Source organism: Klebsiella sp. WP4-W18-ESBL-05, from assembly GCF_014169075.1.
GTDB lineage: Bacteria > Pseudomonadota > Gammaproteobacteria > Enterobacterales > Enterobacteriaceae > Kluyvera > Kluyvera ascorbata_B.
On sequence record NZ_AP022057.1, the window covers coordinates 2452696 to 2680570 of the forward strand.

Genomic DNA, 227875 nt, shown 5'->3' on the forward strand with positions numbered 1-227875 from the left:
CATTAACAGCCCACAACCCACGGAGCAGTATGTGCAGGTATTACGAACTTCTTTGGCGCGCAGTAATTTGAAATTACGCGCCTGTGCCAGCGCCATTTTAGGAGCAAACCCTAATGCCGCTGCCGTCGTCCCGGCCATACCGCCCGCGCAGATTTTAAAAAACTTTCTGCGACTGACGTCCATTGTATTCCTCATGATATGGATCTACATTTCGCCGGAAAAACTAACAGCAAAAGCCCTGATTTTTTTGCGTCAAATCAATGTCGAAAACGGAGCCCCCCTTAATAGTCAGGGGTCGCAGGTTTTATTAACTCTTTAGGGTTATGGCACTCACAAAAATATCCCAGCGGGCGGCCAAAAGGTGCTATAACCGCAGACTTCGGTTTTAAAAGCATCAGGTTAAATATGGACAAAAAAAGAGCGACGCTCATCGGACTCACCGCGATTGTGTTATGGAGCACCATGGTGGGGTTAATTCGCGGCGTCAGTGAAGGCCTCGGTCCGGTCGGCGGCGCGGCGATGATCTATAGCCTGAGCGGCATCTTACTGGTTTTCACCGTTGGTTTTCCTCAGCTGCGTCAGATACCTGGCCGCTACTTACTGGCCGGCAGCGTGCTGTTCGTTAGCTATGAAATGTGTCTCGCACTGTCGTTAGGCTACGCCGCCAGTCGCCAGCAGGCCATTGAGGTGGGCATGGTGAATTATCTGTGGCCAAGCCTGACGATTTTGTTCGCTATTCTGTTTAACGGCCAGAAAAGCAGCTGGCTGACGATCCCCGGTTTACTCCTCGCGCTGTTTGGCGTCACCTGGGTATTAGGCGGCGAGCGTGGTCTCGATATCGCAGAAATAACGCGCAACGTTATTTCCAGCCCGTTGAGTTATATTCTGGCGTTTGTCGGCGCGTTTATCTGGGCGGCCTACTGCACGGTCACCGCCAAATATGCCAGGGGAAAAAACGGCATCACGCTGTTCGTTTTGCTGACCGCGCTTAGCCTGTGGGTGAAGTTTCTGCTGAGCGAACAACCACCGATGGTATTTAGCTGGCCGGTGATCATTAAGCTGCTGATGTGTGCGCTGTCGTTAGGATTAGCCTATGCGGCGTGGAACGTCGGGATCCTGCACGGTAACGTTAGCTTTCTGGCCGCCGCATCCTATTTTACGCCGGTGCTCTCTTCCGCGTTGGCGGCGGTGTTGCTCAGCGCAACGCTCTCGTGGTCTTTCTGGCAAGGCGCAGGAATGGTCTGCGCCGGTTCCCTGCTCTGCTGGCAGGCCACGCGCCGGCCATAGCCGCTAGTCGCCGTAGAGTTTAATACTCAGTACGTTAGCGATCGCGCTGCCGTTCCAGTGGTATTCCAGATGCTCGGCCTGTAACACCTGCGTGACCAGGCAAGGCCGATACAGCACATAACAGGTATGCCCGGTATGGCGGACGGAACAGTAGTGAATGCCGTCTCTGTTGTGCTTTTTCTGCGTTTGCGCGAACGCCTTTGACTGGCTGTAGTCGGTGGCATGATAGAGCGGCGAAGAGAGAAACGGTTCCTGAGTGATATCCACTAACGTCGCATCAAACTCGGTATACAACACCCGCATCTGCACTTTCTGCGCTGGCTCTCGGGTGTAACCAAAAATACGCTCCTGATGATATACCGTCTCCTTGACGGCGGTATCGAGCAGTGGCGCACAGTAGTAACCGCCAAAATCGCCGGTGCTAAAACGCGCGCCCTCCGGGTTAATATGCGTAAACGCCGCCATGACGTAGCTGCTGCCGTTAAGCCCGACCAGCCAGTCTTCTTTCGGCACCCGCATCAGTTCGCCGGCGGACTCCATCAAGCGTTCGTTGGTCAGCACTTCAACGGCCCACACCGCCTCCAGCTCATCGCTGCTGGCAACATCCTCAAACAGATCGATAGTCGGATAGCGGCTGGGAATGATGCGGTATGCGGTTGCGCCCTTAAACGCAACCAGCGGAGGTGTATCAGTGCTCAAGCCATTCCCCCTCTCCAGGCCTGAAGCCGCGAAGCGACTTCATACAGATCGGCCACCCGACCACCGTTCATTACATCCATCGCCGAGCGCCCGGCAAAGAAAGGATGCGCATTCGGTTTACGCACCCAGCCATAGATGCTGTCCTCGGCAGAAAACAGGATCCGCAGGCATTTATGGATGTTGAGGATATAGCTCATCCGCTCCTGAATGTCGGCGCTTAAGCGAATGCCGCCTTTGGACTCTTTATATTTGTTCAATGTTGAACGCGAGCTGATACCCAGAAGCCGTAGCTGTTCATCTGTGCTGCAGTGCCATTTTTCCAGAATACGGAACACGACAGGCAGCGCCTTACTGGTATCAACATGACCGTTTACATGGCTTTCTTGTGCTGTGGCCATCGTTCCTCCCGGACATAATTACCGTACATCGCCGTAAAAACAGGCTGTACATTTAATGTCAATTGTAGTGTAAACGTTCAAATATGTACACTGTAAAAAGGCGACGGCTGCACCATCGCCTCACGATCGGGCCGCCTCCGGGGCGTTGGCGAGCCCGCGCCAGATCCCTGCCGCCAGTAGCAACAGGAGCACACCCGCCGTTGCCAGCGCAACGCTATGAGCGCTGATAAAGGCAGTTTGCGCAGCGTCAACCAACGCCTGAGCCGGTATGGCGGGTAGCGACTGCGCCAGCTGCATCGCTTCGCCAATCGACGACGCGGCCCGCACGGCGTTTTCACTTTCCAGCCCCGCAGGCAACACAATCGCGGCGCCGTAACTGCGGGTCAGAATCAGGCCAAACAGCGCAATACCCAGCCCTGCACCCAGCTCATAGGCCATGGTTTCTATCGCCCCGGCCGCTGCCGCTTTTTCTTTAGGCGCAGCGGCCATGATGGCGGAGGTAGACGCCAGCAGCGCGCTGGCGGCGCTAAAGCCCAGCAGCGCCATTAGCCCCCATGCCTGCCAGGGCTGAGTGCTGAAATTGGTGACGGACAGCCCAAGGAAGCTCAGCGCGCTCAGCGTCATACCACCGGTGGCGACCTGGCGTAAACCCAGACGCGACACAAGTACGCCGGCTATTGGCCCGCTGAATCCGCTGGCCACCATGACCGGCAGCATAAACATCCCCGCTTCAAACGGCGTTTTCTGGTGCACAAACTGCAGCTCCTGCGCCATCAGCAATTCGAAGCCCACCAGCGTGACCAGCGCGGTCATGGCCATCACCACGCCGCTTAAGATGATGCGGTGGGTAAACAGCCGCATATCAATCATCGGCCGGGTGGCCGCCAGCTGCTGACGGACAAAGGTATACAGCATGGCGGCCCCCACCGCGGCCACCAGCGTGGTCAGCCACACGGCCTGCTGCCCTTTGAGCGCCGATTTGGCGCTGAAGACCAGCATCAGAATGGCGGCAATGAGCATCAGCGCCTGGGTCAGGTTCAGCGGCTGCTCGCGACGCGCAGGCTGACGCGGCACCATGCGCGCGCCGATAATCATCACCACCAGCACGATGGGAACGTTAATCAGGAAGACCGATCCCCAGTAAAAGTGCTCCAGCAGCAGCCCCCCGACCAGCGGGCCAAAGGCCGCACCGCCGGAACCCACCGCCGCCCACAGCCCGAGCGCCATATTCCGGTGTTTAGCTTCAGCAAAGGTACTGCGAATACCGGCAAGCGTTGCGGGTACGATCATCGCAGCGCCAACCGCCAGCATCGCACGCGCGGCAATCAACGCCAGCGCGGTCGATGAAAATGCCGCCGCCAGCGACGCCAGCCCGAACAGCCCGCTACCGAGCAGTAGCAGGCGCTTAAAGCCAATTTTATCGCCGAGCGCGCCCATCGGCAGCACCATCCCGGCCATCACTAATGAGTAGATATCAATGATCCATAGCAGCTCATTGCCGCTGGTGCCCAGCGCTCCGCTTAGCGTCGGCGCTGCCACATGCAGCACCGTGGCATCAATTGCCACCGGGATATAGACCAGCAAAATAGCCATCAGCGTTAACCACTGGCGAGACATCGTTTGTTCCTCTCGTTATTTTGAAATTGGACATGTGTCCAGGAAAAGGATCCTGCCGGATTGTTGAACGCATGTCCAATTTTTTGTTATTCTCAGCTAAACACTCCTTAAACAATTAAAAATGAACTATTTAACGCGTGAAGAACGACGGGAAGTGATCCTCAAAGCGGCGATGCAGGTTGCGCTGAACGGTGGGCTCAGTGCGATGACCGTACGCCATATCGCCACCGTGGCCGGCGTCGCCAGCGGCCAGGTCCATCACCACTTCGCCTCCATAGGCGAACTCAAGGCGCTGGCTTTTGTCAGGCTGATACGCGAAATGCTGGATATGCCGCTGGTCAGCGATGACGCCAGCTGGTACGAACGCCTGTTTTCCATGGTGGGCAGCGACGATCGACGGCTGGAGCCGTATATCCGCCTATGGCGGGAAGCTCAGCTGCTGGCAGACAGCGACAGCGACATCAAAGGGGCGTATCTGCTGACGATGGACATGTGGCATCAGGAAACCGTCAATCTCATTTTACTGGGCACGCAAGCAAATGAATTTCGGCCAATTGATAACGCAGACGATATTGCCTGGCGCCTGATTGCGCTGGTTTGCGGGCTGGATGGTATTTATGCCCTGGGCATGGCAGAAATAAGCGATGAAATTTTCACTCGCTATATAAAGCATTATATTTCGATAGAGCTTAACCCCGCTTAATTTACATTTAGTAACAATTCACAACGTTTTATTCACGACGCGTTTTCTTACAACGCGTTTTTTTTATCTATTCTTCAACGATAAAGAGATAAAACGGCCTGGCGATAATAACTCCTCCCTACCTACTTCGCTGTTTTTCCTTTGTTTCTTTTTTATGACGTGGCTTCCGAGGGTAATATGGCGACAAAAAATGAGAAAGAGAATCATTATCTTTTAAAAGACTGGAGACCTGAAAATCCCGCCTTCTGGGAAAATAAAGGCAAATCAATTGCCAGGAGAAATCTGTGGATTTCCGTAGCCTGCTTATTACTCGCCTTCTGCGTCTGGATGTTATTTAGCGCCGTTGCGGTAAATCTCAACAAAGTAGGATTTAATTTCACTACCGACCAGCTATTTTTATTAACCGCACTACCTTCTCTCTCCGGCGCTATTTTGCGCGTGCCCTACTCCTTTATGGTACCTATATTTGGCGGGCGTTACTGGACCGTATTAAGCACGGTGATCCTGGTTATCCCCTGCATCTGGTTAGGCATTGCCATCCAAAACACCGCTACTCCATTCTGGGTATTTATCACCATCGCGTTACTGTGCGGTTTCGCCGGTGCTAACTTTGCCTCCAGCATGGGTAACATCAGCTTCTTCTTCCCAAAAGCCAAACAGGGCAGCGCGCTTGGCGTGAACGGCGGCTTAGGTAACCTGGGCGTGAGCGTGATGCAGATGGTGGCGCCTGTGGTGATCTTTCTGCCGATGTTCACCTTTATCGGCGTCCATGGCGTCACTCAGGAAGATGGCTCGACGCTGGCACTGAGCAACGCCGCCATCATCTGGGTACCGCTGCTGGTCATTGCCACGATCGCCGCATGGTTTGGCATGAACGACATCGCCAGCTCAAAAGCCTCGGTACGCGATCAGCTCCCGGTGCTGAAACGCCCTCATATGTGGCTGCTCAGTCTGCTGTACCTCGCTACCTTTGGCTCATTTATCGGTTTCTCGGCCGGTTTTGCCATGCTGGCGAAAACCCAGTTCCCTGACGTTAACATCCTCAAGCTGGCCTTCTTCGGGCCCTTTATCGGCGCGCTGGCGCGTTCGTTTGGCGGCGTCATTTCCGATCGTCTGGGCGGCGTGAAGGTGACGCTGGTGAACTTCGTCCTGATGGCGGTCTTTACCGGTCTGCTGTTCCTGACCTTGCCCGGCAGCGGCTCCGGCAGCTTCCTCGCTTTCTACGTGGTGTTTATGGGGCTGTTCCTCACCGCCGGCCTCGGCAGCGGCTCCACCTTCCAGATGATTGCCGTGATCTTCCGCCAGATAACCATTGAGAGCGTAAAAAAACGCGGTGGCACCGATGAGCAGGCGCAGCACGAAGCGGTGACCGATACGGCTGCCGCGCTTGGATTTATCTCCGCCATCGGCGCTATCGGCGGCTTCTTTATCCCGAAAGCGTTCGGTACCTCTTTAGCCATGACCGGTTCACCGGTCGGCGCCATGAAAGTGTTCTTTGTTTTTTACGTCGTCTGCGTGCTGGTGACATGGCTGGTCTATGGCCGCCGCGCACCGGCAAAACAATAACGAGAAATTTGCCGGATAGCGGCTCACGCCTTATCCGGTCTACGGGGTCGAGCGGGCTTGTAGGCCGGATAAGGCGCGCGAGCGTCGCCATCCGGAACGGCACGATGCCGGACATTATCGGAGCAGGAGGAATGTCATGAGTAAACTACTGGATCGCTTTCGCTACTTTAAGCAGAAAGGCGAAACCTTTGCCAATGGTCACGGGCAGGTCTATGACAATAACCGTGACTGGGAAGATAGCTACCGTCAGCGCTGGCAGTTCGACAAAATCGTACGCTCGACGCACGGGGTGAACTGTACCGGCTCATGCAGTTGGAAGATTTACGTGAAGAACGGACTGGTGACCTGGGAGACACAGCAAACCGACTACCCGCGCACCCGCCCTGACCTGCCTAACCACGAACCCCGCGGCTGCCCGCGCGGCGCAAGTTATTCCTGGTATCTCTACAGCGCCAACCGGCTGAAATATCCACTGGCGCGTAAAAAGCTCATTGAGCTGTGGCGCGAAGCGCTGGCACAAAATCCGGACCCGGTCATCGCCTGGGACAGCATTATGCAAAGCGCTGAGAAGACCCGTCGCTACAAAGAAGCGCGTGGGAAAGGCGGTTTTGTCCGTTCATCATGGAAAGAGCTCAACCAGCTGATTGCCGCCGCTAACGTCTGGACCATCAAAACCTACGGCCCGGACCGCGTCGCTGGCTTCTCGCCGATCCCGGCAATGTCGATGGTCTCTTACGCCGCCGGCACGCGCTATCTGTCGTTGATTGGCGGCACCTGTCTGAGCTTCTACGACTGGTACTGTGACCTGCCGCCGGCTTCGCCGATGACCTGGGGCGAGCAGACCGACGTGCCCGAGTCCGCCGACTGGTATAACTCCAGCTATATCATCGCCTGGGGCTCGAACGTGCCGCAAACGCGTACTCCGGACGCCCACTTCTTCACGGAAGTGCGCTATAAAGGCACCAAAACCATTGCCATTACACCGGACTTCTCCGAAGTCGCCAAGCTGAGCGACCAGTGGCTGGCACCGAAACAGGGTACCGACAGCGCGCTGGCCATGGCGATGGGGCACGTGATTCTCAAAGCGTTCCATCTCGACAACCCCAGCGATTACTTTATCAACTACTGCCGCCGCTATACCGACATGCCGATGCTGGTGATGCTCGATAGCCGTGAAGACGGTACCTATACCGCAGGCCGTATGCTGCGCGCCGCCGATCTGGTCGATGGTCTGGGCGAAAGTAACAACCCGGAATGGAAAACCGTGGCCTACAGCAGCGACGGTGAGCTGGTCGCCCCTAACGGCTCTATCGGCTTCCGTTGGGGTGAAAAAGGGAAATGGAACCTCGAATCACAGGCCGCCGGTCAGGAGGTTGAACTGACGCTCTCCCTGCTCGACAGCCGCGATACCGTGGCCGGAGTGGCGTTCCCCTACTTTGGCGGCAATGAAAATCCGCACTTCCGTAGCGTGAAGCAGGACCCGATTCTGGTACGCAAGCTTCCGGCAAAGGCGCTGACGCTGGCCGACGGCAGCCAACGCCTGGTCGTCAGTATTTATGACCTGACCCTGGCGAATTACGGCCTCGATCGCGGGCTGGACGATGCGCTGGCGGCCACCAGTTTCGACGACGTCAAAGCCTATACTCCGGCCTGGGCCGAGCATATCACCGGCGTCTCGCGGAAAAACATCGAGAAAATCGCCCTCGAATTTGCCGACACTGCGCACAAAACCCATGGTCGTTCGATGATCATCCTCGGTGCCGGGGTTAACCACTGGTACCACATGGACATGAACTACCGTGGCATGATCAACATGCTGGTGTTCTGCGGCTGTATTGGTAAGAGCGGCGGCGGCTGGGCACACTACGTGGGCCAGGAAAAGCTGCGCCCGCAAACCGGCTGGCTGCCGCTGGCATTTGCGCTGGACTGGAACCGCCCGCCGCGTCAGATGAACAGTACCTCCTACTTCTACAATCACGCCAGTCAGTGGCGCTACGAGAAGCTGACCGCGCAGGAACTGCTTTCCCCGCTGGCCGATCCGGCGAAATATACCGGCCATCTGATCGACTTTAACGTTCGCGCCGAACGTATGGGCTGGCTGCCATCTGCACCGCAGCTCAACCTCAACCCGCTGAGTCTGAAAGCCAAAGCCGAAGCCGCCGGCATGACGCCGCAGGCGTACACCGTGCAGGCGCTGAAGTCCGGCGACATCCGTTTTGCCAGTGAACAGCCGGATAGCGGGCAGAACCATCCGCGCAACATGTTCATCTGGCGCTCTAACCTGCTGGGATCTTCCGGCAAAGGACATGAATACATGCTGAAGTACCTGCTGGGTGCGGACAGCGGTATTCAGGGGGAAGAATTGGGTTCGACCGATGACGTTAAACCGGAAGAGGTCGAGTGGCAGACTGCAGCCCTTGAAGGCAAGCTGGATCTGCTGGTGACGCTCGATTTCCGCATGTCCAGCACCTGCCTGTTCTCCGATATCGTCCTGCCGACCGCCACCTGGTACGAAAAAGACGACATGAACACGTCAGACATGCACCCGTTTATCCACCCGCTTTCCGCCGCCGTCGACCCGGCGTGGGAATCGAAAAGTGACTGGGAGATCTACAAAGGCATCGCCAAAGCATTTTCGAGCATCTGCCAGGGCCATCTGGGGACCGAAACCGACGTCGTGCTGCAACCGTTACAGCACGACTCGCCGGCAGAACTGGCCCAGCCGTTTGCGATCCAGGACTGGCGCAAAGGCGAATGTGACCTGATCCCGGGCAAAACCGCACCGAATATCATCGCCGTCGAGCGCGACTATCCGGCCACCTACGAGCGCTTTACCTCGCTGGGGCCGCTGATGGATAAACTCGGCAACGGCGGTAAAGGCATTGGCTGGAAAACCCAGACCGAAGTCGATTTCCTCGGCAAGCTCAACTACGTCAAGCTCGACGGCCCGGCCAAAGGCCGCCCGTGTATTGAGACCGCGATAGATGCCGCAGAAGTGATCCTCGCCCTCGCCCCGGAAACCAACGGTCAGGTAGCCGTGAAGGCCTGGGAAGCGCTGGCGGAATTTACCGGCCGCGAACACGCGCACCTGGCGCTCAACAAGGAAGATGAAAAGATCCGCTTCCGCGACATTCAGGCGCAGCCGCGTAAAATTATCTCCAGCCCCACCTGGTCGGGTCTGGAAGATGAACATGTCTCGTACAACGCGGGCTACACCAACGTACACGAGCTGATCCCATGGCGTACCGTTTCCGGCCGTCAGTCGCTGTACCAGGATCACCCGTGGATGCGCGACTTCGGCGAAAGCCTGGTGGCCTACCGTCCGCCTATCGATACCCGCAGCGTCAGTCAGATGAACGCAATACCGCCAAACGGGTTCCCGGAAAAAGCGCTCAACTTCCTGACGCCGCACCAGAAATGGGGTATTCACTCCACCTACAGCGAGAACCTGCTGATGCTGACGCTGTCGCGCGGCGGGCCGATCGTCTGGCTGAGTGAAACCGACGCCAAAGAACTGGGCATTGCCGATAACGACTGGATTGAAGCCTTCAACGCTAACGGTGCGCTGACCGCCCGCGCGGTGGTCAGCCAGCGCGTGCCGCCGGGCATGACCATGATGTATCACGCCCAGGAGCGTCTGATGAATATTCCAGGCTCGGAGGTCACCGGTCGACGCGGCGGTATCCACAACTCGGTCACGCGTATTTGCCCGAAACCTACCCATATGATTGGCGGCTATGCGCAGCTTGCCTACAGCTTTAACTACTACGGCACGGTCGGTTCGAACCGCGATGAGTTCATTATGATCCGCAAAATGAAAAATATTAATTGGCTGGACGATGAAGGCCATGACCAGGTACAGGAGGCGGCAAAATGAAGATTCGCTCGCAGGTTGGGATGGTGTTAAATCTTGATAAATGCATTGGCTGCCATACCTGCTCCGTGACCTGTAAAAACGTCTGGAGCAGCCGCGAAGGCATGGAATATGCGTGGTTCAACAACGTGGAAACCAAACCGGGCATCGGTTTCCCGAAGGATTGGGAAAACCAGGAAAAGTGGCAAGGTGGTTGGGTACGCGGTATATCCGGTAAGCTGACGCCGCGCCTCGGCGGGCGCATTGGCGTGCTGTCGAAAATATTCGCCAACCCGCTGATCCCGGGGATTGACGACTATTACGAGCCGTTCACCTACGATTACCAGCATCTGCACAACGCGCCGGAAGGCAAACATCTGCCAACCGCCCGCCCGCGCTCGCTGATCAGCGGGCAGCGGATGAACAAAATTGAATGGGGCCCGAACTGGGAAGAACTGCTCGGCGGCGAATTTGAAAAGCGCGCCCACGACCATAACTTCCAGGAAATGCAAAAGGAAATGTACGGTCAGTTTGAAAACACCTTCATGATGTACCTGCCGCGTCTGTGCGAACACTGCCTGAACCCAAGCTGCGTTGCCACCTGTCCAAGCGGTGCTATCTACAAGCGTGAAGAAGACGGCATTGTGCTGATCGATCAGGACAAATGCCGCGGCTGGCGTATGTGCATCAGCGGCTGTCCGTACAAAAAAATCTACTTCAACTGGAAGAGCGGCAAGTCGGAAAAATGCATCTTCTGCTACCCGCGCATCGAGTCCGGCCAGCCGACCGTGTGCTCGGAAACCTGCGTTGGCCGCATCCGCTACCTGGGCGTGCTGCTGTACGATGCTGACCGCATTGAAGAGGCCGCCAGCACCGAGAAAGAAACCGATCTTTATGAACGCCAGTGCGATGTGTTCCTCGACCCACACGACCCGGCGGTGATTGAAGAAGCGCTAAAACAAGGCATCACCCAGAACACCCTCGACGCCGCCCAGCGTTCGCCGGTATACAAAATGGCGATGGACTGGAAGCTGGCGCTGCCGCTGCATCCAGAATACCGTACCCTGCCAATGGTCTGGTACGTGCCGCCGCTGTCGCCGATTCAGTCCGTTGCGGACGCAGGCGGCCTGCCGAAAACCGACAGCATTCTGCCAGCGGTCGAAAGCCTGCGTATTCCGGTACAGTACCTGGCAAATATGCTAAGTGCGGGCGACACCGGCCCGGTGCTGCGCGCGCTGAAACGCATGATGGCCATGCGTCACTACAAACGCTCGCAGACCGTTGAAGGGGTCACCGACACGCGCGCGCTGGAAGAAGTGGGCTTAAGCGTCGAACAGGTTGAAGAAATGTACCGCTACCTGGCGATTGCCAACTACGAAGATCGTTTCGTGATCCCCACCAGCCATCGTGAAATGGCGGAAGATGCCTTCCCGGAAAGCAAGGGCTGCGGCTTCACCTTCGGCGACGGTTGTCACGGGTCGGACACCAAGTTCAACCTGTTTAACAGCCACCGTATTGATGCCATCAACATCGGGGAGAAAGACTAATGCGAGTCCTGAAAATCATCGGGCTGCTGCTGGAGTACCCCGATGAGCTAAGCTGGGACAACAAGGCGGAGCTGTTTGCGCTGATTGACAGCGACGCCCCGGCGCTGCGTCCCTTCCTTGAACAACATCTGGCGGCCTCGCTGCTTGATAAGCAGGCTGAATGGTGCGAGATTTTCGAGCGCGGGCGCGCGACGTCACTCATGCTGTTTGAGCACGTGCATGCGGAATCCCGCGACCGTGGTCAGGCGATGGTTGAGCTCATGTCGCAGTATGAACAGGCCGGTTTGCAGCTCGACTGCCGCGAACTGCCTGACCATCTGCCGCTCTATCTTGAGTATCTCAGCATTCTGCCACAGGCTCAGGCGCAGGAAGGCCTGCAAAACGTGGCGCCGATTCTGGCGCTGATTGGCGGGCGGCTGAAACAGCGTCAGGCACCGTGGTATCAGCTGTTCGACACCCTGCTGTCATTGGCGAAAACATCATTATCAAGTGACAGTGTCACAAAACAGGTGGCGGGTGAAGCGCGAGATGATACCCGTCAGGCGCTGGACGCAGTCTGGGAAGAAGAACAGGTGAAGTTTATCGAAGATAACGCCACCGCCTGTGACAGTTCCCCGCTGCAAAGTTATCAACGACGCTTTAGCCAGGACGTGGCGCCACAGTATGTCGACGTCCGTGCGGGAGGCCCGAAATGATACAGTACCTCAACGTCTTTTTTTACGATATCTACCCTTACCTCTGCGGCACGGTGTTCCTGCTGGGCAGCTGGCTGCGCTACGACTACGGTCAGTACACGTGGCGCGCCTCCTCCAGCCAGATGCTCGACAAGCGCGGAATGGTGATTTGGTCCAACCTGTTCCACGTCGGTATTCTGGGGATCTTCTTCGGCCACTTCTTCGGCATGCTCACGCCGCACTGGGTCTATGAATCCTGGCTGCCGCTGTCGCAGAAACAGCTGATGGCGATGATTCTCGGCGGTGCCTGTGGGGTAATGACGCTGGTCGGCGGCGCTGGTCTGCTGATTCGTCGTCTGTTCAACCCGCGCATTCGCGCAACCTCATCGACGGCGGATATTCTGATCCTCAGTATTTTGCTGATCCAGTGCTGCCTCGGCCTGACCACCATTCCGTTCTCCGCGCAGCACCCTGACGGCAGCGAGATGCTGAAGCTGGTGGACTGGGCGCAGGCGGTAGTCACTTTCCACGGCGGTGCATCGGCACACCTGGACGGCGTAGCCTGGGTTTACCGCGTGCATCTGGTGCTCGGCATGACCATCTTCCTGCTGTTCCCGTTCACCCGCCTGGTGCACGTCTGGAGCGCGCCGGTGGAATACCTGACCCGCCGTTATCAGGTCGTGCGCTCACGCCGGTAGCCGTTTTAATCCCTGTAGCCCGGCCGAGCATCGCGACGCCGGGTTTTTTACGCCACAAACAAAATACTAAACCTAATCTCAACCACTTTATCTTTCACCACCGCAATGAATAATAACGCGCTATATTACGCTCGTTGAATTTACCAGCGTGCCTGAAAGCACGCGGGGAATATAAATTCACTCAGCATCGTAATTAATAATCTTGTTATGGCGAGGCTCCTGAATAAACATAAGTTATCGCCCTGGTGGTATCGAGAGAGACCATCACAGGGAAATACAGGCATCCATCGAATCAAGGTGTTGCCAAGATAACTTCTGACGGCTCAAGGCCGTACAGATACGTTGTTCAGTGCTAAAACCGGGACGTAGGGATTTTTCTCAGCATTTCCAGTTTTGTTCGCCCTATATAGAATTTCTATAGGGAACATTTTGATGTCTTATATTCATGCCACTGCGCCGCACTACCCAACTGCCCCGGCTACGGGCGATATTATCTCAAGCTACATGTCGAAAACGTTTATTTCGTTGCCGGAACCACTCAGCGTAAAAGAAGCGCGCGAGATGTTCCTGCGACAATTAAATGACGATCATTTCCCCTGCGCCGTATTCGTGGTTTCCGGCGACAACCTGCGTGGAATATTATCGACTCGCGCGCTGTTACAAGCGTCCGACGATCATCAGCCGGTCGCGCAGCTGATGACCACCACCCTATTCCACGTCGGCCCGGACGATACCCGCGACGTGGCCGCGGAGCTTATCGAAAAGCACCGCCTGACGCTGCTACCGGTGATTGAAAACGGCAAGCTTATCGGCTGCCTCAATGAAAAAGAAATTGATAAGCTGTTAGCCGATGAAATCACCGAAGATGCGCAGCTTCAGGGGGCGACGTTGCCGCTGGAAAAACCGTATCTGGAGATTAGCCCGGTTACGCTGTGGAAAAAACGCGCCGTCTGGCTGCTGCTGCTGTTTATCGCGGAAGCGTACACCAGCACCGTGATTCAGCACTTTGAAGAGGCGCTGGAGTCCGCCATTGCGCTAGCCTTCTTTATCCCGTTGCTGATTGGCACCGGGGGCAACAGCGGTACGCAAATCACCTCGACGCTGGTGCGCGCCATGGCGCTAGGCGAAGTGGGCTTAAGGGATCTGGGGCGAATTCTGCGTAAAGAGATGTCGACGGCGATGCTGGTCGCCATCACGCTCGGCGCGGCAGGCTGCCTGCGAGCATGGATCATGGGCATTGGCCCGGAAATCACCTTTATCGTCAGCCTGACGCTGGTGTGCGTTACCATCTGGAGTGCGATCGTCTCCTCGGTGATCCCGCTGGTCATTAAACGCGTCGGCATCGACCCGGCGGTGGTTTCCGCGCCGTTTATCGCCACGCTGATTGACGGCACCGGGCTGATTATCTACTTCAAAATCGCCCAGCATTTCTTAGGGTTAAACTAGCGCGAAGTCTCTCATTCCGTAGCCCAGCCAAGCAAAGCGCCGCCGGGGTTTGGCTCGGTACTCATTCCCGCCGGCGCTTCGCTTGGCCGGGCTACAGGGTGAAGGTGTCGCCGGTTGCCGGGGAGATAACCTCCGGCAGCCACAGTTTTCCCCACGCGCCGGTGCAGTGGCAGCCCATGACTTTATCGGGCTTAAGCTGCTGTAAAAATTGCCTGACCTGCCAGAGCGTGCGCGGTGAAGCACTGCGCAGATGAAAACCGCCGATAATCGCGTGAACCTTGTCGATGCCGGTAATCTGCTGGCAGTGCCGCACGATGTTGATAATCCCGCGATGCCCGCAGCCGGTAATAATGACCAGCCCGCGTTCGGACAGATAAATCAACACCCCCTCATCAATCACGTAATCCGTTTGATCGCCGGTCACCCCGTAGGCTTTGGGGCTATCAACGGCTATTTCGCCTGACCAGATAAAACGGTCGCTAATGTGCAGCGGCGCGCGGGTGTACTCCATACGATGGCGAGCGTAATCAATCTCCAGCGACAGCTTTTTGATTTTATGGCTGCGCCCCGCCACGTTCAGCGCGGCATAGCGCTCGTTGCCAATGGTCGGGTGGCAAATAATGCGGCTGTTATCCGGCAGCCAGGGCACGCCGCCGCAATGGTCGTAATGACCGTGTGAAAGCACCGTCGCCGTGAGGTTATCCAGCGAAATCCCCATGCGTTCGGCATTGTACTGGAAGCTGTCATCGGGGCCGGTGTCGAAAAGAATCGAGGTGGTTTCATCCTCAAGCAGCAGGCTTAGTCCCGCTTTGGCTCGGAGTCCGCTATCGGCACCACGAGCCAGGTGGTTTTCAAGCAATACATGGATAGTTAATGCCATCATCTCATCCCTGAACATTTCGTAGCCCGGCAAAGCGAAGCGCCGCCGGGGCGTCTCGGTGCCAAACCCCGGCGTCGGCTACGCCTCGGCCGGGCTACGGGTTATTTCCCGGCTTCGGGGTGGGTGTCGAATGCCGCCATTATGGCTTCCAGCTCGCTAACGCTAAAGCCATATTTCGGATCGGTCACACCAAGCCCGAAGCGGGTTTGCAGCGCCTCGTACAGCGCGGGCACGTCCGGGAAATCCATCTTCTCGACCACGTGATTGTTATCCCAGTGGGTAAAGTGGAAGTTGGTTAGCGTCATTTTGCCACCGTCCGGCAGATGGCGACACATCAGCAGATGGTGGCGGAAATGCGACTGCGGCCAGTGCGCCGACCAGAAGTTGCCCATCACGTAATCTGACGCGTACTGACGACCTAAATCGAAGTGATACATCGACTGCCAGTGATCGTGGTGGCTGAACTGTAAAATCCATTCCTGATTTTCATACAGCAGACGATAGTCGCCGTGCGGCGTTGTCTGGGTGATATCCGCCAGCAGCTTGATTGGCGCGGTCAGCGTCTGTCCGCCAAAGCCGACGTCAGCAATCCAGCGCTCGCCGTCAACGTCCACCAGCAGCAGGCGGTGGGTTCTCGGCGGCATCTGCGGCGGATGCGATAGCACCACGCGGCCCAGCAGGCTGCGCACGTGGAAACCCAGTTCGCGCAGCGCGCGCTCGAACAGACCGTTTTGTTCAAAACAGTAGCCGCCACGGCGTGCGTGAACCAGCTTATCTTCCAGCGATTGATCGTCGAGGTGCATCTCGCGCGGCAGCAGCACGTCAAGGTTCTCGAAGGGAATGGCGCTGTTATGGTGGATATGCAGACTGCGCAGCGTCTCAATGGATACGTCAGGGGTTCCCGTCCAACCGAGACGAGCAAAATAGGCGCTTAAGAAAGGGGTCATCAATGCCTCCAGCGTTGGTGTCCGTTCTTTATAACCTATTTTGCCCGCTCCACTGACCGATTTGTGCGATCGGTTAACCTACCGTGTACTTCGCTGCATTAACCCCAGCGCGGTCAGCATTAACCCCAGCCCGACGAACAGCGTCAGGCTCGCCATCGCCATCCCCTGGCCGACCGAACCCTGCTCGAACTGCCGCCAGATAAACACCGCTACGGTCTGCGTCCCCGCCGGTGCCAGCAGCAGCGAAGTCACCAGTTCACGGGAAGCAACGGCAAACACCATCAGCATCGCCGCCAGCAGCGCCGGGAACACCAGCGGCAGGACAATCAACCGTAGCGCCAGCCACGGCGATGCGCCGTGCACCCGCGCCGCGGGCTCCAGATTATTCCCCAACTGACGCAGCGCGCTGCCGACATATCGTACAGGCCACGGCAGTAACAGACAGCAATAAGAGAGCAGCAGCATAAACCACGTATTGTAAGGTGAGACCGGCCAGAACGGCTGATTCCACAGTAGAATCAGCCCAACGCCCACCACCACTCCCGGCAACGCCGCTGGCATCAGCGACAGCGCATCAATCAGTGCGCTGCCTTTGATTTTTTGTACCAGCACCAGCCAGGCCGCCACCAGCCCGAGCAGGCCGACAATCAGCGCCGACGCCAGCGCCAGCGATAAACTAGTGCCCAGCGCCGACAGCGCATCGCCCTGCTGCGCGAACAGCGCGCTAAAGTGCTTCAACGTAAAGTTGCCCATGTTCAACCCGCCGGAAAGCGTCCCCATCAGGCTGGTTGCGACCATCGACGCGCCGGGAAGCAGTACCGCCAGGCCACCAACGCCGCCCATCACCAGCAACGCAGGTAGCGTCATCACACCGAGCGACGCCCCGCTGTTCTCCCCGGGTTTTCCGGTGACGCTGGTGACCTCCGTCGTTCCCGTCAGCCGTTTTTGTAACCACCAGGCGAGCAGCGCCACGGTAATCAGCAGCACCGACAGCAGCGACGCACCGGTGAGATCGATAGGCCAGTCCGCGAGCTTTTTCTCAATGCCCACGGTGAGCATCACCACGCCCGCCCGCGAGCCAAGCGCCGCGGGCACACCGTACTCTTCAATCGCCAGAGTAAAGGCCAGCAGCATCCCCGCCGCCAGCGCCGGGGAAAGCATCGGCAGCGTGACGTGCCAGAATGCCCGCCAGGCGCTCGCCCCGTGAACCCGTGCAACAATTGCCAGCCGCTGCCCGCTCGCCAGCAGGCTGCGGGAGACGGCAAAATAGACCACCGGGAAGATATTCAGGGTCATCACCAGCACGATCCCGGTGCGGCTAAACAGCAGATCGTTCAGATCCCAACCGGTCAACTGCTGCAGGTAACCGTTATGCTGGAGCACCAGCATCCATGACAGCGCAGCGATATACGGTGGCGTGAGGAACGGAATTAAGAACAGCAGATCCCACAGTTTCGGCAGCGGCAGGTTAAACAGCCCGCGCAGCACGCCGAGCGGCAGGCCGACAATCACGCTCATCAACGCCACGCCGCAGGCAATCCATAAGGTTCCGCCGAGCATCGGCATCAACTGCCGGTCGCTCAGTAAAGCCGTAATCCCACTAAACGGCTGATGCGGCGAACCGGCGCTGAACTGCGGGAAAATAGCCTGTAACAGGATAAAAAAGAGCGGCAATGCCACCAGCACCACCAAAGCGATGAGGGTGACGAGAGAGAGGGATTTTTGTTTCACCCGAGGTTCCAGATTGTAGCCCGGCCAAGCGAAGCGCCGCCGGGGCTGTAGACAATGCTAAATCCCGGCGTCGCTTCGCTTGGCCGGGCGATGGAAATTTACTGCCCGAACAACGTATTAAACCGAGCCAGAACGGCGCTGCGCTCGCTGCTACCATCGCTGGCGGCTGGCAGTACTTTCAGGTCGTTCAGCAACGGGCGTTTCGCCGACACATCGCTGCGAGCCGGCATCAGCCACGCTTCGGCCACCATTGCCTGACCTTCCGGCGACAGCACGTAGTCGACAAAGGCTTTCGCCTCATCCGCATGTTGTGTGGATTTGAGGATCATCATCGGGCGCGGCGCAATCACCGTACCGCTTGCCGGGAAAATCACCTTCAGCGATTCGCCCTGGGCGATATTACCGTAGGAGACATAGTCCACCGCGCCAAATACCGCCGCTTTCGCCCCCTGCATCACCGGCGTCACCGCCTGCGCGTTCGGCCCGCTCACCACCATGCCGTTCTTTTTCAGTTCATCAAACAGCGCCCAGGCTTTCTCGCCCATACCGTTTTGTAACCCGATCAGCAAATCGAGCGAGGCACCGGAGAGCGCCGGGTCCGGCGTGGTGACGTTGTCTTTAAACGCCGCTTCGGTCAGATCGCGCCACTCTTTCGGCTCCGGAGTACCGCTTTTGGTGTTCCAGACAATCCCCAGCGCCGAAATACCCTGCGCCACATAGTCGGTAGATTTCAACGCTGCCGGAACCTTATCGGCATTCCCGCTCTGATATGGCAGCAACCAGCCGCGGCCGTGCAAGTCTTCAGCGGTGTCCCACGAGGCGGAAATCAGCACATCCGCCTGCGGGTTAGCCTGCTCGGCTTCCAGACGGGCCATCACCTTGCCGGTGGTGGCCTGGAAAATATTCACCTTCACACCGGTTTTCTTTTCATAGCCGCTGGCCAGATTTTTTGCCAGCGAGCCTGGGCCTGCGGTGTATACGGTCAGCGCATGGGCGCTGGAAATCATCGAAGCAGATAACATCATCGCGAGCGCAACGCCTTTTTTAACGGATTTCATACCAATTCCCCTGAGGTAGAAGCAACAGTGCGAACAGCAGCAATGCTGCCCGCAGAAAGGTGCACAATTCGGTCGGCCAGCAGTTCGGCCTCGCGGCGGTCGTGGGTGACGTACACGGCGGTGATGCCGAGCTGGCGCAGCAGTCGGCTCATCTCCAGACATAACGATTCACGCAGTTCGCTATCGAGGTTGGAAAGCGGTTCATCAAACAGCAGTACCCGTGGTTCGGCGACGATCGCCCTTGCCAGCGCCACGCGCTGCTGCTGCCCGCCGGAGAGCCCGGAAGGCTTACGTTCGCCAAAACCGGAAAGCCCGACCATCGCCAGCGCGTCATTAACACGGCGCGTCCGCTCATCGCGGGCCACGCCGCGCATTCGCAGTGAAAAAGCGACGTTTTCAGCGGCAGTCATATGCGGCCACAGCGCATAGTCCTGGAAAACCATGCCAATATCGCGCTGTTCGGGCGGCAGCCCCCAGCCGGGTCTGGCAATCAGACGGTCGCCAAAATGAATTTCACCTTCAGCGGGAACGGTGAGCCCTGCCAGCAGGCGCAGTAACGTGCTTTTGCCGCAGCCGGAAGGCCCAAGCAATGCCACGATGCTGCCCGCATCGATCTGCAGGTTGATGTGATTAAGAACGGTGGTGGCACCGAAAGCGAAAGAAACGCCATCGAGCCGAATGCCAGTTAGCGCGCGCATTTTCGCCCTCCCCGATGGGAAAGCGATGCTTCACCCGTGGTCGAAATCCGACGGGCCGCGCTCACCTGCATGAAGATCAGGGGAGCCAACATATTGTTATCCTCTTTGGGACTTAGTGCTGGCGACTATAGGCAGGTGATATGACGTATTGATTACGCTTTTATTGCGATTTAGTGTGTGGTTAACCGCATCCCATTATTCAGGAAATCCTTATGGGTCGTTTTCGCCCCGTTGAACTTCACCACGCCAGCCGCCTGCTCAATCACGGCCCGACCATCCTCATTACCAGCTTTGACGTCGAGTCCAAACGACGCAACGTGATGGCCGCGGCCTGGTCAATGCCGGTGGAGTTCGAGCCGCCGCGCATCGCTATTGTGGTCGATAAGAGTGCCTGGTCGCGGGAAATTATTGAGCGCAACGGCACGTTCGGCATCGTGGTGCCAGGCGTCGCCGCCGCCAGTTGGACGTATGCCGTTGGCAGCGTCAGCGGACGCGAAGAGGATAAATTCAACGCCTACGGTATTCCGGTGGTAAAAGGCCCGGTGCTGGGGCTGCCGGTAATTGAAGAGAAATGTCTGGCGTGGATGGAGTGCCGACTGCTGCCCGCCACGGCCGCCGCCGGGCAGTACGATACGCTGTTTGGCGAAGTGGTTTCCGCCGCGGCGGATGAACAGGCGTTTGTCGCCGGACGCTGGCATTTCGACGACGATAAGCGCAATACGCTGCATCATCTTGGCGCAGGAACGTTCGTAGCAAGCGGAAAACAAGTCCGCGCCAATACACCGTCAGAGTAACTCAGCAAGCGCCGCCGGGGAGGGTTCGGTGCCATTCCCGGCGGCGCTTTGCTTGGCCAGGCTGCGGAGTCTTACATGCTGTAGCCGGGTTTTTTAATCAGCTCATCCATATGTGGGGCAATCTCGGTATCCCACACCTGCTGCCAGTCGCTCTGCTGCACCTGATTCAGGGCAACGCTAACGGCGCCCTCTTTGCTATTCAGATGGCGAATTAATACTTCGGTGATGTCCGCTGCCAGCGCGGTTTTTTGCTCGTCGTTCAGGTCGCGGGGAAAACATTTGATATCAACGTGTGGCATCTGCAGGGCTCCTTATGGTTAGAGCCATAAAGCTACCATAGCCTGGCGTAAACCACTGCCTTTTCGTGCGCTTAAGCGACAGATTGCCGCGCTTTTTCGGCCATCAATTGCCTGATAAACGCTTCGGTTTCACGCTGATTACGCAGCCGCACAAAGCGGATATGCTGCCACGCGGGGTCGGCCATATCCCGCAGATAGCGCGCGCGGTTTGGCCGCCAGGTTTTCAGCGTCCAGAGGATGATGGAGTCACGGCTGAAGAAGGAACGCCGGAAGCTCTCCCGGTTACCGGTGCCCGGCCACAATTCCTGTTGTCGCCACGCCCGGCTTGCGGCACGCCCGACAGCCTGGCGGAAGGTGCGCCAGAAGCTGTAATCGACCCACACCACCAGATCCACGTCGCGCCATTTTACCGGGCGACTGCGATTGTAATTACCGTCCAGCACCCAGGCCGGTGCAGCGGTTGCCTGCGTCAGCGCGGCAAAGAGTTCCTCATCGGTTACGCCCTGCCAGTCTGGTCGCCAGTAAAGCGTATCCATTTCGATATAGGGCACGGAAAACAGCGTCGCCAGACGCTTTGCCAGCGTCGATTTCCCCACGCCGCTGGTGCCTACCACATTGATTTTCATTGGCCTCTCACTCACGTTCCCGGGTTGCATATCGCGCGACGAACATTAAACTAAAAAAATCCCTCTGGAGCTATGAACCAGATTCATTAATGGCCACATCCCATGCTTAAAGACAACATCAACGACCTCATTTCGTTTATGGTCGTGGCGCGCGAGCGCAGCTTTACCCGTGCGGCGGCGCAGCTTGGCGTGTCGCAGTCGGCGCTGAGCCACGCGATGCGCAATCTGGAAAGCCGTCTCGACGTACGTCTGCTGACCCGCACCACCCGCAACGTGGCACCAACCGAGGCGGGCGAAAAACTGTATCAGCGTCTTAGCCCACATCTGCTGGAAATTGAGCAGGAGATTTCCGCGCTGCGTGACACCCGCGATCGTCCGGCGGGAAATATTCGCCTGACGGTGGGCGAACATTCGATGAATACGCTGATCTGGCCGCGAATCAAGCCATTTATGCAGCAATACCCGGAAATCAATATTGAAGTGACCGTCGACAACGGTCTGACCGATATTGTTGATGCGCGCTACGACGCCGGTATCCGGCTGGGTGAACAGGTGGCGCGCGATATGATAGCCGTGCGAATCGGCCCGGATATGCGCATGGCCGTCGTTGGCTCACCGGACTATCTGGCACGCTGCGGCGTGCCGCAAACGCCGCATGATTTACAGCATCACCGCTGTATTAATATGCGCCTGCCTACCCGCGGCGGGTTGTACGCATGGGAATTCGAAAAGGATGGCGAACCGCTGCGCGTCCGGGTTGAGGGCCAGCTGATTCTTAACTGTCTGCCGCAGCGTCTGGAAGCCGCTGAAGCGGGCCTGGGGTTAGCCTATGTGCCGGAAGACACCATCGCCGATGCCGTGGCCGCCGGACGTTTGCAGTCGGTGCTTGAAGACTGGTGTGCGCCGTTTGCCGGCTACTATCTCTACTACCCCAGCCGCCGTCAGCACACCGCCGCCTTTGCACTGCTGGTCGATGCGCTACGCTACCCGTAGCGACGATTTTGTAGGCCTGATAAGGCGAAGCCTTATCAGGCCTACATTCCTCTTGCGCTAAACAGCAGATTTAGGCTGCAGGTTTTCGTCAAACGCCAGACGCTTACGGTCCGGCTCTTCTTCGGTTAACGGTTCGACGGCAACCAGCGTCTTCTGACAGCGGTCGACCAGCACCTGATACTCGCGGGTGCCCTGCTTTTTCCACTCGCGCTCCTGCTCGGTTAAGGCGCGAATCGCCTTCGCCGGGCTGCCGATAATCAGGTGGTTAGCTGGCATTTCCGCCCGCGCCTTCACGAAAGCACACGCGCCAACGATACTGTTTTCACCGATGGTCGCGCCGTCAATAATCACCGCACTCATGCCAACCAGCGCGTTACGGCCAATCACGCAGCCGTGCAGAATGGCGCCATGGCCGATGTGCCCGTCTTCTTCCACCACCGTGTCCTGCCCGGGGAAACCGTGCATGACGCAGTTATCCTGAATGTTCGCACCATCTTTGACGACGATACGCCCAAAATCGCCGCGCAGGCTGGCGTTCGGCCCCACGTAAACCCCTTTGCCAAGGATCACGTCACCAATCAGCACGGCGGTGGGGTGAACATAGCTTTCTGCGGGCACGACGGGGATCATTCCGTCTATCTGGTAAATCGGCATCTGGGCTCCTGTTACGCCTCGGACAAACCGCCAAAGCGCTGATAATAAAGCGGCCCCGGCGCGGGCAGTTCACCCACCGAACTTTCGCCTTTTTCACTGACAAAAGCCTGCGCGCCTGGGGCAACGCGTTGATAAATGTTGATGCACAGCTGACGCGCCGTCTGCCCCAGCCAGTGCGCAGGCAGCAGCTCTTCCGGCAGCAGCGGATCTTTCAGCACCACCCGACGATAGAAGTGAATCAGCAGCAGGCGGATCTGGAAGCAGCGTTCCGGTGTCAGCTCCGCCGGTTCGGCGTCGCGCAGTAGCGCCAGCAGCGGGCGAAACAGCGTGATAAAAGCCTCATACATGGCGTTCTGTTCAGTCAGATGCCAGCACTCTTCCACGCGCTCACGCAGCGCAGCGCGGGAAAGCGCCAGCGGTGAGTGCGCCTCAAAGAAGATCACGTTTTCCGCCACGCCGGCTTCATGCAGCAGCGACTGCACGTCGGCGAGTTTTTGCGACGGTGAGGCCAGCAGGCTGGGCGCAAGGACGCCAAACCCCTGCCAGATAAGCTGTTTTTTCACTTCGGCGAGGGTCTGTTTTTCCAGCCCTTCGGAAAGCAGGAGCAGCCAGGTGCCGTCCCATTCCGGCGCGCTGGCGCGGTAAATTTTGCTCTCGGCACGGCGGGTTAAGCGCAATCCTTTGTCGCTGAGGCGGTAGAAGCTGCGGCGGCCGATACGCACCACGTCCAGCCACTCTTCTTTGTTGAGGCGAAACAGCGCGGTACGCACGAAGCGTTCACCGAATCCCAGCCCTTCCAGCAGCGCAGCGACGCTGCCCAGCCAGACTTCCCCGCCGCGCTGGGATAGGCAGTCTCCGTATAGCGACGCAATCAGCGAGGTGCCGCTGATGGGCATCGCGGTCACCGCCTGTTGAATAAAGCTATCGAGTTTTTCCATATGATTCATACTGTTGTTATTTTTGTCCTTTTTGAATCATAGCACAGGAATAAAGCAGCGAAACGCCAGGAGTTTGTAGGCCGGATAAGGCAACGCCGCCATCCGGCAGCGTTGCGCCATTGTGCCTGATGGCGCTACGCTTATCAGGCCTACGAGAGTTAGCCGTTGGCAGCGGCTTTACGCAGGTCAAATACGCGGCAGGCCTTGCCTTCGGAGCGTGGAATGCTGCCGCAGTTAACGATGCTCACGTCCGTTGAAATGCCGACCATCGACTTAATGCGATGACGCAGGTGGTGGCAAATCTGGCAGCGCTGCTCGTGGCTCAGTACGAGGCTACTCTCTTTCAGCTCAACGCGAATCGAAAGTGAATCAAGATGCCCACGGCGATCGACTTCCAGCTGGTAGTGCGGCGCCAGATGTTCAATCTTGAGGATCTCTTCTTCCACCTGCGATGGGAAAACGTTCACGCCGCGAATAATCAGCATGTCGTCGCTGCGCCCGCTGATGCGATCCATCCGGCGCATAGTGCGGGCGGTGCCCGGCAGCAGGCGCGTCAGGTCGCGGGTGCGGTAACGAATGACCGGCAGCGCTTCTTTGGTGAGCGTGGTGAACAGCAGTTCGCCGTGCTCGCCGTCAGCCAGCGGCGTACCGTCGTCCGGGTTGACCACTTCCGGGAAGAAATGGTCTTCCCAGATGGTTGGGCCGTCGGCGGTTTCAATACACTCCATCGCCACGCCCGGCCCCATCACCTCAGACAGGCCATAGATATCCAGCGCGGTAATGCCCAGACGGCGTTCAATTTCCGCCTTCATGCCGCTGGTCCACGGCTCGGCGCCGAAGACGCCGGTACGCAGCGAACAGCCGCGCGCGTCGCCGCCCATCTGGCGTTCCAGCTCTTCAATCAGGTTCAGGCAGTAAGATGGCGTCACCATGATCATGTCAGGTTTGAAATCGCGGATCAGCTGCGCCTGTTTCTCGGTCTGGCCGCCGGACATCGGGATCACCGTCGCCCCTAAACGCTCGGCACCGTAGTGCGCGCCCAGGCCGCCGGTGAACAGGCCGTAGCCGTAGGCCACATGAATTTTATCCTTTGCCGAGCCACCAGCGGCGCGCAGCGAACGGGCGACGATGTTCGCCCAGGTATCGATATCGTTCTGCGTGTAGCCAACGACGGTCGGTTTACCCGTCGTACCGGATGACGCATGAATACGCACAATCTGTTCCATCGGTACCGCGAAGGTATCGAACGGATAGTTATCGCGCAGGTCCTGCTTGGTGGTGCACGGGAATTTGCTCAGGTCGCTCAGCTCACGGAAATCATCCGGGTGAACCCCCGCCGCATCAAATTTGCGGCGGTACATCGGCACGTTTTCATAGGCGTGTTTGAGCGTCCACTTCAGGCGCTCGGTCTGCAGAGCGACTAATTCGTCACGCGATGCGGTTTCAATCGGATCTAATGTTGTTATCGTTGTCATTTTGTAGGGTACTCGCAGGTCAATTCGCTCACACACGCTCGAGGATCAGGGCAATGCCCTGGCCCACGCCAATACACATCGTACACAGCGCATAACGTCCATTGCGTCGTTCCAGCTCCAGCGTTGCCGCCAGCGCCAGACGCACGCCGCTCATCCCCAGCGGGTGGCCTAAAGCGATGGCGCCACCGTTTGGATTCACGTGCGGCGCATCATCCGCCAGCCCCAGCTGCCGCATCACGCCCAGCGCCTGGGCGGCAAAGGCTTCGTTCAGCTCAATCACGTCCATATCGTTAATATTCAGCCCGGCACGCTCCAGCACTTTACGCACCGCCGGAACCGGCCCCAGCCCCATGTACTTCGGCTCAACGCCCGCCGTCGCCATCGCCACGATGCGCGCCCGCGGCGTCAGTCCCTGTTCTTTTACCTGCTGTTCACTGGCGATAATCATCGCCGCCGCGCCGTCGTTCACGCCCGAGGCGTTGCCTGCCGTCACCACGCCGCCCTTGCGGAACGGGGTTTTCAACTGAGCAAGCTGTTCCATTGTGGTTTCCGCACGCGGGTGCTCATCGTCGCGCACCGCGCTGACCGCGCCCTTCTTACCGATAATCTGTACCGGTACGATTTCCTGCGCCAGAATGCCGTCACGCTGCGCTTTTGACGTGCGCTGCTGGCTGCGGTAGGCGAAGGCGTCCTGATCTTCACGGCTTATATTTAACAATTCGGCTACATTCTCCGCCGTTTCCGGCATGCTGTCAGTACCAAATTGTTGCTGCATGAGCGGGTTCACAAAACGCCAGCCGATGGTGGTATCGAACATTTCCGCCTGACGCTGGAACGGCGCGGTGGCCTTGCCCATGACGAACGGCGCGCGGGACATCGACTCGACGCCGCCGGCAATCAACAGATCCGCATCGCCCGCCTTAATGGCTCGTGCGGCAAAGCCGATGGCGTCCAGCCCGGAACCGCACAGACGGTTGATGGTGGTGCCCGCCACGCTGTGCGGATAACCCGCCAGCAACGTTGCCATATGCGCCACGTTACGGTTGTCTTCACCGGCCTGGTTGGCGCAGCCGAAAATCACATCGTCGATGGCGCTGGCATCCAGGCGCGGGTTGCGACGGAGCAATTCACGCAGCGGGATCGCCGCCAGATCGTCAGCGCGAACCCCCGCCAGCGCGCCGCCGTAGCGGCCAATCGGGGTACGAATTCCGTCACAAATAAAGGCGTCACGCATTAGGCTTCTCCTGTGATTGTGCCGCCGATGCGGTGCGATTTTCCGCGAAACAGGGCAACGGTTTTTTGCTGTTGATTAACAATCTCAATGTCGTAAACGCCGGTCAGCTTGCCCTGCTGTTTCACCCGCGCGGTGGCGGTAAGCAGATCGCCTGTGAAGGCCGGGCGCAGGAAATCGATGCTCGCCGCCGACGCCACCGCCGCCAGCCCCTGGCTGTTACAGGCGTAGGCAAAGGCGGTGTCCGCGAGCGAAAACAGCTGCCCGCCGTGACAGGTCTGGTGGCCGTTGAGCATCGATGGCAGCACCGCCATCGTCATCTGCGCATAGCCTTCATCCATTTCGATAATCTCGATGCCCAGCGCGCGGGCGCAGGTATCTTTCTCGTACATGGCGCGGGCGTTGCGCCAGGCCTGGTTACTCATGACGCATCTCCAGCAGCGCCATCTGGCGCAGTCGCGCACTTGGGCGGTAGCGTTCTTCGCCGTAGTGCTGTTGTAGGTTTTCCAGCAGGCGCAGCACGCGCCCCCAGCCAAGCGATTCACCCCAGGCAATCGGACCGCGTGGGTAGTTCACCCCCAGACGCATAGCGGTATCGATATCATCCGCGCTGGCGACGCCTTTTTGCACCGCATCCAGCGCTTCGTTCGCCAGCATCGCTACCGTACGCCATACCAGCAGGCCGGGATAATCAGCAATGTGCAGAACCTTTTTGCCCTGCTGCTGGAAGTAGTACACCGCTTTGTCGGTTGCCGACTGTGGGTTGGTTTGCGCGCTCGCCAGTACGACCGTGTCGCCCGCCGCATGGTCATAAACCACCACCGGACGCTGATGCTGGACGCTTAAGGCCAGCGCGGTTTCACCGGTGGTTTCAAGGAGCAGCACATCATCCAGTTCAGTGACAACGTCACACTTAATGTTTTTTGCTGCATTTTCAGGCACTACCGCTGCAACAGCCAGATCAGGCGATACTTCAACAGGCCAGCGATAGACGCCGTGGCCGCTCTTCTTGCCCAGACGCCCGGCCAGCGCCAGCTCCTGCTGAAGCAGCGCCGGCAGAAAACGGCGGTCCTGCCAGAAGGCGTTAAATACCGAACAGGTGACGGCAAAGTTGACGTCCTGACCAATCAGATCGGTCAGCGCCAGCGGCCCCATCGGGAAACCGCCGCCGTCGCGCAGCGCCGCGTCAATCACTTCCGGCGCGGCGACCTGTTCCTCCAGCGCCCGCCAGGCTTCGGCGTAATACGGGCGCGCCACGCGGTTGACAATAAAGCCCGGCGTGGAGCGGCAGCGCACCGGCTGCTTACCCCAGGCGCTAACGCACTGGCAAAGCTGCTCCACCACTTCCGTGGAGGTGGCAAGGCCGCTGACGACCTCGACCAGCTTCATCACCGGCGCCGGGTTAAAGAAATGCAGCCCCGCCACGCGTTCGGGATGTTTGATGCCCGCCGCAATGGCGGTAATGGAAATCGACGAGGTGTTGCTGGTCAGCAGCGTCGACGGTGAACAAATCTCCGCCAGTTGGCTGAACAGCGCCTGTTTAATCTCCAGGCGTTCCGAAGCGGCTTCAATCACCAGCTGCGCGTCGGCAAGCTGGTGTAATTCCGTCGCCGGTGTAATCCGCGCGAGCAGGGACTGCGCCAGCTCGGCGCTGATTTTCCCCCGGCTGACGCGGGCGTTGAGGCGCTCGGCAATACCGTCGATAGCGCGGGTAATTGCCTCAGGCGAAATGTCATACAGCCGGACCGCGTGTCCGGCACCGGCCGCCACTTCGACGATCCCGGCCCCCATGGTGCCGCCGCCAATCACGGCGACGGTGTGAAGAGTCTGGCTCATGGCTTATTTCCCGCTGAACTGTGGCTGACGTTTGGCGAGGAAGGCGCTGACGCCTTCGCGATAGTCGTCGCTGCGACCGGCCATGCGCTGGTAGTCGCGCTCAGGTGATGCTGCCAACTTACTGATTTAGTGTATGATGGTGTTTTTGAGGTGCTCCAGTGGCTTCTGTTTCTATCAGCTGTCCCTCCTGTTCAGCTACTGACGGGGTGGTGCGTAACGGCAAAAGCACCGCCGGACATCAGCGCTATCTCTGCTCTCACTGCCGTAAAACATGGCAACTGCAGTTCACTTACACCGCTTCTCAACCCGGTACGCACCAGAAAATCATTGATATGGCCATGAATGGCGTTGGATGCCGGGCAACCGCCCGCATTATGGGCGTTGGCCTCAACACGATTTTCCGCCATTTAAAAAACTCAGGCCGCAGTCGGTAACCTCGCGCATACAGCCGGGCAGTGACGTCATCGTCTGCGCGGAAATGGACGAACAGTGGGGATACGTCGGGGCTAAATCGCGCCAGCGCTGGCTGTTTTACGCGTATGACAGGCTCCGGAAGACGGTTGTGGCGCACGTATTCGGTGAACGCACTCTGGCCACACTGGAGCGTCTTCTGAGCCTGCTGTCGGCCTTTGAGGTCGTGGTATGGATGACGGATGGCTGGCCGCTGTATGAATCCCGCCTGAAGGGAAAGCTGCACGTTATCAGCAAGCGTTACACTCAGCGCATTGAGCGACATAACCTGAATCTGAGACAACATCTGGCAAGGCTGGGACGGAAGTCACTGTCGTTCTCAAAATCGGTGGAGCTGCATGACAAGGTCATCGGGCATTATCTGAACATAAAACACTATCATTAAGTTGGAGTCATTACCAGGTGAAAGCACCGAGGGCACCAAAGCTTATCATCGATACCACTAAGTTCAGGTCAAGGAACAGGGCCAGCAGCGAGATGGTGGCAACGAACAAAATGGCCCGCCACGGTGTGTGGAATTTGCGATGCAGATGGAAGAACACTTTGCGTGGTAGTACGCCTTCTCGCCCCATGGCATAGAAGGGGTCAGTTTGGAGATCGGAAATTTTTGTACGTTAAGCACATTATTCAACCAATTCGGATGCGTAAGTGATTGATTTATCGTCAGTGGCTATCGCTTTTAGGTTGTCGCTCTTGCTGTATCGCATTTAGGTTATCCGATTAAGACAAAATCCCCTGAAAACGCTGTATAGCGCGGGAGTACACCCTATTGCTATAGGTAAGTCTGTTCAAAAAACAGGCTTACCGTACAATAATTCTCTATATCCAAACTGACCCCTACACGCTCGTAAGCGGCTCTTACGACCCGCTAACGCGGAGATACGCCCCAACTGCGGCTTCGCCTTGTTGTGACCACTCCGACCGCGCACAAAAGCCTCTGAGCCGCTTTTAGCGGAATATGGCTTTGCAGGGTGAAGGGATGGATAGGCGATCCCTTTCGATCCCTCACTGGTATCGGCGGCTAACCCTCGGTGCTACCTGTCATTTCATCCTGCCGCCTTACATGCGCTAACGCGCATAAATCCCCGTTCCTCAGTGGAACGAAAACTCACGCTAACAGGGTAGTGACCGGGTAGCCACGATAACTGCCAACAAAATTAGCTTATAGGTTAATTCTACCTTGTCTGAAATTAGCCTATAGGTTAATATTAATAGAAATGGGAGGTCACATGTTTAGCGTTGTTTATCACCCGGAAGCCAGGGAAGAAGCCACAGCATTACCCGTAAAAATCAGGGTGAAGTTTGACCGTCTCATCGGCAAACTGGAGTATGACGCCCGATTACTGCGGGAGCCGGACACGAAGCCCCTGGGCGATGGACTTTTTGAGATCCGCACGATGGGGACGGACATAGCCAGGGGAATCTGGGTATACCACAAAGGCAATACCATCATCATGCTCCGTGTTTTCATCAAGAAGTCACAGAAAACGCCAGCGAAAGAAATCGATCTCGCCAAAAAGCGGTTAGCGGAGGTACTTAATGAAACTGGTAAGCCATAAAGAACTGCATAACGAGTGGATGCAGGACGATGAATATCGCGCTGCATGGCAGGAAGAAGAACGTAAGGAAAAGCTCAGGGAGCTGCTTGCTGAATGGCGCAAGCATGACAACCTGACAAAAGCGCAGGTTGCTGAACGCATGGGGGTTACACCTCCGGTTATTTCTCGCCTGGAAAACAACATCACCAAAGCCAGCATCGACACACTGACCCGCTACGCTCACGCCTGCGGCATCAAGAAACCTGTCATTGCCCTGTACTGAATAGCCAGCCCTCCGGGGCTGGCCTTTTTGTTTCGGTCAGTCCCAAAATTTTGTTAAAGCAAGTTTAAAATGTCACCTGTTTCTCCAAAGTTGAAATGTCACTTCTAAGCCAATCTATTTATACATAATCTTTACATCTTTCCCCGGTGACAAAGTGCTAATTGGTCTGTAATGTTCAATGTGTGGCAGGCAAGCCGCCGGTGACTTAGGGAAGGTGCGAACAAGTTCCTGATATGAGATCATCATATTCATCCGGAGCGCATCCCAGAGGGACATCATGAGCCATCAACTCACCTTCGCCGATAGTGAATTCAGCACTAAGCGCCGTCAGACCCGAAAAGAGATTTTCCTCTCCCGCATGGAGCAGATTCTGCCATGGCAGAATATGACCGCTGTCATCGAGCCGTTTTATCCCAAGGCGGGCAATGGCCGACGGCCCTATCCGCTGGAGACCATGCTGCGTATTCACTGCATGCAGCATTGGTACAACCTGAGCGACGGTGCCATGGAAGATGCCCTGTACGAAATCGCCTCCATGCGCCTGTTTGCCCGATTATCCCTGGATAGCGCCCTGCCGGATCGCACCACCATCATGAATTTCCGCCACCTGCTCGAGCAGCATCAACTGGCCCGTCAATTGTTCAAGACCATCAATCGCTGGCTGGCCGAAGCAGGCGTCATGATGACCCAAGGCACTTTGGTGGATGCCACCATCATTGAGGCACCCAGCTCGACCAAGAACAAAGAGCAGCAACGCGATCCGGAGATGCATCAGACCAAGAAAGGCAATCAGTGGCACTTTGGCATGAAGGCCCACATTGGTGTCGATGCCAAGAGTGGCCTGACCCACAGCCTGGTCACCACCGCGGCCAACGAGCATGACCTCAATCAGCTGGGTAATCTGCTTCATGGAGAGGAGCAATTTGTCTCAGCCGATGCCGGCTACCAAGGAGCGCCACAGCGCGAGGAGCTGGCCGAGGTGGATGTGGACTGGCTGATCGCCGAGCGTCCCGGCAAGGTAAAAACCTTGAAGCAGCATCCGCGCAAGAACAAAACGGCCATCAACATCGAATACATGAAAGCCAGCATCCGTGCCAGGGTGGAGCACCCGTTTCGCATCATCAAGCGGCAGTTCGGCTTCGTGAAAGCCAGATACAAGGGGCTGCTGAAAAACGATAACCAACTGGCGATGTTATTCACCCTGGCCAACCTGTTTCGGGTGGACCAAATGATACGTCAGTGGGAGAGATCTCAGTAAAAACCGGAAATAACGCCAGAAATGGTGGAAAAAATAGCCTAAATAGGCTGATTCGATGTGTTTGCGGGAAAAAAATCGGCCCAGATCCGCGAAATTTTAATCAGCGAGTCAGCTTGGGAAGAAATGACCTGCTTATTCGCACCTTCCTTAATATAAAGACACAAGCAGAGACATTTTTGGCACGATATAAAAACGCTAAGTTAAAAAATCACTATGACGTGTTGGGTATCAAATGTTCACTGGCATAAACCTCTGTTTCTGATGTAAAACAGATTTTCTGAGGAGGCGTAAAACCTCCTCGTACTGCGAAATTGATTTAGTGATAGCGATCGATCACGCCAACCAGATAGTGGTCGGTTTGCTGCATGTTGATGCCCGCTTTTTTAGCGCTGCGGACTTCATCCAGAATGATTTGCAACAGCGTCCCGTCCACGATTTCCTCTTTTCTGTATCGCTTCAGGAAGTTAATCGCTGACTTATCGTTTGCTGCCTGGGCGTCTTCCGTCAAAGAGGTCAGCGCATTAATGCGCTTCTGGTAATCGCTTACCGTCTGCTCAAACAGATCTTCCAGCGTGGAAAATTCACCGCACCGGGCGTGTTGCTCCTGTAACACCGGCGTGGCGCCGCTCTGTTTGATGTATTCGTACATGCGCATCATTTGCGTCACCGTATTTTGCGCCTGATGACGCAAAAATAGTGCGGTGCCATTAAGGCTATTCTCGCTGCACCTCTGGCTGAGCTGAAGATACAAATTTGAGGTATAAAACTCCTGATTCATTTGCGCATTCAGTTTTTGAACTATTCCGCTAAATAGCTGCGCGGAATAGTAGATCACTGAAAGGGAACTCAGCCCGGATTGTGCGATCTGATCAATCGCCAAACCAACCAAAATCACCAACCGGACTGAGCGATGCCGATCATAGTACCAATACCCCGTGGCGAACGACGCCTGATGCAGAAAGCTATTCATAAAACGCGTGATAAAAATCATGCCCGCAGACTCACGGCCATGCTGATGCTTCATCGGGGTGAACGGGTCAGCGATGTTGCCAGAACTCTCTGTTGTGCCCGTTCATCCGTTGGTCGCTGGATTAACTGGTTTACGCACTCAGGTATTGAAGGCCTGAAATCCTTACCCGCAGGGCGCTCCCGACGCTGGCCTTTTGAACATATCTGCACCCTGTTACGTGAGCTGATAAAGCATTCTCCCGGCGATTTTGGTTATCAACGTTCACGCTGGAGCACCGAATTACTGGCAATAAAAATCAATGAGATAACCGGTTGCCAGTTACATGCAGGAACCGTTCGCCGCTGGTTGCCATCTGCGGGGCTTGTATGGCGCAGGGCCGCGCCAACTCTGCGTATCCGTGACCCACATAAAGATGAAAAGATGGCGGTAATCCACAAAGCGCTGGATGAATGCAGCGCAGAGCATCCGGTATTTTATGAAGATGAAGTGGATATCCACCTTAATCCTAAAATCGGTGCGGACTGGCAGTTGCGCGGACAGCAGAAACGGGTAGTGACGCCGGGGCAGAACGAAAAATACTATCTGGCCGGCGCACTGCACAGTGGCACGGGTAAAGTCAGCTACGTGGGCGGCAACAGCAAAAGTTCAGCGCTGTTTATCGCTCTGCTGAAGCACCTGAAAGCCACTTACCGGCGGGCGAAAACAATCACGCTGATCGTTGATAACTACATTATCCATAAAAGCCGCGAAACACAGCGCTGGTTGAAAGCAAATCCCAAGTTCAGGGTAATTTACCAGCCGGTTTACTCGCCGTGGGTGAATCATGTGGAACGGCTATGGCAGGCACTTCATGACACGATAACCCGTAATCATCAGTGCCGCTCAATGTGGCAGTTACTGAAAAAGGTCCGCCATTTTATGGAAACCGCCAGCCCATTCCCCGGAGGAAAACATGGTCAGGCAAAAGTGTAGCGGTATTAGGCGCAGCTATTTAGCGATCATAGGACTTCCTTATTTCTTGTCATCTCAGAAAACGGTCACTCTTCGAAAAAACAACCAGAATAAAAGCGATTCTTTCGCTTTTTTTATTGCGCCTGGTTACGCAGTCATATTCATTTTAAGTCGGGATGCTCCTTATTTAAATATCCACCCCTACTATCGCATTTCTATCTGGCATTATTCTGTGATGGTGTTTCGATATTCACACTCCCTGTGCCAATCCTTTCTTATCGACAGTAGGAAACTTCCTCCGGCTATTCTGCTGAACACGATTAGGGGCACTGTTGCAAAGTTAGCGATGAGGCAGCGTTTTGTCTTATTCAAAGGCCTTACATTTCAAAAACTCTGCTTACCAGGCGCATTTCGCCCAGGGGATCACCATAATAAAATGCTGAGGCCTGGCCTTTGCGTAGTGCACGCATCACCTCAATACCTTTGATGGTGGCGTAAGCCGTCTTCAGGCACTGTTGCAAATAGTCGGTGGTGATAAACTTATCATCCCCTTTTGCTGATGGAGCTGCACATGAACCCATTCAAAGGCCGGCATTTTCAGCGTGACATCATTCTGTGGGCCGTACGCTGGTACTGCAAATACGGCATCAGTTACCGTGAGCTGCAGGAGATGCTGGCTGAACGCGGAGTGAATGTCGATCACTCCACGATTTACCGCTGGGTTCAGCGTTATGCGCCTGAAATGGAAAAACGGCTGCGCTGGTACTGGCGTAACCCTTCCGATCTTTGCCCGTGGCACATGGATGAAACCTACGTGAAGGTCAATGGCCGCTGGGCGTATCTGTACCGGGCCGTCGACAGCCGGGGCCGCACTGTCGATTTTTATCTCTCCTCCCGTCGTAACAGCAAAGCTGCATACCGGTTTCTGGGTAAAATCCTCAACAACGTGAAGAAGTGGCAGATCCCGCGATTCATCAACACGGATAAAGCGCCCGCCTATGGTCGCGCGCTTGCTCTGCTCAAACGCGAAGGCCGGTGCCCGTCTGACGTTGAACACCGACAGATTAAGTACCGGAACAACGTGATTGAATGCGATCATGGCAAACTGAAACGGATAATCGGCGCCACGCTGGGATTTAAATCCATGAAGACGGCTTACGCCACCATCAAAGGTATTGAGGTGATGCGTGCACTACGCAAAGGCCAGGCCTCAGCATTTTATTATGGTGATCCCCTGGGCGAAATGCGCCTGGTAAGCAGAGTTTTTGAAATGTAAGGCCTTTGAATAAGACAAAAGGCTGCCTCATCGCTAACTTTGCAACAGTGCCCATGCAATTCATCCATAATGATCTTGGTCAAAGAAAAAGAGGGGAGATTGTTGAAATCACCCTTACCAGTGGTGCAAATGTTAGACTAATGGATAGTTCTAACTTCAGTAGTTATAAGAATGGCCGACGACATTCCTACATTGGTGGGTTAGCAAAGCGCTCCCCCATAAGGTTACAGATCCCTTCATCAGGCCATTGGCATATTGCTGTAGATATGCAGGGATTAAGGGGGAGTACCAGGGCTTCTGTTCGCGTTCTTCCAGGGGTTCTTCCTGAAATTCAGGATAGGCCGTTAAGCGAAGTTCCTAGTCTGGTAAGAGATAACAGACCACCGTCAACAGCACAGAGCAACGAGATACATGACGTATTTATTTCGCATGCCTCAGAGGATAAAGATGATTTTGTTCGCTCTCTGGCAAACTCATTAATCAGTCACGGCCTTAATGTATGGTATGACGAAATGACGTTAAGAATTGGTGACAGCCTGAGACAAAAAATAGACAAAGGTTTAGCAAACAGTCGTGTTGGGTTAGTAGTTTTGTCTCCGGCGTTTATAAGCAAAGGTTGGACAAATTATGAACTTGATGGAATCGTCACTCGTGCTATTTCTGGTGAGCAAATATTGCTTCCCATATGGCATAATATTACAAAACAAGAAGTTGTCGATTTTAGTCCATCATTAGCAGACAAAGTTGCTCGTAGTACTGCAACTCATACAATCGATGAAATTGCTCATGAGATAGCCGAGCTACTGCATTCTCGTGGTTAATGTTTATCGAAATTCAAATAGCAAAACAAAAGGATCAATCAGCGATCCTTTTTTTATTTTTATGAATATCAATAAATTACATTCTTAACGTACGTTTTCGTTCCATTGGCCTTCAAACCCCGTGACTGCCGGAAGATTACCGGCAGCAAGCAAAGCCTAACGGATGATGATTTTTTCCTTAAAGAGCTGCACAGCAGCGAAAAATGGCCCGCATTCCTGCAAACCGCCGTTGAGAAGAAACGCACTATCGTGATCTGCGGTGAAACCGGGTCGGGGAAAACGGTACTCACGCGCGCGCTGTTAAAATCGCTACATAAAGACGAGCGTGTAATTATTTTAGAGGACGTTCACGAAGTCACGGTCGATCACGTTGTAGAAGCCGTTTATATGATGTACGGCGATGCAGGAAAGATCGGCCGCGTCAGCGCCACTGATGCCCTGCGAGCCTGTATGCGTCTGACACCGGGCCGTATCATCATGACTGAGCTTAGGGATGATGCTGCGTGGGATTATCTTAAAGCACTTAATACCGGCCATCCAGGCGGTGTTATGTCAACGCACGCTAACTCTGCGCGCGATGCCTTTAACCGTATTGGGCTGCTTATCAAGGCGACCCCTATCGGCCGTATGCTCGATATGAGCGATATTATGCGAATGCTCTACTCCACCATTGACGTTGTGGTGCATATGGAAAAGCGGAAAATCAAAGAAATTTATTTTGACCCTGAATATAAAATGCAGTGTGTGAACGGGAGCCTGTAATGAAAAACTTAGCAACCTGGCTTCTGGCCGCAGCATTTACGACAGCCGCCCTGCCCGCCTTTGCGGTGGAACCATCCGTTCAGGTTGGCTACTCGCCTGAAGGAAGCGCCCGCGTTCTCGTCCTGAGCGCCATTGACTCCGCAAAAACCTCGATACGGATGATGGCTTATTCTTTTACCGCCCCGGATATTATGAAAGCACTGGTAGCAGCCAAAAAACGGGGAGTTGATGTGAAAATCGTAATTGATGAAAGGGGCAATACGGGGCGCGCCAGCATTGCGGCCATGAACTACATAGCGAACAGCGGCATCCCTTTGCGTACTGACAGTGATTTCCCTATCCAGCATGACAAGGTGATCATCGTGGATAATGTGACCGTTGAAACTGGCAGCTTTAATTTCACCAAAGCGACCGAAACGAAAAACTCGGAGAATGCGGTGGTGATCTGGAACATGCCTAAGCTCGCTGAATCATTCCTCGAACACTGGCAAGACCGCTGGAATCGGGGGAGAGACTACCGTTCCAGCTACTGAATACTGACCGCCAAAAGGCGGTTTTTTTGTTCAAAGAAACTGATCTCAGTATCGCGCCCGGGGCAGCTGGCCAACGTCGCCGGCATCGCGCCGGCAAAAATCGAAAAACAGAAATATCAGCAAGATAGCTTAAACAGGTGTCGGGAAATTTCGTTGAGATATTTTGAAGGAATCACAGTGTAAGCAGGCGCTTTTTCAGGGAGGCGCGTTCTTGCGGGTTGCGTCCCTTGTGATTGGCGATGCGATCCGCCGTGGCGGCCTGGCGCTTGACGGGCCAGTAGGAGCGGCCATCCTTGCCCATCGACCAGACGCTGCTGGCCTGGTTTTCCAGCAGGGGCAGATGGGCGCTCAGGGCTTCGGGCGACGCGCTGGTCAGCGCCGTGCGCTCACGGGTGCGCCAGCGCTGATGCCAGAGCTTCTTGTCCTCGCGCTCGCTGCCGCAGGTCGTGTGCCCGACGATGGGTGTTTTGCGGCGGCTGCGGCTCATAACGTAGTGGTCTCCAAGAACATTCAGGACTGATCCCAGGCGTCGATGGTCAAGACCTGATCGGCAGGACAGGCGGCTACGCGGTCGGGAACTGGATGGTGTTCAGTCTCATGCCGACCCCATTCGATTGATCGCGTCGCTTGCGGCACGCTGCGACGCAAGGAGGTTTGCGACCTGGTTTAGCAGCCGTGTCCGCTGCATGTCTGTTACCTATCTCCCCGACCGTTCATTGGACCAACTCCAGAGATTGGGCTCTATCGCTCAGCCAATACGAAACCGGCATTGGCTGATGCCACAACCGAGACTAACACAAATGGCTCGGTACCTGTATTTCGCGCCCCGTGCACTTGGCCCGGTCTTGCCACGGCTATCTCACCTTCCCTGAGGGCACGAACAATCCCATTGCCCTGAAAGTAATCAGCCATTCCCGACAAAACAGTCCACGTGTCTTGGCCGTGAGGATGAATGTGAGCCGCAATTTCCTGCCCGGGATGGACATGCCAAACCACGATAATTGAGTCTCGGGTTTCAAGCACAACGGAACGAATAGGCTCGCCTTCGGACGGCTGAACATACTCGGCTACAGAAAATATTCTCGATTCAACAGTCATCGGAGATCCCTCTTTCACAGTTGTCGTTACGGTCTTCATCGTCGGCATCCTGACGCACGGCGGGCAATTGCTGGAGCAACGCCGGCAGCCATTCCTGTACCGTCTCCCACACCACATCGAGGTTGATGTCGAAATAGCCGTGAGCCATGCGATTACGCATATTGCGCATGCTGCGCCACGGCACGTCGGCATGCGCCTGGGTGAACTCGACGTAGCCATCCATCACCTTTGTGGCCGCCTCGCCGATGACGATCAGGCTCATGATGACGGCCTGCTGGGTGCGCTTGTCGGCCAAGAAGTCGTCCTTGGCCATCCCTTCCACGAAGCTGCGCGCATCGGTTGCGGCCTGCTGAATGTGGTCGAGGTAATCGGGCAGGCGGTTCTCGCTCATATCGGTTGCGCCTCCGCGAGCACCTTGGCCCGGAACTTCGGCGGCAGGTCGCCGGGAGTCAGCAGATCGACGTCAACGCCGAGCAGCGATTTCAGTTCTTCTTCCAAATCGCCCAAGTCCAACAACGTGGCACCGGGCAGCGCATCGACCAACAGGTCGAGGTCGCTGCCATCCCGGTCGGTGCCATGCAGCACCGAGCCGAAGACGCGCGGGTTCGCGGCGCGAAAGCGGCCTACCGCTTCACGCACTGCGCTTCGCTTCATGTCAAGCACAACAGACGGTCGCATGCGCATCCTTTCTTATCGAAACTCGTTGAGATGATATGCAATCAAGAATAGAATTTCAAGAACTATTTTCGAGAATCGCAATGCCTTGATTCCCGTGCCGCGCCGGTTGCCTTGGCGGGCTTGTCACAAACCTACGTTTTCAAGAAGAAGGAAACCGCATGCCCCGCCGTTCGATCCTCTCCGCCGCCGAGCGCGAAAGCCTGCTGGCGTTGCCGGACACCAAGGATGAGTTGATCCGTCACTACACGTTCAGCGAAAGCGACCTCTCCATCATCCGGCAGCGGCGCGGCCCGGCCAATCGGCTGGGCTTCGCGGTGCAGCTCTGCTACCTGGGGTCGTCTCAGAATTCGGAAAATAAAGCACGCTAAGGCGTAGTCACCCCGTGACTCCCCCGCGCCGATGCAGCGAGCTTCGTTCCGTCTTGCAGTGACGCAATCAGCGGGCAGGAAACGTTCCCTTTCCGCGCGTGGCAGGCGCACACCAGTTCAGACAGCACGGCCTCCATGCGTGCCAAGTCGGCCATCTTCTCGCGCACATCCTTGAGCTTGTGCTCGGCCAGGCCGCTGGCTTCCTCGCAATGGGTGCCATCCTCCAGCCGCAGTAGCTCGGCGATTTCGTCCAGGCTAAAGCCCAGCCGCTGGGCCGATTTCACGAACCGCACTCGTGTTACATCCGCCTCGCCATAGCGGCGAATGCTGCCATAGGGCTTGTCTGGCTCCGGCAGCAGGCCCTTGCGCTGGTAGAACCGGATGGTCTCCACATTGACCCCGGCCGCCTTGGCAAAAACGCCAATGGTCAGATTCTCAAAATTAATTTGCATATCGCTTGACTCCGTACATAACTACGGAAGTAAGCTTAAGCTATCCAAACCAAATTTGAAAGGACAAGCGTATGTCTGAACCACAAAACGGGCGCGGCGCGCTCTTCGCCGGTGGGCTGGCCGCCATTCTTGCGTCGGCCTGCTGCCTGGGGCCGCTGGTTTTGATCGCCTTGGGGTTCAGCGGGGCATGGATCGGCAACCTGACGGTGCTGGAACCCTATCGCCCGATCTTCATCGGCGCAGCGCTGGTCGCGCTGTTTTTCGCCTGGCGGCGCATCTACCGCCCGGCGCAAGCCTGCAAACCGGGTGAGGTCTGCGCGATTCCCCAAGTGCGAGCTACTTACAAGCTCATTTTCTGGATCGTGGCCGCGCTGGTCCTGGTCGCGCTCGGATTTCCCTACGTCATGCCATTTTTCTATTAATCACAGGAGTTCATCATGAAAAAACTGTTTGCCGCCCTCGCCCTCGCTGCCGTTGTTGCCCCCGTGTGGGCCGCCACCCAGACCGTCACGCTGTCCGTACCGGGCATGACCTGCTCCACCTGCCCGATCACCGTCAAGAAGGCGATTTCCAAGGTCGAAGGCGTCAGCAAAATTGACGTGACCTTCGAGACACGCGAAGCGGTTGTCACGTTCGATGATGCCAAGACCAGCGTGCAGAAGCTGACCAAGGCAACCGGAGACGCGGGCTATCCGTCCAGCGTCAAGCAGTGAGCCACTGAACCCGAACCTGGGGCGATCATGGGACTGATTACACGCATTGCCGACAAGGCTGGCGCGCTTGGCAGCGTTGTTTCCGCGATGGGATGCGCTGCCTGTTTCCCGGCTATCGCCAGCCTGGGCGCGGCCATCGGCCTTGGCTTTCTACAGGAATACGAAGGGTTGTTTATCTCCAAGCTGCTGCCGCTGTTCGCAGTCGTGGCTTTGCTGGCGAATGCACTGGGCTGGCTGAGTCATCGGCAATGGTACCGCAGCCTGCTCGGGATGGTCGGCCCAGCCATCGTGCTGGCGGCCATGCTCTTGTTTTTTGGCAATTGGTGGACGGCGAACCTCCTCTATGTCGGTCTGGCCTTGATGATCGGGGTGTCGATCTGGGATCTGCTCTCACCGGCCAACCGCCGCTGCGAACTACCACCCAAACACGGCTAACTGCATTGGCAGTTGCCGAAACGAAAAGGAACGATGCAATGTATTTGAATATCACCGGAATGACCTGCGACTCGTGCGCGACACATGTCAAGGACGCCCTGGAGAAAGTGCCGGGCGTGCTGTCGGCGCTCGTGTCCTACCCGAAAGGCTCCGCGCAACTCGCCACCGATCCCGGCACCTCGCCAGAGGCGCTGACCGCCGCTGTGGCCGGCCTCGGCTACAAGGCCACACCCGCCGATGCCCCATCCACTTCAGCGCGGGGCAGACTGCTTGGCAAGGCGCTGGGATGGCTGGGCGGTGGCGACAAGGCTGGTGGTGATGGGGACGGACTGCACGTCGCCGTTATTGGCAGCGGCGGAGCCGCGATGGCGGCGGCGCTGAAGGCCGTCGAGCAAGGTGCGAACGTCACGCTGATCGAGCGCGGCACCATCGGCGGTACTTGCGTCAATGTCGGCTGCGTGCCGTCCAAGATCATGATCCGCGCTGCCCATATCGCCCATTTGCGCCGTGAAAGCCCATTCGACAGTGGCATCGCGGCGACTGTGCCTGCGATTGATCGCAGCAAACTACTGGCCCAGCAGCAGGCGCGCGTCGATGAGCTGCGCCACGCCAAGTACGAAGGCATCCTGGACAGCAACCCGGCCATCACCGTGCTGCATGGTGAAGCGCGTTTCAAGGACGACCAGAGCCTTGCCGTCCGTTTAAACGATGGCGGCGAGCGTGTGGTGGCGTTCGACCGCTGCCTGGTCGCCACGGGTGCCAGCCCGGCCGTGCCGCCGATTCCGGGCCTGAAAGAGTCACCCTACTGGACTTCCACCGAGGCCCTGGTCAGCGACACCATTCCCGAGCGCCTGGCCGTGATCGGCTCGTCTGTGGTGGCGCTGGAACTGGCGCAAGCCTTTGCCCGGCTGGGCAGCAAAGTGACGATCCTGGCACGCAGCACGCTGTTCTTCCGCGAAGACCCGGCCATCGGCGAGGCCGTTACAGCCGCGTTCCGTGCCGAAGGGATCAAGGTATTGGAATACACGCAAGCCAGCCAGGTCGCGCATGTGGACGGCGAATTCGTGCTGACCACCGGGTACGGTGAAATACGCGCCGACCAGCTGCTGGTCGCCACTGGCAGGGCACCGAACACGCGCAGCCTGGCATTGGAAGCGGCGGGAGTCGCTGCCAATGCGCAGGGGGCCATCGTCATCGACAAGGGCATGCGCACCAGTACGCCACACATTTATGCGGCTGGCGACTGCACCGACCAGCCTCAGTTCGTCTATGTGGCGGCAGCGGCCGGCACCCGTGCTGCGATCAACATGACTGGCGGCGATGCGGCCCTGGACCTGACCGCAATGCCGGCCGTGGTGTTCACCGACCCGCAGGTCGCCACCGTGGGCTACAGCGAGGCGGAAGCACATCACGACGGGATCGAGACCGACAGTCGCACCTTGACCTTGGACAACGTGCCGCGTGCGCTTGCCAACTTCGACACACGCGGCTTCATCAAGCTGGTCATCGAGGAAGGTAGCGGACGGCTCATCGGCGTGCAAGCGGTGGCCCCGGAAGCGGGTGAACTGATCCAGACGGCGGTGCTCGCCATTCGCAACCGTATGACCGTGCAGGAACTGGCCGACCAATTGTTCCCCTACCTGACCATGGTCGAAGGGCTGAAGCTCGCGGCGCAGACCTTCAGCAAGGACGTGAAGCAGCTTTCGTGCTGCGCCGGATGAGGAAAAGGAGGTGTTCAATGAGCGCCTACACAGTGTCCCGGCTGGCCCTTGATGCCGGGGTGAGCGTGCATATCGTGCGCGACTACCTGCTGCGCGGATTGCTACGGCCGGTCGCGTGCACCACGGGCGGCTACGGCTTGTTCGATGACACCGCGTTGCAACGGCTGCGCTTTGTACGGGCTGCCTTCGAAGCGGGTATCGGCCTGGACGCACTGGCGCGGCTGTGCCGGGCGCTGGATGCTGCGGACGGTGACGGTGCGTCTGCGCAGCTTGCCGTGTTGCGGCAACTCGTCGAGCGTCGGCGCGAGGCCCTGGCCAGCCTCGAAATGCAACTGGCCGCCATGCCAACCGAACCGGCACAGCACGCGGAGAGTCTGCCATGAACAGCCCAGAGCACTTGCCGTCTGAGACGCACAAACCGATCACCGGCTACTTGTGGGGCGCGCTGGCCGTGCTCACCTGTCCCTGCCATTTGCCGATTCTCGCCATTGTGCTAGCCGGCACGACGGCCGGCGCGTTCATCGGGGAGCACTGGGGTATTGCAGCCCTCACGCTGACCGGCTTGTTTGTCCTGTCTGTGACGCGGCTGCTGCGGGCCTTCAAGGGAAGATCATGACCGCTTCCCAGCCAGCCGAGAGTGGGCAGCTTTGAGCTTCGCTACCAATCTGGAGGAGTACCACCATGAACGCAAACGCCCCGAACACTGCCAGTTGCACCACCTGCTGCGTATGCTGCAAAGAAATTCCGCTCGATGCCGCCTTCACCCCGGAAGGCGCGGAATACGTCGAACATTTCTGCGGGCTGGATTGCTATGAACGCTTCCAGGCACGCGCCAAGGCCGCGACAGAATCTGACATTGCGCCTGTCCCTGGCGGTTCGCAGCCGTCAGATTGAGGCATACCCTAACCTGATGTCAGATGTTGAGCACAAACAACGTCAGAGTAGGGTATTAATTTATATTTATTGACACATTCAGCCAAGGGTAATAGATTTCATCCTGACATTTTTACCTTTGGAGGCATCTTGCAAGGTCAACGTATCGGCTACGTTCGCGTCAGCAGCTTCGACCAGAATCCTGATCGACAACTGGAACAAATAGAAGTCGGCAAGGTATTCACCGATAAGGCTTCAGGCAAGGACACACAACGTCCCGAACTTGAAAGGCTGCTGGCCTTCGTCCGCGAGGGCGACACCGTGGTGGTGCATAGCATGGACAGGTTGGCACGCAACCTTGATGACCTGCGCCGCATCGTCCAAGGGCTGACACAACGGGGCGTGCGCATGGAGTTCGTCAAAGAAGGGCTAACGTTCACCGGCGAGGACTCACCGATGGCCAATCTGATGCTGTCGGTCATGGGAGCCTTTGCTGAGTTCGAGCGCGCTCTGATCCGCGAACGTCAGCGCGAGGGAATCGTGCTGGCTAAGCAGCGCGGGGCCTACCGGGGACGAAAGAAATCGCTGAACAGCGAACAAATTGCCGAGTTGAAACGGCGAGTTGCGGCAGGCGACCAGAAAACCTTGGTGGCCCGTGACTTCGGCATCAGCCGCGAAACTTTGTACCAGTACCTGCGGGAAGACTGACCATGCCACGCCGCTCAATCCGGCACTGTTGCAAATAGTCGGTGGTGATAAACTTATCATCCCCTTTTGCTGATGGAGCTGCACATGAACCCATTCAAAGGCCGGCATTTTCAGCGTGACATCATTCTGTGGGCCGTACGCTGGTACTGCAAATACGGCATCAGTTACCGTGAGCTGCAGGAGATGCTGGCTGAACGCGGAGTGAATGTCGATCACTCCACGATTTACCGCTGGGTTCAGCGTTATGCGCCTGAAATGGAAAAACGGCTGCGCTGGTACTGGCGTAACCCTTCCGATCTTTGCCCGTGGCACATGGATGAAACCTACGTGAAGGTCAATGGCCGCTGGGCGTATCTGTACCGGGCCGTCGACAGCCGGGGCCGCACTGTCGATTTTTATCTCTCCTCCCGTCGTAACAGCAAAGCTGCATACCGGTTTCTGGGTAAAATCCTCAACAACGTGAAGAAGTGGCAGATCCCGCGATTCATCAACACGGATAAAGCGCCCGCCTATGGTCGCGCGCTTGCTCTGCTCAAACGCGAAGGCCGGTGCCCGTCTGACGTTGAACACCGACAGATTAAGTACCGGAACAACGTGATTGAATGCGATCATGGCAAACTGAAACGGATAATCGGCGCCACGCTGGGATTTAAATCCATGAAGACGGTTTACGCCACCATCAAAGGTATTGAGGTGATGCGTGCACTACGCAAAGGCCAGGCCTCAGCATTTTATTATGGTGATCCCCTGGGCGAAATGCGCCTGGTAAGCAGAGTTTTTGAAATGTAAGGCCTTTGAATAAGACAAAAGGCTGCCTCATCGCTAACTTTGCAACAGTGCCATAGAAAGGTTACATTTCTAAAAATTATAACGCTGACCTGGGGACCGGGAATATGTATTCATTTATCGCACGCCAGCCTATTTTTGACACAAAAATGCAGACCGTCGCTTATGAGCTGCTTTTCAGAGACGGAATGAACAATGCCTTTCCCGATGTTTCACCAGAATACGCCACGTCCAGAATGATTTCTGACCAGTTTTTATGCATCCCTGTTCCCCGTATAGCCAACAATCACAGTTCTTTTATTAATGTGCCGCACCAGATGATCATTAACGGACTGGGCGATACGCTGCCGAATGAAAAAGTGGTCATCGAAATTCTGGAAAATGCAGTCCCGGATGATGCGCTTTTCTGTGCCGTAAAGGATATGCACGACAGGGGTTACCAGCTTGCGCTCGATGATTTCACGATGGATGATGAATGGGACCGCTTTATGCAGTATATTTCTGTCATCAAATTTGATGTCAGAGACAATGACTATGAAGATATCCGGCAATATATCCACAGAAAAAGTCAGCTTCTGCAGGGCATAAAATTCCTTGCTGAAAAAGTGGAAACAAGGGACGAGTTTGAGCTTTACAGCCGGGCGGGTTTCGCGCTTTTCCAGGGATTTTTCTTCAGTCGCCCGGAAATCCTCAGAAATAAATGCCTTTCCCAGAACCCCCTGCCACTCTCCAGGCTGATGATGGAGGTGAACAGGGAAAACCCGGACTTTGCCGCGGTCGAACGTCTGCTTAAAACCGATCTGACGCTGTCATATAAAATCATGCGCTACGTCAGAAACATGCTGTTTAAATCACATGGCATAATTCAGGCGGACAATCTTACCCTGAAAGAAATGCTGATGTATATGGGGGGCAAAGAACTCCGGCGGTTTGTTGCGGTGGCCGCCCTTTCAAATATGGGGCGTTCCGGCATCAGTGAACTTTATCATCTGAGCATGGTTCGCGGAAAATTCTGCGAATTAATTGCCGAAAAAATAAATAATGTTTCATTATCCTATAACGCATTTATATGCGGTCTGTTTTCATTGCTGGATGTCATTCTTGAACTCCCCATGGACGATTTAATTAAACAGATTTCAATCCCGCAAAACGTAACTGCCGCGCTTTGTGAACATAAAGGTGAACTTTTTGACATACTGACCCTGTCGTTATGTTATGAGAAACTTAACTGGGAGGAAACCGCGAAAATATGTAATACCCTCAATATCAGCGAGTTCACTGTTATAGAAACCATGCAGGCCGCAACAAAATGGGCGGACGAGCTCGCCGTCTGTTAAGGATATTTATCACAAGACAAATCAGTCATACACATCATTTTTTTAATTAAAGAAATACCGGTGAACGCCGTTATATCCGCTTATCCAGACACAACGAGACACTATTATCATGGTAATAACTCCAACTTATTGATAGTGTTTTATGTTCAGATAATGCCCGATGACTTTGTCATGCAGCTCCACCGATTTTGAGAACGACAGCGACTTCCGTCCCAGCCGTGCCAGGTGCTGCCTCAGATTCAGGTTATGCCGCTCAATTCGCTGCGTATATCGCTTGCTGATTACGTGCAGCTTTCCCTTCAGGCGGGATTCATACAGCGGCCAGCCATCCGTCATCCATATCACCACGTCAAAGGGTGACAGCAGGCTCATAAGACGCCCCAGCGTCGCCATAGTGCGTTCACCGAATACGTGCGCCACAACCGTCTTCCGGAGCCTGTCATACGCGTAAAACAGCCAGCGCTGGCGCGATTTAGCCCCGACGTATCCCCACTGTTCGTCCATTTCCGCGCAGACGATGACGTCACTGCCCGGCTGTATGCGCGAGGTTACCGACTGCGGCCTGAGTTTTTTAAATGGCGGAAAATCGTGTTGAGGCCAACGCCCATAATGCGGGCGGTTGCCCGGCATCCAACGCCATTCATGGCCATATCAATGATTTTCTGGTGCGTACCGGGTTGAGAAGCGGTGTAAGTGAACTGCAGTTGCCATGTTTTACGGCAGTGAGAGCAGAGATAGCGCTGATGTCCGGCAGTGCTTTTGCCGTTACGCACCACCCCGTCAGTAGCTGAACAGGAGGGACAGCTGATAGAAACAGAAGCCACTGGAGCACCTCAAAAACACCATCATACACTAAATCAGTAAGTTGGCAGCATCACCTGATTTTGCTCTGGTCCTGAATGATATGCGCGATCACTATAAGAAGAATTTAGGCAAGAAAAGCGTCACCCGGTTCCGACCGGTAGAGGAAGTGCACGACGATATTTTGTTTGCCGCAGTAACGGATGACGTTGCCGTATCTGGCGAAGAAGTACTGGCACAGCTTAAAATCACCGCCAAGGCAGGCGCCACGGCAACCGCTACCGCAATCCAAAATGGCATTACTGACGCCACCGGCATCCTCAAGGACCACGGAGCGACATCGTCTGCTGTCGATGATTTTATCAGTAAAATGAACAAGCAAAGGGAAGATGCTAAACAGAACGCCAGTAAAACGATTGATAAGATTTATGACGAAGCGATCAGTATCGGCAAAGAGCATCCGAAGTTGCAGAGTTTAATTGCCGGTCTCATGGACACGGTTAGCCAGTTATTCCATGAGCTGGTGAGTAAAATTGTCGACTTTGTGGCGGGCATCGTGAAATCCGTCGTAGCGTGGCTAAACACCGCATGGAAAAGCATCAACACGTTCTTCTCAAGCGTTGGCAGCTGGGTCTCCGGCTGGTTTTAAGCCGTTAATCCCAGAATAAAAAACCGCCATCCTGCGGAGTGCGTCAATTTTGCGCCTCCGCTTCAACGCTGCCACTGCGCGTTGGTGATTCAGCACATTGCGATACCATGAGAATGCCTGTGTTATCAGGTTGATGTAAAATCTTATCCTGCCATTAAGCCAAAGTACGATTTATTCAGTAAAGCCTGCCGCAGGATAGCGGCAATACCGTGCTGCGCAATCAAATAATCCCCTTTATTTATATGCGTTTTTTTCATCCACAAATGGGCGACTTTTTTTTGTTCAGCTACAATAAAATTTAGCTCAACTCAAATAATGGACGCGATCGTTTTCAACGCACAGGCCCAGAGGGATACAACTAACTCACTGATTTAAATGAGGTTAAAAATAAAACAGAAATATTAAACTCATAATAGCCAGACAGCATATGTAAATAGAATGCTAACTAAATTATAATTCTTTCACATCTGATAGATAGGTAAGGTTAGTATGCGATTCATTGTCATGTTGTTAAGCATTGTGGTCTGCGCGCAGGTCTGGGCGGGCGAACTTCCCAAACCTACAGGGAAAGTCCTGCTAACACTGTCCGGCAATATCGAAAATACAAATGGTAGCGGTAAAGCGGCTCTGGATATCGCGGGTCTGGAGAAACTGGGCATGGTCAGTTTCCAGACAACCTCTCCCTGGTATAATGGGCGCACGACCTTTACGGGTATTCCCGTACAGAAATTAATGGATTATGTCGGCGCGAAAGGTTCCGTTGTTAAGGTCACCGCGCTTAATGACTACACCACCGTTATCCCGCTCAGCGATTTCAAGAAGTACAACGTGATCCTCGCTTTAAAAATCAACGGCGAGTATATGCGCATCCGTGACAAGGGGCCGTTATTCATTGTGTATCCCTATGACAGTCTTCCGGAACTGAATAATCAGATTTATTATTCCAGATCCGCATGGCAAGTCAGCAGAATGAATATTGAGTAAGGGTTCAGAAGCGCATTATGAACAGAATACTGGCGGCCATCATTTTTTCCCTTTTTATTTCTACGGGATATATTTCTTTCCTTGTGCATGAAAGGCAACAAGAGTTACAAAAGCTGACCCACTACACCGATTCATGGTCTGCTGCACAGCTGGTGTCAGAATATTACCGCTTCGAATCGTCGTTAGGCCTGTACACCATCGATGACACCATGCCCCTCGATGCGGTGCGTCTACGCCTCGATATTATGCTCAGCCAGAGTGCTTTACTGAAAGAAGGCGACCTGGGGCACTACATTGATAGCAATAAACCGCATCATTTACTGGCGGTGAAGCTGGAGGAGATTCTTGACTATCTGGACGCGAATCTTGAGAAGATGGACCGCCCGGAGCTCCAGGCATACCTGAAAAAAATGCATGCGCTTGATACCCCCCTGGGCCGCCTGTCGCCCGGTGCCTTGAATAAAGATGTTAACTCAATTAATAACGCCAACCTCAAAATTCAAACGCTGTATTATATTTACTCAGCGACATCGGTCCTGCTGATAATACTGAGTGCGATACTGGGCGTTCTGATATTTTATCAGAACAGGAACATCCTGAAGGCGCACCTTCAGGTGAAAAGCCTGGCTGAAGAGTTGCAAAAATCGAAAGAAAAGCTGCAAATCCAGAATGCGAAACTGGAATATGACGTATTCCATGACTCTCTGACTCAGATGAATAACCGTCATTTCTTCTGGGGAAATTTGAACAGGACTATCGACATCGCCAAAGAAAACAACACCTCGGTCACCGTGATGTTGTTCGATCTGGACTGCTTCAAGGAAGTTAATGACACCTATGGTCATGATGTCGGTGACATCTTATTACGCCAGATCTCCCATCGGCTGAGCTCGATAAACTTTACCTCCGACGCGCTGTACCGCTTAGGTGGCGACGAATTTGCGTTTCTCTCGAGCGGTCTGACCGAAAATCGTGCCGTGTTGCTGGCACAAAAAATCAGTGAATCCGTCAACCAGCCCTACACCATCTATAACTCGATTATCAATATTACCACCTGCGTCGGGATTGTTATCTCAGAAACGGAACGTCGCCCGGACTATCTGTACAAGTTCGCCGATTTGGCCCTTTATGAAGCCAAAAATGAAGGCGCAGGCAAGATTAAAGTCTTCCGTCAGCGCATGTTGGACAAGCTGCAGGAACGCCGGACCCTTGAGCATGATATGGCGCTTGCGCTCGTGAATAAAGAATTTGTGGTTTATTATCAACCCATTGTGGATTCATTCAGCCGCGAGATTTACAGCTATGAAGCCCTGATTCGCTGGGTGCATCCGTCAAAAGGGCTGATGTCACCGGACAGTTTTATTCCCGTTGCGGAAAAAACCGGCATGATCAACGAAATGGGAAGATCGGTGCTGGAAATGGCCTGCCGGGAGGCAGCTTCTTGGGCGATTCCGGCCAAAATATCCGTCAACGTCTCTCCGGTGCAGCTCAGCAGCAAAGGCTTTGCCGGCATCGTGCTGTCTATTTTGAAAGAAACCGGGCTACCGGCGGACCGCCTTGAGCTAGAGGTCACGGAAACCGCGCTGTTTACCGAGAGCAATACGCCGATGAATACGCTCAACAAGCTCAGATCCCTGGGCGTAACCATCGCCATCGATGACTTTGGCACCGGCTACTCTTCTTTGTCACGACTGAGCAGGCTGTCCTTCGACAAAATCAAAATAGACAAATCTTTTGTGCACTCGATATCCACCCAGGAAGACGCCCTGAATATTATCAAGCTCATCACCGGCATGGCAAAATCGCTCAATATGAAGGCGGTTGCAGAAGGGGTGGAAACGCTGGAACAGCTGGAAAGCCTGCAGGCGCAGGGCTGTGATTTCGCCCAGGGTTATCTGTTCAGTAAACCTCAGCCCTATATCGATGACGTGGTTAAATATCGAAAATTCCCCCTGTCATCGTAAAAGCGCTGCTGCCCTGCTATTGATGGATGGACCGAACAGGTCATCGTGCATCGTTAGCCTGGGCGGCATGCCATTGTTGATTTCATTCCGCCTTTATTACGCAGAAATACAGGGTTAACCGGAATGGCCTGTTTGCGGGTCGTTATTGCCGCGGTCTGCGTAATATAATCGCGGAAGTGCGGCGTTTGCCGGTGCTGCTGATAGTCTTCCTCGCTCGCATAAACTTCATAAAAATACCAGCGGCAGGCATTCGTGACGTCCGTTGCGGCATATATGGCAAGCACGCCGTGCTCCACGTCGATCGAAGTCGCCATTTCCGGCAACACGCTATTTTTGAATGCGATCTGGAATTCCGGCTTCACCTCCACAATCACCAGATTATTGATGGTTCGTTCATCCTGAATAACGTGCTTATCACCGACAAATTGAGGTACCAGCGTGATTTTCTGTTTCTGCTCGATAATCTCCGCGGCATTGGCGGCGAATGTCTTATAAGCTGCGCCATTCAGATGCTGGTAATAAGCGTCATCGTCATTATAGAGTTCGACCATATAAGCCCGTCGCAGATCACCCTTGTGTTTCAGGGCATACATTGCCAGCGTGCCAACTTCGCTACTGATAGAGGCTGAAATGGTTTGCTCCGCGATCTCATCATAGCGAGCGCTCTGATTGGCTTTAACGATAAGTTCATAAAGATTGATCGCGATATTCTGCATATTGACCCCTTTGTCAACGTCACACGGTAAAGTCGGCCGTCAGCGGCTGGCAAAAAATGCCCGATCGCCCTACGCTGCCGGTTGGCTGCGGGATGTCTGCCCCTTCGCCGAGAGCCCCTGCAAAACAGCCACCAGCCTGGCGGCATGTTCTCTGGCCTGCGTTTTTTGCTGCGCAATTTTATCTGCATCCCTGTCGGCATAGCTGATTCCGCAGGTGTAAACCGGGTCTAATAATTCAAGATTACACAGCCTTGCCGTGGTCTCAAAGGGGATTAAATAGTCCTCAACCGCGTGGCCGAAGAGCCCCTGCGCGTCATACAGCGACGCTGGCGCGCCCGTGGTAAACGAAAGTAGCAGCTTTTTACCGCCCAGTTTTGCCCTTGAACCATGGGCAAAGCCATGTACAAAAACCTCATCCAGCCAGCGCTTCATCAGCCCCGGCAGGCCGTACCAGGAAAATGGAAACTGCCAGACGATAATATCTGCCTTCAACAGGCTTTCCTGCTCAGCGAGAATATTGATTTTCCCGTCAGGATACAGGCTGTCCAGGCGACGAATTTCAGCATCAGGCAGCGCCGCGGCGATTTCGCCCAGAATAGTGGCATTCGCGATGGAATGATTCAGGTCAGGATGCCCGGAAATAATGGTAATATTTTTCATATTCAATGCGTTAGTTAGCTGTATGTGTATCGTAAAGTCAGTATAGACCTGGCCTATTATTATTTTTAGACGAGTAATAACTTAATCTCTTTTAGCTAAAAACGAATAATCACCGCCCGGTCTGGCAAAGGTGCGGGGGCACGTTGGTGCTGACCAACAGACCGCCCGTCGCGCCTGGAGCCATCGTGCCCGCCTACTTTTGATCTTTAAATTCCGCACTAAACAAGTTTTCCCAGTTCACAAATGAATCCAGCGGGATGCATTCGAACGACAGCAGATTTGCCTTTGCCAGCGGGAACTCAGCCATCGTTTCCATCGCCTCATCTACCGAGTCGCATTCCAGAAAAATGGCAACGCCGGGCCGGTCCTGGCGGAAATAGATATCGCGGATAAACCCGGCTTTATAAAGCCCCCAGGCGTGCAGCGTTTCAGCGGTCAGATGCGGCGCATACTGCTCAAGCGTGGCGCCGGCGGCGGGAACATCCAAACATAAAATTCTCATAACGGTCTCCTGAACACAGTTACCAGTGGGAAGTGGCTGAAGTATAATTGCTTGTATTCAGGAAGATTAGGTGCCGATGGGCTTAAGCATATTTAGCCTATAGTTAAGAATAAGTCGGGGATTTACTCAGGATGACAGCATGAATAATGCGATTTATAACCAGATACGCATATTTCAGAGCATTGCTCGCGAAGGCAGTATTTCCGCGGCCGCGCGAAAGCTGGAAATTACGCCGCCCTCGGTCAGCCATGCCCTCAAGCTGCTGGAACAGCATCTCGGCCACCCTCTTTTTGTCCGTACCACTCGGCGTATTGAGCTGACGGAAGCAGGCCAACAGCTGCTTGAGCAAACTACCGCAGCGGTGGACTCGCTGGAGAAATCGCTGGAAAGCCTGCGCGACCAGAACCGGGAACCTTCTGGCCTGGTGCGAATTACGCTTTCACGCTTCGCCTATCTGTTGATTCTGAAACCCGCAATGGCCGGCTTCTGCCAGCAATACCCGGGTATCCAGCTGGAGATATCGGTCTATGACGGTACCGTGAATATTATCGACGACCGTTTTGACCTCGGCATTCGTTTCGGCGATATTCTCGACGGCGGCGTCGTTGCCCGTCCGCTAATGAAATCGTTCCGTGAAGGGTTGTATGCTTCTGCGGCCTATCTCGCCGAATATGGCGTGCCTGAAGTGCCGGACGATCTCAACCGTCACCGGTTAATTGGCTACCGCTTTATCACCAACAATCGTATCCTGCCGCTTATTCTGAACGACAACGGCGAACCGCTGACCGTTGAGATGCCCAGCCAGCTCATCAGCAACGATATTGAGGTGATGGCCGACGGTATTCGGCATAATCTGGGGATTGGTCGTCTGTTTGAACCGGTTTATCAGTTACAGCCCGACCGGGAGAAATTTATCCCCGTCATGGAGCGCTACTGGCGAACCTATCCGTCGGTCTATCTTTATTACCCGAAAAGCGCCGGGAAAACGAAAAGAGTGAAGGCGTTGATTGATTTTCTGCTAAGCCATATGGAAAAACAGGCGTCAGCTTAACCCCATCTCACCGCTGAGGATTTCACTATGCCCACCTTTTATCAACTTTCCGCCACCGCGCTGAATGGCCAGCCCGTCGCCATGGCTGATTTCGCGGGCAAGCTGGTTCTGGTGGTCAATACCGCCAGCCATTGTGGCTTCACGCCGCAATACGCGGGTCTTGAAGCGCTCTACCAGAAATATGCCGGTCGGGGGCTGGTGATACTGGGTTTCCCCTGTAACCAGTTCGGTAAACAGGAGCCCGGCGGCAGCGACGACATTTCCCGTACCTGCCACATCAACTATGGGGTGAGTTTCCCGATGTTCGAGAAAGTCGAGGTTAATGGTGCCGGCGCGCACCCGCTGTTTCGTTACCTGAAGCGCGAACTGCCCGGTGTGCTGGGTGGGCGAATAAAGTGGAACTTCACCAAGTTTCTGATCGGCCGTGACGGTAAACCATTCAAACGTTTTGCGCCATTTACCACCCCGGAGAAAATGGAAGCGGCTATTCTTGATGCGCTCAAAAGTTAACCAGGTTTAACCATCAAAGCCTCGCACTTTTAGAAAATGCTTACCTGACGATTTAAGTTCTGTCTGATTATGCCGATTATCATTAACAATGAAAATACCAGACTAAGGTAGCATTTTTAATGAAGGATATTGCGAAATATACAAAATCTTTGGATTTAGCAAAGTACTATGTTTATGCCTTTTATGATCGAGAGGATCCCTTCAAAAAGCCTTTTTACATCGGTAAAGGTAAATCAGGGCGCTGTTTTGACCATATAAGAAACCCCGACGACTCGCCAAAATCTGCGCGTATTAAAGCGCTGCTGGCAAAGAAGAGCCTGGGCATCGATATTCTTCGACATGGCATGGACGAGCCCACGGCCAAACTGGTTGAAGCCACGTGTATCGACCTCCTTGGCGTGGGTGAATTGACGAACAAAGTGCGTGGAAGCAGCTCGCTGATGGGGCGCATCACCCTTGATTCTCTTCAACATTTACTGCTGCAAGAAGAAACCGAGATTGCACCGGAGCACGCTGGCCTCGCATTTCTGCTTAACAGTACCTACAAATCCGGTATGAGTGCATTGGAACTCTATGAGGCCACGCGCGGAATCTGGAAAAACGTGCCAAAAGATGACTCTTTAAAATTTGCTTATGCGACTTATGGTGGGCTGGTTATGGAAGTCTACGAAATACAGTGCTGGGTAAAAGCGGGTTCGCAAGAATACTTTACGCGTGAATTGAATATTGCCCCTGACACTCAACGAAGGGAGTTTGTTGGCCGAATTGCCGCTAAAGAAATCAGAGAGTTGTATGTTGGGAAGTTAATCAGAAAAGCACGCAGCCACGGTAGCCCGTTCGTTAAAGTCGGCGTGGGACAAGCTACGCCTTAACCGCACTGGCAAATCGTTTATTGTGTCAGAGACAGCGCCCGGTTTCTGACACAAATTGGAGCCCATCCCCAGCAGAAAAATAAATTCGCTCGTCACGCTCAAGCGCAATTGTCATTGTGATGAAAACCCCAGCATCACTTGATGTGATAATTTTTATATTTGACGGTTCGAACTGAATAAACATAGTCATCCTCAGCATCAATTCGGTTTTTGATGCCTTCTATCTTCTGCCACGATTTTTTGGAATTCAATTGATTTTCGAAACGCTTCTCGAAGAAGAATCACTTTGAGGACATGCAGAAGTCTGAATGCGAGAATTCGAACAGAGTTTGCCGCTCCATCGTTAGACCCACTCTCTCCCGGAAAGGGAGAGAGTGCTGATGGTAAAAATTAGTACCGCACGCACACCGATTTCGTTTCACACCAGTCATTCAGCCAGTCCGGACCAAAATCACGCCCCGTCCCCGACTGCTTCATGCCGCCAAACGGCAGGTTGGCGTCAATCAGCGTATGGCTGTTGACCCATACCGTGCCGGCCTGCAGACGGTCAGTGTAGTTCAGCGCCTGGGTCAGATCGCGAGTCCAGACGCTGGCGGTCAGGCCAAAGTCGCTGTCGTTGGCAAGGCGCAGCGCTTCTTCACCGTCGGCCACCCGCACCAGGTTCACCACCGGGCCAAATACCTCTTCGCGGGTCAGGCGCAGGTTGGCATCCGGGTTAATGACCAGCGTTGGCGGAATGTAGAAACCCTGCGCATCCGGGCCGACGTTGCCGGTAATCAACTCCGCGTTGTGCTTGCGGGCGTCGTCCAGATAGGCCGCCACTTTCGCGCAGTGCGCCTGAGAAACCACCGGGTTAATCTGCGTGGTCTCCAGCATACCTGGCCCCACCTGCAGCGATTTCACCGCCTGCTCAAAGCCGCTGACCAGCGTATCGAACAGCGGCGCTTCAATATAGATACGCGAACTGGCGGCGCACACCTGCCCCTGGTTAAGGAAGCTGCCGGTCATCAGGCCCTCAATCACCCACGCCGGATCGGCGTCTTTCAGCACGATCGCCGGGTTTTTTCCCCCCAGTTCCAGCGTGACGCGGGTCAGTCGGTCGGCGGCAACGCGCGCAATCTGTTTACCCGTGGCGGTGGAGCCGGTAAAGCTGACTTTTGCTACGTGCGGGTGCGATGTTAACGCCGCTCCGCACTCGGCGCCGCTGCCGGTGACCACGTTGAACACGCCTTCCGGCACCCCCGCTTCGATGGCCAGTTCAGCCACGCGCAGCAGCGTCAGCGGCGTGGTTTCAGACGGTTTGATGACGATCGAGCAGCCCGTCGCCAGCGCGGGCATCACTTTCCACATGCCAATCATCAGCGGGAAGTTCCACGGAACGATACCCGCCACAACGCCTACCGGCTCTTTTTTGGTCCATGCCTGGTAGCGCGCGCCTTGCGGGAAAGGAATCGATACGTCCAGGGTGCGGCCGCTGATCTTGGTGGCCAGCCCGGCGGTGTAGCGCATCCAGTTCAGCGTACAGCCCACTTCGAAGGCGCGAGAAATGTTGATCGATTTACCCTGCTCCAGGGTTTCTAACTGGGCCAGCTCTTCACCATGCTGCTCCACCAGATCGGCAAAGCGCAGCAGAATGCGTTCACGCTCGGCAGGCGTGCGGCCAGCCCAGCTGCGGGAGACAAACGCACGCCAGGCCGACATCACCGCGCGGTCAACGTCCGCCGCGTTGGCATCGGCGGTTGTGGCAATCGCCTGACCCGTGGCCGGATCCCAGACGGTGAGACGTTTTTCGCTCTGCGCCGCCTGCTGTGCGCCATCAATAAACAGGCCATGCTGACGGTCTAAAAACTGCTGCACGCTGGCGAGCAGCGCTACCTGTGCTGCGGACATATCGTCTCCTTATTCTTCGCGGTTAGTCATTTCAGTCTACGGCGGGTCTGGCGAAGGCGCTTTTATCTGTGTGACATTCGCTTGTGCGGCTGTGACAGAGACCGCAATTAAACAGATTGCTCTGGCAGAAATGTGCAACAGGTAATAGTTCTTTCATATATTCCCCGCTGAGCCCTTGTTAAAGGCAACATAAATGCAACAATGCCAAAACATTTTCATTGCAGAGATGGCGTATGGCAGCGGTAAATAGCGGTGAGACCTATCAGTCGTGGCTGGCAAAAATCAATCAGGTGTGCGGGCATTTCGCCGCGCGTCCGTTGGATGGCGACTTTCATGGTGAGATAGACACCAGCTATGCGGGCAGCCTCAAGCTCAGCACGGTCACCACCCGCAACGTCAATCTGTTCCGCACTCGTCAGGAGATCCGCAGCGGCAACGATGCCTGGTTCTATACCGTGTTTCAGCTCTCCGGCCAGGCGAGCATTGAGCAGGATGATCGTCAGGTGCAGCTGGAAACCGGCGATATGACGCTGATCGACGCCTCGCGGCCCTGCTCCATCCTCTGGCAGCAAACGTCGCGTCAGGTCTCGCTATTGCTGCCGCGACAGTTGCTGGAAAACCAGCTGCGCGGGAGTGGAATTAGCGTGGCGACCCGGCTGGATAAATCGCTACCGATGGTACAGCTCAGCCAGCGCCTGCTGCACGAGAGCATGAGCAGCCCGCAGCTATCAGCCAGTGAAAGCGAAGCCGCGCTTGATGCCATGGTCTGCCTGCTGCGCCCGATGTTACATCAGCAAGACGTCCGACCGTCACGGCGTGAGAAGCAGTATCAGAAAATCATGGCCTTAATTGATGATGCGATTCAGGAAGAGCACCTGCGCCCGGAATGGCTGGCCAGCGAAACGGGAATGTCAGTACGCAGCCTCTACCGGCTGTTTGCCGATAAAGGTCTGGTGGTGGCGCAGTATATTAAAAACCGCCGACTCGATTTATGCGCACAGGCACTGTTGTGCGCGCACGGCGATGAAAAACTCGCCGGAATCGGCTACCGCTGGGGGTTCAGCGACCACAGTCACTTCTCCACCGCCTTTAAGCAGCGATTCGGCATGTCGCCGGGAGAATATCGCAAGCGCGGCCGCTAAATAGCGAGAATCAGTTATCTTCGACCAGTTGGGCCACGTCGTTACTGTTGATTTGACGTGCGTTGCCGTCCTGATCGGTATAGCTGGTCATACCGGTGTCTTTATCAAGCTTCGGTTTTCCCTGCGTCACAATCGTCTGCCCGCTTTTGGTGGTCATCACGTAATTGCTGCTACAGCCTGCCAGCGCCAGTAGCATGACGCTCGCGCACAGAATAGATAACGGCTTATTCATGGTATCTCCCTTATTTAACCCTACCCACAGTGGGTTTAAGTGTCTGTATTGTAGGCCCGAGCGCAAAAAATGAAACCAGACGGATGTAACAGAAGTTATATCGGGAGCGAGCGGGAGGCGTAACGCGCCCCCCGTCGGGGTGATTACAGCGCGATGCGGATGACATCGTCAGGCGCAGTGGCCTCTTTCTGGCGGGTAGACTCCTGCTTCACGCTCACAAACAGCGTGTTACCGTCGGCGGACAGCGCCAGGCTGTTCGGGAAGGTTGGCGTCTTGATGGTTTTTGTCACTTTATAATCTTTGGCGTCGATCACCGTCACGGTACCGGCTTTACGCTGGGTCACATACACTTCGTTGCGCGTCGGGTTAAACAGCACCGCCAGCCCTTCCTGGGTATCGACTTTCGACAGCACCTTGCCATCTTTCAGGTTAACCACCAGCAGCTCAGGCTGTTTGGAATCGGTGATGAACGCACGCTGTCCGGCTCTGTCCAGGCTGATGTTGATGTAGAAATGCTCTTTGCCGTCATCCTGCAGCTTCTGGCGCTTGACGATTTTGTTGCTGGCGGTATCAATGGTCACCAGCTCACCGTCGGCGTTGGTCACGTACAGGCGTTCTTTATCCGCATCAACCGCCAGCCCGGTGCCGAAGCTACCGGTACCTTCAATGGTGGTTTTCAGCGCAATTTTATCGCCATCTACCACCCATACCGAGCTGCCTTCTTTACCAATGCCGGTGATGTACACGGTATTGGTTTTCTCATTTACCGCCAGTTGGCGCGGCTGCAACGGTTTCACGGTTTCGCTACGCTGACGTCCATCCAGAACCAGTCGCCCTTTCACATCGCCGGTTTTAGCGTCAATCGCCGTTACCGCGCCGTTGATCGTGTTGCCGAACCACAGGGTCTGGGTTTGCGCGTTCAGCGTGGCGCCAAACGGTTTAAGGTCGTTATGAATTGTCTGGGTCACTTCCAGCGTGACCGGGTCCAGGCGATACACCACCCCGCCCTTATCGGTTTTACGGCTCTGTGAGGTGGCCAGCCACAGCGCGTTCTCCTGCTGGCTGTAGGCCATTTCATATGCCCCTTTACCGACCGCTTTACGCAGCATTTCATCTGCGGCGTGTGCGCTAAAGCTCCCGGCCAGCAGTAAAGCACTCAACAACAGAGAACGGCGCAGGCGCGGTGCGGATAATTGACGTAATGACATGACGACTCCCTTTGATGAACTGAATGATTACTGCTTCACATGGCTTCAGCCTTCGCAGCGTCATGGCGCTGCGTTTTGTAGATGCGAATAGTAATCATTAATTCATGGAATGTGGAGCTTTTCTTTGCATCCGCAACCGAAATGCCTCTATTTAATTACCTGAAATTAACTATTTATGCTGCTAAAGTTTTCAATGTGTTTACAAAACATTACTCTAGTCGAGTCTGTTCCATTTGGTACATTTTGCGAGTTTTTCATGAAAATAATCACCGTACGCTCAGCAGCGCTGCCTGCGCTGCTGTTACCACTTGTTTTTGCTCCGTTTTCCTGGGCCAGTGACGAACAAACGTTGATTGTGACCGCCGCCCCTCAGACCGTGTCCGAACTGGATACCCCGGCAGCGGTCAGCGTGGTCGACGGTGAGGACATGCGCCATGCGACGCCGCGCGTAAATCTATCAGAATCGTTGGGCGCGGTGCCGGGCCTGCAAATTCAGAACCGTCAGAACTATGCGCAGGATTTGCAGCTCTCGATTCGTGGTTTTGGTTCGCGCTCCACCTTCGGGGTACGCGGCATTCGGATGTACGTTGATGGTATCCCCTCCACCATGCCGGACGGCCAGGGGCAAACCTCAAATATTGATATCGGCAGCATCGATCATATCGATGTGCTGCGCGGCCCCTTCTCTGCGCTGTACGGTAACGCTTCCGGCGGCGTGGTGAACGTAACCACAGAAAGCGGCAAACAGCCCACCACGCTTGAAGCCAGCAGCTACTACGGCAGCTATGGCACCTGGCACTACGGGATGAAGGCCAGCGGCGCGGTTGGCGATGGCAGCCACGCGGGCGATGTTGATTACACCGTATCGACGAATCGATTCATCACTCGCGGTTATCGCGATCACAGCGCCGCGCGCAAGAATCTGGCCAATGCCAAGCTCGGCGTGCGCATCAATGATGCCAGCAAGCTGACGCTGCTGTTTAACAGCGTCGATATTAAAGCCAACGATCCCGGCGGGCTGGATGAGAACGAGCTGCAGCAGAACCGCGAACAGTCGCCGCGTGGCGATCAGTACAATACGCGTAAAAGCGTGAAGCAGACGCAGGCAGGCCTGCGCTACGAGCGCCAACTGAGCGAGCAGGATGATTTGAGCGTGATGATGTACGCCGGTGAACGACAGACGACACAGTACCAGTCGATTCCGCGCGGACCGCAGCTTAACCCGACTCATGCCGGCGGCGTGATCGATCTCGATCGCCACTATCAGGGCATCGATACCCGCTGGACGCACCGCGGCGAACTGCTCGTCCCGGTGACCCTCACCACGGGGCTTAACTACGAGAATATGAGCGAGAAGCGCCGCGGCTATGAAAACTTCGTCATGGACGGCAGTACGCCGGTCTACGGCGAGAAAGGCAATCTGCGCCGCAACGAGCGCAACCTGATGTGGAACCTCGACCCCTATCTGCAAACTCAGTGGCAGTTGACCGATAAGCTGAGCCTCGACGCGGGCGTACGCTACAGCTCCGTCTGGTTTGACTCCAATGACCATTACATTACCACCAAAAATGGCGACGACAGCGGCGACGCCAGCTACCACAAATGGCTGCCGGCAGGATCGTTAAAGTACGCGCTGACCGATGCGTGGAACCTGTATCTCTCCGCCGGTCGCGGTTTTGAAACCCCGACCATCAACGAACTGTCGTACCGCTCGGACAACCGCAGCGGGCTGAACTTCGCCCTGCAACCCTCAACCAATGAGACCGTGGAGATAGGCAGTAAAACGCGTATTGGCAATGGCCTGCTGACCGCCGCACTGTTCCAGACCGATACTGATAACGAGATTGTCACCGACGCCAGCAGCGGCGGACGTACCAGCTACAAAAACGCGGGAAAAACCCGCCGCCAGGGCGCGGAGCTATCGCTGGATCAGCAGTTTGCTGAAAACTGGCGTGCCAAAGCGGCCTGGACATGGCTCGACGCCACCTACCGCAGCAACGTGTGCGATGACGCAAACTGTAACGGCAATCGTATACCGGGCATCGCGCGCAATATGGGCTTCGCCTCGCTGGGCTATGAGCCGGAAAGCGGCTGGTACGCGGGCGCGGACGTGCGCTATCTGAGCGACATCATGGCGAACGACGAAAACACCGCTCGCGCGCCGTCGTGGACCGTTGTCGGACTGAACACCGGCTATAAATTCGATATCGGTAACTGGAATCTGGACGTCTTTGGCCGCGTCGACAATCTGTTCGACCGCCAGTACGTTGGCTCGGTGATCGTTAACGAATCCAACGGCCGCTATTACGAACCGGCACCCGGCCGTAACTATGGCGTCGGGGTCAACGTCGCGTGGCGTTTTGAATAAATAACCTGAACGTTTCCGGGGAGCCCCGGAAACGGTTTACTCACGAAATCATCAATGGCTGTATTGTTTTTGCAGGAAACTTGCGGACTCATCAATAACCTGACATATAGCACTATAGCTGGCGTTAGATTCTTTTTTCTCCAGCGCCGACAGCAACGGCTGGTATACGTTTATTTGCTGAAACGGTTCCATAGAATTTAAATATAAATAATGACAACTGGGTCCCACGCGTACCCATAATTGTTCGATAATGGTCATTAACGTGGGCATTTCCGCGTATTCATATATTCGAAAACGAAACCGGTAATTACACTGCAGCATCCGTGTGATATCGCCCACAGCTTTTGCCTCATGAAATAATCCTGAGAGATGATGAAGTTCCCTTAATCTTTCCATGGTTATATGTTTAGACGCCGCTGCGGTCGCCATTCCTTCAAGATTTTTACGAATATGGTTTATTTCCTGATAGCCAGAATGGTTTAATACCGGGACCATAAATGCCTGTGCAGGCGCGGCCTGCAAGGCGCCAGAAGAAACCAGCCGCAGCAGCGCTTCTCGTACTGGCGTAATACTAATGCCCTGATTGACGGCAATTTCCCGAGTCACTAATCGTGCACCCGGCTTCAGTGCGCCAATGATCAGCGCGCTTTTGATATTATTCTCTACCTGCTGTGTCAAACTGATACGTTGTGCTTTAGCAAAATCCAGCATTTTTATTATAACTCCACATAGAATCGGCTCAGAGCCCTAATATAATTAATAGCTGGAGTTGGTTATTTTGCGCGAAAAATACAACATATATTTCAGAAACGAACCTTTAGTGAAATTTATGCCCCTGAGAGCGCTTCACCGTTTATCACAGTTAAAACCTCAGAAGATATAAAATCACGTCAGAGGAATATTCAAACGCACCACTAAATAAATACAAATGTGACCGCTATCGTTAATAAAGCGACAGTCGTTTGGCGGCCCCAGTTCCAGGCAGTCGCCGCCCCGCATGCGATGCGCGGTTTCGCCCTCCATAAACAGCAGCTCGCCCTGCTGCACCCAGATAAGCTGGCGCGCCATCGCGTAGGCCGATGCGGGCATGGGAATATCGCTGCCCGACGGCAGTTCAATCTGCACCAAATCGACCGGCAGCTCGCCGCGCGGTGAAACGTGACGACGGAGATAATGGCTCTGTGGATCGTGCCACACCGGCTGATCGGCAAAACGCAGCAGTTTGCCTTCCTGAATTTCCGCACGGGCAATCAGCGTTGACATGCTGATGCCAAATGCGCCGGACAGCCTCGCCAGCAGCGCTGCCGTGGGGCTGCTTTCGCCGCGCTCAATTTTGTGGATCATCGCCCGCGACACGCCCGCGCGCTCGGCCAGCTCGCTCAACGACCAGCCGCGAGACTCACGCTCAATGCGAATTCGTGCGCCGATGCGTTGATTTAGGTTGTCTTCAATAGTATTCATGGCGTAATAATATAGTGAACAACATACAGGGTGCAACTATGTCTATTCGTTTTGCGACAAAAGAAGACTGCGCCGCGATCGCGGCCATTTATAACCACGCCGTACTGCATACGGCCGCCATCTGGAACGATAAAACCGTCGATACCGATAACCGTATTGCCTGGTTTGAGGCGCGGCAGCTCGGCCATTTTCCGGTGCTGGTCAGCGAAGAAGACGGCGTGGTGACGGGCTATGCCTCCTACGGCGACTGGCGGGCGTTTGATGGTTTCCGCCATACCGTCGAACACTCCGTCTACGTCCACCCGGAGCATCAAGGCAAAGGTCTGGGCCATATTCTGCTTACCCGGCTGATTGAAGAAGCCAAACGTCGCGGCAAACACGTCATGGTGGCAGGGATTGAGTCGCAAAATCACGCGTCCCTGCATCTGCACGCCAAACACGGCTTCGTCACCACCGGGCAAATGCCGCAGGTTGGCACCAAGTTCGGCCGCTGGCTGGATTTAACCTTTATGCAGCTGCAACTGGATAACCGCTGCGACCCGGACGGTAACGCATGAATCAATCCCTCACGCTGACGTTTCTGATCGCCGCAGGGATTGGCCTGGTTATCCAGAACACGCTCATGGTGCGGATCACACAGTCCGCTTCGACGATTCTGGTAGCGATGCTGCTGAACTCATTAGTCGGCATCGTGCTGTTTGTCAGCATTCTGCTGATTAAGCACGGTCTGGCGGGCGTGAGCGAACTGGTTTCAACCATTAAATGGTGGACGCTGATCCCCGGCTTGTTGGGATCATTCTTCGTCTTTGCCAGCATTAGCGGCTATCAGTACGTGGGGGCGGCAACGACGATTGCGGTACTGGTCGCCAGTCAGCTGATTGGCGGGCTGGTGATGGATGTGGTGAGAAGCCACGGCGTACCCTGGCGAGCGCTGGTAGGACCGGTTTGTGGTGCAGTGATGTTGATTGTCGGCGCGTGGCTGATTGCAAAACGCCAGTTTTAATCGCTTGCGTAGGCCGGATAAGCGCAGCGCCATCCGGCCTACAAGAGGGCTTACAAAATCTTGCCACCTTCAGTGAGATGCTCCCTGCGTGCCTCTTCCTGTTCACGCTGATGCTGGCCGTGATGGGAAATGGTCACGCGCAGGCGCTGCTGCTGGGTGAAACGCTCTTCACGGCTCAGTTGCGTATCATCGCTCAGCGCGACCAGCAGCTCGTTCATATGCGGAATCACGCTTTCTGCAATCGCCGCATCAACGCGGGCGATGACCTCATCCAAATGTGACATATCTGCTCCTTAATTGATTTTCACTTTCGAGAAATCGCTGCCCATCAGGCTGACGCTGTAGCCGCTCACGTTGCTGCGCGTGGCGTAGAACGTTTTGCCATTGGCAAGGGCAATCCACGGTACCTGCTGAGCGTAGATCTCCTGCGCCTGGCCGTACAGCGCGGCGCGTTTAGCCGGGTCGCTCACCACCAGCGCTTTTTTCACCAGACCATCATACTCTTTATTGCACCAGCGTGCGGCATTCGAGCCGGTCTTAATGCTGTCGCAGCCCAGCAGCGTGTTGGCAAAGTTATCCGGATCGCCGTTGTCCGACATCCAGCCGTACAGCGCGCTGTCGTGTTCCCCTTTACGGATCCCGGAAAGGTACTCGCCCCACTCATAGGTGACGATTTTAGCCTTCACGCCGACTTTCGCCCAATCGTTCTGAATCATTTCCGCAATGCGGCGTGAATTCGGGTTATACGGGCGCTGCACCGGCATTGACCACAGGGTCGCATCAACGCCCTTCTCCAGTCCCGCCTGCTTCAGCAGCGCTTTAGCCTTCTCGGGATCGTAGCTGTAATCCTTAAGATCCTTCTTATAGCCCATCATGTTTGGCGGGATCGGTGATTTTGCAACCGTACCTGACCCCATAAACACCGCGTTAACGATCGCTTGTTTATCGGTCGCGTAGTTCAGCGCCTGACGCACCAGAACGTTATCAAACGGTTTTTTCTCCGTGTTAAACGCCAGATAGCCAACGTTCAGCGCTTCAACCGCATGCAGCGTCAGATCGTGATTGCTTTTGATCGCCTCAAACTGGACCGGCGACGGTGCCGGAATAATCTGGCATTCGTTGGTTTGGAGTTTTGCCAGCCGCGTTTCAACGTTCGGCGTGATGGCGAAAATCAGGTGTTTCGTTGGCACCGGGCCATCCCAATAGTTCGGGTTGGCAAGATAGCGAATCTGCGAATCGACTTTGTACTGTTGCAGCACGTACGGGCCGGTACCGATAGGCCAGGTATCGACGTTCTCCGGCGTGCCTTTTTTCATCATCGCGTCTGCATATTCGGCGGAAAGAATAGAAGCGAAATCCATCCCCCAATCGGCAAGAAACGCGGCATTGGGTTCGTTCAGGACAAACTGCACGTGGTAATCATCGACTTTTTTCACCGACTTAATCAGCTTATCGAGACCCACGTCGTTGAAATATTCGTAGTTACCCTGCGAAACCTTATGATACGGATGATCGTTGTCCTTCTGGCGCAACACGGAGAAGATCACGTCATCAGCGTTGAAGTCACGGGTTGGGGTAAAGAACTTGTTGCTGTTGAACTTCACTCCCTGACGCAGCGTAAACGTATAGGTCAGGCCGTCTTCCGAGATAGTCCAGTCGGTCGCCAGCGACGGGATGGGCGTATTTTTTACCGGGTCAAAGTTGATCAGGCGGTTGTACAGCGTTTGCGAGCTGGCGACAAACGTCGGGCCAGAGCTGGCAATTTGCGGGTTAAAGGACTCCGGCGAAGCTTCGGAGCAATAAACCAGCGTGTCATGATTGGCCGCAATGGCACCTGCCGGCAACAGCGCGCTGAGTGCCAGCGCGAGGAGCGTTTTCCCTGTCATCATGGTTATAAGCCTTTCGATTTTATTATATGAACGGCTTAATAACAGCACAGCGCCAGGTAACTGGCAAATAACCAATTTGTCTCAGGTTATACTGAATATCCGTTTTTTGCTGGTTTCTTCATCGCTTACCCATCAGGTTTTACTTAAGTCCAGATATTCAATGCCAGGAGAATTACCCTATTTACCCCTCTCTTTCACCGTTTGTTGCATCTTGCTTTGCGTAAAGTAATGCCGTGAAGAAGTCTATGGGACAGGAACGTGGCAAAAACTCTTTTACGCAGCGGAAGTCTTGATGACTTTCAGGCCGTAGGCGGCGGCGGGCAAACGGTATTTCACTCTGCGCTCCAGGTGCGCGAAACGCTGCGCCTACGCAAGCAAAACGCGCTGGTCGACTGCCTGGCGATACCGCAGCTGAACGATGAAGGTGACCGGGTAGACTGGTATTCGCCGGTTGACGGTACGCCAATTGGCTGGAAAGCGGCGAATGAATCTCAGCGCACGCGAGCGCTGCACTACTTAGAAGGATTGCAGGATAGCGCGCGGACGCTCAGCAAGAAATGCCTGCAATCTGAAAAAACGGCACAGCAGCTGTTCGGCGCGCTGCTGGAAAAAACGCTGCAGTTTCCCGGTGAAAACCACCTCTTTCTCGTCGACGGCAAGCCCGTCATCAGCTTCTGGGGCTTTGTAAACCTTAACGAAGGCGCGCGCGAAGACGTTTTTGACTGCCTGCGTTATGTGGAGCCCGAGCCGCCCGAAGCGCCGCTGATTGTCGAGCTGCCCGAAATAATAGAAGAACCCGAACCGGTTATCGCCACATTCAGCGAGGCCGACGCCCCGTTGATTTCGCCAAATGAACCGCGTCTGGATGCTTACACTCTGCCGGAGGACGAGCCGGAAGAACAAACCCGCCCGGCAGAACCCGCGGAGCCGGTGGCGATGGTCATGACGCCCCCGCGTCGTCCGCGCTGGCTCTGGGCGCTGCCGCTGGCGGCCGCTATCGCCGCCGTTGCCATTGCGCTGCCGTTGATGATCCCCTCAACGCAGGCGGAAGCGGAGCCTGAGCCGGTAGCAAAAGATATTGCACCGCCGCTGCGGGCGACGGCACCCGCCATGCCCACCCTGACGGACGGGCTGCCGCTGCATCAGGCGAGCGTCAAAACGACGCCGGACGTGAAAGAAGACGAAAAGGAAAAACCGCTGGTGATTGCCGCTATCCCAAAAGATGCGCTGGTGATGGATGCCGATCAAATGCGCGCGGGAACGACCCGCTTTCTCAACGGCAGCTGGCGTGCGCAGATGGACATCAGCGACGCCCATACCGGTAAAGCGCCCAATCTGCGCTACCAGATTCAGAACAATAAAGGCACCGCACGCCTGCTGCGCGAAGGCAATATTGTCTGCAAAGCGGCGGTGTTCTCCGGGCTGCACCAGAACGGCGAGCTGATGATCAAAAGCCGCGGCAACGCGCAGTGCAGCGACGGCGCGCGCTATCCGCTGCCGGAAATCAGCTGCAAACCGGGCAACAGCAACGTTGCCGTATGCTCCGCGCGTTTCGATGCCAAAACGGTGGTGGCGCTGACCTTTAAGAAGACGGGAGCGTAAGCCATGCTGGTGACACTTTGCGATTACAAACAGAGCGTGACGCTGATTGCCAACAGCGGCGTGCAGTTCCTTGATTTTGGCCTCAGCCCGCAGGAATCGCTGCAAAACGGCCGCTTCGTGCGAAAAACCGCCAACGGCCCGCTGCTGCGTCTCGACTATGACGTGGTGAACCAGCGCTACACCCTGCCGGGTGAAGCGGGACGCCCGCCTGAAGTGGTCAAGCCGGAATCTACGCTCGCGCTGCACCATTCGTTGACGCTATTGGACGGCGTGTGGCTGCCCCTGCCGTTCCTGCGCTTTAACCCGCCGCGCACCTTCGTGGAAGGCCCGGATAACTGGGCGCGCGTGCAAATTCGCCGCCTCAATGAGCCGGACAGCGCGGGCAATAGCCACCGCGTAACCCTGGCATTTGATAGCCAGATTGGCCACGATGACCTTAACGCACTCTCGCCGGTCGCCAGCGACCTGCTGAACGGCACCCGCTTCGCGCTGGCCTGGCGCGATGACGAAATCAGCGATTTTCTCGACCAGACGTGGATTGACGGCTGGCTGCGCGAAGCCTTCCAGCAGAGCGTAACGACGCATGAAACCCGCAGCGAGCGCGACGTGGCGCAGGCGCTGCGCAGCTTTGAGTATCAGGGCCACTGGCTCAATATTCTGGCCCTGCTCGGCGAGCAGCTCACGGTACCGGAAATTAAAATGGTGACCGCCACGCTGAGCACCCCGGCGATTCCGGTTGATTTAATCCTCGATGTCGGCAACACCCATACCTGTGGCGTTATTATCGAAGACCACGGCGACGCGAATGACGGCCTGCGCCAGACCGCCGAGCTACAGGTCCGCTCGTTAAGCGAGCCGCAGTATCTGAATGAACCGCTGTTCACCAGCCGCGTCGAGTTTTCAGAGTCACGTTTCGGCAAGCAGCACTTCTCGGTGGAAAGCGGCCGCGAAGACGCCTTTATCTGGCCGTCGCTGGTGCGCGTGGGCGATGAAGCCCGTAAGCTGGCGATGCAGCGTGCCGGCACCGAAGGCTATAGCGGTATTTCCAGCCCGCGCCGCTATTTGTGGGACGAAACCCCGACCATACAGGACTGGCGCTTTAGCCAGATGAACGGTAAAACCCAGCGCGAACCCCTGGCCACCGCCTTCCCGCTGATGAACCTGATGAACGATGAAGGCCAGCCGCTGTTTACGCTGCCGCCGGACGAGCGGATGCCGGTCTTCTCGCCGCAGTATAGCCGTAGCACCCTGATGACCCACATGCTGTGTGAAATTCTGGCGCAGGCGCTGGGGCAGATCAACAGCGTCGCTACCCGCCTGCGGCTGGGCTTCCCTGCCTCGCCGCGCCAGCTGCGTACGCTGATCCTCACCCTGCCGTCGGCGATGCCGAAACAGGAGCGGGAAATCTTCCGCCGCCGGATGTTTGAAGCGATTGCGCTGGTGTGGAAAGCCATGGGCTGGCATCCGCAGGATGAAGACTTTGCCAACGTGCGTCTGCAGGAAAAAAGCGTGGTTCCGGTACCGAAAATTCACATGGAATGGGATGAAGCCAGCTGCGGCCAGCTGGTCTGGCTGTACAACGAAGCGATCTCGCATTTTTCCGGGCAGACCGAAGCGCTGTTCGCCGCGATGGCACGCCCGGATCGCCAGCCCGAGCCGGGGGCTGCCCCCGGACGAGCGCTACGCATCGCCTCGCTGGATCTCGGCGGTGGAACCACCGACATGGCCATTGCGCAATACCAACTGGATGACGGCATCGGCGGCAACGTCAAAATTACCCCGCAGCTCCTGTTCCGCGAAGGGTTTAAAATCGCCGGTGACGATGTGCTGCTGGATATTATCCAGCGCTGCGTGCTGCCCGCCCTGCAAACCCAACTGCAAAAATCCGGCGTTGCCGACGCCCAGGCGCTAATGGCTACGCTGTTTGGCGACTCAGGCAGGCTTGATACCCAGGCGGTGCTGCGCCAGCAAACCGCCCTGCAGCTGTTTATGCCGATCGGCCATGCCATTCTGGCGGCGTGGGAGCAAAGCGACGTCCAGGACCCGCTGGCCGGGCTGCACGCTACCTTTGGCGAGCTGTTGAGCCAAACGCCAACCCGCAACGTGATGAACTATGTCGGCCAGGCCATTGAACATGCGCTCCCCGCAGGCAGCGCGCCGTTCGACCTGCTGGCAGTACCGTTAGAAGTCACCTTCAGCAACCTGCAAGACGCGATGCTTGCCGGGGAATTTACCCTCTCTGGCCCGCTGCACGCGCTGTGTGAAGCTATTTCTCACTACGCCTGCGATGTTCTGCTGGTGACCGGACGTCCTGGCTGTCTGCCGGGGGTACAGGCGCTGATTCGCTACCTGCAGCCGGTGCCGGTTAACCGCATGGTCTGGCTGGATAAATATCACGTTCATGAATGGTATCCGTTCAGTCAACAGGGGCGCATCGGCAACCCGAAATCCACCGCGGCCGTGGGCGCAATGCTGTGCAGCCTGGCGCTGGACCTTCGCCTGCCGCACTTTAATTTCAAAGCGGCCGACATTGGCGCCTACTCCACGGTGCGCTATCTCGGCGTTCTGGATAAAACCGTCAATACGCTGCGTGATGAAAACATCTGGTATCACGATCTCGATCTCGACAAACCCGGCGCAAAGCTTGACGCACGGCTGCATTTCCCGCTGCGTGGCAACGTGACGCTGGGCTTCCGCCAGTTAGCGAATACCCGCTGGCCCGCCACGCCGCTGTATACGTTGAGCATCAACTCGCCGGAGCTTGCAAAAGCGATCGCGGGCGACGGTGTTCTTCAGGTACGTCTGAAGCTTGAGGGCGGCAGCCGACACGAAGCGCCGCTGTCCTTTGTGCTGAGCGACGCCTGGCTACAGGACGGCACCCCGGTTTCGCCGGATGCCCTGACACTGAAGCTCAATACTCTGGCCGACCGCCGCCACAGCGGCAGCCACTACTGGATTGACAGCGGGAGCGTATTCCTGAAATGACCACTTTACCTGCAGTTATCGACTGGCTCGCCGCCGCCCGACAAACGCACCCGGCGCTGGACGACGATGCCGATGCGCTGATGATTCGCCTGCTGGCGCTCGACGCTCAGCACAAGGCACATCTGCACGCCAGCGCCCGTCGCGCCAGCATTGCCCTGTTTGGCCATTCGCAGGCCTCTAAGGCCCACCTGCTACGGACGCTGTGCGGCAGCGGCGACGGGCGGCTGACGGTACAAACGGGCAGTAAAACCCTTGATTACTTCAGCCATATCAATCCCGGGCATAGTCTGACCCAAATGGCGGTGCGTTTTAGCCGCGAGCAACCCACGCCCGATGACGCCTTCCCGCTGCGCCTGGCATTAATGAGCGAAGCCGATCTGGTTCAGCTGTTTATCGCCCACGCCTGGCAGCGCGGAGAGGTTAGACCGCCGGATAATGCGCTACTCGCCTCCCGCCTGCGCAGCTGGCAGAGCCTGCGCCAGCCGCAGCCGGTGGCAGGGATAACCGCCGCAGAGATTGCGGCCATCGCTCGCTTCTGGCGCGATACGCTGCCGAGCGCTTATCAGCAAATCGACGACACGCTGTGGTACCAGTTTGCCCATCTGCTGCCGTCGCTGGATCTCACCGCCCGCGCCCGCGCGTGGTCACTGCTCTGGGGGGAACAGCAGGCGCTGACCCAGCAATGGCTGACCCTGGCACACGCGCTGCATCAGGCGGGAAACCGTCGCGAAGTCATGGCGCCGCTGAGCCTGTTGGTCGATAGCTTCACGCTGCCCATGGATGCCTTCCTGACGCCGGGCGGCGACAGCGATGACGCGGTGCTGGTGCACCCGCTGACCGCCGAGGGCTATCAGAACGCAGTCAGCATACCGGTGGCGACGCTGGCTCTGCTGACCGTTGAACTGGTGCTGAATGTAGAACAAGGCGTGCTGGATAACGTTGATATTATTGATATTCCCGTCCCGGCGCTCGCCAACGATACGCCGCTGTGGGCCAGCAAATGCCGTTGGTTGCTCGATCATTACCGCCAGCAGCGCCAGCCGGATATTCTGTTAGCCTGCAACGCCACCGCCCAGCGCGCCGCCATTCCCTCCACGGCGAAAGCGCTGCTGCGCTGGGTGCATGAAACCCAGCCAACGCAGGAAAATAAGCTGCCGGGCCTGGTCTGGGCGATTACGCCGCAAGACGATCGATTTGTCCATAAACGCCACTTTGATGAAGCGATTCAACAGCTGGTCGGCAAACCCGGCCAGCACTGGGGAACGCTGCAGGCGCTGGATCACAGCAGCCTTCAGCGGCTGATTGAATGGCTGTCGCAGGCCACGCTGCCTGAGCTACGCCAGCGCCGTTTTACCGCCATGTGCCAGGCGCGTCACCAGCAGCTACGCGTTCTGTGTCAGCCGCTGCTGGCCTCCTCATGCCCATCGGCCGCACAGGCAGAAAGCCTGATTCGCGAACTGCAAACCCACGCCGCGCGCCACGGTGAGCTGCTGGAAGCGCTGCTGCCGCCGCTGAGCGAGTTCGACAGCCTGTGTCAGGTACAGCAGCAGCGCGAAGAGAAAGCCAGCGGTTTGTTTAACGATGCGGTGGATCTGTTTGCCGCGCCAGATACGGTGGCGCAGCATGCACCATCCTTCCAGGATCACGGTTCCCTGGCCTATGCGCTGTGGTCTAAGCACCTGCGTCAGTGGAGCCGTCAGCCTCACCCGTTGCTGACGCCCTCGGCCCAGCAGCAGCTGGTTCTGGCGCTGATTGCCGCCAGCCAGCGCCAGGGCTTAGCGTCACAGCTTCGTCGCGCCAGCGCGGAGCAGCAGGCCGGTGCCGCGCAGCTGCGCGCGCTGATCGGCAACTTCATTAACTGGCTAGGCTATGCCGAGCAGCCGGCTGAGCAACGTCCTGCCAGCCGTATTGCCAAAGGCAGCGCCATTTTCGCCACCGGCAGCACGACGGCCAGCGCGCGCCTGACTCAGCTCGGCGAGCAGCCGGTTCACGCCGCCACGCGCTATGTGTACGACTGGCTGGTGGCGCTGTATGCGCGCAGCACCGAGCCCGGCGAGGCGGTGAATCTGCTCCAGCTCAGCGATAACGCCCAGCGCGAACTGCTGGCGTTTCTCGGGTAACCCTCGGCGGCACAGGGATGTGAACCGCTTTCAAAAGCTGAAAAAAAGCGTGCGAAATCCGCATCATGGATATTCAGCACGCTTGCGCCTCTCTACACTCGATGCGTTACCCGAGATGAGAAGAGGTTTCCATGACCATCACCTGTACCCTGCTGGTTAACGGCGAAACATGCGCCGCGCAAGGCAATGCGACGTTTACACGCCATAATCCCATCGATCATTCCGTTGCCAGTATTGCCGCGGCGGCCACCCTCGCCGACGCGGTGCACGTTGCCGAGGCCGCCGCGGCGGCCTTCCCCGCCTGGCGCGATACGTCGCCCGGTGAACGTCGCCGCCTGCTGCTCGCGGCGGCCGAGCAGCTTGAACAACGCAGCGAACGCTTCACGGCAGCGATGCACGCCGAAACCGGCGCTACGCCGCACTGGGCGGGGTTTAACGTTCATCTCGGCGCGGATATTTTGCGCGAAGCGGCGGCGCTGACGACGCAAATCGAAGGTCTGGTGATCCCGTCTAATATTCCGGGTAACCTGGCGATGGCTATCCGCCAGGGGGCGGGCGTCGTGCTAGGCATGGCGCCGTGGAACGCGCCGATTATTCTGGCCGTTCGCGCCATCGCCACGCCGTTGGCCTGTGGTAATACGGTGATCCTCAAAGGCTCTGAGCTTTCTCCGGCTACGCAGGGGTTAATTGTTGAGGCACTGGCGGCCGCCGGGTTCCCGGCGGGCGTCGTGAACTATCTCACCTGCGCACCGCAGGATGCCCCAGCGATAGTCGAAACGCTGATTGCGCACCCCGGCATCCGACGGGTTAATTTTACCGGCTCCACGCCGGTGGGCCGAATCATCGCGCAGACCTGCGCGCAGCACCTGAAACCGGTCGTACTGGAGCTCGGCGGCAAAGCGCCGCTGCTGGTGCTGGACGATGCCGATATCGACCAGGCCGCCGCTGGCGCAACCTTCGGTGCGTTTGCCAATGCCGGGCAGATCTGTATGTCGACTGAACGGATCATCGTTGATCGGACCATTGCCGAACCGTTTATTGCCGCACTGGTAAAACGCGTCGAAGGCCTCCCCGCCGGGCTGCTGGGATCGGTGGTAGATAGCAAAACCATCGAGCGCTGCAATGCGTTAATTGACGATGCGCTGGCGAAAGGCGCCACGCTGTTGACCGGTGGCAAGGCCGACTCCACGCTAATGACGGCCACGCTACTGGATGGCGTCACGCCCGACATGCGCCTGTGGAACGAAGAATCCTTTGGCCCGGTCAAAGCGGTGATCCGCGCCCGTGATGAGCAGGATGCGGTACGCATCGCTAACGACAGCGCCTACGGTTTATCGTCTGCGGTCTACAGTCGGGATACCGCCCGCGCGTGGAATGTCGCGCAGGATCTGCAAACCGGCATTTGCCACATCAATGGCCCAACGGTGCATGACGAAGCGCAAATGCCGTTTGGCGGCACCAAAGATTCCGGATACGGCCGCTTTGGCGGGCGCGCGGGCGTCCACGAGTTTACCGAACTGCGCTGGGTGACAATGCAAACGCAGCCGCGCAAGCTACCGTTCTGACGCCAACGCCTGGCCGGGCTACAGGTTCGGCCAGGCGCCTCGCCTGGCTAGCGCTGCCAGCGCGTGTTCCACTCCCACAGGCGATTATGGTTCACATCATTCAGCTGCCGTGACGGCTGAGCGTTGCCGTTAAACGGCCGCGCCGTGGTGGCCGCCGCGCCCCACGGCGACAGTCGGTCATAGCCGCCATCAATCACGCTATCGACAATGAGCACCTGACCGTTGGCCGTTTTGCCCGGCAGGTAGCCGGTTTTCCCTGCCCCCTGATCCCACGCCCGCCCCAGCCTGGCCTTAAAGGTGCCTTTGTAACCTTCATCGGTAGTAAAGCGACTGTTTTTCACCAGAAAACCGTAGGGATTGTCCGGCAGCGTATTGGGTGCAAGCACGTAGGCCTCCGGCGATTTTCGGCTGGAAACGGTATGGAAATGCACGCGATCAAACACCGCATTGGCGCGGCCGAACACGTAGTCCACATCGCCTTCAATGTAGCTGTCCTGCACGTAAACGCGATGAATACGATCGGTCAGCGCATCGTTACGCCGGTTACTGACGTTGAGATAAAGCGTATCCTGCCGCCCCAACAGACGCATATTTTTCAGCTGTACGCGGTCACCGTCGGTACGCAGCGCGACGCCCTGATGGGTGCCGCCGTCGACGGTATCGAGAAGGCTGTTAGCAATCGTCAGGTTCACCAGTTGAAAATCGTGGCTTTGCGACCAGAACACCGCCGCACAGTTGGTCCCTATCTGCGCGGTGGTTTTCCCCGCGCACAGCGCATACTGGTAGTACGCGGGCGACCCCGGAGGATAGTCTTCAGCGTTGACCGTCTGCCGGTAAGTTGCCGGACTGAACTGCGAGTCGATCGCGAATTCAATACGCACCGCCTCCGGCCCATTGCCCGCCCCAAAAATCGTGATAGGTGGCGCATCGTCCGGGATATACACCGTGCCGACATACACACCCGGCTCAATGCGAATGTACAGACGCTCGGTCCCCTGGTGCTGAGCAATGGCAGCATCAATCGCCGGCTGAATGCGGGTGAAAGGTGCGCCGGATGGCGCAACGCGCCACGGCGTATTGATGTTTTCCAGCGTGATTGCCGCAGGCCGCCAGGGGCCCTGCGGGCGGTCTGACAGACCGCCTTGCGCGAAATAGTTTTCAACGGTGTAAGGCGCGGCCTCCTGCGCCGTCAGCAGGGGCCGGGTTGCCGTTCCTGTTGACGACGCTGCCGCGCAGCCCTGTAGGACCAGCGGCATACAAAGCAGCGTCGACATGCCCAGATAAGGTCGTCTTGTCATCGGTTCTCCATGTGCAACGTTAAACAGAAACTAAGAACCGATAATAATGGAACGCTATTTTGTTTTAATCCTTCGCGATCACGCTTTGCCCTATTACGACAACGCTATCAGCAGGCCGTACAGCACTAACGTACACACCAGCGTAAGCTGAACAACCCGGCACTCACGTTTTGATTTCTCAGCCATTATGCGACAGACGGAACGCCCCCTCGATCATCAATCGCGCCTGGCCGTACAGCGCCACGCGCCCTTCCTCTCGCATCACACAACGCAGGGTTCCCTTCCGCGCGCCGCCCTGCTGGGCGCGCAGTGAATTTTTGCCACAGCGCTTCGCCCAGAACGGTGCCAACCAGGCGTGTGCTGATCCGGTGACAGGATCTTCATTAACGCCCACCTGAGGGCCAAACCAGCGGGATACAAAGTCAAATTCATCGTCTGGTGCCGTCACGATCACCCCTCGGGTATTAAAGGCAGCCAGCAGGTTAAAGTCCGGCGTCAGCGCATCGACGATCGCTTTATCATTCACCAGCACCACGATGTCATCAGACTGCCAGAAACCTTCAACGCCTTCACTCAGGCCAAGCGCAGCCAGCAGTCCCGGCGGTTCATCAATCGGCCGCAGCATTTTGGTCGGGAAATCCATGCACAGCTCGTCGCCTTCGCGCCGGACGGTCAGCAGGCCGCTACGGGTGGAAAATCGCAGCGTCTCGCCCGGATAGTTCAGCACGTTGAACAATATCCATGATGCGGCGAGCGTGGCGTGGCCACAAAGATCGACCTCCACCGCCGGCGTGAACCAGCGCAGATGAAAGCCGTCGTCGAGCGGGACGAAAAATGCGGTTTCAGAAAGGTTGTTTTCTGCAGCAATCGCTTTTAAGACGCTGTCATCCGGCCATTCGCGCAATGGCATAACGGCGGCAGGGTTACCGCCAAAAGGCTGCGCAGTGAAGGCATCAACCTGATAAAACGGCAGCGTTAACGGGGTGTTAGTGTTCATTGAGTTTGTCCAGATAGTTGTAAATGGTGTAACGCGTCACGCCAAGCGCTTTCGCCACTTCATTGACGCTGCCTTTAATCTTGAAAACCCCCATGGCGTGCAGTTCGCTTACCACTCGCAGACGAAATGCTTTCGGGTTTTCCGTTGGCCCCGGCTGAAAGCGGCCTAACAGCGCCGTCAGCGAGCTTTCAGGCAGCGAACTGACCGGATGGTCAACGGGCTGGGCTGCGGGGACAGCGGAAACCAGATAATCCAGCTCACGACGAAAACGCATCACCGGCTCCATATCGACGTTGACACAAAACGCGACGACCGCTTTGCCGCTGGCATCGTAATAGAGCGTCGAGGCGCTGCTCAGCGGTTTGCCGCCGTGCGTCAATGAGGTATAGCCGCTGAACAGGCGGGAAGAAGACGGCGGCTGCGATGCGTCAAGCAGCCCCAGAAACCCTTCATCGTCTTCCGGCCCGCTGAGCAGCCCATCACCCAGTTGCCGCCCGCTGACGTGCCCGTTGACAATGCCCACTACCGAGGACTGCGGCTGGGTTAGATCGTGCAGCACCACTTCCGTATTGGCCGGGAGCGTGGCTTTCAGTGCCTCCAGCGCAGCGTTCAGCGTGGAGATCGTGGTGTCGCGTATCGAATTCATGGCTGCACCGCCTGAATCTCGATTTCAACATCGAGTGAGAACGCCAGCGCGCTGGTCGTCACGCTGCGGCTGGGGAAACCCTCAGGAAACCATAGACGCCAGGCGTGATTAAATTCAGCAAAATGCGCCATATCGCTCAGCCAGACCTGCGCACGCACCACGTTACTCAGCTGTGCGCCCCCGCGCGCCAGCGTTTCACTGACCGAGCGCATAATGGCATTAACCTGCTCAGTTACGGTGCCGTACTGCGGCTGCCCCTCCGGGCTCATCGCCACCTGACCAGAAAGGAAAAGAAAACCGTTCGCCGCTACGGCGTCGGAAAAGGGAAAGGGTTTGGTCGTGGGATAACGGACGAGTGCCATCGTAAAACTCCTGAGGTAACGGAGAATTGACGATAGCATCGCCCGCTGACAATTTCAACAAAATTGTAATTTTCAACAAATGTTGATTTTCAGGCGGCGGATTCAGCGTCCATCTCGCTAAACACCTGCTGCGCCAGATGCAGCGTCGCGTTGGCAGCCGGCAGGCCGCAGTACAGCGCTGAGTGCATGATCAACTCTTTTAGCTCATCGCGGGTCACCCCGTTGTTAAACGCCGCACGCAGGTGCATTTTCAGCTCCGCTTCACGGTTAAGCGCGATCAGCATCGCAATGGTTATCATGCTGCGGGTATGATGATCCAGCCCCGGCCGGGTCCAGGTTTCTCCCCACGCGTAGCGGGTAATGAAATCCTGAAATTCTTCGTTCAGCGGCGACAGGTTTTTCAGCGTCCGGTCAACGTGCGCATCGCCCAGCACCTTGCGGCGTACCGCCATCCCCTGTTCATAACGTTGCTTATCGTCCATTTTCCCTCCGTAAAAAGGCAATCAGCGCCGAGGTAAATTCCTCGCTGGCTTCCACGTTAGAGAGATGGGAAGCCGGTAAATTCACCAGGAAAGCGCCGTCAATCTGTTGGTGCAGGTAGTTGGCATCGGCAACCGTGGTGACCGGATCGTGTTCGCCAGCGATGATCAGCATCGGCAGTCGGATGGCCGCCACTTCGCCGCGCAGATCGGCCGCCGCCAGCGCTTCACAGCACTCGGCGTAGCCTTCGGCGTCGGCATGCGCCAGCTGATGGCACAACGACTCAACAATCGCAGGCTGGTGCTGGCGAAAATCGGCAGAAAACCAGCGATCCGCCGAGCCCGCTGCCACCACGCCCATGCCTTCGCTTCGAACGGTGCGCGCACGCGACAGCCAGTTTGCCTGCTCGCCAATTTTTGCCGCCGTGTTGGCCACCGCCACCGCCATAAAGCGTTCTGGCGCAAAGCGGGCCAGCCAAAGCCCGGTCAGGCCGCCCATTGATATCCCGCAAAAGAAGGCGCGCTGAATATGTAAATGGTCAAGCAGCGTGATCACATCTTCACCCAACTGTGACAACGTCACTTTTCCGCATTTACCCGTTTGCCCGTGACCGTGGGTATCGTAGCGGAGTACGCGAAAGTGCTCGGTTAGCGCGGGCATCTGCGCATCCCACATGGACTGGGTGGTTCCCAGTGAATTAGAGAGCACCAGTACCGGTGCCGTTTCTGGTCCTTCAAGACGATAATGGATATTCATGTCCCTGCTCCTGATAGCGCGCCAGTACCTGGCGCACGAAATGATCGGTACTGCCGATGGCGGCCGCTGGGTCCAGCAGCTGCGAAAGTTGCGCCGGGGAAAGGTGCTGGCTGACCAGCGGGTCCTTCTCCAACAGCGGTTGTAGCGGGCAATCCAGCGCGATGGCCCGCTGACAGAGTTTTTCTATCTGATGATGGGCGTCAGCTTTACCAATAAAGGCCGCCAGCGCCTGAGTGACAGATTCGGCCATAATCAAACCATGAGTGATATCCAGATTGGCGCGCATTTTCGCCGTATTGACCTGCATACCACGCAACAGATATTCACTGTTTTCCAGCACGCCGCCGGAGAGCATCACCAGCTCCGGCAGCGTCTCCCATTCGGCCTGCCAGCCGCCCAGCGCGCGTTCATGTTGCTGAATTTGCGCGGCATACAGCGTAGCCATTAGCCCCGGCATCCGCTGTACGGCGGCCAGAATGGCCGCGCAGCTGACCGGATTACGCTTATGCGGCATGGCCGAGGAGCCCCCCCTGCCTTCGGCAATCGGTTCGCTCACCTCTGCCACTTCGGTCTGCATCAGCAACGAGAAGTCATTGGCAAACTTGCCAAGCGTCACGCTCAGCCCGGCAAACCAACCGGCGACCTCAAGGATACGATCGCGTTGGCTGTGCCAGGGCGTAGACGGCAGCGCCAGCCCGAGCGTCGCAGACAGCCGCTGCGCCACCTCCGGCCCCTGCGCTTTCAGGGAGGCCAGCGTCCCCGCTGCGCCGCCAAACTGCAGCGACAGGACGCGTGGGCGCAGCTGTACGAGCCGTTCCTGCCAGCGTAGCAGCGCATCGAGCGTGCCAGCGAGCTTCAGGCCAAACGTGATGGGTAAGGCATGTTGCATCCACGTTCGCCCCGGCATCAGCGTGTGCTGGTAGCGCGCCGTCTGTTCTGCCAGCACCTGAATCAAACGGCACAGCCGGATTTCCGCTTCCTGAAGCGCGCCGCGCAGTTGAAGCACCAGGCCGGTGTCAATGGCGTCCTGGCTGGTCGCCCCCCAGTGCACATAGCGCGCAGCCTCAGGGTCTTGCGCCTTCACGCGCAGGGTGAGTTGCTTCACCAGTGGAATCGCCAGATTGCCCGCGTTCGCCGCCGCGCTTGCCAGCTCCGGCAGATCAAGCAGCTGCGCCCGGCACATCGCCGCGATGGGGGCCACCGCCGATTCGGGAATCACGCCGCACTGCGCCTGCGCGGTGGCCAGCGCCGCTTCAAAGTCCAGCATCCCCTGCACGGTCTGCTCGTCGCTGAAAAAATCAGTCAGCGCACGGGTACGCAATAGCGGGGTCAACACACTCATTCCAGCTCCTTATACGCGTTCAATAATCAGCGCGATCCCCTGTCCGACGCCGATACACATGGTACACAGCGCATACCGGCCGCCGGTACGACGCAGCTGGTAAGCAGCGGTCATCGCCAGTCGGCCGCCGGAGGCACCAAGCGGATGGCCCAATGCAATCGCCCCGCCGTTCGGATTCACATGGTGGGCGTCGTCAGGCAGGCCCAGATCGCGCAGCACCGCCAGCGCCTGCGCGGCAAACGCTTCATTCAATTCGATAACGTCCATCTGCGCCAGCGTTAACCCCGTCTGCGCAAGGACTTTTCGTACCGCCGGGGCCGGCCCGAACCCCATGATTCGTGGCGCAACGCCAGCGGTCGCCACGCCAACTACGCGGGCCAGCGGCTGTAAATCATTCTGCGTCATCGCCCGTTCGCTTGCCAGCAACAAGGCGCAGGCACCGTCGTTGACCCCGGAGGCATTCCCGGCGGTGACGGTCGCATCGGGGCGCACCACCCCTTTCAGTTTCGCCAGCGCCTCGATGGATGTGCTGCGCGGGTGTTCATCCTGTGAGAAATTCAGCGCTTCGCCCTTACGCTGCGGCACCCATACCGGAATCAGCTCATCGTTAAAGGCGCCGTTAGCCTGCGCCTGCGCGGTACGCTGCTGGCTGCGCAGCGCAAAGGCATCCTGATCGACACGCGAGATGGCGAAATCCATCGCCACGTTCTCCGCCGTCTCCGGCATCGAGTCTACGCCGTATAGTGCTTTCATTTGCCCGTTGATAAAGCGCCAGCCGATGGTGGTATCTTCCATTTTCATCGTACGGCTAAAGGCGCTTTCCGCTTTGCCCATCACAAACGGCGCACGCGACATACTTTCCACGCCGCCGGCAATCATCAGTTGCGTTTCGCCGCTTTTAATCGCGCGCGCCGCCACGCCGATGGCATCGAGGCTGGAGCCGCAAAGCCGGTTAATCGTACTGCCCGGCACCGTTTCCGGCAGACCGGCCAACAGCAGCGCCATGCGCGCGACGTTGCGGTTATCTTCCCCCGCCTGGTTGGCGCAGCCGTAGATCACATCATCAATACGCGATGGGTCTAACCCGCGATTGCGCTCCAGCAGCGCCTTCAGCGGCAGTGCCGCAAGGTCGTCAGCGCGAACGCCAGCCAGAGTACCACCAAAACGACCAAACGGTGTGCGTACCGCGTCGCAGATAAATGCTTGATTCATCATCATTCCTTAAGCGGTTTCCGCGACCGCGTCATAAGTCAGGGTAACCGGCGTGATGCGCTGAAGCTCATCAAAGGAGAGGCCGTTGAAAATCTCACGCACCACCGGGCCGTGGGCGGTGATATCGATAACCGCCAGGTCGGTATAAATACGGCTGACGCAGCCTACGCCGGTCAGCGGATAGGTGCAGTGCTCCACCAGCTTACATTCGCCGTCACGGGTCAGATGGTCCATCATGACAAACACCTGACGTGCGCCGACGGCCAGATCCATCGCGCCCCCCACGGCAGGAATGGCATCCGGCGCGCCGGTGCTCCAGTTGGCCAGATCGCCGCGAGCCGAAACCTGATAGGCCCCCAGTACGCAAATATCGAGATGGCCGCCGCGCATCATGGCGAACGAATCACCGTGATGGAAATAGCAGCCGCCCTGCAGCAGCGTCACGTACTCTTTCCCGGCGTTAATCAGCTCCGGGTCCTCCTCACCAGGTGCGGGCTTTGGCCCCATGCCCAGCAGGCCGTTTTCACTGTGTAAAAAAACTTCTTTATCCGACGGCAAATAGTTGGCGATGCGGGTTGGCAGCCCAATGCCCAGGTTAACGTAGGCCCCTTCAGGGATATCCTGTGCCACGCGTTTGGCCATATCGTCGCGAGAGAGTTTCTGCATTTTTCGGCTCCTTAAGCGCGCTGTGCCTGAGCGATGTGAGATTCCTGCGCATACACGCGCTGAACGAAGATGCCGGGCGTGACGACGTTTTCAGGATCGAGGTCACCCAGCGCGACCATGCTGGCCACTTCCACAATGGTGGTTTTCGCCGCCGTAGCCATAATCGGCCCGAAGTTACGCGCAGCTTTACGGTAAACCAGATTGCCCCAACGGTCGGCCTGGTGAGCTTTAATCAATGCAAAATCAGCGCTTATCGGGTACTCCAGCACATAGTGGCGGCCATCGATTTCACGGGTTTCTTTGCCTTCCGCCAGCGGCGTGCCGTAGCCCGTAGGTGTGAAAATCGCCCCCAGCCCGGCGCCCGCGGCCTGAATGCGGGCCGCCAGGTTGCCCTGCGGTACCAGCTCCAGCTCGACGCTGCCGCGACGATAAAGATCATCAAAAATATGTGAATCGACCTGACGCGGGAACGAGCAAATCATCTTGCGCACGCGTCCGGCTTTGAGCAGCGCCGCGAGGCCGATTTCACCGTTACCGGCGTTGTTGTTGATAATGGTCAGGTCGCGCGCGCCCTGTTCAATCAGGGCATCGATCAGCAGCGTCGGCTGCCCGGCAGGCCCGAAGCCGCCAATCATAATCGTCGCGCCATCGTGGATACCCGCGACGGCATCGGCCAGCGACGGCACACTTTTATCAATCATCAGGTTGCTCCTTGTTGTGCGGTTATCGCACTAATATTCGTTGTTCGCACAAAATGTGACCCGCTTAACGATGTCGGTCAAGGGCGATAATCGAAATATGGTGCGATAATCGAACATCATGTATGTTTAGGTTCAGAATGTGATCGACGGCATAATCGGAGAGAAAAAGTGGACAAACATCCGGACGATATTTTGACGGGCGATAGCGACCCGTTTAAGGGCGACCCCAACTTTATGGCTTCGCTGGCACGCGGGCTGGAGGTGATTCAGGCGTTCACCCCACAGCGTCGGCTGCTGTCGATTTCGCAAATCAGCCAGAAGACGGGGATCCCGCGCGCGGCGGTGCGCCGCTGCCTGTATACGCTGGGCAAACTGGGTTTTGTTTACGCCGAGGACGGTAAGCATTTTCAGCTGCGTCCGCGTATTTTATCGTTGGGTCACGCGTGGCTGGCCTCTACCCCGCTGGCCCGTTCGGCGCAGCCGGTGCTGAAACACTTGAGCGAGATGCTGAATGAGTCGTGCTCCATCGCCACGCTCGACGGCGACGATATTCTGTATATCGCCCGCGCCTCAAGCTCGCGCATTATGACCATCGATCTGGATATCGGCAGCCGTCTGCCCGCCTGGTCAACGTCAATGGGTCGCGTGCTGCTGAGCCATCAGCCGGAAGAGAAGCTAAACGATATGCTGGCACGCATCACCATGATTCGTTACACCCCGCAGACCATCGCCTCGGTCAGCAAGCTGCGCAGCGAGTTGAAGGCCGTACGCCAGCAGGGGTATGCGTTAAACGATCAGGAACTGGAAATGGGGCTGCGTTCACTGGCGGTGCCGCTGTTCAACGCCCAGGGCCAGGTTGAAGCCGCGCTAAACGTTGGCGTGCACGCCGGTCAGGTGTCGGCCAACGAGCTGCTCGAGCGCGTGCTGCCCGAGCTGCAAAAAGCCGCCGCAGAGCTGTCGCTGCTGCTGCGCTAACGGCTGCGTTTGGCGTGACGTTCCCAGTTTTCTTGCTTAGCGACCGCCGACTTACGCAGCGCCACGTAACATGCACCGCTGCCGCCATGATGCGGCAGCGCGCTGCAAAAAGCCTGAACGTCGTCAAATTCGGTTAACCAGCGGGCCAGATAGCTGCGGATGATATTAGCGTGCGAACCGTCCTCTTTGCCTTTACCGTGAATAATCAATACATTACGCAAATTGTCACGCTGTGCCTGAACAATAAAGGCATACACATTCTGGCGGCAGCTTTCTACCGTTTGCTGGCGCAGCTCAAGGCTCGCCTGCTGACCGTATTTTCCCTGACGCAGTTTATCCAGCACGCCGGTCTGTAGCCCTTCGCGCTTAAACTCCAGCGGCGTCCCCAGCGGGATGATGTCAAGAAAGCCGGTCGTCAGAAAATTGTCCAGCTGGAGCGTATCGATCTGCTGGCGGGTCCGGGAGTTTCGTACGGGCTGCCAGTGAACATCACTGTGCTGCTTCAGCGGCTGGACATCCTCCATGGCGCCAAGAAACAGCGATTTGTCGTCAAGATTCATGAGAACTCCCCAGTGTTGCAACTGGCGCATACTATAGCCGTGAGGATTGGCGTGCTCAATGCTTTTCCCTTTACTGTTAAATAATCACTCTGCGAAGTATATAAATGTGTAACAAATTCAAAATATGCATTATTTAACTCAACCTTAAATACAGTAAATCAGCCATTAATTGTTGGGGGCTATTTTGAATACGTGAAATAAATCACCAAGAATTATCTGGAAAATAAACGCAGACCCGTTATAAATAGTAATATCCGCTGTGCGGAGCAAAATGTGGGGAACGGTACGGATACAATTGTGTGGTTGCTGCGGGGTCTGGCGATGTCGACAGACCCCGATTTTTATTCTACGCCCGCCGGCAGTGACTTTACCCGCCCATTCAAGGATATATCTTTACCTTACGGCCCTCGCTTTATATTCTCGCCTCGGCTTTATCTTATTTATTGATCAGTTTTAGCGAAGTTTACCTTTGATTATAAATACACCACATTGTTTATAAGGTTATACATCTGAGGTATAGAGTCGTCCCCGCCCACATGCTATGGTGACGCGAGAATAATTTGCGTAAACAAATACAGAGAGTGCGCATGCTGACTTTGCTTGAAGATAAAATAACCACCCCGCTTGGGCCGCTGTGGATTCTGTGCGATGAGCAATTTCATCTGCGCGCCGTTGAATGGGAAGAACACAGCGACCGCATGGAGCAGTTGCTGGATATCCACTACCGCGCCGAAGGCTATACCCGCGTAACGTCGGCTAACCCCGGTGGGCTCAGTCAGCAGCTGGCGAACTACTTTGACGGCGACCTGGCAATTATTGAATCGCTTCCCACCGCCACCGCCGGGACGCCGTTTCAGCGTGAAGTGTGGCAAGCTCTGCGCACCATTCCCTGCGGTCAGGTCATGCATTATGGCCAGCTCGCCGAACAGCTTGGTCGTCCCGGCGCTGCGCGCGCGGTGGGTGCAGCAAACGGCGCGAACCCGGTGAGCATTGTGGTCCCCTGCCATCGAGTCATCGGCCGCAACGGAACCATGACCGGCTATGCCGGCGGCGTGCAGCGCAAAGAGTGGCTTCTGCGCCATGAAGGTTACCTGCTACTTTGATTTTCTGTGCCCTTTTCGACGTGCAACGGCGCGTTTAAGCGTAAAGATGCCTGAAATTTTATAAACTATATCAATTAGATATATATCAATCCAGGCTATCCCTTTTTAATCTTGGGTGAATACGCGCGTCGAGACTTACCTGCTCACCAAAAAGATGTTAAAATTGACCAATATCAATTACGGCTTGAGCAAACCTATGATCCCGGAAAAGAGAATTATACGACGCATTCAGTCTGGCGGTTGCGCGATCCATTGTCAGGATTGCAGCATCAGCCAGCTTTGCATCCCGTTCACTCTTAATGAGCATGAGCTTGATCAGCTGGATAATATTATCGAGCGCAAAAAGCCCATTCAGAAAGGGCAAACTTTATTCAAAGCCGGCGATGAACTGAAGTCTCTGTATGCGATCCGTTCCGGTACCATCAAGAGCTACACCATTACTGAGCAAGGCGACGAGCAGATTACCGGCTTCCATCTGGCGGGCGATCTGGTTGGTTTCGATGCCATCGGCACCGGGCACCATCCGAGCTTTGCACAGGCGCTGGAAACCTCAATGGTTTGCGAAATTCCGTTCGAAACGCTTGACGATCTCTCGGGTAAAATGCCGAACCTGCGCCAGCAGATGATGCGTTTAATGAGCGGCGAGATCAAAGGCGATCAGGACATGATCCTGCTGCTGTCGAAGAAAAATGCCGAGGAGCGTCTGGCGGCATTTATCTACAATCTGTCACGTCGTTTCGCCCAGCGAGGCTTCTCTCCGCGCGAATTCCGTCTGACGATGACTCGTGGCGACATCGGTAACTACCTCGGCCTGACGGTCGAAACGATCAGCCGTCTGCTGGGTCGTTTCCAGAAAAGCGGCATGCTGGCGGTTAAAGGTAAATACATTACCATCGAAAACAGCGATGCGCTGGCGGTACTGGCGGGACATACCCGCAACGTTGCCTGATGCCCGTTTTGCTCTACAAATAAAAAACCCCGGCCTGCCGGGGTTTTTTATTGCCTTCGTTTAATCAAACACGCCGTTGATAATCGTCGTGACGATGGCCGTGCTCAGCGCAATCAGCACCAGATTGTCGCCAACGATCTGCCATTCGTAACCCGGGTAGTACGGCAGTTGATTCATCATCGAACCGGGCACCGTTTTTTTGGCAATACCCGGCGGCAACGGTTTTCCACGGGCCAGGTTTTTAGCGATCCCCGGCGGTAACGATTTATAGCCGGTTAAGCCAAAGTTGACCGCTAGCTGCCTGGCCGCTGCATAGCTAATATCGCGATCGACACGATCGGGTTTACCGTAATCTTTTCGCCCTGCGCTCGTATGCCCGTTATCATGCCCGCCGCTCCACTGCTGGCTGCTTCCCTTGTTGCCATTATTGCCATTACCATGATTACCGTTTCCATTACCGTGCCCGTTGCCGGGATTAGCCAACGCGGGAGTGGTGCAAAGGACCAACGTCACGATCGCCACCGCCGCCGTTGAGACTGAAGAACGTCTGGACATCATCATTTCCTTCTGTGCCGGAACCTATTAGTAATGTAAAAGATTCAGAACAAAATAACCTACGCAATAAATCTGATTTTTTAACCCGCGTGGCCGGCTCATGGCGCTGCGCTGCTGAATTCTTCCCGCCTGGCGCCGTCGGGTTAATTTATCCTGTTTATTGATCTTACGAAGGTTCTCCCCTGTTTCAATCCCATTATATGAGTTATCTTTTACTGACAAACTGTGGTTACAGCTGTAAGGAGACCCTGTATGGCCAGATATCAAAATATGCTCGTGGCGATTGACCCCAACCAGGACGATCAGCCCGCGCTGCGGCGCGCTGTTTATCTTCACAAGCTGATTGGCGGTCGCATTAAAGCGTTTTTGCCAATCTATGATTTTTCCTACGAGATGACGACCCTTCTGTCTCCTGATGAACGCACCGCAATGCGCCAGGGCGTCATTAGCCAGCGAACCGCATGGATCCGCGAGCAGGCGAAATTCTACCTGGAAGCCGGCGTTCCGCTGGAGATTAAAGTGGTATGGCACAATCGTCCGTTCGAGGCGATTATTCAGGAAGTGGTCAGCGGCGGTCATGATTTGCTGCTGAAAATGGCGCACCAGCACGACAAGCTGGAGTCCGTGATCTTTACCCCAACCGACTGGCACCTGCTGCGTAAATGCCCGTGCCCGGTGTGGATGGTAAAAGACCAGCCGTGGCCGGAGGGCGGGAAAGCGCTGGTTGCGGTCAATCTTGCCAGCGAAGAGGCGTACCACAACGCGCTGAACGAAAAGCTGGTCAAAGAGACCATCGAACTGGCCGAACAGGTCAACCATACCGAAGTGCACCTGGTCGGTGCCTACCCGGTGACGCCTATCAATATCGCCATCGAACTGCCTGACTTCGATCCCAGCGTTTATAACGATGCGATCCGTGGCCAGCATCTGTTAGCCATGAAGTCGCTGCGCCAGAAGTTCGGCATTGATGAGAAGTTTACCCATGTAGAGAAGGGGCTGCCTGAAGAAGTGATCCCGGATCTGGCCGCACATCTGGATGCGGGTATCGTGGTGCTGGGCACCGTCGGGCGTACCGGCATTTCTGCCGCTTTCCTCGGCAACACCGCTGAACAGGTGATCGATCACCTGCGCTGTGACCTGCTCGCCATCAAGCCGAACGACTACCAGACGCCGGTTGAGATGGACGACGAAGAAGACGATTAAGCTCGTCTTTTAAGGCTAAAAACCGGCTGCTGGCCGGTTTTTTTATCTCTTATCGCTGCCAGCCGACTTTACTACCCCGGCTGAACGGTGGAGTCTATCAATGGAGGCCTAGTCGCCAGGCAAAATCGATCTCTTCTTTGAGCTCAATAGCAGAGAGTGACATCAGATCGGCAAACTCCAGCTCGAGCTGCTTAACGCGTTTCAGGTACTGTGCGGGGGTTAAAGGCGTGGTTTCACGGCGGAGAAATTCGATTGCCAGTTGTGCAGGCGTTAACAAGGTATCCATAACTTCCTCTATAGGTTTAGACGACGTTATGCAGTATAGCACCTTTCGCTGCGCGTTTTTTGACCAAAAACAATCAGCAGACAAATAAAAGCCGCCCAAACAACAGGCGGCTTTTCTGCTTTATGCGCGTGATTAAAGCGCTTTCAGAATCGCGTCCACGCTCGCTTTCGCATCGCCGAACAGCATCTGGGTGTTCTCTTTAAAGAACAGCGGGTTCTGCACGCCGGCATAGCCGGTGTTCATCGAGCGTTTGAAGACGATAACGTTCTGCGCCTTCCACACTTCCAGCACCGGCATCCCGGCAATAGGACTCTTCGGATCGTCCTGCGCGGCTGGGTTAACGGTGTCGTTCGCGCCGATAACCAGAACGGTATCGGTGTCGGCGAAGTCGTCGTTAATTTCGTCCATTTCGAGCACGATGTCGTAAGGCACCTTCGCCTCTGCCAGCAGCACATTCATATGCCCCGGCAGACGCCCGGCAACCGGGTGAATACCGAAGCGCACCTTGATGCCGCGCGCGCGCAGCTTCTCGGTGATTTCCGCCACCGGATACTGCGCCTGCGCGACCGCCATGCCGTAGCCCGGGGTGATGATGACCGAGTGCGAGTTTTTCAGCATCTCGGCGGTTTCTTCCGCGGTAATTTCGCGGTGCTCACCCACTTCTTCTTCGCTGCCGCTTGAGGAGCCGTCGGTACCAAAGCCGCCAGCGATAACGCTGAAGAACGAACGGTTCATCGCTTTACACATAATGTACGACAGAATGGCACCGGAAGAACCGACCAGCGCGCCGGTGACGATCAGCAGGTCGTTGCTGAGCATAAAGCCCGCCGCCGCCGCCGCCCAACCGGAGTAGGAGTTCAGCATGGAGACGACTACCGGCATGTCTGCCCCGCCAATTGACGCCACCAGGTGCCAGCCAAAGGCCAGCGCGATAACCGTCATTACCAGCAGGCACAGAACCTGGGTGCCAACGCTGTCGGTACGCACAAAAGCGACCATCAGCAGGAAGGAAACCACCAGCGCCGCCAGATTCAGCTTGTGGCGGTTTGGCAGCATCAGCGGCTTCGAGGACATCTTGCCGCACAGTTTGCCGAACGCCACGATAGAACCGGTGAAGGTCACCGCACCGATGAAGATACCGAGGAACACTTCGGTCAGGTGAATATTGACCAGAATCTGGTCCATGCCGGTTTCGTGCTGCAGGTAGCTGTTGAAGCCCACCAGCACCGCCGCCAGACCCACGAAGCTGTGCAGCACCGCCACCAGCTCCGGCATTTCGGTCATTTCCACTTTCTTCGCCAGGCGAATACCGATCGCGCCGCCGATAATCATCGCCAGCAAGATCCATGCGACGTTGCTGGTATCCGGCCCGAAGATGGTGGCAATCAGCGCAATGGCCATACCGGCAATACCGTAGTAGTTGCCCTGCTGTGACGTTTCGTGTTTAGACAAACCGGCCAGGCTGAAAATAAACAGGACGGCGGCAACAATGTATGCAGCTGTGACTAATCCTCCAGACATGTGTTACCCCTTATCCTTTGCGGAACATTTTCAGCATGCGCTGAGTGACGGTGAAACCACCAAAAATATTAATGCTGGCGATCAGCACCGCGATAAAGCTCAGGAAGCTCACCCAGCCTCCGTGGCCTATCTGCAGTAATGCTCCAACCACGATAATGCCCGAAATGGCGTTAGTCACCGACATCAGCGGCGTGTGCAGCGCATGAGAGACGTTCCACACCACGTAGTAACCAACGACGCAGGACAGCGCGAAGACGGTAAAGTGGCCGAGGAACTCTTTCGGCGCCACGTTCGCCAACCAGCCAAACAGGATAATGACCAGCGCAATCAGCGCGTATTTCCGCCACGGCGACGCCGGTTTTTCGGGTTCTTTTGCTGCCGGAGCTGCTTTCGGCGCAGCCTGCGGCTGGGCAGAAACCTGAATCGGCGGCGCCGGCCAGGTGACTTCCCCTTCGCGGATCACGGTTACGCCGCGAACCACGACATCGTCAAAGTCGATGGCGATATTGCCGTCTTTCTCTTTGCACAGCAGCTTCAGCAGGTTCACCAGGTTAGTGCCATACAGCTGGGAGGACTGCGTCGGCAGGCGGCCAGCCAGATCGGTATAACCAATCACCTTCACGCCGTTTGCGGTGGTGACGATTTCATTCGCCACGGTGTACTCGCAGTTGCCGCCGTTCTGTGCGGCCAGATCGACAATGACGCTGCCCGGCGTCATGGAGTCGACCATTTCGCGGGTGATCAGCTTCGGTGCCGGTTTGCCCGGAATCAGCGCGGTGGTCACGATAATGTCGACCTCTTTTGCCTGGGCGGCAAACAGGGCCATTTCCGCAGCGATAAACGCCTCGGACATGACTTTGGCATAGCCGTCTCCGCTGCCGGCTTCTTCTTTGAAGTCCAGCTCGAGGAATTCGGCGCCCATGCTCTGCACCTGCTCTTTCACTTCCGGGCGAGTATCAAAGGCACGGACGATCGCGCCAAGGCTATTTGCCGCGCCAATGGCAGCAAGCCCGGCAACGCCCGCGCCGATCACCATCACCTTGGCCGGCGGCACTTTACCCGCAGCGGTAATCTGCCCGGTAAAGAAGCGGCCAAACTCGTGGGCGGCTTCAACAATGGCGCGGTAGCCCGCGATATTTGCCATCGAGCTCAGCGCATCCAGCGACTGCGCGCGGGAAATACGCGGCACAGAATCCATCGCCATCACGTTAATATTGCGCGCGGCGAGTTTCGCCATCAGCTCGGCATTTTGTGCCGGCCAGATAAAGCTAATCAGCGTGGTGCCCGGATTCAGCAACGCAATTTCTTCATCCAGCGGCGCGTTAACTTTGAGAATAACGTCGGATTGCCAGACATCGTCACCTGAGACGATTTCCGCCCCAGCCTGGACAAAGGCGCCATCATCAAAGCTGGCTAATTTTCCTGCACCACTCTCCACTGCCACGCTAAAACCGAGTTTCAGCAGCTGCTCTACCGTTTTCGGCGTTGCTGCAACTCGCGTTTCCTGGGCCCACCTCTCTTTCGGTACACCAATACGCATAACGATTCCCTTATAGCGGTTCTTATTTGATGGTTTGCCGTTTTGTCAGTTTGTTGCGGATACCCCGTCAGTGACCAACAGGCGAACAACCTGAATAAATAAAACAGTAACAAACTGTCTATAACCTACTGAAAATACCGATTGTGATCTAGCGCCGAAAAACAGTATTTTTGCATTAAATGCCAAATAAGGAGTTCCGGCCGCTGCAAACAGCGATATTTACCCCCATTTGAGTCGCGAACCTCATAATTCGCTTCATCTCCGTGGGAAAACATGATTTTTCGCGGGCGCAGCAGCGCGTTTAACATTCCATTAACTTAAAAAAGTCATATGGTTGACCGCTTTTTCTGGTCAAGCGCCCGTTTTTTCAACATATCAGGAAAAGTTATCCAAAACCGTCACCGGGTTCGCATCTGAAGTTAAAAATGACGCAGACAATGGCGTCATTTCAATGCCATAATCAGACGTTTTCCCATTAACAACATGACCCGAATTTGGTTTGCGCAAGGCGAAGGATTATTTTTATGAAGCTTAAGAACACCCTCCTCGTGTCCGTCATGCTGTCTGCCGCGGCAATGTCCGCCCAAGCAGCCACCGAGCTGACCCCGGAGCAAGCGTCCGCATTAAAGCCCTATGACCGCGTAGTGATCACCGGTCGCTTTACCGCCATTGGCGACGCCGTCAATGCGATGTCACGTAAAGCGGACAAAGAAGGCGCAGCCTCTTTCTATGTTGTCGATACGTCTGACTACGGCAACAGCGGCAACTGGCGCGTGACGGCTGACCTCTATAAACAAGATGCACCGAAGGCCGACACCCCGAAAAACCGCATCATCAACGGCGTAATGGAACTGCCGAAAGATCAGGCCGTTGAGCTGGAGCCGTACGACACCGTTACCGTGCAGGGCTTCTACCGCAGCCAGCCGGAAGTCAACGACGCCATTACTAAAGCCGCTAAAGCAAAAGGCGCAGACTCTTTCTTTATCGTGCGCCAGGTGGATGCCAACGACGGCGGTAACCAGCGTATTACTGCCTATATCTATAAAGCTGATGCGAAAAAACGTGTGCTGCAGAGCCCGGACGCCATTCCGGCTGACTCCGATGCGGGTCGTAAGATGCTGGCAGAAGGTGGCGAAGCCGCGAAACAGGTTGAGATCCCAGGCGTCGCCACCACGGCCGCAGTGGGTTCCGGCACCGGCGTAGGCCGCTTCTTCGAAACGCAAACATCGAAAGGCGGGCGTTACAGTGTCACGCTGCCGGATGGCACCAAGGTTGAAGAACTGAATAAAATCACCGCTGCGCAGATGATTCCGTTCGACAGCATCAAATTCACCGGTAACTACGGCAACATGACCGAAGTGTCTTACCAGGTGGCCAAACGTGCCGCTAAGAAAGGCGCTAAGTACTACCATATTACCCGTGAATGGCAGGAGCGCGGCGGCAACGTCACCATCAGCGCCGACCTGTACAAGTAAGCCACAGCAAAAGGCGGCCCCGGCCGCCTTTTTTATTCTTTTCCTGCCATCCTGTGTTGCATGTCTGCAGCGCTCTCCGTAAAATCGCCGCCTTCAGCGCAATCCTCCATTTTTATGCGATTTCGCCAAATAAATATTCTGGTTCTTCTCTTTCCACAACAGGATTCACATGGAAAAGAAATTAGGGCTTAGCGCCCTGACCGCTCTGGTTCTGAGCTCGATGCTCGGCGCCGGCGTTTTTAGTCTGCCGCAGAACATGGCGGAGGTAGCCAGCCCGGCAGCGCTGCTGATTGGCTGGGCCATTACCGGCGTCGGTATCCTGTTTTTAGCCGTCGCTATGCTGGTGCTGACGCGCATTCGCCCCGATCTTGACGGCGGCATTTTCACCTACGCCCGAGAAGGCTTTGGCGAGCTGATTGGCTTTTGTTCGGCGTGGGGCTACTGGCTCTGTGCGGTTATTGCCAACGTGTCGTATCTGGTGATTGTCTTTTCCGCCCTCAGTTTCTTTACCGATACGCCCGAACTGCGTCTGTTCGGTGACGGCAATACCTGGCAGTCGATCGTCGGCGCGTCGGTGCTGCTGTGGGTCGTCCACTTCCTGGTCCTGCGCGGGGTACAGACCGCCGCCAGCATTAACCTGGTTGCCACGCTGGCGAAGCTTGTGCCGCTAGGCCTGTTCATTGTGCTGGCCGCCATCGCGTTTAACAGTGATATCTTTACCCTGGATTTCCACGGCATCGATCTCGGCGTGCCGGTGTGGGAACAGGTGAAAAACACCATGCTGATTACCCTGTGGGTATTTATCGGCGTGGAGGGCGCGGTTGTTGTCTCGGCGCGTGCGCGCAATAAAAAAGACGTGGGCCGCGCGACCCTCCTGGCGGTCATTTCCGCGCTGGGGGTGTATTTGCTGGTGACGCTGCTGTCGATGGGCGTTGTCGCTCGCCCTGAGCTGGCGGAAATGCGTAACCCGTCAATGGCCGGGTTGATGGTGCGAATGATGGGGTCCTGGGGTGAGATTGTCATTGCCGCCGGGCTGATTGTTTCCGTCTGCGGTGCCTACCTCAGTTGGACGATTATGGCGGCGGAGGTCCCGCTGCTGGCCGCTACGCACAAAGCGTTTCCGCGTGTCTTTGCCCGCCAGAATGCTAACAATGCGCCCTCGGCCTCGCTGTGGTTAACGAACCTCTGCGTCCAGGCAAGCCTGGTGCTGATCTGGCTAACCGGCTCAGATTACAATACGCTGCTGACCATCGCGTCCGAAATGATCCTTGTACCTTATTTTCTGGTGGGCGCATTTCTGCTGAAGGTCGCCCGTCGCCCGCTGCATAAGGTGATTGGTATCGGCGCCTGTATTTATGGCTTATGGTTATTGTATGCGTCCGGCCCGATGCATCTGCTGCTGTCGGTGGTGCTTTACGCGCCGGGTCTGTTAGTGTTTATCTATGCACGCCGCACGCATCAGGATAATATCCTGCTCAAGCGCCGCGAATTAGCCTTAATTGGCCTGCTTCTGCTTGCTGCCGTGCCGGCAACGTGGATGTTGATGGGGTAACGCGTGTCGCCCCATCGTCGACAACATATGGAGATAACGATGGGAAATACGCTATCACGCCCCGTTCTGATTACCGGTGGAGGTCGCCGCATCGGCCTCGCCCTTGCCCACCATTTTCTCGCCCAGCAGCAGCCGGTGATCGTCAGCTACCGTACCCGCTACCCGGCCATCGATAGGCTGGAACAGGCCGGGGCGGTCTGCATTCAGGCCGATTTTTCCCACGATGATGGAATCTATACCTTTGCCGAGGCGGTAAAATCACGCTGCAGCGGCCTACGCGCCGTGCTGCACAACGCCAGCGGCTGGCAGGCGGAAAGCCCAACAACCCCGCTGAGCCATGTGCTCAACGCCATGATGCAAATTCACGTACACGCCCCCTACCTGCTTAACCATGAGCTGGAAGACCTGCTGCGCGGTCATGGGCACGCCGGGAGCGATATTATTCACTTCACCGACTACGTGGTTGAACGCGGCAGCGATAAGCATATTGCCTATGCCGCCAGTAAAGCCGCGCTGGATAATATGACCCGTTCGTTTGCCCGTAAACTGGCGCCGGAAGTCAAGGTTAACGCCATTGCGCCTGCACTGGTGCTGTTTAATGAAGGCGACGATGCGGACTATCGTCAGAAGGCGCTGAATAAATCGCTGATGAAAATCGCCGGCGGCGAGAAAGAAATTATCAACCTGGTTGAGTATATTCTCACCAGCGATTACGTCACCGGCCGCTCCTACGCCGTCGACGGCGGGCGACCGCTGGTTTAAAGGTTAATGCAGGCGGCCCCATAGGAAAATCAACAGCCAGGCGCTGACGCCCCAACAGGCGACGGCGCCTGCTAATGCCAGCGGCAGACGCATCATGCCGGTGAAATACCACAGCGATAGCAGATACAGAAAGTACGGAATAATCGACCACATCCCAAAAACGATAGTGGCCCGCAGCGCCTCGGTGCCACGCTCGCTGGCAACGATATAGTGCGCAATCAGCGCAAAGGTAGGAAACAGCGGAATCAGTCCGGCGATGGCGTAGTTTTTCGTTTTTGCCAGAATGCCGATCAGTACCACCACCAGCGCGCCAAGCAGCGCCTTAATTAACAACCCCATCTTATTATTCACCAATATACAACATGTTGCTCCAGCATAGCGGAAGCGGTGCCATTAATGAATGGAAATTCAACGGTATTGCCAGCCCCCATTTTAACACGGCCGCAGGGGCGGCTTTTTGTGGCAGCAAAATCGCGCGCAGTGTATCGTAGCTTTTTTTAAGCCAGTGCGTAGAGTCATGAATAAGATCGTTTATGTTGAGGATGATCCGGATGTTGGCGCGTTGATCGCCGCTTATCTGGGTAAGCATGATATGGATGTGGTGGTCGAGCCACGCGGCGATAACGCCGAAGCAACCATTGCCCGCGAACAACCGGACCTGGTGCTGCTGGATATCATGCTGCCGGGCAAGGACGGCATGACGCTGTGTCGCGATCTGCGCGGCCAATGGCCGGGCCCGATCGTGCTGTTAACCTCACTGGACAGCGATATGAACCATATCCTGTCGCTGGAAATGGGCGCGAACGACTATATCCTGAAAACCACCCCACCGGCCGTGCTACTCGCGCGCCTGCGCTTGCATTTGCGCCAGCGCCCTACCGGCAGCAGCGCAGCAGCGCCCGCCCAGCCGGCGCTGACGCCGCATAAAGCCATTCGTTTTGGCACGCTGGCGATCGATCCGGTCAACCGCCAGGTGCTGCTGAGCGGAGACTCCATTGCCCTTTCCACCGCCGACTTCGATCTGCTGTGGGAGCTGGCTACCCATGCCGGGCAAATTATGGACCGCGACGCGCTGCTGAAAAATCTGCGCGGCGTAAGCTATGACGGGATGGATCGCAGCGTCGATGTGGCTATTTCACGCCTGCGCAAAAAGCTCCAGGACAGCGCGACGGAGCCTTATCGTATTAAAACCGTACGCAATAAAGGTTATCTTTTTGCGCCACATGCCTGGGAATAGCCATCAGCATTTTATGCTGGCGCTAAAACTATAACCCTCGAGAGACAGCGCACCACCCACCTTAAAAACAGAGTGTTTATGCTGCCAACGGCGCAAATCTTCGCCACATGGCAGCATTTTCTGCAATTACTCCGCAGCCAGATTCAGCGCAGCGGTGTTCACGCCGCGGGCAAAGCCATTTTCCAGTAGCCCAAGGGTCACGTTGCACACGTCCTCAGCGCTAATGCCTGCGTTCTCAAGCGGAAAGCTGAGCACCGCATCGCGAATCACCGTTATTGACAGCCCCAGGTCGGCCGCCATACGTACGGTAGAATTCACGCAGTAACCAGCTACGGCACCGATGACGGCAAGATCGTTTATCTGCGCACGCTTTAACCCGTCATAAAGATCGGTGGAGCTAAAGGCCGACGATGTGGTCTTGATAAATACCGCTTCACCGGCACGCTCTTCAAAGCCGGCAACGGGTTGAAACTGGGGTGAGTCCCGGTGCATCGGTGAGCCAGGCTCCAGCGTTTCGTGGCGCACGTGCAGCACCGGCTTGCCTGCCGCCCTGAATGCCGCAATGGCGGTGCGCATATTGTCGATACTGTTGGTGGGAAAATAAGCCATGCCCCCGGCGATTCTTTCCGGAACAAACCCCTGCATATCGATGATCAGTAACGCTTGCATAGCACCCTCGCGCGAACGGAAAACCACCAAACTACGTCCGTCACGCGAGGATAGCAAGCTGCTGATTTTAGGGTGTTAGCCTAGGGCCAGAACGTCATGAAAACGATCGCATCGCCACGATCTTTTTAACCTGGATATAGCCAGAGGTTTATAGGTTGTGTTGGTATCGTACGCCGACAGAATGCGACACCGCATTATCATGTTTCATAAAATAAAAGCTGGTCAGAAACAGCCCCACCATAAACGGTATTTCGTACAACTCTTCCATCAGATCCGCATAATTCGGTTCACGCACAAACAAGGGTGCCAGCAGACGGTGATGTTCGATCGTGTCCGCAATCAAAAATGTCATCACCGTGACGGCCATTAACCACAGCGGCTTAGGGCTATCTTTAATGCGTCGGTCATGTATTCAATCCGTTGATCACCCTGTAGAATGACTGATTTACGGGTGAGAATTTATGGCTCAGGTTGACGTGAAATGTCCCTTCTGTGGACGCATTGATGCGGTTAAAAAGCATGGTCTGGGCACTGCCGGGCACCAGCGCTATCGTTGTCAGTCATGTAGCCGAACTTTCCAGCTTGATTACGCTTATCGTGCCTGCCAGCACGGCATGAAAGAGCAAATTGTTGACCTTGCGATGAACAACTCGGGGATCCGCGATACTGCAAGAGCGCTACATATCAGCATTAATGCTGTTGTGCGCACCTTAAAAAACTCTCGCCGCGACGGGTAACTACGCTTCCACTGGACAACCTGCAAATCCAGCTGATTTGTGAAATTGATGAAATGTGGTCATTTGTGGGCAACAAGAAGCAGCAGCGTTGGTTGTGGTATGCATGGGAGCCTCGCCTCAAACGTATTATTGCCCATGCTTTTGGCCGTCGAAGCAAAAAGACTTTGCGTAAGTTATTGAAGCTGTTAGTGGGCTTTAATGTTGTCTTCTGGTGCACAGATAACTTCAGCGTTTACGACATGTTACCGAATGAAAAGCACATCACAGGCAAGCTTTATACACAACGGATAGAGCGTGAAAACCTGAACCTTCGCAACCGGCTAAAGCGGCTTAATCGTAAGACCCTCGGATACTCGAAATCAGTAGAAATGCATGACAAAATTATCGGTACATTCATTGAGCGTGAGCACTACTTGCAATGAGCCGATCTACACATTGAATACGTGACCTAATGCGTCGAACAATCTCTTTACGCAGCGGCGACGACAGCAGAGAAAGAAGCACCCCTGCAACCAGTACCGTGGCTATCGCGTGAAACACAATACGCGGCGCATCAGGAAAATAAACGCGCCCCCAGCTGGTGCTGCGCCCAAGCAGCACCAGCCACCACAGCGTAGCCCACATCCAGAACTGTTTCTCGCCCGCCGGTTTTTCCCACGGCTTGCTGTAGCACACGGTAAACACGGCGCCAAACAGCAACCACAGCGCCTGTCCATTCTCGATATGTGTCACCAGCGCACCGTCGTCCAACGAAATACGCCACTCCGCCGCGAAAGGAAACAATGCGGAAAGCACCAGCAGGACCATCGCAGAGAATGAGAAGTGTGTGTCAAATTTCATCATCGTAATTTACCTTAAGAACCGACTTACGATAATAAAATTGAGAGGAGACAATACATTAGCATTGAATGCTATCTTCTTAAGGTTTTCTTAATATTCGCATCTTTGGCAAAAAACATTTAATGCTTTATTGCCCACACCTTTTGATCTGAGCCCGCACTGTATTTTATATAACAGCACATAATGCACAAATAGACGACGAGAAGAATATTCCTATCATCTCGTCATTATTCCGATCGTGACTATGATTGTTTAACAAGCCACCATCAGCGTGCATTGGCTTTATCGATCGCGTTATTTCCTGCCGTGCTTATGTTTATATTCACTCCCAATATGTCGACGGCATGACCGTCAGCGGCTAACGGCGTGGTATTAGGGGGATTTATCGGCAAATGAAATCACCGCTTCCCCGGCCACAGCCGCGGCGATTTATCTCGGTGACCCCGTGCGCTGCATGCAGAAAGTATGAATACAGTGTACTCTCCCGGGTACGCTGCTAACCGGCGGCTGGGTAGCGTTCTGGCCTGTTTGTACGCCAGAGTCATGCGCCCCCTCGCCACACCCTATTGAACGTTCGGTGGTTTTCGATGAAAAAGCTGTTTGTGCAGTTTTACCTGCTACTGTTTGTCTGCTTTCTGGTCATGACGATGCTGGTCGGGCTGGTCTACAAATTTACCGCCGAGCGTGCGGGGCGTCAGTCGTTGGATGACCTGATGAAAAGCTCGCTGTACCTGATGCGCAGCGAGCTGCGTGAGATTCCGCCGCGTAACTGGAGCAAAACGCTTAACGAACTGGATCTGAACCTGTCTTTCGATCTGCGCATTGAACCACTGAGCAAGTTCCAGCTGGCCGATAGCGCCATGCAGCACCTTCGCGCCGGTGATATCGTTGCGCTCGACGATCAGTACACCTTTATTCAGCGCATTCCGCGCAGCCACTATGTGCTGGCGGTCGGCCCGGTCCCGTATTTGTACTTTATGCATGAGATGCGGCTACTCGATATTGCCCTCATGGCGTTTATCGCCATTTCGCTGGCCTTCCCGGTATTCATCTGGATGCGCCCGCACTGGCAGGATATGCTACGTCTGGAAAACGCCGCGCAGCGCTTTGGCGACGGGCATCTGGGGGAGCGTATTCATTTCGACAGTTTATCCAGCTTCGAGCGGCTGGGCGTTGCTTTTAACCAGATGGCCGACAATATCAATGCGCTTATCGCCAGCAAAAAGCAGCTGATTGACGGCATTGCACACGAGCTGCGTACGCCGCTGGTTCGTCTGCGCTACCGTCTGGAGATGAGCGAGAACCTGACTGAAGCCGAGTCTCAGGCGCTGAATCGCGATATTAGCCAGCTGGAAGCGCTGATTGAAGAACTGCTGACCTACGCACGTCTTGATCGCCCGCAGACCGAGCTTTCTCTGACCACTCCCGACCTCCCGCGCTGGATAGCCGCGCACGTTGAAGATGTGCAAGCGGTGAACCCGCAGCGAGACATCACGCTTAAGCAGTTGACCCAGGGCGACTACGGCGCGCTGGATATGCGCCTGATGGAACGCGTTCTCGATAACCTGATCAATAACGCCATGCGTTACAGTCAGTCCCAGATTCAGGTCAGCCTGACCCTCAGCGGGAGCCAGGCCTGCCTGCTGGTGGACGACGACGGCCCGGGTATTGCCGCCGATGAACGCGAGCGCGTATTTGAACCGTTTGTTCGCCTGGATCCCAGCCGCGACCGCGCGACCGGCGGCTGCGGCCTGGGTCTGGCTATCGTCCACTCCATCGCCACGGCCATGGGCGGACACGCTAGCTGCGAAAGCAGCCCGCTCGGCGGCGCGCGCTTCAGTCTGCAATGGCCTATTTACCACTCTATTTCCCTGCCCGCGGCTAGCTGACCGCGGTTTGCACGGTGCCGAATCGTGGATTATAGTGACAACATCAAAAGTATGTTGTAACTAATTAACAACAGAGGAACGCGACCATGGCCAGTTACGATCTCGTTGAGCGCTTAACCGACACCTTCCGCCAGCTTGAACGCAACCTTGCCGAGCTGCGCAACGAGCTGTCTGCGTGCCGTCTGCTGACTGCCCGCATCTTCGCGCTGCCGGAAGTACCGAAAACCGCCGAGCACGCCCCGCTGTCGCGCATTCCGGTTGTCCAGCATCTCGGCCAGCCGGCGTTTGCCATGGCGCTTCAGCACTTCAGCCACCTGTTTATTCAGCAGCAGTCGGAAAACCGCAGCAGTAAGGCCGCGGTACGTTTGCCCGGCGCAATCTGCCTGCAGGCAGGCAGCGAACAGCACGATGCGCTCAGCCGCCGGGTCCAGCTGATTAACCGTCTGAAAGCCGAGCTGGAACAGATTATCACCGTTGATTCCGGCCTGCCGTCGGTGGCCCGTTTCGAATGGGTTCATCGCTATATACCGGGGCTAATTACCCTCAACGCCTACCGCTCGCTCACCCTGCTGCACGACCCGAGCACGATTCGTTTTGGCTGGGCCAATAAGCACATTATCAAAAACCTGACCCGTGATGAGGTGTTGGCACAGCTGGAGAAGAGTCTGAAATCGCCCCGCGCCGTGCCCCCCTGGACGCGGGAACAGTGGCAGGCGCGGCTGGAGCGCGAATATCAGGACATTGCCGCCCTGCCGCAAAAGGCCAGACTGAAGATTAAACGCCCGGTGAAGGTGCAGCCCATTGCGCGCGTATGGTACGCCGGAGAACAAAAGCAGATACAGTACGCCTGCCCCGGCCCGCTGATTGCCGTCAGCAGCGGGCGCAACGGCGTCAGCGTACCGGATCTGGGCGAGCTGCTGGACTACGACGCCGATAATGTACAGCACCGGCATAAGCCGCAGGCACAGCCTCTACAGCTGCTTATTCCGCGGCTTCATCTGTGGCTCGCGACCGATTAACGCAGGCCCGGCAGGCTCCCTACCATCTCCTGCGGACGAACCCAAAGATCGAACTCTTCGGCGCTGAGATAGCCTAAAGCCAGCGCCGCATTTTTCAACGTCAGCCCCTCTTTGTGCGCCTTCTTGGCGATTTCTGCCGCTTTATCGTAGCCGATATGCGTATTCAGCGCGGTCACCAGCATCAGCGACTCATTAAGCAGTTGCTCAATTCGCTCGCGGTTTGGCTCAATGCCCACCGCACAGTGCGCGTTGAAGCTCTCCATGCCATCAGCCAGCAGTCGCAGCGATTGCAGCACGTTATGAATAATCATCGGCCGGTAGACGTTCAGTTCAAAGTTACCGGATGCCCCGCCCATATTCACCGCCACATCGTTGCCCATGACCTGGCAGCACAGCATGGTCATAGCTTCACACTGGGTTGGGTTGACCTTTCCTGGCATAATTGACGACCCCGGTTCGTTTTCCGGTATCGACAGTTCACCGATACCGCAGCGCGGCCCCGATGCCAGCCAGCGCACGTCGTTGGCAATTTTCATCAGCGATGCCGCCAGCCCTTTCAACGCACCGTGGGTATGCACCAGCGCATCGCAGGTGGCCAACGCTTCAAACTTGTTCGGCGCCGTCACAAACGGCTGCCCGGTCAGCGCTGCCAGCTCTTTCGCCACGCGAACCGCATATTCAGGATGGGTATTCAGCCCGGTTCCCACCGCCGTCCCGCCCAGCGCCAGCTCGCTCAGGTGCGGCAGGCTCTGCTCCAGATGACGACGATTGTGCTCCAGCATAGCCACCCAGCCGGAAAACTCCTGGCCGAGGGTCAGCAGCGTGGCATCCTGAAGGTGGGTGCGGCCGATTTTGACGATATCGCGGAAGCGTTCGGCTTTCTGGCGTAACGTTTCCTGTAATATCGCAAGCTGCACCAGAAGATGTTCGCGCAGCGCGATGACCGCCGCCACGTGCATCGCCGTCGGGAACACGTCGTTAGAGCTCTGACTTTTGTTGACGTCATCGTTCGGGTGGACCTGACGAGCCATCCCGCGCTCGCCGCCCAGCAGTTCGCTGGCGCGGTTGGCCAGCACCTCATTCATGTTCATGTTGCTTTGCGTGCCGGAACCGGTCTGCCAGATGGCCAGCGGGAACTCATCCTGATGGCGGTTTTGCAGCACTTCATCGGCCGCCGCCATAATGGCACCGGCTTTATCCGCGGTGAGCAGGCCTAAATCCTGGTTGACCTTAGCCGCCGCGCGCTTGGTCAGCGCCAGGGCGTGAATCAGCGAAAGCGGCATTTTCTCCGTGGAAATACGAAAATGCTCCAGGGAGCGTTGGGTTTGTGCGCCCCACAGTTTGTCGGCGGGCACCTCGATAGGGCCCATTGAATCGCTTTCGCGGCGTGACGTTGTCATTACTTTCTCCTTGAATTCAAAGTGATTGTGAAGTGACAGTGCTCAAGCAGGCTAAGATCAGTATGGTACAAATAAAAAACCGCCCCGAGGGGCGGTGAAAGGATTACTTCACGCAGCGGGCGCACTGCGACGCCTGAATCTGCTGGAAGAAGTCGTTACCTTTGTCATCCACGAGGATAAACGCCGGGAAGTCTTCTACTTCAATTTTCCAGATGGCTTCCATTCCCAGCTCCGGGTACTCCACGCATTCAAGACTCTTAATACTGCTCTGCGCCAGTACCGCCGCCGGGCCGCCGATGCTACCGAGGTAGAACCCGCCGTGTTTGTGGCAGGCATCGGTGACCTGCTGGCTACGGTTGCCTTTCGCCAGCATGATCATACTGCCGCCTTCCGACTGCAGCTGATCGACGTAGGAGTCCATACGGCCTGCGGTGGTTGGGCCCAAAGAGCCAGACGCGTAGCCCTCTGGCGTTTTTGCCGGGCCGGCATAGTAAATTGGATGATCTTTGATGTACTGCGGCAGACCTTCGCCTTTATCCATGCGTTCTTTCAGCTTGGCGTGGGCAATATCGCGCCCCACGATAATGGTGCCGCTTAGCGACAGGCGAGTGGAAACCGGATACTGAGACAGCTGCTTGAGGATCTCGCTCATCGGGCGGTTGAGGTCAACCTTCACCGCTTCGCCTTCACCCGCCTTACGCAGCGATTCCGGTATGTATTTACCCGGGTTGTTCTCCAGTTTCTCAATCCAGATGCCGTGACGGTTAATCTTCGCTTTGATGTTACGATCGGCGGAACACGAGACGCCCATCCCCACCGGGCAGGATGCGCCGTGGCGCGGCAGACGAATCACCCGAACATCGTGGGCAAAGTACTTGCCGCCGAACTGCGCACCCAGCCCCAGGTTCTGCGCCTCTTCCAGCAGTTCTTTTTCCAGCTGTACGTCGCGGAAGGCCTGACCGTGCTCGTTCCCCTCGGTCGGTAGGCCATCGTAGTATTTCGTGGACGCTAGCTTCACCGTCTTCAGCGTGGCTTCCGCGGAGGTCCCGCCGATGACGAATGCGATATGGTACGGCGGGCAGGCCGCGGTTCCCAGGGTACGCATTTTCTCAACCAGATAGCTTTTCAGCTTCGCCGGGGTGATCAGCGCCTTGGTTTCCTGATACAGGTAGGTTTTGTTCGCCGAGCCGCCGCCTTTAGCAATGCACAGGAACTTATATTCGTCGCCATCGACGCTGTAGAGGTCAATCTGCGCCGGCAGGTTGGTACCGGTGTTGACCTCTTTATACATATCGAGAGGCGCGTTCTGCGAGTAGCGCAGGTTATCTTCAATAAAGGTGTCATACACGCCGCGCACCAGCGCCGCTTCATCGCCGCCGCCGGTCCAGACGCGCTGGCCTTTTTTACCCATGATGATCGCCGTGCCGGTATCCTGGCAGGTCGGCAGAATACCCTTCGCGGCGATATCCGAGTTACGCAGGAACTGCAGCGCTACGTACTTGTCGTTTTCGCTGGCCTGCGGATCGTTAAGGATATCGGCCACCTGCTGCTGATGCGCGGGGCGGAGCATAAAGGAAGCATCGTGGAAGGCGTGTTTGGCGAGGAGCGTCAGCGCTTGCGGGGCAACTTTGAGGACTTCCTGCCCTTCAAATTCTGCGACGGAAACGTAGTCGTTGCTCAACAGATAGTATTCGGTCTCATCCTTTTTTAACGGAAAAGGATCCTGATAATAAAAAGGTTTATTCGACATTGTGCTCTCACTTACTGCTTTGATGATGTTGTTAAAGGCAGTCTTTCCATTTGCCCGGTTAAAAGCGAGTTACCCTATCGTACACAATTTTTTAACAAAAACTGAGACTAGTACGACTTTTTATTTCTTGAGAATACGCGCGCGCTTTTTTTTGCTTTAATACGTCGCAAAGAATCCACATTGAAACAGGGCTTGATAATGCAAAAACTCATTAACTCAGTGCAAAACTATGCCTGGGGTAGCAAAACTGCGTTAACGGAACTCTACGGAATGGCCAATCCTGACGATCTGCCGATGGCGGAACTGTGGATGGGCGCGCACCCGAAGAGCAGCTCAAAAATTGCCGATGCTCAGGGAAATGTTCATTCACTGCGTGAGGTGATTGACGGCGACAAAACCGCGCTGCTGGGCGAGAAAGTCGCCGCGCGTTTTGGCGAATTACCCTACCTGTTTAAAGTCCTGTGCGCCGCACAGCCGCTTTCCATTCAGGTGCATCCGAGCAAAACGGCTGCGGAAACCGGTTTTGCCAAAGAAAACGCCGCCGGTATCGCTCTGGACGCGGCCGAACGTAACTACAAAGATCCCAATCACAAACCTGAGCTGGTCTTTGCCCTTACCCCCTTCCTGGCGATGAATGCCTTCCGCGAATTCGGCCAGATCGCCGCGCTGCTGGCGCCGGTCGCCGACGCGAACCCGCTGATCGGTCAGTTTATTGCACAGCCCGACGGCGACAGCCTGAGCGCGCTGTTCGCCGGTCTGCTTAATATGCAGGGCGCAGAAAAAGCCCACGCCCTGCAGGTGCTGCGTCGTGCGCTGGAAGCCGAACGTGGCGACGCCTGGGATGCCATCCGCCTGATTGCCGAGTTCTACCCTGACGATAGCGGCCTGTTCTCACCGCTGTTGCTGAACATCGTCAAACTGAATCCGGGCGATGCCATGTTCCTGTACGCCGAAACGCCGCACGCCTACCTGCGCGGTACCGGTCTGGAAGTGATGGCGAACTCCGACAACGTACTGCGCGCCGGTCTGACGCCGAAATACATCGATATTCCGGAACTGGTGGCGAACGTTAAGTTTGTCGCCAAACCGGCGAACACGCTGTTAACGCAGCCCGAGAAGCGCGGCAGCGAGCTGGACTTCCCGATTCCGGTCGATGATTTTGCTTTCTCTTTACATGACCTCAGCGCCAGCGAAACCCACCTGGCGCAGGACGGTGCGGCGATCGTCTTCTGCTTAGAGGGCGAGTCTGTACTGCATAAAAATGGCCAGCAGTTGGTGCTAAAACCGGGCGAGTCGGCGTTTGTCGCCGCCAATGAGTCACCGATTCAGGTCAGCGGCAGCGGCCGCTTAGCGCGCGTCTATAATAAGTTAAAGTAAATACTGAAGTTTCTGGACAGGCTTGCTACTCTTTCGCATAGCCTTATGACTTAACCAGGCGGCCTATTCGCCTGGTTTCATTTTTACGGACAAATACGATGAAAAAAACGCGGGTTGCTGTAGGCATCATTGTTGCTTTGGGGGTTATCTGGACGGGCGGAGCCTGGTACACGGGTAAACAGCTGGAATCACGCATCGCCGAAATGGTCTCACAGGCGAACGCCCAGTTGAAGCTGACCGCGCCGGAAGCGGGCCTTGAACTGAGCTACCAGGACTATCAGCGCGGCGTGTTCAGCAGTCAGCTGAAAATGGTGGTCAAGCCGCTGACGGGGGCCGAAAATTCATGGCTGAAACCGGGCCAGAGCGTACTGCTCGATGAAACCGTCAGCCACGGCCCCTTCCCGCTGGCATCGTTAAAATCCTTCAATCTGGCGCCAGCCATGGCGTCGGTTAACACCGTACTGGTCAACAACGATGTCACCAAACCGCTATTCGATATCGCCAAAGGGCAATCGCCGTTCGATATCAATACCCGTATTAGCTACGGCGGTGATACCGAGTCGGCTATTACCCTCAAGCCACTGGATTACGAGAAAGACACCGATAAAGTGACCTTCAGCGGCGGCGAATTCGTTCTCTCCGCCGACAGCCAGGGTAGCCTGGTGTCGCTGACCGGCGAAGCGAAGAGCGGCCAGGTTAACGCGGTCAACGAATACGATCAGAAGGTGCAGTTTACCTTTAACAACCTGAAAACCGACGGTTCGAGCAAACTGACCTCGTTTGATGAACGCATCGGCGATCAGACGCTGAGCGTCGAACGTCTGGCGATGAGCGTGGAAGGTAAAGATCTCGCCGAGCTCAACGGTATGCGCATTGCCGGTAAGTCTGAACTGACCGCCGACGGCAAAAAAATCAACAGCCAGCTCGACTACTCGCTTAACAGCCTGAAGCTGCAAAACAAAGACTTCGGCAGCGGACAGCTCACCCTGAAGGTCGACGGCATTGACGGTGTCGCCATGCATCAGTTCAGCCAGCAGTATCAGGCGCAGACCCAGGCGCTAATGGCGCAGCCGGACCTGGCAAAAAACCCGGAGCTGTATCAGCAAAAAGCGGTAGATGCACTGTTCAGCTCGCTGCCAATCCTGCTGAAAGGTGACCCAGTAGTGACACTGTCACCGCTGAGCTGGAAAAATGCCAAAGGGGAAAGTTCGCTGAACCTGTCGCTGGCGCTGAAAGACCCGGCGCAGGCTACCGGCGAAGCGCAGACGCTGTCACAACAGGTCGATCGCGGCGTGAAATCGCTGGACGCGAAGCTGAATATCCCAACGGACATGGCTGTCGAACTGATGACCCAGGTGGCGCAGCTGGAAGGCTATCAGCAGGAAGAAGCCGCTAAGCTGGCCAAACAGCAAATTCAGGGGCTGGCCGCGATGGGGCAAATGTTCCGTCTGACCACCACCCAGGATGACGCCATCAGCAGCAGCCTGCAGTATGCCTCAGGCCAGGTCACCCTGAACGGGCAGAAAATGCCGTTGGATGATTTTGTCGGTATGTTCGGGATCCCGACGCTGGCCGACCCGGAAGAACCGGCGGACGCGCCGGCAGAGACGCCGGCACAGTAAGCCGCAGATAAGCCTACGGCCCCCGCGAAAAGCCCCGAATTGGGGCTTTTTTATTTTCTCACCACCAGCCGTGGCGGCATAATCAGATTTCGCGCCTCGCCCTGGCCGGTTTCAATGCGCTGCAAAATGCGCTCCGCCACGCTTTTGCCCATGTCACGGGCAGGCGTCGTTACCCAGGTTAAGGGCACATCGTCAAGCGCCTGCTCCGGCACCTCAGCAAACGCCGCCAGCGTGACCCGCTGCTCATAATAACTTTCAACGCTGTCTTCGCCGCTCTGCTTACCGGCGCGCATCAGGCCGAACCACGCGCCTACCGCAATCACGCTGTTGTAACACAGCACCGCGGTGATGGTCGGGTTGTGGCGCAGCAGGCCGGTAATCGCTTCCGCCGCCTGTTTCTGGCTGGACTCGCACTCCAGCACCCAATCGCTATGGAACGGCAGGCCGTACTTGATGAGCGTTGCGCAGTAGCCGCCCACCCGCTCCGCGCGGGTCAGCGATGAACTTTGCCCGCCCAGCCAGGCAATACGCTGATGGCCGCGCCGAATCAGATGCTCGGTCACCAGTTGGGCCGCCTGCATGTTATCCGGGCGAATAATGTCGACCTCGTCGAGATAGCTGGCGCGGGAGGCAAACACCAGCGGCGTCTCGGTTTCAGCGGCTTTGGCCCGCAGTTCTGCGGCCCGGTCGACCGAACCGGCAATCACCACGCCGTCGACGCCCTGCGATACCAGCGCTTCAAAACGCTGGAGCATTTGCTCGCCGCAGTTGCCCCCCTGGGTCAAAAAGACCATTTTCCCCTGCGACTCGAGGGCGGCGGTTAACCCCGCCGTCAGTTCCGCATAAAACGGTGATGACAGATCGCCGACAATCAGACCAATCACGCCGGTTTGCCCGCCGCGCAGCGACACCGCCTGGCGGTTACGCACGAAGCCCAACTGGTCAATCGCCTGATAAACCCGTTCCCCCGTGGCCGACGAGATACGCCCCTTGCCGCTCAGGACCAGCGAAACGGTGCTGACGGAAACGCCTGCCGCCAGCGCAACATCGTTAATGGTGACTTTCTTTGCAATCGCCATAGCGCCTGCGCGACTCCTTTTGCTTATCCGATAAAACGTTTTATCTCTAGGTGTACTTTATAAACTGTATTATCCATTGCTTTTGTGATTTGTTTCTCACTAAAAATTGATAAAACGTTTTATCTTCCTTTACCGAAATTACCAGAAACCTTTTTTCAGGATTAAGGAGTCGTTTCATGACGGCGAAAACCGCACCAAAAGTCACCCTCTGGGAGTTCTTCCAGCAGCTTGGCAAAACCTTTATGCTGCCGGTCGCGCTGCTCTCCTTCTGTGGGATTATGCTCGGTATCGGCAGCTCATTAAGCAGCCATGACGTCATCACGCTACTGCCATGGCTCGATACCCCGTTCCTGCAAGCTGTCTTTATCTGGATGAGCAAAGTTGGCTCATTCGCGTTCAGCTTCCTGCCGGTGATGTTCTGTATTGCCATCCCGCTGGGTCTGGCGCGTGACAATAAAGGCGTTGCGGCCTTTGCCGGTTTCGTCGGCTACGCGGTCATGAACCTGGCGGTAAACTTCTGGTTGACGGCCAAAGGCATTCTGCCAACCACCGACGCCGCCATTCTGAAAGCCAATAACATCCAGAACATTATCGGTATTCAGTCCATCGACACCGGTATTCTCGGCGCGGTGATCTGCGGGATCATCGTCTGGATGCTGCACGAACGTTTCCACACCATCCGCCTGCCGGATGCGCTGGCGTTTTTCGGCGGTACCCGCTTCGTGCCGATTATTACTACCGTGGTCCTGGGCCTGGTCGGTCTGGTGATCCCGCTGGTGTGGCCGATTTTCGCCATGGGCATTAACGCGCTGGGTCACGTGATCAACAGCGCGGGCGATTTTGGTCCGATGATTTTTGGTACCGGTGAACGTCTGCTGCTGCCGTTCGGCCTGCACCATATTCTGGTGGCGCTGATCCGCTTTACCGAAGCCGGCGGAACCATGGACGTCTGCGGTCACAGCGTCAGCGGCGCGCTGACGATTTTCCAGGCCCAGTTGAGCTGCCCAACAACCCACGGCTTCTCCGAAAGCGCTACCCGCTTCCTGTCGCAGGGTAAAATGCCGGCCTTCCTCGGCGGCCTGCCCGGCGCTGCGCTGGCGATGTACCACTGCGCTCGCCCGGAAAACCGTCATAAAATTAAAGGCCTGCTGATTTCTGGCGTCATTGCCTGTGTCGTCGGCGGCACCACGGAACCGCTGGAATTCCTGTTCCTGTTCGTGGCACCGGTACTGTACGTCATTCACGCGCTGTTGACCGGCCTGGGCTTCACCATGATGGCGATTCTTGGCGTCACCATCGGTAACACCGACGGCAACATTATTGACTTCGTGGTGTTCGGTATTCTGCACGGTCTGTCTACCAAGTGGTATCTGGTACCGGTAGTGGCAGCGGTCTGGTTCGCCGTGTACTACGCCATTTTCCGCTTCGCTATCGTGCGCTTTAACATTAAAACGCCGGGCCGTGATATCGACAACGCACCGGCCGCAGAGCACGTTACCAGCGGCGCAACCGGCAAATCCGGCTACAACGTTCCGGCAATCCTGTCCGCACTGGGCGGCGCAGAGAACATTGTTTCGCTCGATAACTGCATCACCCGTCTGCGTCTGTCGGTCAGCGATATGGACAAAGTCAACGTCGATGCGCTCAAGGCCAACCGGGCGATTGGGGTGGTTAAGCTCAACCAGCACAATCTCCAGGTTGTCATCGGCCCGCAGGTTCAGTCGGTGAAAGATGAAATGTCGGTATTGATGCATTCCGTACAGGCGTAAACCACTTTGCCCCCGCCCGCCGCGGGGGCACAATAGCTCACCTCTTTTCTTCGTGAGGACCCTCACATGTTTGACTTCTCAACGGTGATTGACCGACATGGCACCTGGTGCACCCAGTGGGACTATGTTGCCGACCGCTTCGGCGACGCTGACCTGCTGCCGTTCACCATCTCGGATATGGATTTTGCCACCGCCCCCTGCATTCTCGACGCGCTCAGCAAGCGTTTATCTCACGGCGTATTTGGCTACAGCCGCTGGAAGAACGACGAGTTTTTACCGGCTATTGCCCACTGGTATGCCCACCGCTTTCACAGCACCATCGACACCAACAGCATCGTCTACGGGCCATCGGTGATTTACATGGTCGCCGAGATGATTCGTCAGTGGTCAGCCCCCGGCGACGGCATTGTGGTTCACACGCCGGCCTACGATGCCTTCTTTAAAACGATTGAAAGCAATCAGCGCGAAGTGGTAGGCGTTCCGCTTCATCAACGCGACGGCCAGTGGTTCTGCGATATGAACGTGCTGGAGGCCGCGCTATCGCAGCCGCAAAACCGCATCCTGCTGTTGTGCAGCCCGCAAAACCCAACCGGTAAAGTCTGGACCCGTGAAGAACTGCAAACGATGGCGGCGCTGTGCGCAAAACACAACGTTCGGGTGATCAGCGATGAAATTCACATGGACATGACGTGGGACGGTCATCGCCATATCCCGTGGTGCGACGTCGCACAAGGGCCGTGGGCGCTGTTCACCTCCGGCTCCAAAAGCTTCAATATTCCGGCTTTTACCGGCGCATACGGGCTGATCGACGACGAAGGCGCACGCAATGATTATCTCAACGCATTAAAAAGCCGTGACGGCCTCTCCTCGCCGTCCGTTCCCGCACTGGTCGCGCATATTGCCGCCTATCGGCACGGCGAACCGTGGCTGGACGCGTTGCGTGATTATTTGCAGGGCAATATGCGCTATATCCAGCAAACGCTTAACGCAGCGTTTCCGGCGCTACAGTGGCAAGCTCCGCAGGCAACTTATCTGGCATGGATTGATTTACGCCCGCTCAATATTGACGATCGTACGCTGCAGGATGTGCTGATCAAACAGCAAAAAGTGGCGATAATGCCCGGCTACACCTACGGTAATGAAGGCAACGGCTTCATTCGCCTCAACGCGGGGTGCCCGCGCGTGAAGCTTGAGCAAGGCGTGGAACGCCTGATTGCCGCTATCCGCACTCTGCACTAATCCCATCGCGCAACGTCGCCCGGCGTTGCGTATTTTCTCGCGCTACACACCGTGCAGCAAAATCTCGTAGGGCGCAAAAGCCTCGGCATATTGCTGACGTACGCTTTCCTCGACCACCAGCACGTCTATTTGCCGACAGCCAGCGACCACGTAGCGCGCGACGGCGGGAATTTTATCGGCCGTCAATCCAACAATAATTTCGCTACATTGCGGGATAACCGCTTTCTTGAATGCGCAGTCTGCATAGTCGAATCCGGTCAGCCCCGACTCCGGAGCCATGGCACAGCCGCCAATAAACCCCTGCTCGAAAAGAATGTCGTTGACCTGCGCCAGCGCCGCGGCCCCTACGCTGCCACCGCTGCTGCGCTGGATCCCGCCGCCTAACATGATCACCTCACAGCGCGGCTTTTTAAGCAGCGCGCAGGCGATTTCCGGCGAATTGGTCACTGCCGTCAGAACCAACGTGTCGTCAATCGCCTCAGCCAGCGCCAGATTGGTGGTACCGGAATCAATAAACACGCAGCTATTGGGTTTGATAAGTTGTGCACATTTATGCGCGATGATGCTCTTTACATCCGCCTTTTGTGTTTTTCGTTCAATAAAGCTACCGGTATCAGGCAGCGTCGCGACAGCGCCGCCGTAAACCTTCTTACACACGCCTTCCTTACTCAGTTCATGTAAATCACGGCGAATAGTGTGTTCAGACACCCCCAACTGCACGGCCAGTTCAGCACAAACAACCCGGCCTTGCTGCCCGAGCGCCTGGCGAATCAAGGCTTGTCGTTGATCAGGAAAAGCTGCATAATCGAGCATGAAATTACCTTTAATCATTAAATCGAGCAATAATAAGCATAATCGTGCATTGCAACAGTGGCTGTCAACCCGCCCTCACTTTCGCCGTTGCGTACGTTAAAACCTTCTGGAGATCGGACATGAAAATTGCACACGTTGCGCTTTGGACGCAGGCGCTGGAAGCACAGGCGCGTTTTTGGGTGACGTTTTTTGACGGGAAAATCAACGAGAAGTACCGCAGCAAAACGAACCCGGGGTTCGAGTCATACTTTGTGACCGTCAATGAATCCATTGCCATCGAGTTGATGAGCAAACCCGGGCTACAGATTGCGCAGCCCGATAACAACACCACCGGATGGGTACATCTGGCGATTTCGGTCGGCAGCAAGGAGGCCGTTGATGCGCTGGCGGCGCGCGGAGCGGAGCAGCATATTCTGGTCTCCCCCCCACGTACCACCGGCGACGGATATTATGAAGCGGTGATTAAAGATCCGGACGGTAATCTTATCGAGATCGTCGCCTGATACCGTGGGATGTTCGCCAGCGCGCGATGATTGATACGTAAAAAATCTGCATAGTGAGATGCAGAGATTAAAATGCCGGTCGGAAAACGGTAGATGGATTGCCGTCATTGTTTTCAGGGGACGGAAGGCGAAAAATATCTGACGAGATAACGGTTACCCCCCCACATGACGCAGACGGTCGTATGGCGGCTTATACTTGTTTATATTTTAAGAACCCCGTTTTTGCGGCCAGACTTTCTTTATCAAAGTTAAGGTGTGCTTAAGGTTGTTTATTGATAATCAATTATCACATATTAAAAGGACATCACCGTGAAAAGAACCTTCGCCAAAAGCCAGATCCTGATGCACTGGCTCGTCCTGATCCTGATTATCATCGCCTATGCCGCCATGGAGCTGAAAGGCTTTGCCCCTAAAGGCAGCCCAGCCCGCGCAACAATAGCGTTAATCCACTACACGGCGGGGCTGAGCGTTTTGTTGTTGATGCTGGTCAGAGTGGTGTTAAAAATCACCCACCGCGACCCTGAAATTACCCCCACGCCGCCGCGCTGGCAGATTGCGGCCTCAAAGTCCGTGCACGGGTTGCTCTATTTAATGTTTCTCGCCTTGCCGTTCCTGGGAATAGCCTCGTTGTATTTCGGCCAGGTGGCATGGTCCTTTTTTGGTATCGCCCTACCGGTTGCCGCAGTCCCGAATCAAGATATTCAGCACAATTTAAAAGAGTGGCATGAATTAATTGCCAACGCGGGTTATTTTTTAATTGGTCTGCACGCGCTGGCGGCATTATTCCACCATTACATCATGCGTGATAATACGCTGCTGAGAATGCTGCCCATATCAAGCCACAAAAAATAACGACAAACCGGGTTAGACACGACGGTCAACGGGCTGGAATCTGCGGCCCGTTGACCTGAAAGCCGCAAAATACACACTGCTAAAAATTCATCGTCGTACAGCCAAATCCCTGTATCCTCGCAATTTTTTCAATACTTTTAATCAGTTATCTTCCTATGGTATAATAATTTGCACTTTAACTAAAACTCGAGTGCTATCATGATTGATACCAACCTGCCCCTAACTGACGTTCACCGCCATCTCGACGGAAACATTCGCGCCCAAACCATTCTTGATCTCGGCCGCCAGTACAATCTGACGCTGCCTGCGTCTACGCTCGACGCGCTGCTGCCGCACGTTCAGGTCACCAGCAATGAACCCGATCTGGTGAGTTTCCTCAGCAAGCTCGATTGGGGCGTGAAGGTTCTGGCATCATTAGACGCCTGCCGCCGCGTCGCGTACGAGAACGTAGAAGACGCCGCGCGTAATGGCCTGCACTACGTTGAGCTACGTTTTTCCCCGCGTTATATGGCAATGAACCACGGTTTGCCGGTTGACGGTGTGGTTGAAGCGGTGATTGCCGGGGTGAAAGAAGGCAGTCGCGCGTTTAACGTTGATGCGCGCCTGATTGGCATTATGAGTCGCACCTTTGGCGAAGCCGCCTGTGAAGAAGAGCTGAACGCCCTGCTGGCGCACCGCGACGGTATTACCGCCCTCGATCTGGCCGGCGATGAGCTCGGTTTCCCGGGGCATCTGTTCCTGGAACACTTCAGCCGCGCACGCGATGCAGGCTGGCACATTACCGTGCACGCGGGCGAAGCTGCCGGCCCGGAAAGCATCTGGCAGGCGATTCGCGATTTAGGCGCCGAGCGTATCGGTCATGGCGTAAAAGCGGTTCAGGATCCGGCGCTGATGGATTTCCTTGCGGGAAAAGGTATCGGCATCGAATCCTGTCTGACCTCCAATATCCAGACCAGCACCGTACCGTCGTTGGCGCAGCATCCGCTGAAAACGTTCCTCGAGCATGGCGTGCTGGCCAGTCTGAATACGGACGACCCGGCGGTACAGGGCATTGATATCCAGCACGAATACCGCGTGGCGGCACCGGCGGCAGGCCTCACGGCTGCACAAATCCGTCAGGCGCAGATTAACGGGCTGGAGATGGCGTTCCTCTCTGCGGCAGAAAAGCAGGCGCTGATCGCCCGCGTCCAGCGCGGATAACCTGCTCCCCGGCAGCCGCCGCTGCCGGGGTCTTTATTACCGTTTCGTTAGACCAGCGCCAGCGCCGCGCGATGTTTCGCCGATTCGATACCCAGCTCAATCAGCTCCATAATCTGAATCGCCTGGCCCGCCGGTACCGGGTTTTCGCCGATTCCGTTAAGCGCATCACGAATGCCCGCGTAGTATGCCGGATAGTTACCCGGCAGCGTCAGCCAGTTCTCTTCTACCCGCGTTTCCCCGTCAACCGTCGTCAGGATACCGTCTCGCATATCATAGCCCCAGTCGGCCTGCGGCAGACGTTCGCCGCTTTTCAGCCTATCTTCCTGCGGATCGAGGCCAAACTTCATATAACTGGCCTGCGAGCCATGTACGATGTAGCGCGCCGTTTCCGCCGCCGCCAGCAGCGTGCCGTGCAGCACCACGCGACGCTGCGGCCAGGTCAATACGGCATGAAAGTAGTCGGTGGCCTGCGCACCCGGGCGCAGCTGACCGAGATCGACATACAGGCTGTGCGGCAGGCCAAACAGATTGACCGCCTGATCCAGCAGATGAGGGCCCAAATCGTACCAGATACCGCTACCGAGCCCGGCCTGCTCGCGCCAGCGCGCGCGCACCTGCGGACGATAGCGGTCAAAGTGCGACTCAAAGTAAGTGACGTCACCGAGCTTACCTTCATTGATCAGCGCTTTCACCGTCAGAAAATCGCTGTCCCAGCGGCGGTTATGAAATACCGACAGCAGCTTGCCCTGCTGCTTTGCCAGCGCATCCAGCTCGCGAGCCTGTGACAGTGTCACTGTGAAGGGTTTGTCGACCACGACGTTTTTCCCTGCCTCCAGCGCCGCTTTCGCCAACGGATAGTGCGTATCGTTAGGCGTAGGAATCACGACCAGATCAATGCTGGGGTCGTGGAACAGCGCCTGAGGATCGGAGACCACGCTGACCGTAGGCCAATCTGCGTGAACCTTACCGGCATCGCTGCTTGAGACAGCCGCCAGCGTCATTCCCGGCGTGCCGCAGATGAGCGGCGCATGAAACGTTTTACTGGCATAGCCATAGCCCACGAGTCCAACGCGGATTGAGTCACTCATATTTGCAGCCTCACTGGTGAAGTTTAAGGGGGTATTTTTATTTTGTAATCGATTTCTTATTTGACCTCATCTGGCGATAATGCACAACACTTTAATAACATTATGGCTTGCCTCCCCGAGAATCGATTAAAAAAACAACGCCCGTGGAATCGATCCCGCTGAAAACTTGCGTTGTGGCATGAGCGCGCTAATATCCTGGTCTGGCGTTACTTCTCAATGGATTGTTAAATAAATTTCATGAATTCTGTATTGTCTCGTATTGTTGAATTAATTGGTTGGGTTGTTCTCGGTTTTTCCGTTCTGCTGTTGTTTATTGCGCACCATATCGACGATTACAAGTCACCGGAGCCCGCCGCTACCGCCACCGTCTCACTGCAGAAAAAATAAGCCCATCGTGGGAAAAAAGTGATTCGGATCGCATAGATGCAACCGGTTTCTGAAACCGGTTGCAGATGATATTCACTCACTTTACACTCGCCTTATCACACAGATAAGGAGTGTTGTATGTCCGCTTTTCCCCAACATTTTCTCTGGGGTGCTGCTACGGCGGCGTACCAGGTGGAAGGTGCGTATAATGAAGACGGCAAAGGTCCGTCGATCTGGGATGTGTTTTCCCACCAGCCGGGAACGACGTATCAGGGTACCAACGGCGATATCGCCGTCGATCACTACCACCGCGTTAAAGAAGACGTAAAGCTCATGGCCGAAATGGGGCTTCAGAGCTACCGTTTTTCCATTTCATGGCCTCGCCTGCTGCCTGAAGGGCGCGGCACCATCAACGAAGCCGGAGTGAAGTTCTACAGCGATCTGATAGACGACCTGCTGGCCCACGGCATTGAGCCAATGATTACGCTCTACCACTGGGATCTGCCGCAGGCGTTGCAGGACGAAGGCGGCTGGGAAGCACGCTCCACCGCTGAGGCGTTCGAAGAGTACGCGCGGCTGTGCTATTCCCGCTTTGGTTCGCGGGTGCAAAAATGGGCCACCTTTAATGAAACCATCGTTTTTATCGGGCATGGTTATATTACCGGCAGCCATCCGCCGTCCGTGCGCAATCCGGCGCGCGCTATTCAGGCCTGTCATCACGTATTTATTGCCCATGCCATGGCCGTGAAAGCGTTCCGCGGCATGCAGATTAACGGCGAAATCGGCTTCGTTAACGTGCTGCAGCCCCACTCTCCGCTGACTCAAAGCGCAGAAGACATGGCTGCCAGCGAGTTAGCCGACGCGATTCACACCCACTGGTTCTACGACCCGGTATTAAAGGGCTGCTATCCTGCCGAACTGCTGGCACAGTCCCAGGCCCTTTGGGGAGTACCGCGCTTCGCGCCGGGCGATGATGACCTGCTGCGCAATAACCGCTGCGATTTTATCGGCCTGAACTATTACCGCCGCGAAACCGTCTCTTCACAGCCACCAGCAGAAAAAGTCAGCGGTGAACAGGGCGTCGAGGGGCTTTTCTATTTCGTGCGCAATCCACAGAGCGTCTATACCGAATGGGGCTGGGAAATCTGGCCACAGGGGCTGACCGACGGCATTATGATGATCAAGGCGCGCTACGGCGATATTCCGATGTATATCACCGAAAACGGCCTGGGCGCGGTTGACCCGATTATCGACGGAGAAGTGGTCGACGATCCTCGCATCGACTTCCTGCGCGTACATATTGATGCGCTGGAAACCGCCATTGAACAAGGCGCCGACGTGCGCGGGTATTATCCATGGTCGTTTATCGATTTGCTGAGCTGGCTGAACGGTTATAAAAAGCAGTATGGCTTTGTCTATGTCGACCACCAGCAGAACCTGGCGCGTAAGCGTAAGAAAAGCTTCTTCTGGTACAAAGATGTGATCGCCAGCCGCGGCGAACAGCGGTAACCTCAACCTTCTCTCTACAGGGCGTCAATCGGCGCCCTGATTGCATAAAAACGCATTAATTCTGGCGCGAAATCAATAAGCACATTTTCTGTTATTGTAATTCATTCCTATTAGCCAAATAATTAAGAATATCCTATAGAGGGTGAGCCGGATGCGCGAAACCCTCGCCAAAAATGGATGTCGATTAACAACATTGGCTATCAATGCCGCATTAACCGTCGCGTATTCTGCCCGTCTCCGGCGGAAATGACGTGCGGTGTGCCTTAACATTATAATGGATGCCCTCAAATGACCGTTCTGGATTATTTATTAAAGTTCCGCAAAGTCAGTTCGCTGGACAATCTTGAAAAACTTTATGACCACCTTAACTATTCCCTCACCAGTAACGAAGAATTGATCAATATGTATCGCGCCGCCGATCATCGTCGCGCGGAGCTGGTTTCCGGTGGTCGTTTGTACGATGTGGGCCAAGTGCCAAAGAACGTTTGGCGATTCGTGCAATAATAGTTTTTTCCTCAGCGCCAGTTGCTTATACTCCTCGACCTGTATTTTTCCATGCAACACTGGCGCTGATTTTCGGGAGACACAATGTCGGATAATTCTGCAGAACGTATTGGCGGATGGTTACTTGGCCCGCTGGCCTGGCTGCTCGTGCAGTTGTTGAGCATCACCATCACCCTGGCTAAATTTGGTTACGTCCTGCTGACGCCGCACACTCTGGCATTGGTAAAAGAAATGGGCGGCAGTAACATGCTGCTTTTAGCCGCGTCGTTCCTGTCGTTTATTGCCATGTGGTATTACACGCTGTGGCTGACCATTGCCTTCTTCAAACGCCGCCGCAACGTTCCTAAACACTACATTATCTGGCTGATGGTTGGCGTACTGCTGGCAGTTAAAGCGTTCGCGTTTTCGCCGATCTCTGACGACCTGGCCGTGCGCCAGCTTCTGCTTCCGCTGTTAGCGGCGGCGCTAATCGTGCCCTACTTCAAACGTTCCCAGCGGGTAAAGCGTACGTTTACGCGTGCGTAATAACCCCACTGTTACCCTGTTGTCGCCCGACGCGCTTTGTCAGATAATAGGTGGCTTTTTTTGTTACAGGTCGAATGATGACTGACTATTTATTGCTCTTTATCGGTACAGTTCTGGTAAATAACTTCGTCCTGGTGAAGTTCCTTGGGCTGTGCCCGTTTATGGGCGTTTCCAAAAAACTGGAAACCGCAATGGGAATGGGGCTGGCGACAACCTTCGTCATGACGCTCGCCTCGATCTGCGCCTGGCTTATCGATACCTGGATTCTTATTCCGCTGGATTTAGTCTACCTGCGCACGCTGGCCTTTATTCTGGTCATCGCCGTGGTTGTCCAGTTCACCGAGATGGTCGTGCGGAAAACCAGCCCCGCGCTGTATCGCCTGCTGGGGATTTTCCTGCCGCTTATCACGACCAACTGCGCCGTGTTGGGCGTGGCGCTGTTGAATATCAACCTTGGCCACAACTTCCTGCAATCCGCGCTGTACGGTTTCTCCGCCGCCGTCGGTTTTTCGCTGGTGATGGTGCTGTTCGCATCGATTCGCGAACGTCTGGTGGTGTCCGACGTGCCGGCCCCGTTCCGCGGCAACGCCATTGCACTGATTACCGCAGGTTTAATGTCGTTGGCCTTTATGGGCTTTAGTGGGTTGGTGAAGTTGTAATGATAACCTTCTGGATTGCTGTCGCTGCGATCAGCCTGCTCGGGCTGATTTTTGGCGTCATTCTCGGGTACGCCTCGCGCCGTTTTGCCGTTGAAGACGACCCGGTCGTAGAAAAAATTGATGAACTGCTGCCGCAAAGCCAATGTGGGCAATGCGGTTATCCCGGCTGCCGCCCGTACGCCGAAGCGGTCAGTAACGGTGAAAAAATCAACTGCTGCGCCCCGGGAGGCGAAGCCGTCATGCTGAAAATCGCTACCCTGCTGAACGTAGACCCACAGCCGATTGACGGCGACGATGCGGCCCCCGAGCCGGCCCGCATGCTGGCAGTGATTGATGAAGATAACTGCATCGGCTGCACCAAATGCATCCAGGCCTGCCCGGTTGACGCCATTATTGGCGCCACCCGCGCCATGCATACGGTTGTGAGCGATCTGTGTACCGGCTGTAATCTGTGCGTGGCACCGTGCCCGACGCAGTGTATTACGCTGCGCCCGGTAGAGACGACCACCGAAAGCTGGAAATGGGACCTGCAAACGATCCCGGTACGAATTATTCCTGTGGAACACCATGCTTAAGCTATTCTCCGCCTTCAGAAAAGACAAAATCTGGGATTTCGACGGTGGCATTCACCCGCCCGAAATGAAAACGCAGTCTAACGGTACGCCGCTGCGTCAGATTCCGCTCGCCCAGCGTTTTGTGATTCCTCTGAAGCAGCACATTGGCGCCGAAGGTGAACTGTGCGTGCAGCCCGGCGATCGCGTGCTGCGCGGCCAGTCGCTTACCCGCGGCTGGGGCCGTATGCTCCCCGTACACGCGCCGACCTCCGGGACGGTGGTGGCCATTGAGCCGCACGCCACCGCCCATCCGTCCGCCCTGCCGGAAATGAGCGTCATCATTGATGCCGATGGTGAGGACCGCTGGATCGCCCGCGATGGCTGGAACGACTACAAAAACCGCAGCCGCGAAGCGTTGATTGAGCGTATTCATCAGTTTGGCGTCGCCGGCTTAGGCGGCGCGGGTTTCCCGACGGGTAACAAGCTGCGCGGCGGCGGTGACAAAATTGATACACTGATCATTAACGCCGCAGAATGCGAACCGTATATCACCGCAGACGATCGCCTGATGCAGGACTGCGCGGCGCAGATTGTTGAAGGTATTCAGATCCTGGCGCACATCCTGCAGCCGCAGCAGGTGCTGATTGGCATTGAGGACAATAAACCGCAGGCCATTTCGATGATGCGTGCGGTGCTGGCAGGCTGCCACGGTATCAGCCTGCGCGTCATCCCGACGAAATATCCGTCCGGCGGTGCGAAGCAGCTGACGCAGATTCTGACCGGTAAACAGGTGCCCCACGGTGGCCGCTCGTCGGATATTGGCGTACTGATGCAGAACGTGGGTACGGCCTACGCGGTCAAGCGTGCCGTTATTGACGGCGAGCCGTTGACCGAACGCGTCGTCACCCTGACCGGTGAATCGATCAGCATGCCAGGCAACGTGTGGGCGCGTCTCGGCACGCCGGTGAAACATTTGCTTAGCCACGCGGGTTTCTGCCCCGTCAGCGATCAAATGGTGATTATGGGCGGCCCGCTGATGGGCTTTACCCTACCCTGGCTCGATGTGCCGGTGGTCAAAATCACCAACTGCCTGCTAGCGCCATCCCCGTCTGAAATGGGTGAACCGGAAGAAGAAAAGGGCTGCATTCGCTGTAGCGCCTGTGCCGACGCCTGCCCGGCCGACCTGCTGCCACAACAGCTTTACTGGTTCAGTAAAGGTCAACAGCACGATAAAGCAACGGCGCACAATCTGTCGGATTGTATCGAGTGCGGCGCCTGCGCCTGGGTGTGCCCAAGCAGCATTCCACTGGTGCAGTATTTCCGTCAGGAAAAAGCAGAAATTCACGCGATTCGCCAGGAAGAGCAGCGCGCTGCGGAAGCGAAAGCCCGTTTCGAAGCCCGCCAGCAGCGTCTCGAACGAGAGAAAATTGCCCGTGAAGAGCGTCATAAGAAAGCCGCCGTTCAGCCTGCCGCTAAAGATCAGGATGCTATCCACGCAGCCCTGGCGCGCGTGCGGGAAAAACAACAGCAGGCAACGCAGCCGATTATCATTCAGTCCGGTGCGCTACCGGACAACAGCGCCGTAGCCGCCGCGCGTGAAGCGCGTAAAGCACAGGCGCGCGCTGCCCAGGCGGAAAAACGCCTGAATGCGAGTGAAGCGTCAGATCCACGCAAGGCCGCCGTTGAGGCTGCTATTGCACGCGCGAAAGCACGTAAAGCGCAGGACCCGCTGCCGGAAGCAGCATCGGCCGAAAGCGTCAACGACGCCGTCGACCCGCGCAAAGCCGCGGTTGAAGCCGCGATTGCCCGGGCCAAAGCGCGCAAAGCCGCCCAGCAGCCGGAAGCAGCGCCTGTTAAAACCGCCAGCGACGCCGTCGACCCGCGTAAAGCCGCGGTTGAAGCCGCGATTGCCCGAGCCAAAGCGCGCAAAGCCGCCCAGCAGCCGGAAGCAGCGCCTGCCGAAACCGTCAGCGACACCGTCGACCCGCGTAAAGCCGCGGTTGAAGCGGCGATTGCCCGAGCCAAAGCGCGCAAAGCCGCACAACAGGACGCCAGCGAAGCTGCCGCCAATGACGACCCACGCAAAGCCGCCGTTGCCGCTGCTATTGCCCGTGTTCAAGCCCGGAAAGCCGCTCAGGCCGTTAACGAGGATTAAATGGTTTTCAAGATCGCGAGTTCCCCTTATACCCATAACCATCGCCAGACCTCTCGTATCATGATGCTGGTGATCGTCGCCGCCCTGCCCGGCATTCTGGTGCAGAGCTGGTTTTTTGGTTGGGGAACCTTTATACAGCTCACCCTCGCTATCGTTGCTGCCTGCCTCGCCGAAGCGCTGGTACTGCGTCTGCGTAGGCAGAATATCGCCCGGACGCTAGCCGATAACTCGGCGTTGCTAACCGGCCTGCTGCTGGCCATCAGTATTCCCCCCTTCGCCCCGTGGTGGATGGTGGTGCTGGGGACCGTCTTTGCAGTGATCATCGCCAAGCAGCTGTACGGCGGGCTGGGTCAGAATCCGTTTAACCCGGCAATGATTGGCTACGTGGTGTTGCTGATCTCTTTCCCCGTACAGATGACATCCTGGCTGCCACCGCACGGGATTGCCGCCGTGACGCCGGGGTTTATGGATGCGCTGCAGGTGATTTTCACTGGCCATACGACGGCGGGTCAGGATATGAACGCGCTGAAGCTGGGCATTGACGGTATCAGTCAGGCCACGCCGCTCGACACCTTCAAAACCTCACTTCATGCTGGTCAGCCGGTCGAAACCGTTCTCAACGCCGCCATTTATCACGGTGCACTGGCCGGTATTGGCTGGCAATGGGTGAATGTCGCTTATCTGGTCGGCGGCCTGTTCCTGCTCTGGCAGAAAGCGATTCGCTGGCATATTCCGGTCAGTTTCCTGGTCAGTCTGGCCTTCTGTTCAACGCTCGGGTGGCTGCTGCATCCGGAAAGCGTCGCCTCGCCGCAGATGCATCTGCTGTCAGGGGCAACCATGCTCGGCGCCTTCTTTATTCTGACTGATCCGGTAACGGCATCCACCACCAACCGCGGGCGCCTGATCTTTGGTGCGCTGGCGGGCCTGCTGGTATGGCTGATTCGCAGCTTCGGCGGCTACCCTGACGGCGTGGCCTTTGCCGTGCTGCTGGCCAATATCACCGTGCCGCTGATCGACTACTACACGCGCCCGCGCGTTTACGGACACCGCTGAGGATTGAGATGTTAAAAACCATGCGCAAACACGGTGTGACGCTGGCGCTGTTCGCGGCGGGCTCAACCGGGCTTACGGCGGCCATCAACCAGTTGACGAAGCACACCATTGACGATCAGGCTGAAAAGCAGCAAAACGCGCTGTTCCAGCAGGTGATTCCCGCCGACAGCTATAATAATTCACTGCTGAAAAGCTGCTTTGTGGTGAACGCTCCCGAGCTGGGTAAAGGTACGCACAAAGTTTACATCGCTCGCCTGGACGATAAACCGGTTGCCGCCGTGCTGGAAGCCACCGCGCCGGACGGTTACTCCGGGGCAATCCAGCTGTTGGTTGGTGCCGATTTTAACGGTACCGTTCTTGGGACCCGGGTAACCGAGCACCATGAAACACCCGGCCTCGGTGATAAAATCGAGCTACGCCTCTCCAACTGGATAACCTTCTTTGCTGGCAAAAAAATCGTGGGTGCAGATGACGGTCAGTGGGCGGTGAAAAAGGACGGCGGCCAGTTCGACCAGTTTACCGGCGCGACGATTACCCCACGCGCGGTGGTCAACGCAGTTAAACGCGCAGGGCTGTATGCTGAAACCCTACCGAATCAACTTTCACAACTGCAAGCCTGCGGAGAGTAAATCATGAGCGAGGTTAAAGAAGTTATCGTCCAGGGGCTCTGGAAGAACAACTCCGCATTGGTTCAGCTTTTAGGCATGTGTCCGCTGCTGGCGGTCACCTCAACCGCCACAAATGCGCTGGGTCTGGGTCTGGCGACCACGCTGGTGCTCACCCTGACCAACCTGGCTATCTCCAGCCTGCGTCGCTGGACGCCGGCGGAGATTCGTATTCCTATTTACGTCATGATCATTGCCTCAGTGGTCAGCGCCGTACAGATGCTGATTAACGCCTATGCGTTTGGCCTTTATCAGTCTCTGGGGATCTTTATTCCACTGATTGTGACCAACTGCATTGTCGTTGGCCGCGCCGAAGCCTTTGCGGCGAAGAAGGGCCCGGCGCTGTCGGCGCTCGATGGTTTCGCAATCGGCATGGGAGCTACCTGCACCATGTTTGTGCTGGGTTCTCTGCGCGAGCTGCTCGGCAACGGTACCTTGTTCGACGGGGCCGATGGTCTGCTCGGCGGCTGGGCAAAAGCGCTGCGCATTGAAGTTTTCCATACCGACACCCCTTTCCTGCTGGCTATGCTGCCGCCGGGCGCGTTTATCGGCCTGGGCATGCTGCTGGCAATCAAATACCTGATTGATGAACGGACGAAACAACGACGCGCGCAGGCCACTACGGCGGACGGCGCGATCGTTGAAACGGCAGAGAAAGCCTGATGAACAAAGCCAAACGCCTGGAGATTTTGAGCCGCCTGCGGGACAACAACCCGCATCCGACCACTGAACTGAATTTTACCTCACCGTTTGAACTGCTGATTGCGGTTCTGCTGTCGGCACAGGCGACTGACGTCAGCGTCAACAAAGCCACGGCCAAGCTCTACCCGGTGGCCAACACACCGCAGGCAATGCTGGATCTCGGCGTTGACGGCGTGAAGCAATACATCAAAACCATCGGTCTGTTTAACAGCAAGGCAGAAAACGTCATCAAGACCTGTCGTATGCTGCTGGCGCTGCACGACGGTCAGGTACCGGAAGATCGCGCTGCGCTGGAAGCGCTGCCGGGCGTGGGCCGAAAAACGGCCAACGTGGTCCTCAACACCGCGTTTGGCTGGCCGACAATAGCCGTCGACACGCATATTTTCCGCGTCTGCAATCGGACAAACTTCGCACCAGGTAAAAACGTCGAACAGGTTGAAGAGAAGCTGTTAAAGGTTGTCCCTGCCGAGTTCAAGGTTGACTGTCACCACTGGCTGATTCTGCATGGCCGCTATACCTGTATCGCCCGCAAGCCACGCTGCGGCTCCTGCATCATCGAAGATCTCTGTGAATACAAAGAGAAAACCGACCCGTAGCGCATTTTTGCGGCGTGGCAAGTCGATGGCACGCCGCCGCCCTCTCGCGCCAACCGCAATTAACACCATATATTTATTCAGTATTTGGCATTTATATCGCTTATATAACGATTTTGCAGATTAAATACATCATCACTAGCGAAAATTTCTATACAAACGCTGACATGAACAGCCATGCAACATAATGTTGCATTTATGTTTCTTTACGTACAATCTGCCGTCATCATCACAATGCAACATTTGCAGCCAACAAAACGATCATCCAGCTTTTTTTCAGAATCCAGCCTATATCACTACTTCTAAGCGCGATCAGCAGAAGATATCGTTATATCCCACAGTTTTCCGCCCAATCCCAGAAGAAAAAACCATCTATTTTTAAACCGTGAAATTTAACGCTAAATAACATTTGCAAAGATGGTCGTTTGTGCCAGTCTTTTTATTTGTAACAGAGTATTGCAAAACCCTTGTTTGCAGGCGCAGGATAGTGAACATTACTTCCCGTTTCCCTCCAGAATAACTATAAGGCGGGTGCCAAAAAGAGCATCTCCGCCCAGTACACCCCCCATTAAGATGGGATGTAAATAAGAGGTATATGTGTCTACTGCAAACAATAAACCAACGGAAAGCGTTAGCTTAAACGCCTTCAAACAGCCTAAAGCGTTCTATCTCATTTTCTCCATCGAGTTATGGGAGCGTTTCGGCTTCTACGGCCTGCAAGGCATTATGGCCGTTTATCTGGTGAAACAGCTGGGTATGTCTGAAGCAGACTCCATTACGCTGTTCTCCTCCTTCAGTGCTCTGGTCTACGGTCTGGTTGCCATCGGCGGCTGGCTGGGCGACAAAGTACTGGGCACCAAGCGCGTTATTATGCTGGGGGCCGTGGTCCTCGCTATCGGCTACGCTTTAGTGGCGTGGTCAGGGCACGACGCCGGTATCGTCTATATGGGTATGGCGGCTATCGCTGTGGGTAACGGCCTGTTCAAAGCCAACCCGTCCTCTCTGCTGTCTACCTGCTATGCCAAAGACGACCCGCGTCTGGACGGTGCATTCACCATGTACTACATGTCCGTCAACATCGGCTCGTTCTTCTCTATGCTGGCAACCCCGTGGCTGGCGGCCAAATACGGCTGGAGCACCGCATTCGCACTGAGCGTTGTGGGTATGCTGATCACCGTAGTGAACTTCGCCTTCTGCCAGCGCTGGGTGAAACAGTACGGTTCTAAACCTGACTTCGAGCCGGTTAACTTCCGTAACCTGCTGCTGACCATCGTAGGCGTGGTTATTCTGGTTGCCGTTGCCACCTGGCTGCTGCACAACCAGGGCATCGCACGTATGGTTCTGGGCGTGATCGCGCTGGGCATCGTGATTATCTTTGGTAAAGAAACTTTCGCGATGTCCGGTGCGCCGCGTCGTAAAATGATTGTGGCCTTTATCCTGATGCTCGAAGCCATCATCTTCTTCGTGCTGTACAGCCAGATGCCGACGTCGCTGAACTTCTTCGCGATTCGTAACGTTGAGCACACCATTCTGGGCATCGCGTTCGAGCCGGAACAGTATCAGGCGCTGAACCCGTTCTGGATTATTATCGGTAGCCCGATTCTGGCCGCTATCTATAACAAAATGGGTGATACCCTGCCGATGCCAACCAAGTTTGCCATAGGTATGGTGTTGTGTTCCGGTGCGTTCCTGATTCTGCCGCTGGGAGCAAAATTCGCCTCTGACGCTGGTATCGTCTCCGTGAACTGGCTGATCATCAGCTACGGCCTGCAGAGCATCGGTGAACTGATGATCTCCGGTCTGGGCCTCGCGATGGTGGCACAGCTGGTACCGCAACGTCTGATGGGCTTCATCATGGGTAGCTGGTTCCTGACCACTGCCGGCGCAAACATCATTGGCGGCTATGTCGCTGGCATGATGGCAGTACCGGAAAATGTGACCGATCCGCTGATGTCGCTGGAAGTATACGGCCGCGTGTTCCTGCAGATTGGCGTCGCGACTGCCGTGATTGCCGTACTGATGCTGCTGACCGCACCTAAGCTGAACCGCATGACTCAGGACGACTCAAAAGCAACTGCTGAAGGTAAAGTCGCTTCCGCCTAACGTCATCGGGAAACGAATAATTTTGGGCCGCTAACTGCTGTTAGCGGCTTTTTTTTTCTTACCGCAAGCACTAACATACCTTCATATCTATTGGTGCCCTTCTGCCAGTAGAGAACAAAAATAATCATAGTCTGAAGGAGTTACCCATGAAATTGTTCTATAAACCCGGCGCCTGTTCCCTCGCATCGCATATCACGCTTCGGGAGAGCGGAAAGGACTTTACGCTGATTGGCGTCGATCTGATGCACAAACGTATGGAAAACGGTGACGATTTCCTGGCGGTCAACCCGAAAGGCCAGGTTCCGGCGCTGCTGCTGGACGATAACACTCTGCTGACCGAAGGCGTGGCGATCATGCAGTACCTCGCCGATAGCGTAGCCGACCGCCAGCTGCTGGCACCGGTTGGCACCATCAACCGCTACAAAACGCTGGAGTGGATGAACTTCATCGCTACCGAGCTGCACAAAGGCTTTACTCCGCTGTTCCGTCCAGACACTCCGGAAGACTACAAACCAACGGTACGTGCGCTGCTGGATAAAAAACTGGCCTACATCGATGAGTCGCTGGCTGGCGCACAGTGGATCAGCGGCGCTCGCTTCACGATTGCCGATGCCTACCTGTTTACCGTGCTGCGCTGGGCGTTTGCTGTGAAGATGGATATGGCGGGATACGAAAATATTGCCGACTATATGGCGCGCGTTGCAGCGCGTCCGGCAGTCGCGGCGGCACTGGCCGCAGAAGGTCTGAAGTAATATCCCACGCCGGCTCGATAAGAGAGCCGGCGCTTTTACGCCGCAATCCGGCGCTGCCGACTACAGCTGAGTGGCGCTAAAGTGGCAGGTTGGTTTAGCAATACCATCCTGCGCGGCAACAACCTGCAGTTCGTACTCGCCCATCTCTTTCGTTGTAACCATGATTTCGTACACCGCTGCGGTGACATGCTCCAGCGCATCCTGCAGCGAAGCCCCCTGTAGCAGTTTGACCAGCAGCAGCCCGCTGGTCACATCACCAACACCCACCGGGTGGCGTGCGCCAAAATCAATCAGCGGACGGCTGATGTGCCAGGCTTCATCAGCGGTGACCAGCAGCATTTCGAAACGGTCCGCGCTGTAGCCCGCACGCGCCAGATGTTTCACCAGCACAATTTGCGGCCCCAGGGAGATAAGCTCGCGCGCCGCCTGCACGGCGCCGTTAACGTCCTGCACATCATGACCGCAAAGGATCTCCAGCTCAATCAGGTTCGGGGCGATGATGTCGCTTGCCGGCAGCGCATAACGCTTGTGGAATTCCGCCACGCCCGGCGCAACGATACACCCTTTTTCCGGATGCCCCATCACCGGATCGCAAAAGTATTTTGCCTGCGGATTGGCCTCTTTCACCTGACGTACGATGCCAAGAATATGCTCACCCTGCTCTGCGGACCCGAGATAGCCGCTCAGCACGGCGTCACAGCGTTTCAACTGATCGATAGCCGCAATACCCTGCACTATCTCCGTAAGGTGCGCAGGCGGCATCACGCAGCCCGTCCATTGGCCATACTGCGTATGGTTGGAGAACTGCACCGTATTTAGCGGCCAGACGTTCGCGCCAAGACGGCGCATAGGAAATTCGGCGGCGCTGTTGCCCGCATGCCCGAAAACAACGTGGGATTGAATGGCGAGAATGTTGTTCATTAGTTCTACTCAGACGACAAAAAAGAAGGGGGCGTAGTTTCCCACGCCCCCCTGTTTCTAAAGATTACTTCCAGCAGATCAAACAGTAATTTTTCTTACCGCGGCGTAACAACGTGTAGCGCCCGAACAGAATATCGCTGTCTTTGAAGAAGTATTCCGGGTCAGCCTGTTTTTCACCGTTGATGGTGACCGCGTTTGACGCGATGGTTTTGCGCGCCTGCCCACGAGACGGCTGCAGTTCGGAATCGACCAGCGCCTGCATCAGGTCTGCGCCTTTATCCATCTCAACCATCGGCACGCCGTCCTGAGCCAACTGCTCAAAGTCAGCTTCGCTCAGCGCGCTCAGGGAGCCGCTGAACAGGCTGTCGGTGATGCGCTTCGCCGCCACCAGCCCTTCTTCGCCGTGCACCAGACGGGTGACCTGTTCGGCCAGTACGTACTGCGCGCGCGGTGCTTTGCCGCTGTTTTTGTCTTCTTCTTCCAGCGCATTGATCTCTTCAATGTCCATGAAGGTGAAGAACTTCAGGAAGCGGTATACGTCGGCATCCGCGGTGTTAATCCAGAACTGGTAGAATTTGTACGGGCTGGTTTTCTTCGGATCCAGCCATACCGCGCCACCTTCAGTTTTACCAAATTTGGTGCCGTCCGCTTTGGTAATCAGCGGAACGGTCAGACCGAACACCTGGTTCTGGTGCAGGCGACGAGTCAGGTCGATACCGGAGGTGATGTTACCCCACTGGTCAGAGCCGCCGATCTGCAGCGCAACGCCGTGCAGTTTGTTCAGGCAGGCAAAGTCATAGCCCTGCAGCAGGTTGTAGGAGAACTCGGTAAAGGAAATCCCCTGATCGTCACGGTTCAGACGCTGTTTCACCGCTTCTTTGTTAATCATCTGGTTAACAGAGAAGTGTTTGCCGATATCGCGCAGGAAGGTCAGCACGTTCATGCTGCCGAACCAGTCGTAGTTGTTCGCTGCAATGGCGGAGTTATCGCCGCAGTCAAAGTCGAGGAACGGCGCAACCTGCTTACGGATTTTGGCCACCCAATCCTGAACGGTATCTTCGGTGTTCAGCTTACGTTCAGCGGCTTTAAAGCTCGGGTCGCCAATCAGACCGGTCGCGCCGCCAACCAACGCCACAGGTTTATGGCCTGCCTGCTGGAAGCGTTTCAGGCATAACAATGGAACAAGATGCCCCAAATGCAAGCTGTCAGCGGTAGGATCGAAGCCGCAATAGAGCGCGATCGGGCCTTGCGCCAGTCGCTCTGCTAACGCTACCTCGTCCGTTACCTGGGCAACTAGCCCCCGCTCTTGCAGTTGTTTAATCAAGTTACTGCTTGCCATCAAATTCTCCATCTCTTTACGACTGCACCTTTGCCGGTACACGACTTTTCGCCAGACGCGAAAGCTCTATAGAATAAAGCGCTGACGCCCTCAGCGCTAGCGCTTAAAACAACAAATTTCGGGGATTACGGCGCCAGCCGGTCGATTTTCCAGGCACCGTCTTCGCGCTGGTATAAAAAACGATCGTGCAGACGATGTTCACCGCCCTGCCAGAACTCCATCTGTTCAACAGAGACGCGGAAACCACCCCAGAAACTCGGCAGCGGTACTTCACCCTGCTGGAATTTCTGCTTCAGCTCCATAAATTTGCTTTCGAGAATACCGCGCGCGGAGATGCGGCTGGACTGTTTTGACACCCAGGCACCTATCTGGCTATCGCGCGGTCGGCTATGGAAATATTTGACCACTTCCAGCGTCGATAAACGCTCGGCCTTGCCAATAACCATCACCTGACGATCCAGCATATGCCACGGGAATAGCAGGCTTATGCGCGGATTTTGCTCGAGTTGATGCGCTTTGCGGCTGCCCAGGTTGGTGTAAAAGACCAGCCCTTTCTCGTCATAATGCTTCAGTAGAACAATACGCTGGTACGGCTGGCCGTTTTCATCGACCGTTGCCACTACCATCGCCGTCGGATCGGCCAGTTTTGCTTCACAGGCCTGAGAAAGCCAGCGTTCAAAAAGCGGGAGCGGTTCAGCGGGAAGGTCGTGGCGACGCAGGCCGCCACGGGTGTACTCTCTGCGCAGATGCGCAATTTGCTGCAGATCGTCGTTGTCAGACATGGCGTTGAAACCCGTAATCATTCGGTGGCGTTATTGTGCGCCGCCCGCCTGAAAATCTCAACGCTTAGGATTTTGTAACTGACAGTTATTCAACACGATACGGTCACGTTTGTAGACGGTCGCCTCATTGCCTTTCGACCAGAAAACGTAGATACCGTCGGTATAACGCGCTCCGGAAGCGGAAACGCCCTGCGCAAGGGTCTGCTGTTGATTATCATAGATAAAGCTCACCTGCTGGCGCGAGTTGTTGAGATGCACCGTCAGCGGTTTTTCATCACACTGATACTCCAGCGTGTCGGTTTGCATCCGCTCCATAAACTGGTTATAGGCGCTACAGCCTGCGAGCATAAAAGGGAGAGCAACGATAAGAAGTTTTTTCATTTTTCCGGGCCTTTCGACATTCCTGGTCAAGGAGTGATTTTCACACTCCCGTTTTGCTTAAGTCTACCGGCCCAGTGTAAAAGATGATGTCAGTTAACTCTTATTATTCTGTGGGTTCGCGGGGAAAATGGCCCCCAGCACGCTTGCCTGTGACGCGCCGGTCACCGACGGCAGGTTGCCCGGTAACCCGGCAACGGTACGCCACGCCAGCCATGCAAAGGCCAACGCTTCCATATCATCACCGCTGATGCCGTATTCGTCGGTGGTCGCCACCTCGGTTCCGGCAAGCAGCCCGGCAAGGCGCGCCATAACCAGCGGGTTGCGGCTGCCCCCGCCGCACACCAGCAGACGCTCGCATCCACCGCTCAGCAGCACCTGCTCGCTGATGGTCACCGCCGTCAGCTCGGTCAGGGTCGCCTGGACGTCCTGGGCGCGCAGCCCCGGATAGCGTGCGAGGAACTGTGCCAGCCAGCCGTAGTTGAAGTACTCACGGCCGGTGCTTTTCGGCGCGGGTGCGGCGAAATAAGGATCGCTCAGCATATCCTGCAACAACGGCAGAATAACCCGACCTTCATTCGCCCATTCGGCGTCTTTATCATACGGTTTGCCCAGGCTGCGCCAGATCCAGGCATCCATCAGCATATTGCCTGGACCGGTATCATAGCCACGTACCGGTTGGCCGGGTATCAGCAGCGAAAGATTAGCAATGCCGCCAATATTCAGGATCATGCGGCGCTCGCTGGGGTCTGCCAGCAGCGCCTGGTGAAAGGCCGGAACCAGCGGCGCGCCCTGCCCGCCAAGCGCCATATCGCGACGGCGGAAATCCCCCACCACGCTCACGCCGGTGCGGGCGGCAATAATATTGTTGTCGCCAATCTGTAGGGTATGGGGCGCATCGCCGGTCGGTTCATGCCAGACGGTTTGCCCGTGGCAGCCGATGGCCACAATATCCTGGGCGGCCAGTTTTTCCTGAGCCATCAGCGCCATAATGGCGTCTGCAAACAGATGCCCCAGTCGGTTATCCAACTGGCCCAGTTGAGAGAGCGTGAGCGGCTGCCCCTGGCAAACGGCCAGTACTGCTTCTTTCAGTGCGATGGGGATGGGCCAGGAAAGGCTCGCCAGCTGCGCCACGCTATGTTGATCAATAACCGCCAGCACCACATCCACGCCATCAAGGCTGGTTCCTGACATCACGCCAATATATCGCCCGGATTTCATACGCCGTCCTTAGTCAGCTCTGTAAAGTTAACACTCCAGCATAAAGCCGTACGTAATGCTATTAACCAATAATATTTTTTAACAATATACGCCCGTCCCACCGCTGTTTTTAGCGCTGCGCCACAGTTTTTCTTGCGTTTAGCGTTGGTTAAGTCAGGATGGCTTATTATCGTGAATAATGAATGCGGAAGATATGACCGCTCCGATCAAATGCCATATAATTGTTTAGTACGGATGCTCAAGAGAGCAATTCTTAGTGAACTGGAGATTCATAAATGATGTTACGCGTATTGGCTGTTTCAATGATTGGTTTATCCCTGGCCGGATGTGCCAACAACAGCGGTTTGTCAGGCGATGTTTACTCAGCATCCGAAGCAAAACAGGTTCAGAACGTGACCTACGGTACCATTGTACACGTGCGTCCGGTTCAGATTCAGGGTGGCGATGATAGCAACGTCATCGGCGCTATCGGCGGTGCAGTACTGGGTGGTTTCCTGGGCAACACCGTCGGCGGCGGTACCGGTCGTTCGCTGGCTACCGCAGCGGGTGCCGTTGCCGGCGGCGTAGCGGGCCAGAGCGTCCAGGGCGCGATGAACAAAACCCAGGGCGTCGAGCTGGAAATTCGTAAAGATGACGGCAACACCATCATGGTGGTGCAGAAACAGGGCGACACCCGTTTCTCAGCCGGTCAGCGCGTCGTGATGGCCAGCAACGGCCGCCAGGTAACCGTTTCTCCGCGTTAATGTTCTTCGGGTGCGTGCCTATCGCGCGCACCTGCTTTCATAACACTTACCGCTTACTTCCCTTCTATTAATTCATACTACAAATATATAAAATCTATTCAGGCAATCTATTATTTGCGCACGGACAATATTTCTTTACAGCCAATCCATTAAAATTGAGTCCAATCCGGGCAGGACGCCCGAAGGTTTGCAGCGCTTAGCGTATACAGGACTCATCTATGCTTTTAAAATTCCCACTGCAACGCTTCTTGATTTATATCACGATATGCCTGATTGGTATTCTGTTACTCAATCATTTTTCTACTATTTTTATTCGCCACGTTCCCTCGATTGCGCCTATTCTTTTTCCCACGCTGACGATGTTTCTGATGGTCTTCCACACGATGATCGCGGTATTCATGGTGATGAAGTACCTGTGCGACAGGCAGCGTCTTTATTTGATGGCGATTGCCTGTGCCTTTGCCAGCTCAGCCATATTGATGATGGGGACGCTGAACAGCTACCCGATGTGGTTCTTGTGCGGTGCCGCAAGCGAGGTGAACTATAACGATACGCTCATATTTTATTTTTTCCGTAATATTATTATGACCGTATTGTTTATTGCTTCGGTGGGCCTATACGCCATCAAATCACGCGATATGCACAGTACCAGAAATCATATTTTTATATTATGCGGCATCTTCGGTTTCGCCATTATTATGCTGATATTATCGTGGCTGTATTCCAGCCATAATCCAGCGTTAAGCGTACATCTGGTCGATAATGCCACATATCAATACAGCGAAACGTGGAGCGATATTATGAACTGGGCATTGGTCATAATATGGTTGGTCACGCTATTTACGCTGATATTTGTCACTCGCCTGAACAATATATTCTGGTATAGCGGTGCTTTCTTCTGCGCCTGCTATATCTTCACCCTACTGGTGCTGATGTCCGGTCAGGACACCGCCAGCTACAGCTGGTATCAGGCACGACTGTTTGAAACTATTTCAACAATGTTCCTGATCTTCGTTCTGTTTTGCGATGTGTTCACGCTGTACCGCCAGTCAAACACGAAATACCTGAACTCGTACCAAAACTCCATCCGCGATCCATTAACGCGGCTGTACAATCGCAGCTATTTCTACGACTCTTTTACCGCGCTACAGGCTTCTATCGCCAGCGGAAACCCGGTATCGGTTATTGTGAGCGATCTGGACCACTTCAAGCGCATTAACGACAAATATGGTCACCTGCAGGGCGATAAGGTGATTCAGTTCGTCGCGAAAGTGCTGCAGGACTCGGTACGCCAGAATGATATCGCCGCGCGCATCGGCGGTGAAGAGTTTGCGCTGCTGTTAGCCAACACCGATGCAGAAGAAGCCCACGCTATCGCGGAACGTATTCGTCTGGCCATCGGCCAGCATGATTCCAATAGCAGCCAGGACAAGTTGCCTGAGCCAATTACCATCAGTATCGGCGTCTTTACCGTGACCGATTTGTCGGTACCGGTTGAAGAGTGCGTGCGTCGCGCTGATGAGGCGATGTACCGCGAGAAGGGAACGGGACGAAACCGCGTTGTGGTGTGGGAATGAGAGTATCCCCCTTCACCAGGCGTGTGCGAGGGGGATAATAAAAAACCCGCGATATTCGCGGGTTTTTAGTGTCAATCGCGTGATTGCAGCTCGATGATGTTCTGCTCAAGCTTACGAATAAGCGTCGTCAGGATCTCCAGCTCATCGGCTGAGATACCTGCCAGAATATCACCGCGCGTATGGCTGATGACCGCTTCCATTTCCTGAATCAGCGGTTCAGCCTTCTCAGTTAACTTAATACGTTTAGCACGACGGTCGCTGGCACAGGTCTGGCGGGAAATCAGTCCCTTCTCTTCCAGCTGATCCAGTGTTCGTACCAATGACGGCTGCTCAATGCCGATCGCTTTAGCCAGTTGGATTTGCGACTGTTCGGGCGGAAGCTGATGAATGTTATGCAGCGTGACCCAATGTGTCTGCGTAAGTTCCAGAGGTTTGAGGCGATGGTCAATCAGAGCACGCCAAATGCGCACCAACCGTGCCAGATCAGAACCTAATGGCGATTCCAATTTCATCTCCTTATAATTAGCTTGCTAAGTTATTATACTGATTTTAGAATAGTGTGCAGTATTTAAATTAGCAAAACAAATGAATTGCCACGTGCACGTAAACCAGATCCATGCTTTACACTGTTTCAAATCATGTGATTTTATGTCAAAACACGACACACTATCGAGTTATAACTCTTCAATTGCAAAGGATTTCTGCTTGTGAAGTCGATTCTCCACATCCCGGGACTGCCTCTACAAGACCTTGTCGTCGGTGCTTCGATCTATTTTCCTCCCGTATTTAAGGCAGTTCTGCTCGGCTTCCTGTTCTGGCTGGTTCTCCACCGTCTGCTGCGTGACTGGATGTACGCTGGTGATATCTGGCACCCGCTATTAATGGATCTCTCTTTCTTTGCGCTTTCGGTATGCCTCGCGCTGCTGCTCCTTGTCTGGTGGTGATGTCATTCAATGAAAAAATTAAAATACTTCTCAACGCTGCTGATCGCCGCCGTTGCTATCGTCGCCGTCTGGCTGGTCTGGAACTATTACATGCAGTCACCGTGGACGCGTGACGGTAAAATTCGCGCCGAACAGGTCGACATCACCCCGCAGGTATCCGGTAGCATTCTGCACCTCAACGTGAAGGATAATCAGTTTGTGAAGGCCGGTGACGTTCTGTTCGAAATAGACCCAACGCCGTGGAAAATCACCGTCATGAACGCCGAAGCAAAATGGGCCAAGGCGCAGTCCGACCTACTGCGCGCAAGCCATGAAGTGGAACGTCGACGGGGGCTGTCGCAAAATGTTATCTCCGCTGAAGACCTTGATACCGTCAACATCGCGCTGAAAGTCGCGCGGGCCAATGCAGACGCCGCTAAAGCCGAACTGGACCATGCCCGCTGGCAGCTGGCGCAAACCGAAGTCAAAGCGCCGGTCGACGGCTGGGTCACCAACCTTACGACCCGAGCAGGCAACTATGCCGCGGTCGGCCAGCCGGTTTTCGCCCTTATCGACAGCCACTCATTTTATGTTGTCGGCTATTTTGAAGAGACCAAGCTGCGGCATATCCGCGAAGGCGACCGCGCAGATATCGTACTCTATAGCGATAATAAAAAGTTACAGGGTCACGTTTCCAGCATCGGTCGCGCTATCCACGATCAGAGCCTGGCCACGGATGGAACGCTGGTTGCAGACATCAAGCCAACCATCCCCTGGGTGCGCCTGGCCCAGCGCGTCCCGGTTCGCATTGCGCTTGATCCACAGCCTGCGGATACCATCCTGATCGCGGGCACCACGTGCACGGTGTCAATTACAGGCCGTCAGCAATGACCCTGCCCACGCTGACGTGGAGCGCATTGCCCTGGTTTAAAGCCACCGTTCCTCAGTGGCGCTACGCACTGCGCAACGCGATCGCCATGTGTCTGGCGCTGACTTTCGCCTACTGGCTGAATCTTGACGAACCGTATTGGGCCATGACCTCCGCTGCGGTGGTCAGCTTCCCCACCGTCGGCGGCGTCATCAGCAAAAGCCTGGGCCGCATCGCGGGCAGCCTGCTGGGCGCCAGCGCCGCGCTGCTTATCGCCGGGCACACGCTGACCGACCCGTGGCTCTTTTTGTTCGCGATGTCTGGCTGGCTGGGTTTTTGCACCTGGGCCTGCGCGATGTACAGCAATAATGTCGCCTACGCCTTCCAACTGGCGGGCTACACCTGCGCCATCATTGCTTTCCCGATCATTAACGTGGTCGACGCGACTAAACTGTGGGAGATAGCCCAGGCACGCGTTTGTGAAGTGATCGTCGGTATTCTGTGCGGCGGGCTGATGATGATGATTTTGCCCAGCACCTCCGACGGCAGCGCGCTGCTTACCGCGCTGAAAAATATGCACGCGCGTCTGCTTGAGCATGCCAGTATGCTGTGGCAGCCGGTGACCACCGACGCCATCCGCAGCGCCCACCAGAGCGTCATCAGTCAGATCCTGACCATGAATCTGCTGCGCATTCAGGCCTTCTGGAGCCACTATCGTCTGCGTCGGCAAAATGCGCTGCTCAACTATCTGCTGCACCAGCAGCTGCGCCTCACCAGCGTTATCTCCAGCCTGCGGCGGCTAATGCTCAACTGGCCCAATCTGCCAAATCATGTTCGCCCTGTGCTGGAAACCTTGCTCCAGGCGCTGGCGTCTCCGGGCTGTGACGCCTACACCGTCGCGCGTATTATCGCCCCTCTGGCCCCCGTCGATCCGCAGGATTATCGCCACCATGCCTTCTGGGATCGCCTGCGCTATTTTTGTCGTCTGTACCTTAAAACCAGTCGCTGGCTTCAGCGGCTGGAGAACGCAACGGCGGTCACAGAGTTTTCCGTCCCGGCTGCGCCCGCGCTGATGCGCCATACCGATCACGCCGAGGCGGCCTGGAGCGGTATCCGGACCTTTTTCGCCCTGGTCAGCGTGGGAGCATTAAGCATCAGCACCCAGTGGGAGTCCGGCGCGGCAGCGCTGACGCTGGCAGCCATTTGCTGCGTGCTTTATTCCAATGTCCCCTCGCCGTTCAGCTCTCTCACGCTGCTGATGCGCACGCTGATTCTGCTGTCATTCTTTAGCTTCGGCGTTAAGTTTGGCCTGATGGTGCAAATTAACGATCTGTGGCAGTTCATGCTGTTCTTATTTCCACTGCTACTGACCATGCAGCTGTTAAAGCTACAAATGCCGAAACAGGCACGGCTGTGGGGATCGCTGATCGTCTTTATGGGTTCGTTTATCGCCGTGACTAACCCACCGGTGTATAACTTCGCCGATTTTCTCAACGATAATCTGGCCAAGATTATCGGCGTCGGGCTGGCGTGGCTGGCATTTGCGGTACTGACGCCCGGCTCGGACGCGCGCAAAAGTCGTCGCCATATTCGCGCGTTACGCCGTCACTTTGTCGATCAGCTCAGCCGTCACCCGTCAAACCGCGAACATGAGTTTGAATCTCTGGTTTATCATCATGTTAGCCAGCTCAGCGCGAGCCAGGATGACGCCGCGCGCCGCTGGCTGCTGCGCTGGGGCGTGGTGCTGCTGAACTGTTCGCACGTGGTGTGGCAACTGCGAAGCTGGGAGGCGCGCTCGGACCCGCTGTCGCAGGTGCGCGATATGTGTATTAGCCTGCTGCGGGATGTAATGAGCGAACGCGGGGTGCAGCAACGACCGTTAGCCGCAACCCTTGAAGAACTGCAGCGAATTTGCGCCGCCCTGGCCCATCATCACCAGCCTGCTGCTCGTGAACTGGCGTCCATCGTCTGGCGGCTGTACTGCTCGCTATCGCAGCTTGAGGCGGCACCGGCACCCGATACGCTGACCGAGCAAACGGCGTAAAAACGACAGCAGGCGGCAGCGCCTGCTGTTTAGACATTACGGCACGTCGTAGCCCAATGCAGCTTTACGAATGCGGAACCACTGCTGACGAGACATATCGAGAGACTGCGCGACAATTGCCGAACGCACGCGCTCAATTTTCCCGGAACCGATAATCGGCAGCGGCTGCGACGGCAGGCGCATGACCCACGCGTAGACCACCTGTTCAATGCTCCCGGCATTCAGCTCATTCGCCACCTTTGCCAGCTCATCGCGCAGCGGCTGGAACGCGTCGTCGTTAAACAGGCGACCACCGCCCAGGCATGACCAGGCCATCGGACGAATACGCAGTTGCTGAAGCTGATCCAGCGTGCCATCCAGCAGCGTCGGCTGATGAACAGGCGAAATTTCAACCTGGTTCGTCGCCAGCGTGAACGGCAAACGCGACTGCAGCAGCGCAAACTGCGCTGGCGTAAAGTTTGACACCCCAAAATGACGCACTTTGCCGCTCTGATGCAGCGCCGTAAACGCCTCGGCCACTTCGTCCGCATCCATCAGCGGGTCCGGACGGTGGATAAGCAACAGGTCAATAACATCGGTCGCCAGATGACGCAGTGACTGTTCAGCGCTGTGCACAATGTGCTGGCGATCGGTAATGTAATGCCCGATTGCATGTTCCGGTTTTGCCGTGGTGGCAATACCGCATTTGGTGACAATTTCCATCCGTTCACGCAGGTGCGGTGCTAGCTTCAGGGCTTCACCGAACGCCGCTTCACACTGGTAGCCGCCGTAGATATCGGCGTGGTCAACGGTCGTCACGCCAAGATCCAGATGCGCTTCCATAAAGCTGGCAAGCTCACGCGCGGACATATTCCAGTCCATCAGACGCCAGTAGCCCATGACGAAGCGTGAAAATTCCGGCCCCTGCGGCGCCAAAGTAATACGTTGAACCATAACCACTTCCTCAACAAAAAAGTTGGATTGAGTATACGCACTTTTGCGCTTAAAACAGTGAGGGCTGCTGAGGATCTTCCGTTGGATTCGCTTTCGCTGCGCGCAATTTGCGCAGTAGCCGCTGGCGACATAGCCGCAGCACTTCCTGTTTTTGCGCATCGCTCATCGTCTGCCAGTTAAAACGCTCGTCGCGACTACGAAAACAGCCGCGACAAAAGCCGCGTTCGTCCGACTGACAAATTCCCCGGCACGGACTTTGAACCGGGAAAAACTCCAGTTGCTCTGCCACGTTAGCCTCCCCATTACCTCGTCATTCCTTCATTGAAGACGTTTACTTCCCAGTACGCAACTTTTATCCCCTTTCGTGCTCATCTGGCGAGATGGGGCAAAAAAAATTTGCATTAGACCAATCGGTCTATTACAGTGCCTGCTATGAGCAAATCCATTGAACATGATACCCGTGAACATATCCTGGCAACCGGCGAGCGTCTTTGCATGCACCGCGGTTTCACCGGGATGGGCCTGAGCGAACTCCTGAAGACGGCGGAAGTGCCGAAGGGATCGTTCTATCACTATTTTCGTTCAAAAGAAGCCTTTGGCGTGGCCATGCTGGAGCGGCATTTTGCTGATTATCACCAGCGCCTGACGCAGCATTTCACGCAAGGGGCCGGTAACTACCGTGACCGCTTGCTGAACTACTACCAGCACACGCTTGAACAGTTTTGCCAGCAGGGTTTGATTAGCGGTTGTCTGACCGTCAAGCTGTCTGCTGAGGTGTGCGATCTTTCTGAAGATATGCGTACCGCCATGAATAAAGGTGCTAGCCAGATTATGGTTCTGCTCGCGCAAGCGCTGGAAAACGGCCGCCGTGAAGGCTGCCTGACGTTCAGCGGTGAAGCCGCCATGACAGCCCAGGTGCTCTATTCACTGTGGCTGGGGGCGAACCTGCAGGCAAAAATTTCGCGCAGTTCTGCACCGCTGGAAAGCGCGCTGACGCACGTCAGAAATCTGATTGCTGCGCCGGAATAATCCCGGCGTTTTTATTTCGTAAATTGCTAGACGACCGGTCTACTTAGGAGTCACCATGTCACAAGAAAAACTGTTTACCCCACTGAAAGTGGGTGCGGTTACCGTCCCAAACCGCGTGTTTATGGCCCCGCTGACGCGCCTGCGTAGCATCGTGCCAGGCGACATTCCCACTCCGCTGATGGCCGAGTACTATCGCCAGCGCGCCAGCGCAGGCTTGATTATCTCTGAAGCCACTCAGGTTTCCGCCCAGGCCAAAGGCTACCAGGGCGCGCCGGGTCTGCACAGCCCAGAGCAGATTGCCGCGTGGCAGAAAATTACCGCCGGCGTGCACGCTGAAAACGGCCGTATCGCCGTACAGCTGTGGCACACCGGGCGTATTTCACACAACAGCCTGCAGCCAAACGGTGAAGCGCCTGTTGCCCCTTCCGCGCTGAGCGCCGGTACCCGCACTTCGCTGCGTGATGAAAATGGTCACGCGATTCGCGTCGATACCTCTATGCCACGCGCGCTGGAAACCGCTGAAATTCCGGGGATCGTGAACGATTTCCGCCAGGCGATTGCCAACGCTCGTGAAGCCGGATTCGACCTGGTTGAGCTGCATTCTGCTCATGGCTACCTGCTGCACCAGTTCCTTTCTCCGTCTTCTAACCACCGTACCGATCAGTATGGCGGCAGCGTTGAAAACCGCGCGCGTCTGGTGCTGGAAGTGGTGGATGCCGGGATTAAAGAATGGGGTGCCGACCGCATCGGTATTCGCGTGTCGCCGATTGGTAGCTTCCAGAACGTCGACAACGGTCCGAACGAAGAAGCCGATGCGCTGTATCTGATAGAAGAACTGGGTAAACGCGGTATTGCCTATCTGCATATGTCCGAACCTGACTGGGCGGGTGGCGAGCCGTATAGCGATGCCTTCCGTGAGAAAGTACGCGCACGTTTCCATGGCCCCATCATTGGTGCGGGTGCCTATACGCCAGAAAAAGCCGAGGAGCTGATTGAAAAAGGGCTGATTGACGCCGTTGCTTTTGGCCGCGCTTATATTGCCAACCCGGATCTGGTCGCTCGCCTGCAGCACAAAGCCGAGCTGAACCCACAACGCCCGGAAAGCTTCTACGGCGGCGACGCGGAAGGCTACACCGATTACCCAACCCTGTGATCCTGCATTGATAGCGGCGGCCTTCCGCCGCTATACTAGTCAGATTATTCATAAGTAAGGACGAGGGATATCATGCGTTTACTGCATACCATGCTGCGCGTCGGCGACCTGCAACGCTCCATTGATTTTTACACCAAGGTGCTGGGCATGAAGCTGCTGCGCACCAGCGAAAACACCGAGTACAAATACTCGCTGGCCTTTGTGGGCTACGGTGACGAACGTGATGAAGCGGTGATCGAGCTGACCTATAACTGGGGCGTAGACAAATACGACCTGGGCAACGCATACGGTCATATCGCGCTGAGCGTTGATAACGCTGCCGAAGCCTGCGACCGTATTCGTCAGAACGGCGGCAACGTCACTCGTGAAGCCGGCCCGGTAAAAGGCGGCACCACGGTGATTGCGTTTGTTGAAGATCCGGACGGTTACAAAATCGAACTGATCGAAGAAAAAGATGCCGGCAAAGGTCTCGGCAACTGATTTTCTGCGGGTGCTTTTAGCACCCGTTTTTTCCCCCTGCCTTTCCAAGCCGCGGCAAAATTTGCCATAATGCGCGCTACTTTTTCTGAGTTAAGAGATTCTGATGTCCGACAATGCGCAACTTAATGGTCTATGCGACCGTTTTCGTGGGTTTTATCCAGTGGTGATTGATGTTGAAACCGCCGGATTCAATGCCAAAACGGATGCCCTGCTCGAAATAGCGGCAATTACGTTGAAAATGGATGAGCAAGGCTGGCTGATGCCGGACAACACGTTACATTTCCACGTTGAACCGTTTGAGGGAGCGAACCTCGAGCCGGAGGCGCTGGCGTTTAACGGGATCGATCCGAATAACCCGCTGCGTGGCGCGGTCAGCGAATACGATGCGTTGCACGCCATCTTCAAAATGGTACGCAAGGGTATTAAAGATAGCGACTGTAACCGCGCGATTATGGTGGCCCACAACGCGACGTTCGATCATAGCTTTATGATGGCTGCCGCCGAGCGTGCATCGCTGAAACGCAACCCTTTCCATCCATTCGTGACCTTCGACACCGCCGCGCTGAGCGGGCTGGCGTTGGGACAGACGGTTTTATCGAAAGCCTGCGCTGCGGCAGGTATGAATTTCGACAGCAGCCAGGCCCACTCTGCCCTGTACGATACCGAGCAGACCGCCATTCTGTTCTGCGAGATCGTCAACCGCTGGAAACGTCTGGGCGGCTGGCCGCTGCCCGTCGTTGCGGAATAACGCAAAAAAAAGCGACCTGACGGTCGCTTTTTTATTTCTGCATAGCACTCCCCGATGCCGCGCAACGCGCCATCGGGATTGAAGATTTATTCCGCTTTTGGCTCTTCCGCTTTATACTTCGCCGCGGTTTCTTTGATCAGCGGCTGCAGTTCGCCACGCTGATACATTTCAATGATGATATCGCAGCCGCCAACCAGCTCGCCGTCAACCCACAGCTGCGGGAAGGTCGGCCAGTTTGCATATTTTGGCAGTTCGGCACGGATGTCCGGATTCTGCAGGATATCAACATAAGCAAAGCGTTCGCCGCAGGCAGACAGCGCCTGAACGGCCTGCGCAGAGAAACCGCAGCTTGGCAGCTTCGGGGAGCCTTTCATGTACAGCAGGATCGGGTTCTCAGCGATCTGGCGCTGAATTTTTTCAATTGTTTCGCTCATTGTCTTGCTTCCTCAAACTTCTTTTTACGGCAGTAGTCCACCATTGTAACGTTTTGCGGCCTGAACAGAAAATAACATTTTATTCACGCCTTATTATTTTATCCTCTGCGCATTGAAGTTGCCTTATAAATATGTGTTTATCGGCAGCTGGATGAAAAACCTGCTCATTTTTTAGCTCAAGCTGTATCAAATGATGTTTTTTTTTGCACTTGCTAACGAAACAGCGTTTTGGGATGAAAAACACTATTAACATTTCGTGTTTTTATGGATTAGAATCGATGGGTTTTGTAAACCATACCCAGGCAAGGATATTTAGCCTGCATACTCAGAGGGTTGTTCAGTGGCGCAGATAAAAAAATGGTCGATCACGCTCTGTGCATTGTTGTTTACATCGTTATCGTTCACGCCGTTGGCGCATGCAACAGGGCATGCCAAAACACCGACGGCGCAAAAATCACTTCCCGTTAAGGGCAGTGAACGCAAGAAAAAGAATACGGTCAGCAAATCAACCAGCAAGAAAAAAACCAGCACCGTCGCGAAGAACAAAACCGCACCCGCGGTCAGCAAAGCGAAAAAGGCCGCTACCCCTTCACGTAAAACGGTCGCCAGCAAAACCCGCAAAGCCAGCGCGGTAAAAACCGCTAGCGTCGTGACAACCTGCAAGACGACCCGCAAAGGGCATAAAAAAACCTGTACCACCAGCAAAGTAGAAAGTCAGCCCACCACCATCGCCCAGGCGCATAAAGTTCGCGTGCAGAAAGCGCAAAAAACCGCCATGAACAAACTGATGGGCCAGTTGGGTAAACCCTACCGCTGGGGCGGCAACTCGCCGCGTACCGGTTTCGATTGCAGCGGTCTGGTTTACTATGCTTATAAAGATCTGGTGAATATCCGTATTCCGCGTACCGCTAACGAAATGTACCACCTGCGCGATGCCCGCCCGGTTGACCGCAGCGAGCTGGAAAGCGGTGATTTAGTCTTCTTCCGGACCCAGGGTCGCGGTACTGCCGATCACGTCGGCGTGTATGTTGGTAACGGTAAATTTATCCAGTCGCCTCGCACCGGTCAGGACATCCGCATTACCTCGCTGAGCGAAGACTACTGGGTACGCCACTATGTCGGCGCCCGTCGCGTGGTAACCCCGAAGACGATTCGTTAATTACTTACCCCGTTTGTTAATAAACGGGGTAAGCTTATCTTTTATCTCACCTTTTAATTTGCTACTCTATCCCCACTCAATACAAGGTTATTGAGAGTAAAAATAATAAAAGGAGAGTAGCAATGTCGTTCGAATTACCTGCATTACCGTATGCCAAAGACGCCCTGGTTCCGCATATTTCTGTGGAAACGCTTGAGTATCATTATGGTAAACACCACCAGACTTACGTCACCAACCTGAACAACCTGATCAAAGGCACCGCCTTTGAGGATAAAACGCTCGAAGAGATCGTACGCACCTCTGAAGGCGGCGTGTTCAATAACGCGGCTCAGGTCTGGAACCACACCTTCTACTGGAACTGCCTGGCGCCGAACGCCGGCGGCGAACCGACCGGTGCCGTTGCAGAAGCGATTAACAAATCCTTCGGCAGCTTCGCCGACTTCAAAGCCCAGTTTACCGATGCCGCAGTGAAAAACTTCGGCGCAGGCTGGACCTGGCTTGTGAAGAAAGCAGACGGTTCTCTGGCCATCGTATCCACGTCTAACGCCGGCACCCCGCTGACCACCGACGCGAAGCCGCTGTTGACCGTCGACGTGTGGGAACATGCTTACTATATTGACTACCGCAACGCCCGCCCTAACTACCTGGAGCACTTCTGGGCTCTGGTGAACTGGGCGTTCGTGGCTGAAAATCTGGCTGCGTAAGCACAAAAAACCCGGCGTTGCCATGCTTCGCCGGGTGATATGCCATCGCGCAGAAGGCTTGCCTTCTGCGTTTTTTTTACTCGCTGACCAGCGCCTGCGCACCACGGCGACGGCCGCTGAAGAACACGACCGCCAGCGCCAGCGCAGCAACGATCGCCCCCATCACCGGTACAAAGCTGTAGCCCAGCCCGCCCGATATAACCGCACCGCCGGCCACGGCCCCCAGCGCATTACCGAGGTTAAACGCGCCAATATTCACCGACGACGAAAGCCCCGGCGCTTCGTGTGCTACCCGCATCACGCGCATCTGTAGCGGCGGCACCACGGCAAACGTTGCCGCGCCCCACACCACCATGCTAAACGCCGCCCCCACCTGGCTCTGCGCCAGCCAGGGAATGGCCAGCATAATGGCCATCAGCAGCAGCAAGAAACCTTTGAGCGTACCGCTAACCGAGCGGTCAGCAAATTTGCCGCCAAGGAAGTTGCCAATAGAGAAGCCAACGCCAATCAATACCAGCATCAACGTAATAAATCCCGGCGTGGCGTGCGTCAGGGTCCGCAATACCGGCGAAATGTAGGTATAAAGCGTAAACATCGCACCAGCGCCGAGCACGGTGGTCAGTAAGGCAGAAAGTACCTGTGGGCGCACCAGTACCGCCAGCTCACGCTTAACGTCCGGTTTTTCCCCTGCCCCACCCTTCGGCAGCGACAGCCACAGACCCGCCATGGCGACAATCCCAAGGCCAGCCGTCGCCAGGAACGACATGCGCCAGCCAATGGTTTCACCCAGCCAGGTCGCCGCCGGAACGCCGCCGATATTGGCAATCGTCAGGCCCATAAACATGGTCGCTACCGCGCTCGCCTGCTTATGCTTTGGCACAACGCTCGCGGCAACCACCGACCCCAGACCAAAGAACGCGCCGTGGTTGAGGCTGGTAATAATGCGCGACAGCATCAGCGTGGTGTAGTCAGGCGAGATAGCCGACAGCACGTTACCAAGGGTAAAAATCGCCATCAGGAAAATCAGCGCATTGCGCCGCGCGCGATGAGACAACAGCAGCGTCATCAGCGGGGCCCCGACCATCACGCCCACGGCGTAGGCGCTGATCAACATTCCAGCGGCGGGAATAGAGACGTCAACGCCCTTCGCAATGACCGGCAGCAGCCCCATGGGCGAGAATTCGGTGGTCCCTATGCCAAAGGCGCCAATCGCCAGGGCAAGCAGGGGATAATTGACTTTCATGCAAAAACTCCGGTTGGCCGCGCACAGCTGGCGGCATGACAACATAGGACAAAAGCATGACATCAATCACAGAAAATCAGAAGTGTACAAAACAGCAAAAGATTATTGCTAATTTGATAACAATTGACGGGAGGGAGCGAACTCCCTCACCGGAGGAATTAATGCAATACGGCGGTCAGTGCAGCGGCAACAATGAGCGCAAGCGTAATAATGGTAGTGGTGAGCGACAGCTTAAGTTCGGTACTCATCAATTTTTCTCCTTTTTATTGCCACAGTGAAACTGAGCTTACTCATTTTTGCACAGATAATCGTAAAAATCTTCACAGATTTAGCAGGATGTTGTTTTTTGCTCTTCCACTTTGCGTCGGGATACGTCAAAATTCGACGCTTATTTATAAGCGTACCGGCCATTGACCCCCTCCTGTCGTCCTGTATCGTTTTCCCGGCGAATCGCAATTCACAAAATTGCGTCAGGGTGTGTGAAGGCAAACGTTTTCCTTTCGATTTTTTCAGGGGCAGGCCAGGGTCTGGAGTGAGATGGAATGGCAACAATTAAAGATGTAGCGAAGCGCGCAAACGTTTCCACTACAACCGTATCACATGTAATTAACAAAACGCGTTTTGTCGCCGAAGAGACGCGTGAAGCGGTCTGGGCGGCGATTAAAGAACTGCACTACTCGCCGAGCGCCGTTGCCCGCAGCCTGAAGGTCAACCACACCAAATCCATTGGTTTGCTGGCCACCAGCAGTGAAGCAGCCTATTTTGCCGAAATTATTGAGGCCGTAGAGAAAAACTGCTTCCAGAAAGGGTATACCCTGATCCTCGGCAACGCGTGGAACAATCTTGAGAAGCAGCGCGCGTACCTGTCAATGATGGCGCAAAAGCGCGTCGACGGTCTGCTGGTCATGTGCTCAGAATACCCGGAGTCACTGCTCTCCATGCTGGAAGAGTATCGTCACATTCCAATGGTGGTGATGGACTGGGGCGAAGCCAAAGCCGATTTTACCGACTCGGTTATCGATAACGCCTTCGAAGGCGGTTATATGGCGGGCCGCTATCTGATCGAACGCGGCCATCGCGATATCGGCGTGATCCCGGGCCCGCTGGAGCGCAATACCGGCGCAGGCCGTCTGGCAGGCTTTATGAAAGCGATGGAAGAAGCGCAGATTAACGTACCGGCAAACTGGATTGTTCAGGGCGACTTTGAACCAGAATCCGGCTACCGGGCGATGCAGCAGATTCTGTCCCAGCACCCGCGCCCAACCGCCATCTTCTGCGGCGGCGATATTATGGCCATGGGCGCACTGTGTGCCGCCGATGAAATGGGGCTGCGCGTGCCGCAGGATATTTCGCTGATCGGGTATGATAACGTGCGTAACTCACGTTTCTTCACCCCCGCGCTGACCACTATCCATCAGCCGAAGGACTCGCTTGGCGAAACGGCCTTTAACATGCTGATGGATCGCATTGTCAGCAAGCGCGAAGAGTCACAGTCAATTGAGGTGCACCCGCGCCTGATTGAGCGTCGTTCTGTGGCCGACGGTCCGTATCGCGACTACCGCCGTTAATCGCGTTCTGCGAGCGCCCTATACGGGCGTTCGCAGCCACTCCTCGTTCAGCGTCTCACTATCCCCCAGGTACTCCAGCAGCCAGCTTAATGCCGGTGACGCTTCACTTTGCTGCCACGTGAGGCAACAGGCGGCATCCGGGAACGGGTTCTCCAGCGTCAGTGCGACCCACTCTCCGCTCTCCAGCCATGGCTGAGCCAGATGCCCCGGCACCATCGCCGCACATAAGCCGGCGGAAATACAGGTTTCTGACGACGCCCAATCCGGCACCACCACGCGTTTTTGGTTATCCAGCAGCCAGGTCGTACGCTTAGGCAGCGAACGCGAAGTATCCTCGCGCACCAGTGACGGCCAGTTGCGCAGCACATCATCGCTGAGCGGCCCATCCAGACGCGCCAGCGGATGTGCGCTGGACACCACGCAGTGCCAGTTGAGCATTCCCATATCCCGAAAAGCAAAGCGCCCCCCGACCGGAATCGCCTGCGTGGCGCCAATCGCCAGCTCGACGCGGCCGTCCGCCAGCGCATCCCATACGCCGTTAAAGACTTCCTGGTAAACAATCAGCTCAACGTCGCTAAAGTGACGGTAAAAATCGACAATCAGCTGGCGCGTACGCTGTGGCTTAACAATATTATCAACGGCAATCGCCAACTGGCCACGCCAGCCGTTGGCAATCTGCTGGCACTGCTGGCGGGTGATCTGCATTTTTTTGATAACAGACCGCCCTTCTTTCAGGAACCATGCCCCGGCAGGCGTTAATTCCACGTCGCGATGACGGCGTTCAAACAGCGGTACAGCCAGCCACTCTTCCAGCTGTCGTACCGTATAGCTTACCGCAGAAGGCACACGATGCAGTTCCTGCGCGGCGGCGCTAAAGCTACCGTTACGCGCTACCGCATCAACGACTTCAAGAGAATATTCAGACCACATTTTCTGCCTGCAAAAAATTTGAATCCATGACTCAAATATTAGCGTTTCACAACCCTGAATGCACTCTCTACACTCGGCGGCAAGGTTAATATCAGATAATAAAGGGCAATTTATGCAACCTGGGAAAGGATTTTTAGTCTGGCTCGCGGGGCTGAGCGTGCTGGGTTTTCTGGCCACCGACATGTACCTGCCTGCTTTTGCTGCCATTCAGCAAGACCTGCAAACGCCGGCCTCGGCGGTCAGCGCCAGCCTGAGTTTGTTCCTGGCCGGCTTCGCCGTCGCGCAGCTGCTGTGGGGGCCGCTGTCTGACCGCTATGGCCGCAAACCCATTCTGCTGGCGGGCTTAACCATTTTCGCCGTGGGCTGTCTGGGGATGCTGTGGGTCCGTGACGGCACTACCCTGCTGGTGCTGCGCTTTGTGCAGGCGGTCGGTGTATGCGCCGCAGCCGTTACCTGGCAGGCAATGGTCACCGACTACTATCCGGCCCAGCGTACTAACCGCATTTTCGCAACCATCATGCCGCTCGTCGGGCTGTCACCCGCGCTGGCACCGCTGCTTGGCAGCTGGCTCCTGGTCCACTTTGACTGGCAGGCCATCTTTGCGACGCTGTTTATTATCACGCTGGTGCTGATGCTGCCGGCTTTTCGTCTCAAGCCCGCGCACAAAAAGCACGCCGTCAACGGAGAAAAGCTGACGTTTATGCGCCTGCTGCGCAGTAAAGACTATCGCGGTAACGTACTTATCTACGCCGCCTGCTCCGCCAGCTTCTTTGCCTGGTTGACCGGCTCGCCGTTTATCCTGCACGAAATGGGCTATAGCCCGACCGTCATTGGCCTGAGCTATGTGCCGCAGACAATCGCGTTCCTGATTGGTGGCTACGGTTGTCGCGCCGCACTGCAAAAATGGCAGGGTTCACAGCTGCTGCCATGGCTGCTGGTCGGGTTCGCACTGAGCGTCGTGGGAACCTGGGCCGTCGGCCTGGCCCAGGATGTGTCGCTGACCGCACTGCTGATTCCGTTCTGCGTGATGGCCACCGCTAACGGCGCTATCTATCCGATCGTCGTGGCACAGGCGCTGAAGCCGTTCCCACAGGCCACCGGTCGCGCGGCGGCGTTGCAAAATACGCTTCAGCTCGGTCTGTGCTTCCTGGCCAGCCTGGCGGTATCGACACTGATTGCGACTCCGCTGCTTACCACTACCAGCGTGATGCTGGTAACCGTAGTGCTGGCCGGTATCGGTTACGGCATGCAGCGCGCCGCCCGTCGCGCCGAACGCCAGGCTGACGCCGCTGCGTCCCACGTCTGAATATTCCTCGCATCAATACTTCCATAAATGATTAGGGCGCTAAGTTTTTTTGTTGAATCAAGGCACTTAGCGTCCTATACTGGATCGGCATCACATAATTAGTATACATTGAACTTATTATGCGGAAGCAGGACGGCTTCCCCTTAAACCACGGATTGGCTTTCGGCAAGGGGTTCTTCCCTTCCTCTGTGCTACGTCGGATAGCAGGCTCACGAATTTTTCGTGACATTTCTCACAAACCAGAAAAAAGCGTCTACGCTGTTTTAAGGTTCTGATCATCAGGTCGGGATGGAGAAGCTATGAGCTCATCGTGTATAGAAGAAGTAAGCGTACCGGATGACGACTGGTATCGTATCGTTAGCGAGCTGCTAAACCGAGCAGGCATTGAAATTAACGGCAATGCCTCCTGCGATATTCAGGTTAAAAATCCGCGTCTTTTTAAACGAGTTTTACAGGAAGGTTCGCTGGGTCTTGGCGAAAGCTATATGGACGGTTGGTGGGAATGCGATCGTCTGGATATCTTCTTCGACAAGGTACTGCGCGCCGGACTTGAAAACCAACTCCCCCATCATTTAAAAGATACGCTGCGCGTGGCCGGTGCGCGTTTGTTTAACCTCCAGAGCCGCAGACGCGCCTGGCAGGTAGGCAAAGAGCACTACGACCTCGGCAACGATCTCTTTAGCCGCATGCTCGACCCTTTCATGCAATACTCCTGCGGCTACTGGAAAGAGGCTGAAAACCTCGAGCAAGCCCAACAGGCCAAGCTTGAGCTTATCTGCCAGAAGCTGCAGCTGGCGCCGGGAATGCGCGTGCTGGATATCGGCTGCGGATGGGGTGGCCTGGCAGCCTATATGGCGAAAAACTACGGCGTGACCGTCAAGGGCGTCACCATTTCCGCTGAACAGCAGAAGATGGCGCAGGCGCGTTGTGAAGGGCTGGACGTTGAGATTTTGCTCCAGGACTACCGCGACTTAAACGATCAGTTCGACCGCATCGTGTCCGTCGGCATGTTTGAGCACGTTGGGCCAAAAAACTACGACACCTATTTCTCCGTCGTTGACCGCAATCTCAAGCCCGATGGGTTGTTTTTACTGCACACCATTGGTTCGAAAAGAACCGACAACAATGTCGATCCGTGGATCAACAAATACATCTTTCCGAATGGCTGTTTACCGTCCGTGCGCCAGATTGCCGTCGCCAGCGAACCACACTTCGTGATGGAAGACTGGCACAACTTTGGTGCCGACTACGATACCACGCTCATGGCCTGGCATAGCCGTTTCCTCGCCAGCTGGCCGGAAATCGCCGACAACTATTCTGAACGATTCAAACGCATGTTCAGCTACTATCTTAACGCCTGTGCGGGAGCCTTCCGTGCGCGTGATATTCAGCTGTGGCAGGTTATGTTCTCCCGTGGGGTTGAACAAGGTCTGCGCGTCGCGCGGTAATCCGGCATTGACGCCTGCGCCACCCGGCGCAGGCGTTTTCCGTTATTCTGCTACCGCCTGCGCGGCAGCCTCTTTCGCGGCCATCACGCGTTCAACGGTATCCACTACCGCCTGCGTTTGCGGATCGATCTCGATATTCACGCGGTCACCCAGACGTTTTTTACCCAGCGTCGTGCGCTCCAGCGTCTCTGGAATCAGGTGCACGCAAAAACGCGTCGCCGTGACTTCACCTACCGTCAGGCTAATACCGTCGATGCCGATAAATCCTTTGTAGAGGATATATTTCATCAGCGACGGGTCCTGGATTTTAAACCAAATCTGTTTGTTGTTTTCAGACGTCAGAATTTTAGCCACTTCCGCAGTGGTCATAATATGACCCGACATCAAATGGCCGCCAATTTCGTCGCTGAACTTCGCCGCGCGCTCAACGTTAACGACGTCACCAACCTTCACATCGCCAAGGTTGGTAATACGCAGCGTCTCTTTCATCAGATCGAAGCTAATCTGGTCGCCGTTGATTTCCGTGACCGTTAAGCAACAGCCGTTGTGTGCAACCGAAGCCCCGGTTTCCAACCCGGCCAGCATAGATTCTGGCAGCGCTACTACGTGGGTGCGGAAGTTCGGTTTCTCATCAATAGACACGATTTTTGCCGTGCCCTGCACAATACCCGTGAACATATCGTCAACTCCTATTAATCATCGTGCCGGCATCGCTACCGGTTCATCTGCTACGCACAATAGCAGTTGATAAAACAGGTTGCCACCTTCCGCGCCGCTCCCCCCTTTTTTTGACTAGATTAATAGCAAATCCCCGCTACAATATCGGAGCAATTCCTCTATTTATTCTTCTTGCTGCCGGTTAAGGCGGCTTATCTGTCTCCCGTACACGGCGTACGGCGAGAATAAATAACAACAATACAGGTGTTCACGTGCAGAAGTACTTTAGCGAAGCGCGTCAGTTATTAGCTCTGGCTATCCCGGTTATCCTTGCGCAGGTAGCACAAACGGCCATGGGGTTCGTTGATACGGTGATGGCCGGCGGTTACAGCGCCACCGATATGGCCGCCGTGGCGATCGGCACGTCTATCTGGCTACCCGCCATTCTTTTCGGCCACGGCCTCCTGCTGGCGCTGACGCCGGTTATCGCCCAGCTTAACGGCTCCGGCCGACGCGACCGCGTCGCGCTTCAGGTTCGCCAGGGGTTCTGGCTGGCCGGTTTTGTCTCGCTGCTGATCATGGTTGTCCTGTGGAATGCGGGCCATATTATCCGCGCCATGCATAACATTGACCCGGCGCTGGCCGACAAAGCCGTTGGCTATCTGCGTGCGCTGCTGTGGGGCGCGCCGGGCTATCTCTGCTTCCAGGTAGCACGTAACCAGTGTGAAGGGCTGGCGAAAACCAAGCCCGGCATGGTCATGGGCTTTATCGGCCTGCTGGTGAACATTCCGGTGAACTATATCTTTATTTACGGGCATTTTGGGATGCCGGAACTCGGCGGCGTTGGCTGCGGTGTGGCAACCGCCTCGGTTTATTGGGTGATGTTCTTCAGCATGCTGTACTACGTCCGCCACGCAGGCTCGATGCGAGATATTCGTCACCACGCGCGTTTTAGCGGCCCGGACCTCACCATTCTGAAGCGGCTGACCACGCTGGGGCTGCCGATTGCGCTGGCGCTGTTCTTCGAAGTGACGCTGTTCGCGGTTGTCGCACTGCTGGTCTCTCCGCTGGGGATCGTGGATGTCGCTGGCCATCAGATTGCGCTCAACTTCAGCTCGCTGATGTTCGTTCTGCCGATGTCGCTGGCGGCAGCGGTGACGATTCGCGTAGGCTTCCGTCTGGGCCAGGGTTCAACGCCCGACGCACAGGTTTCTGCCCGCACCGGCCTGGGCGTCGGCGTATGCATGGCCGTCTGTACGGCAGTATTCACGACGCTGATGCGGACCCATATCGCCCTGCTCTATAACGATAACCCGGAAGTGGTGACGCTGGCGGCACAGCTGATGCTGCTGGCAGCGCTGTATCAAATCTCCGACTCCATTCAGGTGATTGGCAGCGGAATTTTGCGCGGTTATAAAGATACTCGCTCCATCTTCTTTATCACCTTTATTGCCTACTGGGTGCTGGGCCTGCCGTGCGGCTATGTGCTCGCGCTGACCGATCTGGTGGTTGAGCGCATGGGTCCGGCGGGTTTCTGGTGGGGCTTCATTATTGGTCTGACCTCGGCCGCAATCATGATGATGCTCAGAATGCGTTTCCTTCAGCGTCAGCCTGCGGCGGTTATTTTACAACGCGCGGCACGCTAATTGCCCCGCCCGCGCCGCCGTGAACCCACGCGGCGCGGGCCGTACCTTAGTGGTGCAGCATCTCTTCTACAACCTGCTTGCTGGTGAGCTGGTACGGATAGTACGTCGGCCAGTTATCCATCTCAGCCAGCAGCGCTTCCTGCGACTGGTTGCCCATAAAGATATGGAAATGTGCGGATTTACGCGGCGCGATCGTGTGATCGCTGAACTGCACGTATTTCGGCGCAGCGCTTTTGGCATCCTGACACTCAAACAAATAGCGCACCCCTTTTTTGCCTGACGCGTAGGTTAACACCTTGTGCCCGGCATAGCGGTACTGGCAGGCGCTGACCTTGTCACCTACGTGAAACTCCATGACGCCGTTTTCAATGCCAATCATGTTCACGTCCGTCGCGTAACCTTTACGGTAATACTCTTTAATCTGCGCGAACGTTTTGCTGTGGTCTTTTTGCGCTTTCTGGCGGAAAACCGGATCGAGCTCGCCGGACAGCAGCAGCGCATTCACCGACTCCCACACGCCGTCCCAGTCCTCAAGCGGGCGATCCTTCACGTCGCTGACGTCAAAAATGCCTTCTGCTGCCTTCTGCTCTTTTTCCGACAACGGCTTGCCGTGATCGTGATGTCCATGGGCCCATGTTTGCCCGCTCATCAGCAGCGCGCCCATCGCTAGCGCCATTTTTCCCAGATGCTTCACTCGCCTCTTCCTTCTGTGATATTGACAGGATGCAAAACGTTATAACATTACATTTCCATTTTCAACCATCGATGACAAAAATGGCCGGCAGCGTCAGGAGTGATAAAAAGCGTCAAAAGTGGGGGGAATAAAAGCCAGCGAGATCAACGTATTTTGTAAAGCGAAGAAAAATGCGTCAGAGATGGGCAAAAGTTCTCCAGTCGCGTGAAATCACACATTTTCCACTTGCCACAGCCCGCCGCTGCCGCTAATATTCGTCCCCGTTGCCGCAAGCAACAATGCGTTCGTAGCTCAGTTGGTTAGAGCACCACCTTGACATGGTGGGGGTCGTTGGTTCGAGTCCAATCGAACGCACCATTATGCGTTTATAGCTCAGTTGGTTAGAGCACCACCTTGACATGGTGGGGGTCGTTGGTTCGAGTCCAATTAAACGCACCATAACGCGTTCGTAGCTCAGTTGGTTAGAGCACCACCTTGACATGGTGGGGGTCGTTGGTTCGAGTCCAATCGAACGCACCATATCCTCTCGATATGGCGCCTCTCTCTTCTCTTATGTATCACGGCAGCTTGGTTAAGCGCTGTACGCTGATGCCGTCCAGCTTTCCATCCAGCGTTGCCAGAAAATCATCATGGTACGGCATTGCGACGTGCTTTTTCAGATCATCCTCTGATTTCCAGCGCTCGATAAACACGAACGATACCCTGCCCTCGTTCGCCAGCTCACGCACGTCGGGAATGGCCTTACTTTCATGAAGATCGTACTGCAGGCACCCCGCCTCCTGGTGCGTCAGCGGTACCATGGCCTGCGCGGCTTGTCTGATGGTGTCGATATATTCCGGACGGGGGGTGAGAGTGGCAACAATCTTGACTTCGCTCATGTGAGATCCTTCGTGCATTAATGACTACCCCGAGCGGCTTCACGCGGAAACCACCCGGGGACCTGAATTATTCAGGCTAGCAACGGAGTCTCATTTTCGCCAACCCTCGGCCAGCGAACGGCGATTACTTCACCAGCGTTTGTTTTTTCTCAACGTCTTTCAGGCCACCCTCATTGATGGCGTTCTTGTAGCCCATTTTTTGCAGCAGCGTTTCTGCTTTACCCGACTGGTTGCCGGTATTGCAGTACAGGTACAGCGTATCGTTTTTGTCCTGCGTCACTTCGCCAATTCGCGCCGCCAGCTGCTTAAGCGGAATATTCACCGCGCCCTGAACATGCGTTTCCTGATACTGTTCTGGCGTGCGTACATCAATCCAATGCTCAGCGGCCCAGGTCGCGGTAGAGGCCAGCATAACGGTACCGGCAAGCAGGATATTTTTAAGCAGTCGAAGCTGTTTAGACATGATATTTCCTCAAATTAAACGTCACGTCAGATTATAGCCCTCTGATTTATAGGGGATAGCCATCATTCGCGGTAAAAAGGTGACCTGAGTCATGTATCATGACCATTCAGCTCCATGCAAGCCTAGGGCAGCTTTGCGTATTCGTCGTCACTCACCGCTTCAAGCCACTCATTTGAGGCTCCCGGCGCCGGGACTTCAACCGCGATATGGGCAAACCAACTATCGTGCGCCGCACCGTGCCAGTGTTTGGTACCGGCAGGAATATTCACCACATCGCCCGCCTTCAGCTCACGTGCCGCTTCACCCCACGCCTGATACCAGCCCCGCCCACCGGTCACCAGCAAAATCTGCCCGCCCTGATGATGAATGTGCCAGAAGTTACGACAGCCGGGTTCAAACGCTACGTTGCCAATCGTCACTCCCTCACGGGACAGCATGGTCAGGTAGCTGGTTCCGGTGAAATATTGCGCGTAGGCTTCATTTTTTTCACCGCGCGGGAAGGCGCTATTACCATCAAACGGTGTGTTCATCACTGCTCCTGTTGATTAAGAAATTGTTCAAGCACCGCACGCGCGTTTTCAGCCATGGCGGGCAAACATTTTTCTGCCAGTACCGCGATAAACGTCCGCAGTTGCTCCACCGTAATGCCATTATGACGGCTGATGGCGTAGTGACTTTTCAGCTGACTTTCCGCCCCTTGAATGGCCGCCAGCGCCGCGATAGTCGCCAGTTCGCGAGTAGGCCAGTCCAGCACATCGCGCTGGAAGATATCGCCAAACAGATGCGCCTTCAGATAAACGTCTATTGCGGGTGCAAAGTCGAACAGCGGCCCGCTAACCGGCTGCCCGACCAGCCGGGTCTGATTATCCGTTCCCGCAACAAGGCTGTTCCAGTCCTCCGGCGGCAGCGTGGCGCTTTTGCCCTCGTCGTCCACCTTCCCCTGTCGTTTGCGCGCGTCCACAACCGACATAAAACAGCCCAATGCATTCAGGCTGCGTGGAAAACCGCAATAGGCGTAGAGCTGAACCAGCACGTCTTTAATTTCATTAATCGTTAAGCCTGCATCAAGCCCTGCATTTAGCGCCTGATCGAGTTTGTCCATCGCGCCGCAGGCGGTAAATGCTGCAATCGGGATTAGCGCCTGCTGGCGAGCGTTCAGTAAGGTGTGCATATTATGGTCTCCGAAACGGAGCCGTCGCCCCGTCTGAATGTGTGGATGCGAGAATTATAGCGAGCAACGACGATGGCGATTAGCGGGGTAAATCAGAACTGGCCTATGAATAAATTTCATCAATCATGCGGGACGGCAGGAGGGTGAAAAACGAACAGCGCATAACATCAAGCCCAGGCCCTCAGATACCAATAAAAACGGGCCATTCGGCCCGCTAATGATTAACACACTTCCAGCGCCCGCGTACGGGCCCTCTCAGCCTGCTTTCGGTAATGTTCATACCTTGCACAAAACCAGGCTTTCTGCTGCGCGTTCATGTTGCCCGTTACGGCGCTGATGTCGATGGGATGGCCCAACGCGTGCATATGAGCAAAGCTGCGGGCCAAAAAATCAAAATTGGTTAATGCCTGTGGGTCCTGTTTCTGCATTGCATATCCCTCCGAACTGGTTCATTTTTTAAGGTTATATGCTTTCCTGTTTCCAGTATTCGCCTGTTATCGATATCACTTTGAACAATGCGTGCGCATTCCAGTCGCGCTACGTCACATTTTGACCAAGAGTTCGGCAAAAGAGACGGTTCGTGCTGAATAGACGGTCGGCGGCTGTCTGAGTGGGTACATCAATCAACATTTTTGCAATATACTGTGACAAGTGTAGAACAGAGTGAGTACATGACGAATGGAAATTGATCTCGACAATCTGGTTTTTGATGGATTAGACGAAGCGCAGGAACGTAATGCGGAGCGTCTGGACGATGCGGATAAGAAAGCGCAGGCGATTATCGCCGATGACGACTGCGGCGACGCCTGCAAAATCTGATAAAAAACCGGCACCCCGTGCCGGTTTTTTATTATCCCTCTCGCTGCATTCGTCGCATCGCGCAGTGGTAGGCACCATTGCGAACCGAACGCCGCAGGATGGCGGCAATCAAACGCACACCGCCGCGTACCGCACGCCGTTCGATCGGGCTCAGCCGTAAATCCAGCATGTCTTGCGCCCAGCCGGGCAGCAGATCGATTCCTGCCTTGATGAAAATCACCCCGGCGGGCTGCGCCAACCGGCCGGGCAGTCGCGTCGTCATGAGCACCCTCGCCACCTCACGCGTCCGTTCGTCGCAGCGCAGCTGTGGGCGCATTCGCGCCAGATAGTCCGCCACCGCGTCCGGCGTCTTCGGCACGTTTCGCGCGCCCAGCCGCTCGGCGATGCTGGCCGATTCGATAAAATACTGGGCCTGTCGCGCAGGACTCACCACCGTACGCCGATAGCGCAGGTGCGAGGCCATAAACGAACGGCATTCCGCAACGTGCACCCAGGTCAGTAAGTCCGGGTCGTTAGCCGCATACGGCGTACCATCGTTATCTACGCCGTTAATTCGCGCGTGAATCGCGTTGACTTTGGCAATCAATCGCTCGGCGTCTGGCTCGGTCGCAAACGTTGTTGCGGAAATGAACTGGCTGGTACGCCGCAGGCGACCGAAAATATCGTCACGAAATGACGAATGATCCCAAACGCCTGCCAGCGCCAAGGGGTGCAGCATTTGCAGCAGCAACGCGCTGATGCCACCGCACAGCATGGAGGTAAAATCGCCGTGCACCGGCCAGATGGCCGACTGCGGGCCAAACAGTCCCGGATCGCCGATAGGATGCTCGAAGTCTATTTCTTTCAACGCCATCCCCGTCAGGCCCAGTACCTGCTGCTCAATACGCTGACGTAGCCACTCCATTGCCCCCTCCCCGCACGTTAGATTTGACGCGCGTTATCAAGCCACGCGTACACCGCCGCCAGATCCTGCTCGGCCAGCCCGCCCTGCGCTGCGTTCTCCCACAGTGTGGCAATATCGCTCATCATCGGCATCGTGCCTTGCGGCGCGTTTGCCAGCGCCAGACGCGCATCCTTCAGCGCATGCTGTAGCTGCATCTGCGGGGTATAGTCGTTCTCGCGGATCATCGCCAGCTTCCCTTTCACGTACGGTGCTGCCAGCGGGCCGCCTTCCAGCGTTTCCCAAAGCTTGTCCGCCGTGAAGCCAAACTGTTTTGCCAGCTGCATGCTTTCCGCCACGCCCTGCATCATGGCAATCAGCCAGGCGTTGATCACCAGCTTCATTTTCTGGCTGTTACCCACCTCACCGTACCACTGTGTCCCGCGAGAAATCGCGTCAAACACCTGCTGCGCCGCCTCGGCGCGGGTGCGATCGCCGCTGGCCATCACCAGGATCTGCGCATTTTCAGCCGGGGCTTTAGTACCGGATACCGGTGCATCGAGGTAGAGCATATCCGGGCGCAGCGCGTGAAGCTGCGCGACCGCATTCGCGGTTTCCTGAATCCCGATAGTCCCCATCTGGCAGAAAGTCGCCCCCTGCTGGCAGGACGGGGCTACGGCGCGGATCAGCGACTGCGTCGCATCGCCGTCGGTCAGCATGGCGATAACCACCTGCGCATCGGCGACCGCCAGCGCAGGGTTATTACACAGCTGTAACCCCGCGTGCTCGAGGTCCTCGCCACGGCCTGGCGTGCGGTTCCAGCCGTATACCGTGAAGCCTTTTTTTAGCAGATTGGCCGCAAATGCGTGCCCCATTGCGCCCAATCCCAGAACCGCTACCGCGGGCAGTGCCTTCATTTCTCTCTCCTCACATGCTCGGTCGTTTTTTGTAGCCTGATGATTTTCCGGTCATAATGCAACCGGTTAGTCCATCATAGTGTCCGCCGTTGAGGTCTGGCATTAGCGAGGGTTGCGCTATTCGCTTTTTCGCCCACCGGATTTGCCGATGGCTTTGTGAAGATCGTTAATGCGTTTCATGGAGCGTAGCGTGCGCTGCGAAGCCGTCGACGCGACCGACAGCACCAGCATCTCCAGGCACACCATCACCGTCCCGTGCAACGGCACACGGCCGTTTTCACCACGTGGAACATGGATGACCACCTGAGACATTTCGCTAAACCGCGAGTCGGTTGCCTGGGTCAACAAAATCGTCGGAATACCCAAACGTGCGGCCTCGCGCAGGGTCGTCAGCCCTTCACGGTGCGGAGACTTTTGCCCCATCATAATCAGCACATCGCCACGCTGGAGTGAAATTAACTGTTCAGCCAGGCTAAATCCGGTGCGATTAAGGACATACGACGGCAGGCCGATACGGTTGAACATTCGCGCGGTATAGTCGGTGAGAATACCCGATGCCCCAATGCCAAACAGCGCAACCTGACGGGCGTCGCTCAGCAGCGCGACGGCGCGAGCGATAGCCGCACGGTTATCCGGTGTGGCCAGTACTTCACAGGCGCGCAGGTGTCCTTCCAGGACAAAATCAATGCTGGCGCTGACGTCGCTGGTTAGCGTCGCCACGGTAGAGGCCATTTTTTCTGATGACGTGATGGTCGGGCCAAACCAGTGCTGCATCGTTTGCTTAAGGTCACGTAGCCCGGCGAAGCCTAGCGCCTGAATGGCGCGCACCACCGTCGCATCTGAGGTTTGCGTCGCCGCTGCAATCTCCATTGCCGTGTGGTCAAGCACCGCTTCGCGGTTATCGTCAATCCAGTGCGCCACGGCTAATAGCCGTGGCGACAGCTGTGCCGCCCGGTTGCGCAGGCGCTCGCCGAACAAATCTACCCGTTTTTTTTCCTTACGCTGCACGCTCTGGCTCATTTGCCCTCCGAGGCAAGCGGTCTTCCGGCAATCTGGGACTGCACCTGCGCCACCAGCAGGCTCAACGCCGCATACGAGTTGGAGATAACTTCATCGCGCGGCAGCAGGACATAGTGCCCGGTACGGCAGGCGCGCATAAAATCGCACCAGCCCGGCATCACTTTTTCCATCTCATTGAGCTCATCCTGCGGTTTACCGCCGGTGTCGGAGCGCCAGGTGGCAAAGACAAAATCCGCGTCCAGATCCGGCATTTGTTCAGCGCTAACGTCGATTCGCTGTCCGTCGGGAATGCGTTCGATCAACGGCGGGAAATGAAAGCCGGCATCGCGCAGGACGCGGCCCAGTGAGTGGTATGAATGATGTACGGTCACTTTGCCATTATTGGCTTGAATGACCGATACGCTGATATTTTGCGTATCCACGGTCTGCTTGAGCTGCGCAATCTGCGTCTGATAGCGGTGGTCAAGCACCGCCAGCCGCGCCTGAGTGCCGGTAAGCTGCGCCAGTTTGCTGTAAATTCGCGGCGCACTGCCCAATAAATGGTCAATACTGACCGTGGGGGCAATTTTTGCCAACTGCTCTATCGGCACATTGCGGTTAGGCTCGGTGATAATCAGGTCAGGCTTTGCCGCCGCCACGGCCTCAAGATCGATATCAGCGGTGCCAATGAACGCGATGTCGCTATTCTCAAAATCCACGCCGGTGAGTTCGGCGCTGGCGCGCAGATAATGGCTACCGTCCGGCCGCGTACGCCCGTGGCTGGCAACCGGCGGCACGCCGAGTTCAATCAGCGGAATGGTAATATCGAGATCGTGCATCGATACAATGCGTTTCGGGTGCTCAGGCACCTGCACCACCCGCCCCAGATCGTCAGTAAATGCCTGCGTTTGCGCGCCAGCAACGGCGCTTATCAGCCACAAAACGGGCAATAACCCTCGAATGGTCATGGATCCTCACAAAGCGTCGCGGCGACGCCACAGCAGTAAAATAAAGAACGGACAGCCGATCAGGGAAATAATGATCCCCGCCGGAATTTGCAGCGGCGCAAACGCCAGGCGCCCAAGGGTATCGGTGAGCAACACCAGCAGTGCGCCAATCAGCGCACTGCCGGAAAGCAGCGCAACCTGCCCCCCGCGCAGTAAGAAGCGCGCCATATGCGGCGCCATCAGTCCGACAAATCCCAGGCTACCGACGCAGGATACGCTCGCCGCCGTCAGCAGCACCGGCGCGAAAAAGCGCAGCAGGGTCAGGCGCGAAAGGCGCACGCCCAGACTGCTGGCAACCGAATTGCCCAGCATCGCCACATCTGCAGCCCGCGCAGTCAGATACAGAATCACGACCGCAGGCAACGCCCACGCGACGGCCACAGCAAGCAGCGGCCAGGTCGCGGCGTGCAGGCTGCCGGCAAGCCAGGTCATCGCCGTCTGGACATCACGTATATCTGCGGTGGTGACAAACAGCCCCATCGCCGCCGACAGCGCCCATGACACGCCAATACCAATCAAAATAAAGCGCGGCCGTGAAAGATCCCGCGCCAGCACAATCACCAGCAGCGCCACCAGGACACCACCGACCATCCCCACCAACGGCCGCCAGGCCAGGCTTAGCGACGGGAAAACGAGGATCAGCGTCAGCACCACAACGCTGGTGCCTTCTTTTACGCCGATAAGCCCAGGGTCGGCCAGACCGTTACGGGTCATCGACTGCATCGCAGCGCCGGCCAGCCCCAGCATACCGCCGCAGAAAATCGCCATCAGCAGGCGCGGCAGGCGGATATCCCGCACGATATAAAGCTGCTGAGCGTTAAGCGACTGGGGATAAAACAACGCGCGCCCTATGTCGCTGGTAGGGATCGGTAACGAACCGCGCGTTACCCCATAGAGCAACAACAGCGCAATCATCACCGCCAGCAGTGCGCTAATTTTTAATAGCCTTGGGCGTAACAAAACCCGCCAGGGGCCTAGCATCAACGGGCGGAAGCCCGCTTTGGTCACCGCGCGCGTCATTTGAAATACCTCACGGCAATAGCGATAAACACCGGAGCCCCGATCAATGCGGTCATCACCCCCGTGGCGAGCTCCTGCGGGGCCAGCAGCCAGCGGGCAAGAATATCGGCCAGCAGCAGCAGCAGCGCGCCGGTCGGTAGCGCCAGCAACAGCCCAACGCGCACATCCTGCCCGGCCCAGCGACGAATCACATGTGGCACAACCAGCCCAATAAATCCGATCGGCCCGGCGATTGACACCGATGCGCCGCACAGCAGCGCAATCGCCACGACGCCCAGTAGCCGGGTCCGCGCCACCGACACGCCCAGCCCGCTGGCAACGCGGTCGCCCAACGCCAGAATATTCAGCCGCGGCGTCAGGCACGCCGCCATCAGCACACCCAATAGTGCCGGGAGGCAGGCCAGCTGTAGCGAGGGAAAATTCATACCGGCTAAATCACCGGCGAGCCAGGTGCGCATCGCCTGGAGCGTCTGCTCATCCAGGATCAAAATAGAGGCCGTTATCGCTGAAGCAAACGCCGATAGCGCCACGCCGCAGAGGGTTATTTTCATGGCCGTCGCCCCCGCGCGTCCGGCGCAGGCCAGCAACATGACCAGACCAAACAGGGCCGCCGCCCCGCCCGCTGCTGCCAGCGGGCGGCTGATACCCCAGTCGCTAAACGACACCCCTGCCGCCGAGCAGGCCACCACCGCCAGCGTGGCACCGGCGTTCAGGCCGAGGATATGCGGCTCACCTAAAGGATTGCGAATAACGGTTTGTAGCAACAGACCCGCCGCGCCAAGCGACGCGCCGGTGAGCAGCGCCGCCAGCAGTCGGGTTAATCGCAGGCTGACAATAATACGATGGTCAAAATTACGCGGATCGTAGTGGAATAAGGCCTCCACCACGACGCGCGGCGCAATCATCCGCGCGCCAAGGCCAAGATGGATAATCGCCGCCGCGCACAACAGCGCACCAAGCAGCATCAATGCCGAGAACGGACGGAAAGAACGCGGTCGCGCCAGCATGCTTTGCTCCGACATCAGGACAACGCCGAACGCGCGCAAAACGGCATAAACAACGGTTTGCCGGTCTGCGGGTTATGCAACATCTGCACGTCAACGTCGAACACCTGTTTGATCAGCGTCGGCGTGCACGTTTGCTGCTCATCAATCACGCCCGCAATACGCCCCTGCTTCATAAACACCAGCGTATCGGCGTAGTTAACGGCAAAATTGAGATCGTGCAGTACGGTAATGACCGTGCGCCCATGTTCGCGGGTCAGTTGCTGAAGGAGTTCAAGGATCTCCACCTGGTAGCGCAGATCGAGCCAGGTGGTTGGCTCATCCAGTAAAATGGTAGGGGTTTGCTGCGCCAGGGCCATAGCAATCCAGCAGCGCTGACGCTGGCCGCCGGAAAGACTGTCTACCGCCAGATGCGCATATTCCAGCGTCCCGGTCAGCCGAAGCGCCTCTTCCACCGCCAGCTCGTCCTGCTCTGACCACTGACGAATCAGCCCCTGCCAGGGATAGCGGCCACGCGACACCAGTTCAAATACCGTCAAACCTTCCGGGGTCAGCGGCGACTGCGGCAGCAGCCCCAACTGGCGTGCGACCTGCTTTGTCGGTTGCTGATGAATATCGCGACCATCAAGACGTACACAGCCGCCCAGCGGCTTGAGCATGCGCGCAATCGTATTCAGTAAGGTGGACTTACCCGACCCGTTAGCCCCTGCCAGCACCGTCATTTTACCGACGGGCAGCGTCAGGCTGATGTTATCGACAATTCGCTGATTACCGTATCCTGCGCACAGGGATTCCAGCACAATCCCGCTTTCCTGCGGGGTATCTTGCCGCTGAGGCATATTTCGTTCTCTCCGGCCGCAACGACGTGATATCGTTTCGCACTTTAAATAAATCTCATTCTCTTTTGATCATGCAATGACGTAATGTAGTAGTCAAGCTCGCTACATTACCACTTTGCTTCATAAGGTTTTCGAGCGCCGCCGCGTTCCGCCAGACACATCATGAACAATAAAAATATAAATATTCAAATAGTTAAAACACACCACCTCGTTACTCTCGCCCCTGAAAGCCTGCGTTACCTGTGCCTTATAAATTTATTCCTCCATGCATTTACTACTACATTTCGTCATGTTTGAATGATTCTCATTACATATCCGGAACGTTTATAACGCTTGTGAACGGATAGATTTTGCGATTCAGGGCAATGATTTTTATACAATTTGTCTGCCGTCCATCGGCAGATTTTTTATGGGAAACAGAGAGATGACACAGTTATCCCCGACGTTCACGGGAACTACCGGGCGCGCGCTTTTTTCACTGCTTTTTCTGGGGGCGGTCGCGTCCCCTTCGCTGATGGCGGCGGAAGCACAGCCGCAGGGTGACGCGGCAAAAAAAGAAGAATCCATGACGGTGGTCGGCGCGACCGCGCAGGCAGATCGGGACGTGACGGACGGCTACCAGCCGCTCAGCAGCTCGACGGCCACGTTGACCTCAATGCCTATGCTCGATATTCCGCAGGTGGTGAATACCGTCAGCGATCGAGTACTGGCCGATCAGCATGCAACTTCACTCGATGAAGCGCTGTATAACGTCGCCAACGTTGTGCAAACCAATACCCTCGGCGGCACCCAGGATGCCTTCACCCGTCGCGGCTTTGGTGCAAACCGCGACGGTTCGATTATGACCAACGGTCTACGTACCGTATTGCCGCGCAGTTTTAATGCCGCGACGTCGCGTGTTGAAGTGTTGAAAGGACCCGCCTCGACGCTGTATGGCATACTCGATCCCGGCGGGCTGATTAATGTTGTCACCAAACGCCCGGAACGTACCTTTTCGGGTGATATTTCCGCCACCTCCAGCAGCTTCGGCGGCGGTACCGGACAGATTGACGTCACCGGGCCTATCGACGGTACCCGTCTGGCCTATCGCCTGGTTGGTGAATACCAGAATGAAGATTACTGGCGCAGCTTTGGTCAGTCGCGTAGCAGCTTTATTGCCCCTTCCCTGACCTGGTTTGGCGATGACGCCACGGTTAACCTGTCGTGGTCCCACCGGAACTACAATACGCCTTTCGATCGTGGCACAATTTTTGACCTGAATACCGGTCAGGCGGTTAACGTACCGAGTAAAGAACGCTTCGACGAACCGTTTAACATTACCGACGGCAATTCTGACCTCACGCAGTTGAACGCGGAGTACCGTCTCAATAGCCAATGGACCGCGCGTTTCGACTACAGCTTCAGCCAGGATATGTACAGCGACAACCAGGCGCGCGTGATGGCCTATGACGCCAAAACCGGCGACCTGACCCGCCGCGTCGACGCCACGCAGGGTTCAACCCAGCGCATGCATGCCACGCGGGCAGATTTACAAGGAAACGTGGTGATCGGTGGCTTCTATAATGAGCTGCTCACCGGCATCGCCTATGAGAATTATGACCTGCTGCGCACGGATATGATCCGCTGTAAGAATGTTAAAAAGAGCCTTAATATCTACAATCCGGTGTACGGTACGCTGGATAAATGCACCACCGTGTCGGCTGCCGACAGCGATCAGCGTATTCAGCAGGAAACCTACGCCACCTATTTACAGGACGCGTTATATCTGACGGATAAATGGATTGCGGTCGCGGGCGTGCGCTACCAGTACTACACCCAGTATGCGGGCAAAGGCCGTCCGTTCCAGGCAAATACCGACAGCCAGGATGAAAAACTGACGCCGAAATTCGGCCTGGTGTACAAACTGTCGCCGCAGGTCTCGCTATTCGGTAACGTCGCGCAGTCGTTTATGCCGCAGTCCTCTATTGCCAGCTACATTGGCGATCTGCCGCCGGAAGAAGCAACCTCCTACGAAGTCGGCGCCAAGTTCGACCTCTTCGACGGTGTAACGTCGAACGTGACGTTCTTTGATATCCACAAACGCAACGTGCTGTATACCGAAACCATCGGCGATGAAACCTACGCGAAAACCGCCGGGAAAGTCCGCTCACGGGGGATTGAAGTTGACGTTGCCGGTTCATTGACCGACAACCTGAATATTATCGGCAGCTATGGCTACACCGACGCGAAGGTTCTGGAAGATCCGGACTATGCGGGTAAGCCGCTGCCGAACGTGCCGCGCCATACCGGTTCGCTATTCCTGACCTATGACATTCACAACGTCTACGACAGCAATACCTTAACCGTAGGCGGCGGTGGTCACGCTCTGAGCCGCCGTTCCGGCACCAACGGCGCGGACTACTACTTACCGGGTTATGCCGTCGCGGACGTTTTCGCCGCGTACAAAATGAAGCTGCAATATCCGGTCACCTTGCAGGTTAACGTTAAGAACCTGTTTAACAAGACCTACTATACCTCGTCAATTGCCAGCAATAACCTGGGTAACCAGATTGGCGACCCGCGTGAAGTGCAGTTTACGGTGAAAATGTCCTTCTGATCCTGCCGCCCGGGGCCAGCGTACGTGCAGGCTTCGGGCTTTACATACTCTTTCAATCCATCGTCACTTCCCTACAGTATCCTTACGCATAATAGCCACTTTAACTTTTGGACAACATTTGTGACTTTGAGGGATTAGCGCGATGCGACACACACTGCAACTTTCACGCTGGCTGGCCGGGATTGTGCTTGCCGTCAGCGTTGCGCTGCCGGTCAGCGCCAACACCTGGCCGCTGCCGCCGCCGGGTAGCCGCCTGGTGGGTGAAAACCGCTTCCACGTCGTCGAAAACAACGGCGGTTCACTGGAAGCCATTGCGAAAAAATATAACGTCGGTTTCCTGGCGCTGCTGCAGGCCAATCCAGGCGTTGACCCTTACGTACCGCGTCCCGGCAGCGTGCTGACCATCCCGCTGCAGACGCTGCTGCCGGATGTACCGCGTGAAGGCATTGTGCTTAACCTCGCCGAGCTACGGCTGTATTACTATCCGCCGGGCAGCAATACCGTCACCGTTTACCCTATTGGCATCGGTCAGCTTGGCGGCACCACGGTGACACCGACCATGGTCACCACCGTCTCCGATAAACGCGCCAATCCGACCTGGACGCCGACGGCCAACATCCGCGCACGCTACCGCGCGCAGGGCATCGAGCTGCCTGCTGTCATGCCGGCCGGGCCGGACAACCCGATGGGCCATCACGCCATTCGTCTGGCGGCCTACGGCGGTGTGTACCTGCTGCACGGCACCAATGCCGATTTCGGCATCGGTATGCGCGTGAGCTCCGGCTGTATTCGCCTGCGCGATAACGACATTAAAGCGTTGTACGATAAGGTGTCCCCGGGCACTAAAGTGAACATTATTAATACGCCGATCAAAGCGTCTATTGAGCCAAACGGCGTGCATCTGGTCGAGGTCCACCAGCCGTTGTCTGAGCATATTGATGACGATCCGAAAACGCTGCCGATTGTGCTGAATGCCAGCATGCAGGCGTTTAGCCAAAGCGCGGGTACCGATGCGGAAGTGATGAATAAAGTCATGACCGTGCGTTCCGGTATGCCGGTCGATGTGACCCGCCATCACGGCGTCACGCAGCAAAATATGTAGAAAAAACGCTGAAAAGTAAAAGGCCCTGAGCGGGATACGCTCAGGGCCTTTTTTATTGCAGTGACATAAGCATTATGAGGGTTTTAACGCTTATTTATAGATTACCGCAGTGCCGTGGAGGGAGTTCGGACCGCTAACAGAGGTGATGCGGAAAGATTTCGCACCCATTTCGTCAGCTTTCTGCGCTAATTCTTGTTCCAGGGATGCCAGGTTCGGGCCTGCGGATGCGGCAATGTTGCCGACTTTATGCTGGTCTGCCGGAGTGGATTGCACTTCAACAGCGGCAAAACTTGCAAATGACAGAGAGCTCAGTACAGCGGCGATGGCCAGGGTTTTTACGTTTTTCATGATTGTTACCTTGCAGATGAATTTTGTAGGTCAGACGTTATTAACTTAACGATCGATAAGATAATAATAATGAGATCCAGGTCACACGTCAACGTATTTTTATAACGACCGTTTATTTATTATAAATTCATATATTTTTCATACAAATATGATGAATTCGTATTTCTCGGCGGAAGCGCTAGCCCCCGTCGCAGATTATTTTTATAATGACCGTTCACTAATCACCGACTGAGGTAGGCGGCACGATGACAACTGACACGCAAGGTTGCGCGAAAAAAGGCCGTGGGCGACCTAAAGTATTCGACCGGGAAGCGGCGCTTGATAAAGCGATGACGCTATTCTGGCAGTATGGTTACGAAGCAACATCCCTCTCCGACCTTGTCGAGGCTACGGGGGCAAAGGCACCGACGCTGTACGCTGAATTTGTGAATAAAGAGGGGCTGTTCCGCGCCGTTCTCGATCACTATATCAGCCGCTTTGCATCGAAGAATGAAGCCTGTCTGTTTTGCGAAGAACAGACGCTCATTGAAGCGTTACGCAACTATTTCACCGCTGTCGCAACCTGCTTTACCAGCAAGGACACGCCGGCGGGCTGCTTTATGATTAACACCTCGGCGGCCCTGGCGGCGTCTTCTAAAGAGATCGCGAAGACTATCAAGTCACGCCACGCGGTACAGGAGCAGACGCTGAGCCAGTTCCTGCAGCTGCGGCAAGCGCGCGGGGAAATCCCGGCAGAGAAAAACGTCGCCGAACTGGCGCTGTTCCTGGGCTGTATTTTACAGGGCATGTCAATCAGCGCTCGCGAAGGGGCAAGCTTTGAAACGCTGATGCAAATTACGGAAACCACCCTGCGTCTGTGGCCGCAGATGATTGCCGCATAAAAAAACGCCCCGCAGTCGGGGAGACGACGGGGCGAATCGCACACTCATGCTTTTTTAGGCTTTATTCAGTACCAGCTGGCCGTTGCTGTCCAGCGGGATCTGGCTACCAGGCTGTTTATCCATGCGGATTTTTCCCTGCTGGTCGCCGATTTTATAAGTCACATCATAGCCGAGCGTCTTCTCAGACTTGTCATACACCGTCTTACAACGCTGCTCGGTGGTGGTGTAGGTATCGTTGTTCTGCATCGCACCCTGCACCTGATTACCGGCATAGCCGCCGCCCAGCGCACCGACGACGGTGGCAACGTCTTTACCTCGCCCGCCGCCGAACTGATGACCAATGACACCGCCTGCCACCGCGCCCAGCACTGAGCCAGCGATACGATTTTCATCCTGGACCGCACGACGGTGGGTGACCGTCACGTTGCGGCACTCTTTACGCGGGTTTTTTACGGTTTCCTTGATGGGCGTAGCGGAGATCACCTGCGCATACTGCGGGCCGCGATCGAAGACATTCATACTCGCCACGGCAGCCACCCCAAGCGCGGCGGCGACGCCAATACCCATACCCGCCAACATTGATTTATTCACGGGACATCCTCCTTTGTTGCTATTGGTAACAATTGTGCAACTTAAGGTAAATGAGCGCTATCAGACAAAAGCCCAAAAGCAGGATTTTCTCTGGCGAAAGAGGTGTTTGAGAGAATTCTGAAGGCCAACGAGAGGATAAACACGGGTAACGATTTGAAACCTGGAAAGCGTGGCACCATCAGGCTACGTTGGCATGTATTGCCGAATAGCGCTGTGCCAATCCGGCCTGCACGCATCAGAACATGCAGGCCGGGTGCGGAGATTAGTGCAGCTTCAGACGCGGGCGAATGACGCGGTTGATACTTCCCACCAGCATCATCAGACCGGTTTTGCAGTAACCGTGCAGCGCAATCTGGTGCATACGATACAGCGAGATATACACCATACGGGCAATACGCCCTTCTACCATCATTGAGCCGCGCATCAGGTTGCCCATCAGGCTGCCAACGGTCGAGTAGTTGGACAGTGACACCAGAGAGCCGTGATCCTTATAGGTGTACGGCTTCAGCTCTTTGCCTTTCATCTGTGCCAGAATGTTATTCAGCGCACAGGTTGCCATCTGGTGTGCAGCCTGGGCGCGCGGCGGCACAAAGCCCCCTTCAGGACGCGCGCAGGATGCGCAGTCGCCGATCGCATAGATATCCGGGTCGCGGGTGGTTTGCAGCGTCGGCTCCACCACCAGCTGATTAATGCGGTTGGTTTCCAGCCCGCCGATCTCTTTCATAAAGTCCGGCGCTTTGATGCCTGCCGCCCACACCATCAGATCGGCCTGAATATATTCGCCGTCTTTGGTGTGCAAACCGCCCTGGTCTGCGCTGGTCACCATCGTTTGGGTCAGTACGCGCACGCCCATTTTAGTCAGTTCGCTGTGCGCTGCGCCGGAAATGCGCGGCGGCAGCGCGGGCAGAATGCGTTCGCCGGCTTCCACCAGCGTGACGTTCAGCGCTTCATTGCTCAGGCCTTTATAGCCGTAGCTGTGCAGCTGTTTCACCGCGTTGTGCAGCTCAGCCGACAGCTCAACGCCGGTCGCCCCGCCGCCGACAATCGCAATGTTGACCTTGCCATTCGCGCCAAGGTTAGCCGAATATTTCAGGAACAGGTTCAGCATTTCCTGGTGGAAACGACGCGCCTGATGCGGGTTATCGAGGAAGATACAGTGCTCTTTCACGCCCGGGGTGTTGAAATCGTTCGAGGTGCTGCCCAGCGCCATCACCAGTGTGTCATACGCCAGCTTACGCTCCGGCACCAGCAGCTCGCCCTTTTCATCGCGCAGCTCGGCCAGCGTAATGGTTTTTGCTTCGCGGTTGATGTCCATCACCGAACCCAGCTGGAACTGGAAATGATGATTACGCGCATGCGCCAGATAGCTCAGCGCATCTACGCCTTCGTCGAGCGAACCGGTCGCCACTTCGTGCAGCAGCGGCTTCCACAGGTGGCTATGGTTACGGTCTACCAGCGTAATTTTCGCTTTTTTACCGCGGCCAAGTTTGTGCCCCAGCTGAGTCGCCAGTTCCAGGCCGCCAGCGCCGCCACCTACAATTACAATTTTCTTCATTGGCGTAGTCACGAGACCCCCTTAAAATTTATTAACCAATTGTTAATTAAAAGTTATAAATATAGCCTTTAATTAACAACAAGTTACTAACAAGAAACCATTCAGCTGCAATGAGAATAACATGAATGGTGCATTGGTCATACCAAAATTGATGTGTATCAAGTTTTATCGCACAGAAGTTGAACGAACGGCGGCTAAGCCCGTAAAAAACGCCCGTGCCAGGTTAAAAATTAACAAAAAAAAGCCCCGGCGACTCGACGACGCCGGGGCTTTTCCGATCCGCGTTTAACCTAACGTTTTAAACGCTTTGATTCGCTGCAGGTGCGGCGAGATATTCTTGAACTTATGGCCCTGCTGTTCGTCCCAGATGATCTCGTAGTAATGATGCAGCATGTCAGCTGAACGCTGGCTATCCAGCGCGTCATCATGACGAGAGAGAATGGCCAGGCAACGATCGCGGTTTTTCTCACGGAAGTTATTGACGCACTTAGTGGCAATATCCACGTACTCTTCCGGGCGATCTATCTTGCCGTCCATGTTCTCGTTGGGGAACAGATTCGGGTTAAACATCACCTGGCGAATATCACACAGGAAACCGATACGTTCGGCCCAATAGCCACCCAGCCCCACGCCGCAAATCAGCGGACGCTCATCGGCGTTCAGCTGCAGCATTTTGTCCACTTCTTTAAGCAGATGCTGCATGTCATGCTTCGGATGCCGCGTGCTGTAGCTAATCAACCGTACATCCGGGTCGATAAACTGCAGCTGCAGCACTTTTTCATGGTTACCAGGGCTATTCGAGTCAAAACCGTGTAAATAGATAATCATCGCGTCCTCACCACACCATTACTCCCACACCGGGAGGGTTAATGACCAGCCTTCACATCCTGCCAGCGTTCATGGAGTTGTTCCAACTGAGCGCTAACCGTTTTCCAGCGGGCGGAGTCCATCAGTTCCTGACGGCTAAATGAACCTTTATGATACAACTTCGTAACACGCTCTGCGTTGATCGGTGACAGGTTATCCAGCACGCTCACCGCACCTTTACGATTATTGCAGACGAGGATCATATCGCAACCGGCATCGAGCGACGCCTGGCCGCGCTCGGCGTAGCTCCCCATAATTGCCGCGCCTTCCATCGACAGATCGTCAGAGAAAATAACGCCGTTGAACCCCAGCTCGCCGCGCAGTACGGTTTGCAGCCAATGGGCGGAACCGCTGGCTGGACGCGGATCGACCGCATCATAAATAACGTGCGCCGGCATAATCGCGTCCAGCGCATTCTCGGTAATTAACGTCCTGAACACCGCCATATCTTTTGCACGGATGTCCGCTTCCGGACGAGGATCGTGCGGCGTCTCTTTGTGCGAGTCGGCGGTGACCGCGCCGTGGCCCGGGAAATGTTTACCGGTCGTTTTCATACCGGCACTGTGCATACCGTCAATAAAATGGCGTGCCATCGCCAGCGCCTTTTGCGGGTCTTCATGATAGGAGCGCTCGCCGATGGCGGTGCAAATGTGCCCAACGTCGAGCACCGGCGCGAAGCTGATATCAATATCCATGGCGATCATTTCGCTGGCCATCAACCAGCCCGCCTCGGCCGCCATGCGCCCCCCTTGCTCTTCGCCCAGAACGGCGGCAAAAGACTGCGCGGCCGGCAGGCGGGTGAAACCTTCACGGAAGCGCTGCACGCGGCCGCCTTCCTGATCCACGGCCACCACCAGATGGTTACGCGACGCGCTGCGAATCTGGCGTACCAGCTCACGTAGCTGCGCCGGATCGTGATAGTTACGGGTAAACAGAATTAAGCCACCCACCAGCGGGTGCGCCAGAATCTCACGTTCTTCGGCATCCAGCTCGTAGCCTTCCACATCCAACATTACTGGCCCCACACGGCCTCCTTATCATTCTTAAGCTGCTGCCAGGTTTCATTGGCCAGCGTGATAAATTGTTCGTCACCGGTCCGCTGCCAGCGACACTCGTACCAGCCCGCCATCAGCATCAGTACCCATGGTCGCCAGCGCATTGTCTGACGCCAAAGCCGTTCCGGCGGTATTCTCGCCAGCATGGCGTAGGCCTGCACCAGCTGATGACGCTGTTGATTGTCCTTCGTCCACACGGCCGCCAGCTCCAGGGCAACATCACCGTCACCGGCATATTCCCAGTCGATCAGACGTAAACCGTCTACCGTGTGCACAATATTGCCCGCGTGGACATCCATATGCAGCGGCGCCAGCCGTAACGGGCGCGGCTCCCCCTGCTGACGCAGGCGCTGCAAACAGCGAAGCCAGCGCGGGGTTCGTCGCGACGGGCTACACTGCTGCCAGTACTGCTCAAGCAGCGGCAACAAAGCGAGCCGCCAGCCGAATCGGCGCTGCTGGTGTAAATCATACAGGAGAGTGGCCAGCGGTCGAGGCGCCGGGAGCACGCTTTTGATCTCTCCGGCTAAAAAATCGACCGCCATCCAGCCGGGCGTATAAAAGATAGGCTTTGGCGCCAGCGTCGACGGTAGCTGACGCAGCGCATGATACTGGCGAAGGAATTCGCTTTCCGGCGCATCGGGCGCGTGATGCTGGCGTAGCACCAGCCGCCTTTCGCCGCATTGCAGAATACAGCTGCTGCCGCTCAGCCCTGAAGTTTCAGGGCTGGCGACGACGTGATAATGCGGAAATTCGCGTGACAACAGCGCGTCACGCGAGAGCTTACTGTTGCGCAACCGCACCCTTACCTGACCAGACGATTTCACCGCTTTGCACCAGCATCAGCTGCATTTGCAGCGTCGGCGCATTGACGTTGCCGGTGGCGTTGGTATACAGCACATACTGGGCGCCGACGTTGCGGGCAATCCCCATCGCTTTACTGCGCGAACCCAGGCTATCCTGCGGCGACAGGCCCAGCTGTTGTTTCGCTACCGCCAGCTGCTGCGCAGAGACCAGCGTGAACTTGCCGTTCCCCGCCAGCGCATTACGCAGCGCGGTGGTGGCTTCGCCCGCGTTCAGCGAACCGTTGGTGCGGTTGTTGACGCTATCGACCAGCAGAATGCTGCCCGCGTTAACGCCGCCGGTTTGCAGCATTTTTGCGACCAGCGGCTGCGTTGCGCCGTTCCAGTCGTAATGACGCACACGCGGCGTAGGCTGCGCTGGCGTTTCTCCGCCGTGCTCAATCGGCCCCGGCTGCTGCGGAATCGTCGGCACCGTCGGTACCGTTGGCACCGGCTGCTGCGGCTCAACAGGCTGCTGTGGCTGCTGCGGATTCGCCGTCTCTACCGGTGCAGGCTGTTGACGTACCGTACACCCGGCAAGCACGATTGCCAGCGAAGCAATCAACGCATAGCGACCCAATTTACTCATTCCTGTTTACCCCTCAGAGATAAAGATGCAGTCGGGCTTTATGCGCCCCCAAACCGTTAGCCGTCCCGTACAGGGTGACCGAGCCCATCGCGGGTATCGTCACGCTGCGCGGCGCCTCCAGCGGGTGCATTTCCAGCCCTCTGGCGTCATACCAATAAAAACGATAGTGAACGGTGACCGGCTCTCGCCTTTCATTGAACAGCTTTGCACTGGCGGTGGCCTGAATGTCCGACAGCGTCAGTTCAGGCTGTTCTGCGCTGATCCCGGCGGCCAGAACGTTGGACTCCATCACCAGCGTCTGCTGTTCACCGACGGCGATTTCCGGGCGTGAATGACACCCGGATAGCAGCGCCGTAGCCAGCAAAAGAACCAGACATGCCGATTTCATAAGTTAGCCTTTATGTGCCAGCATCGGCCCCAGCGGGCGCCCGCCCAGCAGGTGCATATGAATGTGGTAAACTTCCTGGCCGCCGTGACGGTTGCAGTTCATGATCAGGCGGTAGCCATCTTCGGCAATCCCTTCATCCTGCGCAATTTTGGCCGCCACCGTGACCATCCGCCCCAGCGTTTGCTCATGCTCCGCGCTAACGTCATTAGTGGTGGCAATCAGCGTATTTGGCACAATCAGAATGTGGGTTGGGGCCTGCGGAGAGATATCACGAAAAGCGGTCACCAGTTCATCCTGATACACCATGTCCGACGGGATTTCCCGACGAATAATTTTGCTGAAAATGGTTTCTTCTGCCATAACGAATTCCTTTATTATTGTCCTATGCCGTCGGTAAAAGCGTGGCCGACAAACAGGTTAGATGCCAGGATTATGAGCGAGTTACAGCCCTTCTTTCAACCGGAATAGACTTTTTCTTATCCCTGCCAGTATGTTACTTGCGCACCCACTGACCGTTAATCCCCTGCACATATTCCCCAGGCTGCGCTTTTTCAATCAGTTTTTTTCCAGCGAGCCGCGCCACGTCCTGCGGCGGCAGGTTATGACTTTGCGCAAGCTGCTGATAGCTCTCACTACGGGCCTGATTAATCTTTTTCACCAGCGCCAGCGTTTCACTGTCCTGCGCGATCGGCGCCAGATAGCCGCCCTGTGTTTCGCCTACCCGCCCCTGTGTGCGGGCGTCCGACAGCGTTAATGCCATCGCCTGCGCGCCGATCAGGCCCCCCAGCAAAACCGCGATTATACGCATTTGTCTTATCATCACCGGCCTCAGAATAGATCGCTACGCGATTTGAGCAGATCCTCAACGTCCTTATCGGCCTTGATGCGGATTTCATGCTCAATCTTGACGTTCATATTGATGGTAATCGGCTCTTTCGGCGCCGCCACCTCTATACGCGGTACACAGCCCGATAGCAATGCCGTTGCCGCGACGGCCAGCATGGCGATGGATAATTTCATTGTTGCTCCTTACATTCCTTGCCGCTACGACACGGCACCCCGGGAAGGGTCGCGTGTTGCTCAAGCCATGACTGAAGTTTGTCGCCAAAGCGCAGGCTTCGCCACAAATCAAAAACATTCTCCTGGTGCGTATAGTTGAGCTGCACCGTACTGCGTTTTTCATCCATCACCCCGGTACCGGTAACCGTGGCCTGAAGCGATAACTGTCCCAGACTATCGAGGTTAATGCGCGTCCACGAGCGTGAGATTTCCAGGTAGCGCAGCCAGTTGATGGCGGCGCCAGCGGCGATGTTGTCCGCAGCAACCGCATCGGCAGTGTCTTTATCAAGCCGGAGGGTCATCGGGCCCGGGTTATGCAGCCAGCCGTCTTTAATAATCCACTGACTGTCGTTCAGCCACAGCGGCAGCGCGCCATCGACCGCTCCGGACATTGCAAACTGTTTCGGGTTAACCGCGCTCACCAGTTCACTGGTCGAAATATGCTGTAAACGCAGCAGCGCCGCATCATGCTGCGGCAACCGCAGCTGCTGCATCGTCACCTTGCCGCCAAGCACATCAACGCTGACGTCGCTCAGCTGCAATGGCGATGCTTCGCTCCACGGCCAGGTGCCCTGAAGGTCGGCGGTCACGTTACGTGCGGTCACCTGGTTAACAATTTCGGCGATACGCAGCGAAACCGGACGTCGCGTCCCCAACTGCCAGACGCCCGACTTCAGACGGAACGGCAGCACAAAATCAACGCCATTAATTTCGTTATCCGGCATCCACGCGCTGCCGCTGCGCAGCACGCCGTGGCCGCCTGCTTCAAAGCCTTGGCCAGCGGCGGCGGAAAAGGCGACCTGTGCGTACAGCGACCCCTCGCGTAGCTTCATTTTCCAGTCCGGTGGCACCAGTGGCTGGAATACCGTCAGCGACTGCTTGGGCCACCACGCCTGGCCGCGCAGACGCTCACCGTCCCAGCGCCCGGTTACGCGCACCGGGCCGATAGCCTGCGCCTTGAGGTCACCTTTAAACTGAAAGAATGTGGGATCGCGCCCTTCCACGCTGAAGGTTAACGCCGAGGCAGGCAGTACGCTGCCGCCGGTAAAACGGGTTTCGCTGGCGTCCAGCGCCAATGCGCCGGTAAAGGACGGATGCTGTTCATTGCGGATCCAGTGAATCGGCTGCTCCAGCTTCAGGCGCGGCTTATCAATAGTCATGGTGCCGTACTGGAGCTTATCAAAACCGGTCGATAACGTATTGAGGACAATCGCGCTGTCGCGCCACTCTCCGGTGCCGGTCACATCCCAGCGCGCCTGCATCGGAGTGAAATGACCGTCGCCCCAGTAGCGCCACTGCCAGGTGCCTTTATCCGGCATAAAGTTGTCGGCCTGCCCATCAAGGTGCAGCACAAAATCCCCGGTCTGCTGCTCGTGGGCGCGAAGGATCGCCTGCAGGCGGCCATCAATCCCCTGAGTGGAGATTTTCACCCCGGCCAGCGGCCAGCGCACGTCGTCAATATTGAGCGCATCAATCACTCGCCCGCGTGAACGCAGCAGTGCCCCGGGCTGGAACGCCAGCACCGGCGTCATCAGCGGGCCGCTGAGATGTGCGGGCAGTTTGGCGTAGAAAATCAGATCGCCCTGCTTGGCTTCCCCCACCAGCTGAAGCGGCATGTCGCTGTTGTCCACACTGAGCACGCCGGGCCCCATGTTCAACACCGCCACGCCTTTGCCGGCATCGCCGGAGGTGAGCACGCTAAGACGACCGCTTACCTGCGTCTTATCTACCCCCTGCTGCCAGTTTTCCAGCTTCACGCCTACGCGCCCGCTCAGCGGAATACCGGCCTGATAAGGCCAGTTCCAGCGGCCATCGCTGATGGTGAGCCGTTGTTCGGTTAAGGTCCACGGCAAATCGACCAGCGGATCGTCTTCACCGCGGGCCATCATCACCAGTTGACCTTGATTACCGTCCCAGTTGAGCTCGGCGTCAACCGGAGACGGCACCTGAGGCACCTGAAACGTCGACTCGAGATGCCCTTTGATCGGTAAGCCATCCGGCACCAGCGGCAGCGTAAACTCCCCCAGCAGCTTTACCGGCGGTTCCCCGTCAAGCAGGCTAGCGCGAAACTCGCTGACCGTCAGCGCCTGCCCGTGCAGGCGGGCACGCAGTGCGACCTGCTCGCCCTCGTACGCGATGTCCTGGCGCTGCGGGGTGAGCGAAGACGTTAGCTTGCCCTGCCATTTTTGCCACGGCGAAATGCTGAGCGAATCAATCGTCAGCCAGGTATTGGGCAGCATTGACTGCCACTCCGCCAGCGTGCGCGGCGCACCAGGCACGGCATCGTTTTGCGGCAGTTTAGTAAAGCAGAGTGAGTTGAGGTTGACCGCCGCGGCGTGCAGTCGCCAGCGGCTTGGATGTGACAGGGTCACTTCTTTGAGCGTCGCCAGTTCGCAGTCGCCTACCAGATAGCGAAGATCGGGAATGCGTAGCGCCGAGCGGGTCAGCCGCGGGCTTTCGTTAAAGGCAATGCGCGTTCCGGCCGGAAGCCAGATGCCCACCAGCGTAGGAACCCAGTACCCCAACGTCATCACCAGCGTGAGCGGCAGCAGTACTAAAAGCAGGAGTAGCGCAATGATGGCTTTATATTTACCCTTCATGGGTGCAGTCATATCCAGATTGAAAAAGCAGTCATGCCTGGCCGCACAGCGGGCGGTCCAAAGGCGCATATTGTGTCATGTCAGACCAGATAGTGAAACCGCTGTGATGGATTAAGCGTAGCTGCTGCATAATAAAATGTGAGGAATTTCAGTTGATTCTGATTGAGATTACCTCTACGCGCCCCCATTTAAACGACCTATACTCATGCGTATATCTTTACGTATCCTTAGCATTCAAAACATTTTTATATTTTGTAAGATTTTTTGAATTATGCTAACTTGACTCTAAAATCATTGGAGAAAAGTCTCATGAAAATCGCCGTTTACAGTACAAAGCAGTACGATAAAAAGTATCTGCAAAATGTTAATCAGGCATATGGATTTGAGCTTGAGTTTTTTGATTTCCTGTTAACGGAGAAAACCGCCAAAACGGCCCATGGCTGTGAAGCGGTGTGTATTTTCGTTAACGATGACGGTAGCCGTCCGGTGCTGGAAGAGTTAAAAGCCAACGGCGTGAAGTACATTGCGCTGCGCTGCGCGGGCTTCAACAACGTCGATCTCGACGCGGCGAAAGAGCTGGGGCTGCGCGTGGTGCGCGTGCCGGCCTATGACCCGGAAGCCGTTGCCGAACACGCTATCGGCCTGATGATGACCCTGAACCGCCGCATTCACCGCGCCTATCAGCGCACCCGCGATGCCAACTTCTCACTGGAAGGGCTGACCGGTTTCACCATGTTCGGTAAAACCGCTGGCGTGATCGGCACCGGGAAGATCGGCGTTGCCGCCCTGCGTATTCTCAAAGGTTTCGGCATGCGCCTGCTGGCCTTTGACCCGTATCCAAGCGCTGCCGCGCTTGAACTGGGCGTGGAGTATGTCGACCTGCCGACGCTGTTTGCCGAGTCGGACATTATTTCACTGCACTGCCCGCTGACGCCGGAGAACTACCACCTGCTGAACGCCAGCGCATTTGAAAAAATGAAGAACGGCGTGATGATTGTTAACACCAGTCGTGGCGCCCTGATTGACTCCCAGGCGGCGATTGAGGCCCTGAAAACGCAGAAAATCGGCGCGCTGGGGATGGACGTCTATGAAAATGAACGCGATCTGTTCTTTGAAGATAAGTCGAATGACGTGATTCAGGATGACGTATTCCGTCGTCTTTCCGCCTGTCACAACGTGCTGTTTACCGGCCACCAGGCGTTCCTGACTGCGGAAGCCTTGACCAGCATCTCAGAAACCACGCTGCAAAACCTGCAGCAAATCGACACCGGCGCTGATTGCCCTAACGCTATCGCCTGATGTCCACCGCTCCCCGGCAACAACGGCCGGGGAGCATTTTCGGATAAGCCCCACAGACACGCCCCGCGTTAAAGTTAGACTTCAATATATTCACCAAACCAATAATTCAGAAGAAGTACTGTGCCATGAAGAACCTGTTTTTCCTGCTGGCGGCGGCCGCCCTTCTCTCAGGCTGCGTTTACAACAGCAAAATGTCGACCAACGGCGAGAGCCTTGCGCATCATCGCTTTGTGTTAGAAAGCGTGAACGGTAAGGCGGTCAGCAGCCATAGCGCTCCACTCGAGCTGAGCTTTGGCGAAAGACAGCCGATTCTGGAGCGGATTTATATTTCAGGCAGTATGTGCAACGGTTTTTCCGGCACCGCGACGTTACATAAAGGCGAGCTGAAGGCCACCGATCTGGCGATGACCCGAAAACTGTGCAGCGACCCACAGCTTAATTCGCTGGACGGAACGCTGAGCACCATGTTGCGCCAGGGCGCGCAGGTTGATTTAACCGAGCAGCAGCTGACCCTCGCCACGGCAGACCAGACGCTGATTTATCGCCTGGCCGATTTAGTGCATTAACGCTTAGTAATTACCGCAGGTGCCAACGGCAAGCGACTGTTCGCTGCAGCGTTTGCCGTTTGGCAGCGCGCACATACCGATACTGGAGCCGTCCAGCTGGCGCGCGGCAGAAAGTGATCCGCCAATCATCGCGCAGTTGGCTTCACCAGTGCTGGACATCGCCGCTCTCATTCCCGGCGTAACGTGTGCGGCAGTCGCCTGCTGAACGGGCTCACTGCTGCACGCAGATAATAATAGCGCCGCACACCCCACTAAAAACGCAGCTCGCATCTCTTCTCTCCGTATTGCAAAAATAAGAACAAACCTAAGCATCATAGGCAGCGCGAGCCGCTCCGTCGAGAGACGAAGTGCGCATTTATGCGCTGTAGAAACATTTTCTGGCAATTTTGTGGCGAAAATCATTCGCCTCATTGATATCGACGCCCCCTTAGGACACAAAAGCAAAAATGATTCAGCCCGAGGTTTGCTAGACTTCCCTTAACATCATCCTCAAGAGCGATGTGTCAATGACGAACAATTTCCCGGTTGGCGGCGCTCCCGCGGACCACTTTTTTGCGCAATGTAAGGTGTCATAATCCATGATCACAATTGATGGTAATGGCGCGGTCGCCTCGGTGGCGTTCCGTACCAGCGAAGTCATCGCCATTTATCCGATCACGCCGAGCTCAACCATGGCTGAACAGGCTGACGCCTGGGCGGGCAACGGGCTTAAGAACGTCTGGGGCGACGTGCCGCGCGTGGTCGAGATGCAGTCGGAGGCAGGCGCGATTGCCGCCGTACACGGGGCGCTACAAACGGGTGCCCTGTCAACGTCCTTTACCTCATCGCAGGGCCTCCTGCTGATGATCCCCACGCTGTATAAGCTCGCCGGACAGCTGACGCCTTTTGTGTTGCACGTTGCAGCACGTACCGTCGCCACCCACGCGCTGTCGATTTTTGGCGACCATTCTGATGTCATGGCCGTACGCCAGACCGGCTGCGCGATGCTGTGCGCCAGCAGCGTGCAGGAAGCGCAGGACTTTGCGCTGATTGCCCATATCGCTACGCTGAAAAGCCGCGTACCGTTTATTCACTTCTTTGATGGTTTCCGCACCTCACACGAGATCAACAAGATCGTGCCGTTGGCCGACGATACGATTCGCAGCCTGTTACCGCAGGAAGACATCACCGCTCACCGCGCCCGCGCCCTCAATCCTGAACACCCGGTTATCCGCGGTACCTCGGCAAACCCGGACACTTATTTCCAGTCTCGTGAAGCCACTAACCCGTGGTACAACGCGGTTTACGACCACGTTGAGCAGGCGATGGATGATTTTGCCGATGCCACCGGCCGGCGTTACAAACCGTTCGAATACTACGGTCATCCGCAGGCTGAACGCGTCATTGTGATTATGGGGTCAGCGATTGGTACCTGCGAGGAAGTGGTAGATGAACTGCTGACCCGCGGTGAGAAGGTCGGCGTACTGAAAGTTCGCCTGTATCGCCCGTTCTCCGCAGCGCACCTTCTGCAGGCGCTACCGGAAAGCGTGCGCAGCGTGGCGGTCCTCGATCGCACTAAAGAGCCGGGGGCTCAGGCCGAACCGCTGTATCTCGACGTCATGACCGCGCTAGCGGAAGCCTTTAACCAGGGCGAGCGCGAAACGCTGCCGCGCGTGATTGGCGGCCGCTACGGGCTCTCTTCAAAAGAGTTCGGCCCGGACTGCGTGCTGTCTATTTTCAACGAATTGACGGCGGCCAAGCCGAAGCCACGTTTCACCGTCGGTATCTACGATGACGTAACCCATCTCTCCTTGCCGCAGGTAGAAAACACTTTACCGTCGCGCGCACGTCTGGAAGCGCTGTTCTACGGACTGGGCAGCGACGGCAGCGTCTCTGCGACCAAAAACAACATCAAGATTATCGGTAACTCCACGCCATGGTTTGCGCAAGGGTACTTCGTCTATGACTCCAAAAAGGCGGGCGGCCTGACGGTCTCTCACCTGCGCGTCAGCGACGAGCCGATCCGTTCTGCCTATCTGGTGGCACAGGCCGATTTTGTCGGCTGCCATCAGCTGCAGTTTATCGATAAATACCAGATGGCCGAGCGCCTGAAGCCCGGCGGTATTTTCCTGCTCAATACGCCCTACAGCGCCGATGAAGTCTGGGCGCGCTTGCCGCAGGAAGTGCAGGCCGTACTGAACCAGAAACAGGCGCGCTTCTACGTGATCAATGCGGCGAAAATCGCCCGTGAATGCGGCCTGGCGGCGCGAATTAATACCGTTATGCAGATGGCCTTCTTCCACCTCACGCAGATTCTGCCGGGCGATAGCGCGCTAATGGAGTTGCAAAACGCCATTGCCAAAAGCTACAGCAGCAAAGGTCAGGATCTGGTTGAGCGTAACTGGCAGGCGCTGGCGCTGGCCCGTGAATCGCTGTTTGAGGTTCCGCTACAGCAGGTTAACGCCAGCAGCCCTCATCGCCCGCCGGTGGTCTCCGACGCCGCTCCGGACTTTGTCAAAACGGTCACCGCGGCGATGCTGGCCGGTCTTGGCGACGCGCTGCCGGTATCTGCCCTGCCGCCGGATGGTACCTGGCCTGTCGGCACCACCCGCTGGGAAAAACGCAACATTGCCGAAGAGATTCCTATCTGGAAAGAAGATCTTTGCACCCAGTGTAACCACTGCGTTGCCGCCTGCCCGCACTCGGCCATCCGCGCGAAGGTGGTGTCGCCGGAAGCCATGGATAACGCCCCGGCCTCCCTACACTCTCTCGACGTGAAGTCGCGCGACATGCGCGGTCAGAAATACGTCTTGCAGGTGGCGCCAGAGGACTGCACCGGCTGTAATCTGTGCGTTGAAGTCTGCCCGGCAAAAGACCGACAGAATCCGGATATCAAAGCCATCAACATGATGTCGCGTCTGGAACACGTAGAAGAAGAGAAAGTGAACTATGACTTCTTCCTCGAACTGCCGGAAATCGACCGCAGCAAGCTGGAGCGCATTGATATTCGTACCTCCCAGCTTATCACTCCGCTGTTTGAATACTCCGGCGCCTGTTCCGGCTGCGGCGAAACGCCGTATATCAAACTGCTGACTCAGCTATACGGCGACCGTATGCTGATTGCCAACGCCACCGGCTGTTCTTCCATTTACGGTGGTAACCTGCCTTCGACGCCGTACACCACCGATGCTAACGGCCGCGGGCCGGCGTGGGCTAACTCCCTGTTTGAAGACAACGCCGAGTTTGGCCTGGGCTTCCGCTTAACGGTCGATCAACATCGTCAGCGCGTGATGCGCCTGCTGGACGGTTTTGCCGAGCATATTCCGGCAGAACTCAACGACGCGCTGCACGCGGATGCAACGCCAGAAGTGCGTCGTGAGCAGGTTGCCGCCTTACGCAGCGCGCTTAGCGGCGTAGAAGGCGCCGAAGAGCTGCTGACCGATGCGGACGCATTGGTTGAGAAATCCATCTGGCTTATTGGCGGCGACGGCTGGGCCTACGACATCGGTTTCGGCGGTCTGGACCATGTCATGAGTCTGACCGAAAACGTCAATATTCTGGTGCTTGATACCCAGTGTTATTCCAACACCGGCGGGCAAGCCTCAAAAGCGACCCCGCTCGGCGCGGTCACCAAATTTGGTGAGCACGGCAAGCGCAAGGCGCGTAAGGATTTGGGCGTCAGCATGATGATGTACGGTCATGTGTACGTGGCGCAAATTTCGCTCGGCGCACAGCTTAACCAGACGGTGAAAGCTATCCAGGAAGCGGAGTCCTACCCGGGGCCATCGATTATCATCGCCTATAGCCCATGCGAGGAGCACGGTTACGATCTGGCGCTCAGCCACGATCAGATGCGTCAGCTCACCGCGACCGGATTCTGGCCGCTGTTCCGCTTTGACCCGCGTCGCGCCGATGAAGGCAAGATTCCGCTGGCGCTGGACTCACGTCCGCCGTCAGACGCGCTGGCCGAAACGCTGATGAACGAGCAGCGTTTCCGTCGCCTGAACAGCCAGCAGCCAGAGGTGGCAGAGCAGCTGTGGAAAGACGCGGCAGAGGATCTGCAAAAACGCTACGACTTCCTTGCCATGATGGCCGGAAAAGCGGAAAAACCAGCGTCACAGGAATAACCGTTCTAAGGTCATTCTGAAACCATAAAAAAAGCCCGAATAGTTATTCGGGCTTGTCATTTAAGATAACGAATAAGAATAATGACACACGGCAACATAAATAAATCACGGAAGAATAAAGGCATATAACGGCCGCAGCTTACGTTATATATCGTTACTTGTATAATTTTAAATTTGTATATATTTTGATAAATCATTCACCAAAATTATTACCATTTCAATTGACTCACCTCCTTTAGATTTTACTTAGGAAGGTGCGAATAAGCAGGTCATTTCTTCCCAAGCTGACTCGCTGATTAAAATTTCGCGGATCTGGGCCGATTTTTTTCCCGCAAACACATCGAATCAGCCTATTTAGGCTATTTTTTCCACCATTTCTGGCGTTATTTCCGGTTTTTACTGAGATCTCTCCCACTGACGTATCATTTGGTCCACCCGAAACAGGTTGGCCAGGGTGAATAACATCGCCAGTTGGTTATCGTTTTTCAGCAGCCCCTTGTATCTGGCTTTCACGAAGCCGAACTGCCGCTTGATGATGCGAAACGGGTGCTCCACCCTGGCACGGATGCTGGCTTTCATGTATTCGATGTTGATGGCCGTTTTGTTCTTGCGCGGATGCTGCTTCAAGGTTTTTACCTTGCCGGGACGCTCGGCGATCAGCCAGTCCACATCCACCTCGGCCAGCTCCTCGCGCTGTGGCGCTCCTTGGTAGCCGGCATCGGCTGAGACAAATTGCTCCTCTCCATGAAGCAGATTACCCAGCTGATTGAGGTCATGCTCGTTGGCCGCGGTGGTGACTAGGCTGTGGGTCAGGCCACTCTTGGCATCGACACCAATGTGGGCCTTCATGCCAAAGTGCCACTGATTGCCTTTCTTGGTCTGATGCATCTCCGGATCGCGTTGCTGCTCTTTGTTCTTGGTAGAGCTGGGTGCCTCAATGATGGTGGCATCCACCAAAGTGCCTTGGGTCATCATGACGCCTGCTTCGGCCAGCCAGCGATTGATGGTCTTGAACAATTGACGGGCCAGTTGATGCTGCTCGAGCAGGTGGCGGAAATTCATGATGGTGGTGCGATCCGGCAGGGCGCTATCCAGGGATAATCGGGCAAACAGGCGCATGGAGGCGATTTCGTACAGGGCATCTTCCATGGCACCGTCGCTCAGGTTGTACCAATGCTGCATGCAGTGAATACGCAGCATGGTCTCCAGCGGATAGGGCCGTCGGCCATTGCCCGCCTTGGGATAAAACGGCTCGATGACAGCGGTCATATTCTGCCATGGCAGAATCTGCTCCATGCGGGAGAGGAAAATCTCTTTTCGGGTCTGACGGCGCTTAGTGCTGAATTCACTATCGGCGAAGGTGAGTTGATGGCTCATGATGTCCCTCTGGGATGCGCTCCGGATGAATATGATGATCTCATATCAGGAACTTGTTCGCACCTTCCCTTATCGCGTTACAAATATTATTTACCCTCTCGAATTTTTCTCTATTAGCATGGCCATACTTCCTGTATCGGGAAGCGCACAAATAAAAATACTAAAGGAATATACTCAATGAACAGAAAAGTACTGGCCCTCATCATTCCTGCCCTGCTCACCGCAGGCGCAGCCCATGCCGCAGAAGTTTATAATAAAGACGGCAATAAATTAGACATCTACGGCAAGGTAGATGGTCTGCATTATTTTTCTAATAATTCCGGCTCTGATGGCGATCAGAGCTATGTTCGTTTCGGTTTCAAGGGCGAAACACAAATTAACGAGATGCTGACCGGTTACGGCCAGTGGGAATACAACGTTCAGGCCAATACCGAAGAAAGCGATACGGGCAACGCGTGGACCCGTCTGGGCTTCGCGGGCCTGCGCTTCGGTAATTACGGCTCATTCGACTACGGTCGTAACTATGGCGTATTGTACGACGTTGAAGGCTGGACCGACATGCTGCCAGAGTTCGGCGGCGACACTTACACCAACGCGGATAACTTTATGACTGGCCGCGCCAACGGCGTAGCGACCTATCGCAACAACGACTTCTTCGGTCTGGTCGACGGTCTGAACTTTGCTCTGCAGTATCAGGGTAAAAATGAAAACCAGGGTGGCGAAGGCGACAATAGCTATGGCACAAACAACCGTTCTGACGGCAATGTCCGTAAAGACAACGGTGACGGCTTCGGTCTGTCCACCTCTTACAATCTGGGGATGGGCGTGAGCGCTTCAGCCGCGTACGCGACTTCCGATCGTACTAACGCGCAGAAAACAGATACCACTGCCGATGGCGATAAAGCAGACGCATGGACCGTCGGTCTGAAATACGACGCCAATAACCTTTACCTTGCATCCATGTATTCAGAAACGCGTAATATGACGCCATACGGTGATGATAACGGCGTGGCCAACAAAACGCAGAACGTTGAAGTTACCGCACAATACCAGTTCGATTTTGGTCTGCGCCCGGCAATCTCTTATCTGCAATCTAAAGGTAAGGATTTATACACCGGCAACAACAATGTAAAAGCAAACGCAGTCGGCGACAAAGACCTGGTGAAATACCTGGATCTGGGCGCAACTTATTACTTTAATAAGAATATGTCCACCTACGTGGATTATAAAATCAACCTGCTTGACGGCAACGATACCTTCTATCAGGAAAACGGTATCAACACCGATAACGTTGTCGCGATGGGCCTGGTTTACCAGTTCTAAGACGATATAAGAACCCGCCGCTAATGCCGATCGGTCAGGAACGGTAGGCCGGATAAGGCGTTTTACGCCGCCATCCGGCAATCAGCGCGCACTGTGCCGGATGCTAATCCGGCCTGCGCAAGCATGACGGTCATTGCCGGCGGGTTTTCTTTATTTACTGCACCACGCTTTCGCCGTGGATTTCCCCTTTGAATCCGGTTTTAGCAATGGCCGCTAATAGCCGCTGATTATCAAAGTTTTCGGGCACCACCACCTGCGCCTGACGCGTTTTCAGCGAAGCCTTAGCCTTAATAACGCCCTCGGTACTGCGTAAAGCCTGGTTAATGGAAATCACACACAGCGGGCAGTTCATTTCGCCAACATCAATGGTGACCAGCTTATCGGCCGCCCAGCCAAACGGCGTAAACATCAGCAGCGCCAGACAAATCGCTTTTTTCATTCCATCCACTCCCAGACCCAGGGCAAAACGTAAGGATAAGTGATTAACGCCAGCACCAGCGGCACCGCCAGCCAGTACAGCCACACCAGCACCCGACGGCTTACCACGTTCACGCATACCGGCTTAGCCGACAGATGCAAGCGCCAGAACCCGCGCGCCATCAGCCCCAGAGCGACGATCACCATCGGAATCTGTAGCCACGAGGCACCGGGAATACCCACCAGCCCCGCCGCCGATATGCCAAACAGCAGATACAACAGCGGCCCGATGCAGCACAGCGTTGATGCGCCGGCGGCGATCACCGCCGCCAGCAGCGTCAGCAGCCCGCCCTTAATGCTGTTCGACGCTGACATAATCGTAGCTAAAGGCGGCCGGATCGTAGAAGTTCAGCGGATCGCCATCCACTTCGGCGTAAGGGTAGCCCAGATTGTTCACGTCGCCCTGCTCTGCGGCAGGTGACAGCGCGAAATCCCGCGCGTGGTTAAAGCCGACCCAGTTCATTTCCCAGTTACCAAACAGGTAATCGTTCACTGCCGTCACCGCCGGATCGCCGTTCTCTTTTTTCTCCGTCAAACGCATTTTGGTCACATCCGCCGGATCTGCGGGCATCCAGCCAAAACCAGCCAGCCAGAACATGGCGCGGCAGTGTTGACCACCGCTGATTTTGGCCACACCTTTATCGTCGGCGCTGCCGAAGGCTTTCGTCGAGTAGCCGTTCAGCTTACGGCTGGCACCTAAGCGGATGCCGAACATTTCACGCGCCGGAATGCCGACCGCGCGGCACAGCGCCACAAACACCGAGTTGATATCGGTACATTTGCCGCCCAGCTTGTTGGTTTTGAGAATTTCGCCGACGTCGCCGGTGCCGCAGCCAATCACCGCATCATCACGATGCATATGGGTGCTTACCCAGTTGTGAATCAGACGCGCCTGCTTGAGCGGCGCTTTTTCATCGGCAATAATTTTCAGCGCAGTCTCTTTCACCAGGCCATCAACCGGAATGTGCGGCGTGGCCAGCAGGAAAGGCTTGATCTCATCGGGGATCACGGCGCCGGCGACCGGCAGCTGCCAATCGGCCAGGCGATTGTCTTTCAGCACCTCCCAGTCGCGCGTTTCAATGTCCATTTCGACTTTGATATCCAGCGCCCCGTCAGATGATGGCCAGGTCACAAACAGCACTTTCGCACCATAGCGATTATTAGCATTTAACGTCGCGCTCTGGTAATTACCGCTGAAAGAGAGGTTCAGCAGCTGCTGGAAGGCGGTATCTTCTGGGATAGGGATCCACAAATTCACCTTGCCAGAAGAACCTTGCGGGGCCTTCAGGCTATAGGTTTGCGTCATCACAAAACGGCGGTATTTGCCGGAAGAAGAGACGGCAGGCTGCGCTTTCGCTTCAGTTTTGGCAAAAACCGGACTGACCAGACCCAGCGTGGACAGGGCCGCAGCGCCTTTCAGGAAGTTACGCCTTTGCATTGTGTATCCTTCATCACCAGAAAAAGCTGGCGCTTCACCCCGCACCTGCGGAGGCTGGGCGCTATTATGCGGCCATGTATTCAGCACGACAATGGATATGAGGATGCAAACGGCATCATCGGTTAAAATCACGCCCCGCCTGCGTAATGTTATAACAACTCGAAAAAGATGAGCAAACCTGCGGATGGCTCCGATAATATTCAGCCAGCATGAAGTAAATAACGGAAAAGCACGCTCACCGAAATTCAACCCCAGGTAAATTTATTGGCACACGCTTGCGTAATTTCTCATCAATTATTGTTAATCAGCTCACCGGCAATACGCCATTAGCGCTGAAATAATATGTTAACTTAATGGCTTGTTATCAATGACGTTACCTGTAAACTGTTTCACGAGTTCGCCTGATAATGGGTTTTAAATTGCATCGTGGCAGCCGTTGATAAATCACGACTGGCGGCAATTGATTATAAAAAATAAAAATTCATGTGGTTTTATGTTACAAATGAAAAGAAAATCAACAGAAAAGCAAAATAAAGACTCATTTATTACGTCTCGTTACACAATAATCTGTCTTGGTATTCTTGGCTGCCTCGGCGTTTTACTGGTAAGGGTCGCCGATCTGCAGTTTCTGAACCACCCGATGCTGGCAAAAGAGGCGGATCAGCGCTCGCTGCGCACCGTGGTACTGCCCACCAACCGCGGTACGCTGGTCGATCGCGATGGCGAAGCATTGGCCATGAGCGTCCCGTCGCGTGACGTGGTGGTCGATCCGGTGAAAATCGTTGAGGCCAGCCCCAATTTTCGCGATGCAAAATGGCAATATCTCGCCGCAGCGCTGAATACCACCACCGATCAAATTGCGAACAAAATTTACCAGAATTCCCGGCGTCATTTTCTTTTCCTTGAGCGGAAAGTTGAGCTCGGGATTGCTAAGGATATCGCCGATCTGCATATAAAGGGCATCAGCGAAATTTATGACGACAGCCGCTTCTACCCAATGGGCGAAGCGGCAGCCCCACTAATAGGTATTGTGGGCGCCGATAATACGGGGCTCAACGGTGTTGAAAAAGGCTACGATACTATTTTACAGGGTGAGCCGGGCAAAGAAATTTATCGTAAGGATGCCAACGGCGATATTATCAGCGTTCTGGATTACGATGCACCGAAACAGCCACCTACCGTTCAGCTCAGTATCGATAAATTCGATCAGTACACGCTGTACAGCAAACTTCGTGAAGGCGTTCTGCTGAACAAGGCCGACTCCGGCGCGGCGGTGCTGGTGAAAATCGACACCGGCGAAATCCTGGCGATGGCTTCGTATCCCTCTTACAACCCCAATAACTTTGATAACGCCACCCCATTGCAAATGCGTGACGTGGCGATTAACGACAGCTTTGAGCCCGGTTCAACGGTGAAGCCATTAGTGATCATCGAAGGCCTGGAAAGGCATATTATTCAGCCCAATACCCTGCTTGATACCACGCCCTACCGCGTCAACGGGCACCTGATCCGCGACGTGGGTCACTGGCCGCAGCTCACGCCGACCGGTATTCTGCAAAAATCGAGCGATATTGGCGTGTCGCATATTGCGCTGGCCATGCCGGCCCAGGCGCTGGTTGATACCTACCACGCTTTTGGGCTGGGTAAGCCAACCGGTCTGGGATTGACCGGCGAAAGCGTTGGCTACTTCCCGCTGCATCGCCAGCAGTGGGCCGATATCGAACGCGCCACCTTCTCCTTTGGCTATGGGCTCCGCGTGACGCCGCTGCAAATTGCACGTGAATATGCCACCCTCGGGTCATTTGGTATCTATCGCCCGCTATCCATTACCAAAGTGACTCCGCCGGTTATCGGCCAGCAGATTGCCGATCCGTCAATTGTCAAAACGGTGGTGCACATGATGGAGAGCGACGTGCTGCCCGGCGGCAGCGGCGTACGCGCAGCGGTGCCGGGATACCGTCTGGCAACCAAAACGGGGACCGCGGAAAAGCTGGGCGACAGCGGCAAATATGACGGCGGCTACGTGAACTACACCGCTGGCGTCGCGCCGGTCAGCCATCCGGAAGTGGCGCTGGTCGTCGTGGTGAATAACCCGACGGCCGGTACCCACTTCGGGGGGTCGGTAGCAGCACCGATATTTGGCAACATTATGGGGCCCGTGCTGAAAAATATGAATATTGCCCCGGACGCGCTGTTGCAGTAGCTCATACCATCAGGCTGCCGCACGGCAACGTGCGCCCGAAACGGGCCGCTGGGGTCATAGCCAGCGGCCTTTTTTGTTATCAATGACGCGAAAAAAAAACCGCCCCGTTGAACGCGGAGCGGTTTTTTCAGACCTCAGCAATGATTATTTGCTGGTATCCAGTTCGTCGAAACCTTTCACCAGATCGTCAATTGCTTTCATCTGCTTCAGGAACGGTTCCAGCTTCGCCAGCGGCAGCGCGGACGGGCCGTCGCAGCGCGCATGGTCCGGATCCGGATGCGCTTCAATGAACAGACCGGCAATTCCCACCGCCATACCGGCGCGCGCCAGTTCGGTGACCTGCGCACGACGGCCGCCGCTTGCGGCGCCAAACGGATCGCGGCACTGCAGCGAGTGGGTGACGTCGAAGATAACCGGCGAGTTGTTGGACGCTTTTTTCATTACGCCAAAGCCCAGCATATCAACGACCAGGTTGTCATAACCGAAGTTAGAACCACGGTCGCAAAGAATCACTTTGTCGTTGCCGCCTTCGATGAATTTGTCCACGATGTTACCCATCTGGCCCGGGCTAACAAACTGCGGCTTCTTCACGTTAATGACCGCGCCGGTTTTGGCCATGGCTTCCACCAGGTCAGTCTGACGAGCGAGGAACGCTGGCAGCTGAATCACGTCCACCACGTCGGCAACCGGCTGCGCCTGGCTGGCTTCGTGCACGTCAGTGATGATTTTCACGCCGAAGGTTTGCTTCAGCTCCTGGAAAATTTTCATCCCCTCTTCCAGGCCTGGGCCGCGGTAAGAGTGGATAGAGGAACGGTTGGCTTTATCAAATGAAGCTTTAAACACGTAAGGGATGCCCAGCTTCTGGGTCACGGTCACGTAGTGTTCGCAAATACGCATCGCCAGGTCGCGTGACTCCAGCACGTTCATGCCGCCAAACAGAACAAACGGCAGATCGTTTGCTACCTTGATATCACCAATGCTAACCACTTTTTCTTTCATAAGATCGCCTTGTTAGGGTATTTCCGCGATTATAACCGGGATTTTTCCCGTTTAGTGAAGAGTAATTTGTTTATGCGCGATGGTGTTAATCTGCGCGCGAATCATTTCGCTGATCGGGTCTTCCGGACATTGCTCAACGAAATAGTTTAAATCGTTCAGTGCGATGTGCTCACATTCCAGCTGGGCATAAATCAGCCCGCGGTCGCGAATTTCGTAGGGATCTTCTGGGTTAAACTGCAGCAACGCCTCGCTGGTACGCAGCGCCAGCTCCATCTGCCGCTCTTCCATGAGCGCCGATTTCAGCGTGTCGAGCAGTTTACGCACCACTTCGGCGTTATCCGCTTCATCGAGATCCTCATTGAACAGCTCCGCCATCGGGCTGATGTTGCCCTTCAGCCACACGTCGAGCGTATGCTCGTCAAGCGTGTCGCCGTTAAACGGGTTGATCAGCCACAGCTCTTCGTTGTCGACGTCGGCGCGCAGCAGCAGCTGGGTCGGGAAAATCACCGGCACCACCGGAATATCCAGATGCCCGGCGATCCACAGCACAATCGCACCGAGCGCCACGGCGCTGCCCTGACGATTTTTCAGCACCTGATCCAGCCACAGCGCATCCGACAGGCGGTAGACGCCGGAGGAGTCGCCAAAGTTCCACTCGTGGTAGAACAACTCAATCAGGCGTTCCATCTGGCGCGTCAGCGTCCAGGAAGGGCTGATCTCTTCCCGCGCCAGCGCCACCAGGCACTCGAGCTGCTCGCGCACCTTCTGCGACGGGAAATCATCACGAATTAATTCGGAAATAAGGATCATGCCGTCGCACAGCGGCGCTTTATTAAATTCAAAATCAGCCAGTGACTTCATACCCTACCCCAACAGCGGAACTTTAGTGATGGCGAGTTTAACGATGATGCACAACACCATCAGCGCCAGCAAAAACGCAATAAACTTGCTCTGCTGGCTGCGCGGACGACGACGTCCAAGCGCGACAAACCCCAAAAAGATGTAAATGATAACGCCAAACAGTTTCTCCGTCAGCCATCCCCCCTCTTCGGTAAAGGGAAAATAGCGCGTCATCACCATCAGCGCGACGCCGCTGAGCAGCAGCACGCTGTCAACCGCGTGCGGTAAAATGCGCACCCAGCGCGCCTCAAACAGGGCGCTGCGGTGGTGCATCCACCAATAGCGCAGTGCGAAAAAGGAGACGGAAACCACCGCCGACGCGATGTGCAAATAGAGCACAAACTGGAAAAAACTCATGCCTGTGCCTCCGGAGCGCCAGGCCACTGCGCCAGCGTCAGACGATCGTTGTCACCATAGTCACGGCAGGTTTGCACCTGCGCATAGCCGGCTGAGGTAAAGAGCGCGCGAACCGCCGCCCCCTGCCGCCAGCCATGTTCCAGCAGCATATAGCCGCCGGGCTCCAGCCAGTCACGCCCCTGGTTAACGATATGGGCTAAATCGGCCAGACCGCTATCCCCGGCCACCAGCGCGGTTTTCGGTTCAAAGCGCACGTCGCCCTGGCTAAGATGTTCGTCCTGTTCATCAATGTACGGCGGGTTGCTGACAATCATGGCAAAACGCTGTGGGCTCAACGCGCTGAACCAATCGCTTTGCATTATCGTCACGTTCGTTATCCCAAGATGGTCCGCGTTACGCTGCGCCAGGGCCGCCGCATCGGCAATATAATCGACGGCTGTCAGCTGGCAGTCCGGCCGTTCGCTGGCCAGAGCCAGGGCCACCGCGCCGGTGCCGGTACCGAGATCGAGGATCCGGCACGGCCTCTGCGGCAGACGCGCCAGCGCCTGTTCAACCAGGCACTCGGTATCCGGGCGAGGGATCAGGGTCGCTGGAGAGACAAACAGCGGCAGCGACCAGAACTCACGGCTACCCACCAGGTGGGCAATGGGCTCGCCGTTTTGTCGCCGTGCCAGCAGCTGCGTTAGCGTTTCCGCCTGTGCCGCGCTCAGCGTCGTTTCATCAAACGCGAGAATTTGCGTGCGCGATTTACCGGTCACATGCCCTAACAGGATCTCCGCATCGCGACGCGGGCTTTCCCCACCCTGCAGCGTCGCGATAGCCTGCTGTAGCCACTCTCTCCAGGTCATCATTCCTGCTCGGACAGCGCCGCCAGCTGGTCAGCCTGGTATTCCTGCACGATAGGCTCAATCAGCATATCCAGCTTGCCTTCCATCGTTTCGTCCAGGCGGTAGAGCGTCAGGTTGATGCGGTGATCGGTCACGCGCCCCTGCGGGAAGTTGTAGGTACGGTTACGATCGCTACGATCGCCGCTGCCCAGCAGGTTGCGGCGTTCAGAGGCTTCCGCCTGCTGACGGCGGGCAATCTCTGCCGCGCGAATACGCGAGCCCAGCACCGACATCGCTTTAGCTTTGTTTTTGTGCTGCGAACGTTCGTCCTGGCACTCCACCACAATGCCGGTCGGCAGGTGGGTAATACGGATAGCCGAGTCGGTGGTGTTAACGTGCTGACCGCCCGCGCCCGAAGAACGGAAGGTATCGATACGCAGGTCCGCCGGGTTGATATCCGGCAATTCCGCTTCCGGCACCTCTGGCAACACGGCCACGGTACAGGCGGAGGTATGAATACGCCCCTGAGATTCGGTGGCCGGAACGCGCTGTACGCGATGACCACCGGACTCAAACTTCAGACGACCGTAAACGCCTTCACCGCTGATTTTGGCGATCACTTCTTTGTAACCACCGTGCTCACCTTCGTTGGCGCTCATGATCTCAACACGCCAGCGGCGCGATTCAGCGTAGCGGCTGTACATGCGGAACAGGTCGCCGGCAAACAGCGCTGCTTCATCACCGCCGGTACCGGCGCGTACTTCAAGGAAAGCATTGCGTTCGTCGTCCGGATCGCGAGGCAGCAGGAGCACCTGAAGCTGTTGCTCCAGTTCTTCTTCTTTGGCTTTGGCTTCCTGCAACTCTTCCTGCGCCATTTCGCGCATTTCCGGGTCGTCGAGCATCATCTGGGCAGTTTCAATATCGTCCTGAACCTGGCGCCAGTCGGTATAACAGCGAGCCACGTCGCCCAGCTGTGCGTATTCGCGGGACAGTGCGCGGAAACGGTCCTGATCGGCAATAGTTGCTGCGTCTCCGAGCAGCGCCTGAACTTCTTCATGGCGCTCGTAGAGAGCTTCCAGTTTAGCAACAATAGAAGGCTTCATTGGCGTAAATGCACCTTGTTATAAATAGAGTTGTGCTACTCCAGCCCGAGGCTGTTGCGCAGAATATGCAGGCGTTCGTCATCCCCGTCACGGGCGGCCTGCTGAAGAGATTTGGTTGGCGCGTGGATCAGGCGGTTGGTTAACTTGCGCGCCAGATCCTGCATGATGACCTGCGGATCGCCACCCTGTTCGAGCGCGGCGATCGCTTTAGCGGTGAGTTCCTCACGCGCCGTTTCAGCCTGGGAGCGATAATCACGAATGATGTCGCTGGCGCTTTGCGCGCGTAGCCAGGCCATAAACTCACTGGTTTCCTGCTCGACGATGGTTTCAGCCTGTACCGCGGCGGCTTTACGCTGCGCGAGGTTATTCTGAATAATGTTTTGCAGGTCGTCCACGCTGTAGAGATAGGCGTTAGCGAGTTTCCCCACCTCCGGCTCTACATCGCGTGGCACGGCAATATCCACCAGCAGCATCGGCTGGTTGCGACGCGCTTTCAGCGCGCGCTCCACCATCCCTTTACCGATAATTGGCAGCGGGCTGGCGGTAGAACTGATAATGATGTCGGCCTCTTTCAGGCGTTCATCGACGTCGCTCAGCGCGATCACCTCAGCGCCGACCTCATCGGCCAGCACCTGTGCGCGTTCGCGGGTACGGTTGGCAATCACCATTTTTTTCACGTGATGTTCGCGCAGATGGCGCGCCACCAGCTCGATGGTTTCACCCGCACCCACCAACAGTACGGTGACCGACGAGAGCGATTCGAAAATCTGTCGCGCCAGGGTACAGGCTGCAAACGCCACCGACACCGCGCTGGCGCCGATATCCGTTTCCGTGCGCACGCGCTTGGCAACAGAGAAGGATTTCTGGAACATGCGTTCCAGCTCGCTGACGTGCAGATGCCCGCGGCTGGAATCAGCAAACGCTTTTTTTACCTGCCCTAAGATTTGCGGCTCGCCCAACACCAGCGAGTCCAGCCCGCTGGCAACGCGCATCAGATGGCTGACGGCGTCGTTGTCCTGGTGCCAATAAAGGCTCTGGCGCAGTTCTTCTTCATTCAGGCCGTGGTAATCGCACAGCCAGCGGATAATCGCTTCATGCTGATTATCCTGCTCTTCTACGCTGAGATAGAGCTCGGTGCGGTTACAGGTCGACAGGACCACGCCCCCCTGTACCATTGGCTGAGCCAGCAGGCTCTCCAGCGCCTGGTCAAGCGTATCTGGCGAAAACGTGACGCGTTCTCGCAGCGCTACCGGGGCTGTTTTATGATTGATGCCAAGAGCTAAAAGGGTCATTGTGCGGGAGTAGTACCAGCGTTGATAAGGTTAGTCTGAGCGCATCATACAGGATGCGCGAGATCAATAAAAGGGAGGCTCCCCTTTTGGAGTAATAGGCAAGCTGGGTTAATTTTATGATTTAAGACAACTTGAGCGTAGACGCTGCCCACGGGCGACGCTAGCATTAAGCGTTATAATCGTAACGCACATCAAGGATTTTCATCATGGCCCTGCCTCGCCTGATTCGTTTGCTGCCTCTCGCAGCACTGGTTCTTACCGCCTGTACCGTTAATCCACCGAAAGGCCCTGGTAAAAGCCCCACCTCGCCGCAGTGGCAGCAGCACCAGCAGGAAGTGCGCCAACTGAGTCAATATCAGACGCGCGGCGCTTTCGCCTATTTGTCCGACCAGCAAAAAGTGTATGCCCGTTTCTTTTGGCAGCAAACCGGCCAGGATAACTATCGTCTGCTGCTGACCAACCCGCTGGGCAGCACCGAAATGGAACTGATTGGCCGACCGGGCTCCGCGCAGCTAACCGACAATAAAGGCCAGCGCTATACCGATACCGACGGCGAAGAAATGGTGGGCAAACTGACCGGTATGCCGATTCCGCTGAACAGCCTGCGCCAGTGGATCCTCGGCCTGCCGGGCAACGCTACCGACTATACGCTCGACGACCAGTACCGCCTGAGCGAGTTGCACTACACCGAAAACGGTAAGACCTGGAAAGTGGTCTACAGCGGCTACGACAGCAAAACCCAGCCCGCGCTGCCGTCTAACATGGAGCTGACCGAAGGTAGTCAGCGCATCAAGCTGCGCATGGATAACTGGATTGTAAGATGATGACCACCTGGCCCTCACCTGCCAAGCTCAACCTGTTTTTATACATCACCGGGCAGCGACCTGACGGCTATCATACGTTGCAGACGCTGTTCCAGTTCCTCGACTACGGCGACACGCTGACGATTGTGCCGCGCTCGGACGGGCAGCTACGGCTGCTCACGCCGGTCAAGGGCGTGCCGAATGAAGAAAACCTGATTATTCGCGCCGCGCGGCTGTTGATGAAAACGGCGGCGGCATCGCAGCGCCTGCCAGCCGGTAGCGGTGCCGATATCAGCATTGAAAAACGTTTGCCGATGGGCGGCGGTCTCGGCGGTGGTTCATCCAACGCAGCGACCGTGCTGGTGGCGCTTAACCACCTGTGGCGATGCGGGCTGTCGGAAGACGAGCTGGCGGCCATCGGGCTGACGCTCGGTGCCGACGTGCCGGTGTTTGTTCGCGGCCATGCGGCATTTGCCGAAGGGGTTGGCGAAGTGCTCACCCCGGTTGAGGTGGCGGAAAAATGGTACCTGGTTGCCCATCCCGGGGTCAGTATCCCGACCCCGGTCATTTTTCGCGATCCGGAGCTGCCACGAAATACCCCGGTCAGGTCAATAGAAACGTTATTAAAATGTGAATTCGGCAATGATTGCGAGGTTATCGCAAGAAAACGTTTTCGCGAGGTTGATGATGTGCTTTCCTGGCTGTTAGAATACGCGCCGTCGCGCCTGACTGGAACAGGAGCCTGTGTCTTTGCTGAATTCGACACGGAACTCGCTGCCCGCCAGGTGCTTGAGCAAGCCCCGGAATGGTTGCAAGGCTTTGTGGCAAAAGGTGTTAACCTCTCGCCATTGAAGCAAGCCCTGCTCTGAATCATTCGGTTTCCGTCAGTATTGCTGACGAAAGAAGAATGGTGATGAGTACCAAGCCGGGCAAACTGAGCTCCGGTGACAACGTCACCCTGTTCCAGACGTTGCATCGCGCTCTTTAATACACCGCCTGGATGAAATCGCGCCTGGCCCGCACAGTTTTTGGCCCGTTTCATCCACCACTGGACGCATGCCTGAGGTTCTTCTCGTGCCTGATATGAAGCTTTTTGCTGGTAACGCCACCCCGGAACTAGCACAACGTATTGCCAACCGCCTGTACACTTCTCTCGGCGACGCCGCTGTAGGTCGCTTTAGCGACGGCGAAGTCAGCGTACAAATCAATGAAAACGTACGCGGTGGTGATATTTTCATCATCCAGTCCACTTGTGCCCCAACTAACGACAACCTGATGGAATTAGTCGTTATGGTTGATGCCCTGCGCCGTGCTTCCGCAGGCCGTATCACCGCCGTTATCCCTTACTTCGGTTATGCTCGCCAGGACCGTCGCGTTCGCTCTGCTCGTGTACCTATCACCGCTAAAGTTGTTGCTGACTTCCTGTCCAGCGTAGGCGTTGACCGCGTACTGACCGTAGACCTGCACGCTGAACAGATCCAGGGCTTCTTCGATGTCCCGGTGGATAACGTATTCGGTAGCCCAATCCTGCTCGAAGATATGCTGCAGCTGAACCTGGATAACCCAATCGTGGTTTCTCCGGACATCGGCGGCGTGGTTCGCGCTCGCGCTATCGCTAAGCTGCTGAACGATACCGACATGGCTATCATCGACAAACGTCGCCCGCGTGCGAACGTGTCTCAGGTTATGCATATCATCGGCGACGTTGCCGGTCGTGACTGCGTGCTGGTTGATGACATGATCGATACCGGCGGTACGCTGTGCAAAGCGGCTGAAGCGCTGAAAGAGCGTGGTGCTAAACGCGTATTCGCCTACGCAACTCACCCGATCTTCTCCGGCAACGCGGTAAACAACCTGCGTAACTCCGTCATCGACGAAGTGGTTGTCTGCGATACCATCCCGTTAAGCGATGAGATCAAAGCGCTGCCGAACGTTCGCACCCTGACCCTGTCCGGGATGCTGGCCGAAGCGATTCGTCGTATCAGCAACGAAGAATCCATCTCTGCCATGTTCGAACATTAATCGAATCTGGTTAAAAAACCCGCTGCGGCGGGTTTTTTTGTCTATAGTATTTATTTGTATGATTTATGCCAACTTCACTGCCATTCACGTGACAGATGATGCGCTCATGGATGAAACAGTATTGTGAATAAATTATTCTCCTCCGATATCATGCCTTTCCGCGCGCTGATCGACGCCTGCTGGAAAGAGAAGTTCAGCTCGGCGCGCTTTATGCGCGACCTGATTGCCGGGATCACCGTCGGTATCATTGCCATTCCGCTGGCGATGGCGTTGGCTATTGGCAGCGGGGTTGCGCCACAGTACGGCCTGTATACCTCGGCCGTCGCGGGGATCGTTATCGCCCTGAGCGGTGGCTCCCGCTTTAGCGTATCCGGCCCCACCGCGGCCTTCGTGGTGATCCTCTATCCCGTTTCGCAGCAGTTTGGTCTGGCAGGCCTGCTGGTGGCGACCCTGATGTCCGGAATATTCCTGATCCTCTTTGGCCTGGCCCGCTTTGGCCGCCTGATCGAATATATTCCGCTGTCGGTGACGCTTGGCTTCACCTCGGGGATTGGTATTACCATCGGGACCATGCAGATTAAAGACTTCCTCGGTCTGCAAATGACGCACGTTCCGGAACACTACTTACAGAAGGTGGGCGCGCTGGTAATGGCGCTGCCGACCATCAACGTTGGCGATGCGGCCATTGGCATCGTCACCCTCGGCACGCTGATCCTCTGGCCACGCCTCGGCCTGCGCCTGCCGGGTCACCTGCCTGCGCTTATCGCCGGCTGCGTGGTCATGCTGTTGGTCAACCTGCTCGGCGGACACGTTGCGACCATTGGTTCCCAGTTCCACTACGTGCTGGCCGACGGCTCTCAGGGCAACGGCATTCCGCAGCTGCTGCCGCAGTTTGTGCTGCCGTGGGATCTCCCGGGCTCCAGCTTCACGCTGAGCTGGGCATCGCTGCATGCGCTGCTGCCCGCCGCATTTTCGATGGCCATGCTCGGGGCCATCGAATCGCTGCTGTGCGCGGTGGTGCTTGACGGCATGACCGGCACCAAACACAAGGCTAACAGCGAACTGGTTGGTCAGGGTCTGGGCAACATTGTCGCCCCGTTCTTCGGTGGTATTACCGCCACTGCCGCGATAGCGCGTTCCGCGGCTAACGTTCGCGCAGGTGCCACCTCACCGGTTTCCGCGGTTATTCACGCTATTCTGGTGATTCTGGCGCTGCTGATCCTCGCGCCGGTGCTGTCCTGGCTGCCGCTGTCGGCGATGGCCGCCCTGCTGCTGATGGTGGCATGGAATATGAGCGAGGCGCATAAGGTCGTGTATCTGCTGCGCAAAGCGCCAAAAGACGACATTATTGTGATGCTGATTTGCATGTCGCTGACCGTGCTGTTTGATATGGTCATCGCTATCAGCGTCGGCATCGTGCTGGCTTCGCTGTTGTTTATGCGCCGGATTGCGCGTATGACGCGTCTGTCGGCGGTTAACGTGTCGGTGCCGGATGATGTGCTGGTACTGCGCGTCATTGGCCCGCTGTTTTTTGCCGCTGCAGAAGGTTTATTCAGCGATCTGGAAACGCGCATTGCCGGTAAACGCATTGTGGTGCTGAAATGGGACGCGGTCCCGGTACTGGATGCCGGTGGCCTGGATGCCTTCCAGCGGTTTGTGAAAAAACTGCCTGAAGGCTGCGAGCTGCGGGTATCTAACCTGGAATTCCAGCCGCTGCGCACCATGGCGCGCGCGGGTATTCAGCCGATTCCTGGCCGTCTGGCATTCTTCCCAAACAAAGATGCCGCCCTGGCAGACATCCTCTGACCGTACCCCCGCACCGTAGCCTCCCCGGCGTCGCGTGACATCACAGGCAAAAAAAAATGGCTCCCTCGGGAGCCATTTTTATCGCAACGTGATTGCTTACGCTTTCAGCAACTGCTCAGCGGTGTCTTTCACGCTCCCCAGCAGAACTTTAACGTCCTCCAGGCACACCGTCGGGTTCAGCAGCGTCAGCTTCAGGCAGGTGATGCCATCCGATTCAGTCACGCCGACGTTGGCGCTCCCCGAAGCCAGCAGAACGTCACCAATACGCTGGTTCAGCAGCGCAACGAACGCCATGTCATCGCTTTCAGGACGGAAGCGGAACAGCACGCTTGCCAGCTGCGGCTCCATCACCAGCTCCAGATGCGGCTGAGTTTTGACAAACGCAGCCACATCACGCGCCAGCGTGACGCCGTTATCAATGATTTCGGCGTACTGCTTTTTGCCCAGCGCTTCAAGACCCATCCACAGCTTCAGCGCATCGAAACGGCGCGTGGTCTGCAGCGACTTCGACACCAGATTCGGCACGCCAGCCTCTTCATCGAATTCTGAGTTCAGGTATGCCGCCTGATAGCGCATCAGCTCGTAGTGACGCGCATCTTTAAGCAGGAACGCGCCGCAGCTGATGGTCTGGAAGAACTGCTTGTGGAAGTCCAGCGTCACGGAGTCCGCCAGCTCAAGACCGTTCAGGAAGTCGCGATACTTCTCAGACAGCAGTAACGCCCCGCCCCACGCTGCATCCACGTGCATCCAGATCTGATGCTCCGCCGCCAGCGCCGCGATATCCGCTAACGGATCGATGGCGCCAGCATCGGTGGTCCCGGCGGTGGCGACAATCGCCATCACCTGCTCGCCGTTGGCTTTCGCCTGAGCCAGCTTGGCTTTCAGGTCAGCCAGATCCATACGCGAGAATGCATCGGTCTTCACCTGAGTGACGGAACGGTAGCCCAGCCCCATCAGCGCCATGTTTTTCTGCACGGAGAAGTGCGCGCTTTCAGAGCAGAACACTTTGATTTTGCTCAGGTCACCGGTCAGACCATTCTGCTGAATGGAATGCCCCTGGCGGGCGAAGAAGGCATCGCGCGCCAGCATCAGGCCCATCAGGTTGCTCTGGGTACCGCCGCTGGTAAACACGCCGGCGTCGCCCGCCGTATAGCCCACCTGCTCGCGCAGCCATTCGATCAGCTTGATCTCAATGATGGTGGCGGACGGGCTCTGGTCCCAGGAGTCCATGCTCTGGTTGGTGGCGTTGATCAGCACTTCCGCCGCCTGGCTAATCACCAGGCTCGGGCAGTGCAGGTGCGCCACGCACTGGGCATGGTGGACTAACAGGCTGTCTTTCAGAAAGTATTCAACCGCACGCTCAATAGCGGCCTGGTTGCCCAGGCCCTGAGACGTAAAGTTCAGGTTGATGCGTTCGCGCAGTTGCTCAACGGTTTTGCCCTGATACATCTCAGGCTGCTTCAACCATTCAACGACCGCTCGCGTACTCTGCTCGATAGCATCCTGATAGGCGGCAATGCTTTGCGCCGAGCCGGACAGAATCGGGTTTACGTCTGACATTCGATCCAACTCCGTTTAAACCGGCTTCACGCCAGCGCCCAGCAGGGCGTTTTCGAATTTATCGAGGAACACTTCCAGCTCAGCGTTGGTGATCAGCAGAGACGGCAGCAGACGCAGTACGCAACCGTTGCGGCCCCCACGCTCCAGAATCAGCCCATTTTCGAAGCATTTTTTCTGCAGCAGCGCGGACAATTCGCCATCGGCCGGGTAGCAGCCCATATGATCCTGCGCTTCGTTCGGCTTCACGATCTCAATACCAATCATCAGACCCAGACCACGTACATGACCAATCACCGGGTAGCGTTTCTGCAGGTCAGCCAGCTTGCCTTTCAGCCACTCGCCCTGGGCAGCCACTTTATCGGCAATGTTGTCGTCTTTGAGGATCTTCAGCGTCGTCAGGCCGGTCGCCATCGCCAGCTGGTTGCCACGGAAGGTGCCGGTGTGGTGGCCCGGGGCCCATGCGTCGAACTGCTTTTTAATGCCCAGAACCGCCAGCGGCAGACCGCCGCCAACCGCTTTGGACATCACAATGATATCTGGCTCAATGCCAGCGTGTTCGAAGGCGAACAGCTTACCGGTACGTGCGAAACCAGCCTGAACTTCATCGATGATCAGCAGAATGCCGTGTTCCTGGGTCACTTTACGAATACGTTGCAGCCACTCAACCGGCGCCGGGTTCACGCCGCCTTCGCCCTGCACGGCTTCAAGGATCACGGCCGCAGGTTTACGCACGCCGCTTTCAACGTCGTTAATCAGGTTTTCGAAGTAATAGGTTAATGCTTTGACGCCAGCCTCGCCGCCGATACCCAGCGGGCAGCGGTACTCATGCGGATACGGCATGAACTGCACTTCCGCCATCATGTTGCTGACGGCTTCTTTCGGTGACAGGTTGCCGGTCACGGACAGCGCGCCGTGGGTCATCCCGTGGTAACCGCCGGAGAAGCTGATCACGCTGGAACGGCCGGTCACTTTTTTCGCCAGCTTCAGGGCCGCTTCAACGGCATCTGCGCCGGACGGACCGGTGAATTGCAGGCAATATTCTTTGCCCTGCCCCGGTAATAAGGACAGTAAATAAGATGAAAATTCATCTTTTAATGGGGTAGTAAGATCAAGCGTATGTAACGGTAAGCCGCTTGTGATGACACTTTGAATGCTCTGCAGCACTTCAGGATGATTATGACCAAGCGCCAGGGTTCCGGCACCTGCCAGGCAATCAAGATATTGATTATTTTCTACGTCAGTAATCCAGACGCCCTGCGCTTTAGCGATGGCTAATGGCAGTTTACGGGGATAGCTGCGGACATTAGATTCAAACTCAGCCTGTCTTGCTAAAAAGGTATCATTGCTCTGTGGTAATGAATTAGCACTTAAAGTATCAATACGGACTTTATCCGTCATCATATCACTCCTACAACCAGGTGTAGATTAACGCCTGATTGAATAAATGGTTATAAGGATTACCTGTAAAAAAGCGCGGCTAATATATGTTGTTTTAGCGTTGGACTCAATCATTTATTTTAAGGTCTGAAACATCGTTTAATTTTCATTTAAAATCAATGAGTAACACCGACGCAGCGCCCTCAAATTTATTAAATTTTGTTACCATTTGTCTTAAAGACCTCTCCGCAGAAGCCACCCGCATGATGTATTAAAAGCCATCTTATTTTCATGGTTTTATTATTCACTTACACGAATTTACCATTAATAATGTAAGCACTAACCGCCGAATGCATGATTTTTCACTTGTTTATGCTGAAATAAAATAAAAAAGTCGATCCCTCTGGATAAATCACTTACTATGGCGCGCTTATTTGCAGGCTCTGTAAATAAAGAACTAATGCGCATCACCCGGTAACGCGTACAGGCGAAACACGTTATCGACAACAGGAGCCTTTCCTGGGTTGTCATCAGAAATGTTCGCGGGCGGACATTTCGTAAGGCGAAGACGCTTCCCTTATGCCGAGAATGAAAATTTTCTAGCCATGCTTTCATGGCGCCCTGATATGAGATTGTTATGACACGCATTTATCCACAATTCATCGTTGCCAAATTTGGCGGCACCAGCGTCGCTGATTTTGACGCGATGAACCGCAGTGCCAGCATTGTTCTTGCTGATCCCAACGTTCGTTTAGTCGTTCTTTCTGCTTCGGCAGGCGTGACCAACCTGCTGGTCGAACTTTCTGAAGGTCTGGAAAGCCATCGGCAATTAGACAAGCTCGAGACGTTACGTACTATCCAGTACAACATTATTTCCCGCCTGAAGCAGCCTTCGGTTATCAGCAAGGAAATCGATAATCTCCTCGACAATATCGGCCGCCTGGCGCAAACCGCCGCGGCGTCGCCTTCCACCGCGCTGAGCGATGAACTCGTGAGCCACGGCGAGCTGATGTCTTCGCTGCTCTTTACCGAGGTCATGCGCGAGCGCGAGGTCGAAGCCAGCTGGTTTGATGCGCGCAGCGTGATTCGCACTAACGCCAACTACGGTTGCGCTGAGCCGGACGTCGCCGCGCTGGCTGAACTGGCCGAAATGCACCTGCGCCCACGCCTTGAGCAGGCCATCATGATTACCCAGGGGTTTATTGGCCGCGATGCCAGCGGGCACACCACGACGCTCGGCCGCGGTGGGAGCGACTATACCGCGTCGCTGCTCGGCGAAGCCCTCCACGCGGCACGGGTGGATATCTGGACCGACGTGGCCGGTATTTATACAACCGACCCGCGTATTGCGCCTAATGCCAAACGGATCGACCGCATCTCGTTTGCCGAAGCGAGCGATATGGCAGCCTACGGCGCGAAAGTGCTACACCCCGCCACGCTGATGCCGGCGATGCGCAAAAACATTCCGGTGTTCGTTGGCTCCAGCAAAAATATCGCCGCTGGCGGTACGCTGGTTTGCTGCACGACGGACAACCCGCCGCGCTACCGTGCGGTGGCGGTGCGCCGCAAGCAAACGCTGCTGCGCTTGCACAGCCTGGATGCACAACCGTCCTGCCATTTCTTAGCGCAGATGTTTGCGCTGTTAGCGCGTCATTCGGTGGCCGCCGATCTGGTGACAACCTCCGAAAACAGCATTGCGCTCGCGCTGGACTCCACTCACGCCACCTCGGGTGAAGATCACACGCTGACCACATCGTTATTTACCGAGCTGTCTTCCCACTGTCGCGTAGAAGTGGAAACCGGCCTGGCACTGGTGACGCTGGTCGGCAATCAGCTTACGCAGGTCTCTGGCGTGTTTAAGGATGTTTTTGCCTGGCTTGAGACGCATGCGGTTCGCATGGTCTGCCACGGTGCCTCCAGCAATAATCTTTGCATTCTGCTGCCCGCGGATGAAGCCGATAGCGCCGTTAAGGCCCTGCATTTGCGGCTGTTTGAGTCATAAGGTGATAAAAACAAAAAGTCCCGGTCTTAACGGCCAGGACTTTGTTAACTGTCTCAGTGGCTCCTTCACGGAGCCCTTATTTAGCCAGGACGGTGTGATGACCCACCGCCGCGACGGCAGCGCTTGTCGTAGTGACGAACCCACCAGTACCGATCGCTCACCTGCTCGTGCCCGCCGACACGCGCCCCGGCCAGCCAAAGAATCGCGCCGACGAAGATGCTGAGTACGGCCCCGTGCGCAAAGAACTGCGGGAGGTCAAGCTGCGGCAGCTGGTTTAAAATAGAATAACCGACACCGACGACCATCACGAGCAGGCCTAACCCCATGAGCACATTACCGAGTAACGAAGCGTTTTTGCGTTTCATAGTGTCACCTCCGTAGATTGGCTTTGGGTTTCGGGATATATCCCTATTCCATGTGTGTAAAGTATAGACAACACCGCTGTGGATAAGTGCGCTACCGATCACAAATAGGCACATATCATCAACATAACTTTACATTTAAGTTACTGATATGCTTTTCAATGCGCATTATCACTCTGGAAAACTATTCCGTTTTTTACGCTTTCAGCGCTTATTTTTGTCAAGCAGCCCGTCACGACGTAAACTAGCCGCCGGAAAGATTGCCCACTCAGGAACAATAACGTGACGATTAAACTGATTGTCGGCCTCGCAAACCCCGGCGCAGAGTACGCGGGGACGCGCCATAACGCTGGCGCCTGGTACGTCGATTTACTGGCTGAACGCTTTCGTGCCCCGCTGCGCGAAGAGAGTAAATTTTTTGGCTACACCTCGCGCATTAACCTGGCGGGGGAAGATGTCCGCCTGCTGGTGCCCACCACTTTTATGAACCTTAGCGGCAAAGCCGTGGCGGCGCTGGCAACCTTCTATCGCATTAATCCAGATGAAATTCTGGTGGCCCACGACGAACTGGATCTCCCGCCTGGCGTCGCGAAGTTTAAGCTGGGCGGCGGCCACGGCGGTCATAATGGGTTAAAAGATATCATCAGCAAATTAGGCAATAACCCTAATTTTCATCGCTTACGTATCGGGATCGGCCATCCGGGCGATAAAAGTAAAGTTGTCGGTTTTGTCCTCGGCAAACCGCAGGCAGCAGAACAGAAGCTGATCGACGATGCGGTAGACGAAGCGGCGCGCTGCACCGAAATCTGGCTGAAAGACGGGCTGACTAAAGCCACGAACCGATTACACGCTTTTAAGGCGCAATAGACCGACGACTGCGGTATTTTTTCCGTATGACGTGTATAATGCGCAAAGTTATTTACTTTTCTACAATCTGTTCAAGCTAACAGGTTGAATATCAAAAGATTAAGGTGATTTAAACATGGGATTCAAATGCGGTATCGTCGGTTTGCCAAACGTAGGCAAATCCACCCTGTTCAACGCGCTCACGAAAGCCGGTATTGAAGCGGCGAACTTCCCGTTCTGTACTATCGAGCCGAACACAGGCGTCGTACCGATGCCCGATCCGCGTCTGGACCAGCTGGCGGAAATCGTTAAACCGCAGCGTATCCTGCCGACCACCATGGAATTCGTTGATATCGCGGGCCTGGTAAAAGGCGCGTCCAAAGGTGAAGGCCTGGGTAACCAGTTCCTGACCAACATCCGCGAAACCGAAGCGATCGGCCACGTTGTACGCTGCTTCGAAAACGACAACATCATCCACGTTAATAACAAAGTGGACCCGGCTGACGATATCGACGTTATCAACACCGAGCTGGCGCTGTCTGACCTTGATACCTGCGAGCGCGCCCTGCACCGCGTTCAGAAGAAAGCCAAAGGCGGCGATAAAGACGCAAAAGCCGAACAGGCCGCGCTGGAAAAATGCCTGCCGCAGCTGGAAAACGCCGGTATGCTGCGCGCGCTGAAAACCCTGACGGACGAAGATAAAGCGGCCATCAAATACCTGAGCTTCCTGACCCTGAAGCCAACCATGTATATCGCTAACGTCAACGAAGATGGTTTCGAGAACAACCCGTACCTCGACAAAGTGCGTGAAATCGCCGCTGCCGAAGGTTCCGTTGTGGTTGCCGTATGCGCCGCCGTTGAAGCCGACATCGCAGAACTCGACGATGGTGACCGTGAAGAATTCATGGCCGAAATGGGCCTGGAAGAGCCGGGCCTGAACCGCGTGATCCGCGCCGGTTACGAACTGCTTAACCTGCAAACCTACTTCACCGCTGGCGTAAAAGAAGTGCGCGCATGGACCATCCCGGTCGGCGCTACCGCGCCGCAGGCAGCCGGTAAAATCCACACCGACTTCGAAAAAGGCTTTATCCGCGCGCAGACCATCGCGTTTGAAGACTTTATCACCTACAAAGGTGAACAAGGCGCGAAAGAAGCCGGCAAGATGCGTGCTGAAGGGAAAGATTACATCGTCAAAGATGGCGACGTGATGAACTTCCTGTTCAACGTCTAATAAAATGTGTTGTCTTATGAGGTTTCGCTGAATCTCATAGAATCGCAAATAACCACAAAATCCACGCAGTTGCGTGGATTTTTTTATTTCATAGCGTCTCAACTCATCCCGTACCAACGCGGTCAAAAATGCGTACATGGATGGGGACAACATTCTTCCATCTTCATTTTAACTGAGTGCAATAACGGTATAATAAATATACAAGATCCCGTTATGCGCACTGATACGCAATGCCGCGCTGCCAAGCCGAAAGAAAAACGCTAAAGCGGTGACCATTTTAGTTGACCACTACACAGACCCTTTACAGCGAAGAATCTCCGTCGATTTAATAAGGGAGCCCTCACCAGCCCCTGTCAGGATCACACTTTTCAGCTCAGGATATTCACTTATAAAAAACAGGTGTTATTATCCACCCTGTAAATACCTTTCAACTCAACCCGAGGCTTTGATGCTGGAGAATGTAATCATCCGATAATCAGTTACTCGACCTTTTCAGGCCGAACTGATTATCAATGCGCCGAAATCGAATGCGGGCACCGCTGTGTGTTTGCACGTTTTGCACATGATGATTAAACAGGTTTTCCAGTATGAATTTATCCCGTCAGGAACAACGTACCTTACACGTTCTCGCCAAAGGTGGTCGCATTGCGCACGTCCGCGATGCATCTGGCCGCGTCACCGCCGTTGAATGCTACACCCGCGAAGGGCTGTTGCTGACCGACTGCACCCTTGCCACCTTCAAAAAACTCAAAACCAAAAAACTGATCAAGTCCGTCAACGGTCAGCCCTACCGCATCAACACCAGCGGGCTGAATAACGTTCGCGCACAGCTTGATAACCGCTAAGGAGAGCATGATGGATATCAGCACCCTTATTTCCTCATCCCGACACATCCAGCTGTCAGCGGAGGAAAGTAAAATCCCCTGGGACGAACCGGCCTTCAGCCAGCGCATGCTGGCGAACCATTTGTCGCAGGACCACGACTGGGCCAGCCGCAGGCAGGAGGTCATTAAGCAGCAGGTCGAGTGGATCGCCAGCCAGTTACCCCCTGGCGCACATATCCTCGATCTCGGCTGCGGTCCCGGCTTTTATACCCACCGCTTAGCGGAGCGCGGATTTCACTGCACCGGCGTGGATTTCTCGCCGGCATCCGTGAGCTGGGCCCGTCAGCAGGCGCAGAACGCCGGATTGCATATCGACTATGTTCAGCAGGATGTCCGCGCATACTGGCCGGATAAATCGTTCGATTTCATCATGATGACATTCGGGGAACTGAATGTGTTTAGCACGGCGGATGCGCGCTCACTCGTCAGCCGCTGCGCGCTGTGGCTGGAGACGGGTGGCAGGCTGCTCACTGAAGTCCATGCTTTCGACGAAGTTAAGCGTCAGGGAATGGCTGAAGCGAACTGGCAACGCTGTCAGGACGGGCTGTTTCTGGGCGTCCCTCATCTGCTTCTGACGGAACATGGCTGGGATGAAGCAGCGCAGACCAGCTCAACGCTGTTCTGGGCCATAGAGGAAAACGGTCGAACCACCCGTTTCGGCAGCCAGATGACGGCCTGGCGCGATGACGAATACATCAGCCTGCTCGACAATGCCGGGTTTACCCTGCTTCCTCCTCCTGAAAGCTACGACTGGCCAGTCAGCGAGACATTTGAAGGGAAGCTGTTTGTTCTGCTGGCTGAAAAAGCAAATATCTCAGAGAAACACTCTCTTAATGCTCAACGCAATAAAAGGAATTCCAGATTGGATATCCCACGTATTTTTACCATCAGTGAAAGCGAACACCGCATCCACAACCCGTTCACCGAAGAGAAGTACGCCACGCTGGGCCGTGTGCTGCGCATGAAACCGGAGACCCGCATTCTTGACCTCGGCAGCGGCTCGGGCGAGATGCTTTGTACCTGGGCCCGGGACCACGCCATTACCGGTGTCGGTATCGATATGAGCCAGTTGTTCAGCGAGCAAGCCAGACGCCGCGCCGAAGAGCTCGGCGTCAGCGACCGGGTTCAGTTCATCCATAACGACGCCGCCGGATACGTTACAGAAGAGAAATGCGATGTGGCGGCCTGTGTCGGTGCGACATGGATAGCCGGTGGGTTTGCCGGGACCGTCGGGCTGCTAGCTCAAAGCCTGAAACCGGGTGGGATCATGCTTATCGGTGAACCCTACTGGCGTCAGCAACCTGCGACGGACGAGATTGCCCAGACCTGTGGCGTCAGCTCGACGACCGATTTTATGACGCTACCAGGGCTTGTCAGCGCGTTCGACGACCTCGGCTATGACGTGGTGGAAATAGTACTGGCAGATCAGGAAGGCTGGGACCGCTATGAGGCCGCGAAATGGCTGACCATGCGCCGCTGGCTGGAGGCCAATCCTGATGACGACTTCGCAGCGGAAGTCAGGGCCGAGCTAACACTCTCGCCGAAACGCCACGTAACGTACGCGCGGGAATACTTTGGCTGGGGCGTGTTCGCGCTCATTGCCAGGTAACAACAAGCCCCGGTATTTCTGACTGGAGATGCCGGGGCTTAGCCTTTGTTTTGATCTGATGCATCACCTGCACAATACATATTCTGTATTTTTATTAATCAGGATGTCACCATAAGGAGCATCATATGTCACAACATGAACAGTTCTGTCAGGCTTGCGGGATGCCGATGTCTGCACCTGATGCACACAGTGCCAGCGATCGATATTGCGCATACTGCATCGACAGCAACGGCAATCTAAAACCCTGGGAAGACGCGGTATCAGGCTTAGCCAGCTTCCTTGATTCCTGGCAAAAAGTCGGCCCGGAAGAAGCCCGGAAACGGGCAAAACGTTATCTGACGGCAATGCCCGCCTGGGCTCATAAAGCGGAAGAGTGAAATGTATTTCTGCTGCTCAATCAGCATTGAAGCACATGCCGTACGTCAGTATTTGTGACTATAACGCAACCAGCCAGTTTCCTGGCTGGTTGCACACTCACACAAATCAGCGCTGCCATCATTCCGACATCGAAAGCAAACCATCATCCAGTCGATTCCCCTGGATTTTTATGCCTGCTAACAAAGCATCCATATTAGCCAAATCCTCTTCGCTCAATTCAAGATCAATCGCTTTAATGTTGTCGTCTATATAGGAAACTTTATCCATCCCGGGAATCGGTACGATCCATGGTTTTTGTGCCAATAACCATGCCAGAGCTACCTGTACAGGTGTCGCTCCTTTACTGGCTGCGACCTCCCGGAGCATGCTGACTAACGGCATATTCGCTTTTATTGCCTCTGGGGTGAAGCGCGGAAAGTTTGCACGTAAATCAGTCGCGCTATCGAATTTTGTTGAGGAATCAATCGTTCCCGTCAGGAATCCGGTCCCCAGAGGTCCCCAGGGCACAAACCCGATTCCCAATTCCTCACAAACGGGCAATACCTCTGCTTCAGGCTCACGGGTCCACAAAGAGTACTGGTTTTGCACGGCTGCGACTGGCATGACTGCATGTGCCCGACGAATGGTTGCAGCACCAACTTCGGATAAACCATAGTGACGGATCTTACCTTCCTTTATTAAATCTCCCAGCGTACCTGCAACATCTTCAATAGGGACATTCGGATCCACACGGTGCTGATAAAAGAGATCGATATAATCTGTTTTCAGGCTTTTCAGGGATGCTTCAGCAACAGCGCGGATATTTTCAGGACGACTATCAACGCCCGTTGTCACACCATTTTCCAGTTTGAAACCAAATTTGGTCGCAATAAGCGCTTTTTCACGATGTGCAGATAACGCCTTACCCACAAGTTTTTCATTCGTATAGGGGCCATAGGCCTGAGCAGTGTCAAAAAAGTTAATCCCCCTGTCGAGCGCAGCATGAAGAACGTTAATCCCGGTCCGATCATCAACGGCGCTACCGGTTCCAAAGCTTAAATTCATTGCCCCCATGCCTAATGCTGATACGGTTAATCCGCTACGACCTAACTGACGATATTTCATATTAATTTCCTTACTCATTAAACGCGGGCGATGCCCAGGCTGTCATGTACATAAAGTGATGGCTCAATCACCATACGGTTAATTAGATCGGCAATACTTAACCGGGAAACGCTGCTGCCCCGAAAGGGTTCATTTCTGTGCGTTAGTCCATATTCAACTTCATGCCCATTGGTAAACCACGCAGGCCGGATGATGGTATGATCGAGCCCTGCATTTTCTATAATTTTTGCTGATTCCCGATAAGGCGCCAAAATACTGCCGTATTTCTCTCCCGGCACTTCATCATATATTCCCATTGAGCTAATGAAGATCAAACGACGCACGCCCGTTGATTTCATTGCACGAATAATCGTCGCTGCCTGCTCCTTCATATTTCCGGATAAATTGGCGTACACAATATCTTTACCGCGCATGGCGAGCCTGAGTTGTTCATCATTGAGAACATCCCCTTCAATCAGGGTCACCCTGGCGGTATCCGGGTTTTGCAGGCGTGCGCTGTTACGTAAATACAGCGTTAACTGAGCCTGGCTGTTATCCAGTAAGTAGCGGGTAACCACTCGGGCAAGAGAGCCCGCAGCACCCAGAATCAATACGTTTGTCATTCTTCCCTTCCTCATTTCAAATCACTGAGGGCAATACTAAATAGCTGCGCGGAATAGTAGATCACTGAAAGGGAACTCAGCCCGGATTGTGCGATCTGATCAATCGCCAAACCAACCAAAATCACCAACCGGACTGAGCGATGCCGATCATAGTACCAATACCCCGTGGCGAACGACGCCTGATGCAGAAAGCTATTCATAAAACGCGTGATAAAAATCATGCCCGCAGACTCACGGCCATGCTGATGCTTCATCGGGGTGAACGGGTCAGCGATGTTGCCAGAACTCTCTGTTGTGCCCGTTCATCCGTTGGTCGCTGGATTAACTGGTTTACGCACTCAGGTATTGAAGGCCTGAAATCCTTACCCGCAGGGCGCTCCCGACGCTGGCCTTTTGAACATATCTGCACCCTGTTACGTGAGCTGATAAAGCATTCTCCCGGCGATTTTGGTTATCAACGTTCACGCTGGAGCACCGAATTACTGGCAATAAAAATCAATGAGATAACCGGTTGCCAGTTACATGCAGGAACCGTTCGCCGCTGGTTGCCATCTGCGGGGCTTGTATGGCGCAGGGCCGCGCCAACTCTGCGTATCCGTGACCCACATAAAGATGAAAAGATGGCGGTAATCCACAAAGCGCTGGATGAATGCAGCGCAGAGCATCCGGTATTTTATGAAGATGAAGTGGATATCCACCTTAATCCTAAAATCGGTGCGGACTGGCAGTTGCGCGGACAGCAGAAACGGGTAGTGACGCCGGGGCAGAACGAAAAATACTATCTGGCCGGCGCACTGCACAGTGGCACGGGTAAAGTCAGCTACGTGGGCGGCAACAGCAAAAGTTCAGCGCTGTTTATCGCTCTGCTGAAGCACCTGAAAGCCACTTACCGGCGGGCGAAAACAATCACGCTGATCGTTGATAACTACATTATCCATAAAAGCCGCGAAACACAGCGCTGGTTGAAAGCAAATCCCAAGTTCAGGGTAATTTACCAGCCGGTTTACTCGCCGTGGGTGAATCATGTGGAACGGCTATGGCAGGCACTTCATGACACGATAACCCGTAATCATCAGTGCCGCTCAATGTGGCAGTTACTGAAAAAGGTCCGCCATTTTATGGAAACCGCCAGCCCATTCCCCGGAGGAAAACATGGTCAGGCAAAAGTGTAGCGGTATTAGGCGCAGCTATTTAGAGGGTGTGATTGTGTTTGTATGTGGATTTATATCGCATTCAGAATTCTCAATGATGGAATAATCAAAACCACTTTGATGAGCGACAGGTGATAAAAGGTTATATTCATGAGCGCGACTCATAACGCTTATCCAGCCTACGATGATTATTAATTGCCGCCGGGTCGCTATTATTGAACGCAGTATCCTTCCTTAAGCAGGCATGTATGAACCGTTCTCCCTCCGTTAAGACAACCGGACTACTTTTTATTATGATCCTCAGCGCCCTGATGGCGTTTACGTCCTTGTCTACCGATATTTATCTTCCCGCAATGCCCATTATGGCGAAGGAATTGCAGGGTGATGCAGAATTAACTATCACCGGCTTTTTGATTGGCTTTTGTCTGGCGCAGCTTATCTGGGGGCCGATCAGCGATCGCTTCGGTCGTCGCCCTCCCCTGATAATTGGCATGGTGTTATTTATTATCGGTTCAGCAGGATGCGCGCTTTCTACTGATATCACGCATATCGTTTTCTGGCGGGTATTTCAGGCGCTGGGGGCCTGCACCGGCCCGATGCTAAATAGCTGCGCCTAATACCGCTACACTTTTGCCTGACCATGTTTTCCTCCGGGGAATGGGCTGGCGGTTTCCATAAAATGGCGGACCTTTTTCAGTAACTGCCACATTGAGCGGCACTGATGATTACGGGTTATCGTGTCATGAAGTGCCTGCCATAGCCGTTCCACATGATTCACCCACGGCGAGTAAACCGGCTGGTAAATTACCCTGAACTTGGGATTTGCTTTCAACCAGCGCTGTGTTTCGCGGCTTTTATGGATAATGTAGTTATCAACGATCAGCGTGATTGTTTTCGCCCGCCGGTAAGTGGCTTTCAGGTGCTTCAGCAGAGCGATAAACAGCGCTGAACTTTTGCTGTTGCCGCCCACGTAGCTGACTTTACCCGTGCCACTGTGCAGTGCGCCGGCCAGATAGTATTTTTCGTTCTGCCCCGGCGTCACTACCCGTTTCTGCTGTCCGCGCAACTGCCAGTCCGCACCGATTTTAGGATTAAGGTGGATATCCACTTCATCTTCATAAAATACCGGATGCTCTGCGCTGCATTCATCCAGCGCTTTGTGGATTACCGCCATCTTTTCATCTTTATGTGGGTCACGGATACGCAGAGTTGGCGCGGCCCTGCGCCATACAAGCCCCGCAGATGGCAACCAGCGGCGAACGGTTCCTGCATGTAACTGGCAACCGGTTATCTCATTGATTTTTATTGCCAGTAATTCGGTGCTCCAGCGTGAACGTTGATAACCAAAATCGCCGGGAGAATGCTTTATCAGCTCACGTAACAGGGTGCAGATATGTTCAAAAGGCCAGCGTCGGGAGCGCCCTGCGGGTAAGGATTTCAGGCCTTCAATACCTGAGTGCGTAAACCAGTTAATCCAGCGACCAACGGATGAACGGGCACAACAGAGAGTTCTGGCAACATCGCTGACCCGTTCACCCCGATGAAGCATCAGCATGGCCGTGAGTCTGCGGGCATGATTTTTATCACGCGTTTTATGAATAGCTTTCTGCATCAGGCGTCGTTCGCCACGGGGTATTGGTACTATGATCGGCATCGCTCAGTCCGGTTGGTGATTTTGGTTGGTTTGGCGATTGATCAGATCGCACAATCCGGGCTGAGTTCCCTTTCAGTGATCTACTATTCCGCGCAGCTATTTAGCAGTCGCCACCCGATTTACGGCGCTCCGACAGTTCTTTATCAAAGGTCAGCGACTGATTGGTACTCAGATAGTTATTCTCAACAACTATCTTTTCCCATGACGCTCATGCAACTTATTTTTCAACCATACTCCGGCACCCAATACTACTCCGGCTATGCTTCCTTTTTTTAATGCGATATATAATGCCTCTTCCCATAAAAAATGGAATTTCCCATCATTGAAATAGAAAATTGTCGATACTCCTAGTTGGCATATGAAAAGAACAACGGAAATTAATACAGTACAATACACAACCAAGAAGATAAGCCATGGAATACCAACCCTGCTGAAAAGATTCATTGCTTCTTCTCCCGCTTGTCTAACTCATCTTTTACAGCGTTTCCTGTAAGTTCAGAAGCAGTAGCACCTGTAACTGCACCAATAACATCCTTTGTCACTTGATCGGTTACCGGAGACAATGAATCAACAACTTTACCTCCTAAACTACCAACCACACTACCAAAACCATTACTTATCACAGAGTTAGTCGGATCCTCCCCTTTAATCGCACTGCCAATCGCAGCGCCCCCCATATTGATTGCAGCGGATGCTTTCCAGCTTTTTCCTATTGGTGCTGTCCGGCATATCACCTTTTGCAATTTTATCCAGCTCGGCCTGCGTTTCTTCAGGGGTCAGATTGTTGTCCACCGCGTACTGGTTCCACGATGCATTAGCTGCACCAATGCTTGCCGTGCCAGTATCAAAACCAAACTTATTATTCTCCACAGCAATCTCAATAGTATGAGTTGAGATTGTTGCAAATCTCACTTAGGATCTGACGGAGGCAATTTACGCGATTTTCGCTCGTCAAGTTTTGCGAAGATCCATATTCTTGCACCAGAAGCCAATCCAATAATCAAACTCACAACAGATAAATAACTTAATGATTTCTTGGAAAAATCAACATGCCCGGATGACAAAAATTCAATAATCACATTATTTACTAAGAAAATAAAAACAAAAAAACAAAGTCCATAGTAAATGGTACTCAGAAAAAAAACAGATAACGTGGTTTTATTTTTCACTTTCACTAACCTTATCTTTAATCTTGTTACCTATAACTTCCCCACCGATACCGCCGATCAGGTCATTAACCTCCCCAGGGAAAGGAGCAAACTCACCAAATTTTCCACCAAACCATGCGCCAATAGCTGCACCACCGATAGAACCAGTATTTGGACCATCGGTAAAAAATGCACTCCCCATAGAAATTCCGACGTTTTGCCCGATAGTCCTTCCTGGTGCAAGCATACCTGCAATGCCTGAGCTAGCACTACTTTTCCAGTCCCAGCTTTTGTTCTCATTACCCGGCTGGCTCAGGTCAAACCACTGGTAGCTTCCGTTGGCTATTTCAGCAATAACTCCGCCAGCAATCACCTTGCCGACTGATGCCGCAGGCCCAAGATACCAGGCTCCGGCGATCATCACTCCATCCTGGTAGCCTTCAACAATAACTTTCGTGATATTGGTGCTGTCTGGCATATCACCTTTTACGATCTTATTCAGTCCAGCCTGTGTTTCTTCCGGGGTCAGATTATTGTCCACCGCGTACTGGTTCCACGATGCATTCGCTGCACCAATGCTTGCCGTGCCAGTATCAAAACTGAGCGCATTATTCTCAACCGCATTCTTCCCGGCGCTCGCCCCCGCGGCTGCCGCCGATGCGCTATCTCCCGCCAGCCCGCCGGCAATGCCCGCTGATACACTCGCCAGTGAGCTGATGGTCTGCTTTTGCGACTCCGTCAGGTCTGACATCTTCACGCCAGGGTAATAAATATCCGCAATAGCGCGTGCAACCAGCTCACCTGTTGCCGCGCCCGCAGCGCCTGATACTGCACTGTTACCCTGCAATGCCGCAACCGCACCGCCCAAAATGGCATGGGCCACCGTGTTAACAGCGGTATTATCTTCCGTAGTTTGCTTCACCAGACGAGCCAGTTCCGGTGCTGATGCACTGGCCAGAACGCCCGCCAGGTTGCCACCACCGGCAAGCGCGGTTAGCGCCGCCGTTGCCGCCTGGATACCACGTTGCACCGCGCCACCGGTTCCCATCCCCGTCGCAGCAAACGCTTCATTGTAGTAGTTCTGGTAAAGCTGATTACTGATATCTTCTGGCTTTGGCGTTTTATCCGGATTCTCTTTCTGCCATTGCGCTTTCGCTGCATCCAGCTCTTCAGGTTCAGCCCTGCTCATGCGATCCTTCGCGGCTTTAATCGCATTCAGCTCACCCTGAGTCCTGGCAATATCCGCGGCCTGATTGCCAATGTCGCTAATAAGTCCGATTGCCTTCAGGCGGTTCTGCTCTTTCTCCTTGTCGAAAATCGGGCTGATGCTGTCATTGGCATGCTCCGTATCACGGCTCAGGTTCGCCACATCCTGCTGCTGATTTTCCGTATTGCGGATGGTGATGGTACCGTTAGCCACCGCAGCCTGAGTCGTACCTTCAGCATGTTCGCTGCTTCCCGCAGCAGAAATCATCCCACCTGGCATATTGCCTTTGAACTGGTCGCCACCAAAGTCGCCGGCACCGCTCAGGCTGATACCCGAGTGCTGCGTTTTGAAATCCGCTTCATTATAGATATCGCTGAAACCAAGCGTTCCGGTATCGAGGCTGTTTTTATCTGCGCTGGCCGTTGAGGCGATAACCGCGCCGTCCAGTTGGGTATGGTTGCCGACGGTGATATCAAAACCGCCCTGGCCGGCATACAGACCTGTCTGCTCGGCGACGGAGTCGAATCGGCTCTTCATTTTGTCCTGACTGGCGCTGATATAGCCTGAGCCGGTCATCGTACCGAAAGTGAAGCTCCCGCCTGCGGCAACGCTGCTTTGCTTACTGTCGTACTGGTTGCTGTTCTGCTGGCTGCTCAGCAGCAGGTCGCGGCCGATATCGGCGATGAGGGTATTACCGCTGACCTGGGCTCCATTGAGTACCGTGTCGCGTCCACTGGTAAGCGTAACGGTTTTCCCGCTGTCGATAGTGGTCTCGGTCCAGTCGGTACCGTTGCCTTTGTCTTTGCCGCTGGCGGCATTGACGTTGGCAAATACGCTGATACCAGCCCCTTTACCTGCACCAATACTGACCCCAACGCCGCCGCCACTGCTGCTGTTTTTCCCGCTGGACTGCTGGGTATTGGCCGCACCGCTCAACAGGATGTCGTTTTGTGCGCTCAGGAGCGTGTCGCCACCGGCTTTAAGCTGGCTGCCGGCAATCACGATATTGCCGCTGTTGTCACCCTTGTTTTTACCCGTGGCAATCACCGACAGGTTATTCCCGGCATTCAGCGTGCTGCCGGAAACGTCATCGCTTTCGGTATGCTGCTGCGATTTTGATTTCTGGGTCGTCAGCGACAGACTTACGCCCATCGCGTTCGGGTCGCCGGTGGCGGAAGCGACGGCAGCGGCCTGCCCTGCCTGTACGCCAGAAAGTGCCGTTTTGGTGGCCTGCAGGGCTTTCAGACGACTATCGCTGGTCTCTTTCGTTTCCTGCGCATTGGAGACCGCGTTATTAATGGCGCTGCCCACCGTACCGGAGAGCGCCAGGGTCAGCCCGCTTTTCTTCTGCTCAAAGGTTTCATCGCGGGTGCGTTTGTCGTGCCCCGGTTCGATGATGACGCTGTTGCCGCTAAGGCTTAAATCCTGCCCGGCGATAAGGTCAGCACCACCGACGTGAAGCTGGTTTCCGGCGGAAATCGCCACGCTACCGCCCGTCGAGCCTACGGTACTGAAGCTCTGACTCTGGGTGGTTCCTTTTTCACGCAAGTCATGGGTTGATTTGCTGCTGCCGATGGTCAGGCCGATACCACCGGTGCCCATCAGACCGCTTTTCTTCGTCTCTTTAAACCGCCAGGAGGTGTCTGTGTTGGTGGCCGCAACGATATCGACGTTGTTACCTGCCCCCAGCGCCACGGCGTTATCGCCCACCACAGAAGAGCCTTTCACCAGCAGATTGTTACCCGCCTGAACCGTAACGTTATCACCAGAAAGCAGCGTGCCCGCCTCACGGGTCGCACGGTCTTCTTCAATAGTATGAGTCGTCTTCTTGCTGAGGAAACCTTTTTTGGTTTTGGTCTGCTCGAAGTAGTGATAATCGCTTTCCGTTGCCGTGGTCAGGTTAACATCACGACCGGCGGCAACGCCAATATCACCCTGCGCGGTCACCTGCGCGGCTTCGCTGTTTACGTCACGCCCGGCGATAATCGTGGTGTTGCCACCGCTGGCAATCTCCGTGCCCTGCTGGCGAACGGACTCGTCAATGACGGTTTTCTTTCTCTCACGCGTACTGCTGCCATTAACGGTGGCTTCCGCCAGCAGATTCACGTCACGCCCGGCCTGAATACCGACATTCCCTTCCGCCGCGATGCCTGCCGCCTGGCTGGTCACGTCCCGCCCGGCGACCAGCGTCACGTTGTCGCCCGCTGAAATCGTGGTTCTGTCTGCGCTGCTCTGATGGTTTTCGCTGCTGCCCGTGCGGCTGGTCTGCCCGTTGCCCGCCGCGTTCAGATTCAGGTCATTGCCTGCCACCAGTTGCGCGGTTTGGCCTGCGTCAATGGCGCTCGCTGTGACATTCATATCATTGCCTGCCTGCATCACCGCGTTACCGCCCGCGATGATGCTGCTGCCCAGGTTCGAAGTAGAAGACAAACGAGTATCTTTCTGCCACCAGAAACCAGAGCGACTGCGGCTATCGTTAATCTGGTTAGCGGCGATATTGATGTCGTGGCCCGCATCCATAACCAGATTATCCGCTGCATTGACGGTCGCCCCGATCATGTTGATGTCGTTTGCCGCCGCCATATAAAGGCTATCGCTGGCGTCGATGGAGGCAGTTTGCCCGACGTCAGTACCGTTGACATGCACACTGCCGCGGCGACCATCCCCCCCCACACTCCACTGCTGCGTTTGGGTGATGTTGTTGATGCTGCCACCGATACTTTCCAACTGCACGGTTTTGCCTGATATCGTCGAGCCGATGTTGTTGATATCGCCAAGTGCGCTCAGGTCAAGCGCTCCACCTGCTTTAATAAGCCCGGCGTTGACGTTGCTGATACTATTGCTGCTGTCAATAGTCAGACCATTTTGAGCAATCAGTGCGCTCCCGCTGTTGCTCACGCTGCCGCCGGCAATCTGCACGTTATTCCCGACAATCACACTGCCGTTATGGACCTCGGTGTCTTTTGGTGACAAATACACTTTCGGTATCATCACCGTCTGGCCGTTAATCGTGGCAGTTTCATACCAGAGAATACTGTGGTCGAGTGCAGCTATCTGGTCGGCGCTGAGCGCCACGCCAAACGTCAGGCCGAGGGAGGTCTGTGCATCAGCCCCGCCGTCCATCAGATAGCGCATCTGATCGAGGTCAGAACCCAGCCCGTTGATGTAGCGCTGCCCGGTCTGGTTCAGCACATAATTTGACACGTAGCGGGTATCAAATGCCGCGTCGCCGAGAAAACGGTAGTCATTATCAAGATTAAGATGCAGCCTTTCCAGCATGTACGGTGAACCCAGGAACTGGCTGATATCGGTGTACTGGCTGTTTGTTTCGCGGGGCGCAGGACCTGGATTGATACCGAACAGTTTCCACAAATCGCCAAACAGCGACGGGTCGAGCTGTCCCAGACCATTCAGTTTTGGGTTTACGGTAATCAGGTACGGGCTATTCGGGTCGGTTGACGGCACAAAATAGCCATTGTTACCAGATGGCAGGGGATAGTTGCCATCTATGCCACCGGGTGACAGCCCCGTACCGTTGCCGATAGTCTGGCTGTTGGTGTTGTCTTTCCAGGCTGGGGCTGTGATAGCCTGAGTTTCAGCACCAGCCAGCAGGTGCTGGCTCTCACCACCAACCATACTCTGCGCCGAAGGTAGATTCAGGTTCGACACCACGATGGTATTGCTGATTTTACCTGCGTTCGCGGTGGCATTCGTATTGCTTATGTCGCTGGAGAATTTGATATCAACGCCACCACCCGCCTGAATGACCGAGCGATAAATGTCACCGAGTGCAGATTCGGTGGTCTTCCCGTCCAGAACAAATGCTATTTTATCTGAAGAGGGGCCCGACAATGTCACCGAACCATAACCATCAACGGTCTCAGTCAACTTACTATTCAGATCGATATCGCCGACGGGCCCTTGGTAGATATATGTCCAGTATTCTGACAACGTCGAATTTTGCCACGACTGGTTAGACAGCGTATCTCCGCGAAGGATCATATTGCCAGAGGCGAGCATGACGCTGGCTTGATTATCCAGTTGCTCTGCCATAATGGAAATATCGCTGCCAGAACGGATGCCTGCAACTCCAGCGCTGGCTGAGACGGTGGTCAGCGTCTGACTGATAGAAAATTTTTGCTCAGTGTGTCCGGTGCGCATTCCATATTTCGTGCTTCCTTTCACCAGGAAGCAGTGCTCATTTGTTGCCCCAGTACAATTCTCATGGGAATGCGTTGCAATGTATTTTCCGTAGCTGTCTTTTTCTAATTGAGAGATGAGAATATCAAGAGTCCCATTCCCCAGGCCTGAGATAGATGACGGATTATTAGTTGTAGTGCTGGACATGGTTAGCCCATCCCGCGTATTCAACAGATGCCCGGTATTGATGGTGATATCCCCGTTGACTGTCTCAATATTCCCGGAGCTATTCACCACCTCGGCATTCGCCGTACCGCTGGCATCTCTCTGCATCACCAGGTTATTGCCCGCCAGCATATCCCCCCGCAGGTTCTGAATGCTGTTGGCAAACAACGACAGATTGTTACCCGCGTACAGCAGCGCGGTATTGATAAGGGAACCCGTTGCCGCCAGCACCATATTGCCCGCCGTACCGGTGAACCCATCGAGCGTAATATTGCCGCGGCTGGTCAGGTTAACGTCGCCACCCGCCTGCAGGCTGCCGCTGCTATTCATCGCAATCTGACTGCCGCTCAATACCGTGGTGCCCGTACCTGCCGTCAGCTGTCCGCTGTTGGTCAGCCTGCCCACGGCGTTCAGCGTGATACCGTCGCCCTGCAAGGTGCCGGCATTGGTCATATCGCCCTGGCTACTGACTGCAAGCTGTTTATTCGCAGCGATAACGCCCTGCGCGGTGAAGCTGTTTGTGAGCTTCAGCGTCAGGTTGCCAAGCGCCACCAGCTGGCCAGCGCCGCTGAGCGACACCATTTCAGCGAGCATATCCCCGCCGCTGAACACCTTCCCGCCCGCGTTATTAAGGCTGTTCCCCTTAAGCGTCAGCCCCTGGTTGCCCAGCAGCGTACCGCTGTTGGTGACGGTCTGCATGCTCACGTTCAACTGTGCGGCCTGGAAGGTGCCGCCGTTGCTCAGGCTGTTACCGGTCAGCGTTGCCTGGTTTGCCGCCATCACGGTGCCGTTACTAGCAAGCTTCGCCACGTTCAGCATAAGGTTAGTGGCCTGTAGCCAGCCGCTGCCGCTGTAGTCCGGCGTGGTGAACGTCAGGTCACCGCCGGAGAGAATGTTGCCGCCGTTGCGGGCCTGCGTTACCGCGCTGAGCGTGGTCTGACCGTTGCCCTGAATCGTGCCGTCGTTGGTCAGTTCAGGCGCAGTGAGGTTTAATGCATTCTGGCTGAGCAGCACGCCGCCCGCCTGGTTGGTTAGGGCATTCAGCAGCGTGAGCGTCAGGCCGCTGTCGCCCTGCACGCGTCCGCTGTTGGTCAGCGAACTGGCGCTGATTTGGCTTTCCGCGCCCTGAACCTGCCCGCTGTTGCTGACATCTTTCGCATTGACGGTAAGCGCACCACCGGCCAGCATTTTGCCCTGCTGCTGCAGAGTGCCGCTGAGCGTCACGTTCAGGCCGTTCACGCCGCTGATTTCGCCGTCGTTGCTGAGCGAGTCACCGTTCACCGCGAGGGTACTGGCGCTGATCAGCCCCTGGTTGCTCAGCGCTTTACCCGCCAGGCGTGCCTCGCCCAGCGCGGTGATTTTGCTGCCGGTAGCGGCGTTCAGGTCGCCGCTCAGGGTCAGGGCTAAATCCAGCGCGCTCTGAATCGCCCCGCTGTTGGTCAGGCCGCTGCCGTCTAAGGCTATAGTTTGTCCCTGAAGCCGGCCGCTGTTGTTGACCTCTCCCGCGCTCAGCGTCAGTGATTTCTGGCTGAGCAGGTCTCCGCGGTTATTCAGTGCGCCCGAGCTGTTCAGCGTCAGTCCATGCAGGCCCGTCATCGTTCCGCTGTTGTCGATGCGGTTATGACCAAGTGAAAGCGTGTCGCTCTGAAGCGTGCCGTCGCTGGAGAATACGTCTCCGGCAAGCGACATGTCACCTGCCGCCAGAATGCTGCCGTGGTTAGTCAGCGCAGGCGCAGTCAGACCGAAATGGCCCTGGCTCATCAGATCGCCGTCGTTAATCAGTGACTCACCCAGCGTGGCGTTGAGACGACCGGTTGCCAGCGCCGAGCCGCGGTTCACCCAGCTCTCCGCCTTAACATTCAGGTTTTGCCCCTGCACAGTCCCTGCGGTATCCAGTGTGTTACCGTTGAGGGCGAGATCGCCCGCCGTCAGCCAGCGCCCGCTGCCGCCCTGTGAGAGCGTGTCCCCGGTCAGCGTCAGCGCTCCGGTCCCCTGCAACAGGCCATCTCCGCTCAGCGTCGTCGCGTTGACGTCCAGCGTCTCAGCGATGATTTTGCCGGGATAACGGAGTGAACCAGAGCGTAACGTCAGAGCGCTGTCGCTGGTAATCAGCCCACCGTTGCGAATGTCCGGAATAACCAGCGTCAGATTGGCCGCGCTGTAGAGGGTACCGTTCTGCTGGTTGTCCAGCGTCTGCGCGTCAATCAGGAGGGCGTTATCTCCCTGCATCAGACCGCTGTTGGTCAGCCGCTGCGACTGGGTGTTCAGGCTGGAAGCCACGAGCACACCGCTATTGCTCAGCGCCGGTGCGCTAAGGCTCAGCGCTGCCGCGCTGCTTTTGCCGGTGTGGGTCAGCTGTTCGCGGGCGTTGGCCGTCATGGCGTTTTGTGCGGCCTGCGTACCCGCCAGCGTCACTTCCCGGGCGCTGAGACTGAGATTATTGCCGCTCTGCAGCTGTGCGCCCGCCGCCGTAGTGAGCCGGTCGCTCTGAAGCTGGAGATCGCCGTCTGCGCTGATCTCCCCGTCCAGCGTCGTCGTCGTGGCGCTGAGCGTCATGGCCGCATGGCTGTGAGTGAGTGAGTTTTCACCGGAGCTCAGGGTCTGCGCATTCACCGTCAGCCCGTTGCCACCGGACAGCACACCGTTTTGCGTCACAGCCTGCGCGTTCAGCACCAGCGCATCATCGCTGACCACTGAGCCTGTATTGGTCAGCGTGCCGAGGGTGGTGATATCCGCGTAGCCCTTCGCGCCGATACTGCCGCTTTGAGTAAAATCCTGAGCATTGACCGTCAGACCGCCGCCGCTCAGCAGGGAGCCAGCGTTACGGAGGGCTGAGCTGTCCACCGTCAGTGAAGCGCCCTGTACGGAGCCGTTGTTATTCAGCGTGTCGGCGCTCAGCTGCGCCCGGTTATGCGCCAGCAGACTGCCGTCCTGCGTCAGCGTGTTGCTGCTTACCGTCAGGTTTTGCCCGGCGGTCATTTGCCCCTGCGTTTTCAGCGTATCGTGAGCATTTACCGCAATATCACGGGCAGCGTTAATCTCGCTGGCGGCATCCTGGCTGATGTTTTTCGCCGTCAGCGTCGC

At 55.8% G+C, this 227875-nt stretch carries 225 protein-coding genes, 3 tRNA genes, 7 pseudogenes and 1 riboswitch (2 of these 236 running past the window's edge); of the genes and pseudogenes, 114 read left to right on the forward strand and 121 right to left on the reverse strand.

Annotation, left to right across the window (positions count from 1 at the left end):
* Positions 1-183, reverse strand: partial view of a formate dehydrogenase-N subunit alpha gene (gene fdnG, locus H7R58_RS11820; protein WP_182928914.1) — the 5' end (the start) only. The gene continues 2865 nt to the left of window position 1, outside the view; 183 of the gene's 3048 nt are visible here — the first part of the coding sequence; its start codon is at positions 181-183; the stop codon falls past the left edge of the window.
* A gap of 222 nt (positions 184-405) precedes the next feature.
* On the opposite strand from fdnG, the gene yddG reads away from it, so the two are divergent.
* Complete coding sequence (gene yddG / locus H7R58_RS11825; protein ID WP_106926999.1) at positions 406-1287, forward strand: aromatic amino acid DMT transporter YddG; 882 nt, start codon at positions 406-408, stop codon at positions 1285-1287.
* A 3-nt stretch (positions 1288-1290) separates the two neighbouring features.
* Here yddG and H7R58_RS11830 read toward each other — a convergent pair whose 3' ends face one another.
* The 3 genes from H7R58_RS11830 to H7R58_RS11840 all read right to left on the reverse strand — a co-directional run bounded on the left by H7R58_RS11830 (position 1291) and on the right by H7R58_RS11840 (position 4001).
* Complete coding sequence (locus tag H7R58_RS11830) at positions 1291-1986, reverse strand: RES family NAD+ phosphorylase (protein WP_182934780.1); 696 nt, start codon at positions 1984-1986, stop codon at positions 1291-1293.
* Positions 1983-2384, reverse strand: coding sequence for an MbcA/ParS/Xre antitoxin family protein (locus tag H7R58_RS11835; RefSeq protein WP_106926995.1), 402 nt, complete (start codon positions 2382-2384; stop codon positions 1983-1985). Before H7R58_RS11835 ends, H7R58_RS11830 begins: the two co-directional genes overlap by 4 nt.
* Positions 2385-2504: 120 nt before the next feature.
* On the reverse strand, positions 2505-4001 hold the full coding sequence (locus H7R58_RS11840) for an MFS transporter (protein WP_182928913.1): 1497 nt from the start codon (positions 3999-4001) through the stop codon (positions 2505-2507).
* 121 nt (positions 4002-4122) lie between these two features.
* On the opposite strand from H7R58_RS11840, the gene H7R58_RS11845 reads away from it, so the two are divergent.
* The 7 genes from H7R58_RS11845 (at position 4123) to H7R58_RS11875 (ending at position 14488) form a co-directional block, all read left to right on the forward strand.
* Complete coding sequence (locus tag H7R58_RS11845) at positions 4123-4704, forward strand: TetR family transcriptional regulator (RefSeq protein ID WP_106926991.1); 582 nt, start codon at positions 4123-4125, stop codon at positions 4702-4704.
* 177 nt (positions 4705-4881) lie between these two features.
* Positions 4882-6270, forward strand: a complete 1389-nt coding sequence (locus H7R58_RS11850) for a NarK family nitrate/nitrite MFS transporter (protein ID WP_106926989.1) — start codon at positions 4882-4884, stop codon at positions 6268-6270.
* Positions 6271-6406: 136 nt separating this feature from the next.
* Positions 6407-10147: a nitrate reductase subunit alpha gene (locus H7R58_RS11855; protein WP_106926987.1), complete on the forward strand. Its 3741-nt coding sequence runs from the start codon at positions 6407-6409 to the stop codon at positions 10145-10147.
* A complete protein-coding gene (narH, locus tag H7R58_RS11860; RefSeq protein WP_106926985.1) occupies positions 10144-11670 on the forward strand; it encodes a nitrate reductase subunit beta in 1527 nt (508 codons plus the stop codon). The genes H7R58_RS11855 and narH overlap by 4 nt, the downstream gene beginning before the upstream one ends.
* Positions 11670-12365, forward strand: a complete 696-nt coding sequence (narW, locus tag H7R58_RS11865; protein ID WP_106926983.1) for a nitrate reductase molybdenum cofactor assembly chaperone — start codon at positions 11670-11672, stop codon at positions 12363-12365. Before narH ends, narW begins: the two co-directional genes overlap by 1 nt.
* Positions 12362-13042, forward strand: coding sequence for a respiratory nitrate reductase subunit gamma (gene narI, locus H7R58_RS11870; RefSeq protein WP_064545526.1), 681 nt, complete (start codon positions 12362-12364; stop codon positions 13040-13042). The genes narW and narI overlap by 4 nt, the downstream gene beginning before the upstream one ends.
* 194 nt (positions 13043-13236) lie before the next feature.
* Positions 13237-13420: riboswitch (M-box (ykoK) riboswitch) on the forward strand.
* A gap of 54 nt (positions 13421-13474) precedes the next feature.
* Positions 13475-14488: a magnesium transporter gene (locus H7R58_RS11875; protein ID WP_106926981.1), complete on the forward strand. Its 1014-nt coding sequence runs from the start codon at positions 13475-13477 to the stop codon at positions 14486-14488.
* Between the two features lie 91 nt (positions 14489-14579).
* Here H7R58_RS11875 and H7R58_RS11880 read toward each other — a convergent pair whose 3' ends face one another.
* The 5 genes from H7R58_RS11880 to H7R58_RS11900 all read right to left on the reverse strand — a co-directional run bounded on the left by H7R58_RS11880 (position 14580) and on the right by H7R58_RS11900 (position 19802).
* The gene (locus tag H7R58_RS11880; RefSeq protein WP_182930631.1) at positions 14580-15368 is read right to left on the reverse strand and encodes an MBL fold metallo-hydrolase; all 789 of its coding nucleotides are present in this window, start codon (positions 15366-15368) and stop codon (positions 14580-14582) included.
* Positions 15369-15469: 101 nt separating this feature from the next.
* A complete protein-coding gene (nhoA, locus tag H7R58_RS11885) occupies positions 15470-16315 on the reverse strand; it encodes an N-hydroxyarylamine O-acetyltransferase (protein WP_182930563.1) in 846 nt (281 codons plus the stop codon).
* Positions 16316-16393: 78 nt separating this feature from the next.
* Complete coding sequence (locus H7R58_RS11890) at positions 16394-18046, reverse strand: ABC transporter permease (RefSeq protein ID WP_182930562.1); 1653 nt, start codon at positions 18044-18046, stop codon at positions 16394-16396.
* Between the two features lie 98 nt (positions 18047-18144).
* Positions 18145-19104 (reverse strand): ABC transporter substrate-binding protein, encoded by a 960-nt coding sequence (locus tag H7R58_RS11895; protein WP_182930561.1) that lies wholly within the window; start codon positions 19102-19104, stop codon positions 18145-18147.
* Positions 19101-19802, reverse strand: a complete 702-nt coding sequence (locus H7R58_RS11900) for an ABC transporter ATP-binding protein (RefSeq protein ID WP_106926973.1) — start codon at positions 19800-19802, stop codon at positions 19101-19103. The genes H7R58_RS11895 and H7R58_RS11900 overlap by 4 nt, the downstream gene beginning before the upstream one ends.
* A gap of 212 nt (positions 19803-20014) precedes the next feature.
* On the opposite strand from H7R58_RS11900, the gene H7R58_RS11905 reads away from it, so the two are divergent.
* Positions 20015-20596 carry a flavin reductase family protein gene (locus H7R58_RS11905; protein WP_182930560.1) on the forward strand — a complete coding sequence of 194 codons (582 nt, stop codon included), beginning with the start codon at positions 20015-20017 and terminating at the stop codon, positions 20594-20596.
* 71 nt (positions 20597-20667) lie between these two features.
* Here H7R58_RS11905 and pptA read toward each other — a convergent pair whose 3' ends face one another.
* Together pptA and H7R58_RS11915 are read right to left on the reverse strand one after the other, a co-directional pair.
* Complete coding sequence (pptA, locus tag H7R58_RS11910) at positions 20668-20895, reverse strand: tautomerase PptA (protein ID WP_035897392.1); 228 nt, start codon at positions 20893-20895, stop codon at positions 20668-20670.
* A 71-nt stretch (positions 20896-20966) separates the two neighbouring features.
* Positions 20967-21521: an AAA family ATPase gene (locus tag H7R58_RS11915; protein ID WP_106926970.1), complete on the reverse strand. Its 555-nt coding sequence runs from the start codon at positions 21519-21521 to the stop codon at positions 20967-20969.
* Between the two features lie 102 nt (positions 21522-21623).
* Between H7R58_RS11915 and H7R58_RS11920 the strand changes: the two genes are divergently transcribed.
* The gene (locus tag H7R58_RS11920; RefSeq protein WP_106926968.1) at positions 21624-22514 is read left to right on the forward strand and encodes a LysR family transcriptional regulator; all 891 of its coding nucleotides are present in this window, start codon (positions 21624-21626) and stop codon (positions 22512-22514) included.
* 57 nt (positions 22515-22571) lie between these two features.
* Here the strand turns inward: H7R58_RS11920 and paaY are convergent, their stop codons facing one another.
* The 7 genes and pseudogenes from paaY to H7R58_RS11955 form a co-directional block, all read right to left on the reverse strand.
* Entirely contained in the window at positions 22572-23168 is a 597-nt protein-coding gene (gene paaY, locus H7R58_RS11925; RefSeq protein ID WP_182930559.1) for a phenylacetic acid degradation protein PaaY, read from the reverse strand.
* An 11-nt stretch (positions 23169-23179) separates the two neighbouring features.
* Entirely contained in the window at positions 23180-24106 is a 927-nt protein-coding gene (gene paaX / locus H7R58_RS11930; protein ID WP_181357996.1) for a phenylacetic acid degradation operon negative regulatory protein PaaX, read from the reverse strand.
* 158 nt (positions 24107-24264) lie between these two features.
* The gene (paaK, locus tag H7R58_RS11935) at positions 24265-25581 is read right to left on the reverse strand and encodes a phenylacetate--CoA ligase PaaK (protein ID WP_182930558.1); all 1317 of its coding nucleotides are present in this window, start codon (positions 25579-25581) and stop codon (positions 24265-24267) included.
* Positions 25582-25609: 28 nt separating this feature from the next.
* The gene (gene pcaF / locus H7R58_RS11940) at positions 25610-26815 is read right to left on the reverse strand and encodes a 3-oxoadipyl-CoA thiolase (protein ID WP_071696747.1); all 1206 of its coding nucleotides are present in this window, start codon (positions 26813-26815) and stop codon (positions 25610-25612) included.
* Positions 26815-27237, reverse strand: coding sequence for a hydroxyphenylacetyl-CoA thioesterase PaaI (paaI, locus tag H7R58_RS11945; protein WP_071696746.1), 423 nt, complete (start codon positions 27235-27237; stop codon positions 26815-26817). The genes pcaF (H7R58_RS11940) and paaI overlap by 1 nt, the downstream gene beginning before the upstream one ends.
* Complete coding sequence (locus H7R58_RS11950) at positions 27230-28648, reverse strand: 3-hydroxyacyl-CoA dehydrogenase (RefSeq protein ID WP_182930557.1); 1419 nt, start codon at positions 28646-28648, stop codon at positions 27230-27232. Before H7R58_RS11950 ends, paaI begins: the two co-directional genes overlap by 8 nt.
* A 3-nt stretch (positions 28649-28651) precedes the next feature.
* Positions 28652-28750, reverse strand: a pseudogene (locus H7R58_RS11955) (2-(1,2-epoxy-1,2-dihydrophenyl)acetyl-CoA isomerase); the annotation flags it as partial.
* A 56-nt stretch (positions 28751-28806) separates the two neighbouring features.
* Between H7R58_RS11955 and H7R58_RS11960 the strand changes: the two are divergent.
* Positions 28807-29504, forward strand: a protein-coding gene (locus tag H7R58_RS11960) for an IS1 family transposase (RefSeq protein ID WP_223335778.1) whose coding sequence is annotated in 2 segments (ribosomal slippage) — positions 28807-29056 and positions 29056-29504 — 699 coding nt in all. Because the reading frame shifts where the segments join, the coding sequence is not laid out codon by codon here.
* Between the two features lie 13 nt (positions 29505-29517).
* On the opposite strand, the pseudogene H7R58_RS11965 reads toward H7R58_RS11960, so the two are convergent.
* Positions 29518-29700, reverse strand: a pseudogene (locus H7R58_RS11965) (amino acid permease); the annotation flags it as partial.
* A gap of 648 nt (positions 29701-30348) precedes the next feature.
* Here H7R58_RS11965 and H7R58_RS11970 point away from each other — a divergent pair.
* The 3 genes from H7R58_RS11970 to H7R58_RS11980 all read left to right on the forward strand — a co-directional run bounded on the left by H7R58_RS11970 (position 30349) and on the right by H7R58_RS11980 (position 32198).
* Positions 30349-30678 (forward strand): type II toxin-antitoxin system RelE/ParE family toxin, encoded by a 330-nt coding sequence (locus H7R58_RS11970; protein WP_000493286.1) that lies wholly within the window; start codon positions 30349-30351, stop codon positions 30676-30678.
* Complete coding sequence (locus H7R58_RS11975) at positions 30659-30940, forward strand: helix-turn-helix domain-containing protein (protein ID WP_000780222.1); 282 nt, start codon at positions 30659-30661, stop codon at positions 30938-30940. Before H7R58_RS11970 ends, H7R58_RS11975 begins: the two co-directional genes overlap by 20 nt.
* Positions 30941-31217: 277 nt before the next feature.
* The gene (locus H7R58_RS11980; protein ID WP_000019445.1) at positions 31218-32198 is read left to right on the forward strand and encodes an IS5-like element ISKpn26 family transposase; all 981 of its coding nucleotides are present in this window, start codon (positions 31218-31220) and stop codon (positions 32196-32198) included.
* Between the two features lie 316 nt (positions 32199-32514).
* Here the strand turns inward: H7R58_RS11980 and H7R58_RS11985 are convergent, their stop codons facing one another.
* The gene (locus H7R58_RS11985) at positions 32515-33030 is read right to left on the reverse strand and encodes a non-heme ferritin-like protein (protein WP_264988221.1); all 516 of its coding nucleotides are present in this window, start codon (positions 33028-33030) and stop codon (positions 32515-32517) included.
* Positions 33031-33108: 78 nt separating this feature from the next.
* Here H7R58_RS11985 and H7R58_RS11990 point away from each other — a divergent pair, with 78 nt between their 5' ends.
* On the forward strand, positions 33109-34140 hold the full coding sequence (locus H7R58_RS11990; RefSeq protein WP_001395480.1) for an IS630-like element ISEc33 family transposase: 1032 nt from the start codon (positions 33109-33111) through the stop codon (positions 34138-34140).
* Between the two features lie 356 nt (positions 34141-34496).
* On the opposite strand, the pseudogene H7R58_RS11995 reads toward H7R58_RS11990, so the two are convergent.
* Positions 34497-34628 (reverse strand): annotated as a pseudogene (locus H7R58_RS11995) (IS6 family transposase); the annotation flags it as partial.
* A 62-nt stretch (positions 34629-34690) separates the two neighbouring features.
* Here H7R58_RS11995 and H7R58_RS12000 point away from each other — a divergent pair.
* From H7R58_RS12000 to H7R58_RS12015, 4 genes and pseudogenes are all read left to right on the forward strand, one after another.
* Positions 34691-35395, forward strand: coding sequence for an IS6-like element IS26 family transposase (locus tag H7R58_RS12000; protein WP_001067855.1), 705 nt, complete (start codon positions 34691-34693; stop codon positions 35393-35395).
* A 53-nt stretch (positions 35396-35448) separates the two neighbouring features.
* A complete protein-coding gene (locus H7R58_RS12005) occupies positions 35449-36216 on the forward strand; it encodes a DUF1883 domain-containing protein (protein WP_001159650.1) in 768 nt (255 codons plus the stop codon).
* A gap of 123 nt (positions 36217-36339) precedes the next feature.
* Positions 36340-36978, forward strand: a pseudogene (locus H7R58_RS12010) (CpaF/VirB11 family protein); the annotation flags it as partial.
* Positions 36978-37511 (forward strand): phospholipase D family nuclease, encoded by a 534-nt coding sequence (locus H7R58_RS12015; protein WP_182934781.1) that lies wholly within the window; start codon positions 36978-36980, stop codon positions 37509-37511. The pseudogene H7R58_RS12010 and the gene H7R58_RS12015, both read left to right, overlap by 1 nt.
* A 172-nt stretch (positions 37512-37683) precedes the next feature.
* On the opposite strand, the gene H7R58_RS12020 is transcribed toward H7R58_RS12015, so the two are convergent.
* The 4 genes from H7R58_RS12020 to H7R58_RS12035 all read right to left on the reverse strand — a co-directional run bounded on the left by H7R58_RS12020 (position 37684) and on the right by H7R58_RS12035 (position 39287).
* Positions 37684-37998: a hypothetical protein gene (locus H7R58_RS12020; RefSeq protein WP_000091613.1), complete on the reverse strand. Its 315-nt coding sequence runs from the start codon at positions 37996-37998 to the stop codon at positions 37684-37686.
* A gap of 254 nt (positions 37999-38252) precedes the next feature.
* A complete protein-coding gene (locus tag H7R58_RS12025; protein ID WP_000215515.1) occupies positions 38253-38609 on the reverse strand; it encodes a cupin domain-containing protein in 357 nt (118 codons plus the stop codon).
* Positions 38599-39000, reverse strand: a complete 402-nt coding sequence (locus H7R58_RS12030; RefSeq protein WP_001293886.1) for a HepT-like ribonuclease domain-containing protein — start codon at positions 38998-39000, stop codon at positions 38599-38601. Before H7R58_RS12030 ends, H7R58_RS12025 begins: the two co-directional genes overlap by 11 nt.
* Entirely contained in the window at positions 38997-39287 is a 291-nt protein-coding gene (locus tag H7R58_RS12035) for a nucleotidyltransferase family protein (protein WP_001247892.1), read from the reverse strand. Before H7R58_RS12035 ends, H7R58_RS12030 begins: the two co-directional genes overlap by 4 nt.
* 158 nt (positions 39288-39445) lie before the next feature.
* Between H7R58_RS12035 and H7R58_RS12040 the strand changes: the two are divergent.
* Positions 39446-39619, forward strand: a pseudogene (locus H7R58_RS12040) (DUF4158 domain-containing protein); the annotation flags it as partial.
* A gap of 32 nt (positions 39620-39651) precedes the next feature.
* Here H7R58_RS12040 and merR read toward each other — a convergent pair.
* A complete protein-coding gene (gene merR / locus H7R58_RS12045; RefSeq protein ID WP_001166628.1) occupies positions 39652-40107 on the reverse strand; it encodes an Hg(II)-responsive transcriptional regulator in 456 nt (151 codons plus the stop codon).
* A gap of 71 nt (positions 40108-40178) precedes the next feature.
* Between merR and H7R58_RS12050 the strand changes: the two genes are divergently transcribed.
* From H7R58_RS12050 to H7R58_RS12095, 10 genes are all read left to right on the forward strand, one after another.
* The gene (locus H7R58_RS12050; RefSeq protein ID WP_001294660.1) at positions 40179-40529 is read left to right on the forward strand and encodes a mercuric transport protein MerT; all 351 of its coding nucleotides are present in this window, start codon (positions 40179-40181) and stop codon (positions 40527-40529) included.
* Positions 40530-40544: 15 nt separating this feature from the next.
* Positions 40545-40820: a mercury resistance system periplasmic binding protein MerP gene (merP, locus tag H7R58_RS12055; RefSeq protein ID WP_000732276.1), complete on the forward strand. Its 276-nt coding sequence runs from the start codon at positions 40545-40547 to the stop codon at positions 40818-40820.
* Between the two features lie 27 nt (positions 40821-40847).
* Complete coding sequence (merC, locus tag H7R58_RS12060) at positions 40848-41255, forward strand: organomercurial transporter MerC (RefSeq protein WP_000522993.1); 408 nt, start codon at positions 40848-40850, stop codon at positions 41253-41255.
* A 38-nt stretch (positions 41256-41293) separates the two neighbouring features.
* Positions 41294-42976 (forward strand): mercury(II) reductase, encoded by a 1683-nt coding sequence (gene merA / locus H7R58_RS12065; protein WP_000281123.1) that lies wholly within the window; start codon positions 41294-41296, stop codon positions 42974-42976.
* Positions 42977-42993: 17 nt separating this feature from the next.
* Positions 42994-43359 (forward strand): mercury resistance co-regulator MerD, encoded by a 366-nt coding sequence (gene merD, locus H7R58_RS12070; protein WP_001277463.1) that lies wholly within the window; start codon positions 42994-42996, stop codon positions 43357-43359.
* Positions 43356-43592: a broad-spectrum mercury transporter MerE gene (gene merE, locus H7R58_RS12075; protein WP_001087807.1), complete on the forward strand. Its 237-nt coding sequence runs from the start codon at positions 43356-43358 to the stop codon at positions 43590-43592. Before merD ends, merE begins: the two co-directional genes overlap by 4 nt.
* 65 nt (positions 43593-43657) lie before the next feature.
* Entirely contained in the window at positions 43658-43870 is a 213-nt protein-coding gene (locus H7R58_RS12080) for a DUF3330 domain-containing protein (RefSeq protein ID WP_000993245.1), read from the forward strand.
* Positions 43871-43999: 129 nt separating this feature from the next.
* Positions 44000-44557: a recombinase family protein gene (locus tag H7R58_RS12085; protein ID WP_001162010.1), complete on the forward strand. Its 558-nt coding sequence runs from the start codon at positions 44000-44002 to the stop codon at positions 44555-44557.
* An 84-nt stretch (positions 44558-44641) separates the two neighbouring features.
* Positions 44642-45346, forward strand: coding sequence for an IS6-like element IS26 family transposase (locus H7R58_RS12090; protein WP_023312637.1), 705 nt, complete (start codon positions 44642-44644; stop codon positions 45344-45346).
* A 104-nt stretch (positions 45347-45450) separates the two neighbouring features.
* Positions 45451-46680, forward strand: coding sequence for an EAL and HDOD domain-containing protein (locus H7R58_RS12095; RefSeq protein ID WP_000286799.1), 1230 nt, complete (start codon positions 45451-45453; stop codon positions 46678-46680).
* 126 nt (positions 46681-46806) lie between these two features.
* On the opposite strand, the gene H7R58_RS12100 is transcribed toward H7R58_RS12095, so the two are convergent.
* A protein-coding gene (locus H7R58_RS12100) for an IS1-like element IS1B family transposase (RefSeq protein ID WP_095033700.1) occupies positions 46807-47504 on the reverse strand; the annotation gives its coding sequence in 2 pieces (ribosomal slippage) (positions 46807-47255 and positions 47255-47504; 699 coding nt in all).
* A gap of 80 nt (positions 47505-47584) precedes the next feature.
* Between H7R58_RS12100 and H7R58_RS12105 the strand changes: the two genes are divergently transcribed.
* The 3 genes from H7R58_RS12105 (at position 47585) to H7R58_RS12115 (ending at position 51078) form a co-directional block, all read left to right on the forward strand.
* Complete coding sequence (locus H7R58_RS12105) at positions 47585-48130, forward strand: hypothetical protein (protein WP_182934363.1); 546 nt, start codon at positions 47585-47587, stop codon at positions 48128-48130.
* A gap of 489 nt (positions 48131-48619) precedes the next feature.
* Positions 48620-49114, forward strand: coding sequence for a putative pterin-binding protein (locus H7R58_RS12110; RefSeq protein ID WP_106926944.1), 495 nt, complete (start codon positions 48620-48622; stop codon positions 49112-49114).
* A gap of 17 nt (positions 49115-49131) precedes the next feature.
* Positions 49132-51078: a putative bifunctional diguanylate cyclase/phosphodiesterase gene (locus tag H7R58_RS12115; protein ID WP_182934364.1), complete on the forward strand. Its 1947-nt coding sequence runs from the start codon at positions 49132-49134 to the stop codon at positions 51076-51078.
* A gap of 53 nt (positions 51079-51131) precedes the next feature.
* On the opposite strand, the gene H7R58_RS12120 is transcribed toward H7R58_RS12115, so the two are convergent.
* The 3 genes from H7R58_RS12120 to H7R58_RS12130 all read right to left on the reverse strand — a co-directional run bounded on the left by H7R58_RS12120 (position 51132) and on the right by H7R58_RS12130 (position 52956).
* Positions 51132-51794: a putative quinol monooxygenase gene (locus tag H7R58_RS12120; RefSeq protein ID WP_182930548.1), complete on the reverse strand. Its 663-nt coding sequence runs from the start codon at positions 51792-51794 to the stop codon at positions 51132-51134.
* A gap of 69 nt (positions 51795-51863) precedes the next feature.
* The gene (locus tag H7R58_RS12125) at positions 51864-52454 is read right to left on the reverse strand and encodes an NAD(P)H-dependent oxidoreductase (RefSeq protein ID WP_182930547.1); all 591 of its coding nucleotides are present in this window, start codon (positions 52452-52454) and stop codon (positions 51864-51866) included.
* A 193-nt stretch (positions 52455-52647) separates the two neighbouring features.
* Positions 52648-52956: a superoxide dismutase gene (locus H7R58_RS12130; protein WP_182930546.1), complete on the reverse strand. Its 309-nt coding sequence runs from the start codon at positions 52954-52956 to the stop codon at positions 52648-52650.
* A 139-nt stretch (positions 52957-53095) separates the two neighbouring features.
* Here H7R58_RS12130 and H7R58_RS12135 point away from each other — a divergent pair, with 139 nt between their 5' ends.
* The 3 genes from H7R58_RS12135 to H7R58_RS12145 all read left to right on the forward strand — a co-directional run bounded on the left by H7R58_RS12135 (position 53096) and on the right by H7R58_RS12145 (position 55389).
* Positions 53096-54007: a LysR family transcriptional regulator gene (locus tag H7R58_RS12135; RefSeq protein WP_182930545.1), complete on the forward strand. Its 912-nt coding sequence runs from the start codon at positions 53096-53098 to the stop codon at positions 54005-54007.
* A gap of 27 nt (positions 54008-54034) precedes the next feature.
* Complete coding sequence (locus H7R58_RS12140; protein ID WP_106926934.1) at positions 54035-54517, forward strand: glutathione peroxidase; 483 nt, start codon at positions 54035-54037, stop codon at positions 54515-54517.
* Positions 54518-54636: 119 nt separating this feature from the next.
* On the forward strand, positions 54637-55389 hold the full coding sequence (locus H7R58_RS12145) for a hypothetical protein (RefSeq protein WP_182930544.1): 753 nt from the start codon (positions 54637-54639) through the stop codon (positions 55387-55389).
* Positions 55390-55779: 390 nt separating this feature from the next.
* On the opposite strand, the gene H7R58_RS12150 is transcribed toward H7R58_RS12145, so the two are convergent.
* Positions 55780-57279 carry an aldehyde dehydrogenase family protein gene (locus tag H7R58_RS12150; protein ID WP_182930543.1) on the reverse strand — a complete coding sequence of 500 codons (1500 nt, stop codon included), beginning with the start codon at positions 57277-57279 and terminating at the stop codon, positions 55780-55782.
* Between the two features lie 233 nt (positions 57280-57512).
* On the opposite strand from H7R58_RS12150, the gene feaR reads away from it, so the two are divergent.
* Positions 57513-58421 (forward strand): transcriptional regulator FeaR, encoded by a 909-nt coding sequence (gene feaR, locus H7R58_RS12155; RefSeq protein ID WP_106926928.1) that lies wholly within the window; start codon positions 57513-57515, stop codon positions 58419-58421.
* Between the two features lie 10 nt (positions 58422-58431).
* Here the strand turns inward: feaR and H7R58_RS12160 are convergent, their stop codons facing one another.
* On the reverse strand, positions 58432-58653 hold the full coding sequence (locus H7R58_RS12160; RefSeq protein WP_106926926.1) for a YgdI/YgdR family lipoprotein: 222 nt from the start codon (positions 58651-58653) through the stop codon (positions 58432-58434).
* 143 nt (positions 58654-58796) lie between these two features.
* Entirely contained in the window at positions 58797-59861 is a 1065-nt protein-coding gene (locus H7R58_RS12165; protein ID WP_182930542.1) for a 7-bladed beta-propeller protein YncE, read from the reverse strand.
* Positions 59862-60117: 256 nt separating this feature from the next.
* Between H7R58_RS12165 and pqqU the strand changes: the two genes are divergently transcribed.
* Complete coding sequence (gene pqqU / locus H7R58_RS12170; RefSeq protein ID WP_182930541.1) at positions 60118-62229, forward strand: TonB-dependent receptor PqqU; 2112 nt, start codon at positions 60118-60120, stop codon at positions 62227-62229.
* 51 nt (positions 62230-62280) lie between these two features.
* On the opposite strand, the gene H7R58_RS12175 is transcribed toward pqqU, so the two are convergent.
* The gene (locus tag H7R58_RS12175) at positions 62281-62940 is read right to left on the reverse strand and encodes a GntR family transcriptional regulator (protein ID WP_106926920.1); all 660 of its coding nucleotides are present in this window, start codon (positions 62938-62940) and stop codon (positions 62281-62283) included.
* A 174-nt stretch (positions 62941-63114) separates the two neighbouring features.
* Positions 63115-63690, reverse strand: coding sequence for a helix-turn-helix domain-containing protein (locus tag H7R58_RS12180; RefSeq protein WP_182930540.1), 576 nt, complete (start codon positions 63688-63690; stop codon positions 63115-63117).
* A 38-nt stretch (positions 63691-63728) separates the two neighbouring features.
* On the opposite strand from H7R58_RS12180, the gene H7R58_RS12185 reads away from it, so the two are divergent.
* Positions 63729-64247, forward strand: coding sequence for a GNAT family N-acetyltransferase (locus H7R58_RS12185; protein ID WP_182930539.1), 519 nt, complete (start codon positions 63729-63731; stop codon positions 64245-64247).
* Positions 64244-64693: a DMT family transporter gene (locus H7R58_RS12190; protein WP_106926914.1), complete on the forward strand. Its 450-nt coding sequence runs from the start codon at positions 64244-64246 to the stop codon at positions 64691-64693. Before H7R58_RS12185 ends, H7R58_RS12190 begins: the two co-directional genes overlap by 4 nt.
* Before the next feature lie 50 nt (positions 64694-64743).
* Here H7R58_RS12190 and H7R58_RS12195 read toward each other — a convergent pair whose 3' ends face one another.
* Complete coding sequence (locus H7R58_RS12195) at positions 64744-64977, reverse strand: DUF2526 family protein (protein WP_182930538.1); 234 nt, start codon at positions 64975-64977, stop codon at positions 64744-64746.
* Positions 64978-64986: 9 nt separating this feature from the next.
* Positions 64987-66582 carry an ABC transporter substrate-binding protein gene (locus tag H7R58_RS12200; RefSeq protein ID WP_182930537.1) on the reverse strand — a complete coding sequence of 532 codons (1596 nt, stop codon included), beginning with the start codon at positions 66580-66582 and terminating at the stop codon, positions 64987-64989.
* Positions 66583-66840: 258 nt separating this feature from the next.
* On the opposite strand from H7R58_RS12200, the gene H7R58_RS12205 reads away from it, so the two are divergent.
* The 4 genes from H7R58_RS12205 to H7R58_RS12220 all read left to right on the forward strand — a co-directional run bounded on the left by H7R58_RS12205 (position 66841) and on the right by H7R58_RS12220 (position 74854).
* The gene (locus H7R58_RS12205) at positions 66841-68184 is read left to right on the forward strand and encodes an SrfA family protein (RefSeq protein ID WP_182930536.1); all 1344 of its coding nucleotides are present in this window, start codon (positions 66841-66843) and stop codon (positions 68182-68184) included.
* A gap of 3 nt (positions 68185-68187) precedes the next feature.
* A complete protein-coding gene (locus H7R58_RS12210; RefSeq protein WP_182930535.1) occupies positions 68188-71169 on the forward strand; it encodes a virulence factor SrfB in 2982 nt (993 codons plus the stop codon).
* On the forward strand, positions 71166-73289 hold the full coding sequence (locus tag H7R58_RS12215; RefSeq protein WP_182934365.1) for a virulence factor SrfC family protein: 2124 nt from the start codon (positions 71166-71168) through the stop codon (positions 73287-73289). The genes H7R58_RS12210 and H7R58_RS12215 overlap by 4 nt, the downstream gene beginning before the upstream one ends.
* 131 nt (positions 73290-73420) lie before the next feature.
* Positions 73421-74854 (forward strand): aldehyde dehydrogenase, encoded by a 1434-nt coding sequence (locus H7R58_RS12220; protein ID WP_182930533.1) that lies wholly within the window; start codon positions 73421-73423, stop codon positions 74852-74854.
* A 47-nt stretch (positions 74855-74901) separates the two neighbouring features.
* Here H7R58_RS12220 and H7R58_RS12225 read toward each other — a convergent pair whose 3' ends face one another.
* The 10 genes from H7R58_RS12225 to H7R58_RS12270 all read right to left on the reverse strand — a co-directional run bounded on the left by H7R58_RS12225 (position 74902) and on the right by H7R58_RS12270 (position 83314).
* On the reverse strand, positions 74902-76152 hold the full coding sequence (locus tag H7R58_RS12225) for a putative acyl-CoA thioester hydrolase (protein ID WP_182930532.1): 1251 nt from the start codon (positions 76150-76152) through the stop codon (positions 74902-74904).
* Positions 76153-76330: 178 nt separating this feature from the next.
* A complete protein-coding gene (locus H7R58_RS12230) occupies positions 76331-77149 on the reverse strand; it encodes a PhzF family phenazine biosynthesis protein (RefSeq protein ID WP_182930531.1) in 819 nt (272 codons plus the stop codon).
* Entirely contained in the window at positions 77139-77795 is a 657-nt protein-coding gene (locus tag H7R58_RS12235; protein ID WP_182930530.1) for a helix-turn-helix transcriptional regulator, read from the reverse strand. Before H7R58_RS12235 ends, H7R58_RS12230 begins: the two co-directional genes overlap by 11 nt.
* Positions 77792-78157 (reverse strand): RidA family protein, encoded by a 366-nt coding sequence (locus tag H7R58_RS12240; RefSeq protein WP_106926894.1) that lies wholly within the window; start codon positions 78155-78157, stop codon positions 77792-77794. The genes H7R58_RS12235 and H7R58_RS12240 overlap by 4 nt, the downstream gene beginning before the upstream one ends.
* Before the next feature lie 89 nt (positions 78158-78246).
* Positions 78247-78639 (reverse strand): 4-carboxymuconolactone decarboxylase, encoded by a 393-nt coding sequence (gene pcaC / locus H7R58_RS12245; protein ID WP_106926891.1) that lies wholly within the window; start codon positions 78637-78639, stop codon positions 78247-78249.
* Positions 78629-79393 carry a 3-oxoadipate enol-lactonase gene (gene pcaD, locus H7R58_RS12250; RefSeq protein WP_182930529.1) on the reverse strand — a complete coding sequence of 255 codons (765 nt, stop codon included), beginning with the start codon at positions 79391-79393 and terminating at the stop codon, positions 78629-78631. The genes pcaC and pcaD overlap by 11 nt, the downstream gene beginning before the upstream one ends.
* Complete coding sequence (locus tag H7R58_RS12255) at positions 79371-80735, reverse strand: 3-carboxy-cis,cis-muconate cycloisomerase (RefSeq protein WP_106926887.1); 1365 nt, start codon at positions 80733-80735, stop codon at positions 79371-79373. The genes pcaD and H7R58_RS12255 overlap by 23 nt, the downstream gene beginning before the upstream one ends.
* A 9-nt stretch (positions 80736-80744) precedes the next feature.
* Positions 80745-81947 (reverse strand): 3-oxoadipyl-CoA thiolase, encoded by a 1203-nt coding sequence (pcaF, locus tag H7R58_RS12260; RefSeq protein WP_106926885.1) that lies wholly within the window; start codon positions 81945-81947, stop codon positions 80745-80747.
* 9 nt (positions 81948-81956) lie between these two features.
* A complete protein-coding gene (locus H7R58_RS12265; RefSeq protein ID WP_106926883.1) occupies positions 81957-82613 on the reverse strand; it encodes a 3-oxoacid CoA-transferase subunit B in 657 nt (218 codons plus the stop codon).
* Between the two features lie 11 nt (positions 82614-82624).
* Positions 82625-83314: a 3-oxoacid CoA-transferase subunit A gene (locus H7R58_RS12270; protein ID WP_106926881.1), complete on the reverse strand. Its 690-nt coding sequence runs from the start codon at positions 83312-83314 to the stop codon at positions 82625-82627.
* A 168-nt stretch (positions 83315-83482) separates the two neighbouring features.
* On the opposite strand from H7R58_RS12270, the gene H7R58_RS12275 reads away from it, so the two are divergent.
* Positions 83483-84289 (forward strand): IclR family transcriptional regulator domain-containing protein, encoded by an 807-nt coding sequence (locus H7R58_RS12275; RefSeq protein WP_106926879.1) that lies wholly within the window; start codon positions 83483-83485, stop codon positions 84287-84289.
* On the opposite strand, the gene smrA is transcribed toward H7R58_RS12275, so the two are convergent.
* Positions 84286-84849 carry a DNA endonuclease SmrA gene (smrA, locus tag H7R58_RS12280; protein ID WP_106926877.1) on the reverse strand — a complete coding sequence of 188 codons (564 nt, stop codon included), beginning with the start codon at positions 84847-84849 and terminating at the stop codon, positions 84286-84288. The two genes, H7R58_RS12275 and smrA, sit on opposite strands and share 4 nt — an antisense overlap.
* 587 nt (positions 84850-85436) lie before the next feature.
* Between smrA and ogt the strand changes: the two genes are divergently transcribed.
* Positions 85437-85952 (forward strand): methylated-DNA--[protein]-cysteine S-methyltransferase, encoded by a 516-nt coding sequence (gene ogt / locus H7R58_RS12285; RefSeq protein WP_106926875.1) that lies wholly within the window; start codon positions 85437-85439, stop codon positions 85950-85952.
* A 196-nt stretch (positions 85953-86148) separates the two neighbouring features.
* Positions 86149-86901 carry a fumarate/nitrate reduction transcriptional regulator Fnr gene (gene fnr, locus H7R58_RS12290; protein ID WP_015964308.1) on the forward strand — a complete coding sequence of 251 codons (753 nt, stop codon included), beginning with the start codon at positions 86149-86151 and terminating at the stop codon, positions 86899-86901.
* 60 nt (positions 86902-86961) lie between these two features.
* On the opposite strand, the gene H7R58_RS12295 is transcribed toward fnr, so the two are convergent.
* A complete protein-coding gene (locus H7R58_RS12295; protein WP_182930528.1) occupies positions 86962-87456 on the reverse strand; it encodes an anti-virulence regulator CigR family protein in 495 nt (164 codons plus the stop codon).
* A 252-nt stretch (positions 87457-87708) separates the two neighbouring features.
* Here H7R58_RS12295 and uspE point away from each other — a divergent pair, with 252 nt between their 5' ends.
* On the forward strand, positions 87709-88659 hold the full coding sequence (uspE, locus tag H7R58_RS12300; protein WP_182930527.1) for a universal stress protein UspE: 951 nt from the start codon (positions 87709-87711) through the stop codon (positions 88657-88659).
* Positions 88660-88756: 97 nt separating this feature from the next.
* Here the strand turns inward: uspE and H7R58_RS12305 are convergent, their stop codons facing one another.
* The 3 genes from H7R58_RS12305 to pntA all read right to left on the reverse strand — a co-directional run bounded on the left by H7R58_RS12305 (position 88757) and on the right by pntA (position 92006).
* The gene (locus tag H7R58_RS12305; RefSeq protein ID WP_106926868.1) at positions 88757-88945 is read right to left on the reverse strand and encodes a YdiH family protein; all 189 of its coding nucleotides are present in this window, start codon (positions 88943-88945) and stop codon (positions 88757-88759) included.
* A 132-nt stretch (positions 88946-89077) separates the two neighbouring features.
* On the reverse strand, positions 89078-90466 hold the full coding sequence (pntB, locus tag H7R58_RS12310) for a Re/Si-specific NAD(P)(+) transhydrogenase subunit beta (protein WP_106926866.1): 1389 nt from the start codon (positions 90464-90466) through the stop codon (positions 89078-89080).
* 10 nt (positions 90467-90476) lie between these two features.
* A complete protein-coding gene (pntA, locus tag H7R58_RS12315) occupies positions 90477-92006 on the reverse strand; it encodes a Re/Si-specific NAD(P)(+) transhydrogenase subunit alpha (protein WP_182930526.1) in 1530 nt (509 codons plus the stop codon).
* 524 nt (positions 92007-92530) lie between these two features.
* Between pntA and ydgH the strand changes: the two genes are divergently transcribed.
* From ydgH to folM, 3 genes are all read left to right on the forward strand, one after another.
* Positions 92531-93481, forward strand: a complete 951-nt coding sequence (ydgH, locus tag H7R58_RS12320) for a DUF1471 family protein YdgH (protein ID WP_106926862.1) — start codon at positions 92531-92533, stop codon at positions 93479-93481.
* A gap of 169 nt (positions 93482-93650) precedes the next feature.
* On the forward strand, positions 93651-95033 hold the full coding sequence (locus tag H7R58_RS12325) for an amino acid permease (protein WP_106926860.1): 1383 nt from the start codon (positions 93651-93653) through the stop codon (positions 95031-95033).
* Between the two features lie 39 nt (positions 95034-95072).
* Positions 95073-95795, forward strand: a complete 723-nt coding sequence (gene folM, locus H7R58_RS12330) for a dihydromonapterin reductase (RefSeq protein ID WP_106926858.1) — start codon at positions 95073-95075, stop codon at positions 95793-95795.
* A 3-nt stretch (positions 95796-95798) separates the two neighbouring features.
* On the opposite strand, the gene H7R58_RS12335 is transcribed toward folM, so the two are convergent.
* On the reverse strand, positions 95799-96134 hold the full coding sequence (locus H7R58_RS12335; protein WP_182930525.1) for a GlpM family protein: 336 nt from the start codon (positions 96132-96134) through the stop codon (positions 95799-95801).
* Between the two features lie 178 nt (positions 96135-96312).
* Here H7R58_RS12335 and rstA point away from each other — a divergent pair, with 178 nt between their 5' ends.
* Complete coding sequence (gene rstA / locus H7R58_RS12340) at positions 96313-97032, forward strand: two-component system response regulator RstA (RefSeq protein WP_182930524.1); 720 nt, start codon at positions 96313-96315, stop codon at positions 97030-97032.
* Between the two features lie 126 nt (positions 97033-97158).
* On the opposite strand, the gene H7R58_RS12345 is transcribed toward rstA, so the two are convergent.
* The gene (locus H7R58_RS12345; protein WP_182930523.1) at positions 97159-97701 is read right to left on the reverse strand and encodes an isochorismatase family protein; all 543 of its coding nucleotides are present in this window, start codon (positions 97699-97701) and stop codon (positions 97159-97161) included.
* Positions 97702-97849: 148 nt separating this feature from the next.
* Positions 97850-98068 (reverse strand): hypothetical protein, encoded by a 219-nt coding sequence (locus H7R58_RS12350; RefSeq protein ID WP_182934366.1) that lies wholly within the window; start codon positions 98066-98068, stop codon positions 97850-97852.
* Positions 98069-98162: 94 nt separating this feature from the next.
* Here H7R58_RS12350 and H7R58_RS12355 point away from each other — a divergent pair.
* A protein-coding gene (locus H7R58_RS12355) for an IS1 family transposase (protein ID WP_182929052.1) occupies positions 98163-98860 on the forward strand; the annotation gives its coding sequence in 2 pieces (ribosomal slippage) (positions 98163-98412 and positions 98412-98860; 699 coding nt in all).
* Here H7R58_RS12355 and H7R58_RS12360 read toward each other — a convergent pair.
* The gene (locus H7R58_RS12360; RefSeq protein WP_182934367.1) at positions 98832-99281 is read right to left on the reverse strand and encodes a hypothetical protein; all 450 of its coding nucleotides are present in this window, start codon (positions 99279-99281) and stop codon (positions 98832-98834) included. The genes H7R58_RS12355 and H7R58_RS12360 overlap by 29 nt on opposite strands.
* 584 nt (positions 99282-99865) lie before the next feature.
* On the opposite strand from H7R58_RS12360, the gene rstB reads away from it, so the two are divergent.
* Positions 99866-101167, forward strand: coding sequence for a two-component system sensor histidine kinase RstB (gene rstB, locus H7R58_RS12365; protein ID WP_182928662.1), 1302 nt, complete (start codon positions 99866-99868; stop codon positions 101165-101167).
* A gap of 86 nt (positions 101168-101253) precedes the next feature.
* A complete protein-coding gene (tus, locus tag H7R58_RS12370; protein WP_182930522.1) occupies positions 101254-102186 on the forward strand; it encodes a DNA replication terminus site-binding protein in 933 nt (310 codons plus the stop codon).
* Here tus and fumC read toward each other — a convergent pair.
* The gene (gene fumC / locus H7R58_RS12375) at positions 102183-103586 is read right to left on the reverse strand and encodes a class II fumarate hydratase (RefSeq protein ID WP_182930521.1); all 1404 of its coding nucleotides are present in this window, start codon (positions 103584-103586) and stop codon (positions 102183-102185) included. The two genes, tus and fumC, sit on opposite strands and share 4 nt — an antisense overlap.
* Before the next feature lie 103 nt (positions 103587-103689).
* On the reverse strand, positions 103690-105336 hold the full coding sequence (gene fumA / locus H7R58_RS12380) for a class I fumarate hydratase FumA (protein ID WP_182930520.1): 1647 nt from the start codon (positions 105334-105336) through the stop codon (positions 103690-103692).
* 198 nt (positions 105337-105534) lie between these two features.
* Here fumA and manA point away from each other — a divergent pair, with 198 nt between their 5' ends.
* Entirely contained in the window at positions 105535-106713 is a 1179-nt protein-coding gene (manA, locus tag H7R58_RS12385) for a mannose-6-phosphate isomerase (RefSeq protein WP_182930519.1), read from the forward strand.
* A gap of 98 nt (positions 106714-106811) precedes the next feature.
* Positions 106812-108335, forward strand: coding sequence for a YdgA family protein (locus tag H7R58_RS12390; RefSeq protein WP_106926842.1), 1524 nt, complete (start codon positions 106812-106814; stop codon positions 108333-108335).
* Positions 108336-108385: 50 nt separating this feature from the next.
* Here the strand turns inward: H7R58_RS12390 and H7R58_RS12395 are convergent, their stop codons facing one another.
* The gene (locus tag H7R58_RS12395; protein ID WP_106926840.1) at positions 108386-109414 is read right to left on the reverse strand and encodes a Mal regulon transcriptional regulator MalI; all 1029 of its coding nucleotides are present in this window, start codon (positions 109412-109414) and stop codon (positions 108386-108388) included.
* Positions 109415-109590: 176 nt separating this feature from the next.
* Here H7R58_RS12395 and malX point away from each other — a divergent pair, with 176 nt between their 5' ends.
* Positions 109591-111183, forward strand: coding sequence for a maltose/glucose-specific PTS transporter subunit IIBC (malX, locus tag H7R58_RS12400; protein WP_106926838.1), 1593 nt, complete (start codon positions 109591-109593; stop codon positions 111181-111183).
* 66 nt (positions 111184-111249) lie between these two features.
* Positions 111250-112422, forward strand: a complete 1173-nt coding sequence (locus H7R58_RS12405) for a MalY/PatB family protein (protein ID WP_182930505.1) — start codon at positions 111250-111252, stop codon at positions 112420-112422.
* A gap of 42 nt (positions 112423-112464) precedes the next feature.
* Here H7R58_RS12405 and H7R58_RS12410 read toward each other — a convergent pair whose 3' ends face one another.
* The gene (locus tag H7R58_RS12410; RefSeq protein ID WP_182930504.1) at positions 112465-113235 is read right to left on the reverse strand and encodes a DeoR/GlpR family DNA-binding transcription regulator; all 771 of its coding nucleotides are present in this window, start codon (positions 113233-113235) and stop codon (positions 112465-112467) included.
* A 119-nt stretch (positions 113236-113354) separates the two neighbouring features.
* Between H7R58_RS12410 and H7R58_RS12415 the strand changes: the two genes are divergently transcribed.
* The 3 genes from H7R58_RS12415 to add all read left to right on the forward strand — a co-directional run bounded on the left by H7R58_RS12415 (position 113355) and on the right by add (position 115790).
* Positions 113355-113738: a VOC family protein gene (locus tag H7R58_RS12415; protein WP_182930503.1), complete on the forward strand. Its 384-nt coding sequence runs from the start codon at positions 113355-113357 to the stop codon at positions 113736-113738.
* Between the two features lie 309 nt (positions 113739-114047).
* On the forward strand, positions 114048-114590 hold the full coding sequence (cybB, locus tag H7R58_RS12420) for a cytochrome b561 (protein WP_106926832.1): 543 nt from the start codon (positions 114048-114050) through the stop codon (positions 114588-114590).
* A 198-nt stretch (positions 114591-114788) separates the two neighbouring features.
* The gene (gene add / locus H7R58_RS12425; protein ID WP_182934368.1) at positions 114789-115790 is read left to right on the forward strand and encodes an adenosine deaminase; all 1002 of its coding nucleotides are present in this window, start codon (positions 114789-114791) and stop codon (positions 115788-115790) included.
* A gap of 47 nt (positions 115791-115837) precedes the next feature.
* On the opposite strand, the gene H7R58_RS12430 is transcribed toward add, so the two are convergent.
* On the reverse strand, positions 115838-116878 hold the full coding sequence (locus tag H7R58_RS12430) for an oxidoreductase (RefSeq protein WP_182930501.1): 1041 nt from the start codon (positions 116876-116878) through the stop codon (positions 115838-115840).
* A 237-nt stretch (positions 116879-117115) separates the two neighbouring features.
* On the opposite strand from H7R58_RS12430, the gene blr reads away from it, so the two are divergent.
* From blr to gstA, 13 genes are all read left to right on the forward strand, one after another.
* Positions 117116-117265 (forward strand): division septum protein Blr, encoded by a 150-nt coding sequence (gene blr / locus H7R58_RS12435; protein ID WP_106926826.1) that lies wholly within the window; start codon positions 117116-117118, stop codon positions 117263-117265.
* A 117-nt stretch (positions 117266-117382) separates the two neighbouring features.
* A complete protein-coding gene (locus H7R58_RS12440) occupies positions 117383-118753 on the forward strand; it encodes a GH1 family beta-glucosidase (RefSeq protein WP_182930500.1) in 1371 nt (456 codons plus the stop codon).
* Positions 118754-119041: 288 nt separating this feature from the next.
* A complete protein-coding gene (gene ydgT / locus H7R58_RS12445; RefSeq protein ID WP_106926822.1) occupies positions 119042-119257 on the forward strand; it encodes a transcription modulator YdgT in 216 nt (71 codons plus the stop codon).
* An 84-nt stretch (positions 119258-119341) separates the two neighbouring features.
* On the forward strand, positions 119342-119782 hold the full coding sequence (locus H7R58_RS12450; RefSeq protein ID WP_106926820.1) for a DUF2569 domain-containing protein: 441 nt from the start codon (positions 119342-119344) through the stop codon (positions 119780-119782).
* A gap of 77 nt (positions 119783-119859) precedes the next feature.
* Positions 119860-120441 carry an electron transport complex subunit RsxA gene (gene rsxA / locus H7R58_RS12455; protein ID WP_064545680.1) on the forward strand — a complete coding sequence of 194 codons (582 nt, stop codon included), beginning with the start codon at positions 119860-119862 and terminating at the stop codon, positions 120439-120441.
* Positions 120441-121016, forward strand: coding sequence for an electron transport complex subunit RsxB (rsxB, locus tag H7R58_RS12460; protein ID WP_182930499.1), 576 nt, complete (start codon positions 120441-120443; stop codon positions 121014-121016). Before rsxA ends, rsxB begins: the two co-directional genes overlap by 1 nt.
* On the forward strand, positions 121009-123150 hold the full coding sequence (gene rsxC / locus H7R58_RS12465; RefSeq protein WP_182930498.1) for an electron transport complex subunit RsxC: 2142 nt from the start codon (positions 121009-121011) through the stop codon (positions 123148-123150). Before rsxB ends, rsxC begins: the two co-directional genes overlap by 8 nt.
* Positions 123151-124203, forward strand: coding sequence for an electron transport complex subunit RsxD (gene rsxD / locus H7R58_RS12470; RefSeq protein ID WP_182930497.1), 1053 nt, complete (start codon positions 123151-123153; stop codon positions 124201-124203).
* 8 nt (positions 124204-124211) lie between these two features.
* On the forward strand, positions 124212-124832 hold the full coding sequence (rsxG, locus tag H7R58_RS12475) for an electron transport complex subunit RsxG (protein WP_182930496.1): 621 nt from the start codon (positions 124212-124214) through the stop codon (positions 124830-124832).
* A gap of 3 nt (positions 124833-124835) precedes the next feature.
* Positions 124836-125531, forward strand: coding sequence for an electron transport complex subunit E (locus tag H7R58_RS12480; RefSeq protein ID WP_182934369.1), 696 nt, complete (start codon positions 124836-124838; stop codon positions 125529-125531).
* A complete protein-coding gene (nth, locus tag H7R58_RS12485) occupies positions 125531-126166 on the forward strand; it encodes an endonuclease III (RefSeq protein ID WP_106926807.1) in 636 nt (211 codons plus the stop codon). The genes H7R58_RS12480 and nth overlap by 1 nt, the downstream gene beginning before the upstream one ends.
* A gap of 594 nt (positions 126167-126760) precedes the next feature.
* Complete coding sequence (gene dtpA / locus H7R58_RS12490; RefSeq protein ID WP_106926804.1) at positions 126761-128266, forward strand: dipeptide/tripeptide permease DtpA; 1506 nt, start codon at positions 126761-126763, stop codon at positions 128264-128266.
* A gap of 146 nt (positions 128267-128412) precedes the next feature.
* Positions 128413-129018 (forward strand): glutathione transferase GstA, encoded by a 606-nt coding sequence (gene gstA / locus H7R58_RS12495; protein ID WP_182930494.1) that lies wholly within the window; start codon positions 128413-128415, stop codon positions 129016-129018.
* A gap of 60 nt (positions 129019-129078) precedes the next feature.
* On the opposite strand, the gene pdxY is transcribed toward gstA, so the two are convergent.
* From pdxY to anmK, 5 genes are all read right to left on the reverse strand, one after another.
* The gene (gene pdxY / locus H7R58_RS12500) at positions 129079-129939 is read right to left on the reverse strand and encodes a pyridoxal kinase PdxY (protein WP_182930493.1); all 861 of its coding nucleotides are present in this window, start codon (positions 129937-129939) and stop codon (positions 129079-129081) included.
* Positions 129940-130003: 64 nt separating this feature from the next.
* Entirely contained in the window at positions 130004-131278 is a 1275-nt protein-coding gene (gene tyrS, locus H7R58_RS12505; RefSeq protein WP_106926798.1) for a tyrosine--tRNA ligase, read from the reverse strand.
* A 125-nt stretch (positions 131279-131403) separates the two neighbouring features.
* Positions 131404-132060, reverse strand: coding sequence for a pyridoxamine 5'-phosphate oxidase (gene pdxH / locus H7R58_RS12510; protein ID WP_106927049.1), 657 nt, complete (start codon positions 132058-132060; stop codon positions 131404-131406).
* Between the two features lie 57 nt (positions 132061-132117).
* On the reverse strand, positions 132118-132441 hold the full coding sequence (gene mliC / locus H7R58_RS12515) for a C-type lysozyme inhibitor (protein WP_106926796.1): 324 nt from the start codon (positions 132439-132441) through the stop codon (positions 132118-132120).
* A gap of 93 nt (positions 132442-132534) precedes the next feature.
* Positions 132535-133659, reverse strand: coding sequence for an anhydro-N-acetylmuramic acid kinase (gene anmK / locus H7R58_RS12520; protein ID WP_182930492.1), 1125 nt, complete (start codon positions 133657-133659; stop codon positions 132535-132537).
* A 275-nt stretch (positions 133660-133934) separates the two neighbouring features.
* Between anmK and slyB the strand changes: the two genes are divergently transcribed.
* Both slyB and H7R58_RS12530 read left to right on the forward strand, forming a co-directional pair.
* Complete coding sequence (slyB, locus tag H7R58_RS12525; protein ID WP_106926792.1) at positions 133935-134402, forward strand: outer membrane lipoprotein SlyB; 468 nt, start codon at positions 133935-133937, stop codon at positions 134400-134402.
* A gap of 218 nt (positions 134403-134620) precedes the next feature.
* A complete protein-coding gene (locus H7R58_RS12530; protein ID WP_182934370.1) occupies positions 134621-135979 on the forward strand; it encodes a sensor domain-containing diguanylate cyclase in 1359 nt (452 codons plus the stop codon).
* Positions 135980-136050: 71 nt separating this feature from the next.
* On the opposite strand, the gene slyA is transcribed toward H7R58_RS12530, so the two are convergent.
* Entirely contained in the window at positions 136051-136491 is a 441-nt protein-coding gene (gene slyA / locus H7R58_RS12535; protein WP_106926788.1) for a transcriptional regulator SlyA, read from the reverse strand.
* 195 nt (positions 136492-136686) lie between these two features.
* Between slyA and H7R58_RS12540 the strand changes: the two genes are divergently transcribed.
* From H7R58_RS12540 to H7R58_RS12550, 3 genes are read left to right on the forward strand one after another with little or no spacing between them, the layout of a single operon-like run.
* On the forward strand, positions 136687-136923 hold the full coding sequence (locus H7R58_RS12540) for a DUF1656 domain-containing protein (protein ID WP_106926786.1): 237 nt from the start codon (positions 136687-136689) through the stop codon (positions 136921-136923).
* A gap of 9 nt (positions 136924-136932) precedes the next feature.
* Positions 136933-137793: an efflux RND transporter periplasmic adaptor subunit gene (locus H7R58_RS12545; RefSeq protein WP_182930490.1), complete on the forward strand. Its 861-nt coding sequence runs from the start codon at positions 136933-136935 to the stop codon at positions 137791-137793.
* Positions 137790-139814 (forward strand): FUSC family protein, encoded by a 2025-nt coding sequence (locus H7R58_RS12550; protein ID WP_182934371.1) that lies wholly within the window; start codon positions 137790-137792, stop codon positions 139812-139814. The genes H7R58_RS12545 and H7R58_RS12550 overlap by 4 nt, the downstream gene beginning before the upstream one ends.
* A 36-nt stretch (positions 139815-139850) precedes the next feature.
* On the opposite strand, the gene H7R58_RS12555 is transcribed toward H7R58_RS12550, so the two are convergent.
* Both H7R58_RS12555 and H7R58_RS12560 read right to left on the reverse strand, forming a co-directional pair.
* Positions 139851-140747 (reverse strand): aldo/keto reductase, encoded by an 897-nt coding sequence (locus H7R58_RS12555; RefSeq protein WP_106926780.1) that lies wholly within the window; start codon positions 140745-140747, stop codon positions 139851-139853.
* A 49-nt stretch (positions 140748-140796) separates the two neighbouring features.
* On the reverse strand, positions 140797-141036 hold the full coding sequence (locus H7R58_RS12560; protein ID WP_106926778.1) for a DUF1289 domain-containing protein: 240 nt from the start codon (positions 141034-141036) through the stop codon (positions 140797-140799).
* Between the two features lie 143 nt (positions 141037-141179).
* Between H7R58_RS12560 and H7R58_RS12565 the strand changes: the two genes are divergently transcribed.
* The 4 genes from H7R58_RS12565 (at position 141180) to rnt (ending at position 144157) form a co-directional block, all read left to right on the forward strand.
* Entirely contained in the window at positions 141180-141776 is a 597-nt protein-coding gene (locus H7R58_RS12565; protein ID WP_106926776.1) for a TetR/AcrR family transcriptional regulator, read from the forward strand.
* Positions 141777-141831: 55 nt separating this feature from the next.
* Positions 141832-142929, forward strand: coding sequence for an alkene reductase (locus H7R58_RS12570; RefSeq protein ID WP_106926774.1), 1098 nt, complete (start codon positions 141832-141834; stop codon positions 142927-142929).
* 72 nt (positions 142930-143001) lie between these two features.
* Positions 143002-143409, forward strand: coding sequence for a lactoylglutathione lyase (gene gloA / locus H7R58_RS12575; protein WP_106926772.1), 408 nt, complete (start codon positions 143002-143004; stop codon positions 143407-143409).
* Between the two features lie 103 nt (positions 143410-143512).
* The gene (rnt, locus tag H7R58_RS12580; RefSeq protein WP_106926770.1) at positions 143513-144157 is read left to right on the forward strand and encodes a ribonuclease T; all 645 of its coding nucleotides are present in this window, start codon (positions 143513-143515) and stop codon (positions 144155-144157) included.
* A gap of 86 nt (positions 144158-144243) precedes the next feature.
* Here the strand turns inward: rnt and grxD are convergent, their stop codons facing one another.
* Complete coding sequence (grxD, locus tag H7R58_RS12585; RefSeq protein WP_106926768.1) at positions 144244-144591, reverse strand: monothiol glutaredoxin 4; 348 nt, start codon at positions 144589-144591, stop codon at positions 144244-144246.
* A 340-nt stretch (positions 144592-144931) separates the two neighbouring features.
* Between grxD and H7R58_RS12590 the strand changes: the two genes are divergently transcribed.
* Together H7R58_RS12590 and sodB are read left to right on the forward strand one after the other, a co-directional pair.
* Positions 144932-145750: a C40 family peptidase gene (locus H7R58_RS12590; protein WP_182930488.1), complete on the forward strand. Its 819-nt coding sequence runs from the start codon at positions 144932-144934 to the stop codon at positions 145748-145750.
* A 122-nt stretch (positions 145751-145872) separates the two neighbouring features.
* Positions 145873-146454 carry a superoxide dismutase [Fe] gene (gene sodB, locus H7R58_RS12595; protein ID WP_182930487.1) on the forward strand — a complete coding sequence of 194 codons (582 nt, stop codon included), beginning with the start codon at positions 145873-145875 and terminating at the stop codon, positions 146452-146454.
* Positions 146455-146530: 76 nt separating this feature from the next.
* Here the strand turns inward: sodB and H7R58_RS12600 are convergent, their stop codons facing one another.
* Together H7R58_RS12600 and H7R58_RS12605 are read right to left on the reverse strand one after the other, a co-directional pair.
* Positions 146531-147697, reverse strand: a complete 1167-nt coding sequence (locus H7R58_RS12600) for an MFS transporter (protein WP_106926762.1) — start codon at positions 147695-147697, stop codon at positions 146531-146533.
* 158 nt (positions 147698-147855) lie between these two features.
* Complete coding sequence (locus tag H7R58_RS12605; RefSeq protein ID WP_106926760.1) at positions 147856-147945, reverse strand: cytochrome bd-I oxidase subunit CydH; 90 nt, start codon at positions 147943-147945, stop codon at positions 147856-147858.
* Positions 147946-148239: 294 nt separating this feature from the next.
* Here H7R58_RS12605 and purR point away from each other — a divergent pair, with 294 nt between their 5' ends.
* Positions 148240-149265, forward strand: a complete 1026-nt coding sequence (gene purR, locus H7R58_RS12610) for an HTH-type transcriptional repressor PurR (RefSeq protein ID WP_064545731.1) — start codon at positions 148240-148242, stop codon at positions 149263-149265.
* A gap of 18 nt (positions 149266-149283) precedes the next feature.
* Here purR and punR read toward each other — a convergent pair whose 3' ends face one another.
* Positions 149284-150195, reverse strand: coding sequence for a DNA-binding transcriptional activator PunR (gene punR / locus H7R58_RS12615; protein ID WP_106926758.1), 912 nt, complete (start codon positions 150193-150195; stop codon positions 149284-149286).
* A 112-nt stretch (positions 150196-150307) separates the two neighbouring features.
* Here punR and punC point away from each other — a divergent pair, with 112 nt between their 5' ends.
* Entirely contained in the window at positions 150308-151501 is a 1194-nt protein-coding gene (punC, locus tag H7R58_RS12620) for a purine nucleoside transporter PunC (RefSeq protein WP_182930486.1), read from the forward strand.
* A 299-nt stretch (positions 151502-151800) separates the two neighbouring features.
* Complete coding sequence (gene cfa, locus H7R58_RS12625; protein ID WP_182930485.1) at positions 151801-152949, forward strand: cyclopropane fatty acyl phospholipid synthase; 1149 nt, start codon at positions 151801-151803, stop codon at positions 152947-152949.
* A 42-nt stretch (positions 152950-152991) separates the two neighbouring features.
* On the opposite strand, the gene H7R58_RS12630 is transcribed toward cfa, so the two are convergent.
* On the reverse strand, positions 152992-153627 hold the full coding sequence (locus H7R58_RS12630) for a riboflavin synthase subunit alpha (RefSeq protein WP_106926752.1): 636 nt from the start codon (positions 153625-153627) through the stop codon (positions 152992-152994).
* 251 nt (positions 153628-153878) lie between these two features.
* Here H7R58_RS12630 and mdtK point away from each other — a divergent pair, with 251 nt between their 5' ends.
* On the forward strand, positions 153879-155252 hold the full coding sequence (mdtK, locus tag H7R58_RS12635) for an MdtK family multidrug efflux MATE transporter (protein ID WP_106926750.1): 1374 nt from the start codon (positions 153879-153881) through the stop codon (positions 155250-155252).
* A gap of 46 nt (positions 155253-155298) precedes the next feature.
* Here the strand turns inward: mdtK and zinT are convergent, their stop codons facing one another.
* The gene (gene zinT, locus H7R58_RS12640; protein WP_106927047.1) at positions 155299-155928 is read right to left on the reverse strand and encodes a metal-binding protein ZinT; all 630 of its coding nucleotides are present in this window, start codon (positions 155926-155928) and stop codon (positions 155299-155301) included.
* Positions 155929-156226: 298 nt separating this feature from the next.
* Here zinT and H7R58_RS12645 point away from each other — a divergent pair.
* The 3 genes from H7R58_RS12645 (at position 156227) to H7R58_RS12655 (ending at position 156465) form a co-directional block, all read left to right on the forward strand.
* Positions 156227-156303 (forward strand) — tRNA-Val (locus H7R58_RS12645).
* Positions 156304-156307: 4 nt separating this feature from the next.
* Positions 156308-156384, forward strand: a tRNA-Val gene (locus H7R58_RS12650).
* A gap of 4 nt (positions 156385-156388) precedes the next feature.
* Positions 156389-156465, forward strand: a tRNA-Val gene (locus tag H7R58_RS12655).
* A gap of 38 nt (positions 156466-156503) precedes the next feature.
* Here the strand turns inward: H7R58_RS12655 and H7R58_RS12660 are convergent.
* The 5 genes from H7R58_RS12660 to H7R58_RS12680 all read right to left on the reverse strand — a co-directional run bounded on the left by H7R58_RS12660 (position 156504) and on the right by H7R58_RS12680 (position 158886).
* The gene (locus H7R58_RS12660; RefSeq protein WP_106926748.1) at positions 156504-156824 is read right to left on the reverse strand and encodes a putative quinol monooxygenase; all 321 of its coding nucleotides are present in this window, start codon (positions 156822-156824) and stop codon (positions 156504-156506) included.
* A 124-nt stretch (positions 156825-156948) separates the two neighbouring features.
* Positions 156949-157269, reverse strand: coding sequence for a thiosulfate sulfurtransferase PspE (gene pspE, locus H7R58_RS12665; RefSeq protein ID WP_374956743.1), 321 nt, complete (start codon positions 157267-157269; stop codon positions 156949-156951).
* A gap of 140 nt (positions 157270-157409) precedes the next feature.
* Positions 157410-157817, reverse strand: coding sequence for a cupin domain-containing protein (locus H7R58_RS12670; RefSeq protein WP_182930484.1), 408 nt, complete (start codon positions 157815-157817; stop codon positions 157410-157412).
* Entirely contained in the window at positions 157817-158458 is a 642-nt protein-coding gene (locus tag H7R58_RS12675) for a carboxymuconolactone decarboxylase family protein (protein ID WP_182930483.1), read from the reverse strand. The genes H7R58_RS12670 and H7R58_RS12675 overlap by 1 nt, the downstream gene beginning before the upstream one ends.
* A gap of 221 nt (positions 158459-158679) precedes the next feature.
* Positions 158680-158886, reverse strand: a complete 207-nt coding sequence (locus H7R58_RS12680) for a glycogen synthesis protein GlgS (protein WP_106926740.1) — start codon at positions 158884-158886, stop codon at positions 158680-158682.
* Between the two features lie 250 nt (positions 158887-159136).
* Between H7R58_RS12680 and H7R58_RS12685 the strand changes: the two genes are divergently transcribed.
* Positions 159137-159277, forward strand: a complete 141-nt coding sequence (locus H7R58_RS12685) for a hypothetical protein (RefSeq protein WP_106926738.1) — start codon at positions 159137-159139, stop codon at positions 159275-159277.
* 31 nt (positions 159278-159308) lie between these two features.
* Here H7R58_RS12685 and H7R58_RS12690 read toward each other — a convergent pair whose 3' ends face one another.
* The 7 genes and pseudogenes from H7R58_RS12690 to H7R58_RS12720 all read right to left on the reverse strand — a co-directional run bounded on the left by H7R58_RS12690 (position 159309) and on the right by H7R58_RS12720 (position 165943).
* A complete protein-coding gene (locus H7R58_RS12690) occupies positions 159309-160181 on the reverse strand; it encodes an oxygenase MpaB family protein (protein ID WP_106926736.1) in 873 nt (290 codons plus the stop codon).
* A 17-nt stretch (positions 160182-160198) separates the two neighbouring features.
* Complete coding sequence (locus H7R58_RS12695) at positions 160199-161074, reverse strand: NAD(P)-dependent oxidoreductase (RefSeq protein WP_182930482.1); 876 nt, start codon at positions 161072-161074, stop codon at positions 160199-160201.
* A gap of 117 nt (positions 161075-161191) precedes the next feature.
* Positions 161192-162125: pseudogene (locus H7R58_RS12700) on the reverse strand (MurR/RpiR family transcriptional regulator).
* Positions 162091-163041, reverse strand: coding sequence for an ABC transporter substrate-binding protein (locus H7R58_RS12705; RefSeq protein WP_182930481.1), 951 nt, complete (start codon positions 163039-163041; stop codon positions 162091-162093). The pseudogene H7R58_RS12700 and the gene H7R58_RS12705 overlap by 35 nt, the downstream one beginning before the upstream one ends.
* Before the next feature lie 6 nt (positions 163042-163047).
* The gene (locus H7R58_RS12710) at positions 163048-164100 is read right to left on the reverse strand and encodes a FecCD family ABC transporter permease (RefSeq protein ID WP_182930480.1); all 1053 of its coding nucleotides are present in this window, start codon (positions 164098-164100) and stop codon (positions 163048-163050) included.
* Positions 164097-165122, reverse strand: coding sequence for a FecCD family ABC transporter permease (locus H7R58_RS12715; protein WP_106926728.1), 1026 nt, complete (start codon positions 165120-165122; stop codon positions 164097-164099). The genes H7R58_RS12710 and H7R58_RS12715 overlap by 4 nt, the downstream gene beginning before the upstream one ends.
* Positions 165122-165943 carry an ABC transporter ATP-binding protein gene (locus tag H7R58_RS12720; RefSeq protein WP_106926726.1) on the reverse strand — a complete coding sequence of 274 codons (822 nt, stop codon included), beginning with the start codon at positions 165941-165943 and terminating at the stop codon, positions 165122-165124. The genes H7R58_RS12715 and H7R58_RS12720 overlap by 1 nt, the downstream gene beginning before the upstream one ends.
* A gap of 514 nt (positions 165944-166457) precedes the next feature.
* Between H7R58_RS12720 and H7R58_RS12725 the strand changes: the two genes are divergently transcribed.
* Together H7R58_RS12725 and ldtC are read left to right on the forward strand one after the other, a co-directional pair.
* Complete coding sequence (locus tag H7R58_RS12725; RefSeq protein WP_227674221.1) at positions 166458-168539, forward strand: TonB-dependent siderophore receptor; 2082 nt, start codon at positions 166458-166460, stop codon at positions 168537-168539.
* Positions 168540-168681: 142 nt separating this feature from the next.
* Complete coding sequence (gene ldtC, locus H7R58_RS12730) at positions 168682-169641, forward strand: L,D-transpeptidase LdtC (RefSeq protein WP_106926722.1); 960 nt, start codon at positions 168682-168684, stop codon at positions 169639-169641.
* Positions 169642-169731: 90 nt separating this feature from the next.
* On the opposite strand, the gene bhsA is transcribed toward ldtC, so the two are convergent.
* Positions 169732-169989 carry a multiple stress resistance protein BhsA gene (gene bhsA, locus H7R58_RS12735; RefSeq protein WP_106926720.1) on the reverse strand — a complete coding sequence of 86 codons (258 nt, stop codon included), beginning with the start codon at positions 169987-169989 and terminating at the stop codon, positions 169732-169734.
* A gap of 245 nt (positions 169990-170234) precedes the next feature.
* On the opposite strand from bhsA, the gene H7R58_RS12740 reads away from it, so the two are divergent.
* On the forward strand, positions 170235-170870 hold the full coding sequence (locus H7R58_RS12740) for a TetR/AcrR family transcriptional regulator (protein ID WP_182930478.1): 636 nt from the start codon (positions 170235-170237) through the stop codon (positions 170868-170870).
* A 54-nt stretch (positions 170871-170924) separates the two neighbouring features.
* Here H7R58_RS12740 and H7R58_RS12745 read toward each other — a convergent pair whose 3' ends face one another.
* From H7R58_RS12745 to H7R58_RS12795, 11 genes are all read right to left on the reverse strand, one after another.
* Complete coding sequence (locus tag H7R58_RS12745) at positions 170925-171461, reverse strand: glycine zipper 2TM domain-containing protein (protein WP_106926716.1); 537 nt, start codon at positions 171459-171461, stop codon at positions 170925-170927.
* A gap of 262 nt (positions 171462-171723) precedes the next feature.
* Complete coding sequence (locus H7R58_RS12750) at positions 171724-173028, reverse strand: NAD(P)/FAD-dependent oxidoreductase (protein ID WP_106926714.1); 1305 nt, start codon at positions 173026-173028, stop codon at positions 171724-171726.
* A 273-nt stretch (positions 173029-173301) separates the two neighbouring features.
* The gene (ycfP, locus tag H7R58_RS12755) at positions 173302-173844 is read right to left on the reverse strand and encodes an alpha/beta hydrolase YcfP (protein ID WP_106926712.1); all 543 of its coding nucleotides are present in this window, start codon (positions 173842-173844) and stop codon (positions 173302-173304) included.
* Between the two features lie 38 nt (positions 173845-173882).
* On the reverse strand, positions 173883-174896 hold the full coding sequence (nagZ, locus tag H7R58_RS12760) for a beta-N-acetylhexosaminidase (RefSeq protein WP_182930477.1): 1014 nt from the start codon (positions 174894-174896) through the stop codon (positions 173883-173885).
* Entirely contained in the window at positions 174896-175738 is an 843-nt protein-coding gene (thiK, locus tag H7R58_RS12765; RefSeq protein ID WP_182930626.1) for a thiamine kinase, read from the reverse strand. Before thiK ends, nagZ begins: the two co-directional genes overlap by 1 nt.
* Positions 175719-176357 carry a penicillin-binding protein activator LpoB gene (lpoB, locus tag H7R58_RS12770; RefSeq protein ID WP_181358000.1) on the reverse strand — a complete coding sequence of 213 codons (639 nt, stop codon included), beginning with the start codon at positions 176355-176357 and terminating at the stop codon, positions 175719-175721. Before lpoB ends, thiK begins: the two co-directional genes overlap by 20 nt.
* Positions 176358-176379: 22 nt before the next feature.
* On the reverse strand, positions 176380-176754 hold the full coding sequence (locus tag H7R58_RS12775) for a YcfL family putative periplasmic lipoprotein (RefSeq protein WP_106926704.1): 375 nt from the start codon (positions 176752-176754) through the stop codon (positions 176380-176382).
* A gap of 3 nt (positions 176755-176757) precedes the next feature.
* On the reverse strand, positions 176758-177114 hold the full coding sequence (hinT, locus tag H7R58_RS12780) for a purine nucleoside phosphoramidase (protein ID WP_106926702.1): 357 nt from the start codon (positions 177112-177114) through the stop codon (positions 176758-176760).
* Between the two features lie 133 nt (positions 177115-177247).
* On the reverse strand, positions 177248-177562 hold the full coding sequence (locus tag H7R58_RS12785; protein WP_223878932.1) for a YdbL family probable chaperone protein: 315 nt from the start codon (positions 177560-177562) through the stop codon (positions 177248-177250).
* Between the two features lie 20 nt (positions 177563-177582).
* Positions 177583-177774, reverse strand: a complete 192-nt coding sequence (locus H7R58_RS12790; protein WP_106926698.1) for a YnbE family lipoprotein — start codon at positions 177772-177774, stop codon at positions 177583-177585.
* On the reverse strand, positions 177771-180413 hold the full coding sequence (locus H7R58_RS12795; protein ID WP_182934372.1) for a YdbH family protein: 2643 nt from the start codon (positions 180411-180413) through the stop codon (positions 177771-177773). The genes H7R58_RS12790 and H7R58_RS12795 overlap by 4 nt, the downstream gene beginning before the upstream one ends.
* 309 nt (positions 180414-180722) lie before the next feature.
* Between H7R58_RS12795 and H7R58_RS12800 the strand changes: the two genes are divergently transcribed.
* Together H7R58_RS12800 and hslJ are read left to right on the forward strand one after the other, a co-directional pair.
* The gene (locus H7R58_RS12800; protein ID WP_106926694.1) at positions 180723-181712 is read left to right on the forward strand and encodes a 2-hydroxyacid dehydrogenase; all 990 of its coding nucleotides are present in this window, start codon (positions 180723-180725) and stop codon (positions 181710-181712) included.
* A gap of 125 nt (positions 181713-181837) precedes the next feature.
* A complete protein-coding gene (gene hslJ, locus H7R58_RS12805) occupies positions 181838-182278 on the forward strand; it encodes a heat shock protein HslJ (RefSeq protein WP_106926692.1) in 441 nt (146 codons plus the stop codon).
* 3 nt (positions 182279-182281) lie between these two features.
* Here the strand turns inward: hslJ and H7R58_RS12810 are convergent, their stop codons facing one another.
* The gene (locus H7R58_RS12810; RefSeq protein ID WP_182930475.1) at positions 182282-182548 is read right to left on the reverse strand and encodes a putative hemolysin; all 267 of its coding nucleotides are present in this window, start codon (positions 182546-182548) and stop codon (positions 182282-182284) included.
* 308 nt (positions 182549-182856) lie between these two features.
* Between H7R58_RS12810 and nifJ the strand changes: the two genes are divergently transcribed.
* Positions 182857-186384 carry a pyruvate:ferredoxin (flavodoxin) oxidoreductase gene (gene nifJ / locus H7R58_RS12815; RefSeq protein WP_182934373.1) on the forward strand — a complete coding sequence of 1176 codons (3528 nt, stop codon included), beginning with the start codon at positions 182857-182859 and terminating at the stop codon, positions 186382-186384.
* A 235-nt stretch (positions 186385-186619) separates the two neighbouring features.
* Here the strand turns inward: nifJ and H7R58_RS25490 are convergent, their stop codons facing one another.
* Positions 186620-186799: a hypothetical protein gene (locus H7R58_RS25490; RefSeq protein WP_320108677.1), complete on the reverse strand. Its 180-nt coding sequence runs from the start codon at positions 186797-186799 to the stop codon at positions 186620-186622.
* Positions 186781-187761: an IS5-like element ISKpn26 family transposase gene (locus H7R58_RS12820; RefSeq protein ID WP_000019445.1), complete on the reverse strand. Its 981-nt coding sequence runs from the start codon at positions 187759-187761 to the stop codon at positions 186781-186783. The genes H7R58_RS25490 and H7R58_RS12820 overlap by 19 nt, the downstream gene beginning before the upstream one ends.
* Positions 187762-187938: 177 nt before the next feature.
* On the opposite strand from H7R58_RS12820, the gene ompC reads away from it, so the two are divergent.
* On the forward strand, positions 187939-189084 hold the full coding sequence (ompC, locus tag H7R58_RS12825; RefSeq protein WP_182930473.1) for a porin OmpC: 1146 nt from the start codon (positions 187939-187941) through the stop codon (positions 189082-189084).
* Between the two features lie 154 nt (positions 189085-189238).
* Here ompC and H7R58_RS12830 read toward each other — a convergent pair whose 3' ends face one another.
* Genes H7R58_RS12830 through H7R58_RS12840 form a run of 3 tightly spaced genes read right to left on the reverse strand, consistent with a single transcriptional unit; the run spans position 189239 to position 190999 of the window.
* Complete coding sequence (locus H7R58_RS12830; protein WP_106926684.1) at positions 189239-189523, reverse strand: heavy-metal-associated domain-containing protein; 285 nt, start codon at positions 189521-189523, stop codon at positions 189239-189241.
* The gene (locus H7R58_RS12835; protein ID WP_197974858.1) at positions 189520-189876 is read right to left on the reverse strand and encodes a mercuric transporter MerT family protein; all 357 of its coding nucleotides are present in this window, start codon (positions 189874-189876) and stop codon (positions 189520-189522) included. Before H7R58_RS12835 ends, H7R58_RS12830 begins: the two co-directional genes overlap by 4 nt.
* Positions 189854-190999 carry a transglutaminase-like domain-containing protein gene (locus H7R58_RS12840; protein WP_106926680.1) on the reverse strand — a complete coding sequence of 382 codons (1146 nt, stop codon included), beginning with the start codon at positions 190997-190999 and terminating at the stop codon, positions 189854-189856. Before H7R58_RS12840 ends, H7R58_RS12835 begins: the two co-directional genes overlap by 23 nt.
* A gap of 502 nt (positions 191000-191501) precedes the next feature.
* On the opposite strand from H7R58_RS12840, the gene H7R58_RS12845 reads away from it, so the two are divergent.
* A complete protein-coding gene (locus H7R58_RS12845) occupies positions 191502-193202 on the forward strand; it encodes a penicillin-binding transpeptidase domain-containing protein (RefSeq protein WP_374956741.1) in 1701 nt (566 codons plus the stop codon).
* Positions 193203-193346: 144 nt separating this feature from the next.
* On the opposite strand, the gene kdsA is transcribed toward H7R58_RS12845, so the two are convergent.
* Genes kdsA through hemA form a run of 6 tightly spaced genes read right to left on the reverse strand, consistent with a single transcriptional unit; the run spans position 193347 to position 198680 of the window.
* Positions 193347-194201 carry a 3-deoxy-8-phosphooctulonate synthase gene (gene kdsA, locus H7R58_RS12850; protein ID WP_182930472.1) on the reverse strand — a complete coding sequence of 285 codons (855 nt, stop codon included), beginning with the start codon at positions 194199-194201 and terminating at the stop codon, positions 193347-193349.
* A gap of 51 nt (positions 194202-194252) precedes the next feature.
* Positions 194253-195062, reverse strand: a complete 810-nt coding sequence (sirB1, locus tag H7R58_RS12855; protein WP_106926674.1) for an invasion regulator SirB1 — start codon at positions 195060-195062, stop codon at positions 194253-194255.
* 3 nt (positions 195063-195065) lie between these two features.
* The gene (gene sirB2, locus H7R58_RS12860) at positions 195066-195458 is read right to left on the reverse strand and encodes an invasion regulator SirB2 (protein ID WP_106926672.1); all 393 of its coding nucleotides are present in this window, start codon (positions 195456-195458) and stop codon (positions 195066-195068) included.
* Complete coding sequence (gene prmC / locus H7R58_RS12865) at positions 195455-196306, reverse strand: peptide chain release factor N(5)-glutamine methyltransferase (RefSeq protein ID WP_182930624.1); 852 nt, start codon at positions 196304-196306, stop codon at positions 195455-195457. Before prmC ends, sirB2 begins: the two co-directional genes overlap by 4 nt.
* Entirely contained in the window at positions 196306-197388 is a 1083-nt protein-coding gene (gene prfA, locus H7R58_RS12870; RefSeq protein ID WP_035891560.1) for a peptide chain release factor 1, read from the reverse strand. Before prfA ends, prmC begins: the two co-directional genes overlap by 1 nt.
* A gap of 35 nt (positions 197389-197423) precedes the next feature.
* A complete protein-coding gene (gene hemA, locus H7R58_RS12875) occupies positions 197424-198680 on the reverse strand; it encodes a glutamyl-tRNA reductase (protein WP_106926668.1) in 1257 nt (418 codons plus the stop codon).
* Between the two features lie 206 nt (positions 198681-198886).
* Here hemA and lolB point away from each other — a divergent pair, with 206 nt between their 5' ends.
* The 4 genes from lolB (at position 198887) to dauA (ending at position 203311) form a co-directional block, all read left to right on the forward strand.
* The gene (lolB, locus tag H7R58_RS12880; protein ID WP_182934374.1) at positions 198887-199504 is read left to right on the forward strand and encodes a lipoprotein insertase outer membrane protein LolB; all 618 of its coding nucleotides are present in this window, start codon (positions 198887-198889) and stop codon (positions 199502-199504) included.
* Positions 199504-200352: a 4-(cytidine 5'-diphospho)-2-C-methyl-D-erythritol kinase gene (ispE, locus tag H7R58_RS12885; protein WP_181357998.1), complete on the forward strand. Its 849-nt coding sequence runs from the start codon at positions 199504-199506 to the stop codon at positions 200350-200352. Before lolB ends, ispE begins: the two co-directional genes overlap by 1 nt.
* A 205-nt stretch (positions 200353-200557) precedes the next feature.
* On the forward strand, positions 200558-201505 hold the full coding sequence (gene prs, locus H7R58_RS12890; protein ID WP_003856663.1) for a ribose-phosphate diphosphokinase: 948 nt from the start codon (positions 200558-200560) through the stop codon (positions 201503-201505).
* 123 nt (positions 201506-201628) lie between these two features.
* Entirely contained in the window at positions 201629-203311 is a 1683-nt protein-coding gene (gene dauA, locus H7R58_RS12895) for a C4-dicarboxylic acid transporter DauA (protein WP_182934375.1), read from the forward strand.
* A 96-nt stretch (positions 203312-203407) separates the two neighbouring features.
* On the opposite strand, the gene H7R58_RS12900 is transcribed toward dauA, so the two are convergent.
* Both H7R58_RS12900 and H7R58_RS12905 read right to left on the reverse strand, forming a co-directional pair.
* A complete protein-coding gene (locus H7R58_RS12900; protein WP_106926661.1) occupies positions 203408-204871 on the reverse strand; it encodes a pyridoxal phosphate-dependent decarboxylase family protein in 1464 nt (487 codons plus the stop codon).
* A gap of 15 nt (positions 204872-204886) precedes the next feature.
* Entirely contained in the window at positions 204887-206272 is a 1386-nt protein-coding gene (locus H7R58_RS12905) for a diaminobutyrate--2-oxoglutarate transaminase (protein ID WP_096878374.1), read from the reverse strand.
* A 613-nt stretch (positions 206273-206885) separates the two neighbouring features.
* On the opposite strand from H7R58_RS12905, the gene lysC reads away from it, so the two are divergent.
* Complete coding sequence (lysC, locus tag H7R58_RS12910) at positions 206886-208250, forward strand: lysine-sensitive aspartokinase 3 (RefSeq protein WP_106926657.1); 1365 nt, start codon at positions 206886-206888, stop codon at positions 208248-208250.
* An 80-nt stretch (positions 208251-208330) separates the two neighbouring features.
* On the opposite strand, the gene ychH is transcribed toward lysC, so the two are convergent.
* Positions 208331-208615 (reverse strand): stress-induced protein YchH, encoded by a 285-nt coding sequence (ychH, locus tag H7R58_RS12915; protein ID WP_106926655.1) that lies wholly within the window; start codon positions 208613-208615, stop codon positions 208331-208333.
* Between the two features lie 279 nt (positions 208616-208894).
* On the opposite strand from ychH, the gene pth reads away from it, so the two are divergent.
* The 5 genes from pth to H7R58_RS12940 all read left to right on the forward strand — a co-directional run bounded on the left by pth (position 208895) and on the right by H7R58_RS12940 (position 213559).
* Positions 208895-209479, forward strand: a complete 585-nt coding sequence (pth, locus tag H7R58_RS12920) for an aminoacyl-tRNA hydrolase (RefSeq protein WP_106926653.1) — start codon at positions 208895-208897, stop codon at positions 209477-209479.
* 115 nt (positions 209480-209594) lie between these two features.
* Positions 209595-210689 (forward strand): redox-regulated ATPase YchF, encoded by a 1095-nt coding sequence (gene ychF / locus H7R58_RS12925; RefSeq protein ID WP_182930469.1) that lies wholly within the window; start codon positions 209595-209597, stop codon positions 210687-210689.
* Between the two features lie 587 nt (positions 210690-211276).
* Positions 211277-211534: a YjhX family toxin gene (locus H7R58_RS12930; RefSeq protein WP_106926649.1), complete on the forward strand. Its 258-nt coding sequence runs from the start codon at positions 211277-211279 to the stop codon at positions 211532-211534.
* A 7-nt stretch (positions 211535-211541) separates the two neighbouring features.
* Positions 211542-213182 (forward strand): class I SAM-dependent methyltransferase, encoded by a 1641-nt coding sequence (locus H7R58_RS12935; RefSeq protein ID WP_227674209.1) that lies wholly within the window; start codon positions 211542-211544, stop codon positions 213180-213182.
* 125 nt (positions 213183-213307) lie between these two features.
* A complete protein-coding gene (locus H7R58_RS12940; protein ID WP_106926645.1) occupies positions 213308-213559 on the forward strand; it encodes a zinc ribbon domain-containing protein in 252 nt (83 codons plus the stop codon).
* A gap of 118 nt (positions 213560-213677) precedes the next feature.
* Here H7R58_RS12940 and H7R58_RS12945 read toward each other — a convergent pair whose 3' ends face one another.
* The gene (locus tag H7R58_RS12945; RefSeq protein ID WP_106926643.1) at positions 213678-214664 is read right to left on the reverse strand and encodes an aldo/keto reductase; all 987 of its coding nucleotides are present in this window, start codon (positions 214662-214664) and stop codon (positions 213678-213680) included.
* Between the two features lie 17 nt (positions 214665-214681).
* Positions 214682-215266 (reverse strand): NAD(P)H-binding protein, encoded by a 585-nt coding sequence (locus tag H7R58_RS12950; RefSeq protein WP_182930468.1) that lies wholly within the window; start codon positions 215264-215266, stop codon positions 214682-214684.
* A 140-nt stretch (positions 215267-215406) separates the two neighbouring features.
* Here H7R58_RS12950 and H7R58_RS12955 point away from each other — a divergent pair, with 140 nt between their 5' ends.
* Together H7R58_RS12955 and H7R58_RS12960 are read left to right on the forward strand one after the other, a co-directional pair.
* Positions 215407-216438, forward strand: a complete 1032-nt coding sequence (locus tag H7R58_RS12955; protein ID WP_001395480.1) for an IS630-like element ISEc33 family transposase — start codon at positions 215407-215409, stop codon at positions 216436-216438.
* Between the two features lie 227 nt (positions 216439-216665).
* Positions 216666-217019, forward strand: a pseudogene (locus H7R58_RS12960) (MFS transporter); the annotation flags it as partial.
* Positions 217020-217039: 20 nt separating this feature from the next.
* Here H7R58_RS12960 and H7R58_RS12965 read toward each other — a convergent pair.
* The 5 genes from H7R58_RS12965 to H7R58_RS12985 form a co-directional block, all read right to left on the reverse strand.
* The gene (locus H7R58_RS12965) at positions 217040-218071 is read right to left on the reverse strand and encodes an IS630-like element ISEc33 family transposase (RefSeq protein WP_001395480.1); all 1032 of its coding nucleotides are present in this window, start codon (positions 218069-218071) and stop codon (positions 217040-217042) included.
* Positions 218072-218260: 189 nt separating this feature from the next.
* Entirely contained in the window at positions 218261-218515 is a 255-nt protein-coding gene (locus tag H7R58_RS12970) for a hypothetical protein (RefSeq protein ID WP_182930456.1), read from the reverse strand.
* Positions 218512-218694, reverse strand: a complete 183-nt coding sequence (locus H7R58_RS12975; protein ID WP_227674206.1) for a hypothetical protein — start codon at positions 218692-218694, stop codon at positions 218512-218514. The genes H7R58_RS12970 and H7R58_RS12975 overlap by 4 nt, the downstream gene beginning before the upstream one ends.
* A 22-nt stretch (positions 218695-218716) precedes the next feature.
* Positions 218717-218941: a hypothetical protein gene (locus tag H7R58_RS25300; RefSeq protein WP_227674204.1), complete on the reverse strand. Its 225-nt coding sequence runs from the start codon at positions 218939-218941 to the stop codon at positions 218717-218719.
* Positions 218942-219229: 288 nt separating this feature from the next.
* A protein-coding gene (locus H7R58_RS12985; protein ID WP_182934376.1) for a hemagglutinin repeat-containing protein crosses the window boundary here: on the reverse strand, positions 219230-227875 show its 3' portion. It continues 1074 nt past the right edge of the window; 8646 of the gene's 9720 nt are visible here — the last part of the coding sequence; the start codon falls outside the window, past its right edge — the gene reads right to left on this strand; it ends in the stop codon at positions 219230-219232.

Excerpts from the sequence above, each read along its gene's own strand:
- H7R58_RS12630 (WP_106926752.1), bottom strand. The coding sequence starts at position 153,627 with ATGTTCACGGGTATTGTGCAGGGCACGGCAAAAATCGTGTCTATTGAT.
- H7R58_RS12710 (WP_182930480.1), bottom strand. The coding sequence starts at position 164,100 with ATGACGCGCGCGGTGACCAAAGCGGGCTTCCGCCCGTTGATGCTAGGC.
- H7R58_RS12775 (WP_106926704.1), bottom strand. The coding sequence starts at position 176,754 with ATGAAATCGGCATGTCTGGTTCTTTTGCTGGCTACGGCGCTGCTATCC.
- ogt (WP_106926875.1), top strand. The coding sequence starts at position 85,437 with ATGCTGACTTTGCTTGAAGATAAAATAACCACCCCGCTTGGGCCGCTG.
- pcaC (WP_106926891.1), bottom strand. The coding sequence starts at position 78,639 with ATGGACGATAAGCAACGTTATGAACAGGGGATGGCGGTACGCCGCAAG.
- H7R58_RS12725 (WP_227674221.1), top strand. The coding sequence starts at position 166,458 with ATGGCGGCGGAAGCACAGCCGCAGGGTGACGCGGCAAAAAAAGAAGAA.
- H7R58_RS12835 (WP_197974858.1), bottom strand. The coding sequence starts at position 189,876 with ATGTCAGCGTCGAACAGCATTAAGGGCGGGCTGCTGACGCTGCTGGCG.
- H7R58_RS11905 (WP_182930560.1), top strand. The coding sequence starts at position 20,015 with ATGGGTCGTTTTCGCCCCGTTGAACTTCACCACGCCAGCCGCCTGCTC.
- ycfP (WP_106926712.1), bottom strand. The coding sequence starts at position 173,844 with ATGATTATCTATTTACACGGTTTTGACTCGAATAGCCCTGGTAACCAT.
- add (WP_182934368.1), top strand. The coding sequence starts at position 114,789 with ATGATTGATACCAACCTGCCCCTAACTGACGTTCACCGCCATCTCGAC.
- fumC (WP_182930521.1), bottom strand. The coding sequence starts at position 103,586 with ATGACAACGTCACGCCGCGAAAGCGATTCAATGGGCCCTATCGAGGTG.
- H7R58_RS11850 (WP_106926989.1), top strand. The coding sequence starts at position 4,882 with ATGGCGACAAAAAATGAGAAAGAGAATCATTATCTTTTAAAAGACTGG.
- sodB (WP_182930487.1), top strand. The coding sequence starts at position 145,873 with ATGTCGTTCGAATTACCTGCATTACCGTATGCCAAAGACGCCCTGGTT.
- H7R58_RS12800 (WP_106926694.1), top strand. The coding sequence starts at position 180,723 with ATGAAAATCGCCGTTTACAGTACAAAGCAGTACGATAAAAAGTATCTG.
- lysC (WP_106926657.1), top strand. The coding sequence starts at position 206,886 with ATGACACGCATTTATCCACAATTCATCGTTGCCAAATTTGGCGGCACC.
- blr (WP_106926826.1), top strand. The coding sequence starts at position 117,116 with ATGAATTCTGTATTGTCTCGTATTGTTGAATTAATTGGTTGGGTTGTT.
- nifJ (WP_182934373.1), top strand. The coding sequence starts at position 182,857 with ATGATCACAATTGATGGTAATGGCGCGGTCGCCTCGGTGGCGTTCCGT.
- hemA (WP_106926668.1), bottom strand. The coding sequence starts at position 198,680 with ATGACCCTTTTAGCTCTTGGCATCAATCATAAAACAGCCCCGGTAGCG.
- fumA (WP_182930520.1), bottom strand. The coding sequence starts at position 105,336 with ATGTCGAATAAACCTTTTTATTATCAGGATCCTTTTCCGTTAAAAAAG.
- merA (WP_000281123.1), top strand. The coding sequence starts at position 41,294 with ATGTATTTGAATATCACCGGAATGACCTGCGACTCGTGCGCGACACAT.
- H7R58_RS12740 (WP_182930478.1), top strand. The coding sequence starts at position 170,235 with ATGACAACTGACACGCAAGGTTGCGCGAAAAAAGGCCGTGGGCGACCT.
- H7R58_RS12160 (WP_106926926.1), bottom strand. The coding sequence starts at position 58,653 with ATGAATAAGCCGTTATCTATTCTGTGCGCGAGCGTCATGCTACTGGCG.
- H7R58_RS12555 (WP_106926780.1), bottom strand. The coding sequence starts at position 140,747 with ATGGTTCAACGTATTACTTTGGCGCCGCAGGGGCCGGAATTTTCACGC.
- feaR (WP_106926928.1), top strand. The coding sequence starts at position 57,513 with ATGGCAGCGGTAAATAGCGGTGAGACCTATCAGTCGTGGCTGGCAAAA.
- merP (WP_000732276.1), top strand. The coding sequence starts at position 40,545 with ATGAAAAAACTGTTTGCCGCCCTCGCCCTCGCTGCCGTTGTTGCCCCC.
- rnt (WP_106926770.1), top strand. The coding sequence starts at position 143,513 with ATGTCCGACAATGCGCAACTTAATGGTCTATGCGACCGTTTTCGTGGG.
- H7R58_RS12405 (WP_182930505.1), top strand. The coding sequence starts at position 111,250 with ATGTTTGACTTCTCAACGGTGATTGACCGACATGGCACCTGGTGCACC.
- purR (WP_064545731.1), top strand. The coding sequence starts at position 148,240 with ATGGCAACAATTAAAGATGTAGCGAAGCGCGCAAACGTTTCCACTACA.
- H7R58_RS12670 (WP_182930484.1), bottom strand. The coding sequence starts at position 157,817 with ATGAACACACCGTTTGATGGTAATAGCGCCTTCCCGCGCGGTGAAAAA.
- H7R58_RS12430 (WP_182930501.1), bottom strand. The coding sequence starts at position 116,878 with ATGAGTGACTCAATCCGCGTTGGACTCGTGGGCTATGGCTATGCCAGT.
- ompC (WP_182930473.1), top strand. The coding sequence starts at position 187,939 with ATGAACAGAAAAGTACTGGCCCTCATCATTCCTGCCCTGCTCACCGCA.
- pntB (WP_106926866.1), bottom strand. The coding sequence starts at position 90,466 with ATGTCTGGAGGATTAGTCACAGCTGCATACATTGTTGCCGCCGTCCTG.
- H7R58_RS12110 (WP_106926944.1), top strand. The coding sequence starts at position 48,620 with ATGCGATTCATTGTCATGTTGTTAAGCATTGTGGTCTGCGCGCAGGTC.
- H7R58_RS12030 (WP_001293886.1), bottom strand. The coding sequence starts at position 39,000 with ATGAGCGAGAACCGCCTGCCCGATTACCTCGACCACATTCAGCAGGCC.
- H7R58_RS11835 (WP_106926995.1), bottom strand. The coding sequence starts at position 2,384 with ATGGCCACAGCACAAGAAAGCCATGTAAACGGTCATGTTGATACCAGT.
- merD (WP_001277463.1), top strand. The coding sequence starts at position 42,994 with ATGAGCGCCTACACAGTGTCCCGGCTGGCCCTTGATGCCGGGGTGAGC.
- H7R58_RS11895 (WP_182930561.1), bottom strand. The coding sequence starts at position 19,104 with ATGAAATCCGTTAAAAAAGGCGTTGCGCTCGCGATGATGTTATCTGCT.
- paaI (WP_071696746.1), bottom strand. The coding sequence starts at position 27,237 with ATGAGTAACCAGGCCTGGCGCAACGCCCGCGCCATGTACGAGAAAGAT.
- H7R58_RS12565 (WP_106926776.1), top strand. The coding sequence starts at position 141,180 with ATGAGCAAATCCATTGAACATGATACCCGTGAACATATCCTGGCAACC.
- hinT (WP_106926702.1), bottom strand. The coding sequence starts at position 177,114 with ATGGCAGAAGAAACCATTTTCAGCAAAATTATTCGTCGGGAAATCCCG.
- H7R58_RS12795 (WP_182934372.1), bottom strand. The coding sequence starts at position 180,413 with ATGAAGGGTAAATATAAAGCCATCATTGCGCTACTCCTGCTTTTAGTA.
- H7R58_RS11900 (WP_106926973.1), bottom strand. The coding sequence starts at position 19,802 with ATGCGCGCGCTAACTGGCATTCGGCTCGATGGCGTTTCTTTCGCTTTC.
- H7R58_RS12195 (WP_182930538.1), bottom strand. The coding sequence starts at position 64,977 with ATGTCACATTTGGATGAGGTCATCGCCCGCGTTGATGCGGCGATTGCA.
- H7R58_RS12180 (WP_182930540.1), bottom strand. The coding sequence starts at position 63,690 with ATGAATACTATTGAAGACAACCTAAATCAACGCATCGGCGCACGAATT.
- H7R58_RS12090 (WP_023312637.1), top strand. The coding sequence starts at position 44,642 with ATGAACCCATTCAAAGGCCGGCATTTTCAGCGTGACATCATTCTGTGG.
- prmC (WP_182930624.1), bottom strand. The coding sequence starts at position 196,306 with ATGACCTGGAGAGAGTGGCTACAGCAGGCTATCGCGACGCTGCAGGGT.
- pntA (WP_182930526.1), bottom strand. The coding sequence starts at position 92,006 with ATGCGTATTGGTGTACCGAAAGAGAGGTGGGCCCAGGAAACGCGAGTT.
- paaK (WP_182930558.1), bottom strand. The coding sequence starts at position 25,581 with ATGACAACGATAACAACATTAGATCCGATTGAAACCGCATCGCGTGAC.
- hslJ (WP_106926692.1), top strand. The coding sequence starts at position 181,838 with ATGAAGAACCTGTTTTTCCTGCTGGCGGCGGCCGCCCTTCTCTCAGGC.
- narW (WP_106926983.1), top strand. The coding sequence starts at position 11,670 with ATGCGAGTCCTGAAAATCATCGGGCTGCTGCTGGAGTACCCCGATGAG.
- H7R58_RS12140 (WP_106926934.1), top strand. The coding sequence starts at position 54,035 with ATGCCCACCTTTTATCAACTTTCCGCCACCGCGCTGAATGGCCAGCCC.
- H7R58_RS12050 (WP_001294660.1), top strand. The coding sequence starts at position 40,179 with ATGTCTGAACCACAAAACGGGCGCGGCGCGCTCTTCGCCGGTGGGCTG.
- H7R58_RS12900 (WP_106926661.1), bottom strand. The coding sequence starts at position 204,871 with ATGTCAGACGTAAACCCGATTCTGTCCGGCTCGGCGCAAAGCATTGCC.
- pdxY (WP_182930493.1), bottom strand. The coding sequence starts at position 129,939 with ATGAACAACATTCTCGCCATTCAATCCCACGTTGTTTTCGGGCATGCG.
- ychF (WP_182930469.1), top strand. The coding sequence starts at position 209,595 with ATGGGATTCAAATGCGGTATCGTCGGTTTGCCAAACGTAGGCAAATCC.
- H7R58_RS12105 (WP_182934363.1), top strand. The coding sequence starts at position 47,585 with ATGCGCGATCACTATAAGAAGAATTTAGGCAAGAAAAGCGTCACCCGG.
- H7R58_RS12185 (WP_182930539.1), top strand. The coding sequence starts at position 63,729 with ATGTCTATTCGTTTTGCGACAAAAGAAGACTGCGCCGCGATCGCGGCC.
- H7R58_RS12690 (WP_106926736.1), bottom strand. The coding sequence starts at position 160,181 with ATGGAGTGGCTACGTCAGCGTATTGAGCAGCAGGTACTGGGCCTGACG.
- H7R58_RS12295 (WP_182930528.1), bottom strand. The coding sequence starts at position 87,456 with ATGTCCAGACGTTCTTCAGTCTCAACGGCGGCGGTGGCGATCGTGACG.
- nth (WP_106926807.1), top strand. The coding sequence starts at position 125,531 with ATGAACAAAGCCAAACGCCTGGAGATTTTGAGCCGCCTGCGGGACAAC.
- H7R58_RS12240 (WP_106926894.1), bottom strand. The coding sequence starts at position 78,157 with ATGGCACTCGTCCGTTATCCCACGACCAAACCCTTTCCCTTTTCCGAC.
- H7R58_RS12325 (WP_106926860.1), top strand. The coding sequence starts at position 93,651 with ATGGAAAAGAAATTAGGGCTTAGCGCCCTGACCGCTCTGGTTCTGAGC.
- H7R58_RS12905 (WP_096878374.1), bottom strand. The coding sequence starts at position 206,272 with ATGATGACGGATAAAGTCCGTATTGATACTTTAAGTGCTAATTCATTA.
- H7R58_RS12570 (WP_106926774.1), top strand. The coding sequence starts at position 141,832 with ATGTCACAAGAAAAACTGTTTACCCCACTGAAAGTGGGTGCGGTTACC.
- H7R58_RS12530 (WP_182934370.1), top strand. The coding sequence starts at position 134,621 with ATGCTTTTAAAATTCCCACTGCAACGCTTCTTGATTTATATCACGATA.
- H7R58_RS12025 (WP_000215515.1), bottom strand. The coding sequence starts at position 38,609 with ATGACTGTTGAATCGAGAATATTTTCTGTAGCCGAGTATGTTCAGCCG.
- H7R58_RS12390 (WP_106926842.1), top strand. The coding sequence starts at position 106,812 with ATGAAAAAAACGCGGGTTGCTGTAGGCATCATTGTTGCTTTGGGGGTT.
- H7R58_RS12145 (WP_182930544.1), top strand. The coding sequence starts at position 54,637 with ATGAAGGATATTGCGAAATATACAAAATCTTTGGATTTAGCAAAGTAC.
- ydgT (WP_106926822.1), top strand. The coding sequence starts at position 119,042 with ATGACCGTTCTGGATTATTTATTAAAGTTCCGCAAAGTCAGTTCGCTG.
- H7R58_RS12165 (WP_182930542.1), bottom strand. The coding sequence starts at position 59,861 with ATGTCATTACGTCAATTATCCGCACCGCGCCTGCGCCGTTCTCTGTTG.
- ispE (WP_181357998.1), top strand. The coding sequence starts at position 199,504 with ATGACCACCTGGCCCTCACCTGCCAAGCTCAACCTGTTTTTATACATC.
- H7R58_RS12265 (WP_106926883.1), bottom strand. The coding sequence starts at position 82,613 with ATGCAGAAACTCTCTCGCGACGATATGGCCAAACGCGTGGCACAGGAT.
- zinT (WP_106927047.1), bottom strand. The coding sequence starts at position 155,928 with ATGGCGCTAGCGATGGGCGCGCTGCTGATGAGCGGGCAAACATGGGCC.
- cfa (WP_182930485.1), top strand. The coding sequence starts at position 151,801 with ATGAGCTCATCGTGTATAGAAGAAGTAAGCGTACCGGATGACGACTGG.
- H7R58_RS12450 (WP_106926820.1), top strand. The coding sequence starts at position 119,342 with ATGTCGGATAATTCTGCAGAACGTATTGGCGGATGGTTACTTGGCCCG.
- H7R58_RS11875 (WP_106926981.1), top strand. The coding sequence starts at position 13,475 with ATGTCTTATATTCATGCCACTGCGCCGCACTACCCAACTGCCCCGGCT.
- ldtC (WP_106926722.1), top strand. The coding sequence starts at position 168,682 with ATGCGACACACACTGCAACTTTCACGCTGGCTGGCCGGGATTGTGCTT.
- H7R58_RS12705 (WP_182930481.1), bottom strand. The coding sequence starts at position 163,041 with ATGACCATTCGAGGGTTATTGCCCGTTTTGTGGCTGATAAGCGCCGTT.
- H7R58_RS12820 (WP_000019445.1), bottom strand. The coding sequence starts at position 187,761 with ATGAGCCATCAACTCACCTTCGCCGATAGTGAATTCAGCACTAAGCGC.
- H7R58_RS12150 (WP_182930543.1), bottom strand. The coding sequence starts at position 57,279 with ATGTCCGCAGCACAGGTAGCGCTGCTCGCCAGCGTGCAGCAGTTTTTA.
- nhoA (WP_182930563.1), bottom strand. The coding sequence starts at position 16,315 with ATGACCCCTTTCTTAAGCGCCTATTTTGCTCGTCTCGGTTGGACGGGA.
- H7R58_RS12220 (WP_182930533.1), top strand. The coding sequence starts at position 73,421 with ATGACCATCACCTGTACCCTGCTGGTTAACGGCGAAACATGCGCCGCG.
- H7R58_RS11990 (WP_001395480.1), top strand. The coding sequence starts at position 33,109 with ATGCCGATCATAGTACCAATACCCCGTGGCGAACGACGCCTGATGCAG.
- H7R58_RS11950 (WP_182930557.1), bottom strand. The coding sequence starts at position 28,648 with ATGAGCCAGACTCTTCACACCGTCGCCGTGATTGGCGGCGGCACCATG.
- H7R58_RS12005 (WP_001159650.1), top strand. The coding sequence starts at position 35,449 with ATGCAATTCATCCATAATGATCTTGGTCAAAGAAAAAGAGGGGAGATT.
- H7R58_RS12660 (WP_106926748.1), bottom strand. The coding sequence starts at position 156,824 with ATGAGCGAAGTCAAGATTGTTGCCACTCTCACCCCCCGTCCGGAATAT.
- rsxC (WP_182930498.1), top strand. The coding sequence starts at position 121,009 with ATGCTTAAGCTATTCTCCGCCTTCAGAAAAGACAAAATCTGGGATTTC.
- H7R58_RS12930 (WP_106926649.1), top strand. The coding sequence starts at position 211,277 with ATGAATTTATCCCGTCAGGAACAACGTACCTTACACGTTCTCGCCAAA.
- H7R58_RS12830 (WP_106926684.1), bottom strand. The coding sequence starts at position 189,523 with ATGAAAAAAGCGATTTGTCTGGCGCTGCTGATGTTTACGCCGTTTGGC.
- H7R58_RS12210 (WP_182930535.1), top strand. The coding sequence starts at position 68,188 with ATGCTGGTGACACTTTGCGATTACAAACAGAGCGTGACGCTGATTGCC.
- H7R58_RS12970 (WP_182930456.1), bottom strand. The coding sequence starts at position 218,515 with ATGAATCTTTTCAGCAGGGTTGGTATTCCATGGCTTATCTTCTTGGTT.
- H7R58_RS12845 (WP_374956741.1), top strand. The coding sequence starts at position 191,502 with ATGAAAAGAAAATCAACAGAAAAGCAAAATAAAGACTCATTTATTACG.
- narH (WP_106926985.1), top strand. The coding sequence starts at position 10,144 with ATGAAGATTCGCTCGCAGGTTGGGATGGTGTTAAATCTTGATAAATGC.
- punR (WP_106926758.1), bottom strand. The coding sequence starts at position 150,195 with ATGTGGTCTGAATATTCTCTTGAAGTCGTTGATGCGGTAGCGCGTAAC.
- paaX (WP_181357996.1), bottom strand. The coding sequence starts at position 24,106 with ATGGAAAAACTCGATAGCTTTATTCAACAGGCGGTGACCGCGATGCCC.
- H7R58_RS12840 (WP_106926680.1), bottom strand. The coding sequence starts at position 190,999 with ATGCAAAGGCGTAACTTCCTGAAAGGCGCTGCGGCCCTGTCCACGCTG.
- H7R58_RS12345 (WP_182930523.1), bottom strand. The coding sequence starts at position 97,701 with ATGCAAGCGTTACTGATCATCGATATGCAGGGGTTTGTTCCGGAAAGA.
- H7R58_RS12675 (WP_182930483.1), bottom strand. The coding sequence starts at position 158,458 with ATGCACACCTTACTGAACGCTCGCCAGCAGGCGCTAATCCCGATTGCA.
- gstA (WP_182930494.1), top strand. The coding sequence starts at position 128,413 with ATGAAATTGTTCTATAAACCCGGCGCCTGTTCCCTCGCATCGCATATC.
- H7R58_RS12225 (WP_182930532.1), bottom strand. The coding sequence starts at position 76,152 with ATGACAAGACGACCTTATCTGGGCATGTCGACGCTGCTTTGTATGCCG.
- rsxA (WP_064545680.1), top strand. The coding sequence starts at position 119,860 with ATGACTGACTATTTATTGCTCTTTATCGGTACAGTTCTGGTAAATAAC.
- ychH (WP_106926655.1), bottom strand. The coding sequence starts at position 208,615 with ATGAAACGCAAAAACGCTTCGTTACTCGGTAATGTGCTCATGGGGTTA.
- H7R58_RS12230 (WP_182930531.1), bottom strand. The coding sequence starts at position 77,149 with ATGAACACTAACACCCCGTTAACGCTGCCGTTTTATCAGGTTGATGCC.
- H7R58_RS12255 (WP_106926887.1), bottom strand. The coding sequence starts at position 80,735 with ATGAGTGTGTTGACCCCGCTATTGCGTACCCGTGCGCTGACTGATTTT.
- H7R58_RS12790 (WP_106926698.1), bottom strand. The coding sequence starts at position 177,774 with ATGAAATTATCCATCGCCATGCTGGCCGTCGCGGCAACGGCATTGCTA.
- slyB (WP_106926792.1), top strand. The coding sequence starts at position 133,935 with ATGATGTTACGCGTATTGGCTGTTTCAATGATTGGTTTATCCCTGGCC.
- smrA (WP_106926877.1), bottom strand. The coding sequence starts at position 84,849 with ATGAATCTTGACGACAAATCGCTGTTTCTTGGCGCCATGGAGGATGTC.
- H7R58_RS12440 (WP_182930500.1), top strand. The coding sequence starts at position 117,383 with ATGTCCGCTTTTCCCCAACATTTTCTCTGGGGTGCTGCTACGGCGGCG.
- H7R58_RS11970 (WP_000493286.1), top strand. The coding sequence starts at position 30,349 with ATGTTTAGCGTTGTTTATCACCCGGAAGCCAGGGAAGAAGCCACAGCA.
- H7R58_RS11920 (WP_106926968.1), top strand. The coding sequence starts at position 21,624 with ATGCTTAAAGACAACATCAACGACCTCATTTCGTTTATGGTCGTGGCG.
- H7R58_RS11975 (WP_000780222.1), top strand. The coding sequence starts at position 30,659 with ATGAAACTGGTAAGCCATAAAGAACTGCATAACGAGTGGATGCAGGAC.
- H7R58_RS12095 (WP_000286799.1), top strand. The coding sequence starts at position 45,451 with ATGTATTCATTTATCGCACGCCAGCCTATTTTTGACACAAAAATGCAG.
- H7R58_RS11980 (WP_000019445.1), top strand. The coding sequence starts at position 31,218 with ATGAGCCATCAACTCACCTTCGCCGATAGTGAATTCAGCACTAAGCGC.
- H7R58_RS12200 (WP_182930537.1), bottom strand. The coding sequence starts at position 66,582 with ATGATGACAGGGAAAACGCTCCTCGCGCTGGCACTCAGCGCGCTGTTG.
- paaY (WP_182930559.1), bottom strand. The coding sequence starts at position 23,168 with ATGCCGATTTACCAGATAGACGGAATGATCCCCGTCGTGCCCGCAGAA.
- malX (WP_106926838.1), top strand. The coding sequence starts at position 109,591 with ATGACGGCGAAAACCGCACCAAAAGTCACCCTCTGGGAGTTCTTCCAG.
- H7R58_RS12480 (WP_182934369.1), top strand. The coding sequence starts at position 124,836 with ATGAGCGAGGTTAAAGAAGTTATCGTCCAGGGGCTCTGGAAGAACAAC.
- H7R58_RS12335 (WP_182930525.1), bottom strand. The coding sequence starts at position 96,134 with ATGGGGTTGTTAATTAAGGCGCTGCTTGGCGCGCTGGTGGTGGTACTG.
- H7R58_RS12015 (WP_182934781.1), top strand. The coding sequence starts at position 36,978 with ATGAAAAACTTAGCAACCTGGCTTCTGGCCGCAGCATTTACGACAGCC.
- H7R58_RS11880 (WP_182930631.1), bottom strand. The coding sequence starts at position 15,368 with ATGGCATTAACTATCCATGTATTGCTTGAAAACCACCTGGCTCGTGGT.
- grxD (WP_106926768.1), bottom strand. The coding sequence starts at position 144,591 with ATGAGCGAAACAATTGAAAAAATTCAGCGCCAGATCGCTGAGAACCCG.
- nagZ (WP_182930477.1), bottom strand. The coding sequence starts at position 174,896 with ATGTTGGATGTGGAAGGCTACGAGCTGGATGCCGAAGAACGTGAGATT.
- narI (WP_064545526.1), top strand. The coding sequence starts at position 12,362 with ATGATACAGTACCTCAACGTCTTTTTTTACGATATCTACCCTTACCTC.
- kdsA (WP_182930472.1), bottom strand. The coding sequence starts at position 194,201 with ATGAAAGAAAAAGTGGTTAGCATTGGTGATATCAAGGTAGCAAACGAT.
- tus (WP_182930522.1), top strand. The coding sequence starts at position 101,254 with ATGGCCAGTTACGATCTCGTTGAGCGCTTAACCGACACCTTCCGCCAG.
- slyA (WP_106926788.1), bottom strand. The coding sequence starts at position 136,491 with ATGAAATTGGAATCGCCATTAGGTTCTGATCTGGCACGGTTGGTGCGC.
- merC (WP_000522993.1), top strand. The coding sequence starts at position 40,848 with ATGGGACTGATTACACGCATTGCCGACAAGGCTGGCGCGCTTGGCAGC.
- H7R58_RS12035 (WP_001247892.1), bottom strand. The coding sequence starts at position 39,287 with ATGCGACCGTCTGTTGTGCTTGACATGAAGCGAAGCGCAGTGCGTGAA.
- rsxG (WP_182930496.1), top strand. The coding sequence starts at position 124,212 with ATGTTAAAAACCATGCGCAAACACGGTGTGACGCTGGCGCTGTTCGCG.
- uspE (WP_182930527.1), top strand. The coding sequence starts at position 87,709 with ATGGCCAGATATCAAAATATGCTCGTGGCGATTGACCCCAACCAGGAC.
- H7R58_RS11845 (WP_106926991.1), top strand. The coding sequence starts at position 4,123 with ATGAACTATTTAACGCGTGAAGAACGACGGGAAGTGATCCTCAAAGCG.
- merR (WP_001166628.1), bottom strand. The coding sequence starts at position 40,107 with ATGCAAATTAATTTTGAGAATCTGACCATTGGCGTTTTTGCCAAGGCG.
- folM (WP_106926858.1), top strand. The coding sequence starts at position 95,073 with ATGGGAAATACGCTATCACGCCCCGTTCTGATTACCGGTGGAGGTCGC.
- H7R58_RS12395 (WP_106926840.1), bottom strand. The coding sequence starts at position 109,414 with ATGGCGATTGCAAAGAAAGTCACCATTAACGATGTTGCGCTGGCGGCA.
- H7R58_RS12810 (WP_182930475.1), bottom strand. The coding sequence starts at position 182,548 with ATGCGAGCTGCGTTTTTAGTGGGGTGTGCGGCGCTATTATTATCTGCG.
- tyrS (WP_106926798.1), bottom strand. The coding sequence starts at position 131,278 with ATGGCAAGCAGTAACTTGATTAAACAACTGCAAGAGCGGGGGCTAGTT.
- pqqU (WP_182930541.1), top strand. The coding sequence starts at position 60,118 with ATGAAAATAATCACCGTACGCTCAGCAGCGCTGCCTGCGCTGCTGTTA.
- merE (WP_001087807.1), top strand. The coding sequence starts at position 43,356 with ATGAACAGCCCAGAGCACTTGCCGTCTGAGACGCACAAACCGATCACC.
- lolB (WP_182934374.1), top strand. The coding sequence starts at position 198,887 with ATGGCCCTGCCTCGCCTGATTCGTTTGCTGCCTCTCGCAGCACTGGTT.
- H7R58_RS11915 (WP_106926970.1), bottom strand. The coding sequence starts at position 21,521 with ATGAAAATCAATGTGGTAGGCACCAGCGGCGTGGGGAAATCGACGCTG.
- ydgH (WP_106926862.1), top strand. The coding sequence starts at position 92,531 with ATGAAGCTTAAGAACACCCTCCTCGTGTCCGTCATGCTGTCTGCCGCG.
- H7R58_RS12940 (WP_106926645.1), top strand. The coding sequence starts at position 213,308 with ATGTCACAACATGAACAGTTCTGTCAGGCTTGCGGGATGCCGATGTCT.
- H7R58_RS12680 (WP_106926740.1), bottom strand. The coding sequence starts at position 158,886 with ATGCAGAAACAGGACCCACAGGCATTAACCAATTTTGATTTTTTGGCC.
- sirB1 (WP_106926674.1), bottom strand. The coding sequence starts at position 195,062 with ATGAAGTCACTGGCTGATTTTGAATTTAATAAAGCGCCGCTGTGCGAC.
- H7R58_RS12360 (WP_182934367.1), bottom strand. The coding sequence starts at position 99,281 with ATGATGAAATTTGACACACACTTCTCATTCTCTGCGATGGTCCTGCTG.
- H7R58_RS12685 (WP_106926738.1), top strand. The coding sequence starts at position 159,137 with ATGGAAATTGATCTCGACAATCTGGTTTTTGATGGATTAGACGAAGCG.
- H7R58_RS12115 (WP_182934364.1), top strand. The coding sequence starts at position 49,132 with ATGAACAGAATACTGGCGGCCATCATTTTTTCCCTTTTTATTTCTACG.
- H7R58_RS12135 (WP_182930545.1), top strand. The coding sequence starts at position 53,096 with ATGAATAATGCGATTTATAACCAGATACGCATATTTCAGAGCATTGCT.
- H7R58_RS12175 (WP_106926920.1), bottom strand. The coding sequence starts at position 62,940 with ATGCTGGATTTTGCTAAAGCACAACGTATCAGTTTGACACAGCAGGTA.
- H7R58_RS12020 (WP_000091613.1), bottom strand. The coding sequence starts at position 37,998 with ATGAGCCGCAGCCGCCGCAAAACACCCATCGTCGGGCACACGACCTGC.
- H7R58_RS12215 (WP_182934365.1), top strand. The coding sequence starts at position 71,166 with ATGACCACTTTACCTGCAGTTATCGACTGGCTCGCCGCCGCCCGACAA.
- H7R58_RS12550 (WP_182934371.1), top strand. The coding sequence starts at position 137,790 with ATGACCCTGCCCACGCTGACGTGGAGCGCATTGCCCTGGTTTAAAGCC.
- rstB (WP_182928662.1), top strand. The coding sequence starts at position 99,866 with ATGAAAAAGCTGTTTGTGCAGTTTTACCTGCTACTGTTTGTCTGCTTT.
- gloA (WP_106926772.1), top strand. The coding sequence starts at position 143,002 with ATGCGTTTACTGCATACCATGCTGCGCGTCGGCGACCTGCAACGCTCC.
- H7R58_RS12235 (WP_182930530.1), bottom strand. The coding sequence starts at position 77,795 with ATGAATTCGATACGCGACACCACGATCTCCACGCTGAACGCTGCGCTG.
- prfA (WP_035891560.1), bottom strand. The coding sequence starts at position 197,388 with ATGAAGCCTTCTATTGTTGCTAAACTGGAAGCTCTCTACGAGCGCCAT.
- mliC (WP_106926796.1), bottom strand. The coding sequence starts at position 132,441 with ATGAAAAAACTTCTTATCGTTGCTCTCCCTTTTATGCTCGCAGGCTGT.
- H7R58_RS12415 (WP_182930503.1), top strand. The coding sequence starts at position 113,355 with ATGAAAATTGCACACGTTGCGCTTTGGACGCAGGCGCTGGAAGCACAG.
- rsxB (WP_182930499.1), top strand. The coding sequence starts at position 120,441 with ATGATAACCTTCTGGATTGCTGTCGCTGCGATCAGCCTGCTCGGGCTG.
- fnr (WP_015964308.1), top strand. The coding sequence starts at position 86,149 with ATGATCCCGGAAAAGAGAATTATACGACGCATTCAGTCTGGCGGTTGC.
- H7R58_RS12190 (WP_106926914.1), top strand. The coding sequence starts at position 64,244 with ATGAATCAATCCCTCACGCTGACGTTTCTGATCGCCGCAGGGATTGGC.
- H7R58_RS12080 (WP_000993245.1), top strand. The coding sequence starts at position 43,658 with ATGAACGCAAACGCCCCGAACACTGCCAGTTGCACCACCTGCTGCGTA.
- H7R58_RS12600 (WP_106926762.1), bottom strand. The coding sequence starts at position 147,697 with ATGAAAGTCAATTATCCCCTGCTTGCCCTGGCGATTGGCGCCTTTGGC.
- pptA (WP_035897392.1), bottom strand. The coding sequence starts at position 20,895 with ATGCCACACGTTGATATCAAATGTTTTCCCCGCGACCTGAACGACGAG.
- rstA (WP_182930524.1), top strand. The coding sequence starts at position 96,313 with ATGAATAAGATCGTTTATGTTGAGGATGATCCGGATGTTGGCGCGTTG.
- rsxD (WP_182930497.1), top strand. The coding sequence starts at position 123,151 with ATGGTTTTCAAGATCGCGAGTTCCCCTTATACCCATAACCATCGCCAG.
- pdxH (WP_106927049.1), bottom strand. The coding sequence starts at position 132,060 with ATGTCTGACAACGACGATCTGCAGCAAATTGCGCATCTGCGCAGAGAG.
- H7R58_RS11840 (WP_182928913.1), bottom strand. The coding sequence starts at position 4,001 with ATGTCTCGCCAGTGGTTAACGCTGATGGCTATTTTGCTGGTCTATATC.
- H7R58_RS12130 (WP_182930546.1), bottom strand. The coding sequence starts at position 52,956 with ATGAGAATTTTATGTTTGGATGTTCCCGCCGCCGGCGCCACGCTTGAG.
- H7R58_RS12945 (WP_106926643.1), bottom strand. The coding sequence starts at position 214,664 with ATGAAATATCGTCAGTTAGGTCGTAGCGGATTAACCGTATCAGCATTA.
- H7R58_RS12695 (WP_182930482.1), bottom strand. The coding sequence starts at position 161,074 with ATGAAGGCACTGCCCGCGGTAGCGGTTCTGGGATTGGGCGCAATGGGG.
- H7R58_RS12000 (WP_001067855.1), top strand. The coding sequence starts at position 34,691 with ATGAACCCATTCAAAGGCCGGCATTTTCAGCGTGACATCATTCTGTGG.
- sirB2 (WP_106926672.1), bottom strand. The coding sequence starts at position 195,458 with ATGAGTTTTTTCCAGTTTGTGCTCTATTTGCACATCGCGTCGGCGGTG.
- H7R58_RS12270 (WP_106926881.1), bottom strand. The coding sequence starts at position 83,314 with ATGATTGATAAAAGTGTGCCGTCGCTGGCCGATGCCGTCGCGGGTATC.
- anmK (WP_182930492.1), bottom strand. The coding sequence starts at position 133,659 with ATGAAATCCGGGCGATATATTGGCGTGATGTCAGGAACCAGCCTTGAT.
- pcaD (WP_182930529.1), bottom strand. The coding sequence starts at position 79,393 with ATGAATATCCATTATCGTCTTGAAGGACCAGAAACGGCACCGGTACTG.
- H7R58_RS12955 (WP_001395480.1), top strand. The coding sequence starts at position 215,407 with ATGCCGATCATAGTACCAATACCCCGTGGCGAACGACGCCTGATGCAG.
- bhsA (WP_106926720.1), bottom strand. The coding sequence starts at position 169,989 with ATGAAAAACGTAAAAACCCTGGCCATCGCCGCTGTACTGAGCTCTCTG.
- H7R58_RS12410 (WP_182930504.1), bottom strand. The coding sequence starts at position 113,235 with ATGCTCGATTATGCAGCTTTTCCTGATCAACGACAAGCCTTGATTCGC.
- H7R58_RS12785 (WP_223878932.1), bottom strand. The coding sequence starts at position 177,562 with ATGCGTATAATCGCGGTTTTGCTGGGGGGCCTGATCGGCGCGCAGGCG.
- H7R58_RS12715 (WP_106926728.1), bottom strand. The coding sequence starts at position 165,122 with ATGTCGGAGCAAAGCATGCTGGCGCGACCGCGTTCTTTCCGTCCGTTC.
- punC (WP_182930486.1), top strand. The coding sequence starts at position 150,308 with ATGCAACCTGGGAAAGGATTTTTAGTCTGGCTCGCGGGGCTGAGCGTG.
- H7R58_RS12305 (WP_106926868.1), bottom strand. The coding sequence starts at position 88,945 with ATGGATACCTTGTTAACGCCTGCACAACTGGCAATCGAATTTCTCCGC.
- H7R58_RS12720 (WP_106926726.1), bottom strand. The coding sequence starts at position 165,943 with ATGCCTCAGCGGCAAGATACCCCGCAGGAAAGCGGGATTGTGCTGGAA.
- pcaF (WP_071696747.1), bottom strand. The coding sequence starts at position 26,815 with ATGCGTGACGCCTTTATTTGTGACGGAATTCGTACCCCGATTGGCCGC.
- manA (WP_182930519.1), top strand. The coding sequence starts at position 105,535 with ATGCAAAAACTCATTAACTCAGTGCAAAACTATGCCTGGGGTAGCAAA.
- H7R58_RS12950 (WP_182930468.1), bottom strand. The coding sequence starts at position 215,266 with ATGACAAACGTATTGATTCTGGGTGCTGCGGGCTCTCTTGCCCGAGTG.
- H7R58_RS12935 (WP_227674209.1), top strand. The coding sequence starts at position 211,542 with ATGATGGATATCAGCACCCTTATTTCCTCATCCCGACACATCCAGCTG.
- H7R58_RS11855 (WP_106926987.1), top strand. The coding sequence starts at position 6,407 with ATGAGTAAACTACTGGATCGCTTTCGCTACTTTAAGCAGAAAGGCGAA.
- pcaF (WP_106926885.1), bottom strand. The coding sequence starts at position 81,947 with ATGAATCAAGCATTTATCTGCGACGCGGTACGCACACCGTTTGGTCGT.
- H7R58_RS12125 (WP_182930547.1), bottom strand. The coding sequence starts at position 52,454 with ATGAAAAATATTACCATTATTTCCGGGCATCCTGACCTGAATCATTCC.
- H7R58_RS12965 (WP_001395480.1), bottom strand. The coding sequence starts at position 218,071 with ATGCCGATCATAGTACCAATACCCCGTGGCGAACGACGCCTGATGCAG.
- yddG (WP_106926999.1), top strand. The coding sequence starts at position 406 with ATGGACAAAAAAAGAGCGACGCTCATCGGACTCACCGCGATTGTGTTA.
- H7R58_RS12545 (WP_182930490.1), top strand. The coding sequence starts at position 136,933 with ATGAAAAAATTAAAATACTTCTCAACGCTGCTGATCGCCGCCGTTGCT.
- H7R58_RS12350 (WP_182934366.1), bottom strand. The coding sequence starts at position 98,068 with ATGGCCGTCACGGTGATGACATTTTTGATTGCGGACACGATCGAACAT.
- H7R58_RS12120 (WP_182930548.1), bottom strand. The coding sequence starts at position 51,794 with ATGCAGAATATCGCGATCAATCTTTATGAACTTATCGTTAAAGCCAAT.
- H7R58_RS12605 (WP_106926760.1), bottom strand. The coding sequence starts at position 147,945 with ATGAGTACCGAACTTAAGCTGTCGCTCACCACTACCATTATTACGCTT.